Consider the following 230,686-nt stretch of genomic DNA (forward strand, 5'->3'; position numbering starts at 1 on the left):
CCCGTTATAGCCCAAGAGGTTGATACAGGTAAAGTATTGATGTTTGCTTGGATGAATCGAGATGGATTGAAGCTCACAGTCGAGAAAAAAGAAGCGGTTTATTGGTCCCGTTCTCGCAAAAAATTGTGGCATAAGGGCGAAGAATCTGGTCATACGCAAAAAATAAAAGCTATTTATCTGGATTGCGACGAGGATGTATTGCTTTTAGTCGTTGAGCAAACGGGCGGAATTGCTTGTCATACAGGAAGACATCATTGTTTTTTTCAAAAATTGGAAGATGGTGAATGGGTTATTTCCGATCCAGTTATTAAAGACCCGGAGTATATATACGCCAAATGAGTCACTCGACAGTCTTAGACCGACTTGCGCAGTCCATTGAAGCCAGAAAGCATGGAGATGCTGAAACTTCTTATGTGGCGAAATTGTTACAGAGTGGTCAGGATAAAATCTTAAAGAAAATCGCTGAGGAATCTGCAGAGACATTGATGGCTTCGAAAGATGGTGATGTACACCAAGTAGTATATGAAACTGCTGATCTATGGTTTCATTGTATGATACTACTGGCTCATCATAATCTAAGTCCTGATGATGTATTTAAAGAGCTTGAGAGACGCGAGGGAGTTTCTGGTATCACAGAGAAGAAATCGAGAATAACCTGATTGGGCACTTATGGATAACTGTATATTTTGTAAAATTATCAGAAAAGAGATTCCATGCAACAAAATTTACGAGGATACTGATATCATCATTTTTAATGATATCAATCCGGCTGCTCCAGTACATTTTTTAATGATCCCCAAACAACACATCGATTCTCTTTATGATACTCAAGATGATCAACAGAGTCTTTTAGGTAAGATGCTGCTATTGGCGCCTAAATTGGCAAAAGAGCAGGGTTGTGAAGATGGGTTTCGTGTTGTAATTAATACGGGTCGTGTAGGTGGGCAAGAAGTTTTCCATTTACATATTCATGTTATTGGTGGCAGAGAGCGACTGGCTCCTATGATACATTCAAATTAAAGATGCTGTGTTGTCTTGCGTTAATCCATTCTAAGGAGAGCTAATGGGCACATTTAGTATTTGGCACTGGCTTATCGTACTAATTATTGTGGTGTTGGTATTTGGCACCAAGAAATTACGTAATTTAGGAAGTGATTTGGGCGGTGCGCTAAAAGGATTTAAAGATGGCATGAAAGAAGCGGACACGAGCCATTCTACTGCTTCGACTCAAAAAACCGACGATCGTATCATTGATGTGCAAGCAAAAAGAGAAGATGCAGCACAAGCCTTTCACGATAATATCAACAAAGAACAGTCTAATAATTCTGCTTCATCGGTAAAAACGGACCATCATAACACCACTGTAAAATAATGTTTTTCAATTCGCGCAATCTCTAGATTGTAGAATAAAAATTATGTTTGATATCAGTTTTATGGAGTTATTGGTTATTTCTTTAGTTGCATTGATTGTGATCGGTCCTGAACGGCTTCCGATCGTGGCTAAAACACTGGGTAATTTGTATGGCCGCTGTCGTAGTTTTGTGTATAGCGTCAGAACTGATATCCATAATGAAATACGTATGGAAGAATTGAAAGAAATGCAATCTTCTATTGAAGAAACGGTTCATTCTGTAGAGCAGTCTGCGCAACATAATATCAATCAAATCAAAGCAGGTCTCGCAGGTGATTCTATCCGAGAGGAAGACTTATCTTCGCGAACAAATACAAATCAGGCTGTCACAAAACCTCAAGCCGATACTTCAGCTAAGCATGATTCGAGCAATGGATAGCTTGATTGCAGTAATAATACAGCGATGATTGAAGGCTCATTACTATCGCATTTAGTTGAATTACGCACCAGAACCATACGTATTTTGGGTGTCATCATGCTAGGGTTTCTCCCATGCGCTTTTTTTGCTCGTGAGCTATATACTTTACTTGCTCAACCACTTTTAGAAAAACTACCGCAAGGCGGGCAAATGATTGCTACCGATGTGGCAACTCCGTTTTTTGTACCGATGAAAGTTGCTTTGATGGTTGCTTTCGTATTAACGCTACCACATACTTTGTATCAAATCTGGGCTTTTGTTGCGCCTGGGTTGTATGCGCATGAAAGGCGCTTGGCTGTGCCATTGGTTGTTGGCAGCAGCTTACTGTTTTTTTCGGGGATGGCTTTTGCCTACTTCGCCGCTTTGCCATTGGTGTTTGAGTTCATTACCTATTTTGCTCCAGAAGGTGTTGCCGTTATGACGGATATTGGTAATTACCTGAGCTTTGTATTGTCCATGTTTTTGGCGTTTGGTATTACGTTTGAAGTACCGGTGTTTGTTATTATTCTGGTTAGAACCGGTGTGATTACTATTGAGAAACTCAAAGAAATTCGTCCTTATGTTATCGTATCAGCGTTTGTCATTGCGGCTATTTTCACGCCTCCCGATGTTATTTCACAATTTATGCTAGCAGTGCCGCTATGCCTGCTATATGAATTGGGCATAATCGTTGCAACTATTATTGCTTCCAAAGATAGCGCTGCTGTCCAATCTGCAACTTCATCAGAACAATCTGAACAAAATAGTAAAGAGTAGAATAGCCCTACAGAAACAAATTAATCGATCGTTTGATTGATTACTATCTGGTTAATAATAAGAAACACGAAACCAATACACGGGATTCTTATCCAAGTGTCGTGAAAGCGGATGTTTTCTGATAATCGTACCAAGGAGAGTATCAATGTCGAAGAATAAGTTTCTGGGTCGCGTTAAGCGTGCACCGCTAGCTTGGTGTGTGGTTACTATGATACCGATATTTTTCGCGCAACTTGTTATGGCGCAAGCTCCGGGGATTCGCAATCCTGTCGATGCAAATCAATCACAACAACCGGTCATGTCAACATCGCCCGAAAATTTACAGGAATCTAAAACTAAGTCAACTCGGAAAATTCACCGTATCGGCACTGCCATTCCTGCATCACCCAACGCGGTCAGTATTAAAAGCACTGAAGCTGGTATGATTCGTAGATCTGCGACATTACCATCATCCTCAGGTTGCACAAACTGCGGTATTGTCGATTTTGTTAGTCAATCTCTGCAAGGCAATCAAATGAACGCTATTGTCACTGGTGTTGTAGCTGGAACAGTTGCAAGAGAAGTCATTCACTCTAGGAATGCAGAGAGCAACCTCAATTCTCCTTATCATGTCGGCATTACATTAAATGATGGTCGACAGGCTGTCATTGCGTTACCCGATGCATCCAATTTGCAGCAAGGTGATCGCATTAAACTTATTGACGGTACATTATTCATTGATCGTGAGTAATGTATATGGCCGGTGAGTACAGTATCGAACACGGATTTGCGGCAAAATATTTCTCTGAAGGTTGACGGGGACGTCTACATACTTTTTTGTGATGACATGTAACCGCGAGGATCTCTGAAAACGCTCGAGTAGTATTACAACTTCTACGCGTTACATTGTTTTTCTAAACAACTCTACTAAAAATTGATATAACAATGATCCACCATAAGCTATAGCAAGGATCGTAGCTATTGCGGCAAAACCGTATAAAATTTTGTTAATCATCATCTATTTAAATTTCTCTGAGTTATATTCTATTAGTTGTAATTGTTGATGGTGTTTTTGAGGTGCCTTCTGATTGGCTAGCGACATAAGCATAGCTCGCCGTTATTATTGATTTTGTAGAAGGAATTTCTTTGATTTTAGCTTGACATACTGCGATATTCGTAAGTACTTGATGGTATCGAAAATACCATACGAAGTGATAGTATGTGTAGATTTCTTATGATACAGTAGGAAGACATGAAATCTTACAAAGGCTAATAAATTCAGAGGATTTGATGCGTTTATTTAAATTTGAAATGGTGCCCGGAGCCGGAGTCGAACCGGCACGGGCGGTTTAAGCCCGAGGGATTTTAAGTCCCTTGTTATGTTATTGAATATAAATGTATTTATAGACATATGCGTTCCGCAATTGAGTAAAAATTGATCATCTGAAAGCGTTTATCCATGCGGGCTCTTTTTGTTTTGCGGAACAGAATTTGATCATTTTGTGGGTGTAACCTTGCTACCTTTTCGCTCTCTAATGTAAGTTTCAGTCATGGTCACAGATGAGTGACCCAATTGTCTTTGCGCTTGTCTGATATCTCCGCTTGATTCTGCTTTGTCTGTTCCTGCTTTTGCTCTAATATCCCTGAATTGAAAGTCTTTCTTATTGATTCCAGCCAGCTCACGAGCTTTATCAAATTGACCACGGAAAGAATTGTAAGTGTACCTTTGCCCAGTATCATCGACTATTAAGTATAAGCTGCGGATTTTATAGAGTGATTTTCTATCGATTATTCTGGCAATTAGCAGTCTTAATTCACCTTCGATACTTATTCTTAGCTTAGCCCCAGTTTTGTTTTGTGTTACGGTTATCGATCCATCCTGGATGTCATGCTCGGTCATTTTAAGTACGTCTGATGGCCTTTGTCCTGTGAGATAAGCTAAGTCCATGGCGTCGCGCAACGGTTGGCTTGCTGCTTGATGCACGGCGTTATACATTGCATCATCAACATAAACGTTCTTGCGGCCAGCTTCTTTGAAGCCTTTGATTCCAGCGCATGGATTTGGCAGGTCAGTGTAACCCCATTCACGAGCTTTGTTCCAGATGTGACTTATTAGTGCCTTCTCGCGGTTAGCTCTAATCGTTTTTCGCCAATCTAGATACTGTCGGATATGGATCGGTTTGATTTCATGTAGCGGCGATGGTGGATTATCAAAGAATTTATAGATTTGCTGCAGCTCTCTTAGGTTGTCTTGCTGAGTCGCTTGTGCTTTGGTAGGAACAACTTCACGAACATAACGTTCTGCAACATATCTAAGTGTAATTATTTTTTGATGTTTTGGCTTTGCGTTGATCTGCAATTCAGTCCATTTTTTTACGGCCAAAGCGTAGTCATTACCGAGCGGAATTTCTTTGCGAGGCTTGCTGCCAGTGTCATAGTAGTACCATGTTTTTGCACCGCGTTTTCTAGCGCGCATTCCTTTCGGAAGATTAAAATTTCTTGAAGGTTTCCTGCCCATGTTTCAACACATTAGGTGCCCATGATTGTTCTTGTTTTATTGTTTGTATCCCGCCCTCAATCGCTGACTTCGGAACAACAGGGCGGCCTGCCGCATTGATGTAAAATAGTATTCCCATCTTGCGTAACGAGTCAATCTGCCTGGATTTTAGTTTCGATCCAGAAAGTTTTGCTACATCGTCGTCGTCAAGAAATATGCTCATTTTTTCGTCACAGAGGTACAAGCCGCCCATGCCTTTGTTAGTCTGATGGTTGCGTTAAGTGATTGAGTAATACGTCAACGACCGATTCCTTCCAGCGGATTTCATAATCAGAGTGACCGTTCCTGTGGAAAGGCTTCATCTCTCCGAATGCAGTACCAGCTTCAGTTAGTCGCCATTTTTTGTTATCGTCTTTATAGATCATTCCAATTTCGCAAAGCGTTATATTTACTGTTTTGGCGTTCATATTTAAATGTTTGCCAATTTCAGTGGCGTTAAGCATGGTTATATCGTCCAGTTTTACGGAAGGAATGGCTCGCATCAATTGGCTGACGTCTTCTCCAGTGCTAACTTTGATCTGATCAAAAGCATGCGCATAAGCCAATTCAGGCCTCAATCCTGGGATTGCTGATGCAAGTTATTTTGCCATCATTAGGTACATCTTGGCTTTAGTGGTTATGGATGGTATAGCTGGATTACGTTTTCTTGTTGTTACAGCGGACATTGATTGAGTTAATTGTCTTGCTTTTTTCTCGCACTCAATAAAATACATCCTGGCTTGCTTGCCCTTTTCGTTGCGCTCTACCATGGATAACTCTTTTGCCATGTCCAGGCTAATCGCATACTCAATTCTGCCTTGCTGTCCGTGAGATTCGTATCCCATTGATTCTAGGGCTACATTATTTTGTGAATTTGCAATTCCTCCAATATCGCCACCGTTTTCGGTCATTTTCATTCCGGCAGAGAGCTGCACTCGAACATAATCTCGACCTTCTATGAAACCGTAGTCAGTAATGCGCTTTTTTATCCAGTCATTAAATCGCACTCCAGACTCAAGGAAAGAATGCAGCTCACGAGCATTGATCGTTTGTACGGTTTCATTGCCAATTTCGGAATTAGATAATTTGATAATTTGATTCATGATTAAGCCTCCATGGATTTGGATTGTTGGTTTCTGATGGGGAATGGTATTACTGGGCAGCGAGTAAATTTTTCATTCAGCTTTGGGCAGCCTGAGATTACATTAATTGCTTTATAGAATATTTTTTGGTGGTCTTTTGACAGAGAATTTTTGTAGTCAAGAACTGACTTTTCCCACCTTTCATGATCCCTTCTCTTTCTAATTTCTGGATCAATAAAGATGATATTTGCAGCAACATTCTGAACTACCTTGATGGACTTGCGACGCGCGGACGTGCTTGTGGATTTGCTAGCCATGATCTTACGCTCCTTGTTATGGAGTTGACCGTCAGCAACATGCGGGCGGTCGGGTGCTAACAATCTGGCGTAAGTCAGACGGAGTAATTCCCCTTTCAGGTATTTTATTCCTCGCACACCCGACCATATGAAACTATGGACGAAAAAAAACCGCATACTGTCGGGCGCGGATGACCGCTTACGCTTTATTGGTGTTGTTAGCACCTGCCAGAAAGAGTAATTCAGATTAGTTGCGGTTGTCAACAAATTACTTTTCAGCATAATTAAACTAGTCCATAATCCAGAGTATGGATAAATTCATTGACATTGAATGCAGACGTGCCCTTAGAAAAATAATATCTGCTCAGATTAATACGCTTCGAGTGATCAGCGCATTGCATACAGGCGATCAGGAAAAAGATGCAATTGTAGAAAATGTAAAAAAAGCAACAGAAAATATAAACAAGACAATAGATAATATTGGCGATGCACTGAAAATTCTCAACGATGACGAATCTGATTAATATTGAATCTCGCCTTTCAGTGCTTGATAACACTAATAGAATTGAAAGACTAGCAAAACGCAAAGAATCATCGGGAGAGCCGCCGGATATGACTTTAGAGCCAAGAGTTGCTAAACTTGAAGCATCAGTATCACATATCGAATCTGATATTTCAGACATTAAATCTGATATCAGAGAATTACGTGCATCTGATACGAGAAATTTTCTGATAGTTTTTGGTGGCATCATTTCGTCAGCATTAGGATTAGCGTATATAATGGCTAAGGGTTTTGGCTGGTTAAGTTGATATGTAAAGAGCATTGTTAAGAATGCTGAAATATATTTCTCACTTATGCCCAAACTTAAACCAGGAACAATATGGCCTACGCCAGAAGAAGATGCCGCTATTACAGCAGCAGCAATGTCAGATCCAGATTCTTTGCCGCTGACTGATGAAGAGTTTTCCAAGATAAAACGAGTAGGGCGGCCACGTGCGATATTAACTAAAGAACGCATCTCTATCAGGCTATCACGAGATGTACTGGATGCATTTAGGTCTACAGGCATCGGATGGCAAACACGCATGAATGATGCTCTTGCAGAGTGGTTGCGTGAGCATCGTTCGTGATTGACTGGGCTAAAACGGAATATCATCGTCATCGTTGCTGACTCTCGATGCTTGATTGTTTTGTTTGTTACTTTGATTGCTGCCTAGCATCCGCATTTCGGAAGCAATGACCTGCGTTGTGTATCGATCAATACCGTTCTTGTCTGTCCATTTACGTGTTTCAAGTCGGCCTTCAACGTAAATTTGACTTCCTTTATTGAGATACTGCGATACGATTTCAGCGAGTTTCTTGTAGAAAACTACATTCACCCATTCTGTTTTTTCTTGTTTCTCACCGTTCTTGTCTTTCCAAGTTTCGCTGCATGCAATTGAAATGTTAGATACCGCATCGCCATTTTGCATATAACGAGTTTCAGGATCTTTGCCAAGGTTTCCTATGCCGATCCACTTATTAACTGATGCCATTCTTAACCTTCATTGCATGGAATCTGAATGAATTTCTTGATAAAAGCTTATTGTTTTGTTTTAAACGCGGAATCTTATTTTGATATTTCATAAATAATGTTTTGCTTTGTTATTCCTAAATCCATTAAATACTTGATATCTTTTATTAAATTTTCTTTCTGAGAACTATCGAGAGTATAAAATAATGACCTACTATCAATAACAGAATCGTTATTTCTTGCGGCATACAAACTCTCTGGAACTGGTGTAATTCCGAGGATTAGTTTGTAATGATCAGTAAGCGATTGGTTCATGTTAATTACACTCCTTCAATTCAATAAAACCGCACTCATCGGTACGAAAATCAGTTATGCAGATAGGAGCGCCTTCTTTTCCCCACCACTTATCCGCTCCCGATAAGACATCATCATTTAAATTCAGACTGCACTTAGTATTCGCGCACGATTGGCTGCAGAATGTTTTGTCTTTATAGCAGAGCATTGTTTTTCCAACTCAATGATTGCGCGAATTTCTAAGCGTAATTGATCGTGACATGTTTTATTTTTCCTGAAATCATTAACTCAACAACATTTCTAGCTACGTCTTTAGCTATTTTGTTATCAACTAATGATTGAGCGATTTCAGAATGTATTTTCTGCTTGTTACTCAATAGCTCATAACTTTCTTTTTGTTGAGTAGTTACAGGTTTAATCACTGTATTTTCACGTTCTGACACTGATTGTGCTTTTGTCTTTTCTGCTTCTATAGCTTGTTTTTTTAAATCTTCTTCTTTGCGTTTTTGTTCAGTCAGGCGCGACTCAACTAACAATTTGAAGTCATCCTCAGGCTTCGTAATGATTGATTGAATATCACGGAATAGTGATAAATCTTCTGGCAAATGAGCAATATTCTTGCGAATAACACGAGCCATATCATCAAGTTTGATCTTGATCGATGCCACTTCTGTGTCGACTGCATTGTGTAAGCTTTTGAGAGTACGCTTGTCTTTGCACGCAGTTTCAAAACTTTGACGTGATAAATTAGCCAATGCTGGAAAACTAATGCTCTGGAATTCAGATGCAATTCTGGATTGATGAACGGCGCATTGTTCATATGCATCATCTATGATATTTTTTTTGACTAATTCTTTTTGTCTTTTGACAGCTTTATTAAGAGTCAATCGTTTTGATCCGATTGACTCTTTAATATAATTAATAGTTCGTATCGATTCATCGATATCTGATGTTTGACCTATCACTGCTGCTTTTACTGATTCAAGCTTTTTCTCGATTTCTTCGCAAAATTTAATAGTTTCTTCTGCGTTAGCGAAATCATCATCGGTTTTAAGATCAGTGTTAATGCCGGAAATGAATGTCTCTGCAGCTTTTTTAAACTGAGGAAGATTGCTTGCGATGACTTCGCCTTTGATTTGAATCGATAGAGAAGGCAATTGCATTATTGCTTGTGGTTCTGGTTTATCCACCAATTCCATCTGTTGATAGATCTCAAGATCAGATTTGAATTGAGACCATCCGTCTCTGATTCTTTTGAACCATGATTCATCCGGATGAATAGATATCTGCGCCCACTTTTCTTTTGTCCCGTCAGAGCATACGAAAATTAGTTTTTCTGCGCCCGTAACAAGCAATATCTGCTGACATTGCGCCATGTGAAAACCTGGATTGCCATTTTGGACATTCTCATAGAGGTCTTTGCTAAACTGTTTGTGCTCAAATGCAGTCATGCCGTCGAACGTCAACCCGTCGCAAGATGCGCTCATCTCACTATTTTCGTCAGAGCAAGTAACCGGAAAGAGATCTTCTTGAATTTCTTGCTCAAGTATTTCGCGAGCTTTAAGCTCAACTTCGTGACCGTAATCTAATATATTTTTTTGTACCCAATCGCTGTATTCTTTCGACTTTCCTGTTTTTTTATAAAGCAACAAATCATTTCTGGAAAGTTGTTTTGATATTCCAAGCATTGCACTAGCTTCAGATGCTCCAAAATGGGATGATCTAAATTGATGCCAGGATTCGGTTCCTTGTTGAATGCTATGCGTTTGCATCATTATCTCCAAATGATCGTATGATTTTCTTTTGCTCTTCAGTCAGGACATGTTTAGTTGAGATCATGTTTATGATGTTCTCAGGCGTATGCTTTCCAGAATTGACAGAGGCTTCCCATACATTCATGTTTTTATTGAATTTATCGTCAGGGTAGACAGACAATAGTTTTGCTTCAACATGTTCTGAGTGTGGCGTTATGTCAATTTCTTTGTTCTTGATCTCGATGATTCTTTCGGCTTCATCCTGATCGTAGATTCCTGTAAATCCAAATGCTAACCGTGCTGCCTGGATCATTGCTTTATGCCTGAGCATTCGTCTCGGATGTGATTTCCAAGCCGTTGAATTGTCACGTTTGCATTCATCCATGTACTCAGTTGCCATTGTTGGATGATTGCGGTCTTTACGATGAATGATGCATGTGCATGATTCGTTGTCTTGCCTGAATTCGATACCGTCGAAACGTGTATCAGAGTTCATTATTCTCGACCATCCGTCGACACCAACAACAGGCACAATTCCACCCTTGTCTGGAAATGCATAAATTTCGCGTGTAAACGGATTAAGTCCATACTGATTCGCAACGATCAATAAAGCTGTCATTTGCTCGTCGCTTACAGGTTTGTCACTCTTAAATGCTGTGGATTTAAGCGTTTCGGTCAGTCCCGTTCCGTCACCCAGGTCGAATTGTGACGCCAATTTGTTTGTTAGATTGACAAGTGCTGTACTCATAATCAGCTCACTAATAAATCACGATCAATCGACAAAGTGTTTTTGCACTCTCGCTTCTTTTTCATCAAACGTGCAAGCTCAATTGACCTTTTTAATGCAACACCATTTTTATAAAAGAAACAGATGTCTTTGAGGAATTTCATGTTCTTGCTCCTAAGTTTTTTAATCGTTACGTTTCAGCACACAGTCAGCATCGTAATTCCACTGTACTGGCGGAATCTTCCCATTCGTTCCGCCTTGGCCGATGTATTCATTTGACATTGCTTCACTCATGACCATGGTCATGCATGCGTCCCTGGATTCAAAGTCATCGATCTCAACGAACTCAACTTTTGCCTGCTGGTTCTTGACTTGTGTCGTCAACAGGCCGATTGCGCTCCATTTTTCAGCAAAAACAGGTTGAGCGGTGATGAGTGCTGATACCGATAAAACTAATAGTGCTTTTTTCATTTCAATTTCCTTTGTGGTTAGTTGATTGTTTGGCTGCTGCAATTTGTTCAAGCTTCGATTGATGCTCTTCCTCTCCCAAATACCCCATAAAAATTACCAGTACGATAATTGCAAGAGTAAAAACAACATTTCGCAAAACTATTGGTTCCTCAGGTGCTCTGTAATTCTTCATGTCACGATAAAAAATCATTTTTTCCTCCGTTTAAATCCAAAAAACTTTGTCAGTACATAAACAATCGCCAATCCGATACCAAGCGCGGAAAACGCAAGTGTTGCTGCAACGAAAAGGTCTTTAATTAATTCAATAGGTTCCATAAATATAATTTATAGCTATCAGTCACCGTAACCGTCACCGTCACCGTCACCGTCACCGTCACCGTAACCGTAACCGTCACCGTAACCGTAACCGTCACCGTAACCGTCACCGTCACCGTCACCGTCACCGTCACCGTCACCGTAACCGTAACCGTCACCGTAACCGTAACCGTCACCGTAACCGTTACCACCGTAACCGTAACCGTAACCGTCACAGTAACCGTAACCACCGTCACCGTAACCGTTGCCGTTTAGCATAGCGGATGAAATGACATATTGCTTTTCATTGTCATCCAGTAAATCAATCAGCTTTTCGACTTCTGTCGATGCTGCAATATTCGGGTGCAATCTATTCAAAACCCTATAAACACCAGACTCACAAGCGCCTGCCCGGATAACGTCGTCAGCGGTTATTACAATCAAACGTTCCATTTTTCCCAGGCCTCATCAGTAATATCGAAAACGCCTGTTATGTCTCTTAAAGACGGGATATCTGCTTTTGCGCTTATCTTGCTGCTTGATGTTGGACCGGTTTCAGCCAATTGCATAAAACCTTTTGTAGTACCCCAATGGATAGCCATGCGAGCATTTTTTAAGGATATTATTTCTGCATTAACGTACTGATCGTCTTCTATCTGGCCCGCAAAAACACCTCGGTGCTTTGTTGTTACTATTACATTTCTCATTCAAGACTCCTTTATCATTAGAAAATAGTTTTACCGTCAATCAACCTACGCTCACGATTTATGGTTGATGTGAACAATATACGTAAACGTATAAATTATGTCAATACGATTGCGTATAATTTATGTTAAAATTTTTTAACTGTTGAAAAGGAGGAGCTATGTTTTTTGAAAAAAGAAGACAGCAAGCCTATTTCTTTCTCTGAACAATAGGATTTACGGCGACATCAAGCAACGATTCAAAATCTTTCCTATGGGATGGGTTTTGTTGGTTGCCATTTTTTTGGCTATTAGCGGATTTTTCAACCTTTTTTTTCATGTCAGAGTGTGCCTCTCGAAAAGATTCAATGATGCTGTAAGACGCTGATTGGCGGGTTAGAGCAGCCATTGTCTCGAAGTCCGGGCAACCATCTTTTTTAATAGGGCCATAAAGCGTTGTGGTTAATAAGCGACCCTTTCCGAATTTCCGGGCGTACACATATCTCCATTTTTCACGTTTCAATAAATACGAAATATAGTAGAGAGCATCTATCGGAATGTCTTGTGTTGGCCGAAGAATTGCGACCTTGTAAAACGCATAAAATGAATACTCTTGAACAAAGCTTGAGCAAGTGCTTCCATCGGTTGCGACAGTAATTACATCTGGTCCATAAACTCTTTTTGCAGCCTTCCAGGCTGTAACGCCATTGTTAAATTCGCTTGTAGAAACGATTGGTATGTTGCCACCATCTTCCAAGTCTTCAATCTCTTCCTTTCCACCTAGCGTTACGTCAAAATAATCTGATAGTTTGAATGCGCCGAATTTTATTTTATCGAATGAAAGTGATGATCTCGCGTGAAAGATGCGAGGCACTATTCCTATTCCATTTTTTGACTCTCCGTCAAGCAGTCGATAGCCATACGAAACATAGAACGATGCATGTAGCCGCAAATGCGCCTCGAAGGCGCGGATAAAATCCTCATCTGTGTGCGCGGCGTTCTCAATAAATGCTTCAGGAGACCATTCGGTTGAATCTGGCGTAACTTGCTTGAATGTAGTTAATTCAGGAATTTGGATTTTTTCTTGATATGCCACTTGTATTTGTTCGATCTGTGATCCGCCCTGACTCACTCTATTATTCTTCTTCAGCTTGAAGCCGTCATTCCATAGCCTAGCGAAAAATACCTTTGCGCCAGAATGCGGTATACCTTTTTGTATAACGACAACGGCAGTATTGAAGGATGCATATGGGCTAAATAAATCTGGCGGCATTGTTGCCACAAACAACAAACTATTATTCTTTAATAGGTGTCTGTGCCACGCGCCCACATTAACAAGCAATGAGTACGGAACAATGCTTGCAACCAATCCTTTGTTTCTCACGCCATCTAGAGCCCGGTCAATGAATTTGGTGGATGGAGTGTCAGTTTTTTTATGCGGAAACGGAGGATTGAGCAGAGCAACATCGGCCTCTTTGGGTGGATAGTTAGTTTTTGAAAAACAATCAGCCCTAATAATCCCGCTCTTCCCATCACCGCGCAAAATCATATTTGCTATACATAGCGCTGCCGTGGCTGGCTCTGACTCTATACCATATATATTTTGATGGATTTGCTTTACCGCCTGCTCGTAATCCATCCTTTTCAAGCGAATCATTCGGCGTAAAGCACCAATTAGAAAACCGCCTGTTCCGCAAGCAGGATCAAAAACAATATCATTCGGAGTAATTGCGGTTAACTCGCACATCATATCTATGATGTGTCTAGGAGTGAAATACTGCCCTATCGTATTGCCGCCTGTATAGCGAAAGAATGTTTCGTAAAGCTGCCCGAGATAATCGTGTTCGTGAAGAAAAGACCGTATGTTTAGTTTTGTCAGAATATCAATGATCTGCCATGCTCGTTGTGCAAGGTCTTCGTTTTCTGTATCGACTCGCAAGCTTTGAGAAAGCTCGCTTTTCTGCGCAATCTTTAATGCCTTCACAGCATTGTCGTTTATCTGGGTCAATACTACGTCCTGATCAGAAATTACATCCTTAAACCAAAGGCCAAGCATAAATGTAGCCGCGTATATCGGCCTATATTCATCCTTGATCTTACATTCACGAAATATTTCATTCAGGCGGGCTGCTTGTTCTGCCAAGATTTCTGGGCTTGGGCATTCCGCTGAAACTTCAATGCGGTTATGGAGCGAAAGAATGGTTGCTGTTTGCGTTGGAGACGGAATCCAATCTATCGCCTCGTTGTGCAAAGTTAGGTCTTTCCATTTGCCAGCGATTCGCCGCCTAACCTTTACAACGCAAACTTCACGTTCAGCTCCGGCCACCGCCACAGAAAGCACCTGCTGACCTGCAAGATGGACAGCATCGCCATAGTGTTCAGTATCACGCATAGAAGCCGCAATATCGCTTGTGCGCGGTTTGGTATCTATAACGACAAGTGGCTTTAGGCTCTTGGCTGAATCAACAAGCAGAAAATCTGGCTTGCCAATGCCGGGACCTGTTTTTGATTTTTTCTCGAAAATACTTCTCAGCGATGGATAATCTAAATATTCAGACTCTTCAAGTAACTGTCCACCAGATGATACGGGACGCAAGTCCCAACCACGAAAAGTAAGAAGTTCTTTGGTTACGGTACGCGCTCGTTGCTCAGAAATTCGTGCTGCTGCCATTCATACTCCAAATTTTATATTTATGTTTTAGTTAGATGGTATTCTGCGCTATTTGAGCCTTCCTGAAAAGTCTTTCTTTACTTGCTGTAAAGGGATACATGCCAGAGATTTTAATAACCTCTGAAGTGCAGATAGTTCAAACATCATATCCGGTCTGTTGAATTCAAGCGCAACGTCGTTATATGCAACATTGCGCAGCGATTCTATTTCTGGCGCATCACCTTGATGGGCTTCTTCGATAGCCAAGATCAATTCATCCTCATTCATGTTCACGGCCTTTACCATGAGTTCCTGATATCTGCGTGCATCGTACTCATTTTGTGCGGCTTTGTCAGAGGGACGTACCGCAATCAGCATGGCTCCTGCAATAGCAAATATGACCCCTCCGGCGGAAGATACCCATGCCGGAATATTGGTGGCAATGGATGTCATGGCCGCACTGCCGCCAACTATTGATAGAAATATGCCAACCGTTTGCACCCGCCTATAAAGTCTTGCGGTGCGTTGCGTCAACCGTATTGCGTATCTTATGTTTCCTAATAATTGTTGCTTGGTGTCATCGTTCATATCAATTACCTCTGTTTGGTTGCGGTGTCGGCGCAGGCGGCAGTGGCCTTGGTTTCGGCAATGGTTTTGGCGGGACATGCGACCTTTGGCCGATACGTGTTTTATAAATCATAAAAATAGATCTGTCTTACTTTAATGTCAAATGCGCAATATATGCCGATCTGGATTCTCCTGCTGCCTTGGCCGCGGCATCTAAGCGGCGCAAGATCCTGGATGGGAGCGTGATGTTGATGCGCTCCACCTTGTCTGATAATTCTGCTAGATCAATGTCGACGATTGCCCAAATCCATCCGGAAAAATCGGGTTCGGATTGATGAATTGAAATCGATTTGGCTGCAGGTATAGATTCACCATCATCGATCATAGTTTCCAACCACAATTCGATGGCTTCTTTTGCGTTATCGATTGCTTCATCTAATGTATCACCGGCTGAAAAACATCCAGGAAGATCCGGCACGACAACGCCGAACGCTTGATTATCATTTCCTGTCTCGATTGCTATTGGATATCTCATGCTCACTCCTTATTTTAATCCAGCTTGTTTCAGTAGTTTGCTAACAAGACCGACACCCATATCTTTCTTCGGGTGTGGTACGCTGATGTGGCCTGGTTTATGTGGATGAACGTAAACGTGGTGCGATCCTTTGACACCTCTAAGCGTCCATCCGTCTTGTTCAAGTTTTTTGATAATGTCTTTGCTGTTCATGGTGTGTATTATACACACATATAGAGAATTTGCAAGTATTTGAACAATAAAAAACCCGCCGAAGCGGGTTGTGTATGGGGAATGACGCGCTAGTTCTTGGCGGGAGTTTTGATCAACATATCTTTGATCTCTTTAATGTCTGATTTCACTTCTCTTAAATCCCTATCGGTGTAACCGTCCGCCATTGATTTTTTTTGCAACTCAATTTTTATCTCGTGGATATCATCAATAATTGAAGATGTTCCTGAATTAATAAACATATACATACCACTGAATCCTACGATACCTAATCCCAATATGCCCCAGATATAATTCCTGACTTCTCTTATGTCAGTCTTAATTTCCCCAATATCTGTTTTGATATGTTTAACGTCATTTTCAAGTATAGATACTCTTGTTTCCATGTCACTGCCCCCACCATCCCATGATGACTTGTAATCCTCAGATGGACTCCATGCCGAAGCCTTACTCAATGGTAGTACATTTGCTGTTTTAGTGTAACTGCTTTGACTTGTTGTTGCTCTACTTTGTTTCATTACTTTCTTTAGATTGGCTACTGACTGGTTGTTCTCGGATCGAGAGCTGGGCATGTAATGTTTGCATTAATACTGTTGCAGATTCTCTTGTCAAGATGATGCGTGCTCTATCTTCCCTATAATTCATGACATCTTTATCTTGGATTCCAAGCCCGTAATATACTGTCGTTATTCCATCTTTATCCGGTGTGGATTCTTTCAATCTGCCAGTCTCTTTCACGACATCCATTATGTCTGAGAAAAATGTTAAGTAAAACAAATCGCCATGCGCGGGACCAGCGACGATTGATCCTGTAGCATGTGTGCTAACGAAGTTATTCGATTTGTAGTGTATGACCTCGATGTCGTCAGATACAGCATCGATAGGTTCATAATCAGTTTTATTCTCTTCGTTCATTTCAATACCCTAGGTTACATTTATGTAACTAGCATAGAGCCACATTATTCTTGTATTTTCTTCTGACAGAAAATGCGATTATCAATAATCCTGTAATTAGCATGGCATAGGTTGATGGTTCCGGAACAAGCGGAATGTCACCATACAATACAGGAGCAACATCACCTCTAGCAGCGCCAAAAACCAACCAACCGCCAGCAGGTTCATTTATCTCTGGGTGAACAGCGATTTTAAACGTGTGATTTCCACCTTCATCGAAAGAAACCGTGGTTGTTCCATGGAAAAATCCTTCTCCTGCAGAACTATTGAAGTTATCTACATGACCCCAGTCAACTTCATTTCCATCGATGATAATTGTGTATGATTGATTTGGGTTTGTTCCTGATTGACTTATCCAAAAATCAACGCTATCGACTGTGAAACTTACGTCTCCGCGTGGAGCATAGAAGTTTTGTTCATGAGGGCCTTTCACTGTATTGAAAGAAACCAGCCCATCATTAAAACCTGTTGACCAAAATGCTCCGAGATAAGACGGAAACCCGAATGACCCTGCATTTGCAGACAGGCTGATTAGAAACATTGTTATTGCTGTTATTATTTTTTTCATTTGTATCTCCTTTTTTTATTATTATTTCCTACATTTACAAAATTGGTTGTTACACCACATTTTTACACCTGCAATTTTCTTTTAAGCACCAAAGACTAATATTTACAGTCTTGTTCTTTATTTCATTTGTTTTTCTTATTTTTTTCTGAAATTGCTTTCGCTGCTCTATAAAGAGCAATAGTTGATTGAAATTCATCATCATCCATTTCATTTATTTCCTTCATAAACTTAACTCTTTCTAGCGGTGATTTTGATATGTCAAGAATTGGTCTTTCCTTTATCTCTATCATGTCTATCTCTATATCACCTCTAAGCTGGCTTTCTGTTACCCCGTAACTTTTTGCAATTTTTTTTACATTATCTTGAGATAAAGATTCATGCGTCCCCTTTAAAAATCTTTGTATTGTCGCTTGAGGAACGCCAGATTTATCTGCAAGAGATGTCTGTGTGTCTCTGTGTATTTTCATCAATTGTTCAAGTATTTCAAGCATTGGATTTCCCATATCACAAATGTACGCGAACGTATAACCACAATCAAATACGATAGCGTATTGACATTTATACGAATACGTATAATATGTGCGTCATGAATTTAAAAACATTAATAAATAAATTTTCCGAGCATGGCTTTTCTGATGTTCGGATAGCCAAAGAGTTATCTACTGATGATGAGAATATTCCTGCGTCCATAGTAAACAGATGGCGGCATGGAAAACATAAATCCACAACATACTCTCGATACATGAAAGTTTTGGATCTTCATGAGCGGATATTTAAAGACAAATAAACATAAACAATAACAATAAAAAACCTGAATAAATTAATCGACAAACCAAAACCGACGAACATTTTTTGGGTTAAACATGGATTTGATAGAAATGCTTGGAAAGTGCACTGAAGATGTCAAAACACGTGTTTCTTTCTCAACGAAAGAAGCAATACAAAAACTAGCGCATGACGCCCAGATGTCTGAGTCTGAATACGTTAGGACTATCCTGCAAATCCATGTCCATGGTCTTGATACGGTTCAGAGCTTACAACAGGACAGGATTAACCGAGTGGCCAACGCAGGTGAAAGTGACGGACAAAAGTGTCACAAAACTGGATTAAAAATTCTCTTCCCTCCTTAACGAAGAGCGACCGCAGCGGGAAGCACGTTGCCACTGCGACGTGTAGTCGGATTCCTGCATTTTTCTCCCATGTGCCAGCGGGTTTCTCCCAAATATTGCTCGCTGGCACTTTTTTGAAGGTTAAAAAATGATCGAATACGAACTTCATCCACTATGTACATTGTTTCCAAGACTCAACGGCAATGAATTTCAGTGTTTGGTTAATGACATAAAAACAAATGGATTAAAAAGTCCGATCATTATTTACGATGGGATGATTTTGGATGGTGGCAACCGTTATAGGGCATGTGTTGAGGCTGGTGTTGAGCCAATTTTTGTTAGTTTCTGTGGGGACAGTATTGTGTCGTTTGTTCTGTCTGCAAATCTCCACAGGCGGCATTTGTCTCCAGGCCAACAAGCAGCGATTGTAGCGAGCGCTCAGGATTGGGCGCAAGCACAGACAGTAGGAAAACCGAAATCCGGTAACGTTACCGGATTAGACAGGGTGGAAGATCGTATGGCTCAATCTGGAGCCAGCGATAAAACTCAACGAATGGCCGACAAGGTTGCTAAAGCAGACCCTGAGTTAGCAAAACAAGTGGCTCATGGAGAAATAAGCTTACCAAGAGCGATTAAATCTATAACTCCAGTCAAAGAAACATTGTCAGATTTAGAAGAGCAATCAACCGATGAAAATATCGATGAAGAGCTATACGGCGAATTTGATCCTGTTGCAGAACTTGAATCAGCTAACAAAGAGATTGATAGGCTAACCAAAATAATTGAATCAGATGATCAGTTATCAGCCGCAATGTCTGAAAACAAGCGTTTAACTGAATTATGTAGAGTGCTTGAAGAGCGCATGCGTGGCTATCAGTCATCAGAAAATGACGCTGTTCGTAAAGCAAAAATGTGGAAAGAAAAGTTCGAGAAACTTGAGAAGCAGGTAAAGGCTTCTGGATTGATTGAGTTCTGATGATGCAATCTTCCTTAGTCGACTTTGAAGCCAATTACGACTCTGCAAGATTTCCAGAGCCAAGGCCATTCCAGAATATGGCTCACGATAAGTTGCGTCAAGGTGCTCGTGATGGTCATAGATGCCAAATGATAATGGCGGCGACAGGAAGCGGAAAAACATATCTTGGCATGCGCATAATTCACGAAGCATTACTCCGAGGTAAGAACGCAATGTTCGTGTGTGACCGGACAACGCTTATTAACCAGACTTCAGATGTTGCTGATCAATATGGACTGGGTGCTCATTCGATTATACAAGCAGGCCATTGGCGTTACGATCTACGGCAAAGATTTCAAATTGCCAGTGTTCAGACATTAGCGCGCAGGTCATGGCCTGATTCTGACGTAATCGTGATAGACGAAGCACACTCATTATACTCAGCTTGGACAGAACATATTCAAACATGCAGGGCAAATGTAATAGGTCTGAGCGCAACACCATTTAGCAAAGGACTTGGAAGGTTGTTCACTAACCTGATCAATGCTGCAACCATGCATGATCTTACGCAATCTGGTGTTCTTGTGCCGATGAGAATTTTTTCTTGCACAAAAATCAATATGGTTGGCGCAGAAACGTCCGGCGGAGAATGGACTGACCGTGCATCTGAAGAGCGAGGAATGGAGATCATAGGTGACGTTGTGATCGAGTGGATAAAACACGCCGAGAACCGAAAAACAATTGTTTTCGGAGCGACAATTCATCATTGCGAAGAGATGTGCAGGCAGTTTAATGAGTCTGGAATTATGGCAGCAACATTCACATCAAAAACAACAGAATCTCAACGTAAGGAATTGCTTGAAGAATATTCTAAGCCAGACAGTATGCTTAAGGTGCTTATATCTGTTGAGGCGCTTGCAAAAGGATTTGATGTTAGAGACGTTGGGTGCGTGTGTGATTGCAGACCGCTTCGCAAGTCACTATCAACCGCCATTCAAATGTGGGGGAGAGGTTTAAGATCGTCACCAGACACCGGAAAAACAGATTGCATATTGCTTGATTTTAGCGGAAACATTGTCAGGTTCGCAGATGATTTCTCGGATATTTATCATAACGGATTAGATGCTCTTGATGCCGGAGAAAAACTCGACAAAGCAATCCGGCGTGATCCAGAAGAAAAAGAACCTAGCAAATGCCCATCGTGCGGATTTTCTCCATGCGGAAAGCGCTGTATATCTTGCGGACACGAACGACAACCAAAAAGCCTAGTTGAGCATATTCCCGGTGAAATGTTTGAAGTGAAAATCGGAAAACAAAAGCTAGCCGACGACAAGAAGCATTTGTGGGAACAGCTATGTACTTATACAAGATCGCACGGAAAGCCTGAGACTGCATCAGCTAGAGCTTGGTATTTGTTTCAGGAGTTTGCCGGATGCAGACCGAGTGCGCAATGGCGCTTCGAAGATCAGCCAAATGTGGCTATCAGCAGAGCAACAATGAATCACATAAACCGCAAGAAAATCGCGTATTTCAAAGGCATAAAAAAAGGAGCGCATAAATGAATTTTGCGCAATTTGTGAACGCTTCTGGGTTGTTGCCAAAATCTATTATTTCAGATGGAAGAATACATCGATGCGCAACAGCCAAACACCCACATAAGAAAAATGGCGCTTACATGTTTGATGGTGCACGTGGCTTTGTATTTGATTGGTCTGAGTCTTCAGAAGCCAAGTGGTGGAACGATAAAGATTTTAGGCCGTGGGGCGATGAAGAGAAGAGGCAATGGAGGGAGAAACGCATAAGTGAGAAAAAACGAATAGCAGATGGTTATGAGAATGCATCCAAAAAGGCTATCAAAATGCTTTCTGAATGCACTCTCGGAACTCATGCGTATTTGCGATCAAAACAGCTTCCAAACGCTACAGGATTGATTTATTCGGACGGATCAATGCTTATCCCAATGAGGGATATCGACACAGATAAAGTAATCGGCGTTCAATCAATTTTCTTGAATGAAAATCAAGATGGCTTTCAAAAGAAGTTTATTTTTGGCATGAAAGCAAAACGAGCAGTTTTTAGAATTGGAATCGGAAGAAAAATAATACTTGTTGAAGGGTATGCAACAGGATTGAGCGTTTATGAAGCAGCGAAGCAAATGAATCTTAATGTTTGCGTAATTTGCTGTTTTTCATCAAACAACATTATTCATGTTGCTAAAACGCATGGCCATTTTGTAATGGCTGACAACGATAAATCAATGACCGGAGAAAAGTCAGCGATACAGACAGGATTGCCATTTTCAATGCCGGATAGTGTCGGCATGGACTGGAATGATGTACATGCCACGAGAGGATTAATGGCGGTTTGTGTGGCATTAAGTAAATTGGTTAGGAAAGTAGCTTAAACGTACTCCAAACGATATTGAGCGCGGCACCCGGCGGCGTGGAAAGACAGGGGAAAAAAACCGGAAGCCATGAGAGGGGGCTTAAGCAGCGACTTACGAGCAAGCGTAAAAAGGATCAAGCCGAAAGGCAGGGGCGTCTGGCCAGCGATAAATGGCAGCTTGTGTTAGTTCGGTTTTTGGGAAAATTTGGCGCGCTCGGTGGTTTAAACCAGGTTTGTTTGTAGGGGGTTGATCCTAAACCCTCTCATTAGTCGAGGTATGGGCAAATGAAATTTAAGGTAAGTAAGGAATTCAAAACTTCATTCGATTTGTGCATGAATCATTACGAAATCAACGGTGAAGAGCTTGAATTCGAGAAGCAAAGAGTACGCAAAAATTTTAAAGATGCTCAAATTTGTTACTCAAGCATAGCAAAAACGATACGTGAAATTTTAAATATAGAGGAAAACACATGAACACACTAGCAAAAATAGACTACACAGAAAAAGACATCAACGAACGGGAAGTAGTGTCACTGATTGAAGAAAAATTCAATCGGTTGCATAGCGAAAATCGACGTTTGATTGCTGTCAACAATCAACGAGCGGAAGAAATATCAGCGCTTCATGAAGCACTAGATGCGGCAAAGGATCGGATCGATATTTTTTCAACAGTAGAAGAAAATTACAAAAAGAGAAATCTTGATTTGCTTGGAAGAATTATTGATTTAAATAACACGGTTAATGTTTACATGATGATTGCCTTTTTATCTTTTGTTGCTGCTTTAATAATTTTTGTTGGAAATGTAATTCTTCCATTGTTCAAATAAATGCAAAAACAGATATACATCCTGGCGCATGATGTTGCTCGAAAAAGAGCTGCTCAGGCTTGCATGCAAGCGCCTGATGGATATGTCGTCACGATCCAAGAACCTAAGAGAAGTATAGAAGAAAATAGCCTGTTGCATGCACTCATTACACAAATATCTAAAACACAAGAATGGGCAGGAAAGAAGCATGATGTTGAGACATGGAAAAGGTTATTGGTAGCAGCATGGTGCAGAGTACATGGATCTGCTGTTGAAATATTGCCAGCATTGGACGGACATGGGGTGGACATAATTCCAGTGAGAACTAGCAAGTTAACAAAGAAAGAGTGTGCAGATTTGATTGAGTATATTTTTTCATGGGGAGCAGATCAGGGTATCGAATGGAATTATGCGTTTGGTTCTGAGCATGGCGTGGCGTGGTCTAAAAAATATATTTAGGATGATAATTTGAATGAGCTGGCTATTTTCGCAGGCGCTGGTGGAGGAATACTCGGCGGAAAATTGCTCGGGTGGAGAACAGTCTGCGCAGTTGAACGTAATGCCTACTGTGCACAAGTTCTTGCACAGAGACAAAACGATGGATTACTCCAACCTTTCCCGATATGGTCTGACGTTTGCAGTTTTGACGGAAAGCCGTGGAATGGAATTGTTGATGTCGTTTCTGGCGGATTTCCGTGTCAAGACATCAGCGTTGCGGGAAAAGGCGCAGGAATCGACGGTGAAAGGTCAGGAATGTGGAAACACATGGCACGCATCATCGGTGATGTTCGACCGCGATTTGTGTTCGTGGAAAACTCACCACTCCTTGTTTCAAGAGGTCTTGCAAGAATCCTTGGTGATCTTGCCTGCATGGGGTTTGATGCGCAATGGGGAATTATGGGAGCGGTCGACGCCGGATTTTATCACAACAGGAAACGTCTATGGATTGCTGCCCAATCCAACAGCAACGGATCACAAAGGATCAACGCCAAATCAAGTGCAGAGGCGCGTCAATCACAGTCAGCACAATGGTCTGACATTGCGAGAGTGGTTGGCGAAGTACAGCGAGGGCGGGGGGAGAACTGTATACCCGAATCCTGGATTCTTAGAGCTGGCAATGGGCTGGCCGAAAGGGTGGACAGAACTGTCGCCATTGGAAACGGACAAGTCCCAAGTGTGGCAGCAATGGCATGGAAAATATTATCTAAATTTTAAAATATCATGAGATATATTATTTATCTAAGAAACCACGATCTTGCATCCAAGTGCTTCTACGACTTTGGATATGGTATCGAATCTTGGATTGCCTCCATCTGCAAGAGACTTGTACAGGCTTGCTCTGGTAACTCCCGCTTTCTTTGCAATTTCAGTCATACCCTTTGCACGCGCAGCGGTGTTAAGCGCATGGATAAATTCAGGGACTGTTGCGTTTTCTGCAGAAATCTTCAGGAACCTGCGAATATCGTCGTCTGTTTTGAGGTGATTTGCTACGTCAAAGTCCATTATTTCTTCTTTTTTCGGTTTCATTGCTTAGTCCTCTATTTTTTTCAATATTGTTTGTGCTTTTTTTATGTCTTTCGATTGAGTGCTTTTGTTTCCTCCGCTCAGCAACAGAACAATATGTTGATTGCGGATTGTGAAATAAATACGGATGCCACCGCCAAAAAAACAGCGCAATTCAAACAAGTCTTTCGCAATAGTTTTGTGATCGCCAAGGTTTCCGGTGGAAACGCGGTCAAGACGTTCAAGCAGTCTATCGCTTGTGTCTGTGTCAAGTTCTTCGAACCAGTCTTTAAATGTTTGTGTGATTTTTATATCGTATTTCATGATTATATTGTATCTTGCAAGATACAAAATATCAATAGTTATTTGAAATTTTAGTCAATTAGACATTATAAAAAATGAAAGAACTACGACACTTGCAGCGTGTAAAAGAATTGCCATGCTGCCTATGTGGTGCCAGTGCACCGAGCGATGCTCACCACATACTAGAAGGACGTATCAAGGGTAGAAGAGCGCATGATTTTTGCACGATTCCTCTCTGTAAAGATTGCCATCAGCACAATCAACGAGGAATTCACGGCCAGCAAATTATGCTCAAAGTCATGAAGCAAAATGAACTTAATCTTTTAGGTGAAACGATTGAAAAACTATACGGATAAGGACATTGATCGCGGATATTACGAATGTCATTGCGGAAAGATAAAACTTCTGCAGGCTGGATTTGATTGTGAATTGATCAAGTGTTTAACGTGTAATGAAGATGTTGCTGAAATAAACGAGTTCTTTATTTATAAAACTGGTGCGGAGATATTAAGCAAATGAGCAATAAAAGATTGTACGCACTGGGTCGACTAAAGAAAGGACAGCTTAATAAGACTGAGCAATCGTATCAGGATCATCTGGAATTGCTTATGCGTGCAGGTGAGATCCTCTGGTACAAATTCGAGGGCATGACGTTCAGGCTGGCGGATAACTTGCGATACACGCCGGATTTTATTTGCATGAATAAAAACGGTGAACTTGAAGCAGTAGAAGTAAAAAGCTGGTGGGTAGGTGATGCAAAAGCCAAAATCAAGATGGCCAGTCAATTGTTCCCGATTAAATTTACTGCTGTCTATGCTAAGCCAAAAAAGGATGGCGGTGGTTGGAGGATGGAGGAGTTTTAAATGGTTACAGTAAACGTTTCTGTAAATGTTGATGCAGCTATAAGGTTGCTTGATATAACAAGATTGAAACAATTGCCTTTTGCCACATCGTTGGCGATCAATCGAACGGCAAACAAAGTAAAGGACAGAGAGCGGCATGAGATAAGCGACGTGTTTGATCGACCTACACCATTCACGCTTAACTCACTATTTGTAAAACCATCGAATAAATACAATCTAACTGCAATAGTTGGATTGAAGGATTCCGCTGTCAAGGGAAATCCTGCAAGCAAATATCTAGCAGCTCAAATAACAGGTGGAGAACGTAGGCTGAAAGGTTACGAGGTATTGCTACGAAGCGCAGGGATATTGCCAAATGGCATGTTCACTGTGCCAGGTGCTGCAGCTCTAATGGATGGTTACGGTAATATGCAAAGAGGTCAATTATCTCAAATTCTTTCATACTTTAAATCAGCGCGTATTGTAGACTCAAACTCAACCGATAAAACCAGAAGCAAGTTAAAGAGGGCAACTAACTCTAGGAGAGGAATAGCTTACTTTGTTGGTAGGCCTGCTAACGGCAAACTGCCATTGGGAATATGGATGCGTGTGTATTCAAATTTTGGGACAGCTCTAAGGCCAGTATTGTTATTCGTAGATAGCTCTAGGTACGAGGATATCTACGATTTCAAATATGTTGCAGAGCAGACAATATCGAAAGAGTTTGATAATGAATTCAATAAAGCTTGGGTACAGGCAGAATTAACAGCAAGATAGCGGATAAAGTCTAATGATAAATATAAAATGTTTTACGGGTCCTTCCTGAACTATTAATTGCGAGAGTAATTCGGGCCTCGATAAAATTCTAGCTGGAATTTTTTTAAAACACCTTTACAAATAGTAATTTATGATAATTTGCTTAACGGTTTTAAAAAATTGACAAAAAAGACTAAAAATTTTGACAAAAATATTGTCAGTCAATCACAGTTGGCTAAGCTGATAGGCAAGACACGTCAGCTTGTTAGCATATATGCTAAGGATGACAGACTTGTCAAATCTGATATTCCTGGGAAGTATTTAGCTAAAGAATCAATAGAAAGAATTAATCAAACAAAACATTTAAATGGACGCGCTAGAGAATGGTCAATTGCAGGTGAAAAGGCTGCAATAGATGCAAAAATTGATGGTGTTGAATACACGGATTTAAAGGACAGAGTTTCGTCCAAACAACTTAGCCTAGAAACAACTAATGCTCGCGAACTTTTTGATAACTCTAGGGCGCTTAGAGAAAAATCATTAGCATTAAGGGAAGCGGCGGAATATGAAAAATTCATTGGTGATCTTTGTAAAAAAGAAGAGGTTGAAAGAGTTATATTTGAGCGTGGTCGACAATTTAGGGACAGCCTAATGATATTGGCTCGGCGCATTTCTCCTAATCTTGTTAATAAAAGTAATCTTGAAATTGAGGAAATTCTATCTGAAGAATTACGGAAAACATTAATTAGTTTTACTAAGTTACCTGTTATCGAATGATTCTTTACGAAAAATTCTTTGATAAACTGAATTCATCGATACTGCCTGATTTAAATTTGTCAGTTGATGAGTGGTCAGATAGTTTCATGGTGATTCCAAAATCTAGTGGGTCAAACGAATACGGTCCATACAGAACAAATCGTACACCACACGCACGCGAGATTATGCGTGCATTGTCTGACGATCATCCATGCAAGCGTGTTGTTTGTATGGTTTCTAGTCAGATGTTCAAGACACAAATAGCATTGAATTGGATAGGGGCATCAGTTCATCAATCACCTTCAAATATCTTGCTGTTAATGCCAACCGGGAAGCTTCAAAAGCGTATAGCAGCTCGTGTCGATAAAACTGTCGCTGCTGTGGATGTGTTAAGAGAGCGATTCGCAAAACCAAATTCACGTAGCGCAATCAATAATCTAGACACAAAGGAATTCCTTGGCGGATCGCTATTCATAGCCACCGCAGGAAGCGCTGCTAATTTATCAGAGGTGCCTGCCCGTCGTGTTGCTTTTGACGAGATCGATAGAGCAGAGATAGACGTTGACGGTGAGGGAGACCCAGTTAAGCTTGCAGAGTCACGTCAAACAACTTTTGCCAGCAATAAAAAATCTTATTACTACTCATCACCGACAATAGATGGCGAATCACGAATTTATGATTTGTTCATGCAGGGAACGCAACGTCATGCATTGGCTGAGTGCATTCACTGTGGCCATGCTCAGGATTTGGTTTTTGAAAAGCTGATTATTTCAGAAGATCAAAAAACAGCAATGTACCCGTGTGAATCATGCGTAGGTCTTCATTACGAGCAAGACAAAACAGCCATGTTTAAGAATGGGTTGTGGTCTGAGTCATTGGGTGGAGACGGAGAAACTGAATCATTTACAGCTCACTCGATGTTTTTGCCCTATGGATGGATGTCTTGGATAGATTTGTGGCGAGAAAGTCAATCCGCAAAAACGCTACTGGATTGTGGAAATGACAGCATGATGGTTGTGTTTTACAACACCAGGCTTGCTAGGACGTGGAAGCGCAATGTTCAAGTTGTCGATTATCAATCGTTGATTGATCGTGCTGAACACTATCAGTTAAGAATAGCGCCAAATGGTGTCATGTTGATAACCGCAGGCGTAGACACACAGGACAATCGTCTGGCTGTACAGATTGTTGGTTGGGGGCGTAACCTGACGGGGTGGGTGCTGGATTACGTTGAATTACCAGGCGATCCTGCTAACGATCAGGTATGGAATGATTTAACTGAATTGATCAATCGCGGAATAGAACACGAATCCGGATATTTAATGCAAATTCGCGCAACTGCAATAGACACTGGTGGGCATCGTGGAGAGGCTGTAAAAAGCTATGTTAGAAATGGATATATACCTACGCCGATTGCCATAAAAGGATCGTCACGCTTCGATGCCGATCCTATTTCAAAAGGCGCAATGATCGATGTCACATGGAAAGGTAAAGTTTATTCCAAAGGCGTTAGGGTGCATCAAGTCGGAACGGTTGAAATAAAGCATGCATTGTTTTCAAGAATGCTAAACGATGGCGAAAAAGAACCGGAAGACAGAAAGTTGCATTTTACGAGAGATTTGCCTAGCGAGTATTTCTCTGGTCTTATTTCAGAAACATACAATCGGAAAAAAAAACGTTACGAAAAGCGCCATGATGGAGTCAGGAATGAGCCGCTAGATACATTGACTTATGCTTTTTCTGCTCTTTATCACCATACTATCAGGGCGCATAGATTTAGTGATAAAGATTGGGATAAATTCATTTATGTGTTTCAGAACCGGAATATTAAAAAACGATCTGCTGAAACGCGGGACACAAAAACCAGAATGCCGAAAAGAAGTGCAAACAGATTATCTGGAAGAGGTTTGTTGGAGCGTATGCGTGAAAGAAGGATGATGAAATAATGGATATCTTATCTAGGGTTTCGGAAGTGTTGATTGAAAATGGTGTTACACCAGAGAAGGTAGACCGTGCTGTGTCTATTGTTCGTGGAGAGTTCAAGTCTCACAAAACATACGTTCGAGCAAAGCCACCAAATTTTGATCTTGTTGTAACGAAAGCTTTCAATGAGACCCCTGACACAAGGGTGATTGCGAAAAGATTTAGTCTTGCACGTTCCACTGTTTATAAAATCTTGAATAGAAACCGAAAATGTCATTCACAATAACTCAGCTTGAAGCTATTGAACGAGCCATTGCATCTGGTGAGCTAACGATTATCGGCGCAAACGGTAGGCAGGTAACCTATAGATCAATGACAGATTTATTGAAGGCAAGGGATTTAATAAAGAAAGGACTAGAAGAGACAGGATCGGTAAAGAAGAAAAAATTCTCTTTCATTAAGTTTGGAAATCGATAATGTCGAAGCTTGAGAAGGTTCGTGCAGATATGGGGAAGCGTATTGTTAACTTGGTGACAAAAAGATCATATGACGGTGCGCGTAACGATAGAAGATCAGGTGGATGGGTAGCAGCTAACAGCTCGGCTAATACAGAGATTCTTCCTCAGCTATCAATTCTAAGGAACAGATCGAGAGAGTTGGTAAGAAACAATCCATACGCCGCAAAGGCTATGCGTGTTCTTGCTTCAAACAGGATTGGAACGGGAATCATAGCAACTATCAAAGACAAACAAATTGCTTCTCTTTGGAATAAGTGGGTAAAAGTTTGTGATGCAGATTGGCAATATGATTTCAATGGTATTCAGAGGCTGATTGCGATGACGGAAGCTGAATCTGGTGAATGCTTGATAAGATTTCGTTATCGCAAAATGTCTGACGGCCTACCAGTTCCTGTGCAATTGCAGATTCTTGAACCTGATTTTATCGATACAACAAAGAATGAAAATCTCAAGAATAAAGGATGGATTCAAAACGGAATTGAATTTTCACCCATTGGTGAGCGTGTTGCTTATTGGTTATTCAATCAACATCCAGGGGAATCAATAACTAATACAATTGTTAAATCAAGCCGTATCCCTGCCAGTGACATCATTCATTTTTTTGACAGAAAACGCCCAGGACAAATGCGCGGCGTACCGATACTTGCACCGATCATGATGACGGCCAACGATCTCAATGAGTTTGTCGAGGCAACACTTGTTCGCAAAGCTGCCGAGGCTTGCATAGCTGCCGTTGTTGAAACAGACGACGAGAATCGTAGCATCGGTAATGAATCCATTGACGATCAAATGAGAATCGAGGAATTGGCTCCAGGCATGGTTCAGTACTTAAGTCCAGGAGAAAAATTAACTTTCACCAATCCTTCCGCATCTCAGGGTGATATTGGATATGTTGCAGACAGGCTACACGCAATCGCCGCTGGTATCGGTATTACTTATGAACAGCTTACCGGAGATTTATCACAGGTTAATTATTCTTCTATCCGAGCAGGGACGTTAGATTTTAGGCGAGAGATCGAGCAGTGGCAGTGGTTGAATTTTGTTCCGTCTGTTTTGAACACGGTTATTGAAAAATTCCTTGAAACGGCATTTGCCGCTGGATTAATACCGTCAACAGATATTGAATATGATTGGACAACACCACGATTCGACTGGGTTGATCCGATGAAGGATGTGCAGGGTGAGCAATTGGAGCTGTCGATGGGATTAAAAACATGGTCAGAGGCTGTTCGTGCTCGCGGCTTTAATCCAGATTTGCTATTCGAAGAGCTGAAAGCAGAACGTGAGAAATTTAAATCTGCTGGAATGGATTATCCTATTAAGCAAGAAAATTCTATGAATCAACAGTCTACAGAAAATCAAAACCAAGAAGGTAAGAATAAAAAGCAACAATCTATGTAAATATTCCATTATTGTTCTATTTTTTAGAATGACTTAATTGGAAAATTCACGCAATCATTAAAGGATTGTGTGGATGCAAGCACATACAAAAGAAGATTCACAATCACAAGAAAGGTTAATCAATCGTCAATTCGAATTACGAATTGATGAAAATTCCATATCTCAGAGAGACGGAACTGACAATGTAATTATCAGATTCCCATTTTCTTCAGAAACACCATACCTAAGAACCCCATTTTTTGATGATCCCTGGATAGAAATCCTTGGTCATGATGCAGCAGAGATCGATCTTTCACGATTGAATGAAGGTGCGTCTGTTCTGTTGAATCACGGTATGAGTGCAGTTGGAGACTCAGGGCTTCTCTCGGTAGGAAAAACAATAAGTGCATGGGTAAAAGACAATCGCGGGTACGTAGAAGTCAAGATGTCACGACGCGAAGGAATGGAAGGATTATTGCAAGACATTAAAGACAATCTCGTGCCTGGTGTGTCAGTTGGTTACAAAATACTAGAGAAAACACTCATCTCACAAAAAGATGGACATCCACCTGAGTATCGCGTCACGAAGTGGCTTCCAATGGAAATCACATTGTGTGACATCCCAGCCGACCCGACTGTCGGGATAGGCAAAAGATCAATTCAAGAGGAAAAAACTATCATGACAGAAGCGGCAAAGAAAGAAGATGTTTCGCAAGAATCTCGTGGCGAAGCTGCTACCGATCCAGTATTTGATACCAGCAAAATTGAGAAGAAAGCGGCTGAGGATGGAGCAAAACTAGAACGCGCAAGAATCTGCGGAATTAATTCCGCAGTTCGAACAGTATCGCTTGAAGATAAATTCGCAAATACACTCATTGATCGAGGACTTACTCTTGATCAAGCACGTGAAGAAATTTTCAATGAGCTAAGTAAACGACAAGCAAAATCACCAACTATTAATTATGGTGATGTTGTCACGATGTCAGATGAAAATGAAACTCGTCAACAACATATGACTGAAGCCTTGCTGCATCGCGCAGATCCAGATAGAAACAAAATGACAGATGGTGGTCGTCGTTTTGCTGGGTTGCGATTGTTGGATTTTGCACGTAAAGCGATAGAAGCTCGCGGTGAGAAGACAGATGGAATGTTTCCGATGTCAATTGCTGAACGTGCGTTTATGGCCACATCTGATTTGCCCATCATTTTATCAAATGTCGCTAATAAATCATTGAGATCAGCATACGAGGCAGCGCCGCGCACATTCGCAACTTGGGCAAGACGTTCAACCGCTCCTGATTTTAAAGCGGTTAGCCGTATTTTTATGTCGGATGCTCCAAAACTTGAGAAGGTTACAGAAAACGGCGAGTTTAAACGCGGAATCGTGACAGAGGGTCAAGAAACCTATCAATTAGCGACCGTCGGTAAAATCATTGGTCTTACCCGTCAAGCAATTATCAATGATGATATGTCTGCATTTACTCGTTTGCCTAGTATGTTCGCAACTGCTGCGGCTAATTATGAGAGTGATATTGTCTACGGTATTTTGACCGCCAATGCAGCGCTAGCAGATGGTTTTGCGCTATTCCAAGCAACAAACCACAAGAATTTAACGGCTACCGGAACAGCTATCAGCATAGATTCATTGGGAGTAGGGCGAAAACAAATTAGGTTACAAGCAACACCGAATGGTGTTCCTATGAATTTGTCTCCTCGTTATCTTATTGTTCCAGCCGCACTTGAAACGATTGCCTGGCAGTTCACGCAACCACCAATCTTCCCAATTCAATCAAGCACTGCAAATCCTTTTCTTGGAGAACTTGTCACTGTCGTTGAGGCGCGTTTGGATGCTGCAAGCGCAACTGCCTGGTACCTAGCTGCTGATCCTATGCAGATAGACACGATTGAGTATTCTTATCTAGAGGGAAATGAAGGTGTTTATATCGAAACACGCCAAGGATTTGACGTGGATGGGATGGAGATCAAGGCTCGTTTAGATTTTGCTGCGAAAGCAATTGATTATCGAGGTTTGTACAAAAACAATGGCGCTTAATCATTAATCGACAAATAAATTAAGAGGACAAATGGAATGAAAAATTTTATTCAGCCAGGTGACGTAATCGATTTTACTCCTGCTGTTGCTGTTAGCTCTGGTGTTGGTTATTTGGTTGGTGCTGCTTTATTTGGAGTGGCATCTTCTGATGTTTCGGCTAATACGCAAGGAGCATTCCAGATTACTGGCGTTGTAGAGATCGCAAAGACTTCTGCGCTTGCTATTGTGGCTGGTGACAGATTGTTCTGGGATTCTGCTAATAAAGTCGTGAATAAAACAGCAACATCGCAAATGTGCGTGGGTGTGGCTGTATCAGATGCAGCAAACCCATCCGCAACAGTCATTATGAAGTTGGGTTCAGTTCCTGTTTCAGGCGCTTAATGGCAGCTCCATTTGCACAATTGCAGCAACGTGTTAATGACGCAGATATTAGCCATTTATCTAATAGATCATTCTTAATAAATGGTTCCTATGTCGATGGCGCTTTTGATAACGAGTTTATTGATGTAGGAATGGTTGAGTCTCAAGCACCTGTGTTTGAGTGTAGAGAGATTGACATTGGCATTGTGACGCAAGGCATGACTGTAACGAGTGGAGATGATGCTTATAAGGTTCGTGGAATAAGGCCCGACGGTACTGGCTTGGTCAAACTTGTTTTGGAAAAACAATGAGCCATGTTCGGCAGCAGCTACGTGAACAAATCAGTAGCTTGTTGATGGCTCAGACAGGGGCAGACAACAATGTCTTTGTGAGCCGAGAATATCCCATTGCGCAAGAGCAATTGCCAGCATTAATTGTGGTAACCGAGAGTGAGCAAATTGACAACATGACACTGAATCATCCTATTCAACAGTTGCGTTCAATCAATTTGCAAATAACGGTCATAACTGAATCTGTTGATAAGGTTGAAGATGATGCTGATTCGATTTGTGCTGAAGTTGAGAGGTTGGTAAGCCAATCTAGCACGATAGCTCAATCGGTAATCTTGAATAGCACATCAGGCATGTTTCAGAATGTAATTGGTGAAAAGCCCGTGATGCTCGTAGAAATGAATTTTACAGCTCAGGTTTCGACGCTTTCAGACGATCCCGAGTTAGCTATTTAGAAGTACCGGTGCGGTCTTAACGTCTTAGACGTTGGGCCGTGTTTAAAACCCATAACGCCTCGATAGTGGCTGGAGTATAAAGATGGCAAACGCACAAGTTTTAAGGAATGCAGTAGTACAGATACAAAATACATTAGGTGTGGCAAAGACTATCACAGGCATATCGAAAGCAGCTGAGGCCGTGATAACTGGAACGCATGATTTTGCTGTCGGAGATCTGATTGTCCTTTCTAATATCCAAGGAATGACTGAGCTAAATGATCGTGTTGTCCGCGTCAAATCAGTATCTACGACAGTTTCCTTTGTTGCCGAGGAATTGGATTCTACTGGTTTCTCAACATATGTGTCTGGCGGAATTGCACAAAAAGTCACAGGATTGTTGAGCTTTGATAACATCACGCAATTAAGCATTCCTGAGCAGCAACCGAATGAAATAGATGTTACTACAATTCACGATAACGAGAAGCAGACAATCTTTGGTCAGCGAGAAGCTCCAAAAGCAACGTTTACGTTGATTGCCGATCCTTTGGCCGTGACGTCCAAGGAAATGGCGAAGGCAGACGCAACCGCAACGCGAAGAGTGATAAAGATCAAGCTGATATCTGGTTACACAGGAATATTCAATGCGTTTGTTTCTGGTGGTGCTGGATTCGATGGTTCAGCTGGTGCTGTTCCTTCTGCTTCTGCTTCATTTACGCTGCGTGGCGTAACACAATGGTTTGCTAGCTAATGAGTACATTGGCTGATCGAATAAGAGAGCAGCGTCGCGTAGAAATAAAGATCGACGACATCACGTTATATGCTTCACGCGCAACAGATGCGCAGGCAATAGGTTATGTGCAAAACGCGACACCTGATTTAGATGTTATTTCGAAGCACGTAGACGGATGGTTAGGAGTAAAAGAGAAAGATTTTATCGAGTATGGCTCAGACGAATTAATTGAGTTCGATCATGAGGTTTTTATACTAGGAATTGGTGATCGTGTGGATTGGATTAAGCCGTGCATAGAGAAAATATTCTTAGAACCGTGGGAACGGTTGCAACAAAAAATTATTACTGAAAAAAAGTCCATGCCTGGTACGACTATGAGCAGCTCGGAAAAAACATCCAAGGTGCGCAAGAAGTAGACCTACCAGATGAAGCGCAGGAAGCTTTAAAACTGTGGAATTTAATGGGATGTGAGTTAAATTGGGCTTGCATCAATGACGTAGCAGAATACTTAGGTATTACAGATATCGAGCATACAATTGATTTATTGCTGATCTTTCGGGACCAGGCGGAGGCATTAAAAAAATGACAGCAGCGATAACTCAAGTTCAGATTACAGCAAGAGATAGCACTGCTGCTGCTTTTGCGAGCGCACAAAGAAATCTTACAGGTCTCTCTTCAGAGGCCACAAAACTAACAGCAACGCTTGGTGCAATAGGGGCAACAGCAGCAGTTGGCTCGATTATCAAGCTAACAAGGGCAACATTAGACGCGCAAGACAATCTATCAAAGCTTAGCAAAAAAACTGGTGTTGCTGTAGAGACGTTGGCAGGACTTGAATTTGCCTCAAGTCAATCAGGTGTTGAACTTGAGAAAGTTGCCAGACTTACCAGGCAATTTGCTGTTCTTGTTGCTGAAAGTGGTGATAAAACAAGCACTGCGGCGAAACAATTAGAATCTCTTGGTCTTAAATATAAAGACTTGAAAGATTTAAGTCCGGAAAAACAATTGCTCGCACTAACAGATGCACTAAGCAAGTTTAGTCAACAAGATCAGGTCATAGCATTCACGTCAATTTTCGGTCAAAGAATGACCGATCTCATTCCTCTTTTATCTGGAGGTTCTGCAGGTCTTGCCCAAATGATAGAGCAAGGGAGAAAACTCAATCCAGTTACTGAAGAATCCGCAAAAAAAGCAGAGCAATTCAACGACCAAATAGATTTATTAAATCGCAATGTTGGTGCTCTTGGGCGCGAGTTTGTGCAAGGTTTGATACCAAGTCTCAACAGAGTATCTAATGAGATGGTAAAAGTCACACAGGAAAGCGGCATCCTTTCCGGTGTATTGGCTGGAATAAAGCAATTATTTATAGAATCTTTCGGAAATCCTAAGATACTTGGTGATGCAGGAACGCTAAGACGTGAGATCATCAAGACTCAAGAGACTATATCCAAGATGGAATCTAAAAAGGATTCTATTTTCTTCGATAAAAATGCATTGCAGCATGAAAAAGACAAGCTCGAACAATTAGAAATCGATCTAAAAAAAGCGATTGTTGTAACACGTCAAACATTTTCTGCAACCGACAAAGCTACCGAATCGACAAAAAAATTTGCTATTGCTATTGATGGCGCTGATAAAAGTAACAAAAAATCAACATCTTCACAATCAGTTCTAAACAAGCAAATAAAAGATTCTTACCGGATCGAGGGTGAGTACATCAAACTGCTTGAGATTGAGCGGAAGCAGCATACTGAAATGCTCAGACCGTATGAACAAAGCGCAAAGGCAGCGAAGGATCGCGTAGAGTCGATGGCTCAAGAAAATGCGGCGCTTGCATTATCGCAAGTGAAGCAAATAAGCCTAGAACAAGCAATCGAAGAAACAACAATTGCGCGTTTGGAAGAGAAAAAAGCTATTACAAAAGACGCCGGCGCGATTGAACAAATTGATAAAGAGATATCAGCTCGTCGTGAAATGATTGTCTTGTTACAAGCAAGCGAAGCGAGAGCTGCTGGCGACAGAATAAGGCAATCTGAATTAAATAACTATCAACAATTCTCTATTCAGGCCGCTCGTAATATTCAAACAACGCTTGCAAATGGCATTGAACAAGGATTCAAGAGAGGGTTTAAGGCTGGTATCAAAGGATTGATGAATGGACTGCTTGATACCGTCTCACAGGTATTATCACAAGTCGTCGCAAACAAATTATTGCAATCTATCGGAGCTGGATCACTGCTTGGATTAGGTGGGATTGGCGGAACTGGTACTACCGGTGCAGGAATTTCAGGGTTTTCAAATGTTTTGAGTCTAGGCTCTCTGTTAGGTGGCGGTAAATCGTCAACGCAAATTGCTGCAGAGCAAGGAGCATTACGTTTATGGGGGAATGGTGGAGCATCTGGTTCGACTGGTTTCTTGAGCAGGTTCGGTGGATTGGGTGGATTAAGTGGAGCTGCGGCTGCGTTAGCGGCAAGTATAGGGATTGGAAGTTCTATCGCGGGTGATAAAAAGATATTCGGATTGAGTGGTGGATTGACATCTACGATTGGTGCCGCATTAGGTGGTCCGGTTGGAGCTGTAATAGCCGGTGCATTTAATAAATTTTTCGGTCACGGACCGATGAAATTCAGGCAGGAAGTTGCTATTGGAACAGCATCGTCAGAAGGATTCTATGGACGTGTGACAGATGTCTATCGCGCGAAAGGTGGTTTATTTGTAGGTAACAAGCACAAAGAACTAGACTCTCCAAATTCTGAAGCGTTGCTTACTTTGTTCGATCAGACGATCAAAGGTTTTTCCGGTTCTGTTAAGAATTTTGCGGAAAACATGGGATTGAATGTTGATTCCGTTAAAAATTTTAATAAAGAAATCCGCCTAGAGTCAGAAAAAGGTCAACGTTTAACTGAAGAAGCCGTTCAAAAATTCATTGATGGCATTGGTACAGAATTGGCAGATGGAATATTAAGCCAAGTTCAAGTCGTTAAGAAAGCTGGTGAGTCTAGCATTCAAACACTAGAGCGAATGAGTAACGAGTTCAGTGTGTTGCGATCTGCTGTCATTGCTGTCGGCGGTAGTGTCGCAGATGCTAATAAGTCATTAATAGCAATGCCAGCAAATATTAGAACAAGTCTCGTTGATCAGCTTGGCGGCTTAGATTCTGCGACCCAGAAAGTAGGGTTTTTTATTGATAATTTCTTATCGACTTCTGATCAGTATCAGATCATGTTTGATTCGCTTGATGCGGAACTTCGGAAACTCGGATTCTCTGCGAACATCAGCAGAAAGGAATTTGTGACATTAATAAAGAGCATCAGAGATGTCGGCGGCGCATCTAGTGAGCAAGCGGCAGGCTTATTAAATTTAATTGAGCAATTCGATGCGCTTGACAGAACCAGGCAAGAATTGATTGGGTCTACTGATGATCTGGCAGATTCTGAATCTCGGTTAAGTGATATTAGAAGCCAGATGGTTTCTGCATACCAAAAAGAGCGCTCAGAGATAGAGCAGACAATTTCTAGATTCAAAGATATTGCTAAACAAATAAAAGGATTCAGAGAAAACTTGTTGCTTGGTGACCTATCGCCGCTTGATCCTGCTGATAAATTAGATGAAGCAAGAAGATTATTTAACGAGACTCGAACAAAGGCATCTCAGGGTGACCAAGATGCTCTGGAAAGTCTACCTAATGTCGCTCAGGAATTTCTAAAGGCAAGCCAAACTTATAATGCGTCGTCTGCAGCATTTGTAAGTGATTTCAACCTTGTCCAAAGTGTGCTTAAAAATTCAGAATCTTCAGCATTATCACAGATAGATATTGCTAAAAATCAACTTGATGCGCTGGATGAGAGCGTCAAGTATTTAATCGATATAAAAGACAATACCAAGACATTAGCAGATCTGATTCGTGAATTGAATATAGCGGTTCTTACTGGATCTGGTAATAAAACGATATCGACACAGCAAATAAAGGATTTTCTAGCTGCAAATCCTAACATATCTCCGCAAAACGTTGCAAATGCCGCAACACAGTACGGTGTTTCTCTTGAACAGTTAGGTTCTGCAGGATATGACATTACAAAGATAACGAATTTGGCAAAGTCAGCAGAAATCAGTGACGCTCAAATAGCTGATTTTGTTAAAACGCATACGCCACGTGAAATTTATGACGCTGCACAGCAATACGGAATTTCATCACAGCGGCTTTCACGCGCGACAGGAATATCTTTATCTGACATTGAAGCTTGGGTAAGAGCCAATGGCTTGCCATCTTTTGCGAAAGGAACAGATTTCATAGCCAAAACAGGAATTGCTTTAGTGCATCGTGCAGAAGCAATTGTTCCTTCGTCAACAACCGACGAGATCAAGAAATTGCGAGATGAATTGCAACAGTTGAGAAAAGAGCAAAATAGGCAAACTGGCGACACGATCAATGTGATAGATATTTCGAATAGACAAAATGCTTTGATTATTTCTCAGGCATTGAAAGAATCAGATAACAATAGATCGTGGACTAATCGTAACCAGGTAAAAGTGAGATAAATGGTCAATTTTACAGAATGGTTGCAGGACACTAATGCTGTCAGGTGTATATTGGTAGAGGCTGTCTCTAACAGCTCAGGATCAAATATTACAAGATATCTTTCTACTAAAGACTATTCTAATGGATCACAAATTTACGATCCTGTCGTTAATGCAGATTCAGTTCAGTTAATTGAACGGATGAGCATCGATGGTCAGCCTTCTATGTCTTTTGGAGATATAGAGATTGCGAACGTTACCGGAGAGTATGATTCATGGCTATTTGATATATGGGTCAATAAAGCAATCAAGGTATTGATCGGAGATGTTCGCTGGTTGTACGCAGATTTTGTCACTATTTTTAACGGGATCATTGATGATATCGATACAAGATCGATTAATACTATCAATATAAAAATCCGTGATAAGTTACAACAACTTAACACGCCAGTGACAGAAGCCAAGCTTGGCGGAACGACTATTAATAAGAATGAGTTGATACCACTGACGTTTGGTGAATGTTTCAATATATCTCCGCTGCTATCTAATCCATCAACATTAGAGTTTCAAGTTCACAATGGAAGCATAGAAGACATTATCGAAGTGCGTGATAACGGTGTTCCAGTGACAGCAACAAAAAATTTATCGAATGGTAAATTTACTTTAGTTAATCAACCATTTGGACAAGTAACGTGCAGCGTCCAAGGCGACAAACAAACAATATTTAATAATACTGTTACTAAAGTTATTCAAAGAATCGTCACAAACTTCGGAGGTGTTTCTAAATTCACCACATCTGATCTAGATGTCACGCAATTGAATAATTTTGATGCCGCCGATCCAATTCCCATCGGTATTTACATAAATAGTCGAGAAAACACTTGGTCTATATGCACTCAGATTGCATCTGGTGCAGGAGCGCAATTAGTCATGTCTAGGCTCGGGAAATTGCAGCTTCTTAAAATTCAGATAGTGCCAGATGTGAATTCATTTGTAATCGATGAGCGTGACATCATTCAAGGAAGCCTATCTATTGTCAGCAAGCTACCCATCATGGCCGCGTTTAAAGTGAATTATGACAAGAATTGGACTGTTCAGCAGGGGCTTCAGACGGGCATACCGAAAGAGCATAAGGATATGTATGAATTGGAATATCTTAATGTCACTGTAGAAGACTCTACTGTTAAAACGAATTACGCACTTAATTCAGAGCCTGTTGCTATTGATACGTTAATGCTGCGCGAATCAGATGCAACAACAGAGGCAAATAGACTCTTAAATATTTATAAACAACCAAGATTTATAGTTTCTTTTACGGGCACATCAAGATTGGTTGAATTGACGCTAGGCCAGCAAGTGAAGATCAAATACCCAAGATTTGGAATGAGCGTTACTAAAGATGCTCAGGTCATTGGATTGTACATTAATTGGTCTAATCTTACTGTGAAGGTTGAGGTAATCTTATAATGGCAACAATAATTAATTCTAGAGATGTCCTGTTGCAATCTCAGTCGACGAGAACCCAGCCGATAACTCTGCCATCTCAGTACAAGATTGATTCATCTCAGGTCGATAACCTACCACCAGGTTCTACATATACGCAAGGTGTTACAAATCCAAATACTTCAACGCCAGGGAATATGTATTGGAATTCTGCAACATCTGTCATGTGGTTTAGAGAAACATCGTCGGGAAATTGGATTGCAGGAGGCACGTTAAATGCATCACAGATAAATGCAGGAACTTTGTCGGCAGTAAGAATAGCTTCTGGTTCTATCGATGCATCAAAGTTAAATGTCGGTACTTTGTCATCTGTTTCTGCAAACTTGGGTTCCGTAACGGCTGGTAATATTACTGGAACCGCAAATATTAATATAACTGGAACGGCAAGTTTCCAAGGAAGCACATCAGACTCAAGCGTAATTACATCTGTCTTGGCAAATAGCACTCTGGCTCAGGAAAATGGCATACGCTCTTATGCTGGATCGAGTGGAGGTAATGCTGTTTATGGTAATGCAAACAATTCGATTGGGAGTGGCTTTGGAGGTTTCTTTCGAAGGCAGGGAGGAACATCAGGGGCAGCATTGCACGTAGAGTCATCTACTTCAGCGCCAGCTTTAGAAGTCGTTGGATCTATGACAATATCTAGCGCGACTCTTGTCTCGAATCTTAGAGCAGCAACATGCTTGCTGGCTGATAACTCGAAAAAATGGAATGGATTTACAACCGGGTCAATAACAACAGGGTCTTCAACTGGTACATTTAACGCAAACAACAAACCAGGTAGCAACTCGACCAATTCGTGGTGGATCGTATCAGACGGAGCAACTACGATAAGAATCCCTGTTTGGACGTCTTAAGAAATAAGGAGGCAATATGTCGAGAAAAAGAGTTGTTATGCTTGATCAAGAAGAAGACATAATATCGTATGAACATCATATACAAGGTCGCTTTGTTCGTATATTGGTTGGACATGGAGCCATAATGCCAGATGGAAGTTTTTCTGCCTCCATCGAGCAGAATTATGAAAATATCATGATTCAAGATGAAGCTTATGATTCACTTTTGTCTGAAAATGATACAAAACCGCAAGGCGTTTTCAGAAAAGAAGATTTATGGGAGTTCGTTGATATTGTGCGGGCTAATATTATAGCATAGCGCGAGAGTATTTAAACAATAAATAATGCAATTGTGATCGACAAAGATGAGTAAATTGTTTTTATTGTATAAAAATGTATTTGATTCAAAAGATGCTGTGACTCTTGATGCTGGTGTTAGTGTCGCAGGATTTACAGTGTCGAATCTAAGTAACGATAAGAAATCATTTACTTGGAGATCAGGAAGTCTAGCATTGCATAGAATTAAAACGACATGGACAAATGACCAAAAAATAGACGCAGTTGCGCTGTGTTTTGCAAATTTAAGACAAGGCGACTCGCTAAATATCAAGTTATATAGTGACACTGGTGCCGTTGCTAACGTTTATTCTTCTGGAAATATAACGATCAATTTCGAATATGATGTTCCCGTAGGATTTGGATCTGTTAATTCAAATAGTTTTGCATATGGCGGAGCAATACACGTTTTTCATTCGTTACCAGAAAAAACGAATGTTAGGCGGATGGATATTGAGTTTAATTCTTCCTCGAATGCTGCTGGTTTCTTGGAATTCAGCCGAATCGTATGCGGCAAGGCATGGTCACCAGATAGGTCTGCTGCACTTGGTGCTCAAATAGGATATGTTGATTCCACGACATCGATGCGCACTCAGTCCGGTGATTTAATTACTGACCGTGGGTCAATGTATCGACAATGCAGTTTTAATCTTGTTGCGATGCCTATGATTGATAAACAGGGATGGAATAACATTTTTAGGTGCGTAGGTAAAAGCTCTCCTGTTTTCATGAGCATCTCTAACAATATATCAAATTCAATAGACGAAGAAGCAATTTCTGGAACTATCTACGGAAAATTTGAAAACGAAATAGACTTAACGACTCAATTTTTTAAAATGTATGGATCACAAGTAAGGATAGCTGAGTTGTGATAGATCAATCTTACTTACCTGATTCAGTAAGAATACTCATAAAGATAATAGGTTTCGAAAAGGCCATGCAACTTGTTAACCGTTTTGGTGGAACACAAGTGTACATTGCAAAAGTAGCAAATCCATCATGTCCTGTAGCTAAATTAATCGGCATCGATTCACTTAAAAAAATATCGAAAGAATATTGTGCAGGATCATATCTAAGCATACCAAAAGCAAATTCATTGCAAATAGCTATTCGTAATCAAGAAATCAAAGAGTTAAGGAAATCTCTTTCAGCTAGAGATCTTGCAATCAAATTCAATTTATCTTCTCGACAAATTACTAGAGTTCTAAATTCACATTAGTTCTGTCGTGTGACATTTGTCAGTATGTAATGTCATGAATCTGCATGTAATTATCTTGTTATGAGATAAACAACCACATGCGCACATGGCAATACGTCCCGTAAAAATATCCAAAACTTTGATGTACTGGGTTTCTTTGCAGAAAAAGCAAATTAATCTCGCATGGTCATCTGGAAATGGAGGTGGAGAACCTCAAACTGGCAATTTGCTTTCTGAGTCAGGTGATATTTTGTTAGATGAATCTGGCAACGCTTTGACTGCATAAAATGCCTAAAATATCTGAGTTGCCAGCATTTAGCGGAACAATAAATGGGTCTGAAAATTTACCTATTGTGTTTGGATCTACTACATATAGAGTAAGCTTTCAGCAAATCATCGATGATAAGCAGCTTGGATTGGCTGGGCCAGAGGGTCCTCAAGGACCAGCTGGTCCAGCAGGGCCTCAAGGTCCGCAAGGAGCTACTGGCGCAACAGGTCCAACAGGAGCGACGGGGTCTCAAGGACCTGTTGGCTTAACTGGTTCAACAGGTCCAGCAGGGGTTGCTGGTCCTCAAGGCGCACAAGGAATTACAGGAGATACTGGTCCGCAAGGTCCAATTGGTCTGACAGGATCAACAGGACCGCAAGGTCCTATTGGATTGACTGGTCCGCAAGGTCCGGCAGGGTCTTCTGACATTGTATTCGGCAGAGGTGATTTTTACGACATCGGAGCTTATTCTGGCGGCGTGAATCCATTTGATTTTGTGCCGGAAGCATACACGCCAACTTCCCGAACGCCATCGAGGACATTGTATTGCTCACCGACCGGATCTGGGACTGCTGCAACGCTCGCATCGCCTAGCTCGTTAGCAACCGTGGCTACATTAATACAGGCAGGTGACTTGGTTCTTATGTTGCCAGGGACTTATAACTTTACCGCGCAAATAGTCTTTTCTACTGTCGCAACAAGCGCGAACCCTATCACATTCCAGCCGCAGCAACCGGGAACTGTGATTATCGATGGTTCTAGCGTCGCTGCTAATACTGATTACAACTTACGCATAAATGGTTCTTATATCGAGCTATTTGGGTTAGAGATTCGAAATATGCCGAGCAAAGGCCTATTGATGGTAGGTAATAACAATACTGTAAGGTATGTTTATATACATCATTGTGCGCACAGTGGCATTAGTATTCAGAATCCTGAGAATGCAACTTTGTTAGTAACCACGGCACAATCTAATAATTTAATAAGCGATTTTGTAATCCACGATTGCTCAGATGAGCTTTTGGCGACGTTAGGGGAAAACTCTGACGGTATCAGTGTATCGCTCGGTTACAACAATATTATTCGACGTGGCATCGTACATAGCAACTCAGACGATGGAATCGATGTTTGGGACTCTAACAATAGCATAGTTGAATATGTGTTGTCTTACAGTAACGGAAGAGGGGCTAATGGAGATGGTAACGGTATTAAAGCGGGTTCCCCGACGGGGAATTCAGTCGGCAATACAGTTAGACATTGTATAGCGGCGTATAACCGCAGATATGGTTTCGACTACAACGGCGCTACTAATGTTACTTTTGATCGTAACACAGCGATAGGTCATCAAGTTAGTTATTCAGGCGGCGCTAATACGACATTCACAAATAACATCGGAGACTCACCGTCTAATACAATTACCGGCGTTCAGACAAATAATTCGTGGCAACGATTAGGTGTTCCTGCATATGTGTCTTCGAGAATAAACGATCAGAACTTCGCAGTTCCTGAGTATACAGATGTTATTTATCCAAGAACAAACTTAATGCTTTTTAGATTCAATAGTTTTGCTAGCACAACGCCGTCAAATCCAAGCAATAAATTCTTCAGAGCCAATAATACAAATCCTGCTTTAATTACTCAATTATTCTTTACTAATAAGAACTTATATTCCATTGATACTTTGACAACAACAGAGTTTTTTCAGGCTGGAAAAATTCTGTCTCTTGAATCAGAGGCAGGAAAAATAATTGTTTTCAGATTAACAGCTAACGCTGTTAATGAGACCGGATATTCAAGTATGCAAGGAATTGTAATTTTGTCTGAGGGTGGGATTTTTACACAAGACGAAATAGTAACAATAACACTCGGAGCGTAATAATGTCTTTTTTCTCGGATGTGGTTGAATATAAAGATTACCTTAGAAATTTGCTAGGGATAAGCTCGCTAACAGCTCTCCAGGGAGATAGGCCAGGGTTTCCGATGAAACTCGGTGCTAGTTCAACAATGGCGAATCCAGGAAACGGGTGGATGAGACTTGGCAATATAGGTTCAGTAGATTCAGGTGACATTACAACATTCGCTATGAGTGTTAATACTTTATCTCCTGTAGTTGACATGTCTAACATAATGGCTGCTGCCAAGGTCGGTACTACGATCAGGATAAATCCACGTGCTAACGATGGAGTAGATTATTGTTTTATGCGGGTGATTACAAAAACGTCAATGGAATCAGGAACATGGTATCAGTTCGACGTTCAGATAATATTTGCGACGCCTGGGCTACCGACATCCTTGTCTACTGGATTACCGTCCTATATCGTTGATTTTTATTATGATGATGGGATCAGAACAGACGTCAACGGTAATCTTCTTGACGAAAACGGAAATATCATTTCTGGAATCGATAGAGGAACATATGCAGATATGGCTGCATTATCACCATCCGCTAACGATGGTAACTATTTCCATGTTACTAATTTCGGTGTAAACGGTAAGCCTATCAGATATCAAGCGAGCGCTTTCCAAAACGAGTGGATACCAGATGGCGATCAATCAATTTCTGACAAAATTCATCGTTTGTATCTGGTTTTCCCAGAAGTATCGGCATCTGCTGTAGCTAACAATGGATCTGGAAAATGCCGCATCACAATGACAGGACACCTGCTGACAGCAGCAGTATGCGTTCCGGCCGGAGCTGGTGGTATCGAGAATGTCAAGTTAGCTATTACTGGCGGAACCAGTTGGACACCTGGTCAGTACAACATTCTAGCTGTTCCAGATGCCAATACTGTCGACATAGATTACCCATACACTGCTGGACTTGGAACACCAACCGTTCCAGCGAAGGGAAGTAATGTAATCATAGATGCATTCACCGTGACATTGCCGCCTCTAGGAAAGAGGACTGATGTTCGTGTGTGGTGTAGAACTTTATTCACTCCAGCAGCCATTTCTAAACAAGTGAAGATGTATCTAGATGGAACTAGGTTCGGGCAAGCAATATTCAATGCAACAGGTAATGCTATGGCCATTATAAATCAGGGGTTTGAAAACACTGGAGCCACTAATTCACAAAGAAATATTTTTCATCTGAATATGCTCGATGACTCAAATCAAACCGGCAATGCCCCGCTCGATTTAGCTATTGATACATCTGTAAGCAAAAATATCACATTTGATTTGCAGTCGACAAATTCAAACTTGGTGATCGGAATAGACAGACTACGCGTTTTTCTGCGCGGGGTTTAAGATATGAATCCATTTTCAAGAGCCTACGTACAAAAGCGCGGCGGTACTGTTTCACCTCCTATGGTTATAACTGTATCACCATCGAGCGGCTCTACGGTATCAGGAACTATAACAATATCAGCAACTATTTCCGGAGGCGCTGCCGTTGCTGGCGTTAAATTCAATTTTAATGGCGTGCAGATTGGCTCTGAAGACACAACATCACCGTATTCTGTATCACTCGATACGACCGCATATGGTTCTGGCAGTTACGCGATAACAGCGGTTGTGCGTGACGTTAATAACGTTATCACGGTGAGCGATCCAGTTTCAATAACTGTAAACAATGTAACAACATCACCGGATCTTATCGTAACAGCATTAAATTATTCGGCCGGAGTTTTCACTGCAACAGTTAAAAATCAAGGGTCTGCAAGCGCGTCCGGAACAATCAATTGCGATTATAAAGTGGACGGTACAGTTAGAGCATCTGGCTCAATTGCTGGACCTTTAGCATCTGGAGCCACCGCTTCCGTTGGAACTGCGGCCTCATACACGATAGCAGAAGGAACACATACGATTCTTGCCGAGGTAGATCCTGGCAATACAATCGCAGAATCCAATAATGCAAACAACACATTTTCGAGATCAATCACGATAAGTCCTCCGGCGTCTGCGCATAAAGCAGATTACGGAAACTACATCATGCAATCCGGAAGCATCGAGGCTGATTGGGCTGGCATCATGACGCGCTTAGATAACGATCCAGGAAGGAAATGGAAAGGCGTTATTGTGCGGTTAACTTGGCAGCAATTAGAAAAAGCGCAAGGTCAATATGACGGATTCCAAGTTGATATCAATGGCACGCTACGCAACGCAGGAATGTCCAGACTCAAACAATATCGCGATCAACTGTGGGCAAAGCAGCAACGGAAATTGATACTTTTCATACATATAAAAATGTTTGGTGGTGTAGCTGTTCCAGCATATCTACAGCAACCTCAATATGCAGATGCTGATCACACTGGAACCACAAACACAAGTTTCATGGGGCAGTACAAATACACGTCTGGTAATACCGGACCTGGCGGACATGTTCCGAATATGCATGTAACGTTCGTGAGGCAGCGCTGGGAAGCTTTAATGGCTGCTTATGCTGCTGAGTTTAACAACGATCCAGCGATTGAAGCGATCATCATATCAGAGCAGTCAATATCACATCCGAATGATCTAGCTATTAGTGGAACGGCCACGTGCGGTTGGGGTAGGGCTGGCGCTTGGTTTTCTGGCATGACAACAGCATTAGCGTCAGCCAGAGCGTCATGGTCGAATACAGGGATTTGTCAGTGGATCAATGCGGATCGCTGCGTTATGTCAACGACACAATCTAATGGTTCATTGACTGGCTTTGTGAAAGATATTTCAGACTTGGGCGTAGGTTTGGGAATGCCAGACTGCTGTATTAATGACGCTGGGCTTCTTATTGTTGCCGGAACTGGCGGTCATACCGGATCGATAGATATGATCAAAAAATTACACTCAAATGGACCGGTTGTAATCCAGATGTCTGGTCCTGCTTTGTGGGGATCTATTGCAGGTGTAGCGCAAACATCACCTATACCATTCCCTGGGCCTGCTTATAACAGACAATTTATGCAAGATTGGGCGCGTACCGAGGTTTTCGCAAACTACGTCGCTTGGATGCATAAAAACTCTATCTATCAATCGACAGAAAATGTTAACGGAACACCTTATACAACGCAACCAGCCAGCGATTCGATTTCCGGTGCGTATCTCGGGAAAAACATGAACACAGTTACAGACAATTGGATCAAACATGCGTCATCTGATATCAGCACATACACTACAAAACCAATCGGATGGTAAATATGACTTTAAAACTGCGCAACAAAAGCGACAAAGAATCTTGCCCGCTTTATGAAGATCATCTACAGCTAAAAAATTATGCGGAAGAAAACAGAAACATGATCATGAAGAATCATCTCGAAGTTGTATCGATGATAGAGAAAGGACAGTTATCACACGAGACATTATCAAAGTCTGTCTATGCAATTCACGAAGATTTGAAGACCATTGTTCATAAAATTGAAAAAGTACAAGGTCTTTTCGTAGCGTGGACGCTGCTTCCTAATATTGCACGATCCGCAATAAAAATACTTCTTTCTCTCGGAGGTTTAGCAATAGCGGTAGAAGCGATCATCAACTTTATTAAATTATTTATAGGATAAATATGAGCAAAAAAATTAAGGTTTCGATCTTATCTAGCCTGGTCGAATTATTGGTAGTAAATCAATTAAGGCTAGAAAAACAACTGGAGAAATTAACGATGGAAATGAATCAATTGGCTGGTGAAATGCGCGCGCTTAAAGATCAACTTGGGAAAGCATCTATCGAAATAACGACAAAAGTCGCTAATCTGGAAGCAAAGATTGCTGAAAGTAATGCGATGACTGCTGACGTCGAGTCCGCGCTCGTTGAGTTGAAAGGCTCAGTGCAAATGATCGATGATCTTAATCCAGATCCAGTTCCTACAGAAGAACCAACACCAGAGCCACAACCAGAAGAGCAAGTGCAGTAATTCTTAGGGCGGGAAACCGCCCATCAGTTATGACTAAGATCAAGCTATTCATTTTCGAATTATTCGAAAAATACCAAGGATTTCGTCGTCTGATTGTGCTTTATGTGTGCTGGTTGACGACATACTTATCAGTTGAATCAATGTCTTTGATATCTCACGCAATATCGAAAGGATCAAACTTGCTCGAGTTGTCCGGTGTTTTTTTGACCGTGTACGGGCCGCTCGGAGCAGTTATGGCGTTCGTGTCAAAACTATATTGGGAATCACGCGACAAGGAGACAGATCAATGAGCATCATCATTAAATATTTAGCAAGCATGGTTATGTCGAGAGGCGTAAAGATCATTGCTGGACTTGGTGTTTTGTTGCTAGTCGCTGGATTTTATAAATATTGGGAGCATTCAGTTTATAAAAGTGGTGTCAATGACACTATTGCTAAGTACGAAAAAAGAGATAGCGATGCTGATAAAAAAGCCCAGTCAATCATTGATCTGAAAAACTTTGAAATCGAAAGAATAGAAAAGGAGCGTGACAATGCTTACATTCAGGCAGTTACTGCATACAGTGAAGAAATCAAGCTACTTAGTGATCGTATTGACGGTCTTAAGCGCATGTCAATCTCAGCCAAAAAACCTGAAGCTTGTAGAAACGGAATGCCCACCCAGGCCGGAAATCAGCAAGCAAATAGTCGATCAGGCGGAGACGTTCTCGAAGTCGAGATCGAGCCAAAAACTGCAAGCGATATTCGAGAGATAATCAAAGATGTAGGTTATGGTGAAGCTGCATGTGCGCAGCTAGTTGAAGCAATCAAACAGGAATTCATTATCAAATGATAAATTCTCGTGATATAAATGAACTTCATCCTGTTGTTAGAGAAAAATGCAAGATGTTCATCGCTGAATGTAGCAGCCAAGGAATCGATGTCATCATCACAAGCACATATCGTGATAACGAAAGTCAAGCTGAATTATATGCTGTTGGCAGAACGAAGCCAGGAAGAAAGGTTACAAACGCTCGGCCTGGGCATTCGTATCACAATTACAGAATAGCTTTTGATTTCGTTCCAGTCATAAACGGAAAAGCCCAGTGGAACGATATCGATTTAATAACGAAGTGTGGCCATATTGCTGAGTCATCTGGATTGGAATGGGCTGGAAGATGGAAAACATTCAGAGAACTTCTTCACTGTCAGTATAGCCAAGGATTAAGCATCAAAGACCTGTTGGCTGGCGCTGCGCTGAAAATCGATGCAGATCTTATGCGCATTCTAGCCTACGCACCGCAAGAAGAAATTGCAGATGTTTAGTTTGAAATTTTGGTAGGATATCGATAATTGCGGAACGTTCCGCAAAAGTCGTCAATCGAAATGACTAACTCAGAGAGCAATTGAATGTGTAACTTGTTGAATATTGGTGCCCGGAGCCGGAGTCGAACCGGCACGGGCGGTTTAAGCCCGAGGGATTTTAAGTCCCTTGTGTCTACCTATTTCACCACCCGGGCAATCAGATTTCGTTGGCCTCACTTAAAAGTTATTTTCTTCTTTAACTCTTTAAGGTAGCGGGAAAGCTCAAGTGCGCATTATAACCTGAAGTCAGGCAGTTTAGTAAGGTTTGCTCTGTATAAGTCGATAGGGAAATTCTTCTAATATAAGTGCAAGCGATGTAAGCGGTAAACGACAATAATTTTATCCACTAATAATATATGCAATATTACAAAAGAATCGAATCTCAGAAAATCAAAAGTAAGGTAGCTTCATTAAGCTGTGTGGTGACAATAATTTTGTTGAATATACTGATTCAAAATGTTTCTGCTACGCCTACTTCTAATAAGGAAATAACCTCTACGGTAAGCGATCAGAAGAATGTTGCTGTTACGATATACAACGAAGATCTTGCGTTGGTGAAAGATTTGCGTCGAATAAAACTGGACCAGGATTTCAATCGATTAGCTTGGCGTGATGTATCAGCGCGAATCCGCTCTGAAACGGCTATGTTGCGTAGTCTCAATTATCCTACCGAATTTCGTTTGATTGAACAAAATTTTGATTTTGATTTGTTGACGCCTAGCAAATTGCTGGAAAAATTTATTGGGCAGGAAATTATTGTGGCGAGAATCAATCCTGCTTCCGGCGCTGAGACGAGTGAAATGGCCACAGTGCTTGCGACTAATGAAGGTGTTGTTCTGAAATATAGTGATCGTATTGAAACCGGGATTCTTGGGCGATTGGTGTTTCCGAGTGTACCGGATAGTCTACGTGATAAGCCAACTTTATTAATTTCCTTGCGTAATACCTTAAAAAACGAGCACGATTTTGAGCTTTCTTATTTGACTTCTGGATTGTCTTGGCATGCTGACTATGTTGCAGCGCTAAATGAGCAGGACAGTATTTTGGATTTGAATGGGCTGGTTACTTTAACAAACCAGAGTGGCGCTACTTATCGTGATGCTCAATTACAACTGGTTGCCGGAGACGTTCATCAAGTGCAGCCGGCATTTGGGCGAACAACTAAGATAATGGAAATGAGTGCAGCGATGTCGGACGCTGCGCCAATGAAGCAAGAATCTTTTTTTGATTACCATTTATACACATTGCAGCACCCTACAACGATATCTGAGAATCAAACCAAGCAAGTAGCGTTAATGTCAGCAGTCAATGTGCCTGTTATTAAAGAGTATGTGCTACAAGGTTCAGATTATTATTATTTTGGAGAATACAATACCATTGACCAAAAGAAATCAGTCGCGGTGTACGTCGGTTTTCTGAATAAGGGAGAAGGTTTAGGCATTCCATTACCAAAAGGTGTGATGCGTGTTTACAAAAAAGATTTAGTGGGAAACAGTCAATTTGTCGGTGAGGATCGAATTGAACATACGCCGAAACATGAATTAATACGCTTGAAACTAGGTAATGCTTTTGATATCACTGCCAATAGGCTGCAAACTGATTTTCAGCAGATTTCGGCTAATTCGCCGAATCACCCAGGAATTTTTGAAACAGCCTATCAAATTACGATAAAAAACGCTAAGAAGGAAGCGGTTACTGTACAGGTTCAGGAACCCATGCCAGGGGACTGGAAAATTCTATCAGAAACATTACCGTACGAAAAGAAAGCAGCTAATCTAGTTGAATGGAAGGTTGCTGTGGCTGCAGAAAGTGAAAAGATATTGACGTATCGCGTTCGCATTAAATTGAATTAAAAAGTGTTCTTAGAGAAAAGCGAGAAAATTAATGTCACTTCTGTTCCCATATACCGACAAGCTTTCATTTTGTCGATACGGTAGGAGGTGTGTCACAATCTGAGCACAAATAAGTACGCTTAGCGCTTATGTAGCACTAGGCGTAATGTTACTAAAAATAATGGTAAACGTAGTGCCTACTCCAGGCTCACTATCAACTTTAATTTTTAACTTATTATTTTCTGCAGCAATTTTGACAATCGACAAACCAATACCACTGGTTGATTTATTGTGCATCGCAGCCCTAGGTGAATAAAAGTATTCATTAAAAATATTTGGCAAGTCCTTGCTTTCTATCCCAATTCCATGATCGGTTACGGTGATGTTGGCATGATCAAATGCAATATGCGAGGCAACTTCAATCGATGCACCTTGATGAGAGTAAACAATAGAATTGGAAATGATGTTTTCAAATAAAATCTCGAGTTGCTCTGGAATACACTGATAATAAAAGTCACCAACGGATTCATTCAGTGCTATTTCCTTAGAATTAATGACTGGTAAAAGCTTGTCAACGCATTTTTTGATAATAGTATTAACATTGATCGATTGAAACTGATCGGTATCGCAACAGTTGGTTTTTAATCTTTCCAGTCTGAGCAAATCTAATATTAAGCCCGACATATTTTTCGCTCGTGTATCCATTTGTTCGAGCGCTTGCGTAACTTCCGTCGATGTATCTCCCAGATAACCATCCTTAATTAGATTGATTTTGCTACGAATGGCATCTAGTGGTGATTTTAGTTGATGGGTTATTAATAATGCGTATTGATCTTTTTCTATCTGTGCCCGTTTAATTTGTTTATAGGCATCCGCCAAATGATACTCATGCGTTCGAACAATTAAAGAAAGTCTTGACACGACATACCAGACCACCAGGAATAATACATCAAGAAAAATCATCCATAATAACGCATTGGTTTGCGAGGAATTGCCCACCGATAAGTGTTTATCGATCAATGCAGAAAGTGAGACTTGGGCAAAAAGGAAGTTGTCGATAATAATGACAACCGTATCCATTACGCAAACCAGTATTGTTACATATAAGCTTTCACGGGCAGAGAAGAAAATACACGCTAAGGCGATATGCAAAACATAAAAAAAAGATATTGGAGTAGATGTGCTCCCGATGTAATGAACCACAATGGATAGGCATATCAGATCGACAATGATCTGAATCCAAAGATTGATGGTCGGAGAGTTATATGGATTAGAGGGTAAATAATCTAGTGCAATAATATAATAAATATTAGCGAGTATTAGTATACCAATGATAGCTATTGGCCAATTTTGTTGTTCACTGATGCCTAGTTTGACAAATGTATCGGACGATGCGAGCAGTACTAAAGTTTCAAAAATGATTAACGCACCAATTAAAAGCCAACGGAAAGCGATAAACCAACGGATATTGCTGATTAAAACATCATCGCTGAGTTTTACCTGATCTTGCGCTTCTGTGTGTAAAGCAGTCGAGTTTGTGGATTTACCCCAAGAAAATTCGGTAGTCGCCATAAGTTTATTGATACTATGCAGCTTGTCCGCCGCGGTTTTTTAAACGCTCATTGATTGTGGCAAGGAGACTAACAGGTTCAACTGGTTTTTCCATAATACAAACCCATTCGTGGGATTGATTTTCAAAATACGGTCTAATCATGTCCCCCAAGGACGTCAAAAAAATAGCTTGTATCTCCGGGTAATTTTTATGGATGTTTGCAAAAGTTGTCAAACCAGAATCCATAGATTCAACCATTACATCAAGAATAGCTAGGTCGGGCCGATTAGCATTATTTTTTAATGAATCAATAAAATCCTGCATCGTTAGATAGCTATTAACTTCATAGCCGTTCTTTTCCAGAATACGTTGAATGGATTCGCGAATATCGGAATCATCATCAACGTGTGCAATTCGTAAAGCCATCATCAAATCTCCTTTTTCTTGCTTTATTGTTATGGTTATATCAAGAAATTTCTTTATTTCCTAGTCGCATATTACTTTCTTTTCCTTAGTGTGAGTATGGATTCATTCGATCATAGCTTAGCTTCTGTGAATATTATGTGAATAGTAACGCTGCGATAATCAATTCAGTTCTACATATTTTTCAGTGTTATCAGAATTTTTTTAATTTGTGGCTTTCCGTGTTCTTACCATTGGGGTATTAATCGTATGGTAAGTGAAATTAACGCATTGCTGTAGAGAAAAGTGCACAAGCTCAAGAAAATACTTACGTAAACGTTATATATCTCTTCTACGATTGTTGATAAGAAGGGTCGATGTATACTACCACTTACGATTACTGGCTCGTTGTGTCGTCTTTCTTAGTCGCTACACTTGCTTCTTATACCGCGCTTGATCTATCAAGCCACATAACTGAATTGGCCGGGCGTCGGATACGTCATATTTGGCTTGTCGGCGGTGCGGCGGCGATGGGTATCGGTATATGGTCAATGCATTTCATCGGAATGCTCGCTTTCTCATTGCCTATTCCGTTAGGTTACGATTTGGTAACAACCGGTTATTCGCTGATCATTGCGATATTTTTTTCTTATCTTGTACTTTATGGCGTTACCCAAACACAGTTGACGTCTTTTCGGCTTATCGTGAGCGGAATTCTGATGGGTATCGGCATTTCCGCTATGCATTATACTGGAATGGCAGCCATGCAGATGCACCGGATATTCATTACGATCTGACATTGTTGATCATTTCATTAATTATTGGCGTTACCGCAGCCAATATAGCTCTTTGGATCGCCTATAAATTCAATAGTATCAATCAAAAAGAAGTGATTGCTAGGCGCATTGGTGCTGCATGTGTAATGGGTATCGCAATTACCGGAATGCATTACATGGCTATGGCTGCCGCTCATTTTCCGAGTGAGTCAGTAAGTGGTGCTGCTAGTGATCTAGATTCACAATGGCTTGCAGTCACTACTATTTTATCCACTTTTGCAATTCTAAGTGTAACGCTGATATTGTCACGTTTCGACGCCAGGGAAATTTTTCTGCTTGGCTCGGTATCTCAACTCAATAGACAAATCACCCATCTGGCAACATTTGACCTGTTGACTGGATTGCCCAATCGGTGGACGCTTATGGAACGAATCAAACACACGATTATTATTTCCAAACATCACTGCAGCATGTTCGCTATTTTTTTTATGAATCTCGACGGATTCAAGGAGGCCAATGATTCATTAGGGCACTCTGTTGGTGATGAGATCTTGAGCACATTTGCGAAAAGATTATTACAGTGTGTGCGTAGTGGAGACACCGTCGCACGATTGGGTGGCGACGAATTTGTTGTGCTGCTGGATAATCTCCCATCGTCTGAAGTTGCTGCTGAAATGGCGGAAAGCGTGTTGTATCGTATGCGTACAGATTTGCGGATTAATCAGCAGTTATTGCAGGTGACGCCGAGTATCGGTATTTCCATATTTCCTCAGGATGGGGTGACTGCAGAAATTCTGCTGAAAAATGCGAATACAGCAATGTGTGAGGCAAAACGCAATGGACGTAACACTTACCGTTTTTTTGAAGCAAGTATGAATGAGGCGGCCGTCCGCACATTGCAAATTCAGGGTATCCTATATGAAGCGATTAAGAATGACAGTTTTTCTTTATGTTTTCAACCTAAATTTCATGGTGACACTGGCAGATTGACTGGTGCTGAAGCATTGCTTCGGCTACATGACCCCAATATGGGTTCTTTGTCGCCAAAGGAATTTATTCCGATTGCCGAGCGCTCTGGGCAGATCATTCAGATTGGCTATTGGGTTATACATGAAGTATGTCGACATATACGCCGCTGGAAAGCTAGCGGGCTCCCGTTGTTCAAGGTGGCTGTTAACTTATCGCCGCGGCAATTGGAACAACCGGATCTGGTTCAAACAATACTGAATATCCTCCAGCGTGAGCAAGTTTCAAGCATGCAAATCATGTTTGAGATTACAGAGACCGTTGCGATGCAGGATGCAGCAAGAACCACTGCAATGATCCATGAATTTCAGCAAAATAACTTTGAAATCGCAATCGACGATTTCGGAACCGGTTATTCAAGCCTTGCATATTTACAGCGCTTTCGCGCCAAACAATTGAAGATCGATCAATTCTTCATTAATGGTCTGGACGAATATGGTCGCGAAGGTAGTGCCATCGTTTCTGCAATCATCAAACTTGCACATACGCTTGAAATGGAAGTTGTGGCTGAAGGGGTAGAAACCCATTCACAGCTTGCAAAACTAAGAGATATGGGGTGCGATGAAATACAAGGATATCTTCTAGGTAAGCCTATGACGGCCGAAGAATTTAATGCATTATGTCACCAACAAACAGGGCAAAATTTAACAAATCACGCCGAAAATAAAAATATTTCCTCAGCTATCATCTGAATGGATATCTGCAATTTAATCTGACCGTATAATCAGTGACAATAGTTATTTTCTTTGAACCAACTCACGGCATCTTTAAGTGCATCATAGGCCGGACGGTATTGGTAGCCAAGTTGCTGTATGGCTTTATCGCTAGAAAAATACATTTGTTTTTTTGCCATGCGTATACTATCTTGTGTCGCGCGCGGCTCTGTATTGGTTAGAGCAGCAATTTTTTCCATACACCAAGCAATTGGAAGCATCAAATCGGTGGGTATTTTGATTCGTTTTTTGGGAGAGCCATTAATTTCATCGATGGATTGCAATATTTGAAACAGCGACATATTGTCGCCGCCCAGGATATAACGTTCCCCTGCTTTACCATGTTGGAGAGCCAATAAATGCCCGAAAGCAATATCATCGACATGTGCAATATTTAGCCCAGTGTTAACATAAGCTGGCATACGCTCGGTTAATGCGTCAATAACGAGACGACCAGTAGGCGTTGGGCGAATATCGCAAGGGCCAATTGGGGTCGATGGGTTAACAATTACTAAAGGTAAAGAGAGCTCTTGCGTCAGTCGTTTTACTACTTGTTCAGCCAGAAATTTGGTGCGCTTATAGTTTCCAATAACAGACTCCAAGCTACAAGGCGTTTCTTCATTAGCAGGTGTTCCATCAGCAGTCAAGCCTAAGGTTGCGACACTACTGGTATAAACGATGTGCTCCAAACCGGCGTTAGAAGCCGCCATAATCAAGGATTGAGTACCCTCGACATTGATTGCATACATCGTATCCGGGTCGGGGACCCATAATCGATAATCAGCCGCAACATGAAACAAATTTTGACAATTAGCTAAAGCACGTTCCAATGACACGCGATTACGTAAATCTCCTTCGAATACCTCGACAGGGAAGTTGCTAATATTCATTAGGTTGCTATTTTCTCTTACTAGCACACGGACTTCATGTCCTGCCCTAAGTAAACAGCGCATAACTGCAGAGCCTAAAAATCCGGTAGCACCGGTGACCAATGATCTCATTACCATAAAATCTGTAAGAAGTTACTTTATTACTAAAACACGCTTATTATAAATTTTAGGAGTCATTTAGAAATTGATTCTTTGTTCATGCGCATATCATTTCGAATGACTTTTAATATTCGGTAAATTACGTGATATCAAATTGAATAGCAATTGTAATAGCCAGTTGTAATTAGCAGTTGCATTAGTAACCAGAATCGTAGAATGAACGCTGCGACGACTAATTTTAACTTGATTGCCCTCAGAGAAATCTCTATGCGAATTAATTTTATTTAAAGTTAGAACCGCCATTCCTATAGCCCATAAACAAAAACGTCGAATGCCTTTTTCCTTTGGGGGAATTAAATTGGTGTATGTAAGAGCGTTACGCAAATGCATTTTAGCAATTGCCAATAGTTCGACTAAGCCAGCCTGGAATCTTTCATCTGAAATTCTTGGTTGCAAGTGATTCAGATCAAATCCATGCTGCAGAAATATGTCGCGTGGCAACCAACAAGCCCCGCGCTTACGATCATCCCAAATGTCTTTGAGAATATTCGTCATTTGTAGTCCCTGACCGAAAGATACCGAAAGCTTCATGAGTTCAGATCTATGACGGTTTATCTCATCGGAATAATCGCAGAATAATTCTGTTAACATTTCACCCACCACTCCGGCAACATAATAGCAATATTGATTTAAGGCCGCTAAATCTGGAAGTCCTTCCAATGATTCCGATTCCTGGTAATTCGTCATTCCCTGTCCCATGATTTCTATGCATCTTTCCAAAGCCTTACGCTGTATTGGATTAAAGCTATGAGTAATGCGAATGACTGCAGGTGTATTTTTTATTAAATCATGTTCTGCTGGTATAGTGTGATCGGAAAGTAGAGGATAGAATTTTTGTGAAAACTCTTCTGCAGGGATTGTTCCTTGTACCACTTCGATAAACATCTGCGACAGTTGTTTTGTTTGGGAAAAAGTCAGCGCATTATCGTCTTCTATCGTATCTGTAATGCGACACAACAAATAAGCATTCCCGATAACCTGGCGCAGAGGTTCTGGCAATTGCGGAATTGTGAGCGCAAAAGTCCGAGATACTCCTTGCAGGATATCATCCTGATAATGAAAGTCATTGATAGAAGGCGAACTTGTATTCATGGAGTACCAATTATATGATCACGCAGTACTTGTGGTTACTATGCGGATTCTCGCTTACAATAGTTTTAATAGGCAATGATTTGTTCACCCGCAATAATTTGTTCGATACTTTCACGTTGACGGATAACATGTGGTTGATTGCCTACTACCAGTATTTCCATAGCTCGTGGGCGCGTATTATAATTGGAACTCATACTCATGCCATAAGCGCCTGCTGACATTATGGCCAATAAATCACCATTCATGACACTTAATTTTCGGTCATGCCCCAGAAAATCTCCAGTTTCACAGATAGGACCAACGATTTCGTAGTTTTTTGCTTCGATTGTATTTTTCTCAACGGGGAGTATTTCATGATATGCATCATAGAGTGATGGGCGAATAAGATCATTCATGGCGGCGTCCACGATGGCAAAATTGCGCGCTGGTGTTTGTTTGAGATATTCGATACGTGTTAGCAAGATCCCCGAATTTCCTACCAATGCTCGCCCAGGCTCAATGACAAGACGTTGTTTGATATTGCGTGTGATGCTGCATAATTTTGAAACGTATTCCTTAATAGAAGGGGGCTTTTCATTATTGTATCGAATGCCGAGTCCACCTCCCAAGTCTATGTGCTCAATGTTAAATTTCTGTTTCTTTAAACGATCAAATAACTGTAGCATTTTTTCTGAAGCTTCAACGAATGGCTCGATCAGGCTCAACTGCGAGCCAATGTGGCAATCAATTCCTGTAAAGCGAACATGCGGATACAAATGTGCGGATTGGTAGATTTCCATTGCTTCATCCATAGCGATACCAAATTTGTTTTCTTTGAGGCCGGTCGAAATATAGGGATGCGTTTTTGCATCAACATCCGGATTTACTCTTAAGCTTACCGGGGCAACTTTATTCATGCTTTTCGCTACCTGATTCAAGATAGACAATTCAGCTTCAGACTCCACGTTGAAACAAAGAATGTTGAGATTGAGTGCCATGCGCATTTCGTTAACACTTTTTCCGACACCCGAGAAAATAGTTTTCTGCGCATCGCCGCCCGCTCGAATGACACGCTGCAATTCTCCTCCGGACACAATATCAAAGCCACTGCCAAGTCGAGCTAATAAATTAAGGATGGCGAGATTCGAATTAGCTTTAACGGCATAGCAAATTAAATGATCGCGACCTTCAAAAGCGGCATCAAACTGTTGATATGCATTAGTCAATGCAGATTGTGAATAGATATAGCAGGGTGTACCGAATTTTTCTGCAATCTTTTTTAAGGATACATTTTCGACAAATAATTCACCATTGTGGTACACGAATGCTTCAAAACCACTCATTTCTTTTCCGATTGTTGTACGGATTTTGTATCTTCCGCTGGCGGAAGATACAGTGGACCTTTTAAACCACAAGCAGTCAAGATATAAACAAAGATGATAGAAGTAAACAATAAGCGCACAGCAAAGACCCTAAACAATTAATAGAAAATACTAACATAATGGAACAAAAAACAGCGCATTGATGAATAAATTTAATAATATCAAGGTAAGCTATCGTTGGGTAATTCAATAATCATCCACGCAATAAGCTTGTTAATAAGTTGATCGCTCGCAGCACTTAATGCCGCCACAGCGCCATTCGCATCCAACGATGGCGCGGCAGCTTGGACGCTGAAATAATTTTGTGCAATTACATCCCGCGTATTACGTTTGATCAAACTTGCGCGTAATCCAATCAACGCATGACTTTGTTGAGCAGAGTCGAATATTTGAGCAAATTCTTCTAATTCGATGTGTAAGATATGATCGGCTTTTGCAGTATTGTTATTTTTGATCACTTGATTGCCTGTTTCTTTGGCAATTCGATCGCGCATTTTTTGTGACAATAATACCGCGGGTGATGCAATCCAACGACTATTAGCATATCGGTGAAATTGCGCGGAATTATGGTAAGCAAGGCGATAGTAGATGGCCGTATTATCTAACCAGGGAGGTGCCGAAGCGTCAGAAATGAGTATATTTCTTTTTGGTAATTGAGTCTGTTGCAAGGGTTGCTGAAGCAAATTCTGCGATTGTTGCGAATTCAAATCATAAAAAACCAGAGAATTCGAGTGCTTGTAAAGCAGCGAGCAGCCAAATAGTAAGCTTGAAAATATGATTGATGATATAGCTATTTTAATCAAGGATTGTTCTCTTTGGGTAGTACAAAACCTTGTTCTCCTGGTCCTGGTATTGATGAAGGACGACCAAACAACAGGCTTTGTGGATGCTCTTCCAGATGATGCAAAAAACGATCAAAGTTACGTGTGCTATTAAAAATGCTATTGCTTGCATTTTGTAGTTCAGGTATCACGTGAATTAACTCTTGAACGCTCTGAGACAAGCCATCAAAAACGCCTTCTTTCTGATTCGCTTTTGTGATTGCAACATTCATTTCAGCCAATAATTCATCCAATCGCTTGATTAGTGTAGCCGACTGTGCGGCAAGATTATGAAATGACTGCATAACTGGTTCCAACCGTTCTGTAATAGTACTAAAATCACTCGTGACATGCTCCACATTTTTTAATGTGTGGGAAATACTTTTGCGATTATCTTCATCAAGCAATTGGTGCATTTTGATGGTCAATTGGTTAACGTTATTTAATAGATCTTGACCGGAAACGGCGACTTCTTCGAACAGTGATCGCCGCATTGGAATCATCACAGAACTTGGCAAAGCCGAAATGCCGATGCCATCATCATTAAGCTGAATATAAGCAAGTCCAGTAACACCTTGGAAGCCTAATTGAGCATAAACCGTGTTTTTAAGAATAACATTTTCATCGATCGCAATATGAATCAGGATTTGTTGTGAATCATTAGGATCAAATTCAATGTTTTCAACTTTGCCAATATTAACACCGCGATAATGTACTGAAGACTGCGCGCTGAGTCCGCTCACAGACTCATGGGTAGCGATTAAATATGTATTGAGCTGCATATTACTGCGACTCAGCCACATTGTAGCTAATCCGATAGTAATGCCTAAAACAATAACAAAAATACCAGCGATCAGAGCGTGAGCACGGTTTTCCACGATTACTCCGGATAATGATGAGAATGCATTTTGCGGGTATTATTGAAAAAGTTAACAATGAAAGGGTGATCAAAGCGGCTTATTTCATCTAATGTGCCTACAGCAATAACGCGCTTCTCTGCTAATACTGCAACACGATCAGACAGAGCGATCAATGTTTCTATATCATGTGTAATCATAATGATCGTTAAGTTCATTTCGCTGCGTAATGACTGGATTAATTTAACAAAACTTACACTGAGTTGAGGATCGAGTCCGGCCGTCGGTTCATCCAAAAAAAGCAATTCCGGGTCTAAAGCCAGCGCACGAGCCAAAGCGACACGTTTAATCATACCGCCCGATAAAGCAGCAGGCATTTTATCAGCATGCTCGGAACCTATTGCAACCATGTTCAATTTCATCATCACAAGATCGTATATGGTATCCTCATCAAAAGTGTGTAACTCCCGCAACGGTAGTGCCACATTATCAAATACCGTGAGTGAACTGAATAAAGCGCCTTGTTGAAACAATACACCTATTCGGTTGTAAATAGTCTTTTCTTTCGAATTGACATAAGAGTTTCTTATTGCACCAAATATTTTTACACTACCGAGATAGGCTTTCTCTAGCCCGAGAATTTGTCGTAATAGTGTCGTTTTACCGCTACCCGATCCACCTACAAGCGTCAGTATTTCGCCACGAACAGCCGTCAAGTTTACATCTTTATGAATAAAGTGCTTGCCAAATCGTGTATGCAGTCCTGTTATTTCGATAACAATCTCGGCCGGATCGATCATTGAATTAGCGAATTCCAATATGTGAAAACATGATAGCAAAAATGGCATCGATGATGATAACTATCGTGATAGCCGTCACCACCGAAGAAGTCGTGCCTATTCCCAGACTTTCCGTATTGGGTTTGATTTTTAGACCAAAATAACAGGCAATTAATCCAATTGTCATGCCACATACCACGCCTTTACTTAACCCTAACCATAAATTGGCAATGGGTACCGAGTCTGGTAATGCCGACAAAAAATATTGATAGCTCAGGCCCAATTGTATCTCAGCAGCTACAATTCCTCCGATTAGCGCCATCGCGCTTGTCCAAGCTACTAGTAAGGGCATAGCGATACCGAGCCCTAGTATTTTCGGTAGTATTAAGCGCTGACTATGCGAAATTCCCATTACAGACAGAGCATCTAACTCTTGTGTGACGCGCATTACTCCTAGCTGAGCTGTCATTGCTGAACCCGAACGACCAGCAACAAGAATAGCTGCAAGCATAGGACCTAACTCACGAATAATGCTCATTCCTAATAAATTCACGATAAAGATATCAGCACCAAATAACTGTAATTGCTTAGAAGCTAAATAGCTAATTACGACACCAATCAAGAACCCAACCAGCGCGGTAATTCCTAAAGCTTGCGCGCCGGCACGGTAGATATTGGCGGAAATTTCTCGCCAGGGGATATTTGCCGGATGTCTGATCAAGTAGAGCATGTCCAAAAATAACTGACCAACTAATGCAATAAGGCCTATGATCATCCGCCAGAATTGTGCTGCTACGTTACCGAGATTAACAATAGGCGATAAGACATCGATCGATTTCTTCCTATCGATAGGGGGTGTTAATTGTTCAAGCCGTACAAGCATTTGTTCTTGTTCAGGGCGGAGATGAATGAACTTTGGTCGTTGTGCTTGCCAGATACGCCAAAGAAGGCTAATTCCAACGGAGTCCATTTGCTGAATGTTGGTTAAATCCCATTCTAAATTTGCATAATTGACTTGGTGCTGAGTCAATTCAGCCGTTAAATCTGACAATACCTTACGCAGTGTTGTAAGAGTATAATCACCTGTTAATACTAAACGCTTGGTATTGTGATCGTCGATCAGTTCATACCATTGCGATAATAAAGATCGAGTATGCATTCACTGAGTGTAAGTTAAATTCGCAAAATTGCGAGTATTTTTAGGTTGCTGTTACCAGCAGCATTTGAACCTCTACCGTTTTGGTAGTGTTTTTCTAGCGTGATATTTCCGCCCGAGTCATAGCGGGATTGCTGGCGAAATATCCTTTGATGCCTAAGAAAACAGCGTTCGCCATTTTATTTTGATAATCCTGGCTACGCAATTTTTCCTCTTCTTTGGGATTACTAAGAAATGCAGTTTCAACTAGGATTGATGGAATATCAGGTGATTTCAATACTGCAAAACCGGCTTGTTCAACATTTCTTTTGTGTAAGTGATTAATTTTTCCGAGTTGCTGCAATACTTCATCAGCCAGCTTGGAGCTATCATTGATTGCTGCATTCAAGGATAAATCTAATAATAGCTCTTTGATATCGCGTGATTTCGATGTGATGTCTATACCACCCATTAAGTCGTTATCGACGCTATTTTCTTTGTTTGCCAGCCAGCTTGCAGTAGTCGATGAAGCGCCATGTTCGGAAAGTGTGAATACCGATGAACCATGCGCATGTGATTTAGGATTGGCGTCTGCGTGAATTGAAACAAATAAATCCGCATTTGCGCGGCGTGCATTAATACGACGCTGCGGCAATGAAATATAATAATCCCCATTTCGAGTCAAAACAGCTCGCATATTAGGCTCTTTATCAATTCTTTCCTTCAATTTCCGGGCGATGGCCAAAGTAATATCCTTCTCTTGTGTGCCTTGATAACCAATTGCTCCAGGATCTTTGCCTCCATGGCCGGCGTCAATAGCAACAACAATGATTTTGGGAACCATGACTGCTTTACGATTTTGATTTTTTGTTGTTGAATTGTTCCCAACTCGATTCGCATGGGAATCATTTTTTTCAGGTTTAGGATGAGGGCGTTGGGCTTGTGTTTGTGCTAATTTTTTCGATGGTTCATTTAACAACAGAACGTTTACAAGTTCATCCAGGCCATCCGGTTCGTAATCAGTTTTTCTATTGGAAAATTTTTTGTAAGGAGTATTTAACTTGCTTGCTTTGTCAGGGTGATAAATATCGAGTACCAATCGATGCGAAAAACCATCTTGAGGCTTCAAAACAAAAGCGTGAGGTATTACATTAGCTTTTAAGTCAAATACCAAGCGAACAATAGCAGGCTTGAATTGTCCTATCCGAATCTTTTGCACCAGTGGATCGATCGCATTCACTTTTTGTGTGAGTGCTCCTAGCGTATTGGAAAGCTTGATGTTGCTGAGATCTAAAATAACTCGATGCGGATTTTCCAGTGTACTTAATTCATACTGAATTTGTTGCTTGGATTCCAAAGTGATGCGTGTATAGTTTGGTGTCAATCCAACATTAACAGATTGGAGGTTTTCATCGGCTGCAAGTACAGTTTGATGAATGTCTATCAAACTGAACAATAGGATTAACAAAAAAGCTGACGCAAGAATTTTCTTTGCGAAGACAAAGCAACTCGCATGCAAAAAATAATTCAAGTTTTTTTCTGATTTCGCCAATGTTCTAAGCACCGTTTCCCAGCATCTGTACCCGTTTTAATCGTTATGTTGCGACCCGCTTCAAGAATTTCTATAGAAAACTCTAAATCTGCGCTTGGCAAGAGATTTCCGGTTTTTTCTGGCCATTCAACAAAACAAATTGATGTTGAATTAAAATATTCCCGAAAACCTGCTTCCTCCCACTCGTGGAAATCAGCGAATCTATAAAAATCAAAATGATACAAGTATAACCTAGAAATTTTATAGATTTCAACTAAATTGTAGGTCGGACTCTTGACTATCCCTTGATAACCAAGTCCGTGTAAAATGCCTCGCACAAGAGTTGTTTTGCCCGCGCCCAGATTACCTATTAAAGTGACGATTAAGCCGATTTGTAGGAAAGGCGCGAAATTGTTGCCAAAATCCAACATGGCAGCTTCATCAGCAAGATAATAAACTCCATTTCGATGATTCGAATCGGAATGCGCGGAGTTTGATAGCATCATATAAAATACGACTTCAATAAATATCTTAGTGAAAAATGATTGATTATGCCGCATTGGCTAGTAACATAAAAGCTTGGGGAAAAGCGCTTGGTTTCCATGATGTGCGTATTGCCAATGCGCAAGCCGATATGCTGCAGATTGAATCTGAATTACAGGAATGGTTAAACAATGGCTTCCACGGTGACATGGATTATATGGCAAAACATGGCACCAAGCGTACGCGTCCGGCAGAACTAGAACCACGAACACAGCGCGTTATATCAGTCTGTATGAATTATACGCCACCTGATGCGCATAATAGCTGGGATGTTATCAATAATGCACAAAAAGCTTTTATTTCACGTTATGCGCTTGGGCGTGATTATCACAAGGTATTGCGTGCGCGGTTGCAAAAACTAGCGGATAAAATTACCGATGAAATCGGTTCATTCAATTATCGTGTTTTTTCAGATAGTGCGCCAGTGATGGAAGTAGCTTGGGCGCGACAATCGGGTTTAGGTTGGCGTGGAAAGCATACTTTACTGCTTTCACGTCAGGCGGGTTCAATGTTTTTCCTTGCAGAGATGTATACTGATCTACCGTTGCTCGTTGATGAAGCAACGACTAATCAGTATTGCGGTAGTTGTACTCGATGTATTGATGTTTGCCCAACACAGGCTATTGTAGCTCCTTACCAGGTCGATGCGCGGCGTTGCATTTCCTATTTGACAATTGAATTAAAAGGCAGCATCCCCGAAGATTTAAGACCTTTGATTGGTAATCGTATCTACGGATGCGATGATTGCCAGTTAGTGTGTCCATGGAATAAGTTTGCACATCTGACTGCAGAAAAAGATTTTCACGTACGCAATGGTTTGGATAATGTCACATTGGTGGAATTATTCGCCTGGAGTCAGCAAGTATTCGAGTCTCGGTTGGCTGGAAGTCCTATTCGTCGTATCGGTTATTCGCAATGGTTGCGTAATATCGCGGTTGGCCTAGGTAACGCACCTTATTCAAGCGAAATAGTTCAGGTATTGCAAGCTCGGCAAGATGATTCGTCTGCATTGGTACGTGAGCATGTGCAATGGGCGCTCAAGCAACAAGAGCTCAAGCGGTTACATAAAAATGAATCTGGAATTACATCAAAATGTTAAATTAACTATTGCCGTATCGAGTAGCTTCCGAGCTTTTGTATTCAATTCTGCAAGCGCTTGTTCTTACTAACTCTGCTAGTCCAGAGCCTTATTAATTTTCGTTGAGCAGCCAATTGAACTCAAGAAATTGAATGTCGGCATATTCTTCAACTGATTCGCGAGCTTGTGGGGTATCGGCTAGGCTGTCGCGATAGTGCGTAAAGAATTGTCTAAGACTAGACCAGCCATGCCACCCACGTTCAAAATCTTCACTATACCAGTCGAAGATTTCTGAAACCTCTAGCCTTTTCGTTTCTTCGTTGTAGCGGTTGCGCGAGCGGTCCGATAGGAAATTACGCGTTGCTTTTTCCAACTGGTTTTCCAGTTCTATGCCGGTATATGCGCGATTCAGCAGCGCTGGACTGCCGATGGATCCTTGATGGAGCGCGAAATGAATGCGCGGTTCATCAAAATTTCCAGGCTGGCGTATCATGTCTTCAACATCATTTAATGAAAGAACTGTCCCGAATAACGAGATGAAGCCTAATTCTCGCTGGTTTTTTAACATAGAGATTAGGCGAGATTTCCATGAAAGAGTTACTGGTGCGTAAGCTCTCAGGACAAAAAGTGAAGAATAGCTTCTAAGGATCATTTCTATGGTGGCTGCATTGTAAGCGTTGATCAAGAAAGCCAATTGTTCTGATTGATTCCAGTTGAAGAAATTACTTTTTTTGACTTTTGCAAGTTGAGACAGATATTGCTGCAACTGACTATGATATTGCGCTATTCCGAGATAATTTACCTGGCTGGTTTGCCCTTGGTTTTTTGTGACGACATGCGCACGCAGCAATTCATCCCACACTAAATGGTCAAAACGATTTGCCAGAACGTTGTGTGAGGCGAAACATAATAATAATGCCAATATTAATTGCGTAATCGTCATCATAAATTTACCGTGCATGCTCAGAGGGACAGAGTTAATATTATTAATCACATTATAAAAACATAAGGTGAAGCCCAAGCTGGCAATGATATAGATGGGATAGAAGAATTGGTCAGTAATCTTGCAAAAAATCCTACTCTTGGAACTTGCCGTAATGATTTGAAAGATGATTTACTTGGTTTTCCTTATCAAAACCATAATCTTTTTATCAGAACTGGGAAAATATAAAATACCGGTAACCGCAGAATTTGGAAAAAACGGCACGACAAGATTTATCAGGAATTTCTGCGATCAGCAGATCATGCGATCAGATACCTCAAAAAGATTGCTTTTCGTCGTTGAAGCCCATAAGAAGCGTATAATTTTCGCTAGCCGGGCAGGGTAAGTTCAATCACGCAGGGAGAGCGTACACATATGACCAAAAAACAACGATTCGCGCAACAACAATCGAGCAATCCGGTTGCTAAAACGCCGAAACCGGCTGCTACTACCAATTCAGATTTTCAGTCCTCTGCCAGACCGATCGCAAATTCATTGCAACGCGTGCGTGGCAATCCGGGATATCTCTCACCTGCCGATATTCTTCAGTTACAGCGCACGATCGGAAACCGGGCAGTGGGGGTTTTGCTGGCAGGATATACTGCCCAATCTCCTATTATTCAGGCTAAACTCACCGTCAACGCACCTGGCGATAAATACGAGCAAGAAGCGGATCGAGTGGCGGAGCAAGTGATGCGAATGCCAGCGGTGCAGCCGGAAGAACTTGAAAAAGTTGATAAACCAGTAATTATGACCCTGACGGAGACACAACGAGATGGCAATGGTTCTTTTGAAGTAGATGGCGTTTTTGAGCGGCAATTGGCGGCTAGCCAAGGTAGCGGACAACCATTGCCGCAGGGCTTAAGAGATGAATTTAGTACCAAGTTTGGCAATGATTTTAGCAATGTCAGGATTCATACAGATAGCCAAGCCGACCGGCTAAATCAATCCATTCATGCCAAGGCGTTTACTACGGAACAAGACGTATTTTTTCGCGCTGGTGAATACAATCCTGATAGTCAATCTGGACGGAAGCTAATAGCTCATGAGCTGACGCATGTTCTGCAACAATCGAGCAGTGATAACAGATCAATGAAAATGGGTAGCATGCCGAATATGTCATTGATTCAGCGGGAATACGATCCGAGTGATGTTCAAAAAGTCACTCTTGGTAAGCTCTATAAAATGAAACAGTGCTGGTACGAAGCCGCAAAAAATCTAATTCGAGAAAAGCTTAAAGACAAACCCTATATAAATGCTACACTAGAAAATGCTACACGACGTATTAATGACTACGAAGTAGCGTCTAACATATGTGAAGGAATGTTTAATAATGAAAATCCTGTGATCGATGAAGATGAGCTAGAACAGCATTTTCCTAAGAATCTACCGGCACAACTTTATAGAGAAATTGCTAATGTTTTTCATGAAGATGCTAATTCAGTTAAGGAAGCGCTTAGAAATAGCTATATCAGGGTGTTAAACAGCCGGGACTGGGTTCCTATTGTTAAGGAAATGAATTTTGGTTCTGATCAAAATCCTGACATTTTTACAAGCACCATAACTCCTGTTAATGAAAACTATGATATTACTTATGGCAGCAGATTAGGGAAACGTTATGGCCAGACTGGTTTTAACAGTATGTCCACCAAGAATCGTTTGACAGATATGGATCCTAAAGAGCAAAACCGTACGACTAATCTTGCTTATACGGAATATCGTGCTGGTGGAGCAAATGCGGACGGCAAAGTGCTTTTTGCCGCTTTTAGAAGTGGATCGTTGTCTGGAAAGTCTATCAAAAGTGACCAGGATCCTCAGGCTAACTGGAAAGTTACTTTGGAAAATACTAAAGAATTGTTGCAAGCGATGGTCATAAAACATCTACAACATGTTGACTCAACGGAACGGTTTAATTTGTTGAATCGAGTATCTGTTGCATCTATTCCTGTGACGTCGATCAGTCTCCAATCAGGTGGGTTGGGTGCCGAAGGCGGGCAAATAAAAGAACAATTGCGGGCGCTAATGGCGTTTGACTATGAGTCGAGCGGTAAAGAGCACACTATGGAGATAGTCCGCAACTACAATGGTGCGCCAACTAAAAAGTATATTAAAGTCAGATTTAACGTTATCGCATTGAATATGGGAGTCAATGCGCAAGGTTGGACTGCACCCGGAGCGCTAACCCAAAATTCGAAAGCGATTGCTAAATTAGGTGTTGCAGTAAAAGATTATTTCACCATGTCAAGAAGAGCTTTAATCGAACATAGGGGAAGCTTAGTAGGAAAAAGAGTTGCTGAGCAATCTCCAATAAATAATCAAATTAAGGAAATAAAGAATAATAATAAAAAGATTGAGCAACTATGGAAAAAAATTTCAGCCGGAAAAGGGGAAATTTCCAGCTATAAAATGTCTTCCAGAATTGCCAATCTTGCTTTTTTGTTGGGTCATATGGTCCATTTCAATTGTAAGAGCGGTAAAGATCGTACTGGAGTACAGGATGTCGAATCAAAATATCTGGCACATCGGATGCATCGGGCGGCAGAAAATCAAAATCCTCAGAAACAATTGGTACCTAAACATAAGTTAGCAGATGAAAGCCAGCGAGACGACTTTAAAAAAATGCTTTTTGAAAGCGGCAGCCTGGAAATGCAGGAATACAATACAGGTGGTCAGGGCTATAAAATCGCTCCACAGGCTTCAACCCTGCATACTGTGATGGGAAGCATAACTGCACCGACTTTTCTAACGCTACCTTATACAGCAATGATGGGTTTGGACCGGGAGCTCATGTATCGGATTGGTGGGGATAAAGTGCTTAAAGAAATCCAGGGGCTGCAACGATATACTGATATTGACAAGATTTAATGTTAATCCTTACATTTAAAGAGCTTCTGATTAAACCATTCGATAAACTCGGAGTGAACGTTAAGTATTTGATTTCGTTTTTGCGACGCACCTAGCGGGCATAAAATCCTGTCAAATGTCCTTCCTGAGTGAAGTCGAAGGGTATGACGAAATCCACTACATCCATAAGCTTTGCGAAACGACTGAGGCCGAGGCAAGAACGGTTCAACTGGTTTGGACACGATTTCAGCGCATTTTCCGCCGTTTGGTTCCGCGGGAGCAGCGGCGGAAATGTCCAATCGATCCAGTCAGCGGTTGATGCCAACCGCTCTCATGTCTTCTGCCAACTGAAGGCAAAACCCGAATCGGCACGGACGCAGTTGGAAATAGCTTGCGTGTTTCCGGTAGGATCGTTTTACCGGGCTGGTATAGATTCGGTCTTTTCGGTTTTAAATTTTCGAAGGGCTCAGCGAGCGGGTTCAAACATTAAAAGGCCGAATCAATCAGAAGTTAGTCAGCTTCCATCAGTTCTCGCTTATTTCCTTCCTCGGGTGATTTATCCTGCGATAACATTTCCTCCAGCACCTGGATCGCCCCGCTGATGCGCAGCAGAGTGCTTTGCAGTTCGGCGCGTTTCATTTCCGCATCGGCCAGCATTTTCTGGCCAGTTGCATATTCTTGTTTAAGTGCTTCTAAACGGGTAGTGAGTTGGTCTTTCATTCGTTAAATTCTCTTATACTTACTTTAAAAGTGTTAGCCATTAATCATTTTTTCAATCAAGAAGCAACTTTAAGCGCCAAAGCCTTTATCTGTTCATTTTGTTCTTTGATCGCTTCGACCAGTAAGGCGATTAGATGCTGGTAATCGATGTACTTATAACCTTCTTCGTCTTCAGTTACCAATTCCGGAACAACGGTTTCTAAGTCTTGGGCGATCAAACCTATTTGATCACCTGACAAGGCTTTATAGGCTTTCAGTCGTTCTGTTTCCCATAGTTTTTGGTTATCTTCCTCGGTGGCATTTGGTCCTGCAATCAGGCCTTTTGAAATGTTTCGGGTAAAAAAATTAAGTCCTTCTTCTCCCCATCTATAGTACTTGCCATGAAGCTTCAACACCTTATCAAGCGCGCTTAGGATCGGTCGAAAGTCGGTTTTAAAACGAAGATCGGATGGGGCTGACTGATTTGGTACATTACCCGTCATATTTCCCGCTTTATTATCCAATGCCCTCCAACCGCCATCTGCCCAATGAAATAATTGTGTAGTCGCCCAGAGCTTACCGGTAATATAGGCATCACCTTCTACTTTCAGTTTCAAACTTCCGGGATCTGTTGTACCAATACCGACGTTGCCGTCTTTAATCACCATTTGAACGGTACCGTTTTTACCAGGGTCGAGCTGACCGTCGTTATGAGCACCGCCTTTGTACCAGGCGAAATTTTGTTCCGTGCGAAAATACTGGGTATAGTCCTGGACGCCAATGCCATAACCTGATTTCCACAAATTAATCATCTGCCGGGTTGTGCTGCCAAAAGAGAGTGCGCTTGAAGTTCCAATACTGACGCTGCCAGTTCCTTTAGGTTCGAGCAAAATATCTTGGTCCTTATTGTTCCCAATCGCTTGGATTCGGTTATAACCGATACCGATACCTTGGGCTAAATTATTGGCATAGAACGCGGCAATATCTGCTGTAGTTTCGTTATGACTGGCTTTGATTCGGAGTTCACCGCTTTCTATATGCAAACGTTTTTTCGGAGATGAAATTCCTATACCGACACTACCTTCCACCAATAAGCCGTCCGCAGGCGCGGCATTCGTTTTGGCGTATGTGCCGCCAACAGCCAATCCTCCCACTACCGACAAGGCACTCAGGGGTTCAGTTGTACCGATGCCGACGTTGCCGTCTTTAATCACCATTTGAACGGTACCGTTTTTACCAGGGTCAAGCTGAGTATCGTTATGAGCACCGCCTTTGTACCAGGCGAAATTTTGGTTCGTGCGAAAATACTGGGTATTGGCCTGAACGCCAATACCATAACCTGAGCTAAACAAGTTAATCATCTGACGGGTTGTACTGCCAAAAGAAAGACTGGATGAAGCATCGATGCTGACATCACCAGTAACGTTTAGAGTACCTGCCACTTTTAACCGATAATTACCGGGATCGGTTGTACCAATGCCGACGTTGCCATCATGATTAATGGTGAGCGCTTTGTTGGTAATGCCGGTCGTCCAATTATTGCTCGTTCCCAAGTAAAGCTTGCTTCCATTAAAGTGTTCACTCAACCAAATACCGCCCTTGGGTTTTGTTGCATTTTTATCTGTCGTTCTCCAAACGAGACCAGGCATATACTTATCCAATATTTCATTAGGGCATTCTATGGTTATACCGCTATTGGCAACATTCTGCATGATATGCGACTCACCATCTTGAAGTGATGCAGCAACAGTCAGTTTGCTTGCCGGAGAGGTAGTACCGATGCCAAGCCGACCCCCTACCTTAATGTTCGCCATCTGGCGTACCGACATATCAATAATTTTTATGTTGCCGTTGCCATCCAGTTCTAGCTTGGCGATGAGAATCTTCACACCGGCATCATCACCTTCTGGCGCTTTATCCAAAAATTGGATCGCCGGCTGTTCGGTAATGCGGATTTCACCGGGAAAATCTTTCTCTGAAATCGAATCTGTGGTTTCTTGGTGATAACAAAGCGCCACATAAACAACGGCGTTTGATTTAAAATCGATATCCTTTTCCAGCAGCGTGGTTAAAAAAAGCTCCTGTCCCAATGCGTCAATGGCAAATCCGGCGTTTATGCGGATTCTTTTATCGCCGATTTTTTCTACCTCAAATCCGTTTTCAACTGCGCCGGGACTGTACAGCAGCCGGTTAAGCCGCCGCCGCATCTCGATGTGGTATTTTTGTTCGTCTTGAAAGTCCTGTGCTTCCAAAAACTGACCGGTAAAATAATTAAGCCGTTTAATATCATTTGCCATTGTTATCCTCTCCACTGTCCCATGCTCCCAGGCGGGTATTTTTTCCAACCTGGGTAAAAAATTGAGTTTTTTTAGTTCCTTGTCGCTTACCAATCCGAAAACTCGGAAAGGTTAATTCGAGGTCATAATATGTATGCGCCGGCTTTTCCAAATGGATAAGGGCGTGCGCAATCTCAATCTGCCGTTGTAATATCTGCTGTTTTTCACCTTCGGATACAACGCTTTTTACTATCTCTGACAAATTCAGCAGCACTTTGAAATAATGCGGTTCATCTACATTTAAAAATGTCAGTGGCGATTCGATACCGACATAAAAAACAAACAATTCCTTCAGATTTTTTTTCGTGCCCCGCCAGCGGTAAAACCTCATCATATTAGCAATGAAGCCACGCTGTTTTTCCTCGCTGATGTCAGCCCAAATAGCGAATGCGACCCAACTGGCCAACCAAGGGAGGAACTCAGACGGGGTTTCTGCCGGATTGAACAGATTGTGGATGGTTGCAATACGTTCTTCTATGCCATGCAGCGTCATGACTTGCAGCGGAAAATTAGCGACTTGCGCTGCCACTTTAATAATTTGCGCTTTTTGTTCTGCTGATAATGTTGCGAATTTTGAGGTGCTATCGACAACTTGCTTCTTAAGCCAAGTTAAATCGTTTCCTGGAGTCAACCGAGTTTCTGCTTTATCAACGATCTGCATTCCATTGGCAGAAAAAACACGGATATATAGAGCATCATTATTTACGATGGCAACAATAAACTTACTTGCTACACCTTTTTTAGGTAGCTCTTCTAGCGCTTTAACTGAGATTAGCTCTAGGGTGTAATCTACATTTACGCCTAATAATACCTGCTCAAACGCAAACAAAAATCTGCCCAGAAATGGATCTTCACGATATATACCGGGTAGGTAGTTCATTAAACTGCTGGGTACTGGGGTAACTGGCTGGTCCATGCGTAATCCTATCGTTTACGGTTAATTTTCGTATCCCGGACGATTTGAATATCGCCTTCCAAGGATTGAAATTGGATGAGCTCGTAAGGTTCTAGCCGAACACCAACCAGTTTTTTGTCCTTAGGGTGGATGAGTTGGCGATTCTGATCTGGTGGATCAATGAGTTCTAATTCCGGCTCATATTTTGTTTTATTCGCAGGCTTTTTCTGGGCAACCTGAAACTGTTCGACATAATCGACGCCCGGGATCCTATCCAGCAGGGCATAAATGTCTGATACATAGACGCTCCGGCCGAGCGGCCAGCCAGTGCCATTCACCCCACCAGTCATTGGGGCAAAATAGTGTTTAAGCGCATCGTTCGCCTTGTCAAGGACAACCGTTTCCAACGCATCCGGGTTGATTTTAAGGCGAATGCGGACACGGAGCTTAACGTAGTCCGGCCTAGTAACGTGAAGCCGGGTGGTTATCAGACATCTTTCTTCTAGACAATCTTTCACTGTTTTTATCAAATCGTCGGTTGCAGGCGCTATCATCACTATCACCACGCTGATGTGATCTTCTTTGCGCTGTTTGGGTTTGGCATCCAGATCCCAGCGCGGCAAACAATAAGCGCGGACATTGTTGTCATCAATTGCGGCACGCGCCAGTCGCTCAAAATCATCGACGGTTACCGCGCGCTCTTCATTGCGTAATTTGAGCACCACAGCCTGAATATTTTCATTCAGGGTTTTCTGCTCATCATAGACCCATCGGTCATTTTGTTTTTTGAGCTCATCGTCTTTGCCACTGAGCAGTTGCAGAAAGGCGCGCTGATTCGCTTCGGTTACCCGATTGAGACGGTAGATCTGCATTTCGCTCAGGTGGGCGAACAATTCCACCAGCGTGATGCCGGGATCGGATAGGTTGTGGTTCGTCCATTCCGGTGCGTGCGCGGGTATCAGCGCCAACGCTTCTTCCACCAGATCGGCAAAACGGCGGTCGTCGAGATTAGGGATATCTAAAGGCATAAGTTCGTTCTCATCGATTCAAGGAGCGCTCATTGGTACTTAAGTTTTATCGTGTGGTTGCCGGAATAAATCAGATAGCGGCCGGTCTGTTTGATCTTGTCTACCGTATCCTCGCCGTCTTTTAGTTTTTCAATCGTGCCCAGACTGAGCGTCAAGTCCTGGACATGGTCTATGCCTGAAATAGTCGAAGCCAGACGATAGATATCGGACTGCTGAGGCTGTTCCCCGAACGGCCAACCATTGCCATCCAAGCCACCGCTCAAAGGATGCAGGTAGGTAACCAACCGTTGATAAAAATCTGACTGTACGGTGCTGGCGACCTCGGGGCTTGTCAATACGATTTCCAGTTCGACATCGAGGCTGAGGTAAAGCGGCCCTGCGACCGAAATATCGGCAGTGGCAATGGCATGACGGTTAAGATAATCGCGAACCCGATCAAGCAAAGCCTGATCGGGTAAAGGTTTAGGTGCTGCGGAACGAGGTACGATAATGACGCCAATTTTCCCTGTGCCGGCTTTTTTATCCGCTTCCTCTAATTGGAGCAGTGGATTTTTCTCTACATCGAGTAAAGGCACGCACAATGATCGAGCGACCTCGAACGAAGCCTGCAAGGCAAGATCTTCGAAATCTTCCGCTGTCACTGCACGAAAGCGATGCCGTAACCGCTTGGGCGCATTTTGCTTAACCGAAACTGTAGTTTCGGCATCAGCGCCGCCGCTGGCCGCAGCATGATTGATGACGCTGTCGATATAGGGCAGAGTGGATTGGAGTTGCGTAACTGTTCCAACAGGTTTGTTGCCGGCTTTGCCACCACCGGTTTGATACCAGCTCAGCCGGATATTGCCAATACCGCGCGGTGGAACAAGGCCATTGATACCGTCACCAAAGCGGATTTCGCCGTTTAATCGATCGATGACATAGTGACGTGAATTTGGTCCAGAGCCATGAAAATCAGGTACTTCGTGCCATCGTACCCAAACGGATCTCCGGTTTATTGAATCGTTGCCGAAATGTACCGCATCGCTGCCTTCTTCCTGCTGAATGATTGCCAGTTCGCTTGCCGTCGGAATTTCTGCCTCCGTAACCTCGAGTTTCTGCCCAGACAGTACGGGCGCATGGGTAGCACGAAAACGCTGCCTCTGACTTTCATTACTGGAGCCCAGCACTTCATTCGTCAGGGTAACAGTTTGCGCCGCCATGGTCGTATTCAAACGCAGCCATTGCAATTGTGGCATATTAAGGTAAGCGCCATCGGCAAGCCGTACTCGAAGCCAGAAGTGATCATCCACGCCAAAGTCGGTGCGCTTCTGAATATCGGTAGGCGGTAGCCAGATCACCAGGCCCGAATGCTTCAAGGAATCAGTTTCATCTTGTACTATCGTGGTCAGCCATTTTTCACCATTCCAATATTCCCAAACGAGCCGCGGGGAATCGGAAGAAACAGGCACATCGGATAGGGTGGTATAGTTATATTCAGTTACCGCGATGGCAAAATAAAGTGACAATGGCAGTTTCGGAAAATCGCGTCCTTCCGGCAAACTGAACCCCAGATAGAGAGTAGGTGGTTTAGTAGAGGAGTCAGACTGGTCATCGACTGCCAGTACGAAAGGAGTAATCTCTGTCGATGGCTTGACGATTTCATAATGGAAATCATTGTAAAGCAGAACCGTTTCAAGGTTTTCTGGAGCGGTTGATGTATACGCTAGGCTTAACTGGCTTAACAGCGGCGGCACCAGGGTAGCCGGCTGCCAGGTATAGAGGAAGTCATTGCCATCTTTTTTTGGTTGGCCCTTATCATCCGTTTTAAGTTTGACACCGGCTGGTTTGCCATAATCATTTGCAGAAATGCGCATCCGTATCCAGTAGTTTTCGATACCGGTGATAGTGGAGGCTTTTAAGTCAGGCGGTACGGTAAAAACAAGGGACTTGGATTGGGTGAGGACATCTGTAGCATCAACCATGCCCGCCAATTCTTTCCACAACCCACCGTTCCAATACTCCAAAACCAGCGTGGGCTTTATTCGAGGTGACGGAATTGTTTGATTGCCAGCATCTGTTTGGATGTATTCTTTGGGATCTTTTACCGTAACAGTAAGCGTTACCTGGGCGCCAGCTTTGGAAAATGTTTCCTTATGGGCGAAGTAAAACTTATCGCCGAGTTTAGGCGTTTCACCGAAGGGAAAAAACTCCTGGCCAATATCAATGGGCAAGGTATCGAACGCAGCAGCATCCAGGTTCAATCCTGTTCGTGTCCTTGTCGCGGTCAGGGTGATTTTTTCAATGACGGGCAATTTGATGTTCGAATCAAGCTTCTCGGTTGTTTTGTTCTGGTTGAGAACGAGCCGGCAGCGCAGCCAGCGCGCGCTTACGGAATTGACGACCATTTCCGGCAAGGCTGCAGATAGCGTCAGGTTGACACTGCCCGAAGTCGTCAATCCCTTGGTGGTGTCTGCCGTTGGCGTTATCGATTTCCAGTTTTCCCCGTCGCTGTATTCCCAAACAACCGTTTTATTTCCGTTTTTCGTCAGGGTAAAGTCCAACTTAACTTCAAAAGGTCCAGGTGATTCGAATAAGGCACGATGCCCCAGGTACATAATATGCTCGCTAGGGTTTTCGCCTGCAAATACAGAAAATTCACGAGTAAACGCATCGCCTGGATTACCGGATGACAGCAACATTTGGGTGTATCTGTCCAAGCTGGGCTCGCGCACGCCTATAACCGTTAAAGAGGCCGCCGTTACCACCAATTCATGTTCGGTTTCAAACAGGATAGGTTGTTGTTCGTCTGCTGCCGGCTCTCCACCCACCTGCGTTCCGGCAGGCACAGTCACATCCACCGTGGCGCCTTCCGCAAGCTTAAAGGTTAACGGTACCCGCGCCGGTTGCGGCGGCAATGGCGACGTGCCTAAGAGATCCAGAAAAGCCAGTAGATTCTTCTCAGGTACCTGGTTGAGCCGTTCGATAATGATCTCGGCATAGCGGGAGAATACGGCTATGAGAGCATTGCCCATTGGGTCTTTCTGATCCCAATCAGGCGCATACACCTGCAACAGGTCTTTGATTTGTTTTGACACATCTTGCGCAGTGCGTGGATCGACCAGGGGAGAGCGCTCAATCATCACAATGCTCCACGTTCGAGATAAAACGGATAAACCACGTTAAAGGCATTGTTGGTGGCCCGTACACTGTAATCGATAATAATTAACATCACTTCGCCTTGCTGCTCGGCGCGAACCTGTACATCCTTGACATCAATGCGCGGTTCAAAAGCGAGCAAGGCTTCGCGGATTGCCTCGGTTATGCGGCCAGCGGTCGTATCATCGTTGGTTTCGAAGACCAGATCGTAAATGCCGCAACCAAAATCCGGCCGCATTACCCGCTCGCCCTTGGCTGTGCCCAGGATTGTCCAGATCGATTGGCGTACGCTGTCTTCATAGCGGGCGATACCGAGTCCTTCTTTATCTTCTTTATCCGATTTCGACTTTAATTCCAGCTTTATCGGAAAGCTCCAACCTACGCCAAGAAAATCTTTCGCCATAATTTAACCCATTACCCTATAAAGACAGTGCCAACGGCAATGACGGTGCCGGCCGGCGTATCCGATGGATCGTTACACGTCATGGCGCTGTCGCCATTGCGTGCCGCCATTTTGCCGTTGATTTTGACTTTCGGACTACCAGCTTTGATGGTTGCTTTGTTGCTTGGCGGTTTTTGAAAGGTTGTTCCCGGCGGTGTTGGCATATGCGGTGGGGTATTGTCCGCCGTGCTATCAACGGTAGCGGCAGCCAAGCCCGTGATTTTGACGTTACTGCTAAGATTGCCGTTGATAATGCCGGTAAACGGATGCGGTAAAGGGGTTGGTACAGGCGGTCCCGGTGGCGCCGGTACCATAACGATATGAATATCGGTCCCGACAATTTGATCGCCTTGTTTTGCTGCAGGTTGTCCCATGATGTTTTCCTAATTGATATTAACAAGCTGGCCTTTAACATCTAATGTTGCTTTCGCCTCAAGCTTGGCACTGCCGGCAGACTTAACTTCAAGACTGCTTTTTGCATCCAATACAATCGTATTCGCTGACAGAATTATTTCACCATTGTCCGCGGTAAGTTTGAGGTCCTTGTCGGTAATAATCGAAATGGTTTTGCTGGCGGTATCGACTACAATTTTATTTTTTCCAGATTTGTCTTCTATCTCAATCTTTTCCTTGCCGTCTTCATCGGTCAACCGGATACAATGGCCGCTGCGGGATTTGATCAGGCGGACATTATTTTTGCCGTCGTCATTTTTCACCGGCGGTTTGTCCTTGCCGTTCCATAACGCACCGATGACATAGGGAAAATTCATGTCGCCCTGTTCGAATACGACCAGCACTTCATCGTCGACTTCCGGTATAAAAAAGAAGCCCCGTTGATTACCTGCCATCGGCGTAGCCACTCGTGCCCAATTGCTTTCGTTCTGATCGCTCAGCCATGGATATTTGAGCTTGACTCGGCCCAAGCCTTCAGGATCTTTACTATTGGTAACAATGCCGATTACCGCACCATAAATGCGGGTGCCGGACATATCCGTTTCGTTAGCTTCAAACATGGGAAAAGACATTGTCATGTGGTGTTTCTCCAGCCGGTAAATTGCGTTGCATAGCCTTCAGACCCATAAGTGTGAGTTACCGCTGTTATATAATAATTGCCGCTAAAACGGTTACCCACCCCTTTGATCATTATCACTTCGCCTGCTTTGATTTTTGGATTCCCCTCGCATTGACCTTCACCCCGAACCAAACCTAATGCGCTGACAGCTAAGGCCGCGTCAGCAAGTTGTTGCGCGTATGCTTTATCTGATATGGGAATATTCGTTATCAATGACGAAGACGGGCCAAAGGTTTTTTTTGCCAAATCAGGACCGCATTTATTACCACCCATAGAGACAGTACTAGTAGCGGTTGCGATGATGGCTTTTTTCTCTTTCATGCTCCATCCGAGCGCCTTGGCTTGGCTGACTTGTCCTGCGGTCGAAAGTTGGGCACGAAACTCGTTGAGTTCATTCTTTATTGTTAACTCAAGGATCGCTGTTTTTTGATAACTCGCTGGCTGAAAATAAAGCCTATTATTCTGCATTACCAGTTCATAATGTAGCAGGCGTGCGCGCGCCTGCAGAAAGGCAAAATCGGTTTGGTTGGTTTGAATCAAGTATTCATGAGTAATATTACTATCTTTGGAGTTAACTGAAATCCCAAGCTCTGCTCCTATCTTGCTAGCAATATCGCTGTCTTTCATTTTGACGAAAGTACGTGTTTTATTACCTCGCTGCAAGCGGTGTCTGCGATCGTAACCTCGCACAACAAGCTGTGGCAAACTAGCTGCAAGGTATTCAACCTCAACCAACGTTATTTCGCCGATCATTATGGTTTGCAAGGAATCACCCCAGCCCATTTTTATCTCCACCTGGTCTCCGAGTGCAAATATCGTGTCCTTATTAAGCCAATCGGGCTCGGCATCGGTTTCGTCAGTGGCAGCTAGTTCTAAAGTGAACATGCTGGGTAATTCCACCTGGTCATCCACGGTGATGCGGGTTATCTGCCACGCCAAGTTATCAAGGAGTGCAGCACCGTTCACTTTTAAACTGAATCCTGGAATCTCGATTGAGCCTGGCATAATTTCAACTTACTCACTTTCAGGTATGGTCAGAAGCTTGCCAATTTCAAGTATGCGTGGATTATCAAGGCCATTGGCTTCGGCAATCCGACGCCAGTCAGAGACGTCGTCATACAGTGTAGCGGTAATGTTGGCGAGCGTGTCGCCGCGCTTAATACGATAAGTGGTGAGCTCTGGGTCAGTTTCCCGCTTATCCATCTCCGGTTTTATGTATTCCAAAAGATCAATATCAACATTCGCTCGCAGTGGTTTGCCTTTACCGGAGAATAAAACGAACTGCTGGCTCAGACTCGTGATTACACCGGTAAATGGAAAATCCGATCCTACCGGCGCCTTGCCCCAACTTACCTGCACAGTTGGGGGGCGTTGCAGGTCACGGTCCATGCGGGTAAATAGAATGAGTTTATTGGTCAATTCACGAACATCGGCGTATTTGACACCATTAACCGGTTCCGTAACATCGTAGAATAGCTTTAAGCTTAATTTTCGGCTTCCACCTCCTTTAAAAATGATTCCAGGTGCATTGAAACGCCGGTCGGTACTTCCAGATTCCCAATTCACCGATTTTGAAATCGAATAGTCAGATGGATTGAACATGACCTTTACGGCTTTTTGTTCTAGCCGGCCGCCATTTTTGCCCAGCGGCGTGATGACGAGTTTTTCTAGCGCCATATGCGAATACCCCGCCGATCAAGATCGATGATCAGCTTATTCCAGATAACGCGGCTAACGCGGTCAATAAGCTGAGTCCATTCGCGTTTGCTAAGACGGTCATGGGTGTGTTCCAATTCCGGCATGAAGGCTTGCTTGTCCGGTGAATCCATTTTGTTCTTTTGTTGCTGCCAGGAAGATTCAATTGTGCTGAATTCAGAGCGGGATCTACCTTCCCTGCGGAGCGCCAACTCTGGAATATTGTCATAGACTTGCGCTGTTGTCGGGTCAGCAATGTCATTCTTTCGCTGCCTTAAGAAACTGAGTGTAGAGTTTCTAAGCTGCTGCCTTATTAACGGAGTATCAGACGCTGCTGGTGATTGCTTGGGCGTTGATAACCTTTCGTAATTAGTGGCGTAAACCGGATCCGCGCGTGTGTTTGTTGCGGTGGTAATTTGCCATGCTTTTTTAGCCGCTTGAGGGTGAGGAGAAGCGTAGTCCAAAGGCAATTCCTTGTCGATCAGCGCGCGTGAATAAATAGACGCCGATTTGCTATGACTAATCATTTTTGTTTCTGGTGTTGAAACATTGGGTAGCGTATCTTTCTGATTGGCTTGAATAGTTTCTTTGAGGATCTGGTTTTTTTCTGGCCAGGCGTTTGCGGTGTCTGCTGCCTGCGTAGCGCTTTTCCGTTGTTTACTGACAAAATACTGATCTGAATCAGGTTGACTGGCTTCAATCGAGAAATTATCGTTCTTTTTTATGGCAGTGGAACGAAAATCATGAGTGCGAGTAATGTCACTGTGATCGTGCCCTGATATTGACTCAATACTGGCCCGGCGTAACCGCCATACTGTCTGCTGTTGCTCCGGTTTAGGCAGAGGCTGATTCTCACTGTTTTTAGTTATCGATTTTGGTTTTTCTTCCTTTGCTGGTAAAGGCGGATTGATTACTGCGTGGTTATCTTTGGCATTGATAGTTACAGTTTCCGTGTCGACTTCAGAATAGGTATTTACAGGGTGTATTTTTGCGAACCGGGTTTTGCAAACAGTAGAGTGTTCAGAACTTTTTGCTGGCAAGCCTGTTTGAGTACGGTTGATAACGACACCTGTTGCGCGGTTAGAATTATCTGAATGATTTGTGTCATTTTTTTTAGAAACCAACGTATCGGTGTGATAGGACGAATGAGGAGGCTGTTGGCGATAAACAAATACGCCTGATGCTGCGAGCATCGAGTCGCCTGATTGCCGTCGCGATTTCAACTGAGCCGGTAAAGCAAAGCGGCTGGACAACCACTCGATCAAGCGCAGATAGTGAGCCTGGCTGCGCCTTGTATCGATCACGCCTATTGGCGCGGTAGCGCGTTTTACTAGCCTTCGCGCCAATTGCTGCGGTGCTGTAGGTTCTGATTCAAAGCTGCCATTAGATTTTTGATTCATCTCATCTCTTCCCAGCGCAAACCCTGATGCACCAGCTCAATGCTTTCAAACGCCAATGTTGCGGAGTCGGCTTTAAGATCGGGACCCGTCCATTTGACCGGTAATGCTTGCGAAAAATGCCACGCCATCACTGGTAGCCGGTGGTTGCCGCACAAATAAATCGTACCGTTTTTACGTTTTATTTTGCCTTGCATGACATTCCAGTACCAGTCCCATAAACCATCGATCTGCGTCAGGCCACGTTTTAATACCAGGCGAGGGAATTTGGTACGACCCCAGAAGTTATGTTCAAAGCTATTCACTCCGCCTTCTAAATAAGATTGGGGTTCCATCTCTGCTTGCAAACCGCTGCATTCTGCAAAACCGGCAATCAACAGATTTTCAATTTCCACATGAAAATTGAAAGCGCTTAAAGGGTCACGGCGCAACATGAAGCCAGCTCCTGTTAACGATCATCATTCGATTGTTCATTGAGATTGTGGTTGATTTTTGCAATTTCGTTTACCCATTGTTGCCGTTCCCGGTGTTCAAATTCGAATATCTGCGCATGCGACCAGTGAAAGTGATATGCAATGTAAGCTACCTCCTCATAGAGCCGCGTTAAGGGGTAGCGCCATACTCCCCCGCGCTGTCTAGCTCCACGTCGAATTCTTTTTCGCAATGTGGGCAACGGGTATGAATGAGACTATGGCCATGCTCGTTTATCTGCCGGTAAAGATCCTGCAAATACGCCAGGTCTGCGGCATACAGACCTTCAATGGTTTTCGGATTAATCTGTTCAAGACTGCCAAGTTTGGTGATGACGCGCGCCAACAAAATCACCAAAAGATAAGCTGAATTTCCCTGCACGCGAGGATCCTTAAGCGGCGCGATTTCATCGAAGGCAGTCGCTAACCGCATGACGCCATCGCGGTGCAGGTTTCCTTCCGCATCGGTATAGCCTAATGGCAATGTGAATGTATATTCCGTTTGCAGCATCATTGACCTCTAGGCCTTCTGCACCTGTTCATGGGTAATCTCGAGCGATTCCACAGCAACTTGATTGCTGGTGGCATTGAATGAAGGCCCTGTCCATTTGCTTGGCCAGGCATTAGTGAAATTCCAGCGGATCTTTTCTTGACCAGTTTCATCCAGCAGGATAATGGAGCCATTCTTACGTTCGTGTTTACCGTCGAGCACGGTGCGGTACCACTTCCATAATTCGTCGGAATCGGTAATGCCGCGCTTCAGTGTGATCGGTGAATATTTGTGCATGCCCGGTAACTTCCGCACATGCAGGGGATCACTGCCTTCACGATAATCAATCGCATCGGTGGAAACATCCAGTCCGCCCGCCTCTTGAAAGCCTGCTTGGGTGATGCCGTCTATTTCAACCAAAAAATTATAATCGCGATAAGGATCGGTGCGTGTACCTGTGGGCATGGTAGCTCTCCTGTTGTATTAGTTAGTAAAAATTTTTTATGTACATCGACATAAGTTTTCTGACAAAAAACATGTAAATAAAACGTTAATTCGTGAGTTCTGAAAATCGTTAACTACGGTACCTGCTTATGTGCATCGTTATTTGTGCCTGGATTCAAACATTACCTCCTGCTTCGGTAGATAATTGCTGCCGATGGACGATATGAACCACCACAAATTCCGCTGGGACTATGGGAGCAATACCTATCTCAGTTCTCACCCCACCGTTATCGAGTATATCAGGCGGATTCGTTTCATCATCGCATTTTACGTAGTAAGCCTGTTCGGCCGTATTACCCTGCAAAGCGCCACGTAGCCACAAGCTGTGCAGATACGTATCAAGTTCCCGTTTGATCCGAACCCAAAGATCGAGGGTATTGGGCTCAAAGACCGCCCAGCCCATGTTGGCATCAATCGAGCGTTGCAAGGTGATGACCAGTCGCCTGACGTTGATATAGCGCCATTCCGGTTCACTGCTCAAAGTGCGCGCCCCCATTAACCGGATGCCGCGGCCGGGTGTGGCGCGGATGCAGTTGATGCCGAGGGGATTGAATTGTTCTTGGTTCGAAAAACTTACGTCCGGCACAAGATCGAACACGCCCATTATTTCTTCGTTGGCCGGAGCTTTGAAGAAACCTGCTTTGGCGTCACTGCGAGCGAAGATGCCGGCGACATGACCGCAGGGCGGTATCGGGCGACCTTCATTCACTTTTAGCCAGGGATAATAAATTGCCCCGTATGTTTTGGCAGTACTCATGATAGCTACAAGCTTTTCCAGATAATCGTCGGGTGCCGATTGGAGATCCTGAATGGGAATATCCAGAATAGCGAGGCGGTTGCCTTGTTCCGCACAATGGTTCAATAACCACTGTTGAAACTGAAGAAGAGTTTCAGGCTCCATAAAATTTACCGCATCCGGAGCCGCAATAAGATCGACATCAGTCAACGGCGCTAGCACTTCAACCGCTTTCTCTAGCTGTTCTATAGCTTTAGTTTCAGCGTAAGCGATATAACAGCACACGCCACCATTCTGGAAAAAGCCATTAACCGCGTTAGCTAGAAAGCTATCGCTCTGCTTTTCGAAATAAAAATCGAAGTCTTCCGGGTGATATAACGCCGTGGGTTGCGTTCGCGTGGCAAGGGGATTGCCATTGCCATCTGATTTGGCTTTGGCAACACCGACGAAGCCAGCTATCCCAGTTGGTAGCAGCACCTCCGGTTTCTGAAACTCCTCTTCCCGGTAAACGCCCGGAACCTTGTAGGCAAGGGACATCGTTTCTCCCTTTACTGGTTAGGTCCTGACCATTGACTTATTTGGAAGATAACAAACTCTGCCGGCCGGGCAATGGCCACACCGATCTCGGTAACGACTGCGCCTGCCTCCCGCACATCCGGTGGATTGTTTTCGGCATCGCATTTCACATAAAAGGCTTCCTCCGCGGTATTCCCAAATAAAGCGCCGGAACGCCACACAGTGGTAAGAAACGCGTTGACGTTTCGAGTGATCTTTTGCCATAAAGCCGGTGTGTTGGGTTCAAATACCACCCATTGCGTGTTTTGATCTATGGATTTACGCAAAAACAACAACGTGCGGCGGACATTGATATATTTCAGATCGTAGTTGGCGCTGCCGCCCAGGGTGCGCCCGCCCCACACCAGGATATTGCCGTTCAGCATGCGGATACAGTTGATGCCTTTGGGGTTTAAACCGTCCTGTTGGAATCTGCTTAAAGGTACGGTTACATCGAGCGCACCGCGAATCACTTCATTGGCAGGCGCTTTGTGCACTCCTCTGTTAGTATCGACACGGGCATAAATGCCGGCAATATGGCCACTGGGTGGCACGTTGATCATGTTTTTGGGATTAGCCGGATCAGCGACTTTGATCCAGGGAAAGTACCAAGCCGCGTAATCGGTATTGCCGGGTCTGTCCAGTTTTGTTTCATCCGCCACTCCATTCTCAGGGCCATCCAGGATAGCAAAGCGGTAGAAAATACCGTGCTTATCCGGTTGTCTCCCAAGCCCACTACCGGTAGTATGTTGAGCATCTGCGCCAACCTGAGGTGGTCATGGTTATCGACGTGCTTGAGCGAGACGATTTGCCGTTCCCTCGCTCGCTTCCTGATTTTCAGCGACTGTTCCCGAACGAAGCGGCCTGCGCGGCCTATCTTGAGCGCGCCCGATGGAGCGACGGATTCGTTTGTGACTACTGCGGCACACTCGGAGAGCCTTATCGCTTCGCCAATCGCCCCAGCGTTTGTCGGTGCCGTCACTGCAACCGAGACACGAGCCTCACTGCGGGCACCGTCATGGAACGCACCCACACACCTCTCTCCGTATGGTTCTGGGCAGCCTACTTGGTTGCCAGCCAAACACCCGGTATGTCTGCTGCCCAATTCCAGCGGCAACTCGGGCTGTCGCGTTATGAGACTGCTTTCCAGATTCTCCACAAACTGCGGGTCGGCATGGTGCGTCCCGACCAAGATCGGATTGGTGGCAACCCCTTCGATGCCGTCGAGGCCGATGAAACCTACGTCGGAGGACGTACTCGCGGCAAGGGTCGAGGCGTTCACGACATGGTTCTCGTCGCCGGTGCGGTCGAGGTTAAACAGCGCAAGCACGGTGGCAGCCTCAATAAGCGGAGGACTGGGCGTTACGCCGGACGTGTTCGGCTCGCTGTGGTGCCAGACCGCAGTGCCAAATCGTTGGGCGGTTTCATTGAGCGCGTCGTTACGCCAGGCGCCACCATCATTACCGATGACTGGAGCGGCTACGCGGCGCTTGAAAAGCGAGGGTATCTTCATACCGCCGTTGCGGAACGTGGCGACATGCAAGTTGCCGAAACTTTTCTGCCCATCATTCACCTCGTGTTCTCCAATCTCAAAACATGGTTACGTGGCATTCACCACGGCGTCAGCCCGCAACACCTGCAAGCCTATCTCAACGAATTCACGTTTCGATTCAACCGCCGTTTCTACCCTTTCAACGCATTCCGTTCCCTGCTTGGCATTGCTGGTGATGTCACTGCGCCGACGTATGCTGAACTTTATACAAAAAAATCACGGCCCACTACTACATCTAGCTACCTTGGGAGTTAACCGGATAAGCACGGAAAATACCTTCGTATTGCGCGCAGTGGTTGATAAGCAATTGTTGAATGCTTTTTTCAGTTTGCCCGGGAGCGGCTACCAGTGCGACTTCATCAATACTTGCTAAGGCAGGCAATACCTCTTTTTCAATATTCCCCGCGCTATCGGTACAGACAATGTAACAGCGGCTGCCGCCATTATTGAAAAAACCAAAGACCGCCTGTGCCAAAAAACGCTTTGGTTCCGCTACTGACAAATCAAAAAAAGTGTTTTTGAAATCACCAAAGCTCGTGCAAAGTATGGGAGTATTTTTGGGGTATGCCGGTGGCATATATTGATAACTTATAGTAACCGACTTATCTTTAATCAGTGCTTGATCCGTTATTTTAACAACAACTTTATATTTAGAAGGATCTACTTCATCTTTGGAGTTATCAGATATAGTTATTTTATCTGTCTCAATCGAAGTGGAAGCACCATCTGTAAATACTTTGACTGATTTATCTAATATTTGGTTTATCCCAGGTTTTGGATTTGATGCAAGTAAAAAGCTCTTTATTTCAAACTCAGTCTGAATTTTTTTGTTTTTTCCAAAGTCTTCCGATTTTTTAAAAGTAACCTTGTATTCATAACTTATTGTTATTTCTTTACTATCATCAAGCGCTTCAGCATTTTTGAATGTTAATTTGGCGGCAGAATTATCGTCTACGATTTTTACATCATCACCATCAACCTTAATTCCATCTACTGTGACGCGATAAGAACCTTGTGTTGTGATAACAGGATAATTCTTCAGAAGGAAATTACCAGCATCTCCTTTTCCCTTAAATTTCTCATTTGCAGTCGCTGTCTTATTTCCGAATTCCGATAGAACGCCTATAAACGCGGTGGTACTAGTGCTGACACCAGTTATCGCCTTGATACCGGAATCGATTTCTTGGACATACACGCCGGGTGATTTATAACTTGCTAAATTTACAAAAGCCATAACATTCTCCTTGCAAAAAAAAATGAAATTGAAAAGCTTACAGTTCTATGTTCATGGGATTTTCGGTCTGCTTATTTTTAACCGGCACAGTTACTTTAATCGTTTTTTCGGGACCGCCTTCTTTGGCTGCTTTAATCGTATAAGTGCCGGCAGTAAGTAATCCAAACTGGTAACAGCCATTTGCATCCGTATGGGTTGTCAGTCCCAAATCAACCACGCTGATCAGCACGTTTTCGAGAGGATTTCCATCAGCGTCTTTGACGAATCCACCCACGCGATAGCCCTCTGAGCGTTGATCAGGCATGACACGTTCCTCAGTTGGGGCAGAACGTAGGCCAAGAATAATATCGTGTAATTGCACAAGCGGCGCTTCTACTGGATTTTCCTCAATCTTATCCATGCTGATGGTGATCGAAACGGTAATCGACGGTCGCAATTTATTACCCAGAGCAGTCCAAAATTCGGAGGGATCTTTCAAACCATCGGAACGGGCAACCATAACAGGCAATGGCGGCGACTGATTCTTGAGTTTGCCCTGCAAAAACTTACCAGGAATATGAGAATAGCTTGATAAAACTTGCAAAACCTGGCTAAGCAGTTGATGTTCCTGCAGGATTGGTTCAGCTCCGCCCACTGGCCAGGCGGTGATTAAATAGGAGCAAGCAATACGTAAAGGCGGACGCTGGATGGTTACCCGTTGGTCAACGAAGCGGGTGATAGGTTCGTTGGTGCGCAACTCCATATTTTCCCGGATATCATACAAGAACAAATTGATGGTTGTTTGCGCAGGACTAAACGATTCCGCTGGCCGGTCAAACACAATCTGGGCGGCTTCCAATTCCGGATAATCGACGGCAAGTGCTTTATCATCCAAAATTTTCCGTAAGGTTTCACTGAGATCGCGAATCATGAAGCCGCTCCTTTAAACCCATTCCAACTGCGGCCGAGTTTCTGATGTTCCCGGCGTGCTGCGTGCAAGAGGTGTGGCATGCGAATGACACCGCCATCGTTCGCTGCATAAAAGGCCGAAGCGAGCCCGATGTTCTTAATATTACCTCCTGCTACTCGTATTTCCCGAGCCAAAATCTGGAAGTCGACATCATCTCCAACGGGAACATCAGCAGGAAATAACGTTTCCCAAATACGTTTTCGGTAATTCTCATCCGGCATAGGGAACTCAATGATAAATTGTAAGCGCCGGACAAACGCATCATCCAGGTGATTTTTCAGATTGGTCGCCAGAATCGCAATACCTTCATACTCTTCCATTTTTTGCAGAAGATAACCGACTTCAATGTTGGCATAACGATCATGAGCATCTTTAACTTCGGAGCGCTTCCCAAAAAGCGCATCAGCTTCGTCAAAAAATAAAATTGCGTTGGCATCTTCGGCGGCGCTGAAAATCTTATCCAGGTTTTTTTCGGTTTCTCCAATGTATTTGCTGACGATTTGAGATAAGTCGATTTTGTAAAGATCAAGACCTATTTGATTCGCTATGACCTCTGCGGCCATAGTCTTGCCCGTACCTGGCGGTCCCGAAAATAATATGTTCAAGCCACGACCGAGCGATAATTTCCTGCCTAATCCCCAAACGTTGTAAACCGTGTATTGATGGTTGAACTGTAAACAGATTTCCTCAAGCTGTGAGCGTTGATCATCTGGTAGTATTAGGTCGTTCCATTGATAACTGGGGGAAATTTTTCGGGCAAGTGTACTTAGCGCATGGCCTGTTTGATTTCGTGCGGCAAGCATCAGGTCGCTTAGCTTAAGTTTGTAATCAGGGGTCATCAACTTAAGCCATTTCGCCTGCGTTTGAGCCATTTCACAAGAGGCTGAAATCTGTCCTGGCGTAAAACGAAATCGTTGCGCCAAATGGTTGAAGTCTAAGATAGTGAGGGGAGTATCCGCTAAATGTTTTTGCCATAGTGCTTGCCTGATTTCAACAGTGGGCATGGTCAAAGCTAGCGTCATAACTGAATATAGACAATTACGAAAAATCCAACCTTCATCCTTGCCAGAAAGCACTATGAGACCAGGATTCCGTTCAATTAACTCAGATATGCACTGAAATTCATGTCTATGGCTTTCGAAATCTAATACATCAGCATTCTCTATGTAAATAAGCGCACTCTGGAACCATGCTTCTAAAACGAGTTGTCGACAAACTTGGTTGAAATCCAAGTGCATTTTTAATGCTTTTTCTACCTTGAAAGTAATTAACCGCATGCCTTTTTGCATGGCAATAGCTTCGGCAACTTGCTTTCTGCCAGAACCTATTTTGCCGTACAAGTAAATGTTACACGCAGCATCTTCTTTGTCGGCTCCCGTTATCCATCTTTTTAAGGCTGTCTTAATGGGGTCATTCAAGTATAGGTCATCCAAAGCCATAGTCGGTTCTGAATGACTACAAAAAGAGATAAGTCGTTCATCCATTTCTGTTTCACCGCATAACCACTGAACAAATCGAGAATTAATAAATAATGTTGAGGAGAGAAAAGAATAGGTTGCCTGATGCGCTTCAGAACCAAGCGTAATTAGTCCTGTCCTTAGCAAGGGCGACTCTGGGGTAAATCTGGCTCGATTAACCAGTTTCTCCTCAGTTGTCTGGCATAGCAGGCTAAGTGCCAGATCAATGCTGGGACGTTTTCGCGTAATATCGTCCTGTAAAAAGGCATAAATACGTTCGTAACGGAGATCGAACTCCGGAGCCATCGCAATAATGAGTACATCGATATCAAATGTGCTAAGGCAAAAATGCTTGGCGAGAAGAGAAAGTCTGGGAGAGTGCTTTATGGAGGCTTCATTTGAATTAACCAAGGAACTCCACAACAACGACTTGCATGGAGGCCGATCGAGTAAGCGACTGACTTCTTCTGGCTGTATTTGCAAACCCGGTAAGATTCCGGATTGAGCCGATTCGTATAAATTTTGGGTTAAGTCTAAAGCGGATCCTAGTAAACCATCCAGTCGAGTAAAAGCTATGGCCAGCCCTTCAGCTGCATTCACTTTATCAACTTTTATTTTTGTTATCATTATCCGCCGCCAAACCCAATAAATTAGGGTTTTTTAACTTCTTATTTCCATCATCTTTTAAGATGATGGCCTTGTTATTATCTTGGCAATACTACTAAATTATTCTTGAATATCCTTAGCTGTAGCCAAATTCCCAAGTCAACAGTTGCAATTGGATAATATCCCAATAAAAAAAACAAAACAACTTTTATCTATATTCCAATCAGACTCAAGGCCAATAACATAATTAGCTTGATCAATAGTAGTTAGTTATCCTTAAGAGGATATTCCAACAATTCTTTCTATTCCTAATGCTATCAATGCGGACTGGGGTTGGAGTTGCCTCCTTTGAACGGACACATTATGTTCTGCTTTAAGGAGAAGTAAGATGACTGAAGTGTGCTGTCAAAAATGGAGTCCATGTGTTTAGGCAGTGCGTAGATTTGCATAGTACTGCTGCGAAAATTGCACAGGCGATAAATAGCCCAATTTTTCTTGCTTGCGCTGTCGGTTATAGAATATTTCGATATATTCGGTAATCTCAGCAATGGTTTGTTGGCGTGGTTTGTACTCCGTGATCCGATAAATCATGATGCAAACGTTTTGCATCATGGGTTTCTCGTGTGTGCTGGTGAGATCACGGTCAGTTTTCTGGAAAACGCGTCGTACAGTTTTTCGGCCATTGCAATGGCTCTGTTGCAAAAAATCTGTATTGTGGCTTAGCATTGTTTTTTAGACGGACAGAAGCGAAGAGTTGTGATTTTAAATGACGGTCTTGCCAGAGCAGCATCATTTTGGGCTGTGTCAGATGGCACTGCAAATATGGAATCAGTTACCAACCCGAAATATGAGGGCGGCCAAGCGTTTTTTGGGAAAAGCATTGAAATCTACCAAGCCATGGGCACATCCAGAAACGATCAACGCAGATAAAGCGTCAACTTAACCATTTACTCTGCTAATTTTTTCTTGTCATATTGGTATCAATTTTTTCGATTGCGGCTTGTGTGTACTGTGACCAAGTGCTGTTTTCCTTTGATATTAAACTTTCTACCCGTTGAACGAAGTTTCGAAATGACATTTCTTCTTGATATGGGTCAGTCCTAGTTAAAAATAAAAACTTTTCATGCTTTAATGATTCGCAAGTAGCTCTATATTCTGTCCAGTTTTCTTGAAACTGATTCAAGCCAATGAATGCGGATATTAAAGCTATTAAAGTGCCTAGTAGTCCGATAACTAAGGTTGCTGGGAAAGGATCTTTCGCAAACCCAGCTATTAAGGGAATTGCTGAGGCAGAGAAAATTTCTATCGTTCTTAACCATTTAAACCAACACTGCGCAGCTTTGCTCTTCCGATCATACCAGTCGATTTGGCTGTCTACTCTTGATATTATGTATTCTTCTTCGTCCATGTGTGACTCCTGTTTTGTGTCTAACAATATGTTTCTTCATGATTTTCAGAAATACAAAAGAATTAACACAATCTGTAAACACACTTCACTTCTATAAGCACTTAAATTCCTAAGATCCATTTTAAAATAACTTCCAGGCGCTAACCTCACTAAAACCACTTATTGTGAGTAGTTGACGAGAATCAGGGTTAAAACTCTGCAAAAACATTCTTCCTTCATGGGCATCGAGTGTTCGAATTAATTGCCCTGTCTCGCCTTTACTGGTGAACCTTTACTAGCTGTAGCCAGAAATGTAACATCTTTATTTTTATTTCAATAAATTTCATATCTTTTTCTTCTGATTCGATTTTTTTGGAATACAGAACGATTCATAGCGCCTGAGCCATTTGAATTAATAACTACATTAAATAATTTTTCATCTTCGATCGAATTGATCGTTCAAGGTGATAAATTAATGACGTCCCATATTGTAATCCCCCTTTTCATTTTGCTCTCGAAATTCAATTTCCCAAAAGATTTCTTTGATTTCTACATCCATAGTATCCAAGCGATGAAATATATAAAAAATCAGAGCCTGATCATTCAAAGTAATTTAAAAAGGTCAAAGAGATTTGATACAAAATATTGAATAGAATTTTGTTGATTTGTGTGAATGGATTGTCCTAGCACAAGATATTTAACTGCTTTTGGAAAAGGCCAGAAATCTATAAAGCCATGAGCGCATCCAGAAACAATTAACACAGATAAAGCGCCAACTTTTGGCCTTGCCATTGATGAATTGAAGAAGGAGGGGTACGAAGGATACGATTTATCGGCGGACAATTCAGCGTTTACAGCGCATAGCTAACAGATCAAAGCTTATCACCCTGAAACCGCACTATTTTTGCAACAGAGCCTTAACGGCATACGCCACCGTTAAGTGCATTGTCAGGGTCGCAATCCAAAACTGATTCGAGCTCAACGAGCTTACTGACAAAAGGGGCAGAACACGGAATTTCTGATTCGCTTCCTTTATTATTCACTCGCAATCCTGCGTGGCGATGCTTACCTTCAGTATAATCAAAAATTGTGTAGCTAACTGCTTGATTTTGGAAAGTCACTTCGATGCGATTGGTTTGAAAACGGAAATACCGAGCTAACAAAAATTGTTCTTTTCCTTCGGCAGGATTTTCAGGGTACCGCAGCGCTATTTTTCCGGAACGGCCAAAGCGGTACTGCAGACCTCCTGATGAAGTGCCACAAAGATTAGCCCAGCTTCCTTTTTTGGTTTTGCAATGAAAGAATTGAATTTCCTGAGGTTCACATAAACCCAGAATTGGAGAAGCTTTTGCTTGCCATGACACCAGAATCAGGCCCAATAAAAAGATAAGAATAAGCTTTTGCATGTTTGTTTATATGAAGAAAGATTAAGTCGTTTTAAAACGATTGTATGCTTCACTCAATTTTGTGTCATAGTTATTCGCTTTATAATTTTGACCGTTATATCTCCTTGCGAAATCAACCCAATTTTTACTGCTTAGGGCTTTGAGCATGGAACTGTCATTGGCCACGAAGCTTACAAATGCCTTGAGGTGTTCCAGTTCTGCTTTTGTCATTGCGAAAACGAATGCTTCAACCGAATTAAATCCGGCAGCACGATAATTGCTTCCCATGATTTGAAATCGCCCCCAAGAGACGGAGCTCAGGGCGGCATTTGAATCCAGTTTATACGCCTTTTCTAGCTTCCCATATTGTTCAGAGAATTTTCCGTAACCGCCTGCTATTTTATTTGAGATATCAGGATATGCGATATCGTATTTACCGCCAGTAAGTCGATGGAAATAATGACGTTCAAAGAGAATCCGTGGACGTCCAAGCTTATCAAATGCTTCACCGGCGGTTTCAACCTCGGCAATCGCTTTGATGACCGCAGATTCAACCTTCAATTGGCTTGCCGCTAGATTGTAGTCATTCTCACTCAATCCCCTATCGGGATTGCTCTGCGGTTGGAATAGGGAAGTCAAGTCAGGCACTTTCTCTGTACTATAATTGATAGCAAAGCGCTTGTATGCTTCACTCAATTTTGAGTCATAGTTATTTTCTTTATAGTTTTGACCGTTATATTTCCTTGCGAAGTCGGCCCAGTTTTTATTACTTAGGGCTTTAAGCATGGAGCTGTCATTAGCTACGAAGCTTACAAATGCCTTGAGGTGTTCCAGTTCTGCTTTTGTCATTGCGAAAACGAATGCTTCAACCGAATTAAATCCGGCAGCACGATAATTGCTTCCCATGATTTGAAATCGCCCCCAAGAGACGGAGCTCAGGGCGGCATTTGAATCCAGTTTATACGCCTTTTCTAGCTTCCCATATTGTTCAGAGAATTTTCCGTAACCGCCTGCTATTTTATTTGAGATATCAGGATATGCGATATCGTATTTACCGCCAGTAAGTCGATGGAAATAATGACGTTCAAAGAGAATCCGTGGACGTCCAAGCTTATCAAATGCTTCACCGGCGGTTTCAACCTCGGCAATCGCTTTGATGACCGCAGATTCAACCTTCAATTGGCTTGCCGCTAGATTGTAGTCATTCTCACTCAATCCCCTATCGGGATTGCTCTGCGGCTGGAATAGGAAAATCAAGTCAGGTACTTCCTCAGTACTATAATTCATTGCATTTCTCCTTTACTGAGTAAATCACAAATTATGTCATGGTTATTGATCCTGGAGCTATGATCATTTCTGGTGTATGACAGGTGATGTATGCTGAGAGGCTTCTGCCACGAGTGGATAGTTTTGCAAAGGTTTCTGAATGTGATTTTTATCACTTATACTATCGTTTTGTATTGTTATACTCCTAAGAAGAGGGCAGTGGTGCGGTTGATACACAAAAATAACAATCTGTAGTTCTTGGCACGGATGTATATTATATACAATATAAAAAATACTCTTTGCAAGGAAAAATAAGGGGAGCAAGGAGTGAAAAAAATCGGAGGATTTTTGCTGCTAGCGGTGGCGATTTTTTTTTATGGGAATGTGGAAAGTCAGCCGCTACCTACGAATCCTGCCAGTGCGCCAGCTCAGTCCCAATCATTTTCTGTGAAATCGATTCATATTCAGGGCAATACATTATTACCAGAAAATAAGCTAATGGTATTGATTGCTTATCTTATTGGCGATGACCGCACTCTAAATGATCTTGTGCAAGGAGCGACTACCGTGCAACAAGCTTATCGCGAGGCTGGATATATAGGGGTCATTGCTTTTGTACCTGAACAAAAGCTAGAAAATGGGAATGTCATTATTCAGGTACTAGAAGGGAAAATTGATAAGATAAACATTTCTGGTCTTGCAGAACGCGATGAAATTAATATTCTTAGAAGCCTACCGCATTTAGAGCAAGGAGAAACACCAGTTGCCAGGAATATTGATCGTAATATTCAAATGGCTAATGAGAATCCAACGAAGAAGTTACGAGTTACGTTGGTAGCCGGTGCCAACCCAGGTGGAATCAATGTTGATACTAAGGTAACTGATGAAAGGCCGCTTCGACTTCTTTTTGGGGTCGATAGTGCAGGTACGCCAGGTACAGGGAACTTTAGGACAAACGTTGGGATTCAACACGCGAATTTATGGAATCGTGATCATATCGGTACGTTTCAGTTTCAGACTTCACCCACCGAGCCTAGTCGTGCCCAGATTTATAGCGTAGGTTACCGAATTCCTTTTTATAGCCAATTTGCGGCACTCGATGCATTTTATGCACACTCCAATGTTGAAAGCTTAACCTCAGCTGCCTCGGTTGGCGTCGGTCCATTTGGATTTACCGGTAAAGGTGATGTCGCAGGTTTTCGAGCTCATCGTTTTCTTCCTCGTTTGGGTGAATACGATCACCGTGTCACACTTGGTTGGGATTGGCGGTATTTTAATAATAACTGTACTTTTGGAGGGAATTCTGGCATTGCTGCGTGCGATAGGATTGCTGCAAATGTAACTATCGCACCAGTAAGTTTTGGTTATATCGGTCAAAAAGACGGGCCAATATTTTCTTGGGGGATCAATACCAATATATCCGGTAACTTTGGCGGTAGTAACCAAGCGACTTTTAATGCGGCACGTCTCGATGCAGATAAGCATTATGTTGTATGGCGCTTTTTTGGATTTACTAATTGGAACTTGCCAGCAGGATTTGGTTTGGCAACACGTGTTTTGGCGCAATATAGCCCTCATGCATTGGTTCCTGGGGAACAGTTCGGTATTGGCGGTGGCGGCAGTGCGATGGGTGGTTTCATCAGTGTGCGCGGTTATCGTGAAAGGGAGGTTGTTGGCGATTATGGAACATCCTTTAACATTGAAGGCCTCGGTCCGGACTTTGCTAAATTAGTTAATTCTGAAAGTTTGAATTTACGTCCTCTTGGTTTTTTTGATTTTGGCTGGGTAGGAAACAATTATCACATGCCTTGTAATGCACATGGATCACCCTGCGAACTCGCCAGTGTGGGTGGAGGAATCCGCTTTGCCATTGGTAAAAAATTCTCGGGTCGCTTGGATTTTGGATATGCATTAGTGGATGGAACCCAGAAAGCAGCTGGAACATCACGCGGACACTTGGCAGTTAATTTCCACTATTAAGAAAGACATGATTAAAAATCATAATATAGTATTTATTTGCTATTTGTGGAAAAGGAAATAATTGCTATGGCGCTCAATTACTTTCTAGCACTAGGGATGATTGCGGCTTCATTAATCGGGCATTCATCCATCAGTTATGCGCAATTACCAGTAGATCCATCCATAATTCATGGAGGTGCTGTTTTTGATGCTGTTGGTAATCATATGACGATCACGAATAGTCCCAATACCATACTCGATTGGCAGAGTTTTTCCATCGGTTCTGATAGTAGTGTTTACTTCCAACAACAAGATGCGACCAGTATGGTTCTAAACCGAGTTATCGGTAACGATCCTTCCCATATCTTCGGCAGTCTGGGCAGTAATGGTCATATCTGGTTGATCAATCCTTACGGAGTATTGTTTGGTGAGGATGCGCGTATCGATGCGGCTGGACTAGTTGCTTCAACGATGAATATTGCCAATATCGATTTTCTCGCTAAACACTATCACTTTAACTCGACCGGTATTGCCGGTGAGATAAGAAACCAGGGTGAAATTCGTACCAGTTTAGGGGGACGAGTGTGGTTAATGGGGGATCATATTCAGAATGATGGCTTAGTGCAAACACCCGGCGGCCAAACAGTCGTTGCAGCAGGTAAAAGTGTTGAATTTGTGGATTCCGGTGCGCCAAATGTGGTGGTGCGTGTCAAAGCACCTGAAAATCAGGTGCTCAATTTAGGATCATTAGTAGCATCGAATGGTCAAGTGGATTTGCATGGCAGCATTGTGAATCAAGAAGGTATCGTTCGTGCCAATAGCTTTGGTACCGATGATGCTGGACGCATTGTACTGAAGGCGGATCAGGCAACGTTGGCAAGAAATAGTCAAACCCAAGCTGACCGGGGTTCGGTATATATGGATGTCAGCTCCACTTTGAATAACTGGGGTGTAATCAGCGGTAAAGATATCAACCTTCGTGCCAATGAAATTCTGCAACAAGGTCAGATTACTGCACAAGAAGGGAGCGTGAGTTTGACCGCACAAACTTCAACTTATCTCGGTGGGACAGTCGATGTTTCGAATGCACAAGGTACGGGTGGCAATATACGACTCACTACCCAAAAACTCGAAGGCGTGGCAGGAGGTGCTTTGCGCGCAGATGGCGAGCAAGGTGGGCATATTCGGATTGAAGGCAATGATTCGGTTGCTTTTTCCTCGACGCTGACTGCAATTGGCAATACGCAGGGTGGAATCATCGAAGTGACGGGTGATAGTGTGTATTTGCTCAATGCAGATATTGATGCTTCGGGCGGCACACAAGGTGGTACCGTGCATTTGGGCGGAGGATGGCAAGGCAGCGGTGATTTGCCCCACGCACGCGAAGTATTGGTAGGGGTGGGAAGTGAAATTAAAGCCAATGGCGAGACAGAAATAAATCCTGCTGCCAAAGGCGGCGAAATAGCTGTGTGGTCGACACAAAGTAGCGAACACTATGGTTCACTGCAAGCCAAAGGTGCTGGTCGTATTGGGTTGTTATCCGAAGGAGCGATCCGGAAAACCGGAGACATTCAGAGCGAGGACGGCGCTACTGTATTGTTTGATTCTCAGAGGCTTATTATCACAGATAATCCACCAGATAATCTCATGCTAGTTGATAAAATATTCTCGGAAAGCCATGATGGTCAGCCGAAGTTAGCGAATGGGGACAATTTCGGCGCTTCAGTGGCGGTTGATGGCAATTTATTAGCTGTGGGTGCTCCTGGGGATAGTGGATCTGGCCTGAATCAAGGAGCAGTTTATTTATTTGCTGGTATTGAAGGAGACTCCTCAGGGCTTACATTGCAAAAGAAAATTTCCTCTGTTACAGGTGACACCGGTATGCCGGCGCTAACAGATTCTGATCTTTTTGGTACCGCGGTAGCGCTTGATGGTGGCCGTTTGGCAGTGGGTGCAAGGGGATCAATCATCAATGATGGCAATCATGGAGCTGTGTATTTATTTAATGGTACAGGAACGGATTTTTCCGAACTTACTTGGCGAGACACGATTACTTCCGGCACACACAACATACCTGAATCTGAATTAAAAGAATTTGATTTTTTCGGTACTGCGATAGCACTTGATGGTGACCGCCTGGCGATAGGCGCAGCCGGTGATAGTACGAATGGAAGCAATCGTGGTGCAGTACATTTGTTTACGGGAACAGGGGTGGATTTTACCTGGCGAGACAAGCTCATTCCTGGCAAATACAACATGCCTGCGTCGGCCCTGGCCGATTCCGATTTTTTTGGCTGGTCGGTGGCACTCGATGGCGATCGCTTAGCAGTGGGCGCATTTAATGATAGTACCGGAGGAACCAGTCGCGGTGCAGTACATTTACTTTCAGGTGTGGGGTCTGATTTTTCGGGGCTTACTTGGCAAAGTAAACTTGCTTCTGGTACAAACGGTATGCCTGTTTTAGCTGATTCCGATTTTTTTGGTTGGTCGGTGGCACTCGATGGTGACCGGTTGGCGGTTGGAGCGCTTGGAGATGATCAGGGTGGGAAGGATCATGGTGCTGTGCATTTGCTGACTGTAGGATCAGATTTTTCAAAGCCTACGTGGCAAAACAGAATAGCTCCCACAAATGCAGAAGGCTTTGGCTTGTCGGTAGCGCTTAATGCTGGGCGCATGATTGTGGGAGCGGTAGAAAGTAGCGATGTTAGAGGTGCAGTGTATATATTTAATTCGCCTATTATAGATACTCCCACTAAAGAACAAGCAACAATCGATACTTCGGTGCAAACTGTGAACGCTTCAATATCAGCTACTAAAGCAGTCCTAGATGATGCGATCAATGAAGGCAGAGTGATGGATACAACTTCCATCGCCAACTCACCGGCGGCCAATTTTGGTCGTTTAAATCTGGCGCAAATGAGTATGACTGACATGCAGTACTTAATTAATTTTAGAAGAGAATATAAGGAAAAACTCTTTGCGGATGCGATTTATGAGCTAGAAATGGATCCGACATTATCCGATGTGTTGGTTTGCTCAAGCATAAGCAAGATAGATTCGGATTCTTGTAGAATTTCCGATGCACAGCGCCAGGAAATCAAATCAAAGCTAACAGAAAAACAGCAGCGTAAACCTAAAGGTATGCATAAAGTGCGAATCGCGAGTCTTCCACAGATTGAACGAAAAGTTATTGTACTTTTCGGTATTGATCAATACACAGACAAAACGATTCCATCTCTAGAAAATACAATCTCCGATGCGGAGGCGATAGGTCAATTGTTTGCCGATAAGCTCGGCTACGATGAAATACGTATCGTTAAAAACGCGACCAGAGCTGACATTATCCGGACATTGAATGAGCTCGCGCTGGAATTGGAAATGAATGATAGCGTAGTTGTCTATTACGCTGGCCATGGCTTTGTCAATGAAAAGACAAGAAATGGCTACTGGATTCCATCCGATGCTTCAGCAAAAGATCCAGCAACGTGGATTTCCAACACCAGTGTTTCAGAAATGCTGGGGAGTATTCGTTCGAGGCAAATGGTTATGATTTCGGATAGTTGTTATTCCGGAGCTTTTACTCGAGAACAAAAACTTGACCGTAGTATTCAGGGCCTAAAACCCATCGATATTCTTGGTAGACGGTCGGTGGTGGTGATGTCATCAGGAGGTGATGAACCGGTGGCTGATGAAGGTAGAGGCGGTCATTCAATCTTCGCTTGGTTTTTGATGCAAGCGCTTAACGGTGTGGATAGCTGGAAAGTAGGTACGAAAATTTTTGAACAAGTGCAACATGATGTCAGCAAGAGTTTTCCACAAACTCCACAGTATGGTGCATCTGCCGTTGCAGGGCATGAAAAAGGTGGAGATTATCTGTTTGAATTTAGAAAGTTGGAATAAACGGCAATTTATGACTAATATTGCTAAATAAGGGAATCAAAATGCCAAGCTTACCTGACGATTTTTTTATTCAGAAAGTTATTCTACTGAGCACTGGAGCGCCGAGCACAGTTGCACTGCGTGATGAACTTACTCGGCTCTATGAGCAAAGCGACGACCTAACTCAATTTGAAGCGTATGTTGATGATTTTATCGTGCGCCAGTTTTCTGAATATGGAAATAATGATAGTAATGCAAAACAAGCGTTATTTCATCAGGGTTTTAATATTAACTTAACGGTTCAGAAGATTGATCAATTGACTGCGGATTCATTTCGACAAGGAATTGATTCGTGGCATGAATATTTATCCTATTTGATCAATGAATTAGATAAAAGTGTCGGTAAAATTCTAGATAATCGCGCAACTGCTGCAACTGCCTTTACCGATTTACTCGATGAACGCAATATTGAAGTCAATGTAAATGACCCGCGCGTGCAAGCATGGATAGATCAAGTTGACGCAACAGATGGATCGCTGCAGGTTGCAAGAAATACCCTCGAAGATTTGATAAATCAATTAACTGAGCCGGTTCTTATTGGTAGCGATCCTGCGGATAATGCAGTTGGGGTTCCGGTCAATGCAAACATTGTTTTAACATTTAGCGAAGCGGTGAAGGCGGGCGCTGGGGAAATCGTAATTGAAGGTGACGACGAGAGCAGAATTTCTTTAAACGTAGCAGATTCTGCTCAAGTTATATTTGACGGTAGCATAGTCACGCTCAATCCGAATGAGGATTTGCATTTGAATGTGAATTATAATGTGCAAGTGGCTAGTGGCGTTATTACCGATTTGGCGGGGACTCCATTTGCTGGAACCAGTGACCCCACGGCGTTAAACTTCAGTACAAACGATATTAATCTCCCGACGTTAGTGAGCAGCGATCCTGTGGATAATGCGGTTGGGGTTCCGGTCAATGCAAACATTGTTTTAACATTTAGCGAAGCGGTGAAGGCGGGGATTGGGGAGATTGTAATTGATGGTAATGACGGTCACAGAATTCCTTTAAACGTAGCAGATTCTGCTCAAGTTATATTTGACGGTAGCATGGTCACGCTCAACCCGAATGAGGATTTGAATCCGAATACGGCTTACCAGGTGATAATAGGAAATGGCGCAATTAAAGATTTAAAAGATAATCCCTATGGCGGTTCCAGTGATCTAAATTTTCAGACCACCCCGGGCGTAAACTTTAACTTAACACTTGCTGTCGATAATTTAACCGGCTCTTCAGGCAATGATATTTTTACGAGTGATTTAGCTTCTGACGGAGAATCTTTTGTAAGTACTCTTCAAAATTGGGATGTCCTCAATGGAGGGAATGGTGTAGATACACTGAACGCGACTCTTGGAATACTATTTGGGCCTGTGAATCCATCTTTGACTGATATTGAAATCATTAATTTCCACAATGTTGCAGGTTTCTACAATTTCGAACCGAACAATATTAGTTTTGCTAATACGCGAGGTGCGCAACAGATTTGGAATGATGCGTCAACCGAGTATCTGTCCTATAGTGCAGCTCCAATTGCAGCAACCTTTGGCGTAAGAAATACCCAATCTGCTACGGATATTAATACTTTTGATAATGTGACAGGTAATAATGATCGTTTATTGATAGCTACAGAGAGTGCGGGCAGTGATTCAGTACGCGCTGTTGTTCAATCGTCGACGGATGCTGCAAACATCGAGGCCATGAGTATCGATGCAAGAAGCGGCAACAATTTCATTGATGTTTCGGCATTTACGGCGATTACCGAATTGACGATTACAGGACCGGGAGCATTGAACGCTTCAGTTGGTACAACAGCTCTACGCACAGTGGATGCTGCTGCTAATACGGGTGGTGTGGTGCTGGATCTTTCAACGGCTACTAACGATTTGACGGTGACTGGTGGTTCAGGGAATGATACTTTTACGAGTGATTCCCATGATGTAAATAACCATCAAGATCAAGATGTCTTCGATGGAGGCAATGGTGTAGATACACTGAATGCAACGCTTGGAGATTCAATGTTGCCTAGGAATCCATCATTGACTGATATAGAAATCATTAATTTCCGCAATGTCGGGGCTGAAAACTCTTTCAACCCGAACAGTATTGGTTTTACTAATACGCAAGGTGTGCAACAGATTTGGAATGATGCATCAACAAGCGACTATCTGATCTATGAGGCGGCTCCAATTGCAGCAACTTTTGGCGTAAGAAATACCCAATCTACTACGGATATCAGAGATTTTGATAATGTGACAGGTAATAATGATCGCCTATTGATAGCTACAGAGAGTGCGGGCAGTGATTCAACACGCGCTGTTATTCGATCGTCGACGGATGCTGCAAAGATTGAGGCTATGAGTATTGATGCAAGAAACGGTAACAATTTCATTGATGTTTCGGCATTTACGGCTATTACGGGATTGACAATTACAGGACCGGGAGCATTGAACGCCTCAGTTAGTACAGCAGCCCTAAGCACCGTTGACGCTGCTGCTAATACGGGTGGTGTGGTGCTGGCTCTTTCAACGGCTATTAACAATTTGACGATGACTGGTGGTTCAGGGAATGATACGCTCACCGGCGGTTCAGGTAATGATGTTATTCAAGGCAATGAAGGTAATGATCGGTTACTTGGCGGCGCAGGTAATGATACGCTCACCGGTGGCTTAGGAAATGACTTTTTTGTATTTGATACAACGTTGAATTCAGAAACAAACGTCGATGTTATGACCGATTTCACCGTTGCTGATGATACCGTTCGATTGGAAAATGCTATTTTTGCTCAATTTGTGACAGTAGGTGCTATTGGAACTGATACCTTTGTTTCTGGTCCGGGTGCGGTTGCCTTGGATAGTAACGATTACCTGATTTACGATACCGCGAATGGTAATCTATTTTACGATGCCGATGGTAGTGGTAATGCTGATACTGGTGTTAATGCGCCTCCAGTGAGGTTTGCAGTGTTAACGGGAAGTCCTGTTTTAACAGCAGCTGATTTTGAAGTTATTTAGTTTTTTCGGCCAGCAGGCTCCAAGTAGAGTGTCATGCCAAATATGCGCAAGGTTTGATTTAGGGGGTGGTGCCAAAAATGATCCAAATCCAAATAACCACATACTGCGGTATGCCGCCAGTACGATTACTTTCCGCAGAGTTCGATGAGCTTGACGGCAACATTGGCCGAGCGGAAGGCAACGCGTTGGTATTAAACGATCCAGCTCGAAGTATTTCTAGAATTCACGCATGATAGTGTGTCGCGGTGGAAATTATTTTATCCGCGGGCTAAGGGAGCACGATGCCGGTTTATCTAAACGAGCAACCGCTCATAACCCGAACAATAAGACAAGCAGAGTCCTGCGTCATTAAAATCGGAGCTATCAGGTTCAGTGGTAAAAATGATGTTCCGGAATTAAATTCTTCGCTGCCACCGATGCATGTGTATGAACGGAACCCGCAGTTGAATCACACGCAATAACGCACGGCTCATTGGGTTTGATTTGTTGCAAGTCCGTGCGTTGATAAAGCGTGAAATGCGTGCAGCGCTGTCGGGAATAATCAGGTATTTCAATTCTAATCAATTGGAAAAGTAGTTTGGGCAGAAAACATCGGTCGATTCCGCTTTCTCGTTAAATCGTAAAGCCGATTAGTTGATTTTTGCACATTGCCCAATCTATGGCTAATTGCTAATTGCTAATTGCAATTATTCATCAATACGTGCAGAGTCACGGAATGATCTTTTTTATATATCTTGAAATTGCCAAATTATCTAAAATAGGCGGACCAAAAATAAATGAGGATGCTTGCGATTATTGGTTTAGATCCAATTTGTCGTATTGCGTTTTATCAGATGGATTAAGTGGGCATTTTGGTGGTGAGGTTGCATCGTAATTGGTTATAAGTATATGGGGTGAACGTTTTGCTAAGCAACCGCAATGTAGTGCCAAAGCAATCGAATTGCTTTTAAATGCGACGGACAATGCAATTGTCAGAGAGCAGCAAAAAATATGCGTGCTACTGCTGTGATTCTTATCATCGATACGATAAATCATGTGGCAACATGGGGGCATATTGGCGACTTTCGTTTGTGTTGTTTTCGCAATGGGCGGGTTAATTCACTAATCCGAGATCACAGTATGTCACAAAATATGGTAGATGCAGGATACTTGAAGCCAATGGAACTACGTTCATCACCTACTCGAAATCAATTTACGCAACTTTGGGCAATGGAGATTCTTCTGAAATGGTATTTTCCCGAACGATTTTCCAGTGAAGCGCGGCGATGCCCGGTGAATGGAACTGACACGAATGATGTATTTATATTTACCTGGAGAACTCGATCATGAAAATTAATTCTTTATATGGACTTACTTTAAGCTTACTAATGGCATCGGCAATTCAGGTAAGCGCAGAAGAATTTAAGTTGTTGCATGAGAGTGAAATAAACGAAGCTGCTGTTATTGATGCGCTTGCGCCTGAGAAGAGTGGCCGCACTCGATCGTTCAGGCCAATGGATGATTACTTAGCCCGGCCGCCCAGTGCATCCATGTTAATAACGTTCAATACTAACTCTGCGAATCTCACATTTAGCGCTAAACAAGCACTGGATAAGGTTGGTAGAGCGCTTAATATGGATAAGTTAGCTGAATTTAGCTTTGTTATCGAAGGACATGCCGATCGAAGGGGTTCTTATGAATTAAATCAGCATTTGTCGGAAGAGCGAGCTGCGGCGGTGAGGTATTACCTAATCAGCATGCACGATATTGATCCGACGCGATTAACAGCGATTGGCAAGGGTTATACAGAACCGCTGAATAAAGATAACCCCCTCGCTGAAGAGAATCGTCGTGTAACGATTGTCAGAGTAGTCAAGTAGCGACCTTTGCGCGGTCAAAAGCAGATTTAGCTGTGTGAGATGATATAACTTGTCTTTTAATCATGGGGTTGAGCTAATGCAATGAGTTTTTCTGAAGACGATGTAACCTGCGAATTCAAAAAAGGAATTTCTTGAAGCAGATCGATAATTGATAGACTGGAACGCTATAGATCGAGCTATCGCAATTCATTACGCACCGGTATCGGATGGAACAGGTCGTCCGGCGTATTCGGGATTGCTGTTGTTCAAGATGTTGTTGGTAGGTATCTGGCATGGTGATTTAAGCGATGAATCGATGGAAGATGGCTAATTCTAATTTGCACGTGATACCATCAAGCCGTGCTGGATTTGATCGATAAAGCCGATATTCAGCCGAACCTGGAACCCGTATTCATGCCGACAAAGCTTATTGCAGTCAGAAGCATCGCGATGCTTTGAATTCACGCGACACCAAGAACGGCATTCAAGATAAAGCTACCGAAAATAATCCATTGACACGGCTACAGCTACAGCGAAACAAAGCACATGCTGGGCATATTTTACAGGCTATGGCGTATAACCTGAAAAGATTACCAAGATTGTATGTTGAGAGGCATCTACCACGACAACCACAAGCTAGCTGCGTCTTCTAACAAAGAAGTGGGGCAATAATGTCTTTGCCTCTGGCTTTCTGCAAAAAATTCATCAACATTTCCCAGAATTTCAATATTGCGTTGAATTATTAAGAATCTGCAGCAGAAGTAAGTAGTTTTGCAAAGATCTCTGGAGTTTGAGATTGATTCGGACAATTCATGTGTGTTTTCTCACCGAATAACCACATACTTGGCGTTATTTTATTTTAATTTTAGTGAGAAAGGAGATTTGATATGCCAAGTGTCATCAAAAACGGTGCGAAAGGGGAAGAAGTGAGGCAATTGCAACGATTACTGAATGAGCGCCTCATGCCTAGTGCTAATTTAATCGTTGATGGTGGGTATGGTGCTCACACTGAAGCTGCGGTGCGTTTATATCAAGCTTCAATTGGACTTGGAATTGATGGCGTGGTTGGTCCTCGCACATGGACGGCTTTGAAAACAGGGCATGTAAACAATCCTGCTAAGAATGCTGCTATTCCCAATTCTTTTCCTGAGGCAACGTGGATGGATATAGCTAAGCAAGAAATTGGACAAAAAGAAATAAGTGGTGCACAAAATAATCCTCGTATTATCAGTTATCATGCAACGACGGCCTTGCAAGCTACTAACGATGAAACGGCTTGGTGTTCTTCATTTGTCAATTGGTGTTTGAAACAGGTGAATATAACCGGAACCAATTCCGCTGTTGCTGCAAGTTGGACGAACTGGGGACAATCAGCGCATGCGCTGGGTGGTGCAGTTACTGTTATCCATAATTCTCAAGCTGCAAATAGTAGTTTGACAACTTCAGGTAATCATGTTGGTTTTCTAGTACAAGAGACAGAAACTCATTATTTATTGTTGGGTGGTAATCAAAGTAATCAAGTCAAAATATCGTCTTTTCCAAAATCTTCGTGGCAATTAAAGGGTTTTCGATGGCCAAACTCACAAGAATCTTTCAAAGGAAAGGTTTATATCTATTGATTGCGATACTGCAGTTTTTTATTGTTGTGGATAGTGTTCGTTCCACAGAAGTTGCTGATAGTGGATTTGCTATTTTTTGGACAGAATTCAGGCAGGCTGTAATCGATAATGACAAAAATAAGATTGATGCGTTGACCTATTTTCCATTTGAAGTGCGTGGCGTTGATGACAGTGATGCCATTCAATCATTGGATGAGAAAATGTTCAGTAATATTTATGAGCGTCTGATTGCTCAAATGATTCATTTCCCCATAGGGAATCAGATGGTTGCAAAACCCATGCGCGAATTAATTTATGAAACTAGCAGTATTTTTCTTGAAGATGCAGGGAATTATAAGTCGGTACGATTTCAACAATTTGAGTTTGAACGTAAGAACGGGCAATGGCGTTTTGTTCGTGCTTTTTTAGAGGAATGACCACTTTTTTGTAAAAACTGGTAAATTTATGTAACTGTGATGGAAACAACTTCGGATTCCACTAAAACCAGCATACTTCACATTAATTTAGTAAAATTATTCTGGGCTTCTTTAATATCAATAAGGAAAAATAATGACACCGGAGCAACTTAATAATCAATACAAAATTACCGATCAATTAGAAATTATTGCGGGTAAGGGTGGACTGCCAATGATTCGGATTAGAAGTACAAAAGCTCAAGCATTGATTTCTATTTATGCGGGGCAAGTTTTATCATTTCAACCGAACGGGGAATCCGATGATGTCATGTTTCTAAGTAGTAAGGCTTATTATCAGGATAGTAAAGCAATTAAGGGAGGAGCGCCCATTTGCTGGCCCTGGTTTGGTGCTGACCCTGAAGGTAAAGGTCGTCCAGGCCATGGATTCGTGCGTAACCGACTATGGAATGTTGTTGCTACCGAAGCCTTAGGTAATGGCGACATCAAAATTACATTGGGTTTAGACGATACGCCCGAGACGCAAGTAATCTGGCCTCATGCCTTTAGCTTGAGGCTAGAAATTATTGTTGGTAATAGCTTAACGCTAACACTGATCACTCACAACACTGGTAAAGAAAAATTTTCTATTACGCAGGCATTTCATACTTATTTTAAAGTAGGCGATATTGCTCAAGCGAAGGTTCTGGGTTTGGAGGGCTGTGATTATATCGATAAAGCTGGCGGCGGTAGTGCGCAGAAACATCAATCTGGGGCAGTGACGATCGAATCAGAAGTAGATCGTATTTATTTAAATGTTGGCAATATCTTAACTATTAACGATAGCGCATTGCAACGCCGTATTCAAATTACTTCGCAAAGTAGTAAAACCGCAGTTGTTTGGAATCCTTGGGAGAAGATCGCCAAAGACATGGCCGATCTGGAGGATACGGATTATCAACGCCTGTTGTGTGTTGAAACCACCAATGCGGCGAATGATATTGTTGATGTCGCACCAGGCGGTAAATGCCAACTGATTGCAAACTATCAGATTATACGCAGCTGAACATCAAGGATTAGCACGATCAAATTAAAAAATTCAATTAGCCAGGTTTAATCTTATTAACAAAGGATTCATGCGGTCTCGCGACTATCTGGAACGTAATCACATACACTTCGGGCAAGCCGCCGGAACATACATCGGCCAGGCCATGAATCCTATTCATTTTACTTGTGCAAATGTTTCGGATGCATTTCACACTCGCTCACTAAAGCTTGTATCCACGATGCAATGCTACGATGCCTGCCGATAGGTTGAAATACTCTACAAATTCAAATCCGGCATCTTCCATTAGTTCTTTTAGCTCATGTTGGGAGGGATGTACGCGAATCGATTCCGCTAAATAACGATAGCTCTCGGCATCATTTGTAACCAACTTTCCCATCAATGGCAACAATTTGAAGGAATAAGCGTCATATATGGGCTGTAAGGGTTTCATGACTTTAGAAAACTCCAACACGATGACGGTACCGCCTGGTTTAATGACTCGCAACATCTCTTTCAAAGCGATATCTTTATGCGTCATGTTTCTGAGTCCGAAAGCAACGCAAACACAGTGAAAATAGTTATCTGGGTAAGGCAATTTCTCCGCATCGCATTGCGCTACAGGTGTTGGATTACCTTCGTCGATCAACCGATCACGACCGATTGAGAGCATTGAATTGTTGATATCGGTTAACCAAACTTCACCTGAATTACCTACTTTTTGTAGAAATAAAGCACTGAGATCTCCGGTTCCTCCGGCGATATCGAGTACTTTATCTCCCGACTTGACACCGCTGACTTCAATTGCAAAGCGTTTCCATAACCGATGCAGTCCAGCAGACATCAAGTCATTCATTAAATTGTAGCGGCCTGCCACAGAATGGAAAACTTCTGCAACCTTGTCTGCTTTTTCACTTTCTGAAACCGTGTTGAAACCAAAATGTGTTGTCTTCGTCATAATTGCTTATAGTTATTTGCAAGAGGAACAGGTTGTCGATTGTGATTGTACCGTGCTTTGAGGTTCTCGGCTTGCGCCTGCTTGTCCCATCCGTTGTAGATAACGTTGCCACATTTGCTCATAGTTCAATCCATAGCGATAGAGTAGATCCCAAGAATATAACCCAGTACTATGGCCATCGGTAAAATATAGTTGTATTGCATAATTACCAACGGGTGTGATTTTATGAATATTGACTAGGCTTTTTCCTGTTTGCAGCACCTCTTGTTCCGGGCTATGTCCGGAAACTTCTGCGGAAGGTGAGTAAACGCGTAAAAATTCGCAGGAGAAGTTAAAAATTTTACCATCCGAGAATGATATATCCAATACTCTGGATTTTTGGTGTAACTTGATTTCGGTAGGACGGGGTGTTTGATTAGTAAGTCCAGCCATAAAATATCTTCGTGTGTAATTGGATTATAAAATTGTGATAAACGTTACTTGAATCAAGTTGAGTATACAGTTTGCTAAAAGGGTAGTTTAAAACCCGGTGGTAAACCCAGGCCGCTGGTTAATTCCGCCATTTTGGTTTGTGTGGTCGATTCCACTCGGCGGACAGCATCATTAAACGCTGCTGCAACAAGATCCTCGAGCATTTCTTTATCGTCGCCCATGAGGCTGTTATCAATACTCACTTTTTTTACGTCATGGCGGCAGGTCATAATTACTTTGACCATGCCAGCGCCGGATTGACCTTCCACCTCAATGGCGGCAAGTTTTTCTTGCATCTGTTTCATGTTTTCCTGAACCATTTGCGCTTGTTTCATCATATTGCCAATATTGCCACGCATTTTAAATCTCCTTTATTTTTTAATTGGTTTAATCGAAGAAGTAACTAGTTTTGCATCAAAATTTTCAATCAATTGCTGAACGATGGGATCTTGTTCAATATGGGCAATCGATTGCGCTTGCTTTTCTTTAGCTTCGAGATTATGTGTTTCAAGCGGTGTTATCCCTGTCAGCGTACCGATATAAAAATTGAGTGTTATGGGTTTGCTAAAGTAATCATTGAGCGCAGTTTGAATTTTATCCTGATATTTTTTTTCTAGCAGATGCTTATGTTGCTCTGGTACGTAAATTTCTATTTTTTCTGTTGGTAAAAATTTTGCTTCGCTATGCTGGGCCAGCATTTTGGACATCCCAGACAGATTTAATTGGGATATTAATAATGTCCAATTCAAACTCTGAAAAGCAGTATTGTGCAAACTTGGGGTAGGGGGTGCTACCTTTTGTTCTACGGCTGAGGTGGACTTCTTGATTATCGCATTTTCAGGTTTATTCAAATCGCCTTTAGGTTGACTGGGTTTTTCATATTCATTTTTTGCCAACTCATCCGAGTTAAAAGCCAGCATACGCATCAGCGTCATAGTAAAACCAGCATATTCATCCGGTGCCAGGCTTAAATCGCTGCGACCATGCAATGCGATTTGATAAAATAACTGAATGTCCTCTGCAGAAAAAGCTTTTGCTAACAGTGCGATTGCTGGATATTCGTGTGCGTCACGATTGAGTTTGTCCGGTATTGTTTGTGCCAACGCGATGCGATGCAGAAGAGTAGCAAGATCTTGCAAAACAAGATCGAATGAAAGACATTGTGCTTCAATTTCATCAGCGATCGATAGCATCCCAGCGCCATCGCCTTGAGTTAAGGCTTTCAGTAAGTTAACGAGATAATCTTGGCTCGTGATGCCTAGCATGCTTTGGATGTTGTCTTCAGTGATATTCTCGCCACTGTATGCAATGGCTTGGTCTAGCAAACTCAAAGCATCACGCATGCTTCCTTGCGCTGCTCGAGCGATCAGTTGTAGGGCTGGAAAAGCATATGTTATGTTTTCTTGAGTGAGGACATATTTAAGATGATCGGCAATCTGCTGCTGTGGAATATGTTTTAAATTAAACTGTAAGCATCGCGATAAAACAGTTACAGGGATTTTCTGCGGATCGGTCGTTGCAAGTACGAATTTGACATGCATCGGAGGTTCTTCCAGTGTCTTCAACATCGCATTGAATGCGGATTTGGAGAGCATATGTACTTCATCGATCAAGTAAATTTTAAAGCGTCCGCTGGTTGGTGCGTATATCGCATTTTCGAGAAGCTCGCGCATGTTGTCCACTTGTGTGTTTGACGCGGCATCCAGTTCTACAAGATCAATGAAACTACCGGAATCGATTTGCATACAGATTGAGCAAATACCGCAGGGTTTTGCCGTAATGCCTGTTTCGCAGTTTAATGATTTAGCAAGAATTCGCGCAATCGTAGTTTTCCCAACGCCGCGTGTACCCGTCAGTAAGTAAGCATGATGCAATCGGTTTTGTTGCAGTGCATTGGACAGCGCCTTTACAATGTGCTCTTGTCCGGTGAGCTGTGAAAAGTCTTTAGGGCGCCATTTGCGCGCAAGGGCTTGAGTAGGGGACACGCTTCAGTGAACGGGATATAACAATGATCGATAATGAATAACTATTGATAAATAAATTAGGTGGCGAGCCAGACCCCCGGCACTCGCAATAAATAGCTGTGGCTGCTTCCTTCCGGACCTGACCAGGTTCACTACCTTGCAATGCGGGGAGGCCCGCCATTGATACAATCTCAATCTTTAAAAGATTTCGCAGTATATCAGGTGTAAATGAATTACGACAATTGAATATCTAGAAACGCCGGGTTGTATAAACTTTTACCTGAGAAAATTAAAAGGAGCTTCGTTTGGAAAAGTGTCGACATGATACGGTTAGGTGATTGATGGATAAATCATCTCATCAACTATTTATTAAGGCCAGTGATGTCAGCGCTTGGGTAACGTGTCATCGGCGCATATGGTTTGATAAGCACCAACCTATGGTTGAGTCCGAATTGGATGCCTTTACGCAATTCCTGTTTCAAGCTGGGTTGGCGCATGAAGCGGCTATTCTGGAGAAAATAGCGCAGCAACATCCGGTTTGCCGCGCCCAATCGATCGACCATACAATCGATTTGATGCGGCAAGGAGTGCCTGTGATTTATCAAGCCCGCTTGATAGATGTTGAAGCCGGATTAATAGGTTATCCGGATTTTCTGATACGCAACGATAATGGCGCTTATCAAGCGGCGGATGCCAAACTTTCATTGAGCGAAAATAAGAAAACAACCCAAATACAACTGGGTATCTATCGTCGTTTGCTGAAAAATGATTTACCCGCAATAGTTTATTTAGGGGATGGTCGTGTTGCGCAGTTAGGCGACGGTAATGTCGATGCTTTGGTGGATCAATTTTTTCACAGTATGCAAACCCTATTAAGTGACAATCAACCACCTATTGTTCGGTATAGCTATAGCCGGTGCGAGATTTGTCCTTATATTAACCGATGCTTGCCGGAGTTTATACACAAAGAAGATCCATCGTTACTTTATGGCGTCGATGGAAATATGGCGGATCAATTGGCACAAATCAATATTTCAACGATTTCTCAATTGGCTGATAGTGGTGCAAAATCGATACCTGATCTTCCGCACCTAAAAAGTGAAAAAAAGAAAAATCGAGCTATTTTACAGGCACGATCATATTTAACCGGAAAGCTATTTCAGCTCGATAAAATCGATTTACCGGGAGGCACATGGATTCATTTCGATATTGAAGATGATCCGATGACGAACAGTAGGAATCGTCATGTTTATCTCTGGGGTTTTCTGATTCCCTCCTATACCAAATCGTGTTTTGAATATGTATGGAGTGATGATGAAAGCACAGATTATGACGGATGGATGAGTTTCTTACAGAAAATTGAAGCATACCGCAATCGCTATGCGTCTATCGTGATAGCTCATTATTCCAATCACGAGAAGTCAACTATCAAGAAATATGCAGAACGCTACTCCATGCTCAACAATAACACCGTATCTTGGCTATTGGGCGAGGATAGCCCTTTGTTTGATTTGCAAAAGCCGATATTAAATAGTTTGGTGCTACCTTTGCAACGATATGGATTAAAAGATATCTGTAAGCATCCCGGCCTTGTCAATTTTCAATGGGAAAATGATGAATCGGGATCGCAATGGTCGGTGGTGCAATTCAAGCGCTTTCAATCAGAAGAGCATTTGGTGGCTAAAACTAACATTAAGGAAACAATCTTGAACTATAACCGTGATGACGTGATTGCTACGAGAAGATTGGAATTATGGATAAGAGAATTATCTGTGGATGGTCCCAAATAAAAAACGGCCCCTGATAACCGATGGGGGCCGTTTAATATACCGATCAATTATTCCTTACCGGCAGGAGCACCCATTCTGTCGCCTTTTTCATCCTGATACAGGCTTGGCGGTTTTGAACCAGGTTTAGGCTCACCACAGGCGGTTAGAAAAAGCGCTGCTAAAATCATCGCAAATATTGAATACTTCATTCAAAATCTCCTTTTCTATTTAAAATCAAAAACTACCTACAACTTATTAATGCTTTTTAACTCCATTGACTACAGGATAAAATCAAAATATACAAAATCTATCCTAATTATTTCGATTAGATTATTACATTAATTGAAACAACGCATTCGAATATACACTTTCAATTGTAAATTTATTGTAAATATTGCGATGCTTGTTAATTCATTTACTCAAAATAACAAGATAGCGCCTATAGTCTCACATTGAGAAACTGAGTTATACCCGCTTCCCATTTAAGGATAACACTAAAAAATCCCACATGGAATTAAAAAAAGCACTTATTAAATTAAAATTAGTTGTATTAATGTGATTTTCGAAATAAAAAATATAATTAAAGGGTTCTTTTTGAGAAAAAAAGAGGAAATATAGCTTTTATAAGTATTTGAGTTAAGTGTGCTCTCGCTATAATGATAGTCGCTGTTAATGGACGCGCTATTAACTTGAGTATTCATTCAGATTATTCGTGGTAGCGGCCTATGTTCTAAAATAAATTTAAACTTCTCTTTATAAGTGATTCAGGGTAAGGATACTAATAAGTTCTTATAAAATGACTACACAACCGACACTAAAGTTGGATGACGGCTTAGTTGATAACAAGATAGAAGAATTGTCGGTTAAAAACCGGTTATTAAACTTTATTGACAATAACCCTGATTTACCTACGCTAGGTAATTCTATTAGCGGTATCGTACAGCTTTCTTCTTCAGACGATCAGTCAACCGATCAATTAGCAAATTTAATACTTGCGGATGTCGCATTGACGCAAAAAATTCTTCGCTTAGCTAATACGGTAACTTTTCGTGGCACATCCAATCAGGTGGTTACAAACATTTCAAGAGCGATTCAGTTGTTAGGTTTAGATGCGGTTAAAGGATGCGCTTTAGCGATGATTCTGATTGATCGCATGCCGGGGAAGCACAGTCGCTTTGTTCGTAAGGAATTGATGTATGCTTTAACGGCTAGTCTTATCAGTCACAAACTGGCCAAGCAGAGTTGTTTTGCAAATGCGGAAGAGGTTGCTATTGCTGCATTATTCAAGAATATGGGGCGTTTATTAGTAGCTGCATTCGATCACGCTTTATATAAAGAGGTAATGGATCTCGTTAAATCCAAGAAGCATTCTCAAACACAAGCCTCCCTAAAGGTTCTTGGAATTAATTATGATGCCCTAACGGAGTTTGCCATGAAGCAATGGTCGATTCCTGAGGTCATCATCAATGCCATGAAATTGGTGCCAGCAAAAACATTAGCTGTGCCTAAGAATCGTCAAGAATGGATGAGGCAAGTTACCGAATTTAGCGACGCTTCCGCGCAATTTATTTCAGCCTCAGAAGAATCTGAGAAAGAAGCCTTCAATGAAAAATTATTAAAACGCTTTGGTAATTCTTTAAATATAGATGAAACCAAACTGGACATGTTGGTCTCAGAAGTCACTGAAGAAGCCCAAGTAATTAGTAGTCAGATAAATTTACAACTGTCTGAATCGGCGCAAGCTGAAGTAAAGGACGACTCAAAAGATTCTAACTTATCGAGTGATGAGTCTTATCCGAGTGGTAAGCCAGCTCAAGCACTCGAATTATTATTTGGCGGATTGCAAGCGGTTAATACTTTGATATCTACACCAGGCTATAAAATTAATGCGCTCATTTTACTTATTCTTGAGACCTTGTATAAAAGCTTGGGATTCAGTTTTGCGACCATTTGTCTCAAAGATATCAAAACCAATCAGTATCGTGCACGTCAATGCCTCGGTGGTAGAGATAGTGTAGAAGTACAACAAAATTTTGTTTTCTCGGATACGGCCTCCGATGTATTTGGCTTATCCATGAAAAAGAATGTCGATTTATTAATTACCGATTCCAAAGATAATAAAGTACAAAGTATGCTACCTGCGTGGCATTTGGAGCTATTCTCCGATACACGAAGTTTTATGATACTTCCGCTGATTGTCGAATCTAAACCGATCGGTTTATATTATTTTGATCGTCAGAATACGGCAGTAGGAGGAATTACTGATGACGAAATGAAGGTCATCAAGGAAATTAAAAAAGAGATATTGATCGCTCTAAAATCTTGGTTATAAGAAATGGTTTAAATGAAATTTTGGAGCGGATGCTGCACCGAGTTGATTGCAATGGATCCTCCAGACGCTCCATGCACATTTACCCATAAATGCGGCAAACCAAGTGCTTGTAGCCATGGGGATCCTTCCGCTTCTTTTAGCATACCAATCGTTGCGGCACTTCCGGCTACGACGCAAAAATCACCAACGACGCTGACAGCAGCCATGTAGTTAACGGGCCAACCGGTTTTTGGGTTCAACACATGGCCGTAGCGAACACCATTAAGTAGTATGCATCTTTCGTAATCACCACTGCTTGCGACAGCACCGGAATATAATTCCAAGGTAGTTAATCTCCCATCTGATTCGCGTGGATGGCGAATGGCTACGAGCCATGGGCTTTGGTCAAAATGTGGGCCGATAATTTTGATGTCGCCTCCCAGATTGATAACACCATGACGGATGCCATCTTGCCAGCATAATGAAGCTGCACGATCAACCGCATATTCTTTGACAATGCCACCAAAGTCAATTTCCATTCCGGCAATGGTAAAAGTCAACCTAGGTTTTTCCCAACGTAAGTGATGCCACCCGACGAGATTGAGTAACGCTTGTATCGTTGCAGGTTCTGGTATGGTGCCAGACTTGAAATTCCATGCCCGACGCAAAATTCCAGATGTGATATCGAAAAGTCCGTCACTTTGTTGGTAACAAGTTGCAGCATAGTCTAATAATCCCGCAGTTTCGTCATCTACATGAATAGATTTACCTTGTGCAGCGATACGATTTATTTTTGATAGTAAGCTATCTTCTCGATAGCGCGAGTACTTGGCTTCTAAGCGGTATACATCATCCACAGCGATTTTTGTAGCATGCCTGCCGGCTTTTGAGTTGCGGGCATAAAGCTGAATGGAGCAGGGCGACCCCATTGCTTTAAAATCATAATGATAGTAATTTAAGCGTGCCATGACTAATTTTTAATTTTCTGATTAGTATCAAGAATACTAAATTAAATCAAAGCATTGTTATGGTCAATTTTAGCTTGGCAAATGTTGTTAAAAATGATAGCTCCAAGTAGCTGCAAGCGAGCCTTTACGATCCAATTGGAATCCATTGAAATCATTTCTCACCGGTTGTATCCACTCAAAACCAAAACGATTACCTGCAAAACGCCCTTGCGGAATGGTGGCATTTAATCCAAATCCGATATCCCAAAATTGCCCACCGTAATTCTGTGGATAATCCATCGGACCAATATGTGAACTAGGGACATCGAAATCGTGCCGAATAGCATCCTGCCAAGTATAAATACCGCGCACTGATGCGGTTAACCACGGCACTAAGTCAATGCCTCCCCATGTGGAAGCTTGAAAAATATCGCCCAAGCGATAGCCGGATTTATTATTATCTTCCATACGTTTAGTGCCGCTAATTTGAGTACCCCATGACAATCGTTTTCTTTCACCGGTATAAGTCAAACTGGGCATGAAATCCCAAGTGCCGCTGCCGAGTTGCATGCCGAAGTGGATTAGGCCAGGATCGACGCGATGGGAGCGGCGTTGCTCGATGTCAACTTTACCCGTAGGCGCACTAAAACCAATATTGATATGTGCACGATGTCCGGGGATTTGAAATAATTTCACTAAAGCAGAAAAATAAACATCGCCAATTGCGCCTGTTTCATGTCCCGCAATACCGCTATGGCTATGTGATCCAGGTGGTTCGGGCGGTGTGGTGCCATCGAGTTTAAATAAGTTGCGCAGATTCATATCCATAGTCATAAATGTCGGCATCAGCATAACATTAAGCCATTTGGTAGGAGCGTACATGATATCGAGCATATGCATGTACATATTCATATGAGTCGGTGTAAATCGGCAAGGTATATCGCTACAGCCTTGGTCGATAATTGTTTGATCGATGACAGCATGCGTACCGTGATGCATTTGACCATTGGTTTTATTTAACATAAAGCGATAGCCAACCATGAAATCTCCCTTTTGATCAAGCATGTGACCAAACATGATGCCGGCTGGTGGTATCTTGTGAAAGAGATGCTCGGATGCGTGAGATCCGTTATGCGAGCTATGCGATGATGCAAAAGGCGATCCAGGTGCGTCGGTTCTTTCCATATCGAGCTTAATAGCTGCATTGGCGACATAGTAATCAAAATTGGCAAAACTAGTGCTCCCGCCACCGATTTCCATCGAGCTGGCACGTGTATAGTATTCAAACCCCGCTTCTAAATCGACGCCTTTCCACAAACGCTTTGTCAGTGTTACCCCACCACTCAACGCACCGAATCCTGCTAACCGATGATCGCTAGAGAAATTTTTGGGAAGCAAGCTGGCGTCGTAGGTAACGTATTGTGGTTGTGCGTTCTGAGCAATGGCATCGTCCACGAAATTACCATTTTGATCAACGAAACTAAAACCATCTGAAGAGAAATATTGCACGTTTGGATTGTCGCGATCAACATAGACTTGCCGCCCTTGTGTGTCCATCAGTGGTTTGCTAAATGCTTGTCGGGAAAATAAGTAATCGTGATAGAAGTTTGCGGCATCTTGTGAGTAATAGCGAATGCGAGGTGTTAGTGTCCAATTATTGCCTAATGGTTGAACCCAACTGCCATCAAAGGTATGGGTATTAATGCCCCAGTCGTCGACCGATAATCGATAACCTAAATGTAATGCGGCATTGAATGGACTGATATGGTGAATATATTTAGTATTCAGTGCGACTTGGTTACGAATGTTGGGCCGTTGTTCAATGAGTGCACGTACTTGACCGTTGATAAATTCAGTTTGCGGGTTATTCAAGTCATTAGGGTCAACGAAAATGACTGACATCACCTTGTAAGGATTTTCCATAAAACCATTACTATTCGTATAACCAATACTTGCATCAAGTAGAGAGTTTTTACTCAAAATCTGCGTGATACCTAGGTTGGCATACCAATCATGTCGATCGCCTAGGAGCACTTCTGAGCCGGACGCGCCCCCTTTTCTGATAATTTGATCCTGATAGGCAGTTTTCGTAATGTAAGGTAACGCATCATGATCTAGAATTGCACCGATATCGCTACTGGTATAGCTCCCGGTAAATTTTACCGTGGTAAGTTTTTGGTTGAAATCTAATCGCCCGCCAATGCTTCCAAAGGTGGATTTATAATCTCTCTCGCGAGAGAATCCTCCTGATACATTAATGGCAGCTTCATTCCATTCATGGCTTAAGCCGAAAATGGCTTGATGGCGCGTTTCAGGTGAAGCCGATGACATGACGTGTACGGAGCGCGTATCTACGGTATCTGTCAATTGCTTGGTAATAGGATTACGACCGATGGGATCCAAATTTCGGTCAAGCAATATATTACTGTTAATCAAGGGAGATGCCCCCACTACGACCTGATTAACGATTATTGGGCGGTTACCGCCATCGGTCGCCAGTGGCGTCGTGGTGATTGGAGTGGCGCCTGCCCAGGTATCTTGCGTATAGCTGAATGAGAACTTAGTGCGATCGGTTAATGAGAAAACGCCATTTCCATGCAAAACGTCTACACTGATGGATTTATACGGATTGGGTACTCCGTATAGGTTACGATAACCTTCTTCATAGCGGCCATATTGAAAATTGATTCGATCCCCAGGAGCTGTCAGAGCGGGGGATGAGGTCAATAAGCCAGGCAATACCAGTGCTGCTGACGTCAATGCATGTAATGCGCTTGATAATGCCTGAGAACAATCCTTGTTGACTAATGGAAATGAGATTTTGTGAGTGCGTTGCTGCAATTCTAAAAATACCTCGCGGATGAAGCATTATTACAAGCAGAGAAGATTGTTATCAATAGCAGCCGCAGCCGCCCCCGCTCGATGAAGAGCTATGACTCGGCGCTGCCTCACGACTACTATAGTTATGCGATTGGAATTCGCTTTGCAAAGGGTTAGGATCAATTTCCATGGAAGACTTGGCTAGATTGCCGCGTTCCCAGGGCGATACATTAACACAACCCATAAACCCAATGCATACAGCGATCAACAGCAATTTTTGTAGTAAGCGGATTTTCATTAAAATATATTTGGTAAATCTCTCAAGATCAAGCTATCGCGATTAAGGATTTTTAATAACGTCGGAAGAACTATTAGAATCCTCCAATAGTAACTCAGTTACCAATGTGCGTAATTGCTTTGATTCATCAGGCCGAAATCCTTTGTGGATATGACGGATGTTTCCTTGCCGATCAATTAAGTAAGAAGTCGGCATTGCCATGACATCGAATTCTTTTGCGCACTGTTTATTAGGATCAGCCGCAATAGAGAAGTTCACTGGAAATTTCTCAAGAAATTCCTGTGCATCAGTTAATTTCTCGTCTAAATTAACGCCAATTACATGCAGTCCTTCATTCTTTAATTCCGCTTCCAGTTGATTGAGAAATGGAAATGATTTGATGCACGGAGGGCACCAAGACGCCCAAAAATCCACATAGATCACTTTCCCTTTCAGTTCATTCAATTCCAGTATCGGATTGCCTTCCAGATCGGTCAACTCGCAAGCAGTAGAAACTTGCTTGAGATGATCGGCGTTGGCCAATTGAACCGTTGTAAAGGAAACGGCAAGAGCGATCACCATGCCTGTTCTTAGTAGGGAGCTCATGTTTTTTTAAGTATCTTCATAAAAAGCATCGAAATATAAAACTCAAGAATGCTATATTTAGGTAGCATTCATTTTAGTTATTTAGACTCCAAAATTGCCTAACTACGATATCTGTTTCAGTGTGTTCTCCACCTGGCAGACCATTATCAAGTTTACAGTGATATGAGACTTCAAAAGCACGCGCGCCTACTGCCGTTTTGTTGACGAGAAGTTGATAGGTGCCGGCACCGCCGTCTACCCGAGCATAGGGTGAAAAATCAAGATCCCCTGAAACAGGATCCGTGGTGCTATCTGCTATAGATCCTTTGATGATTTGTAAATTAACTTGTAATCCTGCAACAGGACCCGAGAGGTCTTTGACAGCAGCTTCAAAATGAGTCGATGAGCCGCCACAAGTTACCGTTGCGTATCCTAAAAAATCAGCTTGTTCCCCCATGACAGCGCTTGCCTCGTGCGCTTTGCTTATACTAGTGTATCCAATCGAAAGCGCTAACAAGGCAATTCCAGTGGATTGTTTGAGGTGGTATTTTCGCATGTTGTCTTCTCCTTGTGAGAATATTTATTCATGGTGCCCTTACTCTACCTTACAATCTCGTTTGAGCAAGGGCTTTTTTGGGTCAATTTTTATATTAAGGTGCAGGCCATACTTGTGCGCCATTGAGTTTTATCGGCATATCACGATTAATCTGCGCTGCAGAAGGTTTTATTTCAACAGTTTGTCCTGTTGCGCCACAAGATGCTGGTAGTGCGGCACGCATAAAGGTTAATGGTGCAGGACCGTCGTCTGCAGTTGGATTGGCAGGATCTACAGCACGGTCGTAGGGCGTGCCGAGATTATTGTGTGTCCAAAAATTGACAGTGTCTGCGCTAAATCCAGAAATCGATGTTATTTCACAAATATCCGCAATCGACACATAAACTTTTACGCTGGCTGCACATGAATCAGCTTTGAAAGTAGCTGCGCTGACTCTGAAAGGTATGAACCCAGCTAAGTTGTGTGGTAGCGAATCTCCACCACCCGCCCAAAACCCTAATACATTTCCTAGATTATCGGTTTTTTCATCTTGAAATTTGAAAACAGCTGTGCTGTATATTTTCTGATTGAGATTTCCCCAATTTTCGATGAAATCAGTGATTTTTCCACTATGGGGAGCGCCATCGACCGTAATGGTCGAATCCACGCCATCAGGAAATACGACACTGGTACCAATGACATTTCTTTCCCCGCAACCGTGACCGATTACAACGTTATTTGTAACTCTGACACCTTCGGTGACTTCCGGTACTTCCAATCGGGTATGTGCCAATGAACTCGTACTCATTAAAGCAATCGTTGATGTAATGAATGATGTCGCAATGAAATTTAGTTTATGATTTTTTTTGTACATAATGACTTCCCTTGAATTATAGTGTTTAATTAACTCTAAAACATTGCCATCTAATTAAAAATTGCTTATTTTTTATGTGGCTTATTTTTTATGTGGAGATATTGAGTAATAGCACATTAATCAGTAACCACTGTACAATTATCTTTTTCTGATATGAAAATAGCAATGCGACAAATTGTCGCACCTCTTTGCCTCGCTTGGTTTCAGATGATCTATGGATGTGATGGATCGCAGTCTAATATTGATTGAGATAATGCCGTTTATTGGATTTTATCGAAATGGATTCGTCGTGACGTCGTGAAATGAGGTATGGTATATGTTATTGAAAAAGGCAATTAAGGAATTTAACCTACAACTCGGTGACCGTGCATCACTCTTGGATACGAATCACCCAAGGATTGCAGAAAAGATTTTATTGCACTGGGGATACAAGGAATTTTATCCATTTATTGATAAATTATTATTAGTGGAAAAAGAACGGAGCAGGCAAGGATTTTCTTTGGAGGTGGTGGAAGAAATCTATTTATTACAGGAAATTCATGATAAAAAATTTCCTGCAACGAAGCCGCCTAGTGATAAATTTCAAAGTACATGGATATGAATTCCAATACGGTTAAATTTTTATAGAAAATTTGACTGCATCGTCTGTTTGGCGGCGTGATAAAATATGCGGCGTTAACTAAATATTACCGCTATGAGCTTTTCTGCAATTACCGCGCTATCTCCTTTGGATGGTCGTTATTCCAATAAAGTTGAGTCTCTCAGGCAGTACTTCAGTGAATTTGCTTTGATACGTTATCGCGTCCAAGTAGAAATTGCTTGGCTTAAGGCGTTAAGTCATGAGGCAAAAATTACAGAAGTTTCTCCGTTCTCAACGCAAGCGCATATATTTCTTGATCAATTGACAAGCAATTTTTCGATTGTTGAGGCAGAAGCTGTTAAAGCAATTGAAGCAACAACCAATCACGATGTTAAGGCCGTTGAGTATTGGCTAAAACAAACACTGATTAAGAATGATGAAATTGCACAAAGCATGGAGTTCATCCATTTTGCTTGTACATCAGAAGACATCAATAATCTTGCCTATGCGCTGATGCTCATGTTAAGCCGAGAGCGCGTGATGCTTCCGGCGTTAGATAGCATTATTGTTCACTTAGTAGAATTGGCTCATCAATTGGCTGATATTCCAATGCTTGCGCGAACGCATGGCCAACCGGCTACTCCTACAACGTTGGGTAAAGAGCTTGCTAATGTGGCTTATCGTCTACAGCGTGGGAGAAAGCAGCTGGCTGAAGTCATGATATTAGGTAAAATCAACGGTGCGGTTGGTAACTACAATGCGCACCTTTCCGCCTATCCTGATATCGATTGGGAAGCGTTTGCACGGCAGTTTGTCGAGAGGCTTGGTTTGCAATTCAATCCCTATACGACACAAATAGAGCCCCATGATATGGTGGCAGAGCTATTTGATGCGTATGCAAGAATCAATACGGTATTACTGGATTTAAGCAGAGATGTTTGGGGCTATATTTCGTTAGGCTACTTCAAGCAAAAAACCAAGGCGGATGAGGTAGGTTCTTCAACCATGCCCCATAAAGTCAATCCGATAGATTTTGAAAACGCTGAGGGGAACTTGGGAATTGCCAACGCCTTATTGCGTCATTTCAGTGAGAAATTGCCAATTTCACGATGGCAGCGGGATTTAACCGATTCCACCGTGCTACGAAATATCGGTGTTGCGCTGGGACATACATTACTGGCCTATGATTCTTGCTTAAAAGGATTAAATAAATTAGATGTGAACTTGAGTAAATTACATAGCGATTTGGATAATGCATGGGAAGTTCTCGCTGAACCCATCCAAACCGTGATGCGTCGCTACCGAATTGCAAATCCTTATGAACAGTTGAAAGCGCTTACTCGAGGTAAAGAAGGTATTACCCAAGAAACATTGCGGCAATTTATTATTGGCTTAGATATTCCAGAAATTGAAAAAACTCGCTTGCTTGCCTTGAGGCCCTCAAATTATCTTGGGGAATCGATAGCATTAGCGAAAAAAATAATAAAGTGATGTAATGCTTGGTAACCATTTAATAGGGCAGTACTTTTTAAGAAAATATAAATATTTTTTCTGAGGTCTTGAAATTTATTCGAACGACCTAACATAACCCAGACTAGAAATTAGGAGGCCCAATGCAAAGTCCAAAAAATTCAGAAAAAATAGATGGTAATAAATCATCGCATAAGGTTGATATCGATGAAACGAAAGTGCCTGGAATGACTAACGACGCAACCATTCCAACTGGGGAAATTAAAACATCTATACCTAATCTTGAGCAATTATTGAAAGAAGCTGAAGCGAAAGCATCGGAAAATTATGATGCGTGGATACGTGCAAAAGCAGAAATAGAGAATATTCGCAAACGTTCACAGAGCGATGTGGCGAATGCCCATAAATATGCGATAGAAAACTTTTCCAGTGCTTTGTTGGATGTGATGGATAGTTTGGATGCAGCGCTAGCAATCGATAATGCTACTGTTGAAAGTTATAAAAATGGAATGGAGCTAACGCACAAGCAATTGCATACTGCTTTTGATAAATTTGGTATTCACATTATTAACCCCAAAGAAGAAAAATTTGATCCTCACCAACATCAGGCGATGTGTATGATCGATTCGGATCTTCCGCCTAATACGGTGGTTCAGGTGATGCAGAAGGGTTATAAATTACATGATCGTATTCTTCGTCCTGCCTTGGTGTCGGTATCCAAAGCAGCAGAAGCTTGAGTTTATTAAAAGCGCCTCCATTTACGCATCAGCTGAGTGAATTTATTTTTATAAGGACTAAACATGGGAAAAATTATTGGTATTGATTTGGGTACAACGAATTCGTGTGTATCCGTAATGGAAAGTGGAAAACCCAAAGTTATCGAAAACTCTGAAGGTGCAAGGACTACGCCTTCCATAGTTGCTTATACTGAAGATGGTGAAATTTTAGTTGGCGCCTCAGCCAAGAGACAGGCTATTACCAATCCTAAAAATACATTATTTGCAGTAAAACGCCTTATTGGTCGTCGTTTTGACGAAGATATGGTGCAGCGGGATATCAAGATGGTGCCTTATACTATTGTTAAGGCTGATAATAATGACGCCTGGGTAGAAGTGCGTGGTAAGAAAATTGCACCACCGGAAGTTTCTGCACAAGTGTTAATGAAGATGAAGAAAACCGCAGAGGATTATTTAGGAGAATCAGTTACTGAAGCAGTCATTACGGTACCTGCTTATTTTAATGATTCGCAGCGCCAAGCAACGAAAGATGCTGGTCGTATTGCTGGGTTGGAGGTCAAGCGGATCATTAATGAACCAACGGCCGCTGCTCTTGCATTCGGATTGGATAAAAAAGAAGGTGATCGGAAAATAGCGGTTTATGATTTGGGCGGCGGTACCTTTGATATATCGATTATTGAAATTGCTGAGGTTGATGGTGAGCATCAGTTTGAAGTGCTAGCGACCAATGGAGATACTTTCCTTGGAGGAGAGGATTTTGATTTGCGTGTGATCGAATACTTAGCGGATGAATTCAAGAAAGAAACTGGCATTGATCTGAAGAAAGACATGTTAGCGCTACAGCGTTTGAAAGATGCTGCAGAAAAAACAAAAATTGAATTGTCTTCCAGTCAGCAAACTGAAGTGAATTTGCCTTATATCACTGCGGATGCATCTGGACCCAAACATTTGGCTGTGAAAATAACGCGTGCAAAATTGGAGAGCCTTGTTGAAGATCTGATTGACCGTACCGTTGGGCCGTGCCGTACAGCGATCAAAGATGCAGGTTTGACCGCATCTGATATTGATGATGTGATTTTGGTTGGCGGACAAACACGCATGCCGAAAGTGCAGGAGAAGGTAAAAGAGATTTTCGGTAAAGAGCCTCGTAAAGATGTTAATCCTGATGAAGCGGTTGCCGTGGGTGCTGCAATTCAAGGTGGTGTCTTGCAGGGTGATGTTAAAGATGTGTTGCTGCTGGATGTGACTCCGCTATCGCTAGGTATTGAAACACTGGGTGGTGTGATGACTAAACTCATTCAGAAAAACACTACGATTCCAACCAAAGCGCAGCAAGTTTTTTCTACGGCAGAAGATAATCAAACTGCGGTGACGATTCATGTTTTGCAAGGTGAGCGCGAAATGGCGTCGGGTAATAAGAGCCTGGGACAATTTAATTTAAGCGATATTCCTCCTTCTGTGAGAGGCATGCCGCAAATTGAAGTGACATTTGATATTGATGCAAATGGTATTCTGCATGTTTCGGCAAAAGATAAAGCAACGGGTAAAGAAAACAAAATCAAAATTCAAGCCAGTTCTGGTTTATCGGACGCAGAAATCGACCGCATGGTTAAAGATGCAGAAGCGCATGCTGAGGAAGATCATAAACTTTTAGAATTGGTTTCTAGCCGCAATCAATGTGATGCAATGATTCATTCTGTTAAAAAGTCTCTGAAGGAATATGGAGAGCAATTGGGTGATGAAGAAAGATCTAAAATCGAAACCGCATTAAAAGAAGCGGAGGATATACTTAAAACCGATAAAAAAGAAGATATCGATGCTAGAACGCAGGCCTTGGCTGAAGCTTCTCATAAGTTAGCCGAGAAAATGTACCAGAAAGAAGGCGATCAGCAAGCACAAGCTCAGGCAAGCGCTGGTGCTTCATCCTCGAATAAACAGGAAAAACCTGTTGAAGGTGAAGTTGTTGATGCAGAATTTGAGGAAGTTAAAGATAAAAAATAAGTTGAACTTATAGTTGTTCATTTTAAGACGCAGGTGCGTAAAAGACATGATGTCTTTTACGCGTTTGCGTTTTTATCATATTACAGAGGCAACTCATTTAAATGAGTTTTTATGAGTATTTTAAAATCTATTGGATGAGATCTACAGATTTGGAATTAATATGACTAAGCGTGATTATTACGATGTACTCGGGGTTGGTCGCAATGCTGATGAAGAAGCAATCAAGAAAGCCTATCGTAAACTGGCAATGAAATATCATCCGGATCGTAATGCTGGTGATACCAAATCCGAGGATAGGTTTAAAGAAGCCAAGGAAGCTTATGAGGTATTGACCGATGCGAATAAGCGAGCGGCTTATGATCAATTCGGTCATGCAGGATTGGACAGTGCTGGGGGTAGAAGTGGAGCACAAGGGTTTACTGATGCATTTAGCGATATTTTTGGTGACATTTTTGGCTCTCGTGGTGGTCGTTCGAACATGCATCGTGGTTCCGATTTGCGCTATAACATGGAGATTAGCCTAGAACAAGCGGCACGTGGGGCTGAAACGAAAATTCGCATTCCTACTTTGGAGACTTGTGGAACATGTCACGGAGATGGTTCTAAGCCAGGTTCGTCACCTAAGACTTGCTCGACTTGTAATGGCCATGGACAAGTGAGAATGCAGCAAGGATTTTTTTCCATTCAGCAAACGTGTCCTAAATGCCAAGGTAATGGCAAGGTCATTTCTAATCCATGCACGACATGTCATGGTTCTGGACGTATCAAGCAGCATAAAACTTTGAACGTAAAAATTCCATCTGGTGTTGATGATGGCGATCGTATTCGTATTTCCGGTGAAGGTGAGGCGGGTATAAATGGTGGACCTCCAGGTGATTTATATGTAGTGGTTAATTTATCGACGCATTCCGTTTTTCGTCGTGAAGGGGACCATTTGCACTGTGAAATTCCTATTAGCTTCAGTGTCGCTGCATTAGGTGGTGAAATTGAAGTGCCTACCTTAGAAGGGCATGCAAAAATTAAAGTTTCCGCAGAAACACAAACGGGAAAGATTTTTCGTTTGCGTGGAAAAGGCATTAAAGGGGTGCGGAGTCACGAAAAAGGTGATTTATTGTGCCACGTTATCGTTGAAACACCGGTTAAATTGACGGAACGTCAGAAAGAATTGTTAGAAGAATTAGAGTCAATCAATCTAGAAAATGGTTCACGCCATAATCCTCGTGCCAAATCTTGGATGGATAGGGCTCGCGAGTTTTTTTCTGAATAAAGCTTTTTCTGAAATTAATTTAGGTTTTGTAAATCACTCAATGCCTTACAATAAGTTAAAAGCATTAGTGCCACAAAACTTAAGGGCTTTTATAAGAAACCCATTTCTTAACATTAAGCTTAAGTGTGCCTATCGGTATGATTATCAAAAATACTTAAAATTTGGGCGCAATCGATTTGAGTTATCCCCCATTAAATTGATTGGACAAATTATATTACTCTACCATGTTATCGAAAAGGGACTCACTATGCCCGAGACCCGCTTGGGTTTCGGTAAGCAGCGTATTATCAGGCTATGTGATTTATGCTTGAGGTATAAAAATAAATACGGATTAAATGATGATCAAGTCAAGCATGCTGTGCAAGTGATTCTGGAGTATGACGACTTTCATAAGCGTAATAACTTTAAGTTAGATAAGTCAATTACAGAAAATATTAATCATATTTTAGTAGACTTCGCTAATCAGCTAGAGCCAAGCCAGCAAATTGAAGTAACACGAGAAGATTATTTCAAACATACATCTGATTCTTTTCAATTATTCTCTGACTCGCGATCTAGCATTAGAAATTTCACTCAACAAGATATTCCGATTGAAAAACTCGAGCAGGCATTAGAGTTGGTAAGAAATACACCATCGGCGTGTAACAGGCAATCATGGAGAACTTACATATTTAGTGACCATGAAAGGATTAAAAGAATATTGGACGCTCAAGGTGGCAATAATGGATTTGGCCATTTGACGAATAAGCTAATTGTAATTACAGGTGAAATGGGATTGTTTGGAGGGATTGCTGAGAGGTATCAGGTATATATTGATGGGGGTATGTATGCTATGAATCTTCTGTATGCACTTCATTATAATCAGCTAGCGGCCTGTATTTTAAATTGTAGCCATACTCCCGATAAGGATGAATTATTAAGAAGCATATGTGGCATTAAAGATTCAGAAAATTTTATTGCGATGATTGCTTGTGGAATTCCACCAGAGAAATTTAAGATTGCAGTTTCTCGAAGATATGAGCGAAGCGCTACAAATAATCTAATCGACTAGATTATTGAATCAAATCCCAAATACTTGGGCTTCATTAACTCAATTTAATGTAATTGAGTTAATGTTTCTGGAGAGAAAGGAAATTGATTCGTTTTGTAAGCGAATTAGAGAGGCGTTTGCACGATTAAAGTCAACGCGTGCATTCTCCGGTATGAAATCAGGTGAAACCAGTTGTTTCTCTAATCCAATGTTGGTCAGTAAATAGAGCTTACTCAAAAATCATAACTAACTGATTGAATTTATTAATATTTTGTTTTTTGGTAGAATAGTGCACATAAATATGTGAATTAACACCAAAAACCGTGCACTATGATTCGTTACGTCAGCCAAAAGCAACTGCCCCTCGAAGGATTTGATACACCGCCCGGCATGATTCTAGATCCCACTAATCGCTGGGTAAAACTGAGGGATTGCCTACCGTGGGATGAGTTGTCCGAGAGCTACTATAAGACGTTATGTTCAAATCTGGGCCGCCCAGCCAAAGATGCCAGGATTGTGATTGGAGCGGTGATTATTAAACATAAATTATCGATTTCAGATGAAGAGACGGTTGAACAGATTCGAGAGAATCCGTACCTGCAATATTTTATTGGCCTGAAAGGTTTTCAAGCGAAGGCGCCGTTTGCGTCATCATTACTGGTTGAGATACGCAAGCGCATGGGTCAGACGGTATTCGATGAATTTCATGAGTCGATCATCGAAACGGTTGAACCTAGGCGGACAAAGAAGTCAGTCAAAGCAAGTGATGATGACAACGACGATGATGTGTCAAATAGCGGTGAGGTAGGTAGCAGCGGCGCGGCCACCGCAATGGAAGCAGAGCAATCTTTGGCAGATGAGCAGCCGCGCAATCACGGCAAATTAATACTGGATGCCACCGTTGCAGAACAGGCCATACGCTATCCGACAGATCTTGGACTGCTGAACGAAGCGCGTGAATTGAGTGAGCGTATCATTGATGAACTGCATGCCAAAAGTAACCGGGCACAGAGAAAGAAGCCGCGCACTTATCGCGAGATTGCCAGAAAAGCTTATCTCAGCCTGGTCAAGCTGAGACGGCCATCCAACAGAAAACGCCGTGCCGGTATCAGGCAGCAATTGCAATTCCTGCAGCGGAATTTAAATCATATTGAAGCGATGCTGACGGAATATCCGCTTGGCACACCCATACCGTTACCCAATGGGTTGTTACGCCGCTACTGGGTATTACCCCATCTGTACCAACAACATTATGCAATGTACAAAACCAACACCAGACGCTGTGATGATCGCATTGTCAGTATCAGTCAGCCGTATCTTCGGCCCATTATCAGGGGAAAGCAAGGCAAGGCAGTGGAATTTGGCGCCAAAATAAGCGTGAGTCTGACAGACAAAGGATTGGCGCATGTCGACAAGCTGCACTGGGATGCGCAACATGAAGGCCATGATCTTGAAGCGCAAGTTGAAGCCTACAAAAAGCGTTACGGCTATTATCCAGAAGTCGTCATTGCCGACACGCTATATGGTTCACGTGATAATCGCAGCTATCTGGAACGCAAGCACATCCGCTTCTCAGGAAAACCACTGGGACGTCCGCCAAAGAGTACACCTGAAAACAAAGATGAGATCAATCGCCTGAAAGCACAACGCCGGCAGGAATATCGCGAACGCATTCCAATTGAAGGAAAGTTTGGCCAAGGAAAGTATGGTTATCGGCTCAACAATATTCGAGCCAAGCGCGCTGATACGTCTGCCGCATGGATTAATAGTATCTTCCTGGTTATGAACCTGCTCATCTTGGTGCGGGTTTTTATTTATCTAAAAAATCTTGCTGTCAGAATAGTATTTTGGGTGACAAAAAAGTGCAGGCCCAGAGAAATTCGGTTTGCCCGTGCTTGCCAATTCAGCTCAAACCGGAATTCTTACTTGGCAGTGCATATCTGATTGCTGAATTTCTGAGTATTCAGCTCAAACCGGAATTCTTACTTGGCAGTGCATATCTGATTGCTGAATTTCTGAGTAAGCTCTAAATACGCATACCGGTCGTCTTGTCCATCGTCATAACAAATTGAATAAAAAGGTGTGTTAAAAATTACCGAGAAAGCTGCTCCATGGAAGGAAGATGTGATGACATATTGGGCGTATTTGATAAGACTAACGAAATCAGAGGGTGAGTAGCATTGCCTATCGAGTGGGTTATTGATGTCGATAACTTTGCAGTTTAATTTATTTGCCAGGATCCTGGCTTTTTCTTGCAATAACTTAGGATTCTTTTTAAAGAGCCGCGCTTGATAGATAACGATATAGCGCTCATTCTTGTATTTTGGTGTAACTATTTCTTCCCAAACATCTTTCGGTAAAATGAGTGTTGGATCTAAAACCAGTTTTATAGGCTTAGATGTATATTTTTGTAATTTCTCCTGGATAATTTTTTCACGCACGGAAATATCATCAAAGTTATGAATAAAGCGAACAAGCTGTTCTTCTGCAATATAGGCTAAGTTTTGATAAGGTGTACTGGCGGCATACGAAATCTTTTTCGAATTTATTGGAATGGAAAAAGCACCCCAGTAAATTTCATCTATTCCCCCAGTAAGGTTACTGTTCCAAACCTGATCACTGCCTATGATATAAATATCATACTGTTGAGGTATTTCATCTTTTCCATTTACAATAGAATGGCTTACTTGTAGGTGGTCTTGAGCAAATAATTCAAATTGTTTTTTTCTTTGGATTGTATAAGGTAATCGCTTGATGGAACGTATGAGATTCCTAAGAAAAATCAATGGTTGTGTAATGAAAGCTGGATTTATTTTGAAAAATTGATATCTTCTTTCTATGAAATTTTGCCTGTAGTCAATGATTTCTGCATCGTGTCCCAATTTTTTGATAGCTTCTTGTAAAGCAAAGGATTGTAACACGGCACCGTTATTTAGCGCCCTATGGAAGGTTAGTATTCCAATTTTCAGTTTTCTATTATGGCTAGTGTGCATGGCTTATTCCAAATGGTGGAGGTAATGTTTTTTAAACCTTAGGTAGATTAGTTTCATGACATCATATGTTATTGCAATTACTACATTGAGTTGAATCGAGATTAAGCTAGATATAACGAAGCTGCTAATAAACAGATTGCCAGTGACGATTACCGGCTTATTTTATTTCTGAGAATAAGCAGCTTATCAAGAACAAGTTGACGTTCCCGGCTATTCATACCGAAAAAGAAAATTACCATTAGTGTAGAAATGGTACTGCTTGCACCGACCAGTAAAAAACGTGTTATGCCACTCCCCATTTCGAAGTAGATGACGCAAGGGAGTATGATTGCGAGGAGTGTAACAATTAAGGCATTACCATAAACAACGGTTAGATAGTTTTTAATCGAGATTCCTATCATTTCTCTAAGTAACCATAGTCTGGTAACAAGACAGAGCTGCGAAATCATAATCGCAATAATAAGTGTAATTTCTGGGAAAAATCCGTACTCCAGAAATAGATAGGATAATGGAAAGTTCATCATTTGAAGACCACCCACTAGGATTTGATATTTTTTGATTTGCCCAGTTGCAAGCATGGCCGTGATCAGTGTTTTTGATAAAACTTCACTCATGGTGAAAATTAAAATAAGGCGGATGAAATTTACGGTATGTTCCGGAACAGTCGTAAGCCAGAAATTAAGTATGGTTTCGGTTTCAATAATGACGGGCAAACAAAGCAATAAAAGCATATAAAAGGAGAGTCGCGTACCTTGTTGAATGAGGATGAACATATACTCGTGGTCACCTGACGCGTAAGTTTTGGTTATCTGTGGATTGAGCGCGGTCATAAAGTTAGTGACAAAGCTATTAATCGCGTAGTTAACCTGGGATGCGATACCGCGAGCGGCATTGACTGCAAGCCCACTAAATATATTCAATAGTATATTGATGCCCTGATTCATAAGTACCGTAGATCCCGAGCCGATCATATTCCATCCTGTAAAACTACTCATCTCTTTCAATAGTGTCTTATCAAAAACCAATTCATAGCGGCACTCAGCGAAATGTTTTTTGCAGTAAACGGTATAAATCAATCTGATAATCAGAGATACCATAAGCATCAGTACGGCATATACCGACAATTTGTCGTAAGGAAAGATAACGAGTAAGAAAACACCTAGAAGCTTTAAACTGACTTCGATGATGCTGACATAAGCAAAAAACTTCATGCGCTCATGAGCAATGATGGCGGCGTTATAGGGCACGCTGACTAAATTGATTATGAAAACAATGATCGCAGATTGCAGTACCCAATTAGCGGCAATCATTCGATCAGAAGGAATATTCATTCGGGTATTTAAGAACCATACGCCGATCAGTTCTGCCAGGATCCATATGATAAATGCCATACCGATATGAATTATAATTGAGGTCGAGAAGATTAATTTTAATCGTTCAAAATTTTCTTTTCCCAGTTCAAAAGTAAGAAAGCGACCGACCGCAGCTGAGAGTGAGCCAGAAAGAAGAGAAAACATTGCAACGACTCCACCGACCACATGATAAATTCCAAAATCTTCGACACCCAAGGTACTTAACACTACGCGGCTGGTATAAAGACTAATAGTTATGGTTAGTAACATTCGGAAATAAAGTAGTAGTGTATTCTTAGCAATTCGTTTATTGTTTTCTTTTCGTGTCATCGATGTTTTTCGCTACCTATCGTTTATTTTGCGTGCATATATTACTAGAATGATTTCTCTGGTCGTATATTTATCCTATTTATTTAGTATAAATGTAATAGGATAAAGGTTCTTAAATGTGTGACGAATATTAGTACAGTTTTAATAGTATATTTTCATTAGGTTTGTAAAATCTTGCCTATTAGTCAGGAAAAGTGAATTATTGTCAAATATGATGCTCAAGACTTCATCAAATCATATTTTGATTTATTGTCACTGCTTCATTGACTAGAGCAACGAAGTCTCATATCCTCGCTTTGAATTCACTGGTCTTTGTTTAGCCACATTTGACATCAGTTATATTGCCTAGCAAAAACTAATCAACTAAATTCACTGCTGGCTCTCAATTTCTTAAATATCAGATCAGTTATAACTCTTAAAAGAGAATTGAATATTAATGGGGTTTATTTTGCTTAATCGAATGAGACGACTTGGGTGATATTACAGTGAAAGATAATGATAAGAGATTGCCGAGTAACAATCTCTTATGAATTTGACTAAAATTTAGATTTTGTGCGTAAAGCAGAAAGCCCAATCAACCATAAAAATATGAACAGTACTGTAAGGCTATCCGGCTGTGGCGTTAATGATGGATTTGACGGAGATTTTGGAATTGTATAATGATCAATTAATGGTGGTTTAAGATTTTCTACAGTAAATAAATGTGTTGGAAAATTTGCTAAGAAAGCATCGGTCAATCTGCGGTTGTAATAACATTGCTTTTTAATTAGCCATTCTTGGTTTTGGTTATGGATATTTAATGGAGGAGCAGGCATTAAATCAAAAATGCCCCACTCGGCACTGACTGTGGAGATCGGATCAATACACACAGCGTGATGTAATGGATTAAATTTATCAGTACTAGTAAAAGCGAAAGCGGGGTTGGGAAAAGCTATTGTGATACATAAGTACAGGAATACTATAATTTTCGATATCATCTAACCTACTGCTTATTCTAAAAAACTCTATCATATTTAATATTATAATGCAGTTAAACTAAAATCAATGCGACAAAATGTCGCACTGCATCATTTAATAAGAGCCCCACTGCTGTGAGCGATGGGATATTTTTGTTCGGAACAACGTAAGCTGATGGTCCGAGTGAAAGAAAGCGAATTCACCCTGATAGAGGCAATAAAACGACTGTCTTTACCCTATAGGGCACTAAACGATAGATTTATGCTGGCAAACGTGGTGACGAGAACAATGTGGATAGTGTGTATCACCTATACACCTATCGATGAAGGCCGGAAGCTTCGAGGCAATTTAGTGTGATTGGAGGTATGTTGATTGACAGACATGGCGTAATAATGTCTTTATCTCTCGGTCTTTGCAAAAGAGTTACCAAAATTTCCCAGAATTTCAACATTGCATTGGATTTTTAAGAATCTGCAGCAGAAGTGGATAGTTTTGCAAAGATCTCGATACGTAAAAATATTCTTGTGCTAATTCACTAGGCTTGAAATAAAGCTTCAAGGAGCTTGAAGGCTGGTACTTCGGGAAAGTAATGCGTGATATCCGACAATGCCTGTCGCTGTAATTGTATGCGTAGCTCGTTATCAGACACCAGTCGATCAAGTGCGTGACAGCATGCGCTTGGATCTTTTGTATCAACAAGTAGTGCATTTTTTTCATGAGAAGCAAAACTGCTTGCACCACCGTTCTCAGGTAAAATCACCGCTACACCGCAAGCCATCGCTTCCATTGCGGTGAGTCCCATCGCTTGGTAATCTGAAAAATCGACGAAAATATCAACTTCGTTCAGTAATAAGGCGACTTGTTCGGGCGTTTGCTTGCCCAGATTGTTCCAAGCAAAGTCTCGTGGTAAGGCAAGAAATCCAGGTGTATCGCTTTCTTCGCCGAATAAAAAAATTTCAATTTGTTTTCCGTATTTTTGCTCAATGATTTTTAGTACTTTCATTGTCAGGTATGGGCCTCGGCGCGGCGAGGAAGATCTGATCATTGCGGCGATACGTAAGGGTCGCTCGGGCCAGGAAGGATCTTTGCGTAGCCTCGGTCTAAATAAATCTATATCAATACTCGGGCCGAGTACAGTACAGTCAACTTTAGTTTCTTCTGAAACTTTCTGGCGGTTCCAGTTTGTTTTTGTGACGCAGATTAAATCCGGAATCAATGTATAAGAAGCTAATGCCTTTTTGTACTCAGCTGTCCCTTCTTTATAAAAATAAGGCTCGAAATCTTGTATGTAATAGCCCAAAATCGGCCTTGAATGCGTATTTTTTGCTAATGGTGCGATCCAGGCGACAGAAGTGTTGAAGGTGGCGATAACGGCATCGAAATCCTCGCAAAGCTTAGGTATTGACTCTTCATTTGGCGCATAGACGGTAGGGATATCAAGTTCAGGATAACTATTTTCAAAATCTACTTGCAAATAAGAGAAATTCAATAACCAGGTATCTATACCCATCTTTATGAGAGCCTGAGCTTCACTGATCAGAACGTTTGCACCTCCCCCGGCTTCTCTTGTCGGCAATATAAAGATTATCTTCTTGCCTTTCCATTGGGCCTTTGCCTTTTTGATGAATTCGTGGCGTTCAAACAATCGCTTCGCGTGAGCGCGTATGCCTTCCAATACGCGATTGTACCGGCAAAAATACACACCTTCGTCTATCAAAGATTGCCCATGCTTTTTGGCTAAAACTTGTCCGGCATGTTCGCATAACAGACGGCGACGCTCTGTTGAATAACTCTTGGATTGAGCATGATAAATATAGACATCATCGGCTATCGCCAGTGACCATCCCGCCTGTCTTGAGCGCAAGCAATAATCGTTTTCTTCACCATAGCCTTGAGCAAAATTCTGTTCGTCAAGTTTACCGATTTCGTCAATTAAAGCCCGTTTAATCAATAGGCAAAAACCGTTTAGGAAGGGGATACGCGGATACAGTTGCCCGGAATAAATAGCTACTTGCTGTGCCATTTCTTCCACGGTCATTTCAGCTGGTAAAGGATTGCTTGACCAATCACCATTTTGTTCGATATCCGGAATAGACTGCCAGGAAGCGGTGTTACTCAATGGGCCAATTATGCCCAGACTAGAATCGGATTCGGCGCAGGAAATCATACGATCGAGCCACTCAGCACTTACTACCGTGTCACTATTGAGTAAGACTACATAGGGAGACCGTGAAGCTCCAATTCCTTGATTTGCAGCCAGCGTGTAGCCACGAGCCGATTCATTCCTGATCAATTGAGCGTTGTTATCTTTTGCAAAATTCTTAAGGTAATCACGGGTCTCTATGTCACTGCCATCATCGACTAAAATTAATTCATAGGGAGGACATGTGTGGCGTATCACCGACGCCAGGCATTTTTTGACGTCTTCCAAAGCATTGTGAACACAGATGATAATATCAACAGCCACTGTATGAGGCACGAGATCAGGGCGGGATATCGTAGTGTTCGTAAATCTGCTTATTTCTCTGGGTGGCTGGCGACACGATGCATACATTCTCAAACTATTGCGCACTCCTTGGGGGCCTTCCTCCAGTAATTTCTGGCACATCTTGAGTATCAAGCGCCTCCCACCTTGCCAACCGCCACCATGTTCCCGAATAAAACTTGAGCTGAGTGCCAAAACATATGAGATGCGCCGCGCTTGCAAACCTATTCGACGATAAGGCGCAGTAATCTTCCATGAATTTGAATTATAAAGCGCGTTGATATCCTGTTTGTGTTTCGCTACTTCTCGCGTGTACTCTGTTATCGCCTGCTTGTGCTCTGCTATCTCTCGCTTGTATTGCGTTATTTCTTGCTTGTACTCCGTTATCGCTTGCTTGTGTTCTGCCACTTCTTGTTTGTATTCATTACATTCGGCCTGCTGTTCATGGAGTTGGTTGTGTAATTGCTCCAGCAATGCTTCTCTGTATTCAATGAGTTCGTTGATTTTTTCACCAGGCCAAATAGATTTCCACTTATCAAAATAAGCGCCTTTTGCTTTGCGGATAAAGCTCTTGTCAGTTTCCAATCCAAAACCGGAATGACCGTAATTCCGATAACAAGCGGTAATCTGGTCAACGTGAATAAAGTCCGTGTATTGCGTCATCTGCACCCAGAAATCCCAATCTTCGTATACCTCCAGCGTTTCATCAAATCTACAACCATCGTCAAGCAGAGATCTTTCAAATAATGTCGCATGGATCGGTAGATAATTTCTTCCCCATAGTCTTTGCCAGTGAAAGGGTTGATTCAGCAAATCTGTTGTTTCTAATACACCTCCCCTGTAATGTTCAACGCGTACGCCAGCATAAGCGCAGCGGGCGTTATTTTGGCTTTGTAAGGTATTTACTAAACCGGCGATATGCTCAGAATAAAACCAATCATCATCGTCGAGAAAAATTAGATATTTTCCAGCAGCTTGGTTCAGACCGACATTCGCTGCTCGGCTACGATTCAATTGTTCGTCGCTTCCGATCATCCGTATTGGAAAACATCCGTACCACTCACCCATTTCTCGGTGATTTGCACCTTTGGCATTGATGATGATGATTTCAATGTTCGGATAAGTCTGCGAAGCTACGGAATTAAGTGCATCGACCAGTGTCGAGCGATCCATGCTGCGAATAATAACGCTCACCAAGGGAAAAGTAACATTTTTCTCTTCAGACATTTTTGAATTCGGGGATCAATGAGGAACAGTTTGGGAGGTTGTGAGATTATTTCTTTAAAAGGCTTTCGAGACAGAAATGCAAGTTTAACATTTTTTGCAATATGCGGTATCTTGATTGTATCGCGTCAGCATGAGTTAGACAAAATTGCGGTATGCTAATTTTCATGAAGTCTGAAGTTTCATAAAATGAGGGAATGCAATGAGGAGATAGGAATGGAATTGCCGCATACACAGTATAGTCAGGAATTTAGGGAGCAATCTGAATCGCCCCGGGGCGATTCAATACTGATTTGATTCTTCATCTTCTCCTTTCCTCAAATCCTTTTATCACCAGAAAATCCAAGGCGATTCAAACCAAGTCCTGCTGGAAAATTACTACTTTTCCGGTGGATTGGAAGATCGTATCCGACAGTTCATCGATTACTGCAATCACCACATGAGTCATTGAATAATCTAACATCGGCTGATGTCTTTTATAGTCGAGGGTAATCTATTCTGGATGAGCATGAAAAAATAAAACAACGAACCTTAGCTTTACGGCGCCAGATATTTTTGCCGATAGGTCAATTAATAACAATCCCGGTAAACTAAACCATTTCTTAATCCAGGCGCCTATCGGTCCATATTGCTTTGACGACATACAGTAACAGACAAATTATTCACTTTGAAAGGTGTTGATCAATATCGTTCACACTATTAATTTCCCTACGCCAGGATGATAATTCATAAGTTGTGATCATGATCTTGCGTAACCTTGAGAAAAATTGCAAGATGCCTACTGTTACCTGGAAACAACCAGTCAATTTTTTAGGATTTTTCTGTGTCCAATATTTGGAAGCGTTTCATTTATATTATTCTAATTACGCTGATTTTTAGTGGATTTTTTTGGATGGCTTTCGGCGTGACATTTGCCTTGTTACTGTTTAGTGCGACACTATTCTGGATCGCGTTACACCATGTTTCGCATCTGGTTGCGCTAGAGCGCTGGTTGTTATTACCTGAGCAGCTTTCTGCCAATATTCCAGCCGGTAGTGGTGAATGGGATGATGTATTTGCATATTTAGCCCGTTACGTACGCCAGCATAGCCAGAGCCAAGAATTGCTGAGCATGGCGCTAGAGCGTATGCGTAATGTAACTGCTGCTATGCCGGATGGCATTGTGTTATTGACTGAAAACGATCGGATTGAATGGTGTAATCCGGTTGCTGAGGATCATCTAGGAATAAGTTCGGTGCTCGATTCAGGGCAACAAATTACGCATTTAGTGCGACAAGTTCCGTTCGTCGAGTATTTGTCGGTACGTAATTTCACCAAGCCGTTAGTTTTGAATCAAACGCGCCGACGGCATAAAAGCGTTTTTTCCTTGCAATTCGTACCCTATGGCTTCAACCAAAAATTGCTTATTAGCCGAGACATTACCCGATTTGAGAAGCTTGAAACAATGCGTCAAGATTTTATCGCCAATGTTTCACATGAATTACGCACACCACTTACGGTGATTAATGGTTTTCTTGATACGCTAACGCATGAGGAAACCACACCGGATTTTGATAAAAGGGCTTTAACGTTGATGTCGGAACAAGCAATTCGCATGCAATCTCTGGTAGAAGATCTTTTGATCTTGTCGCGCTTGGAAAATGAGCAAAATAAAATCAATGAAACGATCATTAATGTGGCTGATTTGCTCAATGAAATTCTGCGCGATGTAGAATCGCTCGACACCGAAAAGCATTCGATTAGATTGAATATCGCAACACATAGCCAACTACTGGGTAGTCAAACTGAATTGCGTAGTGCGTTTAGTAATTTGATCAATAATGCAGTGCGTTATACCCCAGAGGGCGGTGAGATCAGTATTCATTGGCAAGAAAAGGATGGTCAAGGTATATTTTATGTACAGGATAGCGGTATCGGTATTGAAGCTCAGCATATTCCTCGATTGACTGAGCGTTTTTATCGGATTGACACCAGTCGTTCGCGAGAAACTGGAGGAACAGGACTCGGACTAGCGATTGTTAAACACGTCGTGAATCGGCATGATGGAGGTTTGCAAATCACGAGTGAGATCGGTAAGGGAAGTCGCTTTACAATTGTTTTTCCAGCCAAACGACTGGTTGCATAAGCAAAAGTATTCTAATAAATATTTCTCAATGCATTTACTAGAGTTACGATTCAACTTTTTCGGGTGTTGTTTTTATAATTCTTTGTAACGATTTAGCCAATAACGACAAACCAAACAATAGTGTGCTGAATAATACGATAGTAGTACCCGAAGCGACATTAAAAATATAACTTAGATACATTCCGATAATGCCTGAAAAGGTGCCGATCAGTGTGGAGTAAATCATCATTTTGCTAAAACTATCGGTTAAAATTCGCGCAGTAATAGCGGGTGCAATCAGCGTTGCGGCGACCATCGTAACACCGGTCACATTGAGTGAAGCGATGACAGCAAGGGTAAGTATGATTGAAAATAGCAGTTGCACCGATGCGGTTTTAATACCCGATACGTGCGCTACCTCTTGATCAAATGTTGAGAAGAGTAGGGCACGGTAGGAAAAAAATAGAGTGATAAAGGTGACAACGGTGACGATGCCGATGATGAGCAGATCATCGTCATTGATTCCTAAAATATTACCGAACAAGGCCGCTTCAAAATTTTGCTTGAAATTGCGCAATTTACTTACGATGGCAACACCTAATGCAAACATTGCTGTTGTAACAATACCGATGGCTGCATCGAGTTTGATTTTGTTGTTCTGAGTAATTTTATTAATGATCAGTGCGGCGGCTAATCCCATGGCGCATGCACCCACATAAAAATTCATATTCAGAGTGAATCCTACAATCGCTCCACCAATTGCGGCATGCGATAGCCCATGACCCACGTAGCTCATCCCTCGTAATACTACGTATACGCCAATTAATCCACCGGTTGCACCAACCAAACTGGCGGCTAACAGACCACGAAGAAAAAAATCATATTGCAGTGGTTCAAACAAAAATTCCATTAATTACGACTGATCCATAAACTGCAAAGGGGTGGTATGCGCAATTAGCAAGTGCCCTTCATGTTTTACAATGACGATATCGCCACCATATGTTTTGGTGAGAATTTCATTGATGAATATATCGTGTGGGCGGCCTTGTGCGATGACACCTTTATTAAAACAAATCACCCAAGGCAGATGCGAGGCTACGGCATTCAGATCGTGCGTAGTCAATAATATGGTAATGCCTTCGCAATTCAAACTGCCTAATAGGTGTAATATTTCATGCTGTGTTTTGATATCGACGCCGGAAGTGGGTTCATCAAGAATCAGAATCTTCGGATTGCTGATCAAGGCGCGCGCCAAGAAAGTGCGTTGACGCTGGCCACCGGAGATCGCGAGAATGTGCTTTTTTAAGCAACCATTGATGTTCAAGCGCTCGGCCAGATCATAAATTTGTTGACGCTCATGTTTTGTCAACCAAGGCAAAATACGACCACTGGTATAAAGCCCCATGGCAATGACCTCTTCAACTGTGACAGGAAAATTCCAATCGACACTACCCAGTTGTGGTACATATCCAATGATACCCGGTTTAATTTTTTCAACGGCATGACCATTCAGCCTGGCTTTACCGCAAGTTACCGGGTGCATACCCATCAGGATCTTAAGCAGCGTGGTTTTACCGCAAGCGGTCGGGCCTACAATACCGGCAAATAATCCATGCGGAATTTCTAATGAAAGATTCTGGAATAACTGATGCTCATAACCTGCAGTGATATTGCAGAGGCTAATGGCTGAGTGTAACGGTGTGTCAGAATCGATTATTGCTTGCATCAATGTTTGCTGTACAAGTTGCGTCTCCACCCAGCGCTTGTGTCATGACCGTCATATTATTTACCATCATGCCGATGAAAGAATCGTTCGGAGGCGCTGGCAATTCATCGTCTGAAAGCTGGTCGATAAATTGCACATTGGCTTCGCGTGCGATTTGTTTCATGATTTTGCTGGGAAAAACATCCGAACCAAAAATAGCGGGTACACCGGCTTGCTTGATCTGTTTGATGACATTTATTACCTCTTGCGGTGCAGGTTCGGAGAAATCTGACGGTTGGATAGCTGCAATGACGGTCATGCCATAGCGCGGTGCAAAATAGGCAAATGAGTCATGGTAAGTTACCAGCTTACGATTCTTTTCAGGAATTGTTTTAACACAAGCAAAAATGGCCTGGTCTAATTTTGTGAGTTTAGTGAGGTAGGTTTCGGTATTTAAAAAATAATATTCTCGATGCCTGGAATCCAACTCGCTCAAACTGTCTCGGATGATTTCGGCATATTGCATCACCAATTGGATGTTTAACCACAGATGTGGATTGGGGTGTCCATGTTCACGTGGGAAACTGAAATCATATTGCCAATCTTCCTCTTTCAGTGTGCGATTGCCCAATTGCACAATACGTGTTCCGGGTTTTTTCACTTTCTCAGCTAATTTCAAAGTCGGTAACTCAAGGTCAAGGCCATTTGCGATGATCAAGTCGGCCGCTTGCAGTGTTTTGATATCGGACGGAATGGGCTCAAAAGTATGCGAGTCAACGCCATCCGGAACTACGCCAATGACATTTACATAACCACCCCCAATGTTTCGTACCATGTTCGTGATGGGTGCAACGGTTGTAACGATTGTGAATTTCTTAGGATGCTCCGAAGCAAAAATCCGCTTTCCTAGCCCCAGAGAAATAAATATCGTTATGAAAAAAAAGAACAATAGGTAACGACTGTGAATTCTCATAGTTTTTTATTTTTTTTGCCAAGACATTTATATATAAGCTATTTTACACAGATTTGTATGAAAAAAACTTTATTTCTCATACAGTATCACGATACACTGATATATGTATGAAGAATTTTGTATATTTCATACCGCAATTATTTTTTTACAGCATAGAGAGCTATTGTCAACAAATAGAAGATTTATTTTGATGTTAGAAACAACAAAAAAAAACGAATTTACTGCAAGTGGTGGCGCCGTACTTTTATCGCTGTGGATGACAGGGAGCGTTCATGCCGCAGGCGTACCAACACTTAATGAAATGACCATTAAAGCAGATTCCAAGGGGCTAATAGGGACTGCAAATACTGCTAGTGAAGGCACTGTACTGAAGCGTCAATTAGATTCACGAACAGTTTATCGCCCAGGTGAATTGATGGAAACCGTCCCTGGTTTCATCGCTACGCAACACAGTGGAGAAGGTAAAGCCAATCAGTATTTTATGCGCGGTTTTAACTTGGATCATGGTACCGATGTACGCATCAGCGTTGATGGTGTGCTGGTTAATCAGCGTTCGCATGGACACGGCCAAGGTTGGGCAGATGTCAATTTCATCATTCCGGAATTAATCAGTAATTTGCAATACACCAAAGGACCTTATTACGCCAATCAAGGTGATTTCGCTTCAGCCGGTTCCATCAATATGAATTATGTCGATAAATTACCGCAAGGTATTGCCACTTATGGAATAGGGCAGCAAGGTTGGATGCGTGGATTGCTGGCGAAGTCTTTTCAAGTGGGGAGCGGAAATTTACTCGTTGCTGGTGAATTGGTGAAATTGAATGGACCTTGGACGATCCCTGAGCATTTTAAGAAATATAATGCAATGGCGCGTTATAGCCAAGATGACGGTACAACGAAATTCAATATTACCGCGATGGCTTATGGTGCAAGATGGACAGCAATTGATCAAATACCATTAAGAGGAGTTCGGAGCGGTTATGTATCTCGACTTGGTGCTATTGATCCAAGCGACTATGGGGAAACCCATCGTTTTAGCCTTTCCAGCGCATTGGAGCAAAAAAACCGCTTTGGGGTTACCACAGCGAATCTCTACACCATTCATCATAATATGGCGCTGTTTTCCAACTTTACCTACTTTTTAGAGGACCCAGTCAACGGCGATCAATTTTCGCAAAAAGATAAGCGTTTTCAATCGGGATTTAATGTCGACCATACATGGGTTAACAAAATTTACGGATTCGATGTCGTTAATTCTGTTGGAGTGCAGTTCCAAAACGACGTCATTGACAATGGGCTGTCGAGCACTAGGGATCGTCACCTTTTATCAAGAACCCGAGCAGATCATATTAATGAAAATAGCGTAGGATTGTATTATCAGAACAGTGTGCAATGGCTGGAGAAATTTAGAACAGTTACTGGGATACGTTCGGATTATTATTGGTTCGATGTGAATAGCCACATACAAAAGGAGAATTCAGGAAGTAGCTACGATAGTATTACCAATCCTAAGGTTTCTGCAATTTTCGGCCCTTGGGCCAATACGGAGTTTTATTTTAGCTACGGCAGCGGTTTTCATAGCAATGATGCGCGAGGAACAACATCCCGAGTCGATCCTAAAACAAATGAGCCCATTAATCCAGTTCATCCGTTGGTTCGTACTACGGGATATGAAGTGGGTGTTCGTTCGGCAATTGTCCCAGGTTTGCAAACCACATTTTCATTATTTAGATTAGATACGGCATCCGAATTGTTATTTGTCGGCGATGCCGGTAATACTGAAGCAAGCCGCCCAAGCCAACGTAATGGATTCGAAGTATCAGCGTTTTATATGCCCAAGGATTGGTTAACGATCGATGTAGACTATGCATTGACACGTGCACGTTTTAGCGATTTCGATCCAATTGGGAACCATGTTCCCGGAGCAATTAATGGGGTTGGAAAATTGGCCGTTTCTGTCGATAATCTTGGCCGTTTTCTAGGTAGTATGCAGGTACGCTATTTTGGTAAACGTGCGCTCACTGAGGATAATAGCGCGCGATCTGATAATACCGTGACTTTAAATGGTCAAGTAGGTTATAAGGTCAGCAATAATGTACATGTAGTACTGCAGGGTTTTAATTTACTGAATACGCATGGGCATGCAATTGACTATTTTTATACATCCAGACTCCCGGGTGAACCAGTTGCAGGTGTAGCAGACAAGCATTTTCATCCGGTCGAGACACGCTCATTTCGAGTAAATCTTGTAGCCAATTTTTAGAATTTTCTGAGATTAGCAGTTATTATTCTAAGGCAGCGAAAAATGAGTTTCTTTTTTATGACGAGAGATTAATTCAAGGAAGAGATATGGAACGATTTACTATTTCAATGGATGAAGAGCTTTTTGAGCAGTTTGATAAAATCTCCAGTGCGCGTGGCTATGATAACCGCTCCGAAGCGATTCGGGATTTAGTGAGGGAATACCTTGAAGTTTCTCGCTTGCAAAAAGACAATAAAGGTTATTGTATTGCCACTTTGACCTATATCTATAATCACCATGAGCGAGATTTGGCGGCGTTGGTGACATCTTCTCACCATGAGCATCATGATATTACATTATCCAGTATGCATGTACATATGGATCACGATAATTGCCTTGAGGTTGCGATTCTACGTGGCACTATTCAAGACGTACGCCATTTTGCTAACAAGGTAATTGCCAAGAATGGTATTCGTCACGGCAAACTACATATCGTGCCGATTGAGGTATCGGAATTTGCTCATCAGCATGCAGATAATGTGCATAGGCATACCCATAGCAGTCCACGAACATAGTAATTCTGCATCGGATTCGCTAGTGATGCGATAGTATTACCATCCTGCCATATAGATGTTCATCAAGGTGGAAGAATGTAAATAAAGTTCTGTGATGCTATGGCGGTCAAACCTTAGTTTTCTCAAGCGTACTGGTTCTATAGGCAATATTTCTTTGGTTTCAAAATTAAATTGTAGCAATGGCGTGACATGATGGGCGTTAATATAGAGATCGCCGGATTCATCCGCATTGGAAACGGGATCGTGAATATCCGCAATGACGTGAATGAGTTCGGCAATTTTTTCTTCCGGTAGTGTAATCGTGTAAGTGTCAAAAAAATGATCAGGAACGGGAGATGAGTTAAATGCAAACGTTTCTAAGCCTAATGTTGCCCCGACTGCTTGCGCGAGTCCACCACCTAACGAATGGCCTGCCACAATAATTTTAGCGCCTGGATATCGATTGATGACGTCCCTCGCGAAATTGAAGGCGTCCTTAAATTGATCGCTAACGGTTCCCGTCGCGATAGCTGCATCTGCTGTGATATCACGAACGTAATCTAGCGAACAACAGGGTTCTGTACCGCGAAAAACCAGTGCAATTTCTTTGGGATTGGTATTTTGATTTTCATAAACGCCTGCATCCATGCCAGAGGTTTTGTTTTTCGTTTCGATTAATTTCCAAGTGCCCACCGTAGTATTATCGAAGTCATACACTAAATCAGCCAATTGCATATAAGGCAAGGAGCGGCCAAGCAGATCCACTGCACGGCGTTCTTCAGAAGGTAGCATGCCAAAAGGTTTCCAGTCTCTGCCTGCAACATAATCCGGGTTGATGTAGATAGCGACCTGGTCGAGTTGAAAAATTGTCTCGCTCGCGATGGATACCAGTTTGAGATCGACACTATAACGCTCAGTGCCAAATTGTTTTGGAATATCGATCTTGGGTATGCTCAGGATACCGTTTGCGAATGAAAATACTGGACTATTGAGTTCAGCAGGCAAATTGTCGAATTCAAGACCGGTCAACAAGAATTGATGACTGAGTGCTGGATCGCTGCTACCTAACCATTGCAATGTACTCTTATAGATATTGGAATCACTGGGGTCGATAGTAATTATTTTTTGTAAACAAACTAGACCAATGGTATCCAAATAGTATGCAGATGCAGTTGATTTTGAACACTCTTCCGATAGTGCGTGGGTGGTAGAAGCGACAGAGATCAGACTAATAAAACTGATAAATTTCGCTATGGTCAGAAATTTCATAGTAATTGAGTGTCCGGTAATGGTGAGATCTTGTTTATCAAACAAATTTTACAAGTTTCGGTGATCAGCGAGGCATGCTTGGATGGTACCCTGTTTTTAATGCTTGAATGGCGTCTTCTTTGTTTCTGACTATTTGTCGATTCGGGCAGAAAATATTTCTAGCCAATTCCCTTTGCGCATAAAGTTGCCGAACATTAATTAGTTTTTCCCATTCTGATACACGTGGTTCTGCCCAGGTTTTATCATTGCGTCCGAGTGCGTAGAGCTTTCTTTCAGTCGTTTCGCAGCGTATCCCTTCATAACTGACATTTAAAGCACCAGAGGAAGATTTGATGATTAAGCTAAACCGGATTACCCCATCTTCACCAACGCTGATCGAAGCAGGATCGATCAGATATTGATTGCCCGTGACTGCTTGACCTGTCGCATCGAATTCCAACAAGTTATTCATATCGGGATAAGGCGGCAATTGTGTTGCACGTTCGGTCCAAGTTTTTTCTTCTTCAAATTGGTCTTTGAATGTTTTATTGGCACAGGCGGATAGTATGATCAGTATTGAGAAAGTGACCAGTACGGAAAATAATTTCATGTTTCAGTTAAATCATTTAATAGTGATGCACGTGTACCGGCGTCGATGTTATCAATCGTTACAGAGTAGGCTGGGTGATCAATGCCCATGCTGAGAGTCGCATTGTGATGCAAAGCTTGAATCATCTCAACAGTGAGTTCAAAACGTAGAAAGTGTACGGAGGAGGTTTTGTCGGAATTTTCACGCTCGATATCTTCGTCGGCAATCGCGAATATTGCATCGAATTCTCCTATCTTAACCCATACCCGATCTTCGATACCAATCATATTCGCTAATTTTCCGGCGCGTTCAACCGGGTCTGGATATTCAATCATCATCGTGGCTTTCCAGTTGTGCCCATCTGGAATTAATGGCGTATAAGTTTCGAGCTCGTGATTAATGTCCGCTTCTTGAAAAATGCGCTCAGCAAACAGCATTTCTTGAATTTGATATCGTACGGTCAATGCATCTTCAAAAATCAGAGAAATATTGTTTCCTAAAGCAATTTTTCGGGGTTTCTTGTGCGCTATGACCTGACTCCGAAAATCACTGCGTACTTTGGCGTATGCTTCTAATGTTAGTAAACTGTCGCGACTAACGGTTTTCATATTTTTTCCTCGAAAGCATGTGTTTGTGCAGACAAAATTTGCAATCCTGGAATGGCTTGTTGATGATCGTCATAACCGTAAGCCATGCGTAATAAACTCAACGGATGCATTTTTTGTGCTGTTTCATTATTGTCGTTGTTACGCATGCCTTGTTCAATATGGCGTGCTGCTATGGCACAATCAGAACTAATATAATCGGGTTTGTTGGGAGCAGCCATTTGTTTGAAAACTGGGCGACCTATTTTCATCGAATCGGCAAAGTGTTCGCTTTTCACACCCCAAGTACCGTCATGCCCGGAGCATCGCTCTACAGTGGTGATCGTTGTTCCTGGAATTAATTGCAACACATCGCGCGTCTTTTTGCCGATATTCTGCACGCGCTGATGACAGGGAATATGGTACGAAACATTATTTAGCGATTGTTTGAAATCTGTTTTGAGTAACTTGTCTTGATATCGAAACAATAAGTATTCAAACGGATCAAACATGGCAGCTGCAACGGCCTGTACCCCGGTATCTTCAGGAAACAACAGCGGAAGCTCTTGCTTATACATCAATACGCAAGAAGGAACCGCAGAAATGATGGCATAGCCTTGTTGTGCAAACTTCAGGAGGTGCGGAATATTTCGGTCTTTCAATGCTTCTACCGCTGGTAAATCGCCCAATTCAAGCTTTGGCATACCACAGCATGCTTCTTGTTCCACCAGATACGTTGGAATTTCGTTATGCGCAAGGATTTGCAGCAAATCATAACCAATGCCAGGTTCGTTGTAATTAACATAACAAGTTGCGTAGATCGCCACTTTCCCAGGTGTTTTGTTCCCATCTTTTACTGTGAAATTAGCATCCGATTGTGCGTGGGAACGGAATTGATGGGCTGTGTATTCAGGAAGCTTTCTGTCAGCATGTATGCCTAATGTGCTATCCAAGATCTTACGAGCAAGCGGCGTATTGTTTACTGTGTTGACGATTGGCGCGACAACTGGATTGGCATTGATCTTCCCTAATAAGTCGGTATTCGATAATAGTCGGTCGCGAAAACCAGCACCAGATTGCTGGTATTTAACCGCCTTGGCACGCAGCATGAGATGCGGAAAATCTATGTTCCATTCATGTGGCGGCACATAAGGGCACTTGGTCATGAAACACATGTCGCATAAGTAGCAGCGATCAACCACTTCTTGGAAGCGATGTTTGTCAACACCATCGACTTCGCCTGTTGAACCTTCATCAATCAAATCAAAGAGACGTGGAAAAGCTGTACAAAGATTGACACACCGTCGGCAACCGTGGCAAACATTAAACACACGTTCCATTTCCTGTTGCAATTTTTCTGAATCGTAGAAATTTGCATTTTTCCAGTCTAATGGGTGACGCTCAGGGGCTTCTAAACTACCTTCGCGAGATGCCATAGTTAGTGAATTTTAAACAGAGGATTTTCAACTGCAAAATTCGTTGAAAGGGTATTCCAACGAATCTTACATGTGTTAACAAATTGGGTTGGTAAATTAATCTGCCAAGCCGTCCAATGCACGTTGAAAGCGATTAGCATGCGAGCGTTCGGCTTTAGCTAAGGTCTCAAACCAATCGGCAATTTCATCAAAGCCTTCTTCGCGAGCGGTTTTAGTCATGCCGGGATACATATCGGTATATTCATGTGTTTCACCGGCAATGGCGGTTTTTAGGTTATCGCGTGTTGGACCAAAGTGCAATCCGGTTGCTGGATCTCCACAAGTTTCAAGATATTCCAAATGGCCATGAGCATGCCCAGTTTCGCCTTCGGCAGTAGAGCGAAATACCGCAGCGACATCATTTTGTCCCTCTACGTCGGCTTTAGTTGCAAAATATAAGTAGCGGCGATTGGCTTGTGATTCACCTGAAAAGGCAGCTTTTAAATTAGCTTCCGTTTTAGATCCTTTGAGTTCCATAATGATTTCTCCTTTTTGAATGAATAATGCAATATATTTTTGTTTTTTTATGATGCATATTTAAAATATACTCAGAATGACGAAAGAAAGCGGAAATGCTGGATAATATTAAACAACTACAGCACTAGCCAGTAGCACCGATCTTTCTAGCCCTCTTTTGAGAGCGCACTAGTATACATGTTAATCCATGTAAAAAAAGACTATCGAAGGGATTGAAGATTGTCAACTACTATTATGTCAGTGTTGTAAATGAAAAATAAGTAGTGGCTTACTTTATGCTGATAATGGGCAAATTAGAGCGCTTATGATGCGGTAAGAGCTTGAGATGTAAATGTATAATAAATTATTCATCTCGCTTGCTTTGCTTGTTGATTAGCTCAAATGTTAGATGATTCAATAAAGAATAAAAATCAATCGGTCGGAATTTATGAAAATTGCAACCTGGAACGTCAATTCACTCAAAGTAAGATTGCCGCATGTCGTAGATTGGCTAGCCAGTCATCAACCTGAAATCCTGTGCTTGCAAGAAACGAAGTTAATCGACGATAACTTTCCACACGACGAAATCCGCGCACTTGGTTATCACTGTTTGTTTAATGGACAAAAGACTTATAATGGCGTAGCGATTATAAGCCAGCAATCCGGGACTGATATGGTTTCCGATATTCCACAGTTTTGCGATGAACAAAGGCGAGTCATTGCTGCCACATATGGTGATTTACGGATTGTTTGCGTCTATGTACCTAATGGTGAATCGTTGGAATCACAGAAATATCAATATAAATTACAATGGTTACATGCGCTTAAAGGCTGGCTAGAGCAAGAATTATGTCAATATAGCCGATTGATTGTATTGGGTGATTTTAATATTGCACCCGAAGATCGCGATGTCTATGATCCCGATGCCTGGCATGACAAGGTGTTATGTAGCGAGCCGGAACGCGATGCCTTTAAACGGTTGCTGAGCATGGGGTTACAAGATAGTTTTCGTTTGTTTGATCAAGTTGAGAAATCCTATACGTGGTGGGATTATCGTATGATGGCTTTTCGTTTGAATCGAGGATTGCGAATTGATCACATTTTGATTAGTGATGCATTGGCTGAAGATTGCGTAGCTTGTACTATTGATAAGCAACCACGAAAACTAGAGCGGCCTTCGGATCACGCGCCAGTCATTGTTGAGATTGTTATCAAGGGGTAGGTTTTGTAGAATCTTGTTTTTTTTCGACTAGGCCTTGCATTTCGCTGCGTAATGCGTTGAGACTATTTTCTCGGGTCTGTATTTCTTTCCGAAGGTGTTCGACTCGATCAAGATATCGTTGATAGTTACGTTCACTACCTAACCGATCAGGAACACCGTCCTTATACTCTTCCTTGACTTCATTCAAACGTTTTTCTTCTTCGGTGATTTTACTTTGCAATTGACTACGTTGCTCTTCAAATTTCATTGATTCTCTGCGTTGTATGATGCGCTCATCGATACTGCCGGAGTTTGTTGGGGGAGGCATGACCACGATAGGCTGCAGGTCAAGTTGTTTTGCGTTGGTGGAAGGAATATTGGAATAAGTGACTTTGCCGTTTTGATCGACGTGTTTGTAAATACCCGCTTGTACCGTATTAATAAGTAAAGTGGAACCAATCGATAGACAAAATACGAGGAATTTGTTTTTTAGCATGGTACCTATTGGGTCACAAGCGGCATTTAAAAAATTATAATCTGGAAAGTTCTTTTTTTAGAGCAGAGATGTTTCGTTGATGCAGAAATAACTTGCTTTTAAGTTGCGCAATTTTACCGTCTTGAAGGTTATCATCGCTCTGGCTGATTTGCGATAACGATTGCTTAGTATCGGAAAGCAGTTTGTTCTCAGTGTGCAATTCTTTTTCTAGGATTTGTCGCCGCGTTCCATCGCGCTCTTTCTGAGCATTGTTTTTAATAGTGCTGGGTGCATTGACTGGTTTTTGGACTAAGGTATTTGCGGTATGAGTATTGGCACTCCCGGAAAAAGAGGCAAGATTGACTTTCTGCGCATGACGTGCCGGACGATTGGTAAACGTAACATTGCCATCTTTGTCGACTAGCTTGTAAATTTCTTTTCCAGCGACTGCAATGGATGCAAATCCCAAAAGCGTTGTTACGAAAATTACAGATAAGTCTATGATTCTCATATCATTTAACGAAGATTCTATGAGTTAGAATGTCTAATATCTATGGTGTCAATATATCAACTTTTTCTTGAGTGTAAAGTAAAAAATAGCAAAAGAAAACTTCCTGATATTACAGCTTTAAAAAAATTAATGGTGTATTACAAGCTATAATACAGTTCAAATTCAACTGGATGCGTGGTCATACGCAAGCGTGTAACTTCCGCCATTTTAAGTTGAATGTAGGCGTCAATCATGTCATTGGAAAAAACACTGCCACGCGTCAGAAAATCGCGATCTTTATCTAAACAATCGAGTGCTTCATCTAATGACGCACAAACGTTTGGAACTTTAGCAGCTTCCTCAGGTGGTAAGTCATATAGATTTTTACCCATCGGATCACCAGGATGTATTTTATTCTGAATGCCATCTAGTCCGGCCATCATAAGCGCGGTAAAAGCTAAATAAGGATTGGCCATTGGGTCGGGAAAGCGTACTTCAATGCGCCGTCCTTTTGGGCTGCTGGTATGAGGGATGCGAATAGCGGCTGAACGGTTACTGGCTGAATAGGCTAAATTGACAGGTGCTTCAAAACCGGGAACCAAGCGTTTATAAGAATTAGTGCTGGGATTGGTAATAGCGTTTAGCGCTTTGGCATGTTTCAGAATACCGCCAATATAGTAAAGCGCCAATTCGGACAAACCTGCATAACCATTTCCTGAGAAAAGATTTTTGCCATCTTTCCAAATAGATTGATGCACGTGCATACCGGAGCCATTATCACCGACGATCGGTTTAGGCATAAATGTGGCGGTTTTACCATACGAGTGCGCTACATTGTGTACGACATACTTTAGTATTTGGCTCCAATCGGCTCGTTTGACCAGGGTATTGAAGTTTGTACCAATTTCGCATTGTCCTGCGGTAGCGACTTCGTGATGATGAACTTCCACGCCAATTCCCATTTCTTCTAAGGCAAGGCACATAGCGGAGCGTATATCCTGCAGTGAATCGACAGGTGGAACGGGAAGGTAACCACCTTTTACAACCGGGCGGTGACCTGTATTGGCGCTATCGTATTTGTTGCCGGAACTCCAAGCTGCTTCTTCAGATTCGATTTTTACCGAGCATCCCGATATATCAATGTTCCAGCGAATCGAGTCAAAAATAAAAAACTCCGGTTCCGGGCCAAAGTAGGCCACATCACCGATACCAGTTGATTTTAAATAGGTCTCTGCACGTTTTGCGAGCGAACGAGGATCGCGGTTATAGCCTTTTCCATCTGCGGGTTCAACTACATCACAGGTGATGAACAAGGTGGGCTCATCCATGAATGGGTCCATATTGGTCGTATCTGGATCCGGCATTAGCAGCATATCAGAAGCTTGAATACCTTTCCAGCCACCGATCGAAGAACCATCAAACGGATGACCGTCTTCAAACTTATCGGCATCAAAGGTGTGTGCAGGTACGGTAATATGGTGTTCTTTACCATTCGTATCGGTAAAGCGCAGATCAACAAACTTAACATCATTGTCTTGAATTAATTTCAAAACATCAGCTACAGCCATTTTTTTCTCCAAAGAGCATTGTGCAATGCGTTCAACAAAGAATTAAAACGTGTGATTATACCAGCATGTCAGCGTAAATGATTTGTGTGCGTATCATTCTGTGCAATAGCACTGTAAAAGTCGTCTTTTTTTGCATGAATTAGGACTATATAAGACAGAATATTGTAAGATCGCGAGCAGATGAGCAGCAAATTGTGTTGTGCTGGATTGTCGTTAAATCGTTGCATCGTTGAATTGGAAGAACAATAGTGTTTGAATTTTGCCCGCATGTCCAGAGCGCTTAGTATTCTCAATAAGATTTTTGGTTATTCGTCTTTCCGTGGGCAGCAAGCAGAGGTAATTGACTATGTTGCCACAGGTGGTGATTGCTTGGTTCTCATGCCGACCGGTGGCGGAAAATCACTGTGTTATCAAATTCCTGCTTTGCTACGTCCGGGTGTTGCGATTGTTGTTTCTCCCCTAATTGCATTAATGCAAAATCAGGTTGCTGCATTGAATGAAATGGGTGTGCGTGCTGCAGCGTTGAATTCATCACTGTTGTTTGAGGAAGCTGCACGGATAGAACAACAGTTATTGGCACAGCGCTATGATTTATTGTATATCGCGCCAGAACGTTTGTTGGCGCCCCGGTTTTTGCGTCTTATCGAGCGAACGCCCATCGCATTGTTTGCTATTGATGAAGCCCATTGCGTTTCGCAGTGGGGACATGATTTTCGTCCTGAATACGGCCAATTATATGTATTGCATCAACGTTTTCCTTTGGTTCCGCGAATTGCTTTGACTGCCACGGCTGATTTGGATACGCGCCAAGAAATCATTGAGCGGCTGGGATTGAAAGATGCCAGGGTATTTATCGATAGCTTCGATCGCCCCAATATTCGCTATCAAGTAGTCGATAAATCCAACAGTCGTATGCAGTTGCTGAATTTTATCCAATCGCAACATGCGAATGAAGCTGGAATTGTATATTGTGCTTCACGTAAAAGGGTTGAGGAAATTACAGCATGGTTGGCCGATCAAGGTATGCGAGTAGTTGCTTATCACGCCGGTATGGAAATGTCGCAACGTCGGTCAAACCAAGAAAGATTCTTGCAGGAAGAAGGTGTGATCATGGTGGCGACTATCGCTTTCGGGATGGGAATCGACAAGCCAAATGTACGTTTTGTTGCGCACTTGGATTTACCAAAAAGTGTAGAAGGTTATTATCAGGAAACGGGGCGAGCGGGGCGTGATGGTCGTATGGCTAATGCTTGGATGACATATGGATTGAATGATGTTATCAATCGTCGTCGTATGATCGAAGAATCCCAAGCACATTTCAAATTTAAGCAAGTTGCAGTGCAGAAATTGCAAGCAATGTTAACGCTATGCGAAGCCACCACATGCCGTCGTTTACAAATGCTGCGTTATTTTGGTGATAATACGGTAACCGAGTCGTGCGGGAATTGTGACGTTTGCTTGAATCCTCCGCAAGTATGGGATGCAACGATTGCTGTACAGAAGGCGCTTTCATGTGTTTATCGCACCGGACAGATGTTTGGTGTCGGGCATTTGGTGGATGTTTTGCGCGGTAATTTAACCGCACATGTTAAAGAGTGGCAACACGACACCTTAAGTACTTTTGCAATCGGTGAGGATTTACCCGGAAAAACCTGGCGATCGATATTCCGCCAATTGGTCGCATTAGGGTTATTGACAATCGATAGCGAAGGTTATGGTGTCTTACGTCTTACAGAGGCTAGCCGCGTAGTACTGAGAGGAAAGCAAACAGTGTATTTACGTTAAGATAAATTAGATAAAACGATATTCATCTTTCCGTATAAATTAATAGCTGTAAGCTCGATAAATTTCACAGTCGTATGATATGAAGCGAATTACCGGGGATTGCTCCGGTTTGATGGGTTTATTTTTACTTCTTCAATGATTTGCGCGTCTTCAATCACGCTGGATTGTTTAGAGTGAGCGGATGATGCGGCATCGCCCCAATCTTCCTCAGCGTGTTCTTTAGAGCGATTGAATTGGTTATGTTTTCTGCGTAACCACCAGATTCGCGCGCCTATGAAAGTTGCGGCGGCTGCAAATAGGGCTAGAAATGCGGCAAAAAAGAAGAAGCCGATCATGGTCATCACGATCGCCGCAGGGATCAGTAACGCATAAGTAATCCAGCGGTTGGTAGAGAAAATGGGGGGGCGTCCGGTTGCATTGGTTCCCGAATCATGAGCATCATTACTCAATATTCTGTGGATGATAATTCTTCTTGGGTCGTGGTTCATTGCATTAGCTCCTCTATGTCAGCGATGGTTTTAGGTGCTGCTGCGGTTAATATATGGTGATCGCTTGCAGTTACAACAACATCGTCTTCTATTCGAATACCGATATTCCAAAAATGTTCCGCAACTTTGTCATCTGCTCGAATGTAACATCCGGGTTCTACCGTCAAAACCATGCCTGATTGCAATGCGCGCCATGCACCGTATTGCTTATATTGACCTGCATCATGTACATCCATACCTAACCAGTGCCCGGTGCGATGCATGTAAAAACGTTTGTAGTCCTCGGATTCTAGCACGGCATCGAGGCTGCCATGACACAGACCTAAATCAATAAAGCCTTGCGCTAAAACTCGTAATGCTGCCTGATGCGGGTCATTCCATAGATTTCCTGGTTTTACCTGCGCAATAGCAGCGGTCTGTGCATTTAACACCAGTTGATAAATATCCTTTTGCGCCGCAGAGAACTTTCCATTGATTGGAAAAGTGCGGGTAATGTCCGAAGCATAACCATGCAATTCACACCCGGCATCAATCAATAACAAATCACCGGATTTCAATTTTGCAGTATTTTCGACATAATGCAATACACACGCATTGGCGCCACCGGCAACGATCGACGTGTAAGCTGGAAAGCGGGCGCCTAGCCGATTGAAGGTATAAAGCAACTCGGCTTCAATTTCGTATTCGTATTTATCCGGCTTTGTTGTTTGCATGGCGCACTGATGCGCTTGTACGGAAATGTTGGCAGCTTCTTGTATTACTTGTAGTTCTTCGCTGCTTTTGATCAAACGCATTTCATCCAGAATAACGCGGCAATCTGTGATTCTTTCCGGTGCCATCACGCCAGTGCGGATTTGATCGCGAACTTGATTCATCCAGCGGATTACCCGTTGATCCCAGGAGGAGTCATGCCCCAATGCAGTATAAATAACCGTTTGATTTGCTAGTAAAGTGGGCAGTATTTCATCCAATTGCGTAACCGGATAGGTTTCATCAAAACTAAAGACTTCTTTGGCTGCTTCAGGGCCATAGCGATATCCATCCCAGATTTCCCGTTCTTTGTCTTTCGCGCGGCAAAATAGAATATGTTTTTCCGGTGCCTTGTCTGTCTTTGCAACGATAACTAGCACTGCTTCTGGTTCGGTGAAGCCACTCAAATAATAGAAGTAGCTATCGAAACGATAGGGGTAGTGCGCGTCACGATTACGTATTCGTTCTGGTGCCGTTGGAATGACCGCAATCCCCGTTTGCATATGCTGAGCAAACAATTGACGACGTTTAAGATAAGATTGAGTGGGTATCGTGAAGGTTTGCATAGTCATTAATATGAGTAAATGGATCGGTTATGATTGTGCCTGTGTTTTCAGGCGATTGTCCAATTGTTGCAGGCGTTCAGGGGTACCTACATCGATCCATCGACCAGGAAAGTATTCGCCGGTTACCTGGTTATTTTGCATAGCTTGGCGTAACAGTGGTGCCAATTTTGCAGCTTCACCTGATGCAACGGTATGAAAAAATTGCGGTCGGTACAGACCGATGCCACTAAATGTAAGCCTCTTTGTTTCTGCTGAGGTAACATATCCATGCTGCAAAGAAAAATCACCCTCTGGATGATGTTCGGGATTATCTACCAAGATAAGATGCGCTAACCTTTGTTTTGTATGTGCTTGCATGCTATCCAGTGTGGCGCGTAGTAGCGCGTAATCAAATTCGCAATAAATATCGCCATTCACTACTAGAAAAGGCATTGTTTGTTGAGGATTGCTGAGTAAATGCATTGCATTGGCAATGCCGCCGGCTGTTTCGAGTACGGATGTTTCCGGTGAGTAGCGAATATGAATGCCATATTGGTTGCCATTTCCCAAAGCCTCTTCGATCATTGCGCCGAGATAAGCATGATTGATGACAATATCCATAAATCCTGCACGTGCCAGATTAAAAATTTGATATTCGATCAAGGCATATTTGCCAGCTTTCAGTAATGGTTTGGGTAAATTATCGGTTAACGGGCGCATGCGCTTTCCTTGTCCGGCTGCTAGGATCATTGCACGGTAAGGATTATGGCTAAAATGTGTAGCCAATTTTTGACTCTGGGGTTACAGGATGCAATTCATCGAGTAAACTTAACAGTGGTCTTAGTTCGTGATAACGATCACAGGTTTTTTGCAAGTATTTTAGTACCAGTGGCATGTCATTGAGATAATTGGATTTATCGTCACGATAATTGAGTCGAGCAAAAATGCCCAATACTTTTAGGTGGCGCTGTACACCCATCCATTCGAAATCTCGGTAGAAGGCTGAGAAATCGGTTGTTACAGGCAAATTTGCTTGGCGCGCTTTTTCCCAATAGCGGATTACCCAATCGAGAATATGTTCTTCATCCCAACTAATATAAGCATCTTTTAATAGGGATACCAAGTCATAGGTAATTGGGCCAAGAACCGCATCTTGGAAATCAATAATGCCGGGATTGGGCGAGGTTACCATTAGATTGCGCGAATGATAGTCGCGATGGACTAGCACTTTGGGTTGGGCGAGATTATTTTGCAGGATTTGATTAAAAATATTTTCTAGCATCGCTTTTTGCTTGGTAGACAAATCAGCTTGTAGATGTTTGGTAATATACCAATCGGGAAATAAGCTTAATTCCCTACGTAATAATGTTTCATCGTAATCTGGCAAGCTGAGGGCTTGCAATGATAATTGCATTTTGACTAATGCATCAGTTGCATCACTATACAATTGACTAGCTTGATCGGTATCTTGCGTCAGTATTTGCAGGTAAGTTGTATGACCAAGATCGGAAAGCAGTACAAATCCCTGCGCTAAATCGTATGACCATATTTTGGGTACATGCACTCCGGTTGCCGCAAGCATGCTGGCGACTTGTAAAAAAGGCTTACAGTCTTCTTGCTGGGGAGGAGCATCCATAACTATCCAGGTCTTATCGTCTAGAAACATACGGAAATAACGGCGGAAGCTCGCATCAGCGGATGCTGGCTGCAAAGTGAAATTTCTCTCTGGGAATTGTGCTTTAAGCCAGCTTTCTAATAGATATTGACGCTCCATAAGTGTATCTTATTGGGTAATGAATATGAGGGAAGCTAAGAAAGTCATCAAATAAATTTTAATGTTTTAAACTGGCATGGCAGAATAGACCATCCATAACAATAGATTATGGGATTTTATCACGGTGACCTATGGCTAATGCACGAAATTGGTATATCAGTATGATAAGAATAGAGGAGAATGTTAATGTTAAATAAAAATGTGATCGATGAAATCAACGCCAAAGTAAGCGAAATTTTTCATAACAGCCCCGTAAAAGATATCGAGAAAAATGTTAAGGTATTATTGTCAGGTGCCTTTACTCGCCTTGATTTAGTTACGCGCAGTGAATTTGAGATTCAGCAGGAAGTCTTGCAACGCACTCGTGAAAAATTAATCATTCTTGAGGCTAAAGTCGCTGCATTGGAAGAAAGAGTTAGGCAATCGACATCGCACTCTGTCGATGCAAATAATGCGACAGAAATACGGTCGCATCAATAACGCGCGTATCGGCCTTATTTGCAAAACTAATATTAAACCTGCTTTAAATTATTTGCAGGCGTAGCGCCTTATGTCACTTGCTGTATTGTATAGCCGGGCTTTATCCGGCATGAATGCACCGTTAGTGACAGTCGAAATTCACATCGCTAACGGGTTGCCAAGCTTTACGATCGTTGGCCTTCCTGAAACGGAGGTCAAGGAAAGCAAAGACCGAGTCAGATCCGCACTGCAAAACGCTCATTTTAAAATCCCTGCACAACGGATTACTGTTAATTTAGCTCCGGCTGATTTACCTAAAGAAAGCGGTCGGTTCGATTTGCCGATTGCATTAGGTATTCTGGCAGCTACGGGACAGATTCCTAAAGAGCAATTAGATCGGTATGAGTGGGCTGGTGAATTAGCATTGACTGGAGAATTGCGTTCGATTCGCGGGGCTCTGGCGATGACCTACCATGCTTCTCGTTCTGGGCGGAGCTTTGTTCTGCCTGAACAAAATGCAGTTGAAGCGGCATTGGTAAAAAATGTTACTGTTTATGCAGCGCAATCATTGTTGCAAATATGTGCGCATCTGTCTAAACAAAAAGTGCTGCCTGTTTTTCAAAATACCGCAGATACTGGGGCTGTTATTGAGAATCAGCATTTTCCCGATTTTGAGGATATTAAGGGACAAGCACACGCTAAACGCGCTTTGGAGATTGCAGCTGCGGGTCGGCATAATATTTTAATGACAGGCCCGCCAGGTACTGGAAAATCCATGATGGCAGCTCGTTTTCCTGGAATTCTACCACCGATGACTGAAGAAGAAGCATTGGAGTCAGCGGCGATACAATCACTCAGTTATGGGAGTTTTAATATTGCTGAGTGGAAACGCCGTCCTTTTCGTGCGCCTCATCATACCGCATCAGGAGTTGCGTTGGTTGGCGGTGGTAGCCACCCACGTCCGGGAGAAATTTCGCTTGCTTTGCATGGCGTGCTATTTTTAGACGAATTCCCAGAATTTGATCGTAAGGTGTTAGAAGTGTTGCGTGAGCCGCTGGAATCAGGAAAAATTACGATCTCTCGCGCAGCACGCCAGGCAGAATTTCCTGCCGATTTTCAATTGGTCGCTGCTAGTAATCCGTGTTTCTGCGGTTATTTTGGCCACCCGTCAGGCAAATGTCAATGTACCCCTGACCAAGTTGCGCGTTACCGTGGAAGGATTTCCGGTCCGTTACTGGATCGAATCGATATACAAATCGAGGTGCCGGCAGTACCGCAAAACGAGCTTATGCATCGGAGTACGGTGAGTGAGAGAAGTAGCGTAATCCGGGCGCGTGTGATGGAATCGCACCAGCGGCAATTGACACGGCAGGGCAAAGCTAACACGCGCTTGAGTGTCAAAGAAATCGATCAATATTGTGCTCTCGATACGGTCAGTGAAAACTTGTTGAAACAGGCTATCAACCGCTTGAATCTATCTGCACGCGCGTATCATCGCATTCTGAAAGTCGCACGAACGATCGCAGATTTATCGGGAGCTGAGAAAATTAGCAACCAACATATTGCCGAAGCAATTCAATACCGAAGGTTGGATACCGCGTTCCACTGAACGTGTCATTGAAGTTGGTTGTACATTGCTTCCTTCCGTGGCAGCCAACACCAGAGTGGCGCCATTGTTCTACCAATGTTTCTTTGCTCTGTTCCATTGATAAAGAGCTGCTGCAAAGATATTGTAGAAAACCTGACATATTTGCATCACGATAGGTATGCCAAACAGTCTTGATTTCCATGTTTCCGTTGGAGAGTTACGCCAGATTGCCAGAAATGCATTAAACCCAACTTGAAGATCACCGTTTTCATCGACGACATGAAGGCGCTTACGTACCAATTCAAGCTCAGAATCTATCTCTGACACCAAGCCATTATCCTTGTGAACATCATTCCACTGAATCTCACAAACGCTATCCTTATCCATTTGCCCTTCTATCCCTGCTTTGCAAACTGGACAAGCGGAATTGTAGTAAACCTTCATTTTCGGCTTGTTGCGCATGATTTTATCCGTAGAGATATCGCCTGAGTTAGCGGATCTGTAAGTGACACGGCTTGAAGACGAGTTTTAGGTTAAACCTCTCGCTGTGTCTTAGTTCAGTCGCACGGGATGCCAACTATACAACTATGCGCATAGGTACTCCCGTGCCAGATTGTGCAGATTTTAGCGCATTTCCCGTCTTCACTCCGCCTAAGCAGTCTTTGGAATTCGGATCGACATTTATAGCAGCCACACCTTGGCTGTTTGTGCTAGGGTTGCAGCCTGTAGTTCCGCATAGAGTCAGCAATATCAAGAATAAAAGTCTTGATGACATGTCATTTGAGCGCTCATGCAATGTATACGACATCGGATGTCATATAAAATTGTCTTTTGTCGGATGATTATAAAACACAGAGGTTAACTACTGATTTATAGGAGTCAGAGTGTAAGTTAGTACGAGACTCTATGCAAACAATTTGATATACGCCACCAAAAACATATTTTTCATGGATTCAATAAACACGCGGGTAAGTAAATATGGATACACATCACAAGTGTCATTTGTATTTGCTGTGTTATTTATATTCAATTGTCGGAAGATAGTGGCAATTTATTAGAAAATAATGATCTTTATTCGTAATCCGCCAAAGACATTGAGAGGAGGGCCTGGTTCGTAAAAACGACCGAGTGCCGCATTGATACGTGTATTGGCATTATAAGGTGCATCGAATAGGTTATTGATGCCGAAAAAAATGGCGCTTTCAAACCGGTTATTTTTGGCTTCCCATCCTAGTAATAATTGCCCTAAATTATAGGCGTGATTGCTTGCAGTATTGATGTCGTTGACAAAAAAATGACCAACACGGTGTACATGAAGTTGCCCGAAAAAGCCAAAAGGGCTGGTGTATTTGATCAGACCTTCCCAGCGATGAGTGGGAATTCCGGGGAGATTGTTTCCTTTTAAATTAGTGTCATTAACAACATATTTTTCAAACTCGAAATTAGAATATGTATAGCCGGCTTCAGCATGCAAGCCTTGCCATTGCGGAGTTACTAGGCGCGTTTCAACGCCAATCCTCCGCGATTGACCCGCATTGCGAAAAAATGCACGGCCTGGTGAAGAAGGCAATTCGAATGGCATGATTTCATCCCAAGTATGAATAAAAAATGCTGCTGCATCATATTGGAATCCAGCGATATCACCACGTAATCCTAATTCGTTACTTAGTGATGTTTGTGCGTTTAAACTGGAGTTGAATCCGCCCCTGCCATTTGGGTTGTTTAATAATTCGGTTGTCGTAGGTGCTTCAAAAACTGATGCGACATGCGCATATGCTTGGTGTTGTGGGGCAAAGTGATAAACAACACCTGCTGATCCACTGGCTTGTGATACTGTGCGCGATCCCGATTGGTTTCCATCTATTTGATATTGATCCTTGGCTTGATAGCGTAACCAATCCCAGCGGCCACCGACGACCACATCGAATTTATCACTGATGCTCCATTCATTACGGAAAAATGGCCCAATGTTTTGCACGCGTTCGATTTGATTTAAATTGATAATGCCTCGAACGCCAGAATTATTATTGAAGCGCTGCCGGTCATCGTTTTGCATGCCATAATCCACTCCAGCTAGAAACCGATTAGGCCGCTGAAATAACAGTCCGTCCGAGGTAAACTGCAACGCCAAACCGCCTACCCAACGGTCAAACTGTACTTGCCCGCCATCCATAAATGGTTGACGACTATTAAAGTCGCGGTGTAACCAATGTGCGACAAGTGATATTTCTTTACCGGCAGCAGGCTTGATGCGGAAACGGGCACCCATTTCCTCTTGTCTGATTTCTTCGCCGGCATTGAACTGCATGTTTCTCGCAGACGCTTGCCGGGGATTGTTCTGCACTTCTGTTGCGGTTAGTGCACCGGCGTCTTTTGACAAAGGGGAATAAAATTCACGAAACATCAACATCAAATCCGATTGATCGCTGGTCTTAAAATTTAATTTGATTTGCGAATTCGTGTGTTGCATCGCGCTGTGGTCGCGCCAACCTTCTTGTTGCAAATGCGATCCAAATACCGTGTAAGAAAATTTTCCCAATTGTCCGCCCATGAATAATTCGGATTTTAGATAACCATACTGACCGAAAACCTGGCGTGGCATAATGACAAATTTTTCGGATGGTGCTTCGCGTGTGGTGATGTCGATCAAACCTCCTGAAGCATTACCATATAAAGCTGCCGATGGCCCACGAACGATATCCATGCGTTGAATCAACGAAGGGTCGATTGAGTCCAATTGCGTTTGCCCATCCGGTAAAGTTTGCGGAATACCATCAACACGCATTTGTATACCTCGTACGCCAAAGGGTGAGCGTGCACCAAAGCCGCGAATCGCAATGCGGAGATCTTGCGCGAAATTATATTGATTTTGGAAAAATACTCCCGGCGTATTTCGAGCAAATTCATCCAGCGTCGCGCCCGGTTGATATTCTTGCTGGGGATAGCGGTTGATTTGCGTAATACTGTTTGGAATCTGCGTTGGCGAGCGATCGCTCCGTGTCGCTGTTACATCGATTGGATTGAGCATAACTGGCTCGGCATTGCTATTGGTATTGGATGCAAATATAGCTAAGTTAGCGAGAAACCAAATAGCGATGATTTTAAAGTGTGATTTGCGATGACGTAGCCAGTGGCTGTAGTGATTTAATGCGCCGCATGGATTATCCTGAAATACTTTAAGAGCTAGAAATATTTTTTCCATGCCGTACAGTTATTTTGCTCGAAAAGGCTTGCTATCCATTCAAATTTGATAAAGTGGAAAAGCGCTGATCGCAACAAATGACGATATCACAGCATGATCTTCGAGTTGCGCTTCAAGCTGGTTATGTTTGCAGTAAATCATCTCGAGCGCAGCCTAGCAATACCTTAAGCATGAGAACGAAGACGAGGGTGAGCGTTGCTTACTAATAGCAGTAAAAATTTAAGAGGCACCGGAAACGACTATAAGGGAAGCTAAAACCAAATGTCAACTTTACGTAGTTAAAACGCGTTTCAGAATAGAGAGCGCAATTGATCAATAGAGCTTTACAAGACAAAATTTTCTCTTTTCTCTTTAAAATAATAAAAATTATTCAACTAAGCGAAAGCTGACACAACACTTTTTAAAGATCTGGTGGGATAGAGCTATTTGGGTTAGCGGTGTTTATAGTAAACTCTCGTTTCGCTTGTTAAAATTCAAATTATTAGAATAACTGATTACATTATTAATTTAGGATCGTTCATGAATACCGAAGATTTTCATCCCCCAAAAGCAGCAAAAATATTTATGCCACCTCAGCGCGTACTCATGGGTCCAGGACCCTCCGACACGCACGCGCGCGTATTAAATGCGATGGCACGGCCGACACTAGGCCATTTGGATCCGGTTTTTACCGAAATGATGGAAGAAATTAAGGAATTGATGCGTTATGCCTTTCAAACTAAAAACCGCATGACTTTCCCAGTTTCTGGTCCTGGATCGGTTGGCATGGAGATGTGTTTTGTCAATATGATCACCCCTGGCGATAAAGTGATTGTGTGCCGAAATGGCGTATTTGGTGGCCGCATGATTGAAAATGTCGAGCGTCACGGTGGTATTGCGGTTGTCGTCGATGACCCTTGGGGAGAACCTGTTGACCCGCAAAAGGTTGAAGATGCCTTGAAAAAAAACCCTGATGCCAAAATTGTAGCGTTTGTGCATGCAGAAACATCTACGGGTGCCTCTTCTGACGCTAAAACATTGTGTGAAATAGCACGCCGATATAACTGTTTAACCATTGTTGATACGGTTACTTCGTTGGGAGGTACGCCGATCAAAGTAGACGAATGGGGTATTGATGCGATTTATTCAGGTAGTCAAAAATGCTTATCTTGTCCGCCTGGATTATCGCCTGTAAGTTTTTCTGAACGCGTCACTGAACTCGTTAAAAATCGTAAACAGAAAGTACATAGCTGGTTCATGGATATCAGTTTGTTGTTGAATTACTGGGGATCTTCGACGCGTACTTATCATCATACTGCACCAACCAATGCGCTGTATGGCTTGCATGAAGCGTTATTGATGTTAGCCGAAGAAGGACTTGAACATTCTTGGGCGCGTCATCATCGTAACTATCTGGCTTTGAAAGCGGGATTTGCGACCCTAAACATGCAATACGTGGTGAAGGAACCGTATCGCTTACCGCAGCTGAATTCAGTTTTTGTGCCAGCAGGTATTGATGAAAAAGAGGTCCGCCGTCGCTTGTTGGATGATTTCAGTCTTGAAATTGGTGCTGGATTAGGAGATTTTGCCGGTAAGGTATGGCGTTTTGGTTTGATGGGGACATCCAGCAAAATTGAAAATGTCATGTTTTGTTTGAATGCTCTTGAGTCGGTGTTTACAGCAATGGGTGCAAAAGTCGAGCGTGGATCCGCCGCTTCGGCTGCACATCGTGTTTATGCTGAAAATCCTATGGCGTAATTCAAAGGGGAATATTAGCTTCGATATTGTATTGCTTTTTGCCTGCTTCCTGATTTACGGTCAGACGGGCAACTACTAAATCTAGCTAGGTACATGGCTATGGATTTATTTCAAAGAACGATAGTGGCGATGCTGCTATCGTTCGTGGTGGCTTATGCTATGGACTACTGGTTGATTAATGGCAGTAAAAAATGGAAGCAGTGGGGATTCGATCATCCAAATGCACGCTCTCTTCATGTAACACCAGTTTCTCGTCTCGGTGGAATAGGCTTGTTTTTAGGGGTATTGGCCAGTTGGTCGTTTTTTTCGCTAGCTTTACCCAACATGATTTGGGTTGGATTGTGCTTGTTATTGATTGCGTCAGTGCTTGATGATATCAAGGGCTTGCCAGTTTTGTTGCGCTTGTGCTTACATAGTTTTGTTGCTTTGATTTGTGCGGTCGATCTATTTTTTTCTGAGGGTAGTGGGTATTTCGCAGCGATAATTGGTACCGTTGTCATTGTGTGGGTGATTAACCTCTACAATTTTATGGATGGCTCGGATGGTTTAGCAGGAGGAATGACTGTAATTGGGTTTGGTAGTTATGGTTTATTTGCCTATTGGGCAGGATATGAAAATTATGCCTTAATGAACCTTTCGATTGCAGCTGCGGCATTGGGTTTTTTAATCCACAATTTTTCTCCAGCGCGTATTTTTCTGGGTGATGGCGGCGCAATTCCTTTGGGTTTTTTAGCAATAGTAATAGGAATTCTGGGATGGGAAGAAGGTGTCTGGCCGCTGTGGTTTCCATGGCTGATATTTTCACCTTTCATTGTAGATGCTACAGTTACTTTGATTAAACGTGTATTTCGTGGTGAAAAAATTTGGCAAGCGCACCGACAGCATTATTATCAAAGCATGGTGCAGAATGGTTTCGGTCATCGTAATACTGCGTTGTGCTGGTATGGTGTAATGTTTCTGGCTGGTATCAGCGCAGTGTGGGCTGCACAGCAGGATAGTTTTGTGCAATACGTGACTTTAATGGCTTGGGGCGCCATTTATCTGATGTTGTTATTTATTTTCGAATCGACACAAAAATTCCGCGGTAATCGAGGATAGTATGTTCATCAGTAAAATAGATATTCGCACGATCATTGCTTTTATGCATGATGTTGTCGCAGTTGGATTCGCCTGGTGGCTCGCTTATCTATTTCGTTTTAACTTTGACATTCCTTCGTCGTTCTCAGTGATACTAATCAGTATACTTCCGTGGATTATATTAACCCAAACCAGTTTTTTTTTATGGTTTGGGTTGTATCGAGGGGTCTGGCGTTATGCGAGCTTACCTGACGTCAAGCGCATCGTCATTGCGGTATTAACAGGAACAGTATGCGTCTTGGTAATGCTAGGACTCTTGGATCAATTGCAGAATATTCCCGGCTCAGTCAGTGTATTGGCTCCTTTATTACTGCTACTTATTATGGGGAGTGGTCGTCTAATCTATCGCGCGTGGAAAGAACGCCGTCTCTATGGTCTGGAAAATTACGAAGCTAAACTGGTGTTAATTATCGGTGCAGGCCGAACGGGTATTAATTTGGCAAAAGACCTGGCCAGAAGCAGAGATTGGCATGTCGTGGGTATGCTTGACGATGATTCACGAAAATTTGGTGCGCGCCTTCAGGGTATTCGTGTACTTGGTAAGATTAAGGAATTACCCGAATGGGTACAAAAACTGAATGTGGGACATGTGATTATTGCTATACCTTCGGTGTCTCACCGTATATACCGTCAAGCGCTGGAGATGTGTTCCGAAGCGAGGGTAAAAGTCATGACGGTCCCATCGTACTCAGATTTAATTAGCGGTAAGGCCGTCGTATCAAAAATTCGCGAGATTGAATTAGATGATTTGCTCGGCAGAGAGCCGGTAATACTGGATAACGATGGGCTACACGAGTTGTTGTCGAAGCAAGTCATTTTAGTTACGGGTGCGGGGGGATCGATTGGATCCGAGTTATGTCGGCAGTTAATGGTTTTTAATCCGGCTCGAATTGTATTTGTAGAGTTAAATGAGTTCGCATTGTATAGCGTTCAGGAAGAATTTTCCGCGCGTTTCTCAAAAGAACAATTAGCTTTCGTCATTGGCGATATTAAGGATCAGGCGCGAATGACGGAATTATTTTCGCAATTCCGGCCTTCGGTTGTTTTTCATGCAGCAGCCTATAAGCATGTACCGTTGATGGAGGAAGGTAATGGTTGCCAAGCTTTACTGAATAATGTTTTGGGAACTTATATCGTTGCTAAGATTGCACAAAGCTTCAGCGTAAAAAAGTTTGTTTTGATTTCCACTGATAAGGCGGTGAATCCGATCAGTATTATGGGAGCAAGCAAGCGTCTTGCCGAAATGGTATGCCAAGCATTGCAGCAATCGAATGATCTCAAAGGTACTGAGAAAACCCGTTTCGTGATGGTTCGATTCGGTAATGTTTTGGGAAGCACCGGCAGCGTCATTCCGAAATTTCGCGAACAAATTGTCGGGGGAGGGCCGATTACCGTGACGCATCCCGATATGACGCGTTATTTCATGTCTATCCCTGAAGCGACGCAATTGGTTCTGCAAGCGGGGCTCATGGGAGGAACGGAAGATGGTGGGGAAATATTTGTTCTGGATATGGGAGATCCAGTAAAAATCGTCGATTTGGCCAATGACTTGATTCGTCTCTCAGGATTGACGGAAGAAGATATTCAGATTAAGTTTACCGGACTACGTCCTGGTGAAAAAATACATGAAGAGTTGTTGTCAACGCATGAAAATACTTTACCTACTCCACATGAAAAATTACGCATTGCGCAAGCTAGACAAGTTGATGAGGAGTGGTTAGAAGATTTATTGGCTTGGTTGTTAAATGTAAAAGTGCTTAGCGATGCAGATGTTCAGGAGCATTTAGCAAAATGGGTACCTGAGTACACGTATCGAAAACTCGACTAGTTTAAGAAAATACAAAAAAATAATCAAAATGTTAGTAGTGTTCCTTTATTCTGATTGTTTTTTAGGTTCTTTCTTAGTTCTAAAGCTGTCGTAAATCATCAGCGCGGTGCCGATAAAAATTGCTGAGTCGGCTATATTGAAAGCTGGCCAGTGGTAAGTTCCGACATAGAAATCGAGAAAATCTACGACATGGCCTAGCATGATTCGGTCATACAGATTGCCGATAGCTCCACCCAGTATTAAGCTTAACGCCCAACAGAACAGCTTTTCAAGTTGATATTTGTTGAGTAAAAAGATAATGACAATCGCCGCAACACCTGCAATACCTGATAAAAACCAGCGTTGCCAACCCGACTGTTCACTCAAAAAACTGAATGCGGCACCTGGATTGTAAGTCAGAACTAAATTGAAAAAACTGGTCACTGGAATTTGTTCACCAAACTGCAACATTGATTCGATCCAGTATTTGCTTGTAAGATCAAGTGCAAGTACGAAAAAAGCAATTCCTAGGCTGATGTAAAGCTTCATGATTTAATTTCTGATAAGCAACAGAGTTAGTAAAATATCACCGAAAGATTACTGTAGAATCGTAAATGATCTGTAGTTTAAGCGTAGCGACGCTTTTCACCTTGGCCATATAGGTTAGTGATGCAGCGTTCGCAAATCGTGGCATGCTCAGAATCGCGCCCGACATCTTGGCGGTAATGCCAGCACCGCTCACATTTCTGATCACTGCTGGCAGTTACCGTAATTCTTTCGAGCGTTTTATCGTCGACACGCTGCAATTTGACTTCGGATACAATGAACACGAAACGTAAGTCGTCTTGCAAGGAATGCAACAGTTCAAAGTCTTCATGACAAGCATAAATTTCAGTGGTGGCGGCGAGAGAAGAACCAATCTCACCTTTTGTTCGTGCATCTTCTAATTTCTTAAGTACCTTGGCACGTAACGTGCGAATACCTTGCCAACGTTGTTGTAATTTATCAGTATCATGCTGTTGTGGGAAAACATGCCATAACTGAAGCAGTATGCTACCTTCCGTGTCGCCGGTAAGGTGTTCCCAAGCTTCTTCAGCGGTAAAACTCAGAATCGGAGCAAATAGTCGAATTAAGCTATGCGCGATATGATGCAGCGCGGTTTGTGCCGAGCGACGTGGTAATCCTTGGGTTGCTGATGTATATAAACGATCTTTAAGTATATCTAAATAGAATCCGCCTAAATCTTCAGAACAAAAATTGTGGAGTTGGTATGTCGCTTGGTGAAACTCATAGCGCTGATAGCTTTGTGTCAGCTTTTCTTGTAAGTCTGCAGTTAATGCTAGCATATAGCGATCGATTTCAAGGCAATCACCGATTGGAATCGAATCTTTCTCAGGATTAAAATCGGTGAGGTTGGCCAATAAAAAACGTAGCGTATTACGGATGCGTCGGTAGCTTTCTACAACACGTTTGAGAATTTCTTCGGAAATAGAAAGTTCCCCGGAATAGTCAGTCAAAGCTACCCATAAACGTAAAATATCCGCACCGGAGGTATCCATGATTTTCTGTGGTGCAATGACGTTACCCTTGGATTTGCTCATTTTGTGACCGATGCCATCAACGACAAACCCGTGTGTCAACAGAGCGTCATAGGGCGCGCGACCATTCATTGCGCAACTGGTCAGTAAAGAAGATTGAAACCAACCACGGTGTTGATCGGAGCCTTCGAGGTATAGATCGGCCGGAAATTGTAGTTGCGAGTTGTTAGCGATAACAGTTGCGTGCGTAGTGCCAGAATCAAACCAGACATCCAATGTATCGGTCAGTTTTCTGTAGCAATCGGCGTCACTGCCAAGCAATTCGAGTGGATTCAACGCAAACCATGCTTCAATACCATGTTGTTCAACTTTTTGTGCAATCTGCTCCAGTAATTCCAGAGAACGAGGATGCATTTCATGGGTATCTTTATGCACAAAAAAGGTCATCGGTACACCCCAATTGCGTTGACGAGAAATACACCAGTCAGGGCGGTTTTTGATCATTGCTTCCAAGCGTGCTCGTCCCCACCCAGGATAAAAAGCCGTTTGATCGACAGCCTGAATTGCCAGTGCGCGTAAATTTCGATCGTTTTGGTGGTTGTGTTGATTCATACCGATAAACCATTGCGGCGTGGCACGAAAGATAATCGGCGTTTTGTGTCTCCAGCAATGCGGGTAGCTGTGCTCAATTTTCTTCAAACAAAACAAATTTCCGTTGGTTTTCAATGTATCGATTACAACATCATTGGCTTTCCAAACGAGTAATCCACCGACCAATGGCCAGTGATCGAGAAACTTGCCATTGCCATCAACCGGACTGTCGCTCGGTAGGCCGTAGTTTTGGCCAACAAAATAATCGTCGAGACCATGTGCGGGAGCAGTATGCACAAGACCTGTACCGGCCTCTAACGTAACATGCTTACCACAAATGATTGGTACCGTTCGTGATTCAAAAGGATGATGGAGAACAAGGTGTTCTAATTGCTGGCCTTTGCAGGTAGCTAAAGTTTTACCGCTTAATTCATAGCGTTGTAGGCAGGTTTGTTTGAGTTCATCAGCAACGACCAAAAAACCGAGGGACGTTTCTATCAATGCATATTCAAAATCAGGATGAACGCTGACGGCTTGATTGGCTGGAAGTGTCCATGGGGTCGTTGTCCAGATAATGGAGTAGACCCGTTTTTCGTTAGTAACCGAAACACCAAAAGCTTCATTGAACAAATTTAAATTGCTATCCGCATTGGATAACTTAACAGAAAATCCAACATCAATTGCAGGTGACACTTTGTCTTCATATTCAACTTCCGCTTCGGCAAGCGCTGAGCCGCAATCAATGCACCAGTTGACTGGTTTCTGGCCCTGGTAGAGATAGCCATTTTGATAAATTTTCCCTAGGCTACGGATAATGTCAGCCTCGGTTTTAAAATTCATAGTTAGGTAAGGATTGTTCCAGTCGCCTAATACGCCAAGGCGGATGAAATCGGCTTTCTGGCGCTCCACTTGTTCTTTAGCGAAAGCTCGGCATAGTTCACGAACTTTATCCGCTGGTAAATGCTTGCCATATTTTTTTTCGATCTGATGTTCAATCGGTAATCCATGGCAATCCCATCCGGGAATATATGGTGCATCGAATCCAGATAGGGTTTTACTTTTTATGATAATGTCTTTGAGTATTTTGTTGACGGCATGTCCGATATGAATATCACCATTGGCGTAAGGTGGGCCATCGTGTAAAACGAACTTGGGGCGACCTTGACTCGCCGCGCGAATTTTTTGATAAAGGTTTTTTTTCTGCCATGCACGTAACATTTCCGGCTCGCGGTTTGCGAGATTGGCGCGCATTGGAAAACGAGTATCCAATAAATTGAGAGTTTGCTTATAATCAGTCATGAAAGGTTAATATCGATAATTTAAGAAGCGTTGCACAATCTGCTGACATCGATCGGTTGCATAAGGAAGAATTTTTTGGCTTGATCGACATCTTGTTTGATTTTTTCGGTAAGCGTTGCAAGATCAGAGAATTTTTCCTCGTCGCGTAGTTTATACAAAAAATCGACTTGTAACCGTCTTCCGTAAATATTTTGCTTGAAGTCGAATAAGTGAATTTCCAGTAATAATTGGCCATTTTCACATACCGTGGGTCGCACACCTAAACTGGCAACGGCTGGTAAAACTGTTGTTGGCGATGTATCAATTGCACCATGCACCGCCACAGCGAAGATGCCAGTTAGCTTTGGTCGATGATGGTGAATTGCAATATTTGCGGTAGGAAATCCAATTTTCCGGCCCAGTTGCTCGCCCTTGATGACGCGGCCAATTAGGCTATAAGGTCTGCCAAGAAATCCCTGAGCTGTTGCAAGATCGTTATCAGTGAGCGCTTGGCGAATCGAAGTGCTCGAAACACGCTTGCCGTCTACCAGTACGCTTGACATAGCTTCAACTTCGAAGCCATGCTGTATAGAGCGCGCTTGTAGCATTGAAAAATCGCCTTTGCGTCCAGCCCCAAAACGGAAATCGTCTCCTACTAATAACCACTTAACAGCTAATTGTTGAACTAAAATTTGACTGATAAATTGTTCCGCTGTGACTTTGGCAAAATCCTTTGTGAAGCGATATGTATGGATGTAATCCATATCTAGTCGATTCAATAACAGTAATTTTTCACGCCAGCAAGTCAGGCGGGCAGGTACGTGATCTGGAGTGAAAAACTCTCGCGGATGAGGCTCAAAAGTCATGACGCAGGCCGGGATGTGCAAATTTTTAGCAATTTGCTTTAATCGACTTAAAATGGCTTGATGACCCAGATGAACGCCATCAAAATTACCGATAGTTAATGCGATTGGTGTATTACAGCGCGTGAATGACCTTCGCCAAGTATGATACATAATCAAGGATTGATAAGAGAAACGACCGTTAAATTAAAAAGATGTTGATTTTAGCTTGTGCTCAGGCATACGGTCTAGAATCTCTTTTTGAAATTGTACGACTTTTTAACCATTGTTGCGTTTTATTGGAAGTATTTTTGAAGCACATGCTATGAATTAGCATCAAATCATAGAGTCTATATACAACAAAAACTATTAAAGAATCAGATAACGATTTATTCCGTTTTACTATCATTACACAATCTATGCCGACTCCTTTGACTTCAAGCGATGTAACTTCGGTAAATTTTACCAGTATCAATACAATCGATTCGCTACTGGCGGGTAAGCGCTGGGTTAATCCATCTATTTCATACAGCTTTCCGGATCGTGAAAGCTGGTGGTCGACCGATGAAAATTTTGGTTATGGCGCACAATCCGGTACTGGCGAACCGTGGCAAATTGAAACGACTTGGTTGACTAGTAACGATCAGGTTAATTTTGAGCGCGCGTTGCAACAATGGGCTAATGTCGCCAATGTGACTTTTAACAAAATAATTGAAACCGCAAATGAAGTGGGTGATATTCGGGTTGCTTACACGAAAGACCCGGATGAATTAACTTTGGCTTGGTCTTATTTGCCGGGTAGCAGTGTCCGGTCCGGAGATATTTGGGCGAATACTTTAGGGTTATTGAATATTCAAGATTGGAATCCTGGCACAATTTCTTTTGAAACGATATTGCATGAAATTGGCCACGCGCTAGGTCTTAAGCATCCTTTTTATAATTCGGATAAACCCGATGCCGCAACATTGCCAACATCGCTTGATAGCATCACTAGCACATTGATGAGCTATACCTACAAAGATTTGGAAGGAGTGGAAGGCAATGAGTTCTCGTTCCATCCGACCACACCGATGGTATTGGATATTGCGGCAATTCAGTATATTTATGGCGCTAATACCAGCCTTTATAGTGGTAATGATACGCATCACTATAGTGATACCGGCGTTTATCATGAAACACTCTGGGATCCGAGCGGCATCGATACCATTTTATATTCCGGAGCAGCACCTACTTACATCGATCTTAATCCTGCACATGGTTCTTTTATCGGTCAACCTGTGTTCGTGCAATCCAATGGTGTGAACGTAGGAAAACCTGTTCCGAACTTATGGATTGCAGAGGGAGCCATAATAGAAAATGCCGTTGCCGGTACAGGTAATGACATATTGATTGGAAACGGAATTGCTAATTCACTGGATGGTAACTTGGGAATTGATACCGTTTTGATATCGGGTAATCTAACGCAATACACTATCAATAAAACCGCTAATCTGAGTTATGCTGTTGTCGAAAATAACAATGCGACCAATCAAGATCAGCTCAGCAATATCGAACGTCTAACGTTTAGCGACGCCAAGCTAGCACTGGATTTGGACGGCCGTGCTGGTTGGGTAGCCAAATTGTTAGGTGCGGTATTCGGTGCTTCGTTTGTTTCAAATCAAGAATATGTCGGTATCGGATTAGTTGAAGCCGATCGGCTTGAATATCAACAGCTTGCTGATTATGCGCTCAGTGCAAAAGGTTTTACAGATTATGAAAAATTAGTTACTACGTTGTGGGCGAACTTATTCGGGAATATGCCTCCCGAAGCAGAAAAGTCATTCTACATCGGAATGCTCGAGAATCACGAAATATCAACGGGTAACTTGGCAATTATTGCGGCGGAAAGCGCTGCGAATTTGCAGAATATCAATTTGATTGGATTGACTGAAAGTGGCGTTGCATACATTTGAAATATGACAAGATGATCTCTATCGATCGAAAGATAGATGTGGTGATTTTTATTACAATGATAACGAAGCAACTTTCTTCCAAATGATTATCGATATAAAAATTGTAGATGCTCTCACACTGTATTAATAGTTTTTGTAAAAAAACGAAGAAATTGACGTTTATAGGCCAAGAAGGTATAGTGACGGCTTTCTCGGGGTGTAGCGTAGTCTGGTAGCGCGCCTGGTTTGGGACCAGGATGTCGGGAGTTCGAATCTCTCCACCCCGACCAGTTTTTCAAAGCCTTAGTATTTAGGAAAGCTCGACTAGTGCCCGTAGCTCAATCGGATAGAGCACCAGCCTTCTAAGCTGGGGGTTACAGGTTCGATTCCTGTCGGGCACGCCATGAAGGCACAATATCGTAAATTGGTTATTTAACTTGTCTACACAGGCGACTTTTCGCTTCTATATGGTGGCTGTAGCTCAGTTGGTAGAGTCCCGGATTGTGATTCCGGTTGTCGTGGGTTCGAGTCCCATCAGCCACCCCACTTTGTAGAAACTGAAATTCATCAAAATTCTTTATAAAAGAGAGCAAAGCGCTACTCGCTCGCATCTCAAATCTCTTATTCAATTTCCGTATAATTTATAGCTATGAGGAAGTATAAAAATATGTATTTGTAAGATAGAATAGTCGGTTAAAGTTATTCTCTAGGAAATTTGCTATGTCCTTACGATACTAAGCTTATTTCATTGACGTTGTTTTAGGATTAAACACTATATAGCAAATACGCATAGGAATTGAACAACAATAATTTGTATATCTGATAATAGTTATCTCTCTATTATTAAAAATATTTTCTCAACATTGGATCAAAATTAGGAGTCTAAAAATTATGTCGCAAGAGTTGCAAGTAAAGCGTATAGCTTCCTATGAACCAGAAGCTGGCGAAGAGTACATGAGTACTCGGCAATTGATATATTTTCGCAAAATGCTGGAAGACATGAAGACTGAACTCAGTAACGACATTGATCGCGCTGTGCATACGATGCAAGATGAAGCGACCGTATTTGCCGATCCCAATGATCGAGCTAGTCAAGAATCGGATATGACGCTTGAATTGCGCAATCGTGATCGAGAAAGGAAACTTATTAAAAAGATCGATGAAATTATCGGTAAGATAGAGTCAGGCGATTATGGCTATTGTGAAAGTTGTGGAATCGAAATTGGTCTTAGGAGACTTGAAGCAAGGCCAACTGCCACCTTATGCATCGATTGTAAAACACTCGATGAAATAAGAGAGAGGCAGATCGCAAAATAATCAATTATGATTTTTCTGGGCTTTGTAACTCTTTGATTTCAGACTCCGAATCTACGGTGGTTTCCGGCAGGATTACTTTCATACTCAAACGTAATCTCCCTTTATCATCCGCTTCCAATACTTTAACGCGAATCTGCTGCCCTTCGCTTAAGTGATCAGAAACATTATTGACGTGTTCACTCGCAATTTGGGAAATGTGTAGAAGCCCATCTTTTCCGGGCAAGATGCTAACAATGGCTCCGAAATCGAGTAATTTCAGAACAGTCCCATCATAAATCTTTCCAACTTCGACCTCTGCAGTGATATCCTGGATTTTCTTTTTGGCAAGCTCCCCACCCTCTGCATTAACGCAAGCGATAGTGACCTCTCCGGTATCACTGATATCAATCGTTGTATTGGTCTCCTCAGTCAATGCACGAATAACCGCTCCACCTTTACCAATGACATCGCGAATTTTTTCTGGGTTAATTTTAATTTTAATGATACGTGGTGCATGGACCGAAATATCTTCACGTGTTGACGGTAAAGCTTGTTTCATGATCTGTAATATGTGCATACGGCCTTCCTGTGCTTGTATCAGAGCTGCATGCATAATTTCTTTGGTAATACCTTGTATTTTGATATCCATTTGTAACGCGGTAATGCCTTTTTCTGTACCGGCGACTTTAAAATCCATATCACCTAAATGATCTTCATCACCTAAGATATCGGTCAGTACTGCAAAGCGATTGCCTTCTTTAATGAGTCCCATAGCGATACCTGCGACATGCGCCTTAAGTGGCACACCGGCATCCATTAATGCTAAGCATCCGCCACAAACTGAAGCCATTGAACTAGAGCCATTCGATTCGGTAATTTCTGATACAACGCGCAACGAATAACCAAATTCTTCTGGTGACGGTAGAACTGCCGCAAGTGCACGTTTTGCAAGGCGTCCATGGCCAATTTCTCGGCGTTTTGGTGTTCCGACCCGGCCTATTTCACCGGTAGCAAACGGTGGCATATTGTAGTGCAGCATAAAGCGATCATTGTAATCACCTTGTAAGGAATCAATCTTTTGTTCATCACGAGCTGTTCCTAATGTGGCTACTGCAAGCGCTTGTGTTTCTCCTCGAGTGAATAATGCCGAACCGTGTGTGCGTGGTAATACTCCGTTACGGATTGTTATAGTTCTAACATTGCGGGTACCACGCCCATCAATACGAGGTTCGCCATCTAAAATTTGATTGCGGACAATTTTTGATTCGAGTGAAAAAAAAGCTTCTTTAAAAACTTGTATGCTAGGCTGATTCTCAGTGCCGATTCCTAATTCTTCCGCCGCACGCTGACTAATTGCTTCAATGGTTTCAGAACGAACTTGCTTTTGTTTTATTTTGAAAGCTTGCCGTAAATCATTTTCAGCTACACTCGCTAATTTCTCTTGAAAAGCAATGTCTTTTTCTGGTGGTGTCCAATCCCAAACAGTCACTCCCGCTTCATCTGCAAATTCGTTGATGGCATTAATGACACTCTGCATTTGTTCGTGCCCAAAGGTTACCGCACCAAGCATAACTTCTTCAGATAATTCCATGGCTTCCGATTCAACCATTAGGACTGCTTGTTGCGTACCAGCCACAACGAGATTTAATTGTGTATCTTTGAGCTCGGAGGTTGTTGGATTAAGCACGTATTGATTATTAATATAGCCTATACGTGCTGCTCCTAAGGGGCCATCAAATGGTATGCCCGAGAGTATAAGCGCGGCTGAAGTTCCAATAATGGAAGGAATATCTGGATCGACTTCAGTGTCGGATGACAAGACTGTTGCAACAATTTGTACTTCGTTATAGAAGCCTTCGGGAAAAAGAGGGCGAATAGGGCGATCAATTAACCGGGAAGTTAATGTTTCTTTCTCCGATGGACGGCCTTCACGTTTGAAGAAACTTCCAGGTATTCTGCCTGCTGCATAGAATTTTTCTTGATAATCAACAGTTAATGGAAAGAAGTCTTGCTCTGGCTTTGTGTTTTTTGCACCGACTACGGTCACGAGTACGACGGTATCATCCATCGTAACAACAACCGCACCATGCGCTTGTCTCGCAATTTCACCCGTTTCTAATGTAAGTTGATGACGTCCGTAGGTAATACTCTTTTTGATAGATTTCAATTAACAATCCTTTTTATTGAATACTCTGAGTAATGGTGCATTAAACCATTGAATAGCAGAACCGGTTTACTGGAAAGAACAAATCTTTTAATTTGTCACTTGCTTGGTTAAATAGATAACTGACTCATGTAAGACTTTAAATATATTACTATTTACGCAAACCAAGGCGCTCAATTAAAGTTTGATACGTGCCAGCATTGCTTTGCTTAAGGTAATCCAGTAATTTTCGGCGTTTGCCAACCATACGTAATAGACCACGACGAGAGTGATGGTCTTTAGCGTGAACTTTAAAATGCTCAATGAGATCATTGATTCTATTCGTTAAAAGAGCAACCTGAACCTCAGGAGATCCGGTATCACCATTAGCTCTTTGGAAATCTCGTACAATTTGGGCTTTTTGTTCAATTGTAATTGACATAATCAGTTGTTTCTCCAACATTACCAATATAAAGAAAGAACAGAATTTTACTCCTTAAAGTTACGCTTGTCCAAACCAGATCAAGTGCAGAGCCAAACATAACCCGGTTTCAATCCAATGATCATAAAGAATCGATGCAGCTAAACTTAAAAGTACTGACGTTAAACTAGAAAATTTTTTATTTATGACCCGATGGATTAGTAAATTGGTCATTTAAGATTTGAATGTAATCATTGGCTTCGTTGATAACTTCATTGATCGTATTCTGGGTAGCGTCATTCCAGCCTGCAGGATCTCGCAAAAACATTAGGCGATACGGAGCTGTGCTTTTATTAAATGCATGAACGTATTGTTTATATGCTTCATCATCGTTGCCTAATTCAAGTGATAATTTTTTAAGCATACTATTGGCCGCGAAACGACGAATGGAGAAATGAATAACGATGATTACAGTGAATAATATTGCCGTAATTGCCAGCGCATAAGAGTCACCTTGTATAACTTTATCGCAGAATACTTTAATGAGTTCCCATGATTCATTGATGGTAATACCGATGATGGCCAGAATCGCTAGTGTGCCAAAAGTAATGCTATCGAGCAAAATGACCTTACTTTTCCATTTTTTGAGCATGTCGGAAAGCTTAGGTATGATTTGATTCTTAATCCCTTTGGCTGTTTGTTCCAGTTTTGCGACAATACGGTAAGAACGTTCGACTTCGATCTGCTGGATACGTGTATTAATATCAGCCATATCCTCTGCACGTTTTTTCTCGAAACGTTCTTTAACGCCTGGGTTTGTGATAGGCACAGCGGCATCTAAGTTATAGATGCGATAAAATCGTCCGGCTACCAAACCAACTTCGGCCAAAGAGCGCTGCCACGCAGAAACAACTTCTTCTGGATTATCTTCTTTTGCAGTAACATCGATTTGATTCAGAATATAAAGAAATTTATTGGCATCGGCTCGATTAACACTGGCTGAAACGAGGTAAGCAAGCGTATCTTGCATTGCTTTAGGTTCAGGGTGTCGAGCGTCAAAGAAAACTAACACTAAGTCAGATAAATTAATGATATGTTGCGTCAAGCGTAACGTAGATGCGCGCTGATTATCTGCATCAAAACCCGGGGAGTCGATCAATATTTTTCCGCGAACATTTTCTGATGAACAGGTTTTGAGTTGCAGATAGGCGTCAATGCGCTCCTGACCTGCTTCAGAAATTTCATCAATACTTTTACTGATTTGAAAGAATGGAAAGCGTGGATCTGCATCAAGGGCTATGCCAGGAAGAGTTTTGACTTCCTTATGATGGCTATAGCAAATGACTGTAAATTTATCATCGACAGCTTGGTTGCCAGTTCGCTGCAAGGGTAGATTCAAGTAAGAGTTTATATAAGTCGATTTGCCGGCAGAAAATGTTCCCAATACAGCTATCATTGGCCACCAAGTCACATAAGTTGCATATGATTGATCTTTTTCGAGTAATCCCATGCTATGGCCGACCTCATCAATCTTTCTAAAGCTTTTAACAGCATTTGCTAAAGTTGGATTGTGAGAATATTCGTCTGCTAAGTGCTTTTGTAAGTTTTCCAAATGCTTATTAATTTGCTCTGAGTTATATGACATGACTGTCCCTTTTCATTTTTATAAAAACTATTTGAAAAATATAAAGATATAGATATTATTTCTATAAGTTCTGAGTAACGAATTTTGATTGTTTATCGTAGAAAACTTTATTTCTTTGATTAGCATCGATCCAGCACGAAATAATATTATCATATCGTGCGCGATGTCGAATGAATCTTAATTCTAGAGATTTTTACTCTGAAAGCGTATTTGAAGAAAGTATTGATTCCAAGTTGATGATATCTGCGAGGCAAGACAAATTTATGGGAAATAGATAATGATCGCTAATTTATGGCTGGGTTTTTCTGCATGTGGAAGAGGCTACTAATGGGGCGCTATATTGTGATTGGTTTCTTAACGGTTGCGCCTTTATGGGTTACATGGCTCGTCTTTGATTTTTTATTAAAACTATTGGCGCGCATTGGAGATCCATTGCTTAAAGGGATGGCGAGGATGGTTCGGCCTTTTTCTGATCTGACCGCAACTTGGCTACTCGATTCAAATTTTCAACATGCCGTGGCTGCCTTATTGACAATAATCAGCCTCTATGGGATCGGCGTATTAGCATCTTTTGTTATTGGTAAAAAGGTCATTAGCATTTATGAAAATATTTTAGCTCGACTGCCATTGGTTCAAACGATTTATGGTGCTACAAAGCGATTCTTGAATACCATTAGTCAACCGCCCGTTACAGGGCAGCGTGTTGTTTTGATTAGCTTTCCATCCTCTAAAATGAAGGCGGTTGGATTCATTACCAAGGTAATGGAAGATAAGGAAACCGGTAGAAAACTAGCAGCCGTCTACGTGCCGACATCCCCGAACCCAACCTCTGGTTACATTGAAATTTTGCCGATGGAAGATCTCGTTTTGACGGATTGGACTACTGAAGAAGCCATGACATTTGTTGTTACAGGGGGCACGAATGCGCCGGAAAGCGTTCACTATACGAAAAACAAACCCACTCCCACACAACAGTAGAGTCAGCGGTATCCGATAATAATTTTGGATTTTAAGGTAGTAGATACGGAAGCGTTTTAATTTGAATCACCGGACCTAACAATGAGCCCCAATGAATCTCTCCTGCCTCAACGCTACTTTGTTGAATGACCGCTAACACATCGTAACCATCATGTGATTGCGATGTTGTTGCATTGACAATACTGCCACAAGATTGATCGGCGCTATCAGCACAGTATAATGAATCACTCGGGTTAACGATGTCGCTAGTAGTAATGTGACATAGATACATACGTCGCTTGAGTTTTCCTAAATATTGCGTACGAGCAACGATTTCCTGTCCTGGATAGCAGCCCTTTTTAAAGCTCAAAGCACCGATGGCATCCAAATTAATCATTTGAGGCAAAAATTTTTCTTGTGTTTCCATTAGTACTACTGGAATTCCAGCTTGAATGGTTAAATGGTTCCAGTATGCGATATCAGCAATCTGTATTTGTTGATGTAGATGCTCCCAGGTCGCTATGGCATTGGTTGAGGGTGAAATAAGTTGTATCCTGTTACTCGCTAAACAGAGAAAAGCGTGATCATTAAGGTCTACAAATCGCAGCGGTTGATTAAGCGTTGGGAGTGATGTAAATAGCCTGCCTAGAGTTTGCGAGAGATGAGAGCCCGCTAGACCTATGCATGTATACTCCTGACTAACATTTTCAATGATTACCTTTGCTCGTAGTTTATAGAGTGATAGCCTTTTCTGTAGTGATTCGCAAAGATTCTTAGGTAGCTGGAGAATATAGCGATGTTTGTATCGAAATAACAAAAAATTGACCAGAACGCGCCCTTTGGGTGTGCAATAGCCACCATACGAGGCTTGATGCTCAGAGACTTCACGTACGTCGCATGTCAGTTGATTCTGTAAAAATGTACCGGCATCTTCACCCGAAAACTGAATTAGCCCATAGTATTGTGAAAGGTCAATCATGACGGTTTTTTCAATATTCTCTAAAGACATTGTTTCAATGTGTATCTGAATGAATGGTGGAGTTATTAGTCATGTTGTTAATTTATTAGAATAATTCATAGGATTAGTACCTTAATTTACACGCCAATGACTGCTCTAAAAAATTGCTTATAGCGCTTATTAATTCTTTCTGAATTCTGCCAGTATTTCAATATGAGGCGTATGCGGAAATAAGTCGATCAGTTGAATCTCATTAATGATCCATCCGTTTTGTTTGAAAAACCACGCGTCTCGCGCAAAGCTTTCAGGGTTGCAGGAAATATAATAAATCGTTTTCAGAGAAGAGAACGCAGTAAAAAAACTGTGATGTGTTTTTAGTCCGCAGCGTGGTGGATCCAAAATAAGCGTATCTGCATCCATGACAGCTTTCTGTAGCTCTTTCCAAATAAAAGATTTAAAAAGATTACTGAATAGGGCTGTTACTTTTGGTAATCGTTTTTGTTGTAAAGCTTGTATCGCATGCTCTTCATACTCATAGGCAATAATAGATGTGCAAGTTGATTTGGCGATGATTTCAGTGAAATTTCCTGAGCCGCAAAAAAGTTCAATGACTTTTCCTAACGTAGTATGCGCGGCAAGCTTGTTTTGCAGCCAATTCCTCATGTGCAAATTTTGTAATGTATTACCTTGTTTAAAAGGTCTCTTTTGATTGACGATTAATTTATTAGGTTGCATGTCGTCATCAAACTCGATGAAATGCCGATTTTTCTGTAAGTCTATAGAGCCTTGCCAAGCTGGATTGGGTAATTGGTCGAGAATATCTTTTAACAATTTTCTACAGCTATCATTAAGCACAATACAGTCTTGAATCGGTGCGATATTATGAGAATTTTCCGAGATAAAACCAAGAGCTATTCCATCTGTTTTAACTTGACAGCGATTGCGATAACCATATACCTGTTCAGAGGGTAGAATGGATTCAATGCTGAATTGCTGGTCTTCAAAGCCAACTCTTTTCATAGCGTATAGGAAACGATTTTTTTTCTGCTCCAATTGGCTTGTGTAATCTGCAATCATCCAGGGGCAACCAGTACACGATGTTTCTTGCAAGCTTACATAGGGGCATGCCGGTTGCTGTCTATGTGCTGAAGGTTGAACAAGTTGAGTTAATTTTGCGTAAGCAAATTTTTTATTATTGAGTATTTTATTTGTGACTTCAAATTCTCCGATATCACCAGGCCATGCGCCATAAACAAAATAAGATAGGTTATTTTCAGAGTTTTTGACGACACCTAGTCCTTTCTGCGATAAATGTGTAACAGTGCCTTTAAATTTCATCCGAATGATGTTTTTAAATGAGAGAGAGTGATGTTAAGATCTTACCAGTCTTGCCAAAATGTTAAGAAAAGCTCTTACACTTTTACGTATTGGCGGCTAATTTAAGTTTACTGCAATTTCTTATCATACAAAAATCGTGTATCCAATCTCCTCAAAAAATGAGTTATAAGATGATAAAAGAGAGATACCTGTGTAGATATTGTATCAGGAGCGCTCTTGTTTGCCTTGATCCATAAGTTTAATCGGAGTATGGATTACTCCAGTTTTATTAATTGACTGGTGAAGAAATATTCCTTGAATAAGAAAAAGCTTGCTGACAGGCAGCTATGGCGAATTAATGAAACTGCTTCCGTAAGTGATGAAAGTAATTACCAATACCTGATAACCTTCGTCGATGGAAAACATACCTTTCCCCAAACGAAAGCTTCCACTAATAGGCCATGCACTCATGTGCCTGGTCGGAGTATTTTCATTAATTTTTTTAGGCTTGTTTGTCTATGGTATTAACCTTCACATCGCCATTTTCTTGGCAGTTATTTGGGCATGTGGGCAAGCACGCTGGATTGGCTATTCACTCGATGAAATTCGGCTAATGATGAATGACGGCATCGCTAAAGCGCTGCCTGCTATTTATATTTTTTTGCTGATCGGTACGGTTATCGCCAGTTTTATGCAAAGTGGCACAATTGCTAGTTTGTTGTACCACGGTATTGATTGGTTGAGTCCATCGTGGTTCTTGGCTGCGGGGTTAATCCTTTGTAGCTTTATGTCGGTTGCAACAGGTACATCATGGGGGACTGTCGGTACGATAGGGGTTGTGTTAGTCGGTATTGGTGAAGCAATGACGATTCCTTTGCCGCTGGTTGTGGGAATGATTGTTTCGGGTGCAACTTTTGGCGATAAGCTATCGCCTATCTCAGATACTACTAATCTTGCTGCGATGAGTGCGGGAACTAGCCTATACCGGCACATAGGTGCAATGCTCTATACCACGGTTCCAACTTTTATCATTGTACTTGTGATTTTCGTTGTTTGGGGGATGCAATATGAGAGTCACGCGTTACCAGCCGATCAAATCAACACCATTCGCAATGCTTTGCTGAGCGCTTATCGTTTGGATTTTTGGATCACGATCTTACCATTGTTGTTGATGTTTACTTTGAGTATCAAGCGTTATAGCGCCGAGATGAGTATGCTATGCGGTGTGATAACTGCGGTTTTGATCGCGGTCAGTTATCAAGAAAAAAATCCGATCGATGTAATGAATGCGCTATGGTTGAATTCGCCAGGACAAACCGGAATTGAAAGTATCGATGCATTATTGGGGCGCGGCGGTATTTACAGTATGGCTTGGACGCTATTACTATCGATATTGGCGTTGGCTTTGGGGGGGGTTCTACACCATGCAGGTTTTTTGGAAGTACTGGTCAAGGATGTTATAAAACATATTCAAAGAGCCGGTACATTAGTTGCTACCACGATTTTATCTGGATTGCTTGGCAATATGGCGATGGGTGAGGCTTATATTTCTATTATCTTAAATTGCCAGCTATTCAAACCTGTCTATCAACAACAAAAAATTGACCGCGCGGTATTGTCCAGATCAATAGAAGAAGGAAGCACGCTAACGGCCGCACTCATTCCGTGGACTACAACGGGAACTTTTTATGCTGCCACATTGGGAGTTTCTCCATTGGATTATGGTGCTTATGCATTCCTCAATTTACTCAACCCATTGATATCAATCATTATGGTTGCATTTGGTATCGGATTATTGCAGTATAAGAAGTGAATGATCGCAATTGCGAGCTGACAATAACTATCAATGCTTCTAGTTCCGAGTTTTATGGCGTTATGCGATGCGATGCCAATTTCAGCTTCATCAACCAATAGATACGATATAGGGATCGTAGAATGATATATATAGTGCACCGTATAATTGCTATAGCGCCGACTGCGAGCAAGCTCCCGCTTGATACTCGAAAGAGTACAAAAGAGTACAAAAGAGTACAAAAGAGTATTTGGTGAGCTAATTCTATAAAATAATCAATGTTATATGTTATATTATGCAATCTCACGCATTTTTGGACCATTGCGAGAGATACGTTAACAACATAGCTTGTCTTAGAAAGAATAGAGTTCTTGAAGTTCCGTGGATTTGCATCTTGGAAACGAATATAACAAAGAGTAAAAATAGCTCAACCTTCCCAACATTCAATATCGATCCAAGTCGTAGTGCGCCTTGGATGTTCGCATTCATTATTTGGTTAGCGACTTCAGTATTTTTTTTAGCGCCGCTGTGGTCCGAGCCAACGCTTGCAGTTCAAAATGATGATTACTGGAGTATGAGTGAATATTTTCACTCATTAGGACCTTATCCGTTCTCGCATTTCGGTCCAGGTTTTCCATTCCTGATTTATTTGCTGCGGTCGATTGGTATCGGTATGCTGGGTGTCGTCATTATCCAGAAAGTAGCGATAGCATTTACCGGGATTGCTTTGTATCATCTTGGTCGGACCATTGGGCTTAAACCGATTATCTCGCTCTGTGCTGCAACGGCCTTTACAGTATTTCCTGTCGTTCAGGCTCATTCTTCTTTATTTCTCACAGAAACATTCTATTTGCTGTTTTCTAGTATTGGAGTAGCCACTGTTTTTCATCAAATTAAAAAGCATTCTGACTCTTCGTTGGCTTGGTTAACTTTAGGATATAGTGTGTTGGGCATTGCGGCGCTCATCCGTGGTAATGCCATGATATTATTGATTGGATGTCTAATCATTGGGTTATTTACGATACTGCCCAAGCGGAAGATTTTTATAGCAGGAATTATTGCCATAATCCCTATATTAAGTTGGTCTGCACTGAATTGGTATTGGTATGGTCATTTTAAATTATCCAGTTCAGGCGATGCAGCAGTTGCGACGTCAATAATCGGTCCTGTCATGGCTAAAGAAACCGGTATGGTATTCACAGCTGAGCCGGAAATTTGGTTTAAAACTGATGAATTGAAGCGATACGACAATCTTTTTGAGTTGTCCAGCGATGCTCGTGAAATAGCAATTAACTATGCCATTGAACGTCCGTTGCCTGTGATTATTGGCAACATCAAAGGATGGTTTCATGGCTTACTTGGCCCGGGTGAAGCTAATTTCCGACATCTTTTTGGTTCTTCATCATCGAATGCATATACTATTTTATCCCTTATGGTACGCGGAATACTTTTGATCGGACTTATCGGCTTCTTTGTCATTGGAGGACATCGACAACAAACGGCATTTGCGTTTTTTGTGTGCGTCATGCTGGTTGCTCATTTACTTACAACAGGAGCAGCAGGTCACTCTCGTTTTGGTTACCCAATTGATGCTTTTTCAGTCTTAGCGCTTGCTTTTTTCTTGCAACATTTGTTTTATCGAAAGTTCTATCGAAAAAATTAAAATCAAATCTGATTTTTACACTTCCATGTTGTCGTACGCTAAACAGGATGATGCATTCCAGGTGGCTAAAACCTTAAGCCTTTGAAGTAGTTAAGACGAGCTTCGGCGAGCAAAACTACCAAGATAATAAGATTTCCTTTTCTGCAGATAACGACGTGCTTTCGAATCAACATCTACTTAGCAAGCAGACCGACCCACTTGATATCCTGTCGATTCCGTATAAATTGAAAAATTTCATTAAACCTTGCCATGATAACGCTAATGAAAGCCTAGTAATGGACCATTATGGCTCCATAATATTTTTTATCTTCCATAAATAGAGTGTCGAATTGGAAAAATCATTCAGTTCTATGATTTCATCAGGGACTACACCAGGAATCTGGAATGTATTACTGATCAATAGACTGCCTGGACGCATTTCCTTTCGTACTTTGTACCAAAGTGTTTCCATGGGTACAGGTGATAGATAAGCGTATACCACATCGTATTGAGAAAAATCATGTTGCCAGAAATCACCCCAGGAAATTTTGCAGGATGATGTTGTAAAAATATTCCGTAGCTTGCTAATCAAGAATGGCATAGGAGCCGCCTCTATGCCATAAAATAACCCATTCTGGTGGGCTTTTGCCAATCGACTGATCAATCCACCGCAACCACTACCAAGGTCAAGAAATGAAAAGTGTTTGCGTTTGGGTAGCCATGATGCCAGTACTTTATTGACTTGCTCGCTGGAAAGATACAACGGTACGCGAGTTTTATAGGTTTTGCCATAAACTAACACTAGAAGAATAAAAAGGAATAGATGCCAAAATGGAGAAATATTGAGCGCTAGCGTGATGACAGCCAGCGGCATAAAGCATAGATGAATGAATATCCACCATTTTTGCATACGAAAATGGTATGCCAAGAAACCGGCTAGAAGGCTTTGCGTTATGCTCCACTCAAATACACTTAACTCAATGAAGGATTGCGTAATTACTAGAAATCCTACCAGCATTAGAGAAATAATTTGAATTAATAGGGCAATGGCTAGGAAATGCCAGCGTTTTTGAGTAATTGCTGAAATCATTTTATACATGATCACTCAGACCGAATTAAGGCGTTTTTAATAAATCGGTACTCGGTTGTTCTTCCATATCAACTTCCACCGCATCGCCATCCATCGTGACCGCTTTTACCGCTTTTTCGTTCATGACAACGATACTAATGCGACGATTGATAGGATTAAGTGCGTCATTTTTATCAAATAGAACCGCTGATGATAAACCAACCACCTTGAGTACTTTGTTGGTATCCATACCGCCTGCTACAAGCTCGCGCCGTGAAGTATTGGCTCGATCTGCTGATAACTCCCAATTGCTAAAGCCTTTATCGCCGGAAGGGAAAGGTTTCGCATCAGTATGCCCTGAAAGGCTGATTTTATTGGGAACATCGTTCAGCATTTTACCAATCTCGCGTAAAATGGTTTTGGTATAAGGCTGTAGCTCAGCTTTGCCAAGCGCAAACATCGGTCGATTTTGTTCATCGACAATCTGAATTCTTAGACCATCAGTTGTGATATCAAGTAATAATTGATTCTCAAATTTTTTTAATGAAGGATTGGCTTCTATCGCTTGTTCAATTTTCTTTTTCAAACCTTCCAATCGAATGCGTTCTGCACGTTCGCGGATTATTTTCTTGATTTTTTCATCAACTTTTTCTTCTTTGACAACACCTTTCAGAACTTGACCATCTTGGCGAGTAAAATCTTCTCCACCTCCTACAAGCATACTGTCGGTATTGGCAACAGACGATCCTCCTGATAAAGCGACCTTAAGCGGGGTTTTAAAATATTCCGAGATACCCTCTAGCTTTGCTTTGGTGCTCGATCCTAGTAACCACATCAGAAGAAAGAAAGCCATCATTGCAGTTACGAAATCCGCGTAAGCAATTTTCCATGCGCCCCCGTGATGTCCCCCTGCAACTTTCTTAATTCGCTTTATGACGATAGGTCGTTGCGCTAGATCCTCACCCATATTGATTCTCTTAAGTTAGGTAATTATTTGAATACGCCTATTTTGCTTTACTTTGCTTGACATGTTCTTCAAGTTCGGCAAAAGATGGTCTTTCAGTGGTAAATAATACCTTCCGTCCAAATTCCACTGCTAAAACAGGTGAGTAACCATTCAAATTGGCAAGTAGGGTAATTTTGATACATTCGAACATTTTGCTGGACTCATGCAAATTATGTTCAAGCTTTCCTGATAATGGAGATATAAATCCATACGCAAGTAGAATTCCTAAGAATGTACCAACCAACGCTGCTGCAATCAAAATCCCTAACTCAGCAGGCGGTAAGTGGACAGATTCCATAGTATGTACCACCCCCATTACCGCAGCAACAATACCAAATGCAGGTAATCCGTCACCGAGCTTCGCGATGGTGTGCACAGGAACCTCTCCTTCCTGATGGTGAGTTTCCAATTCACTATCCATGAGATTTTCGATTTCTAATGAATTAAGGTTTCCGCCAACCATTAAGCGCAGGTAATCCGTAATAAATTCTGTGATGTGATGGTCAGCTAAAATGCCAGGGTATTTTGTAAAGATAGGGCTATTGTTAGGATCGTCGACATCGCCTTCAATGGACATTAACCCTTCCTTACGAATCTTGCCGAGGATTTCGTAGAGTAAAGTCATTAATTCCATATATAGTGATTTGGTAAATTTGGAACCTTTAAAAACAGTAGGAAGGGCTTTCAGCGTTGCCTTAAGCGCTTTGCCAGAATTACCAACCACAAATGCGCCAACCGCTCCTCCACCAATCATTAAAACTTCAACGGGCTGCCATAATGAAGCCAGATGGCCACCTGCCAAAGCAAAACCACCAAAAACAGAAATGATAATGATAATGTATCCGACAATAACAAGCATTGTACTGACTCCCAGAAAGATAACGGTGTAATCTTTGATGACCGATTCTGGATTGAGAAGGTAACATATCGTCGTGTTATTTATTTTTAGAGATAAGGCTAATTTATGCCGCGATTTTCAAATTTCATATTCCTAAGTAGTGTTGGTTTCAGACAGGGCATGGGGTACAAGAAGAAGTAACTACTGCTTTTAATTTTTTTGTGTGGTGGTCATCATTCAGTTTTTATTCATGTTGATTAACGTAAATTGGTGCTATCAGAAGTTATTCTGAGTTTATCAACTGAAAGGAGACATGCAATGAAAACCACAAAAATGACGCTCTCTTATGTCTTTGCTATGCTATTGCTTACCTTCGTTTTAGCGGTACCTACATTAGCGCAAGCAGGTAGGGGACACCACGGACACCACGGACATCACGGACACCACGGGCATCATCAAGGTCATCGCCATCACGGGCATCATCATAATCATCATTTAAATGGGTATATGATGTACAACCAACCACGTATTCAATACCGTTCCTATTACCCACAACCGAGCTATAATTACTATCCAGCTCCGGTTTATATTCAACCGGCTCCAGTTTATATTCAACCTTCAATGCTGGGTATTAGTACCGGAGGTGCGGCCTTTATGATAGGTTTCTGAGTTAATTAGACAAGCTGGTAACAGGCTTCGTTATCAGCTTGGTTTCTATAATTCATATGGAATAATGTGGCATGAATAGATGGCAAAAAATAGTGACTATATTGATTGTTTTAATAACGCCAGCCACGCAAACAATAGCTCAATCCAATCACGCCATGCGTTATTATCAAGCTGGAAGTGATCATACTATTGCTACTACAGGAATTACCGAGCAAAAAGCGATTGCAATTGCCCAACAAAATTTTAGTGGGCGTGTATTGACAATCAGTCATTCCCAAAATACTTATCGGATAAAAATGCTTAGTCGAAACGGTACTGTGCACATAATTCTGATTAATGCTGCGGATGGTGCGATTATATCGACGCATTAATTGAGTATGAATAACGGTTTTCATATGCAATTCAACGATCATTTCAATTGGTATTAACTTCACGGATTAAGTTATGCGCATTTTAGTCATTGAAGATGAAATCAAACTGCAACAGCAGATTCGCCGGCAATTGGAGTCGGTTGGCTATATGGTGGATACTTGCAGTGATGGTAGTGAAGGGTTATTTTTTGCAAAAGAATATCCCTTAGATGTTGCAATTATTGATATTGGCTTACCCGGCAAGTCGGGATTGGAAATCATTAAAGCGTTACGCGAACAAGGTAACTTATTACCTATTCTCATTTTAACCGCGCGTAGTAGTTGGCAAGATAAAGTGCAAGGATTGGAAGTAGGTGCTGACGATTATTTGACTAAACCGTTCCAAATGGAGGAATTGAAAGCGCGAGTAAAAGCCTTGTTGCGGCGTTCGACCGGTATTCCGCATACTCAGTTAAGTTGTGGTCCAATTGTTATTGATGTTGCATCACAGTCGGTGACTGTGAATGGCAAACCCATTGAACTTACATCTTTTGAATATCGTATGTTGGAAGAATTGGTACGGCATCATGGCGAAGTACTTTCTAAGCAATTACTCACAGACTATCTTTATCCGCACGATGAGGACCGCGACAGCAATGTATTAGAAGTCATGGTCGGACGCTTACGTCGAAAACTGGATCCGGATGGTTCGCTAAATCCGATTGAAACACTGCGTGGTCGCGGCTATCGTTTTACTTTCGATTGTAATAAATCACGATGATGTCTTTAAGCCAGCGCGTTTTATTTAGCGCTACTCTGGTATTGTTGGCATTTATAGTTGGAATCGCGCTGACATTGGATCGTGCATTTTATGATAGCGCACGTTTAGGTGTGCAGGACCGTTTATTTGCGAAATTGTTGATGTTGATGAGCGATGCAGAAATTGATGATGCGGGTGTACTAGATTTAGAAACCAACTTAATCGATGCAGAACTAGGGCATGTGAATTCTAGTACTTACGGGTTTGTAATCGATCAGGTAGGGACAATACTATGGCGTTCTACTTCATCATTGAATGAAAACATTCCAGTTACTTCTTCTCTAGACAAAGGAACAAAGATATTTGAACAAACTGTGTTTGCCGATCAAACTTATTTTATCTATCGCTATGCAGTGGCTTGGGAAACGCCTACTGGAGAGTATCCACTGACGTTTGTCGTTATCACTGATACGACATTATTTGATGCACAGATTACGCAATATCGTGAGGATTTATGGGGATGGTTGATCGCCTTGATTGCCTTATTATTGTTTATGCAAATGCTGGTGCTACGCTGGGGGTTGAAGCCATTGCGGCACGTTTCAGTGGAGCTTGCTGCGATAGAGTCGGGTATGCAAGAAAACTTGAAAGGAAATTATCCGAGTGAATTAAAATTGTTAACAGACAACATTAATTCTTTAATTAATCACGAACACAAACAACAAAAACGCTATCGTAATGGCTTGGCTGACTTGGCGCATAGTCTTAAAACACCACTTGCAGTACTACAAGGCGCTGTAAATTCTGAAGAAGATGAAGTGTCTCGACGGAAAGTTATCCATGAACAGATTGACCGCATGGACAGCATTGTTCAATACCAGTTGCGTCGTGCAGTTACGGCAGGAGGGGGCACAGGAATGACATTGGTACTGCTAAAGCCTATGGTGGATAGGATTGTCAATACAGTACAAAAAGCATACCGCACAAAGCAGTCGGAAATAGATATTCAAATGGATGACGTGATTGGCATACGCATCGACGAAGGAGATTTAATGGAACTGCTTGGTAATCTGATTGATAATGCTTTTAAGTGGTGCCGTTACAGTATTCAAATTTGTGCAGAATGCCTAGGCAACCAAGTAGCAATTCAAGTAAAAGATGACGGTCCGGGCATTCCATCTCAGGAAGCCGATAGAATTCTAGAGCGCTGTGTTCGCGCCGATCAATCTATTCCTGGACATGGAATTGGACTAGCTATAGTACATGATATCATTCAGGCTTATGACGGAAAAATGACCATAGCAAATAATCCAGCAGGTGGTGCCTGCATTACATTGTATTTAAAGAAATAAAAACTGGAAACTGGCCTCTGGAGCAGTTTAAATATTGCCGAAGATAACCCGGTAGTGACCGAATAACTGCTGAGCCTGATACTCCTTCTCGTCAATCGGATCGGAGTTGATGTATCTTCCTGCCTCGGGTTCATAATTCAAGATTAAAGCAATGAAGTTTACAATTTGCATAATTTACTCACCAAATGCATTTTGAATCCAATCAATCTTTTGTCCATTGATACCGCTGAGTAAAATGACATCAAAACGGCAGGGCGGGTGATTGTCGATTTCTGCCAAGTAGTGCCGTGCAGTACGGAGTAGCTTGGCTTGTTTTGTTGGTGTGATGCTGAAAGCTGCGCCACCGAAAGTTTCTCGTGTACGCATACGAACCTCAACAAAAACCAAGGTGTTATGATCTTGCATAATCAAATCAATTTCGCCAAATCGGCAGCGATAATTTTGTGTAATTAGGATTAATGAGAATTGCTGTAAATAGGCTGCCGCGATTTTTTCAGCTTCATGACCGTTCATGGTTCCGATAGCGGCGCTATTGAGTCTGGGATTGTTCGTTGTGGATTCAGTAGACGTACTTGACCTTGTATAAATTGCGCTGATACGGGTTCGCGAATGAACTGGTTGGCCGGTACGGCACGCACTAACCCTGTGACGCCGTCAAAGCTGATTTCATTGATAAATAACGGATCGAGTAAATGTGTCATCAAGCGAAATGCATCAATTCCTAATGCATACAAACGCTCCATGTCCATATTTTTAATAGCACGATTCTGGCGATAAGCCATTACGGCTGGATGGTCTGGTTGCAATAGCCACGGCATATCAACAAAGTGAATTTCATTCAAGTCATTGTTGAGTAAGGCATTATCATTGCCGGCGTAAACTTGAGATGTGGCAAAGATCGGTACATCTGCTGCAATATAAGGTCGCACGACACGTGCCTTATCTGCACTCAAAGCAAGAAAAACTAATTGGTTGTCGTTGCTACTTAATTTCTTCAGTTGCTGTAATTTTTGTTGGTCATCAACATAAGGAAAAAATGCTAAGGCACCGCCTTCACGTTGCCATCGTTCGCTAAATGCTGTTTGCAGTCGTTTCGACAGGCCACCGTTGTCACCAATTATTAAAGCTCGCGTTTTTCCACTGTCACGTGCCAGTTGCGCAACTTGGCTCGCTTCAGCTTCCATTTGTAAACCAAACAAAAATAATTGAGTGGGTACTATCGCAGTACTGTCAATCGTATTCAAAGCCAGGGTTGGTACCGTTACACGTTTACTCGATGCAATCGCGGCAACGCTGTCCCGAGTCAGCGGGCCTACCACAAATTCAGCGCCTGCATCCAATGCCTCGTGATAGGTCAAAAGAGAATCTAGTGGATCATCGCTGGTCGAATAAATGCGAATGACGAGTTGCAATGGTTCTTCGCGCATCGTGGCAGCAATAAAACCCGCTTTAACTTGATCCGCTGCTTCACTAAAGGTGGGCGATTCCAGCGGTAAAATGAGCGCAATGTGCGGTGTTTTTGTTGATTCAGAAATATTTTCTTGATGAGGAAGCTGATTGAAGTAAGTATCGGTAGTCGCTGATGCGAGATTGCCGGATAATGTCAGCATGATGATCAAGACTAGCTCGAATATACGAGACACCCAAGGCATATTAGGGAAAAGCGCGCTATATATAGTGGCTACGCCTATCGGGAATCTGAATGATATCAGTTTACGTGCGTTGGACATATTGAAAACAGTCGATGTGATTGCTGTTGAACATATACAAAACTCTAAGTATTTATTAATGACGCATGGGATCTCAGTACCATTGATTAGTCTGCATCAACATAATGAAGTTGAAGCAGCCAATAAGATATTAACACTATTAACGGAAGGTAAGCGTGTGGCATTAATAACCGACGCAGGGACGCCCGCAATTTCTGATCCAGGTGCGATTTTGGTTCAGCAAGTGCGCGCAAAAAATTTTCCCGTCATTCCTATTCCGGGCGCGAATGCTGCAATTTGCGCGTTATCGGCAGCAGGTATTACAAATCCACATTTTTTCTTTTATGGCTTTTTGCCAACAAAATCGATAGCGCGTCAGCGCGAATTGGTCACATTCAAATCACAGTCATTTCCTACAATATTTTATGAGGCGCCACACCGAATTATCGAATGTATTGAAGACATGATCGAAGTCTTTGGCGCAAATCGCATACTGACGCTTGCACGTGAGTTGACCAAGATATTTGAGACGATTCATGTGAGCTCATTGGCAGATACGCTAAATTGGCTCAAATTGGATTTGTATCAACAAAAGGGTGAATTCGTACTGATACTATCCGGCGCCGAAAAAAACGATAAATCGCAAGTGAGCGAGCAAGCACGCGATACCTTGAGATATTTATTGGCTGATTTACCGCTTAAACAAGCCGTAAAACTTGCAGCGACAATTACTGGCGAGAATAAGAGTACCTTGTATCAGCTTGCATTACGTTTGAAACAATCAGATCAATCGGAATGAATCAATAATGAGATGGGAAACCCCGCACCAAGCTAAGTTATAATTGATCATTTCGATTATTCGAGGTTTTTTTTGTCATCCTTTCTAACGCATCTCAAGATTATTCGCCCGGATGACTGGCATTTGCATTTGCGCGATGGTGAACAACTGAAAGACGTGTTGCTATATACCGCACGGCAGTTTGCGCGTGCTGTCATTATGCCAAATCTACGTGTTCCAGTGGTCACTACCGAGATGGCACAAGCGTATTACACTCGTATTATATCCGCGCTGCCTGAAGTGCTGCAAAGTCAATTCCAGCCACTGATGACCTTGTATTTGACCGATAACACGCAGCCATCAGAAATTGTGCGCGCAAAAAACAGCGGCATTGTACAAGCGGTAAAATTGTATCCGGCTGGAGCGACGACCCATTCTGATGCGGGGGTCACGAATATTTCTAAATGCTTTAAAACCTTGGCTGAAATGGAAAAGCAGGATATACCGCTATTGGTTCATGGGGAAGTAACTGATCCAAATATCGATGTGTTTGATCGGGAAAAAATGTTTATCGAGCGTACATTGTGTATGTTGACACAACACTTTCCGCAGCTACGAATAGTATTCGAACATATCACGACTCGAGATGCGGTTGAGTTTGTTAAACAATCTTCGGAGAAGATCGCCGCGACTATTACGGCGCATCATCTTTTATTGAATAGGAATGCCTTGTTTCAAGGTGGCATTCGACCGCATCATTATTGTTTGCCCATTCTTAAGCGAGAGACGCATCGGCGAGCATTGCTACAAGCTGCCGTGAGCGGTAATGCTAAATTTTTCCTGGGTACGGATAGCGCACCGCATGCGCTGGTGAATAAAGAACAATCGTGTGGCTGCGCTGGCATTTTTACTGCACATGCTGCAATGGAGTTATATGCTACCGCTTTTGAACAAGTCGATGCACTCGATAAATTGGAAGGATTCGCCAGTTTTTTTGGTGCAGATTTCTACGAATTACCGCGCAATACCGATACGATCACGTTGCGGCGGAAAAACTGGATGGTTCCTGAACGGTATGATTTCGCCGGAGAGGCGCTAATACCTTTATACGCAGATGCAGAGCTGTCTTGGAAGGTGGAATAGCATTTGGTCAATGGTAAAAATGATACAATTCTCCTCTATTTATTCAGTTTTATGCCGGAGATAATGCATGTCCACGATTGAATCAACGCTAAACGAAACCAGGGTTTTTTCTCCCACCAAAGCATTTTCTGAGCAAGCCAATGTATCGAGTTTTGCGGCTTACACTGCCTTGTGCCAAGAAGCGGAGAATGATTACGAGCTTTTTTGGAGTAATCGAGCGCATGAACAAATTGTTTGGCAGCGACCATTCGATCAAGTGTTAGATGATCAAAACTTCCCTTTCTGCCAATGGTTTAAAGGAGGCTTGTTGAATGTTTCCTATAATTGCTTGGATCGACATTTGGCAACACAGGCCGACAAGGTTGCGATTATTTTTGAGTCGGACGAAGGTAACGTGTCCCGGGTGACGTATCGTAAGTTGCATCAATCCGTGTGCCAATTTGCCAATGCATTGAAAAAGCAAGGTATCAACAAGGGTGATCGGGTCATTATTTATATGCCGATGGGAGTTGAAGCTGTTGTGGCGATGCAAGCATGTGCGCGTATTGGCGCCATCCATTCGGTTGTGTTTGGAGGATTTTCTGCCAGAAGCTTGCATGAACGTATCGTAGATGCTGGGGCTGTTGTCGTGATTACCGCCAATGAACAAGTGCGTGGCGGCAAGAAAAATGCATTGAAATCAACTGTGGATGAAGCGGTGAATATGGGTGGTACGGCTTCGGTCAAGCATATTATTGTGTATCGTCGCACAGACACAACGGTACCTTTTGATCCAGCGCGAGATATTTGGTGGGATGAATTTATACAACATGCCGATTTTTCGTGCGAACCTGAATGGGTCGATGCAGAACATCCCTTGTTTACGCTTTACACCTCCGGCTCTACCGGAAAACCTAAAGGAGTGCAGCATTCGAGTGCGGGCTATTTGCTGGGCGTGAAATTATCCATGCAGTGGGTGTTTGATCACAAAACGGATGATGTGTTTTGGTGTACAGCGGATGTTGGCTGGATTACCGGTCATAGCTACGTGACTTACGGACCGCTTGCTGTGGGTGCAACACAATTGATTTTTGAAGGTATACCTACTTTTCCACATCCGGGACGATTTTGGGAGCTTATTCAGAAGCATAAAGTGACAACTTTTTATACCGCGCCTACTGCGATTCGTTCGTTGATAAAACTGGGGGCTGATTTACCTGCGCAATATGATTTATCATCATTGCGATTGCTAGGATCCGTGGGAGAGCCAATCAATCCTGAAGCATGGATGTGGTTTTATGAAAAAGTGGGGCAAGCACGTTGTCCGATTGTCGATACATGGTGGCAAACCGAGACTGGCTGCCATATGATTGCTCCACTGCCAGGTGCCGTGGCACTTAAACCAGGTTCCTGTACTTTTCCGATACCAGGTATTCTCGCCGCTATTGTGGATGACTCTGGTAATGAGATGGATAGTGGGAAAGGGGGAGTGCTGGTTATTAAGAAACCTTTTCCTTCACAAGTGCGAACATTATGGGGCGATCCAGAACGCTTCAAGAAAACATACTTTCCTACCGAGATTGCACAGGGCCGATACTATCTTGCTGGCGATTCAGCCTATCGCGATCAGGATGGGTATTTTTGGATTATGGGGCGGGTTGACGATGTTTTGAACGTTTCCGGTCATCGCCTTGGAACCATGGAAATTGAATCTGCATTGGTTGCTCATCCTTTGGTTGCAGAAGCTGCGGTAGTCGGTAAGCCCCATGAAGTCAAGGGTGAGGCCGTTATTGCCTTTGTAACACTCAAAGGATCTTATCCAGACGACGATACGGCTACCGAGATTACGAATACTTTGCGTGATTGGGTAGCTAAGCAAATTGGCCCGATTGCCAAACCCGATGAAATTCGTTTTGGTGAAAATTTACCTAAAACTCGCTCTGGTAAGATCATGCGTCGTTTATTGCGTGCTTTGGCCAAAGGCGAGGAAATTACACAAGATGTTTCCACCTTGGAAAATCCTGCTATTCTTGAACAATTAAGATTGCCTCTCAAGTGAATGCTAACAAAATTTTTTATTGAATCGTTGAATAATCGCTATGGTATTGCCACTGTTAACCGAGTTTGATCATGGCATCAGCGCCATCGATGCGCAATTTCATAGGCCTTATCGTGCTGCCATTCATTTGCTCGTTGAGCAAGACAGAGCGGTATTGATCGATACCGGAACGAATTTTTCTATACCGGGCGTGATTGACATCCTTAAGTTAAAGCGTATTCCGTTTGAGAACATTGCATATATTATCCTGACACATATTCATCTAGATCATGCGGGCGGTGCGGGCGAATGTATGCGCCTTTTTCCCAATGCAAAGCTGGTGGTGCATCCGCGCGGAGCTAGCCATATGATTAACCCAACCCGATTGGTGGCAGGTGCCTCTAGCGTATACGGTGTTGAAGAATTCAAGCGCGTGTATGGTGAAATTCAGTGTATTGACGCGCATAGGATTGTCGAAGCTCCCGATAATCATTGCATTGATCTGAATGGACGATTACTGCGTTTTCTGGATACACCGGGACATGCGCGTCATCATGTTTGTATTTATGATGAGCGTAGCCAAAGTATGTTTACGGGGGATACCTTTGGCGTGTCGTATCGAGAACTTGATGTGAATGGAATGGAATTTGTTTTTCCTACCACTTCACCGGTGCAATTTGATCCCGATGCAGCCCATGCTTCACTTGATCGAATCATGAGCTTTAAACCACAATTTGCTTATTTAACACATTACAGCCGTATTACGCATTTGAAGCAGCATGCGAACGCGATGCATCGTTTGATCGATGCGCATGTCGCTATCGCACAAAATGCTAATACGCCGCAGTCGAATCGGCAATCGATTATTTCAGAAGGGTTAAAAGCGCTATTCGAACAACACTTGTCAGTACACGGTTGTCGTTTATCTGAAACGGAGGTTAGTCAAGTATTACGATCGGATATTAAACTTAATGCTCAGGGCTTAGTTTACTGGCTAGATCACTCAACAGAACGATTTAAAAGTATTTAAGCGCCGTGATATGAGAAATTAAATTACAGTCTTGTACTCTCGGGTTATAAAGGAATATGTAGTGGATTTTGAAATAATATTTTCTATTTTCTGTGTTATTCGGAATTTGTTGGATCTATAGTTGGATTGTAGATTGCTTCGCGAGTAGCACGATTAATCTTAATAGGGAGTACCACCCCGACTTCGATGCAAGTGAGGACTTGCCAACAAAAGCATTTGTAAAATAAGCGGAATATCCATTGAAAGGGATATGGCGCGCCCCTTATCATATGATCGGCTGAGAGAGATTCTGTGACCTACGATTACCCCATCTTTCGTTATTTTTGCATGCCCTGAGGGATGTTCTTGAACTCTGAAATTACCAATTTTTGGAAAAAAATAATCGGCAGTAAAGCTAAAAGAAGTACGACGACATTCAGCAATTACTGGTGAAAAACTCGGTGCGCCCGATAAATGCCTGAGTTTCGAGTAATAGTTCCATGAATTTTCGCTAGATACAGAAAACTTATCGTTTCCTATCTCAAAAGCTATATTCCCAGTGTTGAACAGCACGCGACCGACTTCTTCATCGTTTTCATTCTTAACTATCATTCCGATAGTTGTGGCCGAGAAATCTTGATATGTACCGTACAAAAGGGTTTTGTTATCAGAACCGTCCCGAGGAAAAAGTGGAATTACCGTCTCTGCGCATGTTTCAATGGCCCATTGTTTTTGCAGATTTTTTCTATACCGTAGGCTAAAAATAATGATTGGAATAAAAACGAGAACAACAACTCCGATGATCGAAAACAATAGCTGTTCCGGGTTATTAGACATTTTCTCACACACACTTTGATATCAATAATAGCCTAGTAGATTTTACCTTTCACTTATTGAGTACTTGTTGGCCACCTATCATTTTAAGAGTTACCATGATGATGGCCTGTTATCGGTGTTGACAGTATCGCAACGTGTTGCAGCGTACCCGCAGATAGATTAATCCTTGCAAGAATTGAGAGGGCGGTGATATCAGCAGCACTGTAAATCACTATTCCAGGCGACGATGCCGAGCCTTATATAGACTTACATAACTACCTGAGTATGTGTATTTGCTGACATTAAAGGCCGAAGTCACCTTGTCAATCAGTCGCTCTCGTACTGTCAGTATCTTTATTAGAAGCAATGTTTTTTATCAGGATCGACAGTGCATGACCAGCGCAATTGTTTAGTGCCTGCGGTTTTGTTGACAAGATATTCAGCACGCAACTGTTTGTTTTGCTCAACAGACATTGTGGCTTTTTCAGGAATAAAGCGCTCTTGACTCCAGAAGCGTATTCTGCAAAAGTCATCATCAGCATTACAAAGTCTATTGATTACAGCGCTATAGACGGTTTTGTCGGTGTACACACTGTGGTCAATTAATACTAATTGAACAAATTTTCCAGATGAACCGATTTCGACTGAACGTACTAAACGCCAATTACTACCACTTTCTAGTTTTGGAGCTTCAGGAGCTTGCGCGGCAGGTTCATTTTCTTCAGACGCTGAGAAGACGCTATGTGGTAGTGCTAGTAGCAAAAATATAAGAGTGCCGATTATTTGTTTTCGCATAAATTCTCCCTATCAAAATACCTTTTTTATAAGTCGGTGTTTTGGTTTTGTTTTTAAAGTATTAGTCTGATTTTTGTAACTTAACGCACGAATCATTGATTCCTTAAAAGGAATCAATGATTTTTACTATCGGGCAGTATACGCGAAATTTCTTTCTTGAGCACCTTCAGCAATTTTATTGCGCTATGCTATGAAGAAGAACGAAATTAAATAATTACCTCTCTAAGGAGACGGGCAATAAATGCTTATGAATATATTATGATTACACTGTATTTTATTGCTCGATGCGAGGTATGAATACCCATTTATAAAAAGTCAGTATAGAATAACAAGTTTACAAATAAGGATATAAAGTCTATGGATAAAGAATTCGATTCTAATGAAAACGTGGATACGCATGAATTAAATAATAATAGGCGTGGTTTTCTTAGAATGTCTGCAGCTTTTACAATGGGTTTAGGAATGCTTCACAATCAAGTATCATGGGCGGAGAAAGGGAAAGAATCTGCCGAGAAAACCTATTCAAATGCCGCTCCTAAACCAGAAAATATACTTACTCCGGATGATGCGCTTGAGCGATTAATGGAAGGTAACAAACGCTATATTACCGGTAAAGCAATCGTTTTTGATTTTCACGAAGTGGAGAAATCGCTCGTCAATGGACAAAATCCTTTTGCTACGATTCTTGGATGCTCAGATTCTAGAGTGAGTCCTGAGCATTGCTTCGATGCAGAGCCAGGTGATTTATTTGTTGTGCGTGGAGCGGGTAATTATTTGACCAATGATAATGTTGCATCAATCGAATATGCGGTTGAGGTATTAAAAACCCCCTTAATTATGGTATTGGGTCATGAAAGCTGTGGAGCGGTAAAAGCAGCAGTTGAAGCTGTTGATTCACATAAAAATTTTCCTGGGCATATTCAGTTATTAGCCAGTGCAATAGCGCCTGCGGTTAGGAGGGTTAGCGATACATCCAGAAGCCGCTTAATCAATGTAACAAAAGCCAACGTTATTAGAAATGTTGAGGCTTTACGGCTTAAAACACCGGTTATAGATTCTTATCACGATGAAAAGAAGGTTCGTGTTGTTGGTGGAATTTATCACTTAAAAACCGGAGTTGTTGAAATTATCGCGTAATCAGATTTAGTTATAATACTTAAAAATTGTTATTGTCTAATCCACTTTCCGCAATTTCCGCAGCGCGTAGTATTGCTTTTGCTTTGTTTTGTGTCTCAATCCATTCGTTCTGAGGGATGGAGTCCGCAACAATTCCCGCACCAGCTTGGACATATAGTTTGCTATCTTTAATAACACTGGTGCGGATTGCAATAGCTAAATCCATATCGCCATTAAAAGCCAAATATCCGACGGCTCCCGCATAAATACCGCGCCTGGAAACTTCTAGTTCGTCAATAATTTCCATTGCTCGGACTTTGGGAGCGCCACTAACGGTTCCAGCGGGAAAGGTTGCACGCAATACATCAATGGCATTTAATTCTGGCTTTAGTATGGCTTCTACGTTAGATACGATATGCATGACGTGTGAGTAGTTTTCGATTTTCATTTTTTCGGTTACTTTGACGGATCCAGTTTGTGCTACGCGTCCAATATCATTACGTCCTAGATCCATGAGCATTACATGTTCAGCAATTTCTTTAGGATCTGCTAACAAATCCGCAGCTAAGTCGCGATCTTCCATGATCGATTGGCCACGGGGGCGGGTACCAGCAATTGGTCGAACTGTGACGACATGATCTTCAAGTCGTACTAGGATTTCTGGCGATGCGCCTACAATATGAAAATCATTGAAATGATAAAGAAACATATAGGGTGAAGGATTTAAACCACGTAAAGCACGATAAAGCGCCAAAGGCGTTGCATTAAATGTTTTACTGGTACGCTGCGACAAGACGACTTGCATAATGTCGCCATCATATATATAACGTTTTGCTTTTTCGACTGCCGCTTTAAATTCCATTTCTGGGAATTCTGCAACAGCAGGATTACTCGTTACAGGCTTTAATATTGGCGCTTTTAGTGGTTGGCGAAGCTTTGTCAACAAATCTTTAAGGCGAGTGCAAGCTATGTGGTAAGCGTTTTCAACAGTTGGATCGGCATACAGAATTAAATAAAGCTTGCCCGAAAGATTGTCTACGATAATCAATTCTTCTGATAGCAACAATAAGATATCCGGTGTATTGAGTTCGTCTGGAGGTGACGATTTCTCAAGTTTACGTTCAATGTAACGTATCGTATCGTAAGAAAAATAACCGACCAAGCCACCACAAAAACGAGATATTGCAGCTGCACAGGGCGCTGCCTTGAGTTTCGCCTGATAAGTTGCAATGAAATCAAGTGGATCATCGCTAACAAATGTTTCAGATTGCTGCTTTGAAACAATCGTAATGACGTGGTCGCGTACTTCAATGCGGGTGGTTGCTGGTAATCCAATATAAGAGTAGCGTCCAGATCGCTCACCTCCGTGAACGGATTCCAATAAATAAGTATAAGGTTGATTGGCTAATTTGAGGTAGATGGATAATGGCGTATCCAAGTCGGCAAGCGCTTCTACTGCGATTGGAATACGATTGTATCCCTGTTGTGCTATGCGATTGAATTCTGTTTCATCCATAATATAATTAATAAAGTGATTATTATTTCAAAGGTAAAACTCGAATTAATTGCGTTGCATCGATTAATGATGCAACTACTGCATCGCAATCTAATGCATAAACATCGCGCCCTTCGTTATAACCATATGGAACACAAAATATAGAGCAACCTGCTGCACGTGCGGCAATTGCATCATTCAGAGAATCTCCGATTAATAAGGCTTCGTGGGTGGGTACCTGAAAGTATTCGCAAATATGGATAAGCGGCATCGGATCTGGCTTCTTCTTCGGTAGACTATCACCCGATAAAATGATTTCGAAATAATCATATAAACCGGTTGAGCGTAACAACGGTAAAGTAAAGGCTTCCGCTTTATTGGTGATACAAGCCAATTTAAAACCGGCTTGCTGCATGCTCTGAATACCCTCAACTACACCCGGATAGGGGCGGGTATTGTCACTTAAATGTTCTGCATAGTACTTTTCATAGATGGGTAGAGCTTTGGAAAAAAGCGCTGTATCGGGTTCTCCATCCAATTGGCCAGTCAATGTGCGTTTTACCAGTTTCTGTATACCTTTACCGATATATGATTGAATAGTAGAAATCGATTGTTCCGGCATGCCAAGTTCTTTTAGCATTAAGTTAGCTGATAACGCCAGATCTGCTGCGGTATCGAGTAAGGTTCCATCTAAATCAATCATGACTACCTGAATGGATAATGGAAATGGTATGCGTTGTGTCGAAGATGTTATTTGTGAAGAAGATAATGGGTTCATTGTGAAAAATAAATAATGAATTACTCGGAAAAGCTGCTTTCAGATTTTGTCGGTTATGACACTTTTGCGAGCTCTGCACGAAATGCTGCCACAATACTGTCATAGCGGTGAGGATCAGAGTCTTTGCCAGCTTGGTAAATGGCTGATCCTGCTACAAATGTATCGGCGCCAGCACGAGCAATTTCCGCAATATTATCTACTTTAACGCCGCCATCAATTTCTAACATAATATTATTGCCACTCTCATCGATAAGTTTTCTGACTGCACGAAGCTTGTTAAGTGCTTCGGGGATAAATTTTTGCCCGCCAAAGCCAGGATTGACAGACATAATCAAAACCAAGTCTAATTTGTCCAATACATGATCTAAATAATAGAGCGGTGTGGCTGGATTAAATACCAATCCTGCTTTGCAACCCTGTTCTTTAATAAGTCCAATGGTGCGATCAATATGATTAGAAGCTTCCGGGTGAAAAGAAATGATATTGGCCCCAGCTTTAGCAAAATCTGGAATAATACGGTCTACTGGTTGAACCATCAGATGAACATCAATGAGCGCAGTGGTAACCGGGCGGATAGCTTCACAAACCAAAGGTCCGATTGTAAGATTTGGAACATAGTGGTTATCCATGACGTCAAAGTGAACAATATCTGCGCCTGAATCTATAACAGCAGTGATTTCTTCACCAAGTTTAGCAAAATTAGCTGATAGTATGCTGGGTGCGATGCGAAACATGTGAATCTCTCCGTAAATAAATCTGCTATTCTAACTCCAAATCATGGGCTAATCATAAAAGTGAAGAAGATTTATTGTGCTGCACATCTGCAAGCGTTATTCGGACATTTGAATATAGACTATTGGAAAAATTTAAGAACTACCTGAAAAAATGGATGAAGAAAAGAAATATGAGATAGGTATCAACATACGTACCGCTTATCTGTCCGATCAATCGGATGAAGGCTCTGATCGCTATGTATTTGCCTATACCATCACAATTGCTAATATTGGAAATGTAACCGCGCAACTGATCAGTCGCTCTTGGATTATCATGAACGGCGATGGCACCTCTCAGGAGGTGCGCGGTTTAGGCGTAGTGGGTGAACAACCACTGCTTAAGCCTGGAGATAGCTTTGAATATACAAGCGGAACGGTGATTTCAACCCCGGTAGGATCCATGAAAGGCAGCTATCAAATGACGACAGAAGATGGTATTCAATTCGATGTGGATATACCAGAATTCATTCTCAGCGCACCTAGAGTTTTGCATTAGCAGCTTTGTAAATGACTGGCAGGCTCTATTTAATCCCTACGCCTATCAGTCCAGGAGATATTGCTTGGGTGTTACCGCAATCGGTGCAACATCGGGTTGCAGAAATTAAGTATTTTATTGTGGAGCACCCTAAAACGGCGCGCCAATTCTTAAAGAAAATTAATACGCAACATGCTTTGCAATCGCTACAACTGCAAGAGCTCAATGAGCATACTCATCCTAATGATTTGTTTGCTTTGCTCGACCCCTTGTTTGCTGGACATGATGTCGGGTTGCTGTCTGAAGCAGGATGCCCAACTGTCGCTGATCCTGGTGCTGAATTAATTCGTTTGGCGCATCAAAATAATATTAATGTTATACCATTAGTCGGGCCATCATCGGTTTTGCTGGCATTAATGGCTTCGGGGTTAAATGGACAGTGTTTTGCATTTCATGGTTATTTGCCCATTGACAGCAACATCCAAGCTGAAAAGATTCTGCTACTGGAAAAGCAATCGGTTCAACATGATCAAACGCAAATTTTTATTGAAACGCCATATCGCAATAAAAAGCTACTGGAACTATTAATTAAAGTTTGCTCGGAAAAAACAAATCTTTGTATTGCAAGCCACGTGACAGCCGATAATGAGATGATTCTGACCAAAACCATTCATGAGTGGCGGCGACTGTCATTACCTGATATTCATAAGATTCCAACCATTTTTTTGTTACATGGATAATATTGAGAATTATCCGGTTTTTTTCTGTATGAACTCGATTTTGTAGCCATCTGGATCTTCAATAAAAGCAATTATTGTCTTGCCGTGCTTCATTGGGCCAGCCTCACGAACAACTTTACCGCCTAGTTTCTTAATATTTTCACAAGCTTGATAGGCATCTTCAACTTCAATGGCGATATGGCCATAAGCATTGCCTAAATCGTAAGATGAAGTATCCCAGTTATATGTCAATTCCAACACGGTTCCATCGGCTTCATTTTGATAGCCGACAAATGCAATCGTGAACTTGCCTTCGGGATATTCTTGGCGCCGCAGTAACTCCATGCCCAGGACTTGTGTATAAAAATCCAGTGATTTTTCCAAATTACCTACTCGCAGCATAGTATGTAGGATACGCACATTTATACCTTTACCATTTCAAAATCTTCTTTACGTGCACCGCACTCTGGGCAAGTCCAATTAATTGGTACATCTTTCCAACGCGTGCCAGGAGGTATTCCTTCATCGGGAGAACCTAATGCTTCATCGTAAATATAGCCACAAATTAAGCACATGTAGCGATGGTATTCGGGATTCTCTGCTTTAGACATGATAGATAGTCACTTCCTTTTCGTTTAAAATAGAACAGGTCGCTATTTTACGGTATTAATTCATGTTACAGCCACCCCCAATTGTACTTTCTTTTGCAGCCAGCGATCCTACCGGGGGAGCGGGTATTCAAGCTGATATGTTGACTATCGCAGGTATCGGTTGCCACCCATTGTCCGTCATTACTGCGATTACAATTCAAGACACCACCGGTGTAGTGAATCTTATGCCGCTTGATGCAACGTGGATTACTGCGCAGGCGCAGATAGTGCTGCAAGATATGCCAGTACGTGCATTTAAACTCGGTTTGCTAGGGAGCATAGAAATTATTGCAGCGATCGCTGAAATTGTTTTAGATTATCCCGAGATACCGTTAGTCATGGATCCAGTTTTAGCTTCAGGGCGAGGGGATCAGTTAACCGATGAACGGATGATTGATGCGATGCGCGAATTATTATTGCCGCGAGTCACCGTACTAACACCCAATAGCTTAGAAGCTCGGCGGCTCGCACAACACGAATCGGATTGCTCAGTGAGTCAGCTAGATTTATCCATTTGTGCACAACGATTGTTGAACACTGGATGTAAGCATGTATTGATAACAGGTACGCACGAAAATTCGCATAATGTAAAAAATACCCTTTATTCTGCCGCAGGAATCAGGACTGATGAGTGGGAGAGACTAGATGCGAGCTATCACGGTTCGGGTTGTACGTTAGCATCTGCGATTGCAGCGCAACTTGCACAGGGATCCTCCATTAGTGATAGCATCGTCAAAGCGCAACAATATACGTGGCAAACCTTACGAGCAGGGTTTCGTCCCGGTAGGGGACAATACATTCCAGATCGTCTTTTTCGAATAGATGAACAAAAAGAGGCTAACAGTGACAAGGAAACGCCAACGGTCGCATTCCTCAGTCATTAACGGATTGTATGCGATTACGCCAAGTCTGATGCAGACAGGGGAGCTACTCGATAAAGCTCAAAGGGTATTGCAAGGTGGTGTGAAATTATTGCAATATCGTAATAAATCGGCAAGCTGTGATTTACTTCGAGAACAAGCACAAGCTCTATTATCGTTATGTAGAAGCTATCACGTTCCTATGATCGTGAATGATGATTTGGATCTGGCAATAGAAATCGATGCAGACGGCGTGCATTTGGGGCAAGACGATTTGGCACGATGTGAAGCAAAGGAGCAGTTGCTTGAGTACGATAAAATCTTAGGAATATCATGCTACAACCGGTTGGATTTGGCATTGCGAGCACAACAATTTTGCGCAGACTATGTGGCATTCGGCGCTTTTTTTTCTTCTACGACTAAGCCTGATGCAGTAAGGGTTACGGTAGATTGGGTGCGTCAGGCAAAAAAACAAATCGTCATTCCAATTGTTAGTATTGGCGGTATTCGTCTAACCAACGCAGCATCAGTTATTCAATCTGGTTGTGCTGCAATTGCAGTAAGTGACGATTTGTTTAATGCGCATGATATTCAACTGAGGACGCAGCAATTGGCACAGCTTTTTAAGGATGTTTATCAGCGAGATGAAACAAAATTTCTCTAATCTTTTATGAGTAACAAAATGACTTCAAAAAATCAGCAATTATTCGAATTATCACAGCGGTATATTCCTGGAGGAGTTAACTCTCCAGTGCGAGCATTTAAATCAGTAGGGGGTGAACCGGTTTTTTTCCAACGAGGCGAGGGTGCTTACTTTTGGGATGTTGATGAAAAATCTTATGTAGATTATGTTGGCTCCTGGGGGCCATTAATTTTAGGACACGCTCATCCGGAGGTGGTTAAAGCCGTGCAAGCTGCGGCACAAAATGGTTTAACGTTTGGTGCTCCAACCGAAGCCGAGTTGGAAATTGCACAACTAATCTGTAAGTTATTGCCATCGATCGAGCAGGTACGCCTAGTCAGTTCGGGTACCGAAGCAGGTATGAGTGTTATTCGTTTAGCGCGCGGCTTCACAGGGCGTAGCAAAATCATCAAATTTGAAGGTTGTTACCATGGTCATGATGACTCTTTGCTCGTTAAAGCAGGATCGGGTGCATTGACTTTCGGTAATCCAAGTTCAGCAGGAGTACCCGCAGAAACTGCGGGACACACCATTGTGTTGGACTTCAACAATATTGCAAGCGTGGAGCAGGCTTTTGATCAATGGGGTAAGGAGATTGCCGCCGTGATCGTTGAACCGGTGGCAGGGAATATGAATTTAATTGCTCCTAAAGCGGATTTTCTGCAAAAATTACGTACATTGTGTACACAGAATGAGAGCGTCTTGATTTTCGATGAAGTCATGACAGGATTTCGTGTCGGATTGGCTTGCGCACAAGGGCTTTATAAGGTCAAGCCGGATTTAACAATTTTGGGTAAAGTGATTGGTGGCGGGATGCCACTGGCGGCTTTTGGTGGGCGCCGTGAAATCATGCAATGTTTGGCACCGCTAGGACCTGTTTATCAAGCAGGAACATTGTCAGGGAATCCCGTTGCGGTGGCGGCGGGCTTGGCTACGCTTAAATTGATTCAAGCTCCTAATTTTTATGAAAAATTAACTGAAGTGACGAAACGGATGACGGAAGGATTGGCAACCGCAGCGCAGAGATACGATATCGATTTTTTTGCGCAGTCGATTGGAGGAATGTTTGGAATCTATTTCTCAGAAATAGTTCCTACCAGTTTTGCTGAGATCATGCAATGCGACAAAGCTGCATTCAACCGATTCTTCCACGCCATGTTGCAGGAAGGTATTTATTTTGCGCCCTCAGCATTTGAAGCTGGATTCGTTTCGTCAGTACACGGCGACACTGAGCTCAATAAAACTTTTGCCGCTGCAGATAAAGTTTTTAGTGATTGGAATCAGTAACGATAGATAGTGTTTAATAAAAAGGCGGTAATCAACCGCCTTTTTAATTATGGATGCATCGAGGCAATATAGGCTGATACGGCGCGTTTTTCTTTACCGCTCATGCGAGTAATTACTTTTTGCATCACGCCATTATCATTGGTGCGATCGCCTGTATTAAACTGGTTTAACTGAGCGTTCACGTATTCTGCATGCTGCCCGGCAAGCGCTGGATAGTGGGGAGGAATTCCTGCTCCTTGAGGGCCGTGGCAACTTGCGCAAGCAGGAACACCATTATCAATATTGCCGCCGTGATATAAAGTTTTTCCTGCTTCAAGAAGCTTTGCATCCGCTTCTACCGGGCTAGGTATCTTTTTTTGCTTGGCGTAGTATTCGCTTACCTTTTTCATATCTTCTGGCGAAAGTGCGGCGACCATTGCTGACATCACGGGGCTATTCCGCTTCGCAGGCTCGTTCTCGCTCGCCTTAAAATCATGTAATTGCTTAGAAAGGTATTCGACATGTTGTCCTGCTAAAATCGGATTGGCAGGAATAATGCTATTGCCATCGGCATTATGGCATCCTGCGCATACACCGGAAGCGATTTCCTGAGCTGTCGCAGGTGTTGCAGGCTCTGAAGGTGCTGCAGTAGGCTGTGGTGAAGCTGTGGTATTTTCATTATTGCTGTTATCGTCAGCAGCGTTAGTGTTTTCTGCTGAGTCTGCTAAAAGTGGTGTAACTATTGTCAGCACTACAATTACTGTTATTACTTTAATTATGTTCATAATATTCATTCCGTCTTTAGAGCTCTCAAAAGTTGGCAAGCATTGGAAAAACGCTGTATTTTAGCAAGGCGAAAAGACCTTAACAACAAAATTAATCAGGTTTTTATGATCTAATATTTTATTTCTCAATGAAAACAATCCTAATTATTTTGCTATTGATCAATAGTTTGTTTTTTGTCGTCACATCATTTTTTTTGGAAAAGAAACAATTAAGCGCTCCAATATCACTTAATTCTGAGAAAATTGTATTGGTGCCGGTCAATGACGGTTGTTTGCAATGGGGTAATTTTTATGAAGAACAGATACAATACTCAGAAACAGCAATGGCAGAATTTTATCCAGACTTGTCTTATGAGTGGGAGAGTATTGGTAATGCCATGAAATATCTGTTGTTTATTCCATCATTGCCCAATAAAGAAGCAACCAATCGTATGATTAATAAATTGCGTAATTTCGGTATCGTCAGTTTTCGTATAAAAAAAACTGAAGAGCGTTGGAAGAATACCATTTCCGTCGGTGTATATGATGATAAACAAGAAGCGCAGAAACAATTGGAAGATCTTGTAAAAAAAGGAATAGCTAACGCAATGATAGAAGAATTTGAAGTTGAATTAAAAAAAATGATTATCCATCAGTCAAACGCCATCATCCAAAAGCAAATGGAAAAAGTCGTCGAGCAATTTGAAGGTACACAATTGACTGCTATTCAATGTAAAGATTGAAATAGGGAACAGCTTACACTTTACATTAATAGATAGATTGTTCAATTCAGTTAAATAAAATGTCAGTTTCAATAAAAACACCGAAAGAAATCGAAATGATGCGAATCGCTGGTCGATTAGCATCGGAGGTTCTTGATTACATAACGCCTTTTGTCGTGTCGGGTATCGCTACCGAAGAACTGGATAGGTTATGCCATGATTATATGGTCGATGTGCAGAAAACTATTCCAGCACCACTTAACTATGCGCCATCCGGCCATTCCCCTTACCCAAAGTCGATTTGCACTTCGATTAACAATCAGATTTGTCACGGTATCCCAGGGAGTAAAAAGTTAAAAAATGGTGACATTGTCAATATTGATATCACCGTGATTTATCAAGGTTATCACGGCGATACGAGTCGTATGTATTATGTTGGAGAGCCTTCAATTCAAGCCAGGCGTTTGTGTGAAGTGACTTATGAAGCCATGTGGCGTGGCATTGAACAGGTTCAGCCAGGTAAAAAATTGGGCGATATTGGCCACGCCATTCAGAAATTGGCTGAAGGCGTCGGATATAGTGTGGTTAGAGAGTTTTGTGGACATGGCATTGGCGTAAAGTTTCATGAAGATCCGCAGGTGCTTCACTATGGTAAGCCTGGAACGGGAATGGAATTAAAATCTGGGATGATTTTTACCATTGAACCGATGATTAATGCCGGCAAAGCAGGTATTCGCCACATGCCGGATGGCTGGACCATTACCACTAAAGATGGCAGTTTGTCTGCGCAATGGGAACATACCGTTTTGGTGACTGAAAACGGTTACGAAGTATTGACCGTATCAGCAGGTACGCCTGACAAGCCAAGTTATCATTATACTAATTAGTTTTTTTATTTGAATTATATGACACGAAGCAATCAAAGAACCCCTGTACAAATTCGCCCTGTCAGAATTACCCGTCAATTTACTCGCTATGCGGATGGATCGGTATTAATCGAATGTGGAGAAACGAAAGTAATATGTACGGCAACCATTAATGAACAGGTCCCTTCTTTTTTAAAAGGACAGGGACAAGGTTGGTTGACCGCCGAATATGGAATGTTGCCTGGTTCAACACACTCGCGCATGCAGCGTGAAGCAGCGAGAGGCAAACAATCCGGGCGCACTATGGAAATCCAACGATTAATCGGACGTGCCCTACGTGCTGTGGTTGATCTGAAAAAATTGGGAGAACGTACCGTTCTGATCGATTGCGATGTCGTACAGGCGGATGGAGGTACGCGTACTGCAAGTATTACAGGTGCTTTTGTTGCCTTGCACGATGCGATGGAAAAACTGATTTATCAACAGTTGATTGAGACCACACCGATTATCGATCATGTGGCCGCCATATCAGCCGGTATTCGCCAAGGTGTTGCATTACTTGATCTGGATTATGAAGAAGATTCATCGTGCGATACGGATATGAATGTCGTGATGACCGGTAACTTAGGCCTAGTCGAAGTGCAAGGTACCGCTGAAGGAATGGCTTTTAGCCGTAGTGAGCTGAGCACATTATTGGATATGACGCAGCACGGCATACAGGAATTGATTGCAATACAGAGAGAATCGCTAGCACAGGAATCCATAGTACGTGGATAGCATACAGAAACTGGTCATTGCCAGCAATAATACTGGAAAAATAGCTGAAATCAATACACTGCTTACACCTTTGGCCATTGAGGCGATATCTCAATCGGCTTTTAATGTGAGTGAAATTGCAGAACCTTTTGTGACATTCGTTGAGAATGCGCTGACAAAAGCACGGCACGCTAGCCGCTGTTCAGGATTGCCGGCATTGGCAGACGACTCGGGGATTTGTGTTGCAGCGCTCAATGGCGCACCGGGTGTCCATTCTGCACGGTATGCTGGAGAACCCAAGTCGGATGCGCGCAATAATCTGAAGCTAGTAGAGTCATTGCAAAATCAAACCGATCGACGTGCATTTTATTACTGTGTCATTGTACTCGTGCGCCATGCAGACGATCCGCAACCGATCGTTGTCGACGGTTCGTGGTATGGAGAAATCATAACCCAATCGCGTGGAGCCGGCGGGTTCGGTTATGATCCGCATTTTTATCTACCAGAACTCGATAAAACTGCTGCTGAGTTAACCGCAGAACAGAAAAATCAAATCAGCCACCGCGGTATAGCACTGGCGAAACTGGCAGGTATTTTACGCCATACCGGAAAATTTTGATGGCCATCTTATAAACTTTGGCTCCAGTGCAAAAATATATCAGTGACCCTTTCCTTCATTCATCAATGACGCGAATAATCATGTCTATCAGTGCTATTCTTTATAGTATTTGAATGACACACAAACTACTCAAGCTGCTCACGATGATATTTTAGGTGTTCCTTCATAAACGTGCTGATGAAATAGTAACTGTGATCATAGTCTTGGTGGTAACGCAATGTCAGTTTCTGGCCGACTGCGGCACAAGCATTTTCCAGGGTTTCCGGGTATAGTTGTTCCGCCAGGAACTGATCGCTCAAAAGCCTTGATCGATCAACAGATTTGGTACACTGTGACCATCCTCGATCAGTGCAGTGGCATCGTGTTGCCGCTATCTCTGTTGCTCTTCCCCTAAATAGTCGCCCCTGAAAAAAGCCTCGACGATTGCTATTTTTTGGGGTGGATCAGATTTCCATGCTGCATGTAGAAAACAACTTTTGCTGGTTGAAGCTTTCATTAACAAATTGGGGTAATTTGCGTTTTTCGCCATGAGAAGAACAGCCAAAGAATGGCCAGCAGCCATTGTTTCAGATTCCATGCGCAAGCAGCCATCAATAGATTGATACGATCTCCGATAGCACCTTTTAAATAATTTCTGATCAACCTAAAATCCGATTTCAAATGACCAATGATGGGTTCAATCGCTGCACGTCTTCTGCATTGCTTTCGTTTCTTGTCCCTTTGATAACGAGTATCTTGTTTGAGTGCTTTCCCCGGCAAAATAATACTCGTGCCATTAACTTCTCGCTTGCCGCGATAGCCGCGATCACATACTGCTTGTTTGACGGCTTTGCCGCGAGATGCCTCAACATGACGCAGTATTTCCGGCAGCGTATGATTGTCATGCCGGTTTTGTTCGTGACTGACTACACCGACGATCAGATTGCCTTGCGCGGTGCTTGCTATCGATGCCTTGCTGCCATATTCGTATTGTTTGTGGTCTTTTCCTTTGGCCACGCAGTACACCTGCGGCTCGTGCAATGAATAGATCTTGTTTGTGTCTTTAGATTGCTGCCTTAAAATGCGCTCATACATCAGAAAATCTTGTTGGTAGCACTCAAATAAACAGTATTGCGGCAATTCTCGGCGCAGTTCCCGTATTAAGATGCCCGCAATCGTTCTAAGCCGCTTTAGCGCTCGCTTGGCCTTTGCTCTTTTGGTGACGTGACGGAAATGCCGAATAGCCAGACGCAATGATTTTACTTCTTTGACGAAAGTACGCCGCTGTTGAACACCATGCGCTTGGGCTATCTTGTTTAGTCGGTTGATGATTCTAATTGCCAGCTTGCTATCTGTCGGATAGGCGATGTTCTTTTCTTGCACTGTCGTGTCAATGTGAACCGTGTCTTCCAGCGCAGCTTCTCCATGCAAACCAACGCTCATCTGGAAAATACGCTCAACACCTTCAGCGCCAATGCGCTTACGAAAATGCACCAACTCCGTGCTGTGGCAGGGCAATCTTCGCTGAAACTCTTTCATCCCGCAAAAAGCCTGGTAATACGGATTGCGTTTCCACTGCAATACTACTGCTTCATCGCTCAAGTTCTCTAACTGCTTGAGTATCAACAATCCAACCATCAGCCGAATCGGTTTACTGGGTGCGCCTAATCCTTCGCTGTAGTGTATTGAATATGCTTCGTCAAACTCAAGCCAAGGTATTTCCAATGCAAGCTGTAGCAATGGATCAGAACGATCAAGCTGCAATTCTAGCATTTCTGGTCGATCGGATCACACACATCTCTGTATTTCTTCTCATTATCAAATAGTTGTACTTTCTTCAGGGACGACTAATTACGGAAAGCTTTTTGTTCCCACGGACACGCATCGGTGCGCAGATCGGCGCAAAACCGGAGACCGAGCGGAATAATTCTGAGTATCGTAGCGCCAATGTCAGTGCACCGTGACCGCCCATGGAATGACCAAAAATACCGATACGATTTGCATCGACTGGAAATTGATTGACAATGATTGAGCGTAATTCCCGAATAATGTAGCTTTCCACGCGATAATACTTCGACCACGGTTGTTCCGTCGCATCCAAATAAAACCCTGCCTCGGCGCCAAAATCCCAAGTATCGGCTTCACCAGGAATGCCAGTTTGGCGCGGACTGGTGTCCATCGAAACCAACATCAAGCCGAGCTCGGCGGCGTAATGTTGTGCACCGGATTTGATCATAAAGGTTTCTTCGGTGCATGTAAGACCAGCCAAAAAAATACTACCGGTACATGTTGATATTGTGCTTGTGGCGGTTGATACACCGAAAAGCGCATCGGTAAGCCGGTGACTGAGAACAAGTGCTGGTAGAAGCCCTGAGTGCCGCCAAAGCAGTGGTGTATACTGCGGGTTTCAAGTGTCGTCACGATCAGTAAATCACCACGGAACGGATCGACTCGCCGGATTTCATTAAACGAAAGCCCTCGTTGATGTTATCCAGGGTCAATGTGTGTGTGATCAACGAATCGATGTTAATTTTGCCTTCCATATACCAATCGACGATCTTGGGTATATCGGTGCGCCCACGTGCACCACCGAATGCGGAATCTTCCTACTTGCGACCGGTAACGAGCTGGAATGGTCGTGTACTGATTTCAGCGCCAGTTTCTGCCAACACCGATAATAATACTTCGCCCCCAGCCCTTGTGCGTGCATTCCAGCGCCTGACGCATGACTTGAGTGTTACCGATGCACTCGAAACTATAATCTGCGCCACCGTTGGTTAGTTGCGCGATGGCATCAATCAAATTGGGCACATCATTGGGGTTGATGAAATGTGTCATGCCGAATTTACGTGCCATTGCTTCGCGTCCGAAATTGATATCGATGCCGATGATTTTGTCGGCACCCACCATGCGAGCACCTTGGATTACATTCAAACCAATATCACCCAGACCGAACACTGCTACATTAGCACCGGCTTCTACTTTAGCGGTATAGATGACCGCGCCGAGCCCAGTAGTAACGCCGCAGCCGATATAGCATACTTTATCGAACGGTGCGTCTTGGGAATTTTTGCCAGTGCGATTTCTGGTACGACAGTGTAATTGGAAAAAGTCGATGTACCCATATAATGAAACAATGGTTTGCTGCCGATTGAAAAACGAGATGTACTGTCCGGCATTAGGACTTTACCTTGTGTTGCACGAATTGCCTGGCAAAGGTTGGTTTTTTTCGACAAACAAAATTTACACTCGCGACATTCCGGTGTGTACAGCGGAATCACGTGGTCACCTTTACGCAAAGATTTTACATTTGTCCGATATCTACCACAATACCCGCGCCTTCATGGCCCAATACCATAGGGAAAAGCCCTTCCGGATCAGCACCCGAAAGTGTGTAATAATCGGTATGACAGATGCCAGTGGCTTTAATTTCAACTAGTACCTCGCCGGATTTCGGACCTTCAAGATCAACTTGCTCAATCGTCAATGGCTGATCGGCTTGCCAAGCAACAGCGGCTCTTGTCTTTATTAAGAATTTTCCTTGTATAGATTGTTACTGTGCAAATGTAATAGCAAGCCCCGACTAGCTTCTTCGACCATATCCAAAACAACCTCAAAGCCTTGATGGCCGCCATAATAAGGATCAGGTACTTCGATTGTGGTTGAGGCGTTACTCCCATAACACATAAATAGCTGAATTTTCTGATGGTGTTGCTCCGGGCTTTTCTGCTGAAGTAAAGCAAGATTTTCCTTGTCCATGGCAAGAATGTAATCAAATACTTCAAAGTCTTTTGAGTTAACCGCACGGGCGCGCAAATCACTCATTTGGTAGCCGCGCTTTACCGCTGCTTGCTGCGAACGCTGATCAGGTGGATGTCCGATGTGATATGCGTGCGTTCCGGCAGAATCTACCTCAATCATGTGTTCCAGACCTGCATCTCGGACATAATGACGGAAAACGGCATCGGCAGTGGGAGAGCGACAAATATTGCCCATGCAGACAAATAATACTTTTATTTTGTGACTTTTATTCATGACTGTTTTTCTAAAATTCTTCTTTGCTGAAGCTACTTAAATGCTAGCTAATTGAATTGCAGTATTCTAGGAGAATATTCTAAAAGAGCTGCGATTAAAGTTATACTCATTTTTAATGAAATCGCGGAATATCATCATAAAGTATTACTGGAATCCTGCGAAAGTGAGCCGAATGGTACTTATTGAAAAGCTCAGTCGATACATACTATGTAAGTAATAAAAAATATATCAATCTTAGAATTTTTTCGTGTTCGTATTAGCTTAGAAATAAAGAAAAAGTATTTTTCTGGGCAACCATCTCTTCTCTAAAACTCGATTAACTATTTAAAGCTTTAATAAGCGATTTAACTTCATGCTCAGATTCTTTGAGAAGATCTTGTAGCGCTTGCTCATCAATCAAAGAGTATAATCCATGCATAATATCATCACCGGTTTGATTTGAAGTTAGGGGCAAGGGAGATTTTACAGATGCAAGTTGATTGGCAAATAACAGCGTATCTCCCAACGTAGTCGGTGGTGAAGATAGGCGTCCTTTCCACAAACTAATAATGCTTTCCAGTACGAGTGTAGGCACTGACAGCGCCTTAAGAATTGCGCTGCCGATCTGAATCTCACATTCCAATTCGCTTTCATTTTCTAAGTCTGCATCACTAGTCCAAGCGGTTGCTACGCTCTCATCCATTAACCCAGGAAAATGTTTTTCACGTGATAGTAAATAAAACCAGCTAATTTCATGAATGATTCCGGCAAATAATGCGGTATCAGGATTCTGCTTGGTGATGTGCTGTGCGACAATTCGCGCAAGCGCAGCCACATGTATGGAATGTTGCCATAATTCAGTCACCATAGGATTCTTCTGCTGAGGTTCTGTTAGTTGCTGAACTACAATTGCTGTTGCTAAACTGCGCGCGGTTCGCATTCCAATCAATGTCATGGCAGACCGAACATCGGTTACTTCTTTTCCAGTATGATTGAAAATTACAGAATTGGCGATACCTACTACCTTAGTTGCGAGCAGTGGCTCCGCCTTAATTAAGTGGATCGCCGAATCAAGGTTGCAATCGGGATCTTCCAATTTATTTTTGATATGGATCGCAGCATTTGCTGAGGTAGAAAAAAACAGCCTTCCTTGTTTCGCCTCTGTTGCCAAAGCGCTGAGTATTGCGCTTTTTTCCATTCTTCAACTCCTTTGTGTTTAGTTTTTGTTTTTCTCGTGACTCGATAAAGTTACCCTGAGGACTCAGAGTAACCATAAATTATTATTATGCCTGCTTAATCGAATCACTAATCCGATTAGCCCAAGCAGTGGCCTCCAATTCCATCGCCGAAAATTGATCCCAATTAATAAAAATCATCTGAGATATTAATGTGGATACTATTTCATGTTCACCTTTTTCATAGGTTTCAATTAACTGCAATTGTTGTCCTAAATAACCCCGTCGAAATACCAAAGCCTCACGCATATCTTGCTGAATATTTAAAGTTTTCACCAGTTGCGACATTTCCATTCCCAGAAGTGTATCTAACAGTGAAAGAATACCTACCATAAATGCCCTATCTTGATGATTCTTGTCATGAGGGCGATCAGCTGTTGCGATAGATTCCAATAACTTGCCACGTATAGCAGCTGTTAACATCAATGCGTCCGATGTACTGCCATCCTTTTGTTTTGCGGCATATAACAAAATTTGTACCCAACGTTGTAACTGCTTGCGTCCAAGTATCAATATTGCACGCTTGATCGAATTGATCTTGGCTGATAAGCCGCTCGAAGCCGAATTAACCATGCGTAACAAATTGTAACTTAAGCCTGGCTGATATTTTAGTTCATTCTCAATTTCAGAGATATCACCATCTTTGACAACCAATAACATCAGTTTCAGTAGCGAAAGCTTAGAAGGATCAATATTTTTACCACTCATCACTTCCGGTTGAGTAAAAAAAAACCCTTGCAACATTTGAAAATTAAGCGAAATACAATGTTTAGCGGTTTCCTGGTTTTCTACCTTTTCCGCCAGCAATAGAATAGGAAAACGACGCAATTGTTTTATCACCGCCATCAAATGTTCCGAAGTGAGCTCATTAACATTGATTTTAACAATATTAATCAGCGATAAAATATGGTCATAATGTGCGCTCGATTGAGCGGTATATGAAAGCGCTAGTTGATAGCCTTTTCGTTTTAAAAAAGCACATCGTTGAGTTATAACCTCAGTAATTTCTACATCACGTAGAATTTCCAACACGACATGCTTTTTGGGTAACAACAAAATCGAATCATGCATAAGTAATTGCGCGTCGACTTTGATAAAGCCTCGTCGTTTACCGATAACATTATCAATGCCCAATTGACCATAAGTTTCGATAATCACATTCGCTGATGCTGCGGAGTTATTGGTGACAATTGCTTTATTATGATGATCGGCACGAAATAGCAATTCATAGGCAACTACATTTTGTTTTGTATCAAGGATCGGTAACCTACCTAGATAAACATCACTCATTATGTTTCCTGCTCTTCAATAGTTTTATTACGTTATCCTATAGCGACATTTCTATGTAAATGTTCATTACTCTAAATAAAATCTACACGAGTGTCGATTTACTTGTTAGTAAGTCTTTGTAATCAATTACTGTTTTGCTTGTGAGGATTGTAGTTGATTAATTTAATTCTATCCCTGTGTTCTTCAAGTGTTCGATACACCAATCAGACAAACTTGATCTTACGAATTATTGGAATGATTGATAGAAAAACCTAAAGATGTACTTTCCTTTGGCAAGGTTTTACCATGAAAAAAAGTTGCTTCATGTAAGTTACATAACAGCATCACAAAAAAACCGAGTAACAGGGTAGCGACACCCAATAGGAAAACTGCACCGACTCCTTCGATAGAACCACTTGCACCATAATTAGGATCAAACATTCGCCAAGCCTGGATAGTGCCAATCACCATCAATGTAATGGCGCCCAAAATAGGAAAAATTACTTGTGAGAGCGTAGTACGCCATTGGCGAAATGCTGTGTGATAAAAATAACTCGCACAAGATAACGATGCGATTGCATAGTAAGTGCATACTGCAATGCTGACGCTATGAATCGCATCTTTAATGATAGCTTCACTCACAAAGCTTAAAATGACATAAATAACTAGTGTCATAGAACCTATCGTCCATGTCGCAAGCTTTGGGGTGTAGGTTATTGGGTCGATTTTAGCAAACTGTGCTGGAATTGCGCGATACGATGCCATAGCCAGCACGATTCTTGCAGCAGGCATTATTGTGGACATTGTTGCCGAGAAAGCGGATATCGCGATAATTAATGCAGCCAATTTTGCACCGTGAGAACCGATAACATCTGTAACTAACACGGTGATACTGGAATCAATGTTGCTAGCAAATGTTAAGCTCATTGGGTCTTTGGAATCTATACCGGCATAGGTGAGTGCTAACGTAGTAAAAACGACATAAATTACAACGGTAATCAAAATCGCTATCACGCCACTGCGACCTGCCTGTTCAGAATTTCCTTTTGTTTCTTCAGACATTGCTAGAGATGCATCAAATCCCCAAAAAATGAACAATGCAATTAGGAATCCATTGAGGAAAATATCTGGAGAAGGAATTGAGAAAGGATCAAACCATGTCCATGAGAACGATTCAGCTGTGCTGATCACATCGTTTTGCAGAATACAAAAAAATAACACTAACGCCAAAATAGCGAGGCCGCTGAATTGGAATAAAGCAAATAATATAGTAGCTCGGGATGATTCTTTCGCGCCAAGAATAGCCAAATAAGTGGTGCTAAAAATAAATGCTACAGCCACAACAAAATTCAACCATTGCGGCATTTGTTCTAAATCTAATAAAATCGCCACCATATTTACAATTACTTGGGTTGCTGTAACACCAGCCAATATACTGGATAAAAACATTGCCCATCCACCAAACCAACCGAATCTCGGTCCCAATGCTTTGGCACCCCAAGTAAATACGGTTCCGGAATCAGGTAAGGAGGCAGTAAGATGCTTATAAGATAAAGCGACAAAAAACATTGGGATCACTGACAAAATAAAAATAATGGGCAACTGGTATCCACTTTCTGCAGCTCCGTACCCCAAAGCGCCCGATAATGAGTAAGCCGGTGCAGTTGCAGCCAAGCCGATCATTATTGCGGCAGATCTTGATATCGCGCCTTTTTTGAGACCTTTAGATTCTAAAGTATGCATGCCTTTATCTACATTGAATGCAATAGTTATATTATTTTTTGTGCAGAAATTAGCAAAGATTACTAATGAAGTCAAAAATGTATGAAACTCGTATTGCGTGTTGATGAATTCAAAGCAATAAAAACATATCTTGTATGACTATCTCTTGCGCGACTGGCTGATGAGATAGCTATCCTTACAAGCTATATCGCCTGATTGGAAACTCAGCTGAATTGTTAAATATCAAGCTTATTGAGTGCACTTCTAGAAGTGTGCAAAAAAGAATACCAAAGGAAAAATATAGAATATTCAGTGCCCTATTGGAGACGCATCTTCCTAAAGTTTTTCGGGTGTGAGATTTACCATATTTCGATGAAGGAATTACTTTATAAAATGCTACACTGAATGTATGAGAATTATATAATTTGACGGTAGTAGAAAATGTTAATCGGGTGGGGTTATGGACTGCAAGAATATTAGCTTGGAGCGTGCTATACAGCTTCTTTCCTTGATTAAAGATTTCAAGGATTTTTCGTCAGTAGACTTAGAAGCTATTGCTGAGGTATGTCATTGGCAATACTATCATAAAGAAGAAGCAATTGTTCGCTATCATGATGAATCAAATAGCGCTTTTTTAATTGCTCAAGGTGCTGTTCGAGTAAATTACTTTTCTTTGGCAGGAAAGGAAGTCATTCTATGCGATCTTATTGCCGGAGAAATTTTTGGTGAATTAACAGCGATTGACGGTTGCCCTCGATCTGCTACTGTAGTGGCAAAAGAAGATTCTTTATTGGCGTCGATTTCATCGTCAGCATTCATAGGATTGATTTACACCAATTGTAATTTTGCTAGCGCCGTTTTACAGCGCTTAACATCTCAAATACGTCGACTTACTGAACGCGTTTTTGAAGCGGAAACATTAAAGGTGCCTAATCGTATCCGTGCCAAGTTATTACACCTGGCTCAAACTCAAGCAGTAATAGCGAATAACGAAGCGATCATATCTCGAGCCCCTACTCATGTTGAATTGGCTTGCCTGATTGGTACCCACCGTGAAGCAGTTACGCGAGAGTTGAATAAGTTAAAAAGTAAAAAAGTTATTTCTTGCCAGAACCATGAAATACGTATTCTGGATATAGATAGACTTGCGGAAATGATTGAGGAATGCGATTCATAAGTATTTCTTAAAATGATACATTAGTGTATTAGCATAATTTACTTCGATTTTAGGCTATCCTATCGTAAGCAGTTGTAATCTAATTTAATTATGATATGGTGTTTTAGAGTAGAGAAGCAATCTATTGAACCAATTAACCGATTAGTATTCCATGGTGACAATGTTGTGGCAGGCGCGACTCCTCAACGATGCCGAGTTTTTGGGCCTTTACCAAGCGGCAGTCTGCAAAGTTTAAGAGCGCCCCAACTAACTTTTAATTCCGTTTAAAGATCAGAAAGTACTAGAAAAACATTCTAATGAGGCTTGCCCAGTGCACTAGTCAGGGCATCAGATATGACTAATCTATGATAGTCTAAAGCATTGCTTCAATTCTGTTTGAATTCTTCCGAGTGAAAAAAGCATCTTTAAATCCCTTTATTTGGTTTATCAATTATCAACATTTCAAGACATAATAAAACATTGCATAATTGACTTCCTAATTTGTGCAAAAGACTGTAACAATTTGATTGCGTTACGCTGCACAAGTAAATCAGCAAACTAAAAAACGGTGCTATCGACAGCATTGAGAAAAGGATGGGTTCAGTGTAAAGAAGATAGAGGATACTTTCGTGATACTTTGATTATTGCGTCATGTTTTTTTATCTTTTGTTAATTTGTATTTAAAAGCAATTTTATAACTAGGCGGTATATTTACTATGCGTGTTGTCATTATTGGATTATCAATTTTTTTCTTTTTATTATCTGTGGTGGCTTTGTACAAAGGACTCACATCGTCTTCAGATTTGCCTTTGTCGGCTCCAGTATCGATCGATAAAGTACCGATTGCGCAATTACCCCCTAAGCCTGAAATTGAAAAGACCGTTGCTGACAATTCAGTGAAAGTGATTGAATCTGATACGATAGTTAAAAGTCTACCGATTGAGCAGAGCACACAAGCAGTTATCCCTGTAATAGAGGTTGCTACAACTAAAACTGAGCAATCTGAAGAGACAAAACAAGAAAAAACTGTCGTAAAAGCTAGCGATAACAATGATTCGCAGTACAGTGTGCTGGCAGTCTTTGGAGGAAGGACTTTTCGTTCAGGAGAAGATCAAGTAAACGATGCAGCTAATTTGAAGATTGAGAAGTTGATCAGTGAATTGATGTTATTCCCGAATAATTTAATAAGTGTTGAAGGTCACTCAGACAGCTTACCTACAGGTAAGATTCATAGAAATAATATGGAATTATCAATCCGAAGAGCAAGAGCTATTGCAAATCTATTGATTGAGCGCGGCATCGCTCGAGATCGAATTTCCATTTCAGGTTATGGTGACACACGTCCGATTGAAAGCAATAGCACTGAGGATGGACGGGCAAAAAATCGTCGTGTTGAAGTAAAATTGACACTGAGAGAACAAGGGGAAAATTAATGCACATGTATACGCAGCACTTTAGACTCAATAAACTTCCATTCGAGAACGTTCCTGATCCGCAATTTTTTTACAATCAAGGCGATCATGCTCGCATTCGCCAGCAAATTTCGGGCTCTCTCGAAAGTGGACGAGGGCTTATTGTTGTAACAGGTCCAATAGGTTCTGGAAAAACCACTTTAAGTCAGATGATAAAGGCTGATTTTCCTGAAAGCATCAAACTGATTTGGATGGCTGAACCGCCAGCAAATAGCAATGATCTTTACCTTTTTCTGGCGCAAGAACTCGAACTGAATCCTTCCTCGTCAGAAAAAACTTTTGTTATGAGAGACATTCGTAATGCACTCTTAAAAACAGAAAATGAAGGAAAAAAATGCTTGGTTATTATTGATGAGTCTCATTTGATGTCGGATGATGTTCTTAATGGCATTCGTTTGTTGAATAATCTGGAAGAAGGCTCTAAGAAATTAATTCAACTGTTGTTACTAGGGCAAGAAGAATTGATGGAAAAAATCAATCGTCCTGCAATGGAGCCCTTTAAGCAGCGTATAGCAGCGCTAGAAACGCTCGGAAAAATGAATGTTGATGTAGTGGGGAAATACATCGATCACCGCATTAAAGTAGCTGGCGGCTCTACTGAGCTAATATCCGATACGGGATGGGAAGCGCTATCAATCGCTTTCCATGCAGGCGGAACGCCTAGAACGATTAACTCGCTATGTGATAGATCTTTCAATATTGCGTACGAGAGAAATAAATCAGTTGTCGATGCGCACGATGTTTATGAAGCGACGCAGCGGCTAGGTCTCAGAACGGATGTTTTTCATTACATTATCTCTTTAAAAAGCAAGGAGAGAGACAAGCAGGAGGAACTTTCTGCCACGCAAGGAATGGCTGTACAGCAACAGTCGCCATTATCTGGCACAGTGCAGCAACATCAAACAATATTGAAGGAATCGGCGCCGCCTTTTCTCACACCAACTAATAAGAGAGCGTACCTTACCGAAGATAGAGCACCGGAACTTGCGTTGAGTGCAGATAGCTTTGGTATCAAGACTAAACCTGCGTTATCTTATGAAGATCTTGCTGAAAATATCAAAGAAAAGTATGCACAAAAGAATTTAAAAGGCCCTGTCATTTTACTTGTATCATCAGTTTCACTATTTATAGTGAGCTTTTTGTTTTACTGCCATACTTCCGATTATAAAGGCTATGTGGATTGCTTTTTCAGTCTATTTGCCTTCTAATTGAATTGCATTCCTCAGTCCTGGTGGTCGATAATGATTGACTCAAGGTTTTATCTTCGATTGGTTTGAACTGTAAGAGTATTCTCATCAGTTAATCCTTCTTACTTTTTGTAATCGATCAGTAGAATTGTTAAATCGAATCTACGAAATCGGTTCTAGTTCAATATATTAAATGTGGTAAGTCAGGCTTGATTACCACTAGAATGACTACCGCAAATAGAATCAGCACCGGAAATTCATTAAACCAACGGTAGAATACATGACCATGCTGATTGGCATCATTTTTAAATGTGGTAACGTATTTTCCACAGTAGTAATGGTAGAGAATTAATACCGCAACCAATGTTATTTTAGCATGTAACCAAGCACCGCTAAATCCATACCCCAGCCAAAGCCATACGCCGAAGACGATGGTGAGAACTGCGCTGGGTGTCATGATGCCATAATACAACTTGCGCTCCATGACCTTAAAGCGTTCTTTGCCGGGTTGATCTTCGCAAAGAGCATGATAGACAAATAGGCGTGGCAAGTAGAATAGCCCAGCGAACCAGGTCACCATAAAAATGATATGGAACGATTTAATCCAAAGCATAATAATGTCAGCAGTTAATAATCGAATAAAATTGCTATGATACTTGGCTTGGTGATTGAGCACCATGTGTTTGTATTTTGGAGATGAGAATAGGACGACGATGAAACAACACTATCAGCGATTAGTACAAAAACTGGAAGAAATCACGCACTTGAATGGTGTAATGAGTACGTTGGGATGGGATCAAGAGGTAGTGATGCCAGCGAGTGCTGGTGAAGCGCGTGCCAAGCAGCTTTCGGCTTTGGCTGGTGTGATTCATGAACGTATGACCGATCCAGCGCTCGGTGAATGCCTGGATTATTTAGCGAATAACCCTGCCGTGGCTTTAAGCTCAATTGAACAATGCAATGTTCGTGAGGCGCAGCGTAGCTACGATCTGGAAACGAAAGTCCCTAAGAGATTGGTACAAGAATTGGCCGAATTAGGATCAAGAGGGCATGGTGTCTGGGTGCAAGCACGAAAGGAAAATCGTTTTACAGATTTTGCGCCAGTTTTAAAACGCTTCCTATTATTAAAAAAGGAGTGGGCGCAGTGCGTATCACCCGAATTGCAATCCTATGATGCCAATATCGATTTGTTTGAGCGTGGCACGACAATGTCGATGATTACGCCAGTTTTTGAATGTTTGAAGCAGCATTTGATTCCATTGATTCAAGAAATAAAGGATAGCGCTATACAACCAGATACTTCCTTTATGCAAGGACAATTCGCCTTGGATAAGCAGGAAATGTTGGCACGTAAAATCAGTCAAGATATTGGCTTTAGTTTTGATCGGGGGCGCATGGATGTTTCTGTGCATCCGTTTTGTGGTGGCAGCCATCCAACGGATGTGCGTATTACTACACGGTATAAAACCAATAATTTTATCGAGTCGCTGTATTCTATTATTCATGAAACTGGTCACGCGCTGTACGAACAAGGGCGACCCTATGAATTAGGTGATTTACCCGTCTCTGAATCGTTAACAATGGGTATTCATGAATCGCAATCGTTGTTCTGGGAACGCATGATTGGGCAAAGTAAGTCTTTTTGTTTGCATTATTTTGAATTGTTTAAAACAACCTTTCCCAATAGCTTCGCGTCCGTTACAGCCGAGGAGTTTTATCGTGCATTGAATGTTTGTAAGCCTGATTTTATTCGCGTTGAAGCGGATGAAGTTACTTATCCACTGCATGTTATTTTGCGCTATGAAATCGAGAAGGGCTTATTTGATGATTCAATGCAAGTCAATGATTTACCGCAAATCTGGAACGAATTAATGGAGAAATACTTAGCGATTAAGCCACCTACTGATACACTTGGAGTATTGCAAGACTCGCACTGGAGTAGTGGTGCGTTTGGGTATTTTCCATCGTACACGTTAGGTGCTATATACGCATGCCAATTTTATCGTTCGTTATTAAGTGAGCAATCGAATACGGAACATCATATTGCTGCGGGCGATTTTAAACCAATCCGGCAATGGCTGAACAAGAAGATTCATAGCCAAGGTAAGCTGCTTACACCGCAAGAGCTTGTGTTGGAAATTACTGGAGAACCATTAAATCCTAATTATTTTATGGAATATCTAGTAAATAAATATAGCGCAATCTATAAACTGGCAAACTGACCCGTTGCGGGTTGATGTTTAACTCTATGACCCTTACTACGAGTCGAGTAGTTCGTTTCGATCCATTTTTTCATGCGATTGGCATCTCCAATACGAGTGTTCTTACCCCATGAGTTAAGCAATACAATGACCATGGAATCACCAGAAATATCGGCTTTCATCACTAGGCAACGACCGGCAGCGCTAATATAACCCGTTTTAGAAACATCAATTTGCCAATCTTGATTACGAACTAAGCTGTTCGAGTTGACGAATT

The 230,686-nt window shown here is 42.2% G+C and carries 241 protein-coding genes, 5 tRNA genes, 1 other RNA gene and 2 pseudogenes (2 of these 249 cut by a window edge); 117 read left to right on the top strand and 132 right to left on the bottom strand.

Annotated elements, in window-relative coordinates; genetic code table 11:
- The 7 genes from hisI to W03_RS04810 all read left to right on the top strand — a co-directional run.
- Nucleotides 1-339: the 3' portion of a phosphoribosyl-AMP cyclohydrolase gene (hisI, locus tag W03_RS04780; protein WP_244071886.1), read on the top strand. 51 nt of this gene lie to the left of the window's left edge; the window shows 339 of its 390 coding nt (coding positions 52-390); its start codon lies beyond the left edge, outside the window; its stop codon occupies nucleotides 337-339.
- Entirely contained in the window at nucleotides 336-659 is a 324-nt protein-coding gene (locus W03_RS04785; protein WP_244071887.1) for a phosphoribosyl-ATP diphosphatase, read from the top strand. The genes hisI and W03_RS04785 overlap by 4 nt, the downstream gene beginning before the upstream one ends.
- A gap of 10 nt (nucleotides 660-669) precedes the next feature.
- Nucleotides 670-1,020: a histidine triad nucleotide-binding protein gene (locus W03_RS04790; protein WP_244071888.1), complete on the top strand. Its 351-nt coding sequence runs from the start codon at nucleotides 670-672 to the stop codon at nucleotides 1,018-1,020.
- A 43-nt stretch (nucleotides 1,021-1,063) separates the two neighbouring features.
- Nucleotides 1,064-1,372, top strand: coding sequence for a Sec-independent protein translocase subunit TatA (tatA, locus tag W03_RS04795; RefSeq protein ID WP_375792711.1), 309 nt, complete (start codon nucleotides 1,064-1,066; stop codon nucleotides 1,370-1,372).
- Nucleotides 1,373-1,415: 43 nt separating this feature from the next.
- A complete protein-coding gene (gene tatB, locus W03_RS04800) occupies nucleotides 1,416-1,790 on the top strand; it encodes a Sec-independent protein translocase protein TatB (protein ID WP_244071889.1) in 375 nt (124 codons plus the stop codon).
- Between the two features lie 24 nt (nucleotides 1,791-1,814).
- On the top strand, nucleotides 1,815-2,585 hold the full coding sequence (gene tatC, locus W03_RS04805; protein WP_244071890.1) for a twin-arginine translocase subunit TatC: 771 nt from the start codon (nucleotides 1,815-1,817) through the stop codon (nucleotides 2,583-2,585).
- Between the two features lie 145 nt (nucleotides 2,586-2,730).
- Nucleotides 2,731-3,315, top strand: coding sequence for a hypothetical protein (locus W03_RS04810; protein ID WP_244071891.1), 585 nt, complete (start codon nucleotides 2,731-2,733; stop codon nucleotides 3,313-3,315).
- Between the two features lie 561 nt (nucleotides 3,316-3,876).
- Here the strand turns inward: W03_RS04810 and W03_RS04815 are convergent.
- From W03_RS04815 to W03_RS04840, 6 genes are all read right to left on the bottom strand, one after another.
- A tRNA-Leu gene (locus W03_RS04815) sits at nucleotides 3,877-4,031 on the bottom strand.
- 28 nt (nucleotides 4,032-4,059) lie between these two features.
- Nucleotides 4,060-5,040 carry a tyrosine-type recombinase/integrase gene (locus tag W03_RS04820; protein WP_244071892.1) on the bottom strand — a complete coding sequence of 327 codons (981 nt, stop codon included), beginning with the start codon at nucleotides 5,038-5,040 and terminating at the stop codon, nucleotides 4,060-4,062.
- Nucleotides 5,041-5,053: 13 nt separating this feature from the next.
- Nucleotides 5,054-5,284: a DUF4224 domain-containing protein gene (locus tag W03_RS04825; protein WP_244071893.1), complete on the bottom strand. Its 231-nt coding sequence runs from the start codon at nucleotides 5,282-5,284 to the stop codon at nucleotides 5,054-5,056.
- Between the two features lie 37 nt (nucleotides 5,285-5,321).
- Nucleotides 5,322-5,666: a hypothetical protein gene (locus W03_RS04830; protein WP_244071894.1), complete on the bottom strand. Its 345-nt coding sequence runs from the start codon at nucleotides 5,664-5,666 to the stop codon at nucleotides 5,322-5,324.
- Between the two features lie 33 nt (nucleotides 5,667-5,699).
- Nucleotides 5,700-6,203 (bottom strand): antA/AntB antirepressor family protein, encoded by a 504-nt coding sequence (locus W03_RS04835; protein ID WP_244071895.1) that lies wholly within the window; start codon nucleotides 6,201-6,203, stop codon nucleotides 5,700-5,702.
- 2 nt (nucleotides 6,204-6,205) lie between these two features.
- Nucleotides 6,206-6,499, bottom strand: a complete 294-nt coding sequence (locus tag W03_RS04840; RefSeq protein ID WP_244071896.1) for a hypothetical protein — start codon at nucleotides 6,497-6,499, stop codon at nucleotides 6,206-6,208.
- Nucleotides 6,500-6,786: 287 nt separating this feature from the next.
- Between W03_RS04840 and W03_RS04845 the strand changes: the two genes are divergently transcribed.
- Genes W03_RS04845 through W03_RS04855 form a run of 3 tightly spaced genes read left to right on the top strand, consistent with a single transcriptional unit; the run spans nucleotide 6,787 to nucleotide 7,609 of the window.
- Nucleotides 6,787-7,002 carry a hypothetical protein gene (locus W03_RS04845; protein WP_244071897.1) on the top strand — a complete coding sequence of 72 codons (216 nt, stop codon included), beginning with the start codon at nucleotides 6,787-6,789 and terminating at the stop codon, nucleotides 7,000-7,002.
- Complete coding sequence (locus W03_RS04850) at nucleotides 6,986-7,288, top strand: hypothetical protein (RefSeq protein ID WP_244071898.1); 303 nt, start codon at nucleotides 6,986-6,988, stop codon at nucleotides 7,286-7,288. Before W03_RS04845 ends, W03_RS04850 begins: the two co-directional genes overlap by 17 nt.
- 45 nt (nucleotides 7,289-7,333) lie before the next feature.
- On the top strand, nucleotides 7,334-7,609 hold the full coding sequence (locus tag W03_RS04855; RefSeq protein ID WP_244071899.1) for a BrnA antitoxin family protein: 276 nt from the start codon (nucleotides 7,334-7,336) through the stop codon (nucleotides 7,607-7,609).
- Nucleotides 7,610-7,618: 9 nt separating this feature from the next.
- On the opposite strand, the gene W03_RS04860 is transcribed toward W03_RS04855, so the two are convergent.
- From W03_RS04860 to W03_RS04940, 18 genes are all read right to left on the bottom strand, one after another.
- Nucleotides 7,619-8,014 carry a single-stranded DNA-binding protein gene (locus W03_RS04860; RefSeq protein WP_244071900.1) on the bottom strand — a complete coding sequence of 132 codons (396 nt, stop codon included), beginning with the start codon at nucleotides 8,012-8,014 and terminating at the stop codon, nucleotides 7,619-7,621.
- A gap of 74 nt (nucleotides 8,015-8,088) precedes the next feature.
- Nucleotides 8,089-8,307, bottom strand: a complete 219-nt coding sequence (locus tag W03_RS04865) for a hypothetical protein (protein ID WP_244071901.1) — start codon at nucleotides 8,305-8,307, stop codon at nucleotides 8,089-8,091.
- A 218-nt stretch (nucleotides 8,308-8,525) separates the two neighbouring features.
- Nucleotides 8,526-10,061 carry a YqaJ viral recombinase family protein gene (locus W03_RS04870; protein ID WP_244071902.1) on the bottom strand — a complete coding sequence of 512 codons (1,536 nt, stop codon included), beginning with the start codon at nucleotides 10,059-10,061 and terminating at the stop codon, nucleotides 8,526-8,528.
- The gene (gene bet, locus W03_RS04875) at nucleotides 10,045-10,788 is read right to left on the bottom strand and encodes a phage recombination protein Bet (RefSeq protein ID WP_309296083.1); all 744 of its coding nucleotides are present in this window, start codon (nucleotides 10,786-10,788) and stop codon (nucleotides 10,045-10,047) included. Before bet ends, W03_RS04870 begins: the two co-directional genes overlap by 17 nt.
- A 2-nt stretch (nucleotides 10,789-10,790) precedes the next feature.
- The gene (locus tag W03_RS04880) at nucleotides 10,791-10,931 is read right to left on the bottom strand and encodes a hypothetical protein (RefSeq protein WP_244071903.1); all 141 of its coding nucleotides are present in this window, start codon (nucleotides 10,929-10,931) and stop codon (nucleotides 10,791-10,793) included.
- Between the two features lie 19 nt (nucleotides 10,932-10,950).
- Nucleotides 10,951-11,238 carry a hypothetical protein gene (locus tag W03_RS04885; protein WP_244071904.1) on the bottom strand — a complete coding sequence of 96 codons (288 nt, stop codon included), beginning with the start codon at nucleotides 11,236-11,238 and terminating at the stop codon, nucleotides 10,951-10,953.
- 1 nt (nucleotide 11,239) lies between these two features.
- Nucleotides 11,240-11,428 (bottom strand): hypothetical protein, encoded by a 189-nt coding sequence (locus W03_RS04890; protein ID WP_244071905.1) that lies wholly within the window; start codon nucleotides 11,426-11,428, stop codon nucleotides 11,240-11,242.
- The gene (locus W03_RS13355; protein WP_279600007.1) at nucleotides 11,425-11,553 is read right to left on the bottom strand and encodes a hypothetical protein; all 129 of its coding nucleotides are present in this window, start codon (nucleotides 11,551-11,553) and stop codon (nucleotides 11,425-11,427) included. Before W03_RS13355 ends, W03_RS04890 begins: the two co-directional genes overlap by 4 nt.
- An 18-nt stretch (nucleotides 11,554-11,571) precedes the next feature.
- Nucleotides 11,572-11,985, bottom strand: coding sequence for a hypothetical protein (locus W03_RS04895; protein ID WP_244071906.1), 414 nt, complete (start codon nucleotides 11,983-11,985; stop codon nucleotides 11,572-11,574).
- Entirely contained in the window at nucleotides 11,973-12,239 is a 267-nt protein-coding gene (locus W03_RS04900; protein WP_244071907.1) for a DUF6948 domain-containing protein, read from the bottom strand. The genes W03_RS04895 and W03_RS04900 overlap by 13 nt, the downstream gene beginning before the upstream one ends.
- 187 nt (nucleotides 12,240-12,426) lie before the next feature.
- Nucleotides 12,427-14,886 carry an N-6 DNA methylase gene (locus W03_RS04905; RefSeq protein WP_244071908.1) on the bottom strand — a complete coding sequence of 820 codons (2,460 nt, stop codon included), beginning with the start codon at nucleotides 14,884-14,886 and terminating at the stop codon, nucleotides 12,427-12,429.
- A 48-nt stretch (nucleotides 14,887-14,934) separates the two neighbouring features.
- Entirely contained in the window at nucleotides 14,935-15,453 is a 519-nt protein-coding gene (locus W03_RS04910; protein WP_244071909.1) for a hypothetical protein, read from the bottom strand.
- A 127-nt stretch (nucleotides 15,454-15,580) separates the two neighbouring features.
- Nucleotides 15,581-15,967, bottom strand: a complete 387-nt coding sequence (locus tag W03_RS04915; protein ID WP_244071910.1) for a type II toxin-antitoxin system HicB family antitoxin — start codon at nucleotides 15,965-15,967, stop codon at nucleotides 15,581-15,583.
- 9 nt (nucleotides 15,968-15,976) lie between these two features.
- A complete protein-coding gene (locus W03_RS04920) occupies nucleotides 15,977-16,159 on the bottom strand; it encodes a type II toxin-antitoxin system HicA family toxin (RefSeq protein ID WP_244071911.1) in 183 nt (60 codons plus the stop codon).
- 89 nt (nucleotides 16,160-16,248) lie between these two features.
- Complete coding sequence (locus tag W03_RS04925; RefSeq protein ID WP_244071912.1) at nucleotides 16,249-16,695, bottom strand: hypothetical protein; 447 nt, start codon at nucleotides 16,693-16,695, stop codon at nucleotides 16,249-16,251.
- Entirely contained in the window at nucleotides 16,682-17,092 is a 411-nt protein-coding gene (locus tag W03_RS04930; protein ID WP_244071913.1) for a hypothetical protein, read from the bottom strand. Before W03_RS04930 ends, W03_RS04925 begins: the two co-directional genes overlap by 14 nt.
- A gap of 28 nt (nucleotides 17,093-17,120) precedes the next feature.
- Nucleotides 17,121-17,699 (bottom strand): PEP-CTERM sorting domain-containing protein, encoded by a 579-nt coding sequence (locus W03_RS04935; RefSeq protein ID WP_244071914.1) that lies wholly within the window; start codon nucleotides 17,697-17,699, stop codon nucleotides 17,121-17,123.
- A gap of 122 nt (nucleotides 17,700-17,821) precedes the next feature.
- Nucleotides 17,822-18,190 carry a helix-turn-helix transcriptional regulator gene (locus tag W03_RS04940; RefSeq protein WP_244071915.1) on the bottom strand — a complete coding sequence of 123 codons (369 nt, stop codon included), beginning with the start codon at nucleotides 18,188-18,190 and terminating at the stop codon, nucleotides 17,822-17,824.
- Nucleotides 18,191-18,577: 387 nt separating this feature from the next.
- Between W03_RS04940 and W03_RS04945 the strand changes: the two genes are divergently transcribed.
- The 9 genes from W03_RS04945 (at nucleotide 18,578) to W03_RS04985 (ending at nucleotide 24,169) form a co-directional block, all read left to right on the top strand.
- Entirely contained in the window at nucleotides 18,578-18,829 is a 252-nt protein-coding gene (locus W03_RS04945; RefSeq protein ID WP_244071916.1) for a hypothetical protein, read from the top strand.
- A gap of 127 nt (nucleotides 18,830-18,956) precedes the next feature.
- Nucleotides 18,957-19,784, top strand: a complete 828-nt coding sequence (locus W03_RS04950) for a ParB N-terminal domain-containing protein (RefSeq protein ID WP_244071917.1) — start codon at nucleotides 18,957-18,959, stop codon at nucleotides 19,782-19,784.
- A complete protein-coding gene (locus W03_RS04955; RefSeq protein ID WP_244071918.1) occupies nucleotides 19,784-21,325 on the top strand; it encodes a DEAD/DEAH box helicase in 1,542 nt (513 codons plus the stop codon). Before W03_RS04950 ends, W03_RS04955 begins: the two co-directional genes overlap by 1 nt.
- Before the next feature lie 113 nt (nucleotides 21,326-21,438).
- On the top strand, nucleotides 21,439-22,167 hold the full coding sequence (locus W03_RS04960) for a hypothetical protein (protein ID WP_244071919.1): 729 nt from the start codon (nucleotides 21,439-21,441) through the stop codon (nucleotides 22,165-22,167).
- 17 nt (nucleotides 22,168-22,184) lie between these two features.
- Entirely contained in the window at nucleotides 22,185-22,391 is a 207-nt protein-coding gene (locus W03_RS04965) for a hypothetical protein (protein ID WP_244071920.1), read from the top strand.
- 42 nt (nucleotides 22,392-22,433) lie between these two features.
- Nucleotides 22,434-22,622 carry a hypothetical protein gene (locus W03_RS04970; RefSeq protein ID WP_244071921.1) on the top strand — a complete coding sequence of 63 codons (189 nt, stop codon included), beginning with the start codon at nucleotides 22,434-22,436 and terminating at the stop codon, nucleotides 22,620-22,622.
- A complete protein-coding gene (locus W03_RS04975) occupies nucleotides 22,619-22,975 on the top strand; it encodes a hypothetical protein (RefSeq protein ID WP_244071922.1) in 357 nt (118 codons plus the stop codon). The genes W03_RS04970 and W03_RS04975 overlap by 4 nt, the downstream gene beginning before the upstream one ends.
- Complete coding sequence (locus W03_RS04980; protein ID WP_244071923.1) at nucleotides 22,976-23,413, top strand: recombination protein NinB; 438 nt, start codon at nucleotides 22,976-22,978, stop codon at nucleotides 23,411-23,413. It abuts the gene before it with no gap.
- 9 nt (nucleotides 23,414-23,422) lie between these two features.
- On the top strand, nucleotides 23,423-24,169 hold the full coding sequence (locus W03_RS04985) for a DNA cytosine methyltransferase (RefSeq protein WP_244071924.1): 747 nt from the start codon (nucleotides 23,423-23,425) through the stop codon (nucleotides 24,167-24,169).
- A gap of 24 nt (nucleotides 24,170-24,193) precedes the next feature.
- Here W03_RS04985 and W03_RS04990 read toward each other — a convergent pair whose 3' ends face one another.
- Together W03_RS04990 and W03_RS04995 are read right to left on the bottom strand one after the other, a co-directional pair.
- Entirely contained in the window at nucleotides 24,194-24,481 is a 288-nt protein-coding gene (locus W03_RS04990; protein ID WP_279600008.1) for an addiction module antidote protein, read from the bottom strand.
- A 3-nt stretch (nucleotides 24,482-24,484) separates the two neighbouring features.
- Nucleotides 24,485-24,781 (bottom strand): type II toxin-antitoxin system RelE/ParE family toxin, encoded by a 297-nt coding sequence (locus W03_RS04995; protein WP_244071925.1) that lies wholly within the window; start codon nucleotides 24,779-24,781, stop codon nucleotides 24,485-24,487.
- Between the two features lie 74 nt (nucleotides 24,782-24,855).
- Between W03_RS04995 and W03_RS05000 the strand changes: the two genes are divergently transcribed.
- The 28 genes from W03_RS05000 to W03_RS05140 all read left to right on the top strand — a co-directional run bounded on the left by W03_RS05000 (nucleotide 24,856) and on the right by W03_RS05140 (nucleotide 50,596).
- Nucleotides 24,856-25,116, top strand: coding sequence for a hypothetical protein (locus tag W03_RS05000; RefSeq protein ID WP_244071926.1), 261 nt, complete (start codon nucleotides 24,856-24,858; stop codon nucleotides 25,114-25,116).
- Nucleotides 25,117-25,275: 159 nt separating this feature from the next.
- A complete protein-coding gene (locus W03_RS05005; protein ID WP_244071927.1) occupies nucleotides 25,276-25,623 on the top strand; it encodes a DUF1064 domain-containing protein in 348 nt (115 codons plus the stop codon).
- A complete protein-coding gene (locus tag W03_RS05010) occupies nucleotides 25,624-26,379 on the top strand; it encodes a hypothetical protein (protein WP_244071928.1) in 756 nt (251 codons plus the stop codon).
- 159 nt (nucleotides 26,380-26,538) lie between these two features.
- Entirely contained in the window at nucleotides 26,539-27,135 is a 597-nt protein-coding gene (locus W03_RS05015; protein WP_244071929.1) for a hypothetical protein, read from the top strand.
- Nucleotides 27,132-29,060, top strand: a complete 1,929-nt coding sequence (locus W03_RS05020; protein WP_244071930.1) for a phage terminase large subunit family protein — start codon at nucleotides 27,132-27,134, stop codon at nucleotides 29,058-29,060. Before W03_RS05015 ends, W03_RS05020 begins: the two co-directional genes overlap by 4 nt.
- Nucleotides 29,061-29,307: 247 nt before the next feature.
- Entirely contained in the window at nucleotides 29,308-29,514 is a 207-nt protein-coding gene (locus tag W03_RS05025; protein ID WP_244071931.1) for a phage head-tail joining protein, read from the top strand.
- Complete coding sequence (locus W03_RS05030; RefSeq protein WP_244071932.1) at nucleotides 29,514-30,956, top strand: phage portal protein; 1,443 nt, start codon at nucleotides 29,514-29,516, stop codon at nucleotides 30,954-30,956. The genes W03_RS05025 and W03_RS05030 overlap by 1 nt, the downstream gene beginning before the upstream one ends.
- Before the next feature lie 73 nt (nucleotides 30,957-31,029).
- Nucleotides 31,030-32,988, top strand: coding sequence for a prohead protease/major capsid protein fusion protein (locus W03_RS05035; protein ID WP_244071933.1), 1,959 nt, complete (start codon nucleotides 31,030-31,032; stop codon nucleotides 32,986-32,988).
- Between the two features lie 36 nt (nucleotides 32,989-33,024).
- The gene (locus W03_RS05040) at nucleotides 33,025-33,369 is read left to right on the top strand and encodes a DUF2190 family protein (RefSeq protein ID WP_244071934.1); all 345 of its coding nucleotides are present in this window, start codon (nucleotides 33,025-33,027) and stop codon (nucleotides 33,367-33,369) included.
- Nucleotides 33,369-33,659 (top strand): hypothetical protein, encoded by a 291-nt coding sequence (locus W03_RS05045; RefSeq protein WP_244071935.1) that lies wholly within the window; start codon nucleotides 33,369-33,371, stop codon nucleotides 33,657-33,659. The genes W03_RS05040 and W03_RS05045 overlap by 1 nt, the downstream gene beginning before the upstream one ends.
- Nucleotides 33,656-34,093, top strand: a complete 438-nt coding sequence (locus W03_RS05050) for a hypothetical protein (RefSeq protein ID WP_244071936.1) — start codon at nucleotides 33,656-33,658, stop codon at nucleotides 34,091-34,093. Before W03_RS05045 ends, W03_RS05050 begins: the two co-directional genes overlap by 4 nt.
- 82 nt (nucleotides 34,094-34,175) lie before the next feature.
- The gene (locus W03_RS05055) at nucleotides 34,176-34,823 is read left to right on the top strand and encodes a phage tail tube protein (RefSeq protein WP_244071937.1); all 648 of its coding nucleotides are present in this window, start codon (nucleotides 34,176-34,178) and stop codon (nucleotides 34,821-34,823) included.
- The gene (locus W03_RS05060; protein WP_244071938.1) at nucleotides 34,823-35,221 is read left to right on the top strand and encodes a hypothetical protein; all 399 of its coding nucleotides are present in this window, start codon (nucleotides 34,823-34,825) and stop codon (nucleotides 35,219-35,221) included. Before W03_RS05055 ends, W03_RS05060 begins: the two co-directional genes overlap by 1 nt.
- A 166-nt stretch (nucleotides 35,222-35,387) precedes the next feature.
- On the top strand, nucleotides 35,388-39,344 hold the full coding sequence (locus W03_RS05065) for a hypothetical protein (protein ID WP_244071939.1): 3,957 nt from the start codon (nucleotides 35,388-35,390) through the stop codon (nucleotides 39,342-39,344).
- A gap of 51 nt (nucleotides 39,345-39,395) precedes the next feature.
- Complete coding sequence (locus tag W03_RS05070; protein WP_244071940.1) at nucleotides 39,396-40,790, top strand: hypothetical protein; 1,395 nt, start codon at nucleotides 39,396-39,398, stop codon at nucleotides 40,788-40,790.
- 200 nt (nucleotides 40,791-40,990) lie between these two features.
- Nucleotides 40,991-41,683, top strand: coding sequence for a hypothetical protein (locus tag W03_RS05075; protein ID WP_244071941.1), 693 nt, complete (start codon nucleotides 40,991-40,993; stop codon nucleotides 41,681-41,683).
- A gap of 16 nt (nucleotides 41,684-41,699) precedes the next feature.
- Entirely contained in the window at nucleotides 41,700-41,981 is a 282-nt protein-coding gene (locus W03_RS05080) for a hypothetical protein (protein WP_244071942.1), read from the top strand.
- A gap of 46 nt (nucleotides 41,982-42,027) precedes the next feature.
- Nucleotides 42,028-42,870: a hypothetical protein gene (locus W03_RS05085; RefSeq protein WP_244071943.1), complete on the top strand. Its 843-nt coding sequence runs from the start codon at nucleotides 42,028-42,030 to the stop codon at nucleotides 42,868-42,870.
- On the top strand, nucleotides 42,867-43,217 hold the full coding sequence (locus tag W03_RS05090) for a Mor transcription activator family protein (protein ID WP_244071944.1): 351 nt from the start codon (nucleotides 42,867-42,869) through the stop codon (nucleotides 43,215-43,217). Before W03_RS05085 ends, W03_RS05090 begins: the two co-directional genes overlap by 4 nt.
- A gap of 85 nt (nucleotides 43,218-43,302) precedes the next feature.
- Nucleotides 43,303-43,482 carry a hypothetical protein gene (locus tag W03_RS05095; RefSeq protein ID WP_244071945.1) on the top strand — a complete coding sequence of 60 codons (180 nt, stop codon included), beginning with the start codon at nucleotides 43,303-43,305 and terminating at the stop codon, nucleotides 43,480-43,482.
- 1 nt (nucleotide 43,483) lies between these two features.
- Nucleotides 43,484-45,340: a right-handed parallel beta-helix repeat-containing protein gene (locus W03_RS05105; RefSeq protein WP_279600009.1), complete on the top strand. Its 1,857-nt coding sequence runs from the start codon at nucleotides 43,484-43,486 to the stop codon at nucleotides 45,338-45,340.
- Nucleotides 45,341-45,342: 2 nt separating this feature from the next.
- Nucleotides 45,343-46,713, top strand: coding sequence for a hypothetical protein (locus tag W03_RS05110; RefSeq protein ID WP_244071946.1), 1,371 nt, complete (start codon nucleotides 45,343-45,345; stop codon nucleotides 46,711-46,713).
- Between the two features lie 3 nt (nucleotides 46,714-46,716).
- The gene (locus W03_RS05115; RefSeq protein WP_244071947.1) at nucleotides 46,717-48,579 is read left to right on the top strand and encodes a CARDB domain-containing protein; all 1,863 of its coding nucleotides are present in this window, start codon (nucleotides 46,717-46,719) and stop codon (nucleotides 48,577-48,579) included.
- 2 nt (nucleotides 48,580-48,581) lie between these two features.
- Complete coding sequence (locus W03_RS05120; protein WP_244071948.1) at nucleotides 48,582-48,941, top strand: hypothetical protein; 360 nt, start codon at nucleotides 48,582-48,584, stop codon at nucleotides 48,939-48,941.
- A gap of 2 nt (nucleotides 48,942-48,943) precedes the next feature.
- Complete coding sequence (locus W03_RS05125; RefSeq protein WP_244071949.1) at nucleotides 48,944-49,291, top strand: hypothetical protein; 348 nt, start codon at nucleotides 48,944-48,946, stop codon at nucleotides 49,289-49,291.
- A 29-nt stretch (nucleotides 49,292-49,320) separates the two neighbouring features.
- Nucleotides 49,321-49,581 carry a hypothetical protein gene (locus W03_RS05130; protein WP_244071950.1) on the top strand — a complete coding sequence of 87 codons (261 nt, stop codon included), beginning with the start codon at nucleotides 49,321-49,323 and terminating at the stop codon, nucleotides 49,579-49,581.
- Nucleotides 49,578-50,123, top strand: coding sequence for a hypothetical protein (locus W03_RS05135; RefSeq protein ID WP_244071951.1), 546 nt, complete (start codon nucleotides 49,578-49,580; stop codon nucleotides 50,121-50,123). The genes W03_RS05130 and W03_RS05135 overlap by 4 nt, the downstream gene beginning before the upstream one ends.
- Complete coding sequence (locus tag W03_RS05140) at nucleotides 50,120-50,596, top strand: M15 family metallopeptidase (protein ID WP_244071952.1); 477 nt, start codon at nucleotides 50,120-50,122, stop codon at nucleotides 50,594-50,596. Before W03_RS05135 ends, W03_RS05140 begins: the two co-directional genes overlap by 4 nt.
- 104 nt (nucleotides 50,597-50,700) lie before the next feature.
- Here the strand turns inward: W03_RS05140 and W03_RS05145 are convergent.
- Nucleotides 50,701-50,790, bottom strand: a tRNA-Leu gene (locus W03_RS05145).
- A gap of 201 nt (nucleotides 50,791-50,991) precedes the next feature.
- Here W03_RS05145 and W03_RS05150 point away from each other — a divergent pair.
- A complete protein-coding gene (locus W03_RS05150; protein ID WP_244071953.1) occupies nucleotides 50,992-52,488 on the top strand; it encodes a DUF4139 domain-containing protein in 1,497 nt (498 codons plus the stop codon).
- 126 nt (nucleotides 52,489-52,614) lie between these two features.
- Here the strand turns inward: W03_RS05150 and W03_RS05155 are convergent, their stop codons facing one another.
- The gene (locus W03_RS05155) at nucleotides 52,615-54,039 is read right to left on the bottom strand and encodes a HAMP domain-containing sensor histidine kinase (RefSeq protein WP_244071954.1); all 1,425 of its coding nucleotides are present in this window, start codon (nucleotides 54,037-54,039) and stop codon (nucleotides 52,615-52,617) included.
- A gap of 13 nt (nucleotides 54,040-54,052) precedes the next feature.
- Nucleotides 54,053-54,448 carry a response regulator transcription factor gene (locus W03_RS05160; RefSeq protein ID WP_244071955.1) on the bottom strand — a complete coding sequence of 132 codons (396 nt, stop codon included), beginning with the start codon at nucleotides 54,446-54,448 and terminating at the stop codon, nucleotides 54,053-54,055.
- Nucleotides 54,449-54,798: 350 nt separating this feature from the next.
- Between W03_RS05160 and W03_RS05165 the strand changes: the two genes are divergently transcribed.
- Together W03_RS05165 and W03_RS05170 are read left to right on the top strand one after the other, a co-directional pair.
- Nucleotides 54,799-55,218, top strand: a complete 420-nt coding sequence (locus tag W03_RS05165; protein ID WP_244071956.1) for an MHYT domain-containing protein — start codon at nucleotides 54,799-54,801, stop codon at nucleotides 55,216-55,218.
- A gap of 5 nt (nucleotides 55,219-55,223) precedes the next feature.
- Entirely contained in the window at nucleotides 55,224-56,915 is a 1,692-nt protein-coding gene (locus tag W03_RS05170; RefSeq protein ID WP_244071957.1) for a bifunctional diguanylate cyclase/phosphodiesterase, read from the top strand.
- A gap of 32 nt (nucleotides 56,916-56,947) precedes the next feature.
- On the opposite strand, the gene hpnA is transcribed toward W03_RS05170, so the two are convergent.
- The 10 genes from hpnA to tsaE form a co-directional block, all read right to left on the bottom strand.
- The gene (hpnA, locus tag W03_RS05175; RefSeq protein ID WP_244071958.1) at nucleotides 56,948-57,937 is read right to left on the bottom strand and encodes a hopanoid-associated sugar epimerase; all 990 of its coding nucleotides are present in this window, start codon (nucleotides 57,935-57,937) and stop codon (nucleotides 56,948-56,950) included.
- 96 nt (nucleotides 57,938-58,033) lie between these two features.
- Nucleotides 58,034-59,077 carry a phytoene/squalene synthase family protein gene (locus W03_RS05180; RefSeq protein ID WP_244071959.1) on the bottom strand — a complete coding sequence of 348 codons (1,044 nt, stop codon included), beginning with the start codon at nucleotides 59,075-59,077 and terminating at the stop codon, nucleotides 58,034-58,036.
- 65 nt (nucleotides 59,078-59,142) lie between these two features.
- A complete protein-coding gene (lysA, locus tag W03_RS05185; RefSeq protein ID WP_244071960.1) occupies nucleotides 59,143-60,399 on the bottom strand; it encodes a diaminopimelate decarboxylase in 1,257 nt (418 codons plus the stop codon).
- A complete protein-coding gene (locus W03_RS05190; protein WP_244071961.1) occupies nucleotides 60,396-60,518 on the bottom strand; it encodes a lipoprotein in 123 nt (40 codons plus the stop codon). The genes lysA and W03_RS05190 overlap by 4 nt, the downstream gene beginning before the upstream one ends.
- Before the next feature lie 81 nt (nucleotides 60,519-60,599).
- Nucleotides 60,600-61,145 (bottom strand): ABC-type transport auxiliary lipoprotein family protein, encoded by a 546-nt coding sequence (locus W03_RS05195; RefSeq protein ID WP_244071962.1) that lies wholly within the window; start codon nucleotides 61,143-61,145, stop codon nucleotides 60,600-60,602.
- Nucleotides 61,146-61,237: 92 nt separating this feature from the next.
- Complete coding sequence (locus tag W03_RS05200; protein ID WP_244071963.1) at nucleotides 61,238-62,137, bottom strand: MlaD family protein; 900 nt, start codon at nucleotides 62,135-62,137, stop codon at nucleotides 61,238-61,240.
- Nucleotides 62,138-62,139: 2 nt separating this feature from the next.
- A complete protein-coding gene (locus W03_RS05205; protein WP_244071964.1) occupies nucleotides 62,140-62,916 on the bottom strand; it encodes an ABC transporter ATP-binding protein in 777 nt (258 codons plus the stop codon).
- A gap of 4 nt (nucleotides 62,917-62,920) precedes the next feature.
- Complete coding sequence (locus W03_RS05210; protein ID WP_244071965.1) at nucleotides 62,921-64,054, bottom strand: ABC transporter permease; 1,134 nt, start codon at nucleotides 64,052-64,054, stop codon at nucleotides 62,921-62,923.
- A gap of 94 nt (nucleotides 64,055-64,148) precedes the next feature.
- Entirely contained in the window at nucleotides 64,149-65,582 is a 1,434-nt protein-coding gene (locus tag W03_RS05215; RefSeq protein WP_244071966.1) for an N-acetylmuramoyl-L-alanine amidase, read from the bottom strand.
- Nucleotides 65,558-66,064 (bottom strand): tRNA (adenosine(37)-N6)-threonylcarbamoyltransferase complex ATPase subunit type 1 TsaE, encoded by a 507-nt coding sequence (gene tsaE, locus W03_RS05220; RefSeq protein ID WP_279600084.1) that lies wholly within the window; start codon nucleotides 66,062-66,064, stop codon nucleotides 65,558-65,560. Before tsaE ends, W03_RS05215 begins: the two co-directional genes overlap by 25 nt.
- Nucleotides 66,065-66,102: 38 nt before the next feature.
- Here tsaE and queG point away from each other — a divergent pair, with 38 nt between their 5' ends.
- Nucleotides 66,103-67,203 (top strand): tRNA epoxyqueuosine(34) reductase QueG, encoded by a 1,101-nt coding sequence (gene queG / locus W03_RS05225; RefSeq protein WP_244071967.1) that lies wholly within the window; start codon nucleotides 66,103-66,105, stop codon nucleotides 67,201-67,203.
- Between the two features lie 91 nt (nucleotides 67,204-67,294).
- On the opposite strand, the gene W03_RS05230 is transcribed toward queG, so the two are convergent.
- Nucleotides 67,295-68,128 (bottom strand): DUF547 domain-containing protein, encoded by an 834-nt coding sequence (locus W03_RS05230; protein WP_244071968.1) that lies wholly within the window; start codon nucleotides 68,126-68,128, stop codon nucleotides 67,295-67,297.
- Nucleotides 68,129-68,539: 411 nt separating this feature from the next.
- On the opposite strand from W03_RS05230, the gene W03_RS05235 reads away from it, so the two are divergent.
- Both W03_RS05235 and W03_RS05240 read left to right on the top strand, forming a co-directional pair.
- A complete protein-coding gene (locus W03_RS05235; RefSeq protein ID WP_244071969.1) occupies nucleotides 68,540-71,029 on the top strand; it encodes an inositol phosphate phosphatase SopB in 2,490 nt (829 codons plus the stop codon).
- Between the two features lie 115 nt (nucleotides 71,030-71,144).
- Nucleotides 71,145-71,327, top strand: coding sequence for a hypothetical protein (locus tag W03_RS05240; RefSeq protein ID WP_244071970.1), 183 nt, complete (start codon nucleotides 71,145-71,147; stop codon nucleotides 71,325-71,327).
- A 191-nt stretch (nucleotides 71,328-71,518) separates the two neighbouring features.
- Here the strand turns inward: W03_RS05240 and W03_RS05245 are convergent, their stop codons facing one another.
- The 17 genes from W03_RS05245 to W03_RS05320 form a co-directional block, all read right to left on the bottom strand.
- Nucleotides 71,519-71,728: a hypothetical protein gene (locus W03_RS05245; protein ID WP_244071971.1), complete on the bottom strand. Its 210-nt coding sequence runs from the start codon at nucleotides 71,726-71,728 to the stop codon at nucleotides 71,519-71,521.
- Between the two features lie 56 nt (nucleotides 71,729-71,784).
- Entirely contained in the window at nucleotides 71,785-74,004 is a 2,220-nt protein-coding gene (locus tag W03_RS05250) for a tail fiber domain-containing protein (protein ID WP_244071972.1), read from the bottom strand.
- Entirely contained in the window at nucleotides 73,994-74,959 is a 966-nt protein-coding gene (locus tag W03_RS05255) for a phage tail protein (protein WP_244071973.1), read from the bottom strand. Before W03_RS05255 ends, W03_RS05250 begins: the two co-directional genes overlap by 11 nt.
- Nucleotides 74,960-74,967: 8 nt before the next feature.
- Complete coding sequence (locus tag W03_RS05260; protein ID WP_244071974.1) at nucleotides 74,968-75,966, bottom strand: baseplate J/gp47 family protein; 999 nt, start codon at nucleotides 75,964-75,966, stop codon at nucleotides 74,968-74,970.
- A 29-nt stretch (nucleotides 75,967-75,995) separates the two neighbouring features.
- Nucleotides 75,996-79,085 carry a putative baseplate assembly protein gene (locus W03_RS05265; protein ID WP_244071975.1) on the bottom strand — a complete coding sequence of 1,030 codons (3,090 nt, stop codon included), beginning with the start codon at nucleotides 79,083-79,085 and terminating at the stop codon, nucleotides 75,996-75,998.
- Nucleotides 79,085-79,504 (bottom strand): GPW/gp25 family protein, encoded by a 420-nt coding sequence (locus tag W03_RS05270; RefSeq protein ID WP_244071976.1) that lies wholly within the window; start codon nucleotides 79,502-79,504, stop codon nucleotides 79,085-79,087. Before W03_RS05270 ends, W03_RS05265 begins: the two co-directional genes overlap by 1 nt.
- A gap of 11 nt (nucleotides 79,505-79,515) precedes the next feature.
- Nucleotides 79,516-79,917 carry a PAAR domain-containing protein gene (locus W03_RS05275; RefSeq protein WP_244071977.1) on the bottom strand — a complete coding sequence of 134 codons (402 nt, stop codon included), beginning with the start codon at nucleotides 79,915-79,917 and terminating at the stop codon, nucleotides 79,516-79,518.
- A gap of 9 nt (nucleotides 79,918-79,926) precedes the next feature.
- A complete protein-coding gene (locus W03_RS05280) occupies nucleotides 79,927-80,568 on the bottom strand; it encodes a phage baseplate assembly protein V (protein WP_244071978.1) in 642 nt (213 codons plus the stop codon).
- Between the two features lie 2 nt (nucleotides 80,569-80,570).
- Complete coding sequence (locus W03_RS05285) at nucleotides 80,571-81,620, bottom strand: phage late control D family protein (protein ID WP_244071979.1); 1,050 nt, start codon at nucleotides 81,618-81,620, stop codon at nucleotides 80,571-80,573.
- A gap of 9 nt (nucleotides 81,621-81,629) precedes the next feature.
- Nucleotides 81,630-82,292 (bottom strand): LysM peptidoglycan-binding domain-containing protein, encoded by a 663-nt coding sequence (locus W03_RS05290; RefSeq protein WP_244071980.1) that lies wholly within the window; start codon nucleotides 82,290-82,292, stop codon nucleotides 81,630-81,632.
- A complete protein-coding gene (locus tag W03_RS05295) occupies nucleotides 82,283-83,710 on the bottom strand; it encodes a hypothetical protein (protein ID WP_244071981.1) in 1,428 nt (475 codons plus the stop codon). The genes W03_RS05290 and W03_RS05295 overlap by 10 nt, the downstream gene beginning before the upstream one ends.
- Complete coding sequence (locus W03_RS05300) at nucleotides 83,707-84,141, bottom strand: phage tail protein (RefSeq protein WP_244071982.1); 435 nt, start codon at nucleotides 84,139-84,141, stop codon at nucleotides 83,707-83,709. Before W03_RS05300 ends, W03_RS05295 begins: the two co-directional genes overlap by 4 nt.
- A 14-nt stretch (nucleotides 84,142-84,155) precedes the next feature.
- Nucleotides 84,156-84,380 (bottom strand): DUF6760 family protein, encoded by a 225-nt coding sequence (locus W03_RS13525; protein WP_375792712.1) that lies wholly within the window; start codon nucleotides 84,378-84,380, stop codon nucleotides 84,156-84,158.
- Nucleotides 84,311-84,691 carry a hypothetical protein gene (locus W03_RS05305; RefSeq protein WP_244071983.1) on the bottom strand — a complete coding sequence of 127 codons (381 nt, stop codon included), beginning with the start codon at nucleotides 84,689-84,691 and terminating at the stop codon, nucleotides 84,311-84,313. Before W03_RS05305 ends, W03_RS13525 begins: the two co-directional genes overlap by 70 nt.
- A gap of 6 nt (nucleotides 84,692-84,697) precedes the next feature.
- Nucleotides 84,698-85,132 carry a phage tail protein gene (locus W03_RS05310; protein WP_244071984.1) on the bottom strand — a complete coding sequence of 145 codons (435 nt, stop codon included), beginning with the start codon at nucleotides 85,130-85,132 and terminating at the stop codon, nucleotides 84,698-84,700.
- Nucleotides 85,133-85,286: 154 nt separating this feature from the next.
- Nucleotides 85,287-86,444, bottom strand: coding sequence for a phage tail sheath subtilisin-like domain-containing protein (locus W03_RS05315; protein ID WP_244071985.1), 1,158 nt, complete (start codon nucleotides 86,442-86,444; stop codon nucleotides 85,287-85,289).
- Between the two features lie 11 nt (nucleotides 86,445-86,455).
- Nucleotides 86,456-87,124, bottom strand: coding sequence for a phage tail sheath C-terminal domain-containing protein (locus tag W03_RS05320; protein ID WP_244071986.1), 669 nt, complete (start codon nucleotides 87,122-87,124; stop codon nucleotides 86,456-86,458).
- Between the two features lie 116 nt (nucleotides 87,125-87,240).
- Between W03_RS05320 and W03_RS05325 the strand changes: the two genes are divergently transcribed.
- Nucleotides 87,241-88,269: an IS1595 family transposase gene (locus tag W03_RS05325; RefSeq protein ID WP_244070736.1), complete on the top strand. Its 1,029-nt coding sequence runs from the start codon at nucleotides 87,241-87,243 to the stop codon at nucleotides 88,267-88,269.
- Here W03_RS05325 and W03_RS05330 read toward each other — a convergent pair.
- From W03_RS05330 to W03_RS13455, 4 genes are all read right to left on the bottom strand, one after another.
- Entirely contained in the window at nucleotides 88,250-89,248 is a 999-nt protein-coding gene (locus W03_RS05330) for a hypothetical protein (RefSeq protein ID WP_244071987.1), read from the bottom strand. The two genes, W03_RS05325 and W03_RS05330, sit on opposite strands and share 20 nt — an antisense overlap.
- Before the next feature lie 37 nt (nucleotides 89,249-89,285).
- The gene (locus tag W03_RS05335) at nucleotides 89,286-90,158 is read right to left on the bottom strand and encodes a Pvc16 family protein (protein WP_244071988.1); all 873 of its coding nucleotides are present in this window, start codon (nucleotides 90,156-90,158) and stop codon (nucleotides 89,286-89,288) included.
- Complete coding sequence (locus tag W03_RS05340) at nucleotides 90,155-92,281, bottom strand: AAA family ATPase (RefSeq protein WP_244071989.1); 2,127 nt, start codon at nucleotides 92,279-92,281, stop codon at nucleotides 90,155-90,157. The genes W03_RS05335 and W03_RS05340 overlap by 4 nt, the downstream gene beginning before the upstream one ends.
- Nucleotides 92,282-92,686: 405 nt before the next feature.
- The gene (locus W03_RS13455; RefSeq protein ID WP_309296084.1) at nucleotides 92,687-92,986 is read right to left on the bottom strand and encodes an IS3 family transposase; all 300 of its coding nucleotides are present in this window, start codon (nucleotides 92,984-92,986) and stop codon (nucleotides 92,687-92,689) included.
- A gap of 112 nt (nucleotides 92,987-93,098) precedes the next feature.
- Between W03_RS13455 and W03_RS05350 the strand changes: the two are divergent.
- Nucleotides 93,099-93,200 (top strand): annotated as a pseudogene (locus W03_RS05350) (IS6 family transposase); the annotation flags it as partial.
- 15 nt (nucleotides 93,201-93,215) lie between these two features.
- Here the strand turns inward: W03_RS05350 and W03_RS05355 are convergent.
- From W03_RS05355 to W03_RS05370, 4 genes are all read right to left on the bottom strand, one after another.
- The gene (locus tag W03_RS05355) at nucleotides 93,216-93,668 is read right to left on the bottom strand and encodes a DUF4231 domain-containing protein (RefSeq protein ID WP_244071990.1); all 453 of its coding nucleotides are present in this window, start codon (nucleotides 93,666-93,668) and stop codon (nucleotides 93,216-93,218) included.
- Nucleotides 93,669-94,250: 582 nt separating this feature from the next.
- Complete coding sequence (locus tag W03_RS05360) at nucleotides 94,251-94,439, bottom strand: hypothetical protein (RefSeq protein WP_244071991.1); 189 nt, start codon at nucleotides 94,437-94,439, stop codon at nucleotides 94,251-94,253.
- 125 nt (nucleotides 94,440-94,564) lie between these two features.
- Entirely contained in the window at nucleotides 94,565-95,053 is a 489-nt protein-coding gene (locus W03_RS05365; RefSeq protein WP_244071992.1) for a hypothetical protein, read from the bottom strand.
- 21 nt (nucleotides 95,054-95,074) lie between these two features.
- Nucleotides 95,075-96,319: an N-acetylmuramidase family protein gene (locus tag W03_RS05370; RefSeq protein ID WP_244071993.1), complete on the bottom strand. Its 1,245-nt coding sequence runs from the start codon at nucleotides 96,317-96,319 to the stop codon at nucleotides 95,075-95,077.
- A gap of 306 nt (nucleotides 96,320-96,625) precedes the next feature.
- Here W03_RS05370 and W03_RS05375 point away from each other — a divergent pair, with 306 nt between their 5' ends.
- From W03_RS05375 to W03_RS05390, 4 genes are all read left to right on the top strand, one after another.
- Nucleotides 96,626-98,278, top strand: a complete 1,653-nt coding sequence (locus tag W03_RS05375; protein ID WP_244071994.1) for a ShlB/FhaC/HecB family hemolysin secretion/activation protein — start codon at nucleotides 96,626-96,628, stop codon at nucleotides 98,276-98,278.
- A gap of 66 nt (nucleotides 98,279-98,344) precedes the next feature.
- Entirely contained in the window at nucleotides 98,345-102,157 is a 3,813-nt protein-coding gene (locus tag W03_RS05380; RefSeq protein ID WP_244071995.1) for a caspase family protein, read from the top strand.
- A 41-nt stretch (nucleotides 102,158-102,198) separates the two neighbouring features.
- The gene (locus tag W03_RS05385; RefSeq protein WP_244071996.1) at nucleotides 102,199-105,204 is read left to right on the top strand and encodes an Ig-like domain-containing protein; all 3,006 of its coding nucleotides are present in this window, start codon (nucleotides 102,199-102,201) and stop codon (nucleotides 105,202-105,204) included.
- Nucleotides 105,205-105,281: 77 nt separating this feature from the next.
- Entirely contained in the window at nucleotides 105,282-105,437 is a 156-nt protein-coding gene (locus tag W03_RS05390) for a hypothetical protein (RefSeq protein ID WP_244071997.1), read from the top strand.
- 136 nt (nucleotides 105,438-105,573) lie between these two features.
- Here the strand turns inward: W03_RS05390 and W03_RS05395 are convergent, their stop codons facing one another.
- Nucleotides 105,574-105,768 carry a hypothetical protein gene (locus W03_RS05395; protein ID WP_244071998.1) on the bottom strand — a complete coding sequence of 65 codons (195 nt, stop codon included), beginning with the start codon at nucleotides 105,766-105,768 and terminating at the stop codon, nucleotides 105,574-105,576.
- Between the two features lie 426 nt (nucleotides 105,769-106,194).
- Here W03_RS05395 and W03_RS05400 point away from each other — a divergent pair, with 426 nt between their 5' ends.
- The 7 genes from W03_RS05400 to W03_RS05430 all read left to right on the top strand — a co-directional run bounded on the left by W03_RS05400 (nucleotide 106,195) and on the right by W03_RS05430 (nucleotide 110,119).
- Nucleotides 106,195-106,533 carry a hypothetical protein gene (locus W03_RS05400; RefSeq protein WP_244071999.1) on the top strand — a complete coding sequence of 113 codons (339 nt, stop codon included), beginning with the start codon at nucleotides 106,195-106,197 and terminating at the stop codon, nucleotides 106,531-106,533.
- Nucleotides 106,530-107,063, top strand: coding sequence for an OmpA family protein (locus W03_RS05405; protein ID WP_244072000.1), 534 nt, complete (start codon nucleotides 106,530-106,532; stop codon nucleotides 107,061-107,063). The genes W03_RS05400 and W03_RS05405 overlap by 4 nt, the downstream gene beginning before the upstream one ends.
- 148 nt (nucleotides 107,064-107,211) lie before the next feature.
- Entirely contained in the window at nucleotides 107,212-107,373 is a 162-nt protein-coding gene (locus W03_RS05410; protein ID WP_244072001.1) for a hypothetical protein, read from the top strand.
- Between the two features lie 124 nt (nucleotides 107,374-107,497).
- Nucleotides 107,498-107,695, top strand: a complete 198-nt coding sequence (locus tag W03_RS05415) for a hypothetical protein (RefSeq protein ID WP_244072002.1) — start codon at nucleotides 107,498-107,500, stop codon at nucleotides 107,693-107,695.
- A 234-nt stretch (nucleotides 107,696-107,929) separates the two neighbouring features.
- Nucleotides 107,930-108,661, top strand: coding sequence for a TIGR02594 family protein (locus W03_RS05420; RefSeq protein WP_244072003.1), 732 nt, complete (start codon nucleotides 107,930-107,932; stop codon nucleotides 108,659-108,661).
- A complete protein-coding gene (locus W03_RS05425; RefSeq protein ID WP_244072004.1) occupies nucleotides 108,658-109,077 on the top strand; it encodes a hypothetical protein in 420 nt (139 codons plus the stop codon). The genes W03_RS05420 and W03_RS05425 overlap by 4 nt, the downstream gene beginning before the upstream one ends.
- A gap of 133 nt (nucleotides 109,078-109,210) precedes the next feature.
- Entirely contained in the window at nucleotides 109,211-110,119 is a 909-nt protein-coding gene (locus tag W03_RS05430) for a D-hexose-6-phosphate mutarotase (protein ID WP_244072005.1), read from the top strand.
- A gap of 37 nt (nucleotides 110,120-110,156) precedes the next feature.
- On the opposite strand, the gene W03_RS13365 is transcribed toward W03_RS05430, so the two are convergent.
- From W03_RS13365 to ffs, 6 genes are all read right to left on the bottom strand, one after another.
- On the bottom strand, nucleotides 110,157-110,279 hold the full coding sequence (locus W03_RS13365) for a hypothetical protein (protein WP_279600011.1): 123 nt from the start codon (nucleotides 110,277-110,279) through the stop codon (nucleotides 110,157-110,159).
- A 42-nt stretch (nucleotides 110,280-110,321) separates the two neighbouring features.
- Nucleotides 110,322-111,056: a bifunctional demethylmenaquinone methyltransferase/2-methoxy-6-polyprenyl-1,4-benzoquinol methylase UbiE gene (gene ubiE / locus W03_RS05435; RefSeq protein WP_244072006.1), complete on the bottom strand. Its 735-nt coding sequence runs from the start codon at nucleotides 111,054-111,056 to the stop codon at nucleotides 110,322-110,324.
- A gap of 12 nt (nucleotides 111,057-111,068) precedes the next feature.
- Complete coding sequence (locus W03_RS05440; protein WP_244072007.1) at nucleotides 111,069-111,488, bottom strand: gamma-butyrobetaine hydroxylase-like domain-containing protein; 420 nt, start codon at nucleotides 111,486-111,488, stop codon at nucleotides 111,069-111,071.
- Between the two features lie 74 nt (nucleotides 111,489-111,562).
- A complete protein-coding gene (locus W03_RS05445) occupies nucleotides 111,563-111,886 on the bottom strand; it encodes a YbaB/EbfC family nucleoid-associated protein (RefSeq protein ID WP_244072008.1) in 324 nt (107 codons plus the stop codon).
- 12 nt (nucleotides 111,887-111,898) lie between these two features.
- Nucleotides 111,899-113,512, bottom strand: coding sequence for a DNA polymerase III subunit gamma/tau (gene dnaX / locus W03_RS05450; RefSeq protein ID WP_244072009.1), 1,614 nt, complete (start codon nucleotides 113,510-113,512; stop codon nucleotides 111,899-111,901).
- Nucleotides 113,513-113,571: 59 nt separating this feature from the next.
- Nucleotides 113,572-113,670: signal recognition particle sRNA small type (gene ffs, locus W03_RS05455), an RNA gene on the bottom strand.
- A gap of 162 nt (nucleotides 113,671-113,832) precedes the next feature.
- Between ffs and W03_RS05460 the strand changes: the two genes are divergently transcribed.
- Nucleotides 113,833-115,281 carry a TM0106 family RecB-like putative nuclease gene (locus W03_RS05460; protein WP_244072010.1) on the top strand — a complete coding sequence of 483 codons (1,449 nt, stop codon included), beginning with the start codon at nucleotides 113,833-113,835 and terminating at the stop codon, nucleotides 115,279-115,281.
- A gap of 47 nt (nucleotides 115,282-115,328) precedes the next feature.
- On the opposite strand, the gene W03_RS05465 is transcribed toward W03_RS05460, so the two are convergent.
- Nucleotides 115,329-115,469, bottom strand: a complete 141-nt coding sequence (locus tag W03_RS05465; protein WP_244072011.1) for a hypothetical protein — start codon at nucleotides 115,467-115,469, stop codon at nucleotides 115,329-115,331.
- A 587-nt stretch (nucleotides 115,470-116,056) separates the two neighbouring features.
- Here W03_RS05465 and W03_RS05470 point away from each other — a divergent pair.
- Nucleotides 116,057-117,592 carry an HDOD domain-containing protein gene (locus W03_RS05470; protein WP_244072012.1) on the top strand — a complete coding sequence of 512 codons (1,536 nt, stop codon included), beginning with the start codon at nucleotides 116,057-116,059 and terminating at the stop codon, nucleotides 117,590-117,592.
- Between the two features lie 8 nt (nucleotides 117,593-117,600).
- Here W03_RS05470 and W03_RS05475 read toward each other — a convergent pair whose 3' ends face one another.
- From W03_RS05475 to W03_RS05500, 6 genes are all read right to left on the bottom strand, one after another.
- The gene (locus W03_RS05475) at nucleotides 117,601-118,539 is read right to left on the bottom strand and encodes an FAD:protein FMN transferase (RefSeq protein WP_244072013.1); all 939 of its coding nucleotides are present in this window, start codon (nucleotides 118,537-118,539) and stop codon (nucleotides 117,601-117,603) included.
- Between the two features lie 87 nt (nucleotides 118,540-118,626).
- Nucleotides 118,627-121,359: a DUF3570 domain-containing protein gene (locus W03_RS05480; protein WP_244072014.1), complete on the bottom strand. Its 2,733-nt coding sequence runs from the start codon at nucleotides 121,357-121,359 to the stop codon at nucleotides 118,627-118,629.
- Between the two features lie 52 nt (nucleotides 121,360-121,411).
- Nucleotides 121,412-121,636 carry a DUF4266 domain-containing protein gene (locus W03_RS05485; protein ID WP_244072015.1) on the bottom strand — a complete coding sequence of 75 codons (225 nt, stop codon included), beginning with the start codon at nucleotides 121,634-121,636 and terminating at the stop codon, nucleotides 121,412-121,414.
- 42 nt (nucleotides 121,637-121,678) lie between these two features.
- Complete coding sequence (locus W03_RS05490) at nucleotides 121,679-122,221, bottom strand: TlpA disulfide reductase family protein (protein ID WP_244072016.1); 543 nt, start codon at nucleotides 122,219-122,221, stop codon at nucleotides 121,679-121,681.
- A 73-nt stretch (nucleotides 122,222-122,294) separates the two neighbouring features.
- A complete protein-coding gene (locus tag W03_RS05495) occupies nucleotides 122,295-122,756 on the bottom strand; it encodes a hypothetical protein (protein ID WP_244072017.1) in 462 nt (153 codons plus the stop codon).
- A gap of 94 nt (nucleotides 122,757-122,850) precedes the next feature.
- On the bottom strand, nucleotides 122,851-123,609 hold the full coding sequence (locus W03_RS05500; protein ID WP_244072018.1) for a hypothetical protein: 759 nt from the start codon (nucleotides 123,607-123,609) through the stop codon (nucleotides 122,851-122,853).
- A 316-nt stretch (nucleotides 123,610-123,925) separates the two neighbouring features.
- On the opposite strand from W03_RS05500, the gene W03_RS05505 reads away from it, so the two are divergent.
- The 7 genes from W03_RS05505 to W03_RS05535 all read left to right on the top strand — a co-directional run bounded on the left by W03_RS05505 (nucleotide 123,926) and on the right by W03_RS05535 (nucleotide 132,638).
- A complete protein-coding gene (locus W03_RS05505) occupies nucleotides 123,926-124,210 on the top strand; it encodes a hypothetical protein (protein WP_244072019.1) in 285 nt (94 codons plus the stop codon).
- A 93-nt stretch (nucleotides 124,211-124,303) separates the two neighbouring features.
- A complete protein-coding gene (gene purB / locus W03_RS05510) occupies nucleotides 124,304-125,680 on the top strand; it encodes an adenylosuccinate lyase (protein WP_244072020.1) in 1,377 nt (458 codons plus the stop codon).
- A 122-nt stretch (nucleotides 125,681-125,802) separates the two neighbouring features.
- Nucleotides 125,803-126,396, top strand: a complete 594-nt coding sequence (gene grpE, locus W03_RS05515) for a nucleotide exchange factor GrpE (protein ID WP_244072021.1) — start codon at nucleotides 125,803-125,805, stop codon at nucleotides 126,394-126,396.
- Nucleotides 126,397-126,459: 63 nt separating this feature from the next.
- A complete protein-coding gene (gene dnaK / locus W03_RS05520) occupies nucleotides 126,460-128,397 on the top strand; it encodes a molecular chaperone DnaK (RefSeq protein WP_244072022.1) in 1,938 nt (645 codons plus the stop codon).
- Nucleotides 128,398-128,557: 160 nt separating this feature from the next.
- Entirely contained in the window at nucleotides 128,558-129,664 is a 1,107-nt protein-coding gene (dnaJ, locus tag W03_RS05525; RefSeq protein WP_244072023.1) for a molecular chaperone DnaJ, read from the top strand.
- A 40-nt stretch (nucleotides 129,665-129,704) separates the two neighbouring features.
- Entirely contained in the window at nucleotides 129,705-130,715 is a 1,011-nt protein-coding gene (locus tag W03_RS05530; protein WP_244072024.1) for a nitroreductase family protein, read from the top strand.
- 309 nt (nucleotides 130,716-131,024) lie between these two features.
- Nucleotides 131,025-132,638, top strand: a complete 1,614-nt coding sequence (locus W03_RS05535) for an IS5 family transposase (RefSeq protein ID WP_244072025.1) — start codon at nucleotides 131,025-131,027, stop codon at nucleotides 132,636-132,638.
- A 38-nt stretch (nucleotides 132,639-132,676) separates the two neighbouring features.
- Here the strand turns inward: W03_RS05535 and W03_RS05540 are convergent, their stop codons facing one another.
- The 4 genes from W03_RS05540 to W03_RS05555 all read right to left on the bottom strand — a co-directional run bounded on the left by W03_RS05540 (nucleotide 132,677) and on the right by W03_RS05555 (nucleotide 140,038).
- Entirely contained in the window at nucleotides 132,677-133,687 is a 1,011-nt protein-coding gene (locus tag W03_RS05540; protein ID WP_244072026.1) for a polysaccharide pyruvyl transferase family protein, read from the bottom strand.
- A gap of 149 nt (nucleotides 133,688-133,836) precedes the next feature.
- Nucleotides 133,837-135,369, bottom strand: coding sequence for an MATE family efflux transporter (locus W03_RS05545; RefSeq protein ID WP_244072027.1), 1,533 nt, complete (start codon nucleotides 135,367-135,369; stop codon nucleotides 133,837-133,839).
- A gap of 536 nt (nucleotides 135,370-135,905) precedes the next feature.
- Nucleotides 135,906-136,346 carry a hypothetical protein gene (locus W03_RS05550; protein WP_244072028.1) on the bottom strand — a complete coding sequence of 147 codons (441 nt, stop codon included), beginning with the start codon at nucleotides 136,344-136,346 and terminating at the stop codon, nucleotides 135,906-135,908.
- A gap of 515 nt (nucleotides 136,347-136,861) precedes the next feature.
- On the bottom strand, nucleotides 136,862-140,038 hold the full coding sequence (locus W03_RS05555; protein WP_244072029.1) for a glycosyltransferase: 3,177 nt from the start codon (nucleotides 140,036-140,038) through the stop codon (nucleotides 136,862-136,864).
- Between the two features lie 820 nt (nucleotides 140,039-140,858).
- Here W03_RS05555 and phoR point away from each other — a divergent pair.
- Nucleotides 140,859-142,160 carry a phosphate regulon sensor histidine kinase PhoR gene (gene phoR / locus W03_RS05560; RefSeq protein WP_244072030.1) on the top strand — a complete coding sequence of 434 codons (1,302 nt, stop codon included), beginning with the start codon at nucleotides 140,859-140,861 and terminating at the stop codon, nucleotides 142,158-142,160.
- 43 nt (nucleotides 142,161-142,203) lie between these two features.
- Here phoR and W03_RS05565 read toward each other — a convergent pair whose 3' ends face one another.
- The 3 genes from W03_RS05565 to W03_RS05575 are packed head-to-tail and all read right to left on the bottom strand — an operon-like array spanning nucleotide 142,204 to nucleotide 144,817.
- Complete coding sequence (locus W03_RS05565; RefSeq protein ID WP_244072031.1) at nucleotides 142,204-143,049, bottom strand: metal ABC transporter permease; 846 nt, start codon at nucleotides 143,047-143,049, stop codon at nucleotides 142,204-142,206.
- Nucleotides 143,050-143,052: 3 nt separating this feature from the next.
- Entirely contained in the window at nucleotides 143,053-143,865 is an 813-nt protein-coding gene (locus W03_RS05570; RefSeq protein WP_244072032.1) for a metal ABC transporter ATP-binding protein, read from the bottom strand.
- Nucleotides 143,843-144,817: a metal ABC transporter substrate-binding protein gene (locus W03_RS05575; protein ID WP_244072033.1), complete on the bottom strand. Its 975-nt coding sequence runs from the start codon at nucleotides 144,815-144,817 to the stop codon at nucleotides 143,843-143,845. The genes W03_RS05570 and W03_RS05575 overlap by 23 nt, the downstream gene beginning before the upstream one ends.
- A 190-nt stretch (nucleotides 144,818-145,007) precedes the next feature.
- Between W03_RS05575 and W03_RS05580 the strand changes: the two genes are divergently transcribed.
- Together W03_RS05580 and nikR are read left to right on the top strand one after the other, a co-directional pair.
- Nucleotides 145,008-147,080 (top strand): TonB-dependent receptor, encoded by a 2,073-nt coding sequence (locus W03_RS05580; protein WP_244072034.1) that lies wholly within the window; start codon nucleotides 145,008-145,010, stop codon nucleotides 147,078-147,080.
- Nucleotides 147,081-147,166: 86 nt separating this feature from the next.
- Nucleotides 147,167-147,634 carry a nickel-responsive transcriptional regulator NikR gene (nikR, locus tag W03_RS05585; protein ID WP_244072035.1) on the top strand — a complete coding sequence of 156 codons (468 nt, stop codon included), beginning with the start codon at nucleotides 147,167-147,169 and terminating at the stop codon, nucleotides 147,632-147,634.
- 36 nt (nucleotides 147,635-147,670) lie between these two features.
- Here nikR and W03_RS05590 read toward each other — a convergent pair whose 3' ends face one another.
- The 5 genes from W03_RS05590 to W03_RS05610 all read right to left on the bottom strand — a co-directional run bounded on the left by W03_RS05590 (nucleotide 147,671) and on the right by W03_RS05610 (nucleotide 151,986).
- Nucleotides 147,671-148,882 (bottom strand): lipase, encoded by a 1,212-nt coding sequence (locus W03_RS05590; protein WP_244072036.1) that lies wholly within the window; start codon nucleotides 148,880-148,882, stop codon nucleotides 147,671-147,673.
- 64 nt (nucleotides 148,883-148,946) lie between these two features.
- Nucleotides 148,947-149,471 (bottom strand): CNP1-like family protein, encoded by a 525-nt coding sequence (locus W03_RS05595; protein WP_244072037.1) that lies wholly within the window; start codon nucleotides 149,469-149,471, stop codon nucleotides 148,947-148,949.
- Entirely contained in the window at nucleotides 149,468-150,058 is a 591-nt protein-coding gene (locus tag W03_RS05600) for a DUF3501 family protein (RefSeq protein ID WP_244072038.1), read from the bottom strand. Before W03_RS05600 ends, W03_RS05595 begins: the two co-directional genes overlap by 4 nt.
- Nucleotides 150,055-151,470, bottom strand: a complete 1,416-nt coding sequence (locus tag W03_RS05605; protein WP_244072039.1) for a heterodisulfide reductase-related iron-sulfur binding cluster — start codon at nucleotides 151,468-151,470, stop codon at nucleotides 150,055-150,057. The genes W03_RS05600 and W03_RS05605 overlap by 4 nt, the downstream gene beginning before the upstream one ends.
- A 96-nt stretch (nucleotides 151,471-151,566) precedes the next feature.
- Nucleotides 151,567-151,986 carry a rubrerythrin family protein gene (locus W03_RS05610; RefSeq protein WP_244072040.1) on the bottom strand — a complete coding sequence of 140 codons (420 nt, stop codon included), beginning with the start codon at nucleotides 151,984-151,986 and terminating at the stop codon, nucleotides 151,567-151,569.
- Between the two features lie 427 nt (nucleotides 151,987-152,413).
- Between W03_RS05610 and xth the strand changes: the two genes are divergently transcribed.
- Nucleotides 152,414-153,187, top strand: a complete 774-nt coding sequence (gene xth, locus W03_RS05615; RefSeq protein WP_244072041.1) for an exodeoxyribonuclease III — start codon at nucleotides 152,414-152,416, stop codon at nucleotides 153,185-153,187.
- Here xth and W03_RS05620 read toward each other — a convergent pair.
- The 3 genes from W03_RS05620 to glnA all read right to left on the bottom strand — a co-directional run bounded on the left by W03_RS05620 (nucleotide 153,177) and on the right by glnA (nucleotide 155,699).
- Nucleotides 153,177-153,662, bottom strand: a complete 486-nt coding sequence (locus tag W03_RS05620) for a DUF4124 domain-containing protein (RefSeq protein WP_244072042.1) — start codon at nucleotides 153,660-153,662, stop codon at nucleotides 153,177-153,179. The two genes, xth and W03_RS05620, sit on opposite strands and share 11 nt — an antisense overlap.
- A 34-nt stretch (nucleotides 153,663-153,696) precedes the next feature.
- Entirely contained in the window at nucleotides 153,697-154,152 is a 456-nt protein-coding gene (locus W03_RS05625) for a DUF4124 domain-containing protein (protein WP_244072043.1), read from the bottom strand.
- Between the two features lie 137 nt (nucleotides 154,153-154,289).
- Nucleotides 154,290-155,699 (bottom strand): type I glutamate--ammonia ligase, encoded by a 1,410-nt coding sequence (gene glnA / locus W03_RS05630; protein ID WP_244072044.1) that lies wholly within the window; start codon nucleotides 155,697-155,699, stop codon nucleotides 154,290-154,292.
- A gap of 267 nt (nucleotides 155,700-155,966) precedes the next feature.
- On the opposite strand from glnA, the gene recQ reads away from it, so the two are divergent.
- On the top strand, nucleotides 155,967-157,484 hold the full coding sequence (gene recQ, locus W03_RS05635) for a DNA helicase RecQ (protein WP_244072045.1): 1,518 nt from the start codon (nucleotides 155,967-155,969) through the stop codon (nucleotides 157,482-157,484).
- A gap of 89 nt (nucleotides 157,485-157,573) precedes the next feature.
- Here the strand turns inward: recQ and W03_RS05640 are convergent, their stop codons facing one another.
- Genes W03_RS05640 through W03_RS05655 form a run of 4 tightly spaced genes read right to left on the bottom strand, consistent with a single transcriptional unit; the run spans nucleotide 157,574 to nucleotide 161,041 of the window.
- The gene (locus W03_RS05640; RefSeq protein WP_244072046.1) at nucleotides 157,574-157,972 is read right to left on the bottom strand and encodes a hypothetical protein; all 399 of its coding nucleotides are present in this window, start codon (nucleotides 157,970-157,972) and stop codon (nucleotides 157,574-157,576) included.
- The gene (gene pepP / locus W03_RS05645) at nucleotides 157,969-159,288 is read right to left on the bottom strand and encodes a Xaa-Pro aminopeptidase (RefSeq protein WP_375792729.1); all 1,320 of its coding nucleotides are present in this window, start codon (nucleotides 159,286-159,288) and stop codon (nucleotides 157,969-157,971) included. The genes W03_RS05640 and pepP overlap by 4 nt, the downstream gene beginning before the upstream one ends.
- A gap of 27 nt (nucleotides 159,289-159,315) precedes the next feature.
- A complete protein-coding gene (gene murU, locus W03_RS05650) occupies nucleotides 159,316-160,053 on the bottom strand; it encodes an N-acetylmuramate alpha-1-phosphate uridylyltransferase MurU (RefSeq protein WP_309296085.1) in 738 nt (245 codons plus the stop codon).
- Nucleotides 160,037-161,041, bottom strand: a complete 1,005-nt coding sequence (locus W03_RS05655) for an aminoglycoside phosphotransferase family protein (protein ID WP_244072047.1) — start codon at nucleotides 161,039-161,041, stop codon at nucleotides 160,037-160,039. The genes murU and W03_RS05655 overlap by 17 nt, the downstream gene beginning before the upstream one ends.
- A gap of 186 nt (nucleotides 161,042-161,227) precedes the next feature.
- On the opposite strand from W03_RS05655, the gene W03_RS05660 reads away from it, so the two are divergent.
- Nucleotides 161,228-161,521 (top strand): accessory factor UbiK family protein, encoded by a 294-nt coding sequence (locus W03_RS05660; RefSeq protein WP_244072048.1) that lies wholly within the window; start codon nucleotides 161,228-161,230, stop codon nucleotides 161,519-161,521.
- Between the two features lie 70 nt (nucleotides 161,522-161,591).
- The gene (locus W03_RS05665; protein WP_244072049.1) at nucleotides 161,592-163,109 is read left to right on the top strand and encodes a YifB family Mg chelatase-like AAA ATPase; all 1,518 of its coding nucleotides are present in this window, start codon (nucleotides 161,592-161,594) and stop codon (nucleotides 163,107-163,109) included.
- A gap of 69 nt (nucleotides 163,110-163,178) precedes the next feature.
- Here the strand turns inward: W03_RS05665 and W03_RS05670 are convergent, their stop codons facing one another.
- Entirely contained in the window at nucleotides 163,179-163,550 is a 372-nt protein-coding gene (locus W03_RS05670) for a DUF393 domain-containing protein (RefSeq protein ID WP_244072050.1), read from the bottom strand.
- A gap of 143 nt (nucleotides 163,551-163,693) precedes the next feature.
- On the opposite strand from W03_RS05670, the gene W03_RS05675 reads away from it, so the two are divergent.
- Nucleotides 163,694-163,930, top strand: a complete 237-nt coding sequence (locus tag W03_RS05675; RefSeq protein ID WP_244072051.1) for a hypothetical protein — start codon at nucleotides 163,694-163,696, stop codon at nucleotides 163,928-163,930.
- Nucleotides 163,931-164,142: 212 nt separating this feature from the next.
- Here W03_RS05675 and W03_RS05680 read toward each other — a convergent pair whose 3' ends face one another.
- Nucleotides 164,143-166,290, bottom strand: a complete 2,148-nt coding sequence (locus tag W03_RS05680) for a TonB-dependent receptor (RefSeq protein WP_244072052.1) — start codon at nucleotides 166,288-166,290, stop codon at nucleotides 164,143-164,145.
- Nucleotides 166,291-166,809: 519 nt separating this feature from the next.
- Here W03_RS05680 and W03_RS05685 point away from each other — a divergent pair.
- From W03_RS05685 to W03_RS05695, 3 genes are all read left to right on the top strand, one after another.
- Complete coding sequence (locus W03_RS05685) at nucleotides 166,810-168,027, top strand: alanine--glyoxylate aminotransferase family protein (RefSeq protein ID WP_244072053.1); 1,218 nt, start codon at nucleotides 166,810-166,812, stop codon at nucleotides 168,025-168,027.
- A gap of 99 nt (nucleotides 168,028-168,126) precedes the next feature.
- Complete coding sequence (locus tag W03_RS05690) at nucleotides 168,127-169,125, top strand: glycosyltransferase family 4 protein (RefSeq protein WP_244072054.1); 999 nt, start codon at nucleotides 168,127-168,129, stop codon at nucleotides 169,123-169,125.
- Between the two features lies 1 nt (nucleotide 169,126).
- Complete coding sequence (locus W03_RS05695; RefSeq protein WP_244072055.1) at nucleotides 169,127-170,992, top strand: nucleoside-diphosphate sugar epimerase/dehydratase; 1,866 nt, start codon at nucleotides 169,127-169,129, stop codon at nucleotides 170,990-170,992.
- A gap of 45 nt (nucleotides 170,993-171,037) precedes the next feature.
- Here W03_RS05695 and lspA read toward each other — a convergent pair whose 3' ends face one another.
- From lspA to W03_RS05710, 3 genes are all read right to left on the bottom strand, one after another.
- Entirely contained in the window at nucleotides 171,038-171,520 is a 483-nt protein-coding gene (gene lspA, locus W03_RS05700; protein WP_244072056.1) for a signal peptidase II, read from the bottom strand.
- A 77-nt stretch (nucleotides 171,521-171,597) separates the two neighbouring features.
- Nucleotides 171,598-174,399: an isoleucine--tRNA ligase gene (gene ileS / locus W03_RS05705; protein WP_244072057.1), complete on the bottom strand. Its 2,802-nt coding sequence runs from the start codon at nucleotides 174,397-174,399 to the stop codon at nucleotides 171,598-171,600.
- 20 nt (nucleotides 174,400-174,419) lie between these two features.
- Entirely contained in the window at nucleotides 174,420-175,394 is a 975-nt protein-coding gene (locus W03_RS05710) for a bifunctional riboflavin kinase/FAD synthetase (protein ID WP_244072058.1), read from the bottom strand.
- A 245-nt stretch (nucleotides 175,395-175,639) separates the two neighbouring features.
- On the opposite strand from W03_RS05710, the gene W03_RS05715 reads away from it, so the two are divergent.
- From W03_RS05715 to dksA, 5 genes are all read left to right on the top strand, one after another.
- Nucleotides 175,640-177,172: a M10 family metallopeptidase gene (locus tag W03_RS05715; protein ID WP_244072059.1), complete on the top strand. Its 1,533-nt coding sequence runs from the start codon at nucleotides 175,640-175,642 to the stop codon at nucleotides 177,170-177,172.
- A 192-nt stretch (nucleotides 177,173-177,364) separates the two neighbouring features.
- Nucleotides 177,365-177,441 (top strand) — tRNA-Pro (locus W03_RS05720).
- Between the two features lie 37 nt (nucleotides 177,442-177,478).
- Nucleotides 177,479-177,555 (top strand) — tRNA-Arg (locus W03_RS05725).
- A 66-nt stretch (nucleotides 177,556-177,621) separates the two neighbouring features.
- Nucleotides 177,622-177,697: transfer RNA gene (locus W03_RS05730), tRNA-His, on the top strand.
- A 345-nt stretch (nucleotides 177,698-178,042) separates the two neighbouring features.
- Nucleotides 178,043-178,468 (top strand): RNA polymerase-binding protein DksA, encoded by a 426-nt coding sequence (dksA, locus tag W03_RS05735; RefSeq protein ID WP_244072060.1) that lies wholly within the window; start codon nucleotides 178,043-178,045, stop codon nucleotides 178,466-178,468.
- A gap of 4 nt (nucleotides 178,469-178,472) precedes the next feature.
- Here the strand turns inward: dksA and pnp are convergent, their stop codons facing one another.
- The 3 genes from pnp to W03_RS05750 form a co-directional block, all read right to left on the bottom strand.
- Nucleotides 178,473-180,614, bottom strand: coding sequence for a polyribonucleotide nucleotidyltransferase (gene pnp, locus W03_RS05740; RefSeq protein ID WP_244072061.1), 2,142 nt, complete (start codon nucleotides 180,612-180,614; stop codon nucleotides 178,473-178,475).
- 148 nt (nucleotides 180,615-180,762) lie between these two features.
- On the bottom strand, nucleotides 180,763-181,032 hold the full coding sequence (gene rpsO, locus W03_RS05745) for a 30S ribosomal protein S15 (protein ID WP_244072062.1): 270 nt from the start codon (nucleotides 181,030-181,032) through the stop codon (nucleotides 180,763-180,765).
- Between the two features lie 178 nt (nucleotides 181,033-181,210).
- Entirely contained in the window at nucleotides 181,211-182,656 is a 1,446-nt protein-coding gene (locus W03_RS05750; RefSeq protein ID WP_244072063.1) for a dynamin family protein, read from the bottom strand.
- Between the two features lie 327 nt (nucleotides 182,657-182,983).
- On the opposite strand from W03_RS05750, the gene W03_RS05755 reads away from it, so the two are divergent.
- Entirely contained in the window at nucleotides 182,984-183,634 is a 651-nt protein-coding gene (locus W03_RS05755) for a DUF502 domain-containing protein (RefSeq protein ID WP_244072064.1), read from the top strand.
- Nucleotides 183,635-183,665: 31 nt separating this feature from the next.
- Here W03_RS05755 and W03_RS05760 read toward each other — a convergent pair whose 3' ends face one another.
- Entirely contained in the window at nucleotides 183,666-184,592 is a 927-nt protein-coding gene (locus tag W03_RS05760; protein WP_244072065.1) for a folate-binding protein YgfZ, read from the bottom strand.
- A 159-nt stretch (nucleotides 184,593-184,751) separates the two neighbouring features.
- Nucleotides 184,752-185,909: a class I SAM-dependent RNA methyltransferase gene (locus W03_RS05765; RefSeq protein WP_244072066.1), complete on the bottom strand. Its 1,158-nt coding sequence runs from the start codon at nucleotides 185,907-185,909 to the stop codon at nucleotides 184,752-184,754.
- A gap of 394 nt (nucleotides 185,910-186,303) precedes the next feature.
- Here W03_RS05765 and nhaC point away from each other — a divergent pair, with 394 nt between their 5' ends.
- Nucleotides 186,304-187,701: a Na+/H+ antiporter NhaC gene (gene nhaC, locus W03_RS05770; protein ID WP_244072067.1), complete on the top strand. Its 1,398-nt coding sequence runs from the start codon at nucleotides 186,304-186,306 to the stop codon at nucleotides 187,699-187,701.
- A 373-nt stretch (nucleotides 187,702-188,074) separates the two neighbouring features.
- Nucleotides 188,075-189,343 carry a glycosyltransferase family 39 protein gene (locus W03_RS05775; protein WP_244072068.1) on the top strand — a complete coding sequence of 423 codons (1,269 nt, stop codon included), beginning with the start codon at nucleotides 188,075-188,077 and terminating at the stop codon, nucleotides 189,341-189,343.
- A gap of 283 nt (nucleotides 189,344-189,626) precedes the next feature.
- Here the strand turns inward: W03_RS05775 and W03_RS05780 are convergent, their stop codons facing one another.
- The 3 genes from W03_RS05780 to motA are packed head-to-tail and all read right to left on the bottom strand — an operon-like array spanning nucleotide 189,627 to nucleotide 192,256.
- The gene (locus tag W03_RS05780; RefSeq protein ID WP_244072069.1) at nucleotides 189,627-190,421 is read right to left on the bottom strand and encodes a class I SAM-dependent methyltransferase; all 795 of its coding nucleotides are present in this window, start codon (nucleotides 190,419-190,421) and stop codon (nucleotides 189,627-189,629) included.
- Between the two features lie 16 nt (nucleotides 190,422-190,437).
- The gene (motB, locus tag W03_RS05785) at nucleotides 190,438-191,358 is read right to left on the bottom strand and encodes a flagellar motor protein MotB (protein WP_244072070.1); all 921 of its coding nucleotides are present in this window, start codon (nucleotides 191,356-191,358) and stop codon (nucleotides 190,438-190,440) included.
- Between the two features lie 37 nt (nucleotides 191,359-191,395).
- On the bottom strand, nucleotides 191,396-192,256 hold the full coding sequence (gene motA / locus W03_RS05790) for a flagellar motor stator protein MotA (protein WP_244072071.1): 861 nt from the start codon (nucleotides 192,254-192,256) through the stop codon (nucleotides 191,396-191,398).
- A 297-nt stretch (nucleotides 192,257-192,553) separates the two neighbouring features.
- On the opposite strand from motA, the gene W03_RS05795 reads away from it, so the two are divergent.
- From W03_RS05795 to W03_RS05810, 4 genes are all read left to right on the top strand, one after another.
- On the top strand, nucleotides 192,554-192,904 hold the full coding sequence (locus W03_RS05795; protein ID WP_244072072.1) for a hypothetical protein: 351 nt from the start codon (nucleotides 192,554-192,556) through the stop codon (nucleotides 192,902-192,904).
- 71 nt (nucleotides 192,905-192,975) lie between these two features.
- A complete protein-coding gene (locus W03_RS05800; protein ID WP_244072073.1) occupies nucleotides 192,976-193,275 on the top strand; it encodes a PepSY domain-containing protein in 300 nt (99 codons plus the stop codon).
- Between the two features lie 73 nt (nucleotides 193,276-193,348).
- Complete coding sequence (locus W03_RS05805; protein ID WP_244072074.1) at nucleotides 193,349-194,035, top strand: response regulator transcription factor; 687 nt, start codon at nucleotides 193,349-193,351, stop codon at nucleotides 194,033-194,035.
- Complete coding sequence (locus tag W03_RS05810; RefSeq protein WP_244072075.1) at nucleotides 194,032-195,366, top strand: ATP-binding protein; 1,335 nt, start codon at nucleotides 194,032-194,034, stop codon at nucleotides 195,364-195,366. Before W03_RS05805 ends, W03_RS05810 begins: the two co-directional genes overlap by 4 nt.
- A 27-nt stretch (nucleotides 195,367-195,393) precedes the next feature.
- On the opposite strand, the gene W03_RS05815 is transcribed toward W03_RS05810, so the two are convergent.
- From W03_RS05815 to W03_RS05825, 3 genes are read right to left on the bottom strand one after another with little or no spacing between them, the layout of a single operon-like run.
- A complete protein-coding gene (locus tag W03_RS05815; protein ID WP_244072076.1) occupies nucleotides 195,394-195,537 on the bottom strand; it encodes a hypothetical protein in 144 nt (47 codons plus the stop codon).
- Nucleotides 195,538-195,540: 3 nt separating this feature from the next.
- Nucleotides 195,541-195,879 carry a YraN family protein gene (locus W03_RS05820; RefSeq protein WP_244072077.1) on the bottom strand — a complete coding sequence of 113 codons (339 nt, stop codon included), beginning with the start codon at nucleotides 195,877-195,879 and terminating at the stop codon, nucleotides 195,541-195,543.
- Entirely contained in the window at nucleotides 195,876-196,976 is a 1,101-nt protein-coding gene (locus W03_RS05825) for a penicillin-binding protein activator (RefSeq protein ID WP_244072078.1), read from the bottom strand. Before W03_RS05825 ends, W03_RS05820 begins: the two co-directional genes overlap by 4 nt.
- Between W03_RS05825 and rsmI the strand changes: the two genes are divergently transcribed.
- The 4 genes from rsmI (at nucleotide 196,975) to W03_RS05845 (ending at nucleotide 202,043) form a co-directional block, all read left to right on the top strand.
- Nucleotides 196,975-197,874 (top strand): 16S rRNA (cytidine(1402)-2'-O)-methyltransferase, encoded by a 900-nt coding sequence (gene rsmI, locus W03_RS05830; protein WP_244072079.1) that lies wholly within the window; start codon nucleotides 196,975-196,977, stop codon nucleotides 197,872-197,874. The two genes, W03_RS05825 and rsmI, sit on opposite strands and share 2 nt — an antisense overlap.
- A gap of 72 nt (nucleotides 197,875-197,946) precedes the next feature.
- Nucleotides 197,947-198,996 carry a dihydroorotase gene (gene pyrC, locus W03_RS05835; protein WP_244072080.1) on the top strand — a complete coding sequence of 350 codons (1,050 nt, stop codon included), beginning with the start codon at nucleotides 197,947-197,949 and terminating at the stop codon, nucleotides 198,994-198,996.
- Nucleotides 198,997-199,063: 67 nt separating this feature from the next.
- Entirely contained in the window at nucleotides 199,064-201,034 is a 1,971-nt protein-coding gene (gene acs / locus W03_RS05840; protein WP_244072081.1) for an acetate--CoA ligase, read from the top strand.
- A gap of 40 nt (nucleotides 201,035-201,074) precedes the next feature.
- A complete protein-coding gene (locus W03_RS05845; protein ID WP_244072082.1) occupies nucleotides 201,075-202,043 on the top strand; it encodes an MBL fold metallo-hydrolase in 969 nt (322 codons plus the stop codon).
- A gap of 159 nt (nucleotides 202,044-202,202) precedes the next feature.
- Here W03_RS05845 and W03_RS05850 read toward each other — a convergent pair whose 3' ends face one another.
- Both W03_RS05850 and W03_RS05855 read right to left on the bottom strand, forming a co-directional pair.
- On the bottom strand, nucleotides 202,203-202,859 hold the full coding sequence (locus tag W03_RS05850) for a hypothetical protein (RefSeq protein WP_244072083.1): 657 nt from the start codon (nucleotides 202,857-202,859) through the stop codon (nucleotides 202,203-202,205).
- Between the two features lie 336 nt (nucleotides 202,860-203,195).
- On the bottom strand, nucleotides 203,196-203,633 hold the full coding sequence (locus tag W03_RS05855) for a hypothetical protein (protein WP_244072084.1): 438 nt from the start codon (nucleotides 203,631-203,633) through the stop codon (nucleotides 203,196-203,198).
- Between the two features lie 357 nt (nucleotides 203,634-203,990).
- On the opposite strand from W03_RS05855, the gene W03_RS05860 reads away from it, so the two are divergent.
- A complete protein-coding gene (locus W03_RS05860; protein ID WP_244072085.1) occupies nucleotides 203,991-204,770 on the top strand; it encodes a carbonic anhydrase in 780 nt (259 codons plus the stop codon).
- Between the two features lie 19 nt (nucleotides 204,771-204,789).
- Here the strand turns inward: W03_RS05860 and trpE are convergent, their stop codons facing one another.
- From trpE to rpe, 3 genes are read right to left on the bottom strand one after another with little or no spacing between them, the layout of a single operon-like run.
- Entirely contained in the window at nucleotides 204,790-206,265 is a 1,476-nt protein-coding gene (trpE, locus tag W03_RS05865; RefSeq protein WP_244072086.1) for an anthranilate synthase component I, read from the bottom strand.
- Between the two features lie 22 nt (nucleotides 206,266-206,287).
- Nucleotides 206,288-207,022, bottom strand: coding sequence for a phosphoglycolate phosphatase (locus W03_RS05870; protein ID WP_244072087.1), 735 nt, complete (start codon nucleotides 207,020-207,022; stop codon nucleotides 206,288-206,290).
- 53 nt (nucleotides 207,023-207,075) lie between these two features.
- A complete protein-coding gene (gene rpe, locus W03_RS05875; protein ID WP_244072088.1) occupies nucleotides 207,076-207,756 on the bottom strand; it encodes a ribulose-phosphate 3-epimerase in 681 nt (226 codons plus the stop codon).
- A 151-nt stretch (nucleotides 207,757-207,907) separates the two neighbouring features.
- Here rpe and apaG point away from each other — a divergent pair, with 151 nt between their 5' ends.
- On the top strand, nucleotides 207,908-208,291 hold the full coding sequence (gene apaG / locus W03_RS05880) for a Co2+/Mg2+ efflux protein ApaG (RefSeq protein ID WP_244072089.1): 384 nt from the start codon (nucleotides 207,908-207,910) through the stop codon (nucleotides 208,289-208,291).
- 11 nt (nucleotides 208,292-208,302) lie between these two features.
- A complete protein-coding gene (locus W03_RS05885; protein ID WP_244072090.1) occupies nucleotides 208,303-209,010 on the top strand; it encodes an SAM-dependent methyltransferase in 708 nt (235 codons plus the stop codon).
- A gap of 9 nt (nucleotides 209,011-209,019) precedes the next feature.
- On the opposite strand, the gene gloA is transcribed toward W03_RS05885, so the two are convergent.
- Complete coding sequence (gloA, locus tag W03_RS05890) at nucleotides 209,020-209,409, bottom strand: lactoylglutathione lyase (protein ID WP_244072091.1); 390 nt, start codon at nucleotides 209,407-209,409, stop codon at nucleotides 209,020-209,022.
- Nucleotides 209,410-209,411: 2 nt separating this feature from the next.
- On the bottom strand, nucleotides 209,412-209,600 hold the full coding sequence (locus tag W03_RS05895; RefSeq protein WP_279600013.1) for a rubredoxin: 189 nt from the start codon (nucleotides 209,598-209,600) through the stop codon (nucleotides 209,412-209,414).
- Between the two features lie 62 nt (nucleotides 209,601-209,662).
- Here W03_RS05895 and W03_RS05900 point away from each other — a divergent pair, with 62 nt between their 5' ends.
- The 3 genes from W03_RS05900 to hemL are packed head-to-tail and all read left to right on the top strand — an operon-like array spanning nucleotide 209,663 to nucleotide 212,468.
- Nucleotides 209,663-210,523 (top strand): hydroxymethylpyrimidine/phosphomethylpyrimidine kinase, encoded by an 861-nt coding sequence (locus W03_RS05900; RefSeq protein WP_244072092.1) that lies wholly within the window; start codon nucleotides 209,663-209,665, stop codon nucleotides 210,521-210,523.
- The gene (gene thiE, locus W03_RS05905) at nucleotides 210,483-211,163 is read left to right on the top strand and encodes a thiamine phosphate synthase (RefSeq protein WP_244072093.1); all 681 of its coding nucleotides are present in this window, start codon (nucleotides 210,483-210,485) and stop codon (nucleotides 211,161-211,163) included. Before W03_RS05900 ends, thiE begins: the two co-directional genes overlap by 41 nt.
- Before the next feature lie 18 nt (nucleotides 211,164-211,181).
- Nucleotides 211,182-212,468 (top strand): glutamate-1-semialdehyde 2,1-aminomutase, encoded by a 1,287-nt coding sequence (gene hemL / locus W03_RS05910; RefSeq protein ID WP_244072094.1) that lies wholly within the window; start codon nucleotides 211,182-211,184, stop codon nucleotides 212,466-212,468.
- 47 nt (nucleotides 212,469-212,515) lie between these two features.
- Here hemL and W03_RS05915 read toward each other — a convergent pair whose 3' ends face one another.
- Nucleotides 212,516-213,004 carry a c-type cytochrome gene (locus W03_RS05915; RefSeq protein WP_375792730.1) on the bottom strand — a complete coding sequence of 163 codons (489 nt, stop codon included), beginning with the start codon at nucleotides 213,002-213,004 and terminating at the stop codon, nucleotides 212,516-212,518.
- Between the two features lie 422 nt (nucleotides 213,005-213,426).
- On the opposite strand from W03_RS05915, the gene W03_RS05920 reads away from it, so the two are divergent.
- The 5 genes from W03_RS05920 (at nucleotide 213,427) to W03_RS05940 (ending at nucleotide 216,568) form a co-directional block, all read left to right on the top strand.
- A complete protein-coding gene (locus tag W03_RS05920; protein WP_244072096.1) occupies nucleotides 213,427-213,954 on the top strand; it encodes an SPOR domain-containing protein in 528 nt (175 codons plus the stop codon).
- A 59-nt stretch (nucleotides 213,955-214,013) separates the two neighbouring features.
- Entirely contained in the window at nucleotides 214,014-214,820 is an 807-nt protein-coding gene (gene map, locus W03_RS05925) for a type I methionyl aminopeptidase (RefSeq protein ID WP_244072097.1), read from the top strand.
- Between the two features lie 18 nt (nucleotides 214,821-214,838).
- Complete coding sequence (rph, locus tag W03_RS05930; protein ID WP_244072098.1) at nucleotides 214,839-215,576, top strand: ribonuclease PH; 738 nt, start codon at nucleotides 214,839-214,841, stop codon at nucleotides 215,574-215,576.
- Nucleotide 215,577: 1 nt separating this feature from the next.
- Nucleotides 215,578-216,174: an RdgB/HAM1 family non-canonical purine NTP pyrophosphatase gene (rdgB, locus tag W03_RS05935; protein ID WP_244073704.1), complete on the top strand. Its 597-nt coding sequence runs from the start codon at nucleotides 215,578-215,580 to the stop codon at nucleotides 216,172-216,174.
- A 217-nt stretch (nucleotides 216,175-216,391) separates the two neighbouring features.
- Nucleotides 216,392-216,568 carry a hypothetical protein gene (locus W03_RS05940; protein ID WP_244072099.1) on the top strand — a complete coding sequence of 59 codons (177 nt, stop codon included), beginning with the start codon at nucleotides 216,392-216,394 and terminating at the stop codon, nucleotides 216,566-216,568.
- Nucleotides 216,569-216,669: 101 nt separating this feature from the next.
- Here the strand turns inward: W03_RS05940 and W03_RS05945 are convergent, their stop codons facing one another.
- The 8 genes and pseudogenes from W03_RS05945 to W03_RS05980 form a co-directional block, all read right to left on the bottom strand.
- Nucleotides 216,670-217,926 (bottom strand): IS5 family transposase, encoded by a 1,257-nt coding sequence (locus tag W03_RS05945; protein WP_244072100.1) that lies wholly within the window; start codon nucleotides 217,924-217,926, stop codon nucleotides 216,670-216,672.
- 64 nt (nucleotides 217,927-217,990) lie between these two features.
- Nucleotides 217,991-218,389, bottom strand: coding sequence for an alpha/beta hydrolase-fold protein (locus W03_RS05950; protein ID WP_244072101.1), 399 nt, complete (start codon nucleotides 218,387-218,389; stop codon nucleotides 217,991-217,993).
- Nucleotides 218,386-218,574, bottom strand: a complete 189-nt coding sequence (locus W03_RS05955) for a hypothetical protein (protein ID WP_244072102.1) — start codon at nucleotides 218,572-218,574, stop codon at nucleotides 218,386-218,388. Before W03_RS05955 ends, W03_RS05950 begins: the two co-directional genes overlap by 4 nt.
- Nucleotides 218,575-218,576: 2 nt before the next feature.
- Nucleotides 218,577-219,682, bottom strand: a pseudogene (locus tag W03_RS05960) (S-(hydroxymethyl)glutathione dehydrogenase/class III alcohol dehydrogenase).
- Nucleotides 219,682-220,188 carry a low molecular weight protein-tyrosine-phosphatase gene (locus W03_RS05965; protein WP_244072103.1) on the bottom strand — a complete coding sequence of 169 codons (507 nt, stop codon included), beginning with the start codon at nucleotides 220,186-220,188 and terminating at the stop codon, nucleotides 219,682-219,684. The pseudogene W03_RS05960 and the gene W03_RS05965 overlap by 1 nt, the downstream one beginning before the upstream one ends.
- 316 nt (nucleotides 220,189-220,504) lie before the next feature.
- A complete protein-coding gene (locus tag W03_RS05970) occupies nucleotides 220,505-221,365 on the bottom strand; it encodes an HDOD domain-containing protein (RefSeq protein ID WP_244072104.1) in 861 nt (286 codons plus the stop codon).
- Between the two features lie 85 nt (nucleotides 221,366-221,450).
- The gene (locus tag W03_RS05975) at nucleotides 221,451-222,692 is read right to left on the bottom strand and encodes an EAL and HDOD domain-containing protein (protein ID WP_244072105.1); all 1,242 of its coding nucleotides are present in this window, start codon (nucleotides 222,690-222,692) and stop codon (nucleotides 221,451-221,453) included.
- Nucleotides 222,693-222,911: 219 nt separating this feature from the next.
- Complete coding sequence (locus tag W03_RS05980; RefSeq protein ID WP_244072106.1) at nucleotides 222,912-224,414, bottom strand: APC family permease; 1,503 nt, start codon at nucleotides 224,412-224,414, stop codon at nucleotides 222,912-222,914.
- A gap of 439 nt (nucleotides 224,415-224,853) precedes the next feature.
- Between W03_RS05980 and W03_RS05985 the strand changes: the two genes are divergently transcribed.
- From W03_RS05985 to W03_RS05995, 3 genes are all read left to right on the top strand, one after another.
- Nucleotides 224,854-225,570, top strand: a complete 717-nt coding sequence (locus tag W03_RS05985) for a Crp/Fnr family transcriptional regulator (RefSeq protein WP_244072107.1) — start codon at nucleotides 224,854-224,856, stop codon at nucleotides 225,568-225,570.
- A 695-nt stretch (nucleotides 225,571-226,265) separates the two neighbouring features.
- The gene (locus tag W03_RS05990) at nucleotides 226,266-226,982 is read left to right on the top strand and encodes an OmpA family protein (protein ID WP_244072108.1); all 717 of its coding nucleotides are present in this window, start codon (nucleotides 226,266-226,268) and stop codon (nucleotides 226,980-226,982) included.
- Entirely contained in the window at nucleotides 226,982-228,229 is a 1,248-nt protein-coding gene (locus tag W03_RS05995; RefSeq protein WP_244072109.1) for an ExeA family protein, read from the top strand. Before W03_RS05990 ends, W03_RS05995 begins: the two co-directional genes overlap by 1 nt.
- A 160-nt stretch (nucleotides 228,230-228,389) precedes the next feature.
- Here the strand turns inward: W03_RS05995 and hemJ are convergent, their stop codons facing one another.
- Nucleotides 228,390-228,821, bottom strand: coding sequence for a protoporphyrinogen oxidase HemJ (gene hemJ, locus W03_RS06000; RefSeq protein WP_244073705.1), 432 nt, complete (start codon nucleotides 228,819-228,821; stop codon nucleotides 228,390-228,392).
- Nucleotides 228,822-228,921: 100 nt separating this feature from the next.
- Between hemJ and W03_RS06005 the strand changes: the two genes are divergently transcribed.
- Nucleotides 228,922-230,430 carry a carboxypeptidase M32 gene (locus W03_RS06005; protein WP_244072110.1) on the top strand — a complete coding sequence of 503 codons (1,509 nt, stop codon included), beginning with the start codon at nucleotides 228,922-228,924 and terminating at the stop codon, nucleotides 230,428-230,430.
- Here W03_RS06005 and pbpG read toward each other — a convergent pair.
- A protein-coding gene (gene pbpG / locus W03_RS06010) for a D-alanyl-D-alanine endopeptidase (protein ID WP_244072111.1) crosses the window boundary here: on the bottom strand, nucleotides 230,412-230,686 show its 3' portion. 604 nt of this gene lie beyond the right edge of the window; 275 of the gene's 879 nt are visible here — the last part of the coding sequence; its start codon lies beyond the right edge, outside the window — the gene reads right to left on this strand; its stop codon occupies nucleotides 230,412-230,414. The two genes, W03_RS06005 and pbpG, sit on opposite strands and share 19 nt — an antisense overlap.

The sequence above is a fragment of the Nitrosomonas sp. PY1 genome, assembly GCF_022836435.1.
GTDB lineage: Bacteria > Pseudomonadota > Gammaproteobacteria > Burkholderiales > Nitrosomonadaceae > Nitrosomonas.

Coding starts and splice junctions, on each gene's coding strand:
- W03_RS04785 (WP_244071887.1), top strand. CDS start 336: ATGAGTCACTCGACAGTCTTAGACCGACTTGCGCAGTCCATTGAAGCC.
- W03_RS04790 (WP_244071888.1), top strand. CDS start 670: ATGGATAACTGTATATTTTGTAAAATTATCAGAAAAGAGATTCCATGC.
- tatA (WP_375792711.1), top strand. CDS start 1,064: ATGGGCACATTTAGTATTTGGCACTGGCTTATCGTACTAATTATTGTG.
- tatB (WP_244071889.1), top strand. CDS start 1,416: ATGTTTGATATCAGTTTTATGGAGTTATTGGTTATTTCTTTAGTTGCA.
- tatC (WP_244071890.1), top strand. CDS start 1,815: ATGATTGAAGGCTCATTACTATCGCATTTAGTTGAATTACGCACCAGA.
- W03_RS04810 (WP_244071891.1), top strand. CDS start 2,731: ATGTCGAAGAATAAGTTTCTGGGTCGCGTTAAGCGTGCACCGCTAGCT.
- W03_RS04820 (WP_244071892.1), bottom strand. CDS start 5,040: ATGCGCGCTAGAAAACGCGGTGCAAAAACATGGTACTACTATGACACT.
- W03_RS04825 (WP_244071893.1), bottom strand. CDS start 5,284: ATGAGCATATTTCTTGACGACGACGATGTAGCAAAACTTTCTGGATCG.
- W03_RS04835 (WP_244071895.1), bottom strand. CDS start 6,203: ATGAATCAAATTATCAAATTATCTAATTCCGAAATTGGCAATGAAACC.
- W03_RS04840 (WP_244071896.1), bottom strand. CDS start 6,499: ATGGCTAGCAAATCCACAAGCACGTCCGCGCGTCGCAAGTCCATCAAG.
- W03_RS04845 (WP_244071897.1), top strand. CDS start 6,787: ATGGATAAATTCATTGACATTGAATGCAGACGTGCCCTTAGAAAAATA.
- W03_RS04850 (WP_244071898.1), top strand. CDS start 6,986: ATGACGAATCTGATTAATATTGAATCTCGCCTTTCAGTGCTTGATAAC.
- W03_RS04855 (WP_244071899.1), top strand. CDS start 7,334: ATGCCCAAACTTAAACCAGGAACAATATGGCCTACGCCAGAAGAAGAT.
- W03_RS04860 (WP_244071900.1), bottom strand. CDS start 8,014: ATGGCATCAGTTAATAAGTGGATCGGCATAGGAAACCTTGGCAAAGAT.
- W03_RS04865 (WP_244071901.1), bottom strand. CDS start 8,307: ATGAACCAATCGCTTACTGATCATTACAAACTAATCCTCGGAATTACA.
- W03_RS04870 (WP_244071902.1), bottom strand. CDS start 10,061: ATGATGCAAACGCATAGCATTCAACAAGGAACCGAATCCTGGCATCAA.
- bet (WP_309296083.1), bottom strand. CDS start 10,788: ATGAGTACAGCACTTGTCAATCTAACAAACAAATTGGCGTCACAATTC.
- W03_RS04880 (WP_244071903.1), bottom strand. CDS start 10,931: ATGAAATTCCTCAAAGACATCTGTTTCTTTTATAAAAATGGTGTTGCA.
- W03_RS04885 (WP_244071904.1), bottom strand. CDS start 11,238: ATGAAAAAAGCACTATTAGTTTTATCGGTATCAGCACTCATCACCGCT.
- W03_RS04890 (WP_244071905.1), bottom strand. CDS start 11,428: ATGATTTTTTATCGTGACATGAAGAATTACAGAGCACCTGAGGAACCA.
- W03_RS13355 (WP_279600007.1), bottom strand. CDS start 11,553: ATGGAACCTATTGAATTAATTAAAGACCTTTTCGTTGCAGCAACACTT.
- W03_RS04895 (WP_244071906.1), bottom strand. CDS start 11,985: ATGGAACGTTTGATTGTAATAACCGCTGACGACGTTATCCGGGCAGGC.
- W03_RS04900 (WP_244071907.1), bottom strand. CDS start 12,239: ATGAGAAATGTAATAGTAACAACAAAGCACCGAGGTGTTTTTGCGGGC.
- W03_RS04905 (WP_244071908.1), bottom strand. CDS start 14,886: ATGGCAGCAGCACGAATTTCTGAGCAACGAGCGCGTACCGTAACCAAA.
- W03_RS04910 (WP_244071909.1), bottom strand. CDS start 15,453: ATGAACGATGACACCAAGCAACAATTATTAGGAAACATAAGATACGCA.
- W03_RS04915 (WP_244071910.1), bottom strand. CDS start 15,967: ATGAGATATCCAATAGCAATCGAGACAGGAAATGATAATCAAGCGTTC.
- W03_RS04920 (WP_244071911.1), bottom strand. CDS start 16,159: ATGAACAGCAAAGACATTATCAAAAAACTTGAACAAGACGGATGGACG.
- W03_RS04925 (WP_244071912.1), bottom strand. CDS start 16,695: ATGAAACAAAGTAGAGCAACAACAAGTCAAAGCAGTTACACTAAAACA.
- W03_RS04930 (WP_244071913.1), bottom strand. CDS start 17,092: ATGAACGAAGAGAATAAAACTGATTATGAACCTATCGATGCTGTATCT.
- W03_RS04935 (WP_244071914.1), bottom strand. CDS start 17,699: ATGAAAAAAATAATAACAGCAATAACAATGTTTCTAATCAGCCTGTCT.
- W03_RS04940 (WP_244071915.1), bottom strand. CDS start 18,190: ATGCTTGAAATACTTGAACAATTGATGAAAATACACAGAGACACACAG.
- W03_RS04945 (WP_244071916.1), top strand. CDS start 18,578: ATGCTTGGAAAGTGCACTGAAGATGTCAAAACACGTGTTTCTTTCTCA.
- W03_RS04950 (WP_244071917.1), top strand. CDS start 18,957: ATGATCGAATACGAACTTCATCCACTATGTACATTGTTTCCAAGACTC.
- W03_RS04955 (WP_244071918.1), top strand. CDS start 19,784: ATGATGCAATCTTCCTTAGTCGACTTTGAAGCCAATTACGACTCTGCA.
- W03_RS04960 (WP_244071919.1), top strand. CDS start 21,439: ATGTTTGATGGTGCACGTGGCTTTGTATTTGATTGGTCTGAGTCTTCA.
- W03_RS04970 (WP_244071921.1), top strand. CDS start 22,434: ATGAAATTTAAGGTAAGTAAGGAATTCAAAACTTCATTCGATTTGTGC.
- W03_RS04975 (WP_244071922.1), top strand. CDS start 22,619: ATGAACACACTAGCAAAAATAGACTACACAGAAAAAGACATCAACGAA.
- W03_RS04980 (WP_244071923.1), top strand. CDS start 22,976: ATGCAAAAACAGATATACATCCTGGCGCATGATGTTGCTCGAAAAAGA.
- W03_RS04990 (WP_279600008.1), bottom strand. CDS start 24,481: ATGAAACCGAAAAAAGAAGAAATAATGGACTTTGACGTAGCAAATCAC.
- W03_RS04995 (WP_244071925.1), bottom strand. CDS start 24,781: ATGAAATACGATATAAAAATCACACAAACATTTAAAGACTGGTTCGAA.
- W03_RS05000 (WP_244071926.1), top strand. CDS start 24,856: ATGAAAGAACTACGACACTTGCAGCGTGTAAAAGAATTGCCATGCTGC.
- W03_RS05005 (WP_244071927.1), top strand. CDS start 25,276: ATGAGCAATAAAAGATTGTACGCACTGGGTCGACTAAAGAAAGGACAG.
- W03_RS05010 (WP_244071928.1), top strand. CDS start 25,624: ATGGTTACAGTAAACGTTTCTGTAAATGTTGATGCAGCTATAAGGTTG.
- W03_RS05020 (WP_244071930.1), top strand. CDS start 27,132: ATGATTCTTTACGAAAAATTCTTTGATAAACTGAATTCATCGATACTG.
- W03_RS05025 (WP_244071931.1), top strand. CDS start 29,308: ATGTCATTCACAATAACTCAGCTTGAAGCTATTGAACGAGCCATTGCA.
- W03_RS05030 (WP_244071932.1), top strand. CDS start 29,514: ATGTCGAAGCTTGAGAAGGTTCGTGCAGATATGGGGAAGCGTATTGTT.
- W03_RS05035 (WP_244071933.1), top strand. CDS start 31,030: ATGCAAGCACATACAAAAGAAGATTCACAATCACAAGAAAGGTTAATC.
- W03_RS05040 (WP_244071934.1), top strand. CDS start 33,025: ATGAAAAATTTTATTCAGCCAGGTGACGTAATCGATTTTACTCCTGCT.
- W03_RS05045 (WP_244071935.1), top strand. CDS start 33,369: ATGGCAGCTCCATTTGCACAATTGCAGCAACGTGTTAATGACGCAGAT.
- W03_RS05050 (WP_244071936.1), top strand. CDS start 33,656: ATGAGCCATGTTCGGCAGCAGCTACGTGAACAAATCAGTAGCTTGTTG.
- W03_RS05055 (WP_244071937.1), top strand. CDS start 34,176: ATGGCAAACGCACAAGTTTTAAGGAATGCAGTAGTACAGATACAAAAT.
- W03_RS05060 (WP_244071938.1), top strand. CDS start 34,823: ATGAGTACATTGGCTGATCGAATAAGAGAGCAGCGTCGCGTAGAAATA.
- W03_RS05065 (WP_244071939.1), top strand. CDS start 35,388: ATGACAGCAGCGATAACTCAAGTTCAGATTACAGCAAGAGATAGCACT.
- W03_RS05075 (WP_244071941.1), top strand. CDS start 40,991: ATGTGGTTTAGAGAAACATCGTCGGGAAATTGGATTGCAGGAGGCACG.
- W03_RS05080 (WP_244071942.1), top strand. CDS start 41,700: ATGTCGAGAAAAAGAGTTGTTATGCTTGATCAAGAAGAAGACATAATA.
- W03_RS05085 (WP_244071943.1), top strand. CDS start 42,028: ATGAGTAAATTGTTTTTATTGTATAAAAATGTATTTGATTCAAAAGAT.
- W03_RS05095 (WP_244071945.1), top strand. CDS start 43,303: ATGGCAATACGTCCCGTAAAAATATCCAAAACTTTGATGTACTGGGTT.
- W03_RS05105 (WP_279600009.1), top strand. CDS start 43,484: ATGCCTAAAATATCTGAGTTGCCAGCATTTAGCGGAACAATAAATGGG.
- W03_RS05110 (WP_244071946.1), top strand. CDS start 45,343: ATGTCTTTTTTCTCGGATGTGGTTGAATATAAAGATTACCTTAGAAAT.
- W03_RS05115 (WP_244071947.1), top strand. CDS start 46,717: ATGAATCCATTTTCAAGAGCCTACGTACAAAAGCGCGGCGGTACTGTT.
- W03_RS05120 (WP_244071948.1), top strand. CDS start 48,582: ATGACTTTAAAACTGCGCAACAAAAGCGACAAAGAATCTTGCCCGCTT.
- W03_RS05125 (WP_244071949.1), top strand. CDS start 48,944: ATGAGCAAAAAAATTAAGGTTTCGATCTTATCTAGCCTGGTCGAATTA.
- W03_RS05130 (WP_244071950.1), top strand. CDS start 49,321: ATGACTAAGATCAAGCTATTCATTTTCGAATTATTCGAAAAATACCAA.
- W03_RS05135 (WP_244071951.1), top strand. CDS start 49,578: ATGAGCATCATCATTAAATATTTAGCAAGCATGGTTATGTCGAGAGGC.
- W03_RS05140 (WP_244071952.1), top strand. CDS start 50,120: ATGATAAATTCTCGTGATATAAATGAACTTCATCCTGTTGTTAGAGAA.
- W03_RS05150 (WP_244071953.1), top strand. CDS start 50,992: ATGCAATATTACAAAAGAATCGAATCTCAGAAAATCAAAAGTAAGGTA.
- W03_RS05155 (WP_244071954.1), bottom strand. CDS start 54,039: ATGGCGACTACCGAATTTTCTTGGGGTAAATCCACAAACTCGACTGCT.
- W03_RS05160 (WP_244071955.1), bottom strand. CDS start 54,448: ATGATGGCTTTACGAATTGCACACGTTGATGATGATTCCGATATTCGC.
- W03_RS05165 (WP_244071956.1), top strand. CDS start 54,799: ATGTATACTACCACTTACGATTACTGGCTCGTTGTGTCGTCTTTCTTA.
- hpnA (WP_244071958.1), bottom strand. CDS start 57,937: ATGAGATCATTGGTCACCGGTGCTACCGGATTTTTAGGCTCTGCAGTT.
- W03_RS05180 (WP_244071959.1), bottom strand. CDS start 59,077: ATGAATACAAGTTCGCCTTCTATCAATGACTTTCATTATCAGGATGAT.
- lysA (WP_244071960.1), bottom strand. CDS start 60,399: ATGAGTGGTTTTGAAGCATTCGTGTACCACAATGGTGAATTATTTGTC.
- W03_RS05205 (WP_244071964.1), bottom strand. CDS start 62,916: ATGATCGATCCGGCCGAGATTGTTATCGAAATAACAGGACTGCATACA.
- W03_RS05210 (WP_244071965.1), bottom strand. CDS start 64,054: ATGCATACTCGATCTTTATTATCGCAATGGTATGAACTGATCGACGAT.
- tsaE (WP_279600084.1), bottom strand. CDS start 66,064: ATGCTATCAAACTCCGCGCATTCCGATTCGAATCATCGAAATGGAGTT.
- queG (WP_244071967.1), top strand. CDS start 66,103: ATGATTGATTATGCCGCATTGGCTAGTAACATAAAAGCTTGGGGAAAA.
- W03_RS05230 (WP_244071968.1), bottom strand. CDS start 68,128: ATGATGACGATTACGCAATTAATATTGGCATTATTATTATGTTTCGCC.
- W03_RS05235 (WP_244071969.1), top strand. CDS start 68,540: ATGACCAAAAAACAACGATTCGCGCAACAACAATCGAGCAATCCGGTT.
- W03_RS05240 (WP_244071970.1), top strand. CDS start 71,145: ATGTCCTTCCTGAGTGAAGTCGAAGGGTATGACGAAATCCACTACATC.
- W03_RS05245 (WP_244071971.1), bottom strand. CDS start 71,728: ATGAAAGACCAACTCACTACCCGTTTAGAAGCACTTAAACAAGAATAT.
- W03_RS05250 (WP_244071972.1), bottom strand. CDS start 74,004: ATGGCAAATGATATTAAACGGCTTAATTATTTTACCGGTCAGTTTTTG.
- W03_RS05255 (WP_244071973.1), bottom strand. CDS start 74,959: ATGGACCAGCCAGTTACCCCAGTACCCAGCAGTTTAATGAACTACCTA.
- W03_RS05260 (WP_244071974.1), bottom strand. CDS start 75,966: ATGCCTTTAGATATCCCTAATCTCGACGACCGCCGTTTTGCCGATCTG.
- W03_RS05265 (WP_244071975.1), bottom strand. CDS start 79,085: ATGATTGAGCGCTCTCCCCTGGTCGATCCACGCACTGCGCAAGATGTG.
- W03_RS05270 (WP_244071976.1), bottom strand. CDS start 79,504: ATGGCGAAAGATTTTCTTGGCGTAGGTTGGAGCTTTCCGATAAAGCTG.
- W03_RS05275 (WP_244071977.1), bottom strand. CDS start 79,917: ATGGGACAACCTGCAGCAAAACAAGGCGATCAAATTGTCGGGACCGAT.
- W03_RS05280 (WP_244071978.1), bottom strand. CDS start 80,568: ATGTCTTTTCCCATGTTTGAAGCTAACGAAACGGATATGTCCGGCACC.
- W03_RS05285 (WP_244071979.1), bottom strand. CDS start 81,620: ATGCCAGGCTCAATCGAGATTCCAGGATTCAGTTTAAAAGTGAACGGT.
- W03_RS05290 (WP_244071980.1), bottom strand. CDS start 82,292: ATGGCGCTAGAAAAACTCGTCATCACGCCGCTGGGCAAAAATGGCGGC.
- W03_RS05295 (WP_244071981.1), bottom strand. CDS start 83,710: ATGAATCAAAAATCTAATGGCAGCTTTGAATCAGAACCTACAGCACCG.
- W03_RS05300 (WP_244071982.1), bottom strand. CDS start 84,141: ATGTTGCGCCGTGACCCTTTAAGCGCTTTCAATTTTCATGTGGAAATT.
- W03_RS05305 (WP_244071983.1), bottom strand. CDS start 84,691: ATGATGCTGCAAACGGAATATACATTCACATTGCCATTAGGCTATACC.
- W03_RS05310 (WP_244071984.1), bottom strand. CDS start 85,132: ATGCCCACAGGTACACGCACCGATCCTTATCGCGATTATAATTTTTTG.
- W03_RS05315 (WP_244071985.1), bottom strand. CDS start 86,444: ATGTCCCTTGCCTACAAGGTTCCGGGCGTTTACCGGGAAGAGGAGTTT.
- W03_RS05325 (WP_244070736.1), top strand. CDS start 87,241: ATGGTTATCGACGTGCTTGAGCGAGACGATTTGCCGTTCCCTCGCTCG.
- W03_RS05330 (WP_244071987.1), bottom strand. CDS start 89,248: ATGGCTTTTGTAAATTTAGCAAGTTATAAATCACCCGGCGTGTATGTC.
- W03_RS05335 (WP_244071988.1), bottom strand. CDS start 90,158: ATGATTCGCGATCTCAGTGAAACCTTACGGAAAATTTTGGATGATAAA.
- W03_RS05340 (WP_244071989.1), bottom strand. CDS start 92,281: ATGATAACAAAAATAAAAGTTGATAAAGTGAATGCAGCTGAAGGGCTG.
- W03_RS13455 (WP_309296084.1), bottom strand. CDS start 92,986: ATGCTAAGCCACAATACAGATTTTTTGCAACAGAGCCATTGCAATGGC.
- W03_RS05355 (WP_244071990.1), bottom strand. CDS start 93,668: ATGGACGAAGAAGAATACATAATATCAAGAGTAGACAGCCAAATCGAC.
- W03_RS05360 (WP_244071991.1), bottom strand. CDS start 94,439: ATGGCAAGGCCAAAAGTTGGCGCTTTATCTGTGTTAATTGTTTCTGGA.
- W03_RS05365 (WP_244071992.1), bottom strand. CDS start 95,053: ATGCAAAAGCTTATTCTTATCTTTTTATTGGGCCTGATTCTGGTGTCA.
- W03_RS05370 (WP_244071993.1), bottom strand. CDS start 96,319: ATGAATTATAGTACTGAGGAAGTACCTGACTTGATTTTCCTATTCCAG.
- W03_RS05380 (WP_244071995.1), top strand. CDS start 98,345: ATGGCGCTCAATTACTTTCTAGCACTAGGGATGATTGCGGCTTCATTA.
- W03_RS05385 (WP_244071996.1), top strand. CDS start 102,199: ATGCCAAGCTTACCTGACGATTTTTTTATTCAGAAAGTTATTCTACTG.
- W03_RS05390 (WP_244071997.1), top strand. CDS start 105,282: ATGATCCAAATCCAAATAACCACATACTGCGGTATGCCGCCAGTACGA.
- W03_RS05400 (WP_244071999.1), top strand. CDS start 106,195: ATGCGTGCTACTGCTGTGATTCTTATCATCGATACGATAAATCATGTG.
- W03_RS05405 (WP_244072000.1), top strand. CDS start 106,530: ATGAAAATTAATTCTTTATATGGACTTACTTTAAGCTTACTAATGGCA.
- W03_RS05420 (WP_244072003.1), top strand. CDS start 107,930: ATGCCAAGTGTCATCAAAAACGGTGCGAAAGGGGAAGAAGTGAGGCAA.
- W03_RS05430 (WP_244072005.1), top strand. CDS start 109,211: ATGACACCGGAGCAACTTAATAATCAATACAAAATTACCGATCAATTA.
- W03_RS13365 (WP_279600011.1), bottom strand. CDS start 110,279: ATGAATAGGATTCATGGCCTGGCCGATGTATGTTCCGGCGGCTTGCCC.
- ubiE (WP_244072006.1), bottom strand. CDS start 111,056: ATGACGAAGACAACACATTTTGGTTTCAACACGGTTTCAGAAAGTGAA.
- W03_RS05440 (WP_244072007.1), bottom strand. CDS start 111,488: ATGGCTGGACTTACTAATCAAACACCCCGTCCTACCGAAATCAAGTTA.
- W03_RS05445 (WP_244072008.1), bottom strand. CDS start 111,886: ATGCGTGGCAATATTGGCAATATGATGAAACAAGCGCAAATGGTTCAG.
- W03_RS05460 (WP_244072010.1), top strand. CDS start 113,833: ATGGATAAATCATCTCATCAACTATTTATTAAGGCCAGTGATGTCAGC.
- W03_RS05465 (WP_244072011.1), bottom strand. CDS start 115,469: ATGAAGTATTCAATATTTGCGATGATTTTAGCAGCGCTTTTTCTAACC.
- W03_RS05470 (WP_244072012.1), top strand. CDS start 116,057: ATGACTACACAACCGACACTAAAGTTGGATGACGGCTTAGTTGATAAC.
- W03_RS05475 (WP_244072013.1), bottom strand. CDS start 118,539: ATGGCACGCTTAAATTACTATCATTATGATTTTAAAGCAATGGGGTCG.
- W03_RS05485 (WP_244072015.1), bottom strand. CDS start 121,636: ATGAAAATCCGCTTACTACAAAAATTGCTGTTGATCGCTGTATGCATT.
- W03_RS05490 (WP_244072016.1), bottom strand. CDS start 122,221: ATGAGCTCCCTACTAAGAACAGGCATGGTGATCGCTCTTGCCGTTTCC.
- W03_RS05495 (WP_244072017.1), bottom strand. CDS start 122,756: ATGCGAAAATACCACCTCAAACAATCCACTGGAATTGCCTTGTTAGCG.
- W03_RS05500 (WP_244072018.1), bottom strand. CDS start 123,609: ATGTACAAAAAAAATCATAAACTAAATTTCATTGCGACATCATTCATT.
- W03_RS05505 (WP_244072019.1), top strand. CDS start 123,926: ATGTTATTGAAAAAGGCAATTAAGGAATTTAACCTACAACTCGGTGAC.
- purB (WP_244072020.1), top strand. CDS start 124,304: ATGAGCTTTTCTGCAATTACCGCGCTATCTCCTTTGGATGGTCGTTAT.
- grpE (WP_244072021.1), top strand. CDS start 125,803: ATGCAAAGTCCAAAAAATTCAGAAAAAATAGATGGTAATAAATCATCG.
- dnaK (WP_244072022.1), top strand. CDS start 126,460: ATGGGAAAAATTATTGGTATTGATTTGGGTACAACGAATTCGTGTGTA.
- dnaJ (WP_244072023.1), top strand. CDS start 128,558: ATGACTAAGCGTGATTATTACGATGTACTCGGGGTTGGTCGCAATGCT.
- W03_RS05530 (WP_244072024.1), top strand. CDS start 129,705: ATGCCTTACAATAAGTTAAAAGCATTAGTGCCACAAAACTTAAGGGCT.
- W03_RS05535 (WP_244072025.1), top strand. CDS start 131,025: ATGATTCGTTACGTCAGCCAAAAGCAACTGCCCCTCGAAGGATTTGAT.
- W03_RS05540 (WP_244072026.1), bottom strand. CDS start 133,687: ATGCACACTAGCCATAATAGAAAACTGAAAATTGGAATACTAACCTTC.
- W03_RS05545 (WP_244072027.1), bottom strand. CDS start 135,369: ATGACACGAAAAGAAAACAATAAACGAATTGCTAAGAATACACTACTA.
- W03_RS05550 (WP_244072028.1), bottom strand. CDS start 136,346: ATGATATCGAAAATTATAGTATTCCTGTACTTATGTATCACAATAGCT.
- W03_RS05555 (WP_244072029.1), bottom strand. CDS start 140,038: ATGTCTGAAGAGAAAAATGTTACTTTTCCCTTGGTGAGCGTTATTATT.
- W03_RS05565 (WP_244072031.1), bottom strand. CDS start 143,049: ATGGAATTTTTGTTTGAACCACTGCAATATGATTTTTTTCTTCGTGGT.
- W03_RS05570 (WP_244072032.1), bottom strand. CDS start 143,865: ATGCAAGCAATAATCGATTCTGACACACCGTTACACTCAGCCATTAGC.
- W03_RS05575 (WP_244072033.1), bottom strand. CDS start 144,817: ATGAGAATTCACAGTCGTTACCTATTGTTCTTTTTTTTCATAACGATA.
- W03_RS05580 (WP_244072034.1), top strand. CDS start 145,008: ATGTTAGAAACAACAAAAAAAAACGAATTTACTGCAAGTGGTGGCGCC.
- nikR (WP_244072035.1), top strand. CDS start 147,167: ATGGAACGATTTACTATTTCAATGGATGAAGAGCTTTTTGAGCAGTTT.
- W03_RS05590 (WP_244072036.1), bottom strand. CDS start 148,882: ATGAAATTTCTGACCATAGCGAAATTTATCAGTTTTATTAGTCTGATC.
- W03_RS05595 (WP_244072037.1), bottom strand. CDS start 149,471: ATGAAATTATTTTCCGTACTGGTCACTTTCTCAATACTGATCATACTA.
- W03_RS05600 (WP_244072038.1), bottom strand. CDS start 150,058: ATGAAAACCGTTAGTCGCGACAGTTTACTAACATTAGAAGCATACGCC.
- W03_RS05605 (WP_244072039.1), bottom strand. CDS start 151,470: ATGGCATCTCGCGAAGGTAGTTTAGAAGCCCCTGAGCGTCACCCATTA.
- W03_RS05610 (WP_244072040.1), bottom strand. CDS start 151,986: ATGGAACTCAAAGGATCTAAAACGGAAGCTAATTTAAAAGCTGCCTTT.
- xth (WP_244072041.1), top strand. CDS start 152,414: ATGAAAATTGCAACCTGGAACGTCAATTCACTCAAAGTAAGATTGCCG.
- W03_RS05620 (WP_244072042.1), bottom strand. CDS start 153,662: ATGCTAAAAAACAAATTCCTCGTATTTTGTCTATCGATTGGTTCCACT.
- W03_RS05625 (WP_244072043.1), bottom strand. CDS start 154,152: ATGAGAATCATAGACTTATCTGTAATTTTCGTAACAACGCTTTTGGGA.
- glnA (WP_244072044.1), bottom strand. CDS start 155,699: ATGGCTGTAGCTGATGTTTTGAAATTAATTCAAGACAATGATGTTAAG.
- recQ (WP_244072045.1), top strand. CDS start 155,967: ATGTCCAGAGCGCTTAGTATTCTCAATAAGATTTTTGGTTATTCGTCT.
- W03_RS05640 (WP_244072046.1), bottom strand. CDS start 157,972: ATGAACCACGACCCAAGAAGAATTATCATCCACAGAATATTGAGTAAT.
- pepP (WP_375792729.1), bottom strand. CDS start 159,288: ATGCAAACCTTCACGATACCCACTCAATCTTATCTTAAACGTCGTCAA.
- W03_RS05655 (WP_244072047.1), bottom strand. CDS start 161,041: ATGGAGCGTCAATATCTATTAGAAAGCTGGCTTAAAGCACAATTCCCA.
- W03_RS05660 (WP_244072048.1), top strand. CDS start 161,228: ATGTTAAATAAAAATGTGATCGATGAAATCAACGCCAAAGTAAGCGAA.
- W03_RS05665 (WP_244072049.1), top strand. CDS start 161,592: ATGTCACTTGCTGTATTGTATAGCCGGGCTTTATCCGGCATGAATGCA.
- W03_RS05670 (WP_244072050.1), bottom strand. CDS start 163,550: ATGCGCAACAAGCCGAAAATGAAGGTTTACTACAATTCCGCTTGTCCA.
- W03_RS05680 (WP_244072052.1), bottom strand. CDS start 166,290: ATGGAAAAAATATTTCTAGCTCTTAAAGTATTTCAGGATAATCCATGC.
- W03_RS05685 (WP_244072053.1), top strand. CDS start 166,810: ATGAATACCGAAGATTTTCATCCCCCAAAAGCAGCAAAAATATTTATG.
- W03_RS05690 (WP_244072054.1), top strand. CDS start 168,127: ATGGATTTATTTCAAAGAACGATAGTGGCGATGCTGCTATCGTTCGTG.
- W03_RS05695 (WP_244072055.1), top strand. CDS start 169,127: ATGTTCATCAGTAAAATAGATATTCGCACGATCATTGCTTTTATGCAT.
- lspA (WP_244072056.1), bottom strand. CDS start 171,520: ATGAAGCTTTACATCAGCCTAGGAATTGCTTTTTTCGTACTTGCACTT.
- ileS (WP_244072057.1), bottom strand. CDS start 174,399: ATGACTGATTATAAGCAAACTCTCAATTTATTGGATACTCGTTTTCCA.
- W03_RS05710 (WP_244072058.1), bottom strand. CDS start 175,394: ATGTATCATACTTGGCGAAGGTCATTCACGCGCTGTAATACACCAATC.
- W03_RS05715 (WP_244072059.1), top strand. CDS start 175,640: ATGCCGACTCCTTTGACTTCAAGCGATGTAACTTCGGTAAATTTTACC.
- dksA (WP_244072060.1), top strand. CDS start 178,043: ATGTCGCAAGAGTTGCAAGTAAAGCGTATAGCTTCCTATGAACCAGAA.
- rpsO (WP_244072062.1), bottom strand. CDS start 181,032: ATGTCAATTACAATTGAACAAAAAGCCCAAATTGTACGAGATTTCCAA.
- W03_RS05750 (WP_244072063.1), bottom strand. CDS start 182,656: ATGTCATATAACTCAGAGCAAATTAATAAGCATTTGGAAAACTTACAA.
- W03_RS05755 (WP_244072064.1), top strand. CDS start 182,984: ATGGGGCGCTATATTGTGATTGGTTTCTTAACGGTTGCGCCTTTATGG.
- W03_RS05760 (WP_244072065.1), bottom strand. CDS start 184,592: ATGATTGACCTTTCACAATACTATGGGCTAATTCAGTTTTCGGGTGAA.
- W03_RS05765 (WP_244072066.1), bottom strand. CDS start 185,909: ATGAAATTTAAAGGCACTGTTACACATTTATCGCAGAAAGGACTAGGT.
- nhaC (WP_244072067.1), top strand. CDS start 186,304: ATGGAAAACATACCTTTCCCCAAACGAAAGCTTCCACTAATAGGCCAT.
- W03_RS05780 (WP_244072069.1), bottom strand. CDS start 190,421: ATGTATAAAATGATTTCAGCAATTACTCAAAAACGCTGGCATTTCCTA.
- motB (WP_244072070.1), bottom strand. CDS start 191,358: ATGGGTGAGGATCTAGCGCAACGACCTATCGTCATAAAGCGAATTAAG.
- motA (WP_244072071.1), bottom strand. CDS start 192,256: ATGCTTGTTATTGTCGGATACATTATCATTATCATTTCTGTTTTTGGT.
- W03_RS05795 (WP_244072072.1), top strand. CDS start 192,554: ATGAAAACCACAAAAATGACGCTCTCTTATGTCTTTGCTATGCTATTG.
- W03_RS05800 (WP_244072073.1), top strand. CDS start 192,976: ATGAATAGATGGCAAAAAATAGTGACTATATTGATTGTTTTAATAACG.
- W03_RS05805 (WP_244072074.1), top strand. CDS start 193,349: ATGCGCATTTTAGTCATTGAAGATGAAATCAAACTGCAACAGCAGATT.
- W03_RS05810 (WP_244072075.1), top strand. CDS start 194,032: ATGATGTCTTTAAGCCAGCGCGTTTTATTTAGCGCTACTCTGGTATTG.
- W03_RS05815 (WP_244072076.1), bottom strand. CDS start 195,537: ATGCAAATTGTAAACTTCATTGCTTTAATCTTGAATTATGAACCCGAG.
- W03_RS05820 (WP_244072077.1), bottom strand. CDS start 195,879: ATGAACGGTCATGAAGCTGAAAAAATCGCGGCAGCCTATTTACAGCAA.
- rsmI (WP_244072079.1), top strand. CDS start 196,975: ATGATGATCAAGACTAGCTCGAATATACGAGACACCCAAGGCATATTA.
- W03_RS05825 (WP_244072078.1), bottom strand. CDS start 196,976: ATGCTGACATTATCCGGCAATCTCGCATCAGCGACTACCGATACTTAC.
- acs (WP_244072081.1), top strand. CDS start 199,064: ATGTCCACGATTGAATCAACGCTAAACGAAACCAGGGTTTTTTCTCCC.
- W03_RS05845 (WP_244072082.1), top strand. CDS start 201,075: ATGGTATTGCCACTGTTAACCGAGTTTGATCATGGCATCAGCGCCATC.
- W03_RS05850 (WP_244072083.1), bottom strand. CDS start 202,859: ATGTCTAATAACCCGGAACAGCTATTGTTTTCGATCATCGGAGTTGTT.
- W03_RS05855 (WP_244072084.1), bottom strand. CDS start 203,633: ATGCGAAAACAAATAATCGGCACTCTTATATTTTTGCTACTAGCACTA.
- W03_RS05860 (WP_244072085.1), top strand. CDS start 203,991: ATGGATAAAGAATTCGATTCTAATGAAAACGTGGATACGCATGAATTA.
- trpE (WP_244072086.1), bottom strand. CDS start 206,265: ATGGATGAAACAGAATTCAATCGCATAGCACAACAGGGATACAATCGT.
- W03_RS05870 (WP_244072087.1), bottom strand. CDS start 207,022: ATGAACCCATTATCTTCTTCACAAATAACATCTTCGACACAACGCATA.
- rpe (WP_244072088.1), bottom strand. CDS start 207,756: ATGTTTCGCATCGCACCCAGCATACTATCAGCTAATTTTGCTAAACTT.
- apaG (WP_244072089.1), top strand. CDS start 207,908: ATGGATGAAGAAAAGAAATATGAGATAGGTATCAACATACGTACCGCT.
- W03_RS05885 (WP_244072090.1), top strand. CDS start 208,303: ATGACTGGCAGGCTCTATTTAATCCCTACGCCTATCAGTCCAGGAGAT.
- W03_RS05895 (WP_279600013.1), bottom strand. CDS start 209,600: ATGTCTAAAGCAGAGAATCCCGAATACCATCGCTACATGTGCTTAATT.
- W03_RS05900 (WP_244072092.1), top strand. CDS start 209,663: ATGTTACAGCCACCCCCAATTGTACTTTCTTTTGCAGCCAGCGATCCT.
- hemL (WP_244072094.1), top strand. CDS start 211,182: ATGACTTCAAAAAATCAGCAATTATTCGAATTATCACAGCGGTATATT.
- map (WP_244072097.1), top strand. CDS start 214,014: ATGTCAGTTTCAATAAAAACACCGAAAGAAATCGAAATGATGCGAATC.
- rph (WP_244072098.1), top strand. CDS start 214,839: ATGACACGAAGCAATCAAAGAACCCCTGTACAAATTCGCCCTGTCAGA.
- W03_RS05940 (WP_244072099.1), top strand. CDS start 216,392: ATGTCAGTTTCTGGCCGACTGCGGCACAAGCATTTTCCAGGGTTTCCG.
- W03_RS05945 (WP_244072100.1), bottom strand. CDS start 217,926: ATGCTAGAATTGCAGCTTGATCGTTCTGATCCATTGCTACAGCTTGCA.
- W03_RS05950 (WP_244072101.1), bottom strand. CDS start 218,389: ATGATCAAATCCGGTGCACAACATTACGCCGCCGAGCTCGGCTTGATG.
- W03_RS05965 (WP_244072103.1), bottom strand. CDS start 220,188: ATGAATAAAAGTCACAAAATAAAAGTATTATTTGTCTGCATGGGCAAT.
- W03_RS05970 (WP_244072104.1), bottom strand. CDS start 221,365: ATGGAAAAAAGCGCAATACTCAGCGCTTTGGCAACAGAGGCGAAACAA.
- W03_RS05975 (WP_244072105.1), bottom strand. CDS start 222,692: ATGAGTGATGTTTATCTAGGTAGGTTACCGATCCTTGATACAAAACAA.
- W03_RS05980 (WP_244072106.1), bottom strand. CDS start 224,414: ATGCATACTTTAGAATCTAAAGGTCTCAAAAAAGGCGCGATATCAAGA.
- W03_RS05985 (WP_244072107.1), top strand. CDS start 224,854: ATGGACTGCAAGAATATTAGCTTGGAGCGTGCTATACAGCTTCTTTCC.
- W03_RS05990 (WP_244072108.1), top strand. CDS start 226,266: ATGCGTGTTGTCATTATTGGATTATCAATTTTTTTCTTTTTATTATCT.
- W03_RS05995 (WP_244072109.1), top strand. CDS start 226,982: ATGCACATGTATACGCAGCACTTTAGACTCAATAAACTTCCATTCGAG.
- hemJ (WP_244073705.1), bottom strand. CDS start 228,821: ATGCTTTGGATTAAATCGTTCCATATCATTTTTATGGTGACCTGGTTC.
- W03_RS06005 (WP_244072110.1), top strand. CDS start 228,922: ATGAAACAACACTATCAGCGATTAGTACAAAAACTGGAAGAAATCACG.